At 65.4% G+C, this 192724-nt stretch carries 177 protein-coding genes and 2 tRNA genes; 79 read left to right on the top strand and 100 right to left on the bottom strand.

The window, feature by feature from the left end:
* Positions 1 to 228 precede the first annotated feature (228 nt).
* Positions 229 to 1737 carry a phospholipase D family protein gene (locus RTQ83_RS07340; protein ID WP_312512715.1) on the bottom strand — a complete coding sequence of 503 codons (1509 nt, stop codon included), beginning with the start codon at positions 1735 to 1737 and terminating at the stop codon, positions 229 to 231.
* Between the two features lie 27 nt (positions 1738 to 1764).
* The gene (locus tag RTQ83_RS07335) at positions 1765 to 2541 is read right to left on the bottom strand and encodes an enoyl-CoA hydratase (protein ID WP_312512713.1); all 777 of its coding nucleotides are present in this window, start codon (positions 2539 to 2541) and stop codon (positions 1765 to 1767) included.
* A 162-nt stretch (positions 2542 to 2703) separates the two neighbouring features.
* Here RTQ83_RS07335 and RTQ83_RS07330 point away from each other — a divergent pair, with 162 nt between their 5' ends.
* The gene (locus tag RTQ83_RS07330) at positions 2704 to 3306 is read left to right on the top strand and encodes a chromate transporter (RefSeq protein WP_409456085.1); all 603 of its coding nucleotides are present in this window, start codon (positions 2704 to 2706) and stop codon (positions 3304 to 3306) included.
* Entirely contained in the window at positions 3303 to 3878 is a 576-nt protein-coding gene (locus RTQ83_RS07325) for a chromate transporter (RefSeq protein WP_312512711.1), read from the top strand. Before RTQ83_RS07330 ends, RTQ83_RS07325 begins: the two co-directional genes overlap by 4 nt.
* Here RTQ83_RS07325 and RTQ83_RS07320 read toward each other — a convergent pair.
* From RTQ83_RS07320 to RTQ83_RS07310, 3 genes are all read right to left on the bottom strand, one after another.
* Positions 3875 to 4687, bottom strand: coding sequence for a DUF2145 domain-containing protein (locus RTQ83_RS07320; protein WP_312512710.1), 813 nt, complete (start codon positions 4685 to 4687; stop codon positions 3875 to 3877). The two genes, RTQ83_RS07325 and RTQ83_RS07320, sit on opposite strands and share 4 nt — an antisense overlap.
* 1 nt (position 4688) lies before the next feature.
* Positions 4689 to 5126 (bottom strand): hypothetical protein, encoded by a 438-nt coding sequence (locus RTQ83_RS07315; RefSeq protein ID WP_312512709.1) that lies wholly within the window; start codon positions 5124 to 5126, stop codon positions 4689 to 4691.
* A gap of 100 nt (positions 5127 to 5226) precedes the next feature.
* Positions 5227 to 6468, bottom strand: a complete 1242-nt coding sequence (locus RTQ83_RS07310) for a murein transglycosylase A (RefSeq protein ID WP_312512708.1) — start codon at positions 6466 to 6468, stop codon at positions 5227 to 5229.
* 13 nt (positions 6469 to 6481) lie between these two features.
* On the opposite strand from RTQ83_RS07310, the gene RTQ83_RS07305 reads away from it, so the two are divergent.
* The gene (locus RTQ83_RS07305; protein ID WP_312512707.1) at positions 6482 to 6628 is read left to right on the top strand and encodes a hypothetical protein; all 147 of its coding nucleotides are present in this window, start codon (positions 6482 to 6484) and stop codon (positions 6626 to 6628) included.
* Here RTQ83_RS07305 and apaG read toward each other — a convergent pair whose 3' ends face one another.
* Positions 6629 to 7003 (bottom strand): Co2+/Mg2+ efflux protein ApaG, encoded by a 375-nt coding sequence (apaG, locus tag RTQ83_RS07300; protein ID WP_312512706.1) that lies wholly within the window; start codon positions 7001 to 7003, stop codon positions 6629 to 6631. It lies immediately after the preceding gene.
* A 183-nt stretch (positions 7004 to 7186) separates the two neighbouring features.
* On the opposite strand from apaG, the gene rpe reads away from it, so the two are divergent.
* From rpe to RTQ83_RS07265, 7 genes are all read left to right on the top strand, one after another.
* Positions 7187 to 7858: a ribulose-phosphate 3-epimerase gene (gene rpe / locus RTQ83_RS07295; RefSeq protein ID WP_312512705.1), complete on the top strand. Its 672-nt coding sequence runs from the start codon at positions 7187 to 7189 to the stop codon at positions 7856 to 7858.
* Positions 7858 to 8556: a phosphoglycolate phosphatase gene (locus RTQ83_RS07290; protein ID WP_312512704.1), complete on the top strand. Its 699-nt coding sequence runs from the start codon at positions 7858 to 7860 to the stop codon at positions 8554 to 8556. The genes rpe and RTQ83_RS07290 overlap by 1 nt, the downstream gene beginning before the upstream one ends.
* Before the next feature lie 211 nt (positions 8557 to 8767).
* Entirely contained in the window at positions 8768 to 10270 is a 1503-nt protein-coding gene (gene trpE, locus RTQ83_RS07285; RefSeq protein ID WP_312512701.1) for an anthranilate synthase component I, read from the top strand.
* Between the two features lies 1 nt (position 10271).
* Positions 10272 to 10835, top strand: a complete 564-nt coding sequence (locus RTQ83_RS07280; RefSeq protein ID WP_312512699.1) for an aminodeoxychorismate/anthranilate synthase component II — start codon at positions 10272 to 10274, stop codon at positions 10833 to 10835.
* Positions 10836 to 10901: 66 nt separating this feature from the next.
* Positions 10902 to 11939, top strand: coding sequence for an anthranilate phosphoribosyltransferase (gene trpD, locus RTQ83_RS07275; protein WP_312512697.1), 1038 nt, complete (start codon positions 10902 to 10904; stop codon positions 11937 to 11939).
* A 19-nt stretch (positions 11940 to 11958) separates the two neighbouring features.
* Complete coding sequence (gene trpC, locus RTQ83_RS07270; protein WP_312512692.1) at positions 11959 to 12759, top strand: indole-3-glycerol phosphate synthase TrpC; 801 nt, start codon at positions 11959 to 11961, stop codon at positions 12757 to 12759.
* Between the two features lie 105 nt (positions 12760 to 12864).
* Positions 12865 to 13356, top strand: a complete 492-nt coding sequence (locus tag RTQ83_RS07265) for an energy transducer TonB (RefSeq protein WP_312512690.1) — start codon at positions 12865 to 12867, stop codon at positions 13354 to 13356.
* 9 nt (positions 13357 to 13365) lie between these two features.
* Here RTQ83_RS07265 and RTQ83_RS07260 read toward each other — a convergent pair whose 3' ends face one another.
* From RTQ83_RS07260 to RTQ83_RS07250, 3 genes are all read right to left on the bottom strand, one after another.
* On the bottom strand, positions 13366 to 15357 hold the full coding sequence (locus tag RTQ83_RS07260) for a TonB-dependent receptor domain-containing protein (protein WP_312512688.1): 1992 nt from the start codon (positions 15355 to 15357) through the stop codon (positions 13366 to 13368).
* Positions 15358 to 15505: 148 nt separating this feature from the next.
* Entirely contained in the window at positions 15506 to 15973 is a 468-nt protein-coding gene (locus RTQ83_RS07255) for a MerC domain-containing protein (protein WP_312512686.1), read from the bottom strand.
* A 93-nt stretch (positions 15974 to 16066) separates the two neighbouring features.
* Complete coding sequence (locus RTQ83_RS07250; protein WP_312512684.1) at positions 16067 to 18199, bottom strand: TonB-dependent receptor domain-containing protein; 2133 nt, start codon at positions 18197 to 18199, stop codon at positions 16067 to 16069.
* Positions 18200 to 18368: 169 nt separating this feature from the next.
* Here RTQ83_RS07250 and RTQ83_RS07245 point away from each other — a divergent pair, with 169 nt between their 5' ends.
* Positions 18369 to 18752: a transcriptional repressor gene (locus RTQ83_RS07245; protein WP_312512681.1), complete on the top strand. Its 384-nt coding sequence runs from the start codon at positions 18369 to 18371 to the stop codon at positions 18750 to 18752.
* Between the two features lie 158 nt (positions 18753 to 18910).
* Here RTQ83_RS07245 and RTQ83_RS07240 read toward each other — a convergent pair whose 3' ends face one another.
* The 5 genes from RTQ83_RS07240 to RTQ83_RS07220 form a co-directional block, all read right to left on the bottom strand.
* Complete coding sequence (locus tag RTQ83_RS07240) at positions 18911 to 20227, bottom strand: amidohydrolase (protein ID WP_312512678.1); 1317 nt, start codon at positions 20225 to 20227, stop codon at positions 18911 to 18913.
* 132 nt (positions 20228 to 20359) lie between these two features.
* Entirely contained in the window at positions 20360 to 22180 is a 1821-nt protein-coding gene (locus RTQ83_RS07235) for a PDZ domain-containing protein (protein ID WP_312512675.1), read from the bottom strand.
* A gap of 99 nt (positions 22181 to 22279) precedes the next feature.
* A complete protein-coding gene (locus RTQ83_RS07230; protein WP_312512673.1) occupies positions 22280 to 22882 on the bottom strand; it encodes a nucleotidyltransferase family protein in 603 nt (200 codons plus the stop codon).
* Positions 22883 to 22893: 11 nt separating this feature from the next.
* Positions 22894 to 23619 (bottom strand): DsbC family protein, encoded by a 726-nt coding sequence (locus RTQ83_RS07225; RefSeq protein ID WP_312512671.1) that lies wholly within the window; start codon positions 23617 to 23619, stop codon positions 22894 to 22896.
* Positions 23620 to 23674: 55 nt separating this feature from the next.
* On the bottom strand, positions 23675 to 24925 hold the full coding sequence (locus RTQ83_RS07220) for an FAD-dependent monooxygenase (RefSeq protein ID WP_312512668.1): 1251 nt from the start codon (positions 24923 to 24925) through the stop codon (positions 23675 to 23677).
* A 230-nt stretch (positions 24926 to 25155) separates the two neighbouring features.
* On the opposite strand from RTQ83_RS07220, the gene RTQ83_RS07215 reads away from it, so the two are divergent.
* Together RTQ83_RS07215 and RTQ83_RS07210 are read left to right on the top strand one after the other, a co-directional pair.
* A tRNA-Phe gene (locus RTQ83_RS07215) sits at positions 25156 to 25231 on the top strand.
* A 53-nt stretch (positions 25232 to 25284) separates the two neighbouring features.
* On the top strand, positions 25285 to 25626 hold the full coding sequence (locus tag RTQ83_RS07210) for a zinc ribbon domain-containing protein YjdM (RefSeq protein ID WP_312512666.1): 342 nt from the start codon (positions 25285 to 25287) through the stop codon (positions 25624 to 25626).
* 116 nt (positions 25627 to 25742) lie between these two features.
* On the opposite strand, the gene RTQ83_RS07205 is transcribed toward RTQ83_RS07210, so the two are convergent.
* Positions 25743 to 26624 carry a class I SAM-dependent methyltransferase gene (locus RTQ83_RS07205; protein ID WP_312512664.1) on the bottom strand — a complete coding sequence of 294 codons (882 nt, stop codon included), beginning with the start codon at positions 26622 to 26624 and terminating at the stop codon, positions 25743 to 25745.
* 206 nt (positions 26625 to 26830) lie between these two features.
* Between RTQ83_RS07205 and RTQ83_RS07200 the strand changes: the two genes are divergently transcribed.
* The 4 genes from RTQ83_RS07200 (at position 26831) to uvsE (ending at position 31574) form a co-directional block, all read left to right on the top strand.
* The gene (locus RTQ83_RS07200) at positions 26831 to 28678 is read left to right on the top strand and encodes a hypothetical protein (protein ID WP_312512661.1); all 1848 of its coding nucleotides are present in this window, start codon (positions 26831 to 26833) and stop codon (positions 28676 to 28678) included.
* A 158-nt stretch (positions 28679 to 28836) separates the two neighbouring features.
* Positions 28837 to 29397 carry a lipocalin family protein gene (locus RTQ83_RS07195; RefSeq protein ID WP_312512659.1) on the top strand — a complete coding sequence of 187 codons (561 nt, stop codon included), beginning with the start codon at positions 28837 to 28839 and terminating at the stop codon, positions 29395 to 29397.
* A gap of 211 nt (positions 29398 to 29608) precedes the next feature.
* Positions 29609 to 30502, top strand: a complete 894-nt coding sequence (locus RTQ83_RS07190; protein WP_312512658.1) for a CAP domain-containing protein — start codon at positions 29609 to 29611, stop codon at positions 30500 to 30502.
* Positions 30503 to 30650: 148 nt separating this feature from the next.
* On the top strand, positions 30651 to 31574 hold the full coding sequence (gene uvsE / locus RTQ83_RS07185) for a UV DNA damage repair endonuclease UvsE (protein ID WP_312512657.1): 924 nt from the start codon (positions 30651 to 30653) through the stop codon (positions 31572 to 31574).
* Positions 31575 to 31587: 13 nt separating this feature from the next.
* Here uvsE and RTQ83_RS07180 read toward each other — a convergent pair whose 3' ends face one another.
* Positions 31588 to 32301: an alpha/beta hydrolase gene (locus tag RTQ83_RS07180; RefSeq protein ID WP_312512654.1), complete on the bottom strand. Its 714-nt coding sequence runs from the start codon at positions 32299 to 32301 to the stop codon at positions 31588 to 31590.
* 71 nt (positions 32302 to 32372) lie between these two features.
* Positions 32373 to 33290 (bottom strand): serine O-acetyltransferase EpsC, encoded by a 918-nt coding sequence (gene epsC, locus RTQ83_RS07175; protein ID WP_312512651.1) that lies wholly within the window; start codon positions 33288 to 33290, stop codon positions 32373 to 32375.
* A 163-nt stretch (positions 33291 to 33453) separates the two neighbouring features.
* On the opposite strand from epsC, the gene RTQ83_RS07170 reads away from it, so the two are divergent.
* Both RTQ83_RS07170 and RTQ83_RS07165 read left to right on the top strand, forming a co-directional pair.
* Positions 33454 to 33939 carry an acyl-CoA thioesterase gene (locus RTQ83_RS07170; RefSeq protein WP_312512649.1) on the top strand — a complete coding sequence of 162 codons (486 nt, stop codon included), beginning with the start codon at positions 33454 to 33456 and terminating at the stop codon, positions 33937 to 33939.
* 56 nt (positions 33940 to 33995) lie between these two features.
* Positions 33996 to 34071, top strand: a tRNA-Phe gene (locus RTQ83_RS07165).
* Positions 34072 to 34274: 203 nt separating this feature from the next.
* Here RTQ83_RS07165 and RTQ83_RS07160 read toward each other — a convergent pair.
* The gene (locus RTQ83_RS07160) at positions 34275 to 35090 is read right to left on the bottom strand and encodes a DUF6236 family protein (RefSeq protein WP_312512647.1); all 816 of its coding nucleotides are present in this window, start codon (positions 35088 to 35090) and stop codon (positions 34275 to 34277) included.
* Between the two features lie 1882 nt (positions 35091 to 36972).
* Here RTQ83_RS07160 and RTQ83_RS07155 point away from each other — a divergent pair.
* A complete protein-coding gene (locus tag RTQ83_RS07155; protein WP_312512645.1) occupies positions 36973 to 37335 on the top strand; it encodes a DUF3140 domain-containing protein in 363 nt (120 codons plus the stop codon).
* A 33-nt stretch (positions 37336 to 37368) separates the two neighbouring features.
* Here RTQ83_RS07155 and RTQ83_RS07150 read toward each other — a convergent pair whose 3' ends face one another.
* Positions 37369 to 37788, bottom strand: coding sequence for a hypothetical protein (locus RTQ83_RS07150; protein WP_312512643.1), 420 nt, complete (start codon positions 37786 to 37788; stop codon positions 37369 to 37371).
* Positions 37789 to 38057: 269 nt separating this feature from the next.
* Between RTQ83_RS07150 and RTQ83_RS07145 the strand changes: the two genes are divergently transcribed.
* The gene (locus tag RTQ83_RS07145; protein WP_312512641.1) at positions 38058 to 39149 is read left to right on the top strand and encodes a putative zinc-binding peptidase; all 1092 of its coding nucleotides are present in this window, start codon (positions 38058 to 38060) and stop codon (positions 39147 to 39149) included.
* Between the two features lie 93 nt (positions 39150 to 39242).
* On the opposite strand, the gene RTQ83_RS07140 is transcribed toward RTQ83_RS07145, so the two are convergent.
* Complete coding sequence (locus tag RTQ83_RS07140; protein ID WP_312512639.1) at positions 39243 to 40271, bottom strand: alpha-E domain-containing protein; 1029 nt, start codon at positions 40269 to 40271, stop codon at positions 39243 to 39245.
* Position 40272: 1 nt separating this feature from the next.
* The gene (locus tag RTQ83_RS07135) at positions 40273 to 41685 is read right to left on the bottom strand and encodes a circularly permuted type 2 ATP-grasp protein (RefSeq protein ID WP_312512637.1); all 1413 of its coding nucleotides are present in this window, start codon (positions 41683 to 41685) and stop codon (positions 40273 to 40275) included.
* A 200-nt stretch (positions 41686 to 41885) separates the two neighbouring features.
* Between RTQ83_RS07135 and RTQ83_RS07130 the strand changes: the two genes are divergently transcribed.
* The 4 genes from RTQ83_RS07130 to RTQ83_RS07115 all read left to right on the top strand — a co-directional run bounded on the left by RTQ83_RS07130 (position 41886) and on the right by RTQ83_RS07115 (position 48054).
* Complete coding sequence (locus RTQ83_RS07130) at positions 41886 to 44420, top strand: circularly permuted type 2 ATP-grasp protein (RefSeq protein ID WP_312512635.1); 2535 nt, start codon at positions 41886 to 41888, stop codon at positions 44418 to 44420.
* A complete protein-coding gene (locus RTQ83_RS07125; protein ID WP_312512633.1) occupies positions 44417 to 45340 on the top strand; it encodes a transglutaminase family protein in 924 nt (307 codons plus the stop codon). Before RTQ83_RS07130 ends, RTQ83_RS07125 begins: the two co-directional genes overlap by 4 nt.
* A gap of 84 nt (positions 45341 to 45424) precedes the next feature.
* Positions 45425 to 47206 (top strand): DUF885 domain-containing protein, encoded by a 1782-nt coding sequence (locus RTQ83_RS07120; RefSeq protein WP_312512631.1) that lies wholly within the window; start codon positions 45425 to 45427, stop codon positions 47204 to 47206.
* Between the two features lie 323 nt (positions 47207 to 47529).
* Entirely contained in the window at positions 47530 to 48054 is a 525-nt protein-coding gene (locus RTQ83_RS07115) for a PEP-CTERM sorting domain-containing protein (protein WP_312512629.1), read from the top strand.
* Positions 48055 to 48123: 69 nt separating this feature from the next.
* Here RTQ83_RS07115 and RTQ83_RS07110 read toward each other — a convergent pair whose 3' ends face one another.
* The 4 genes from RTQ83_RS07110 to RTQ83_RS07095 all read right to left on the bottom strand — a co-directional run bounded on the left by RTQ83_RS07110 (position 48124) and on the right by RTQ83_RS07095 (position 52229).
* The gene (locus tag RTQ83_RS07110; RefSeq protein WP_312512627.1) at positions 48124 to 49020 is read right to left on the bottom strand and encodes a hypothetical protein; all 897 of its coding nucleotides are present in this window, start codon (positions 49018 to 49020) and stop codon (positions 48124 to 48126) included.
* Positions 49021 to 49076: 56 nt separating this feature from the next.
* A complete protein-coding gene (locus RTQ83_RS07105; RefSeq protein WP_312512625.1) occupies positions 49077 to 49664 on the bottom strand; it encodes a TerD family protein in 588 nt (195 codons plus the stop codon).
* A gap of 42 nt (positions 49665 to 49706) precedes the next feature.
* Positions 49707 to 50852 (bottom strand): toxic anion resistance protein, encoded by a 1146-nt coding sequence (locus RTQ83_RS07100; RefSeq protein WP_312512623.1) that lies wholly within the window; start codon positions 50850 to 50852, stop codon positions 49707 to 49709.
* Between the two features lie 147 nt (positions 50853 to 50999).
* Positions 51000 to 52229, bottom strand: a complete 1230-nt coding sequence (locus tag RTQ83_RS07095; protein WP_312512621.1) for a hypothetical protein — start codon at positions 52227 to 52229, stop codon at positions 51000 to 51002.
* 245 nt (positions 52230 to 52474) lie between these two features.
* Here RTQ83_RS07095 and RTQ83_RS07090 point away from each other — a divergent pair, with 245 nt between their 5' ends.
* The 4 genes from RTQ83_RS07090 to RTQ83_RS07075 all read left to right on the top strand — a co-directional run bounded on the left by RTQ83_RS07090 (position 52475) and on the right by RTQ83_RS07075 (position 56362).
* Positions 52475 to 53407: a PEP-CTERM sorting domain-containing protein gene (locus RTQ83_RS07090; protein ID WP_312512619.1), complete on the top strand. Its 933-nt coding sequence runs from the start codon at positions 52475 to 52477 to the stop codon at positions 53405 to 53407.
* A 336-nt stretch (positions 53408 to 53743) separates the two neighbouring features.
* Positions 53744 to 54373: a choice-of-anchor J family PEP-CTERM protein gene (locus RTQ83_RS07085; RefSeq protein WP_312512617.1), complete on the top strand. Its 630-nt coding sequence runs from the start codon at positions 53744 to 53746 to the stop codon at positions 54371 to 54373.
* A 73-nt stretch (positions 54374 to 54446) separates the two neighbouring features.
* Positions 54447 to 54875: a post-PEP-CTERM-1 domain-containing protein gene (locus RTQ83_RS07080; protein ID WP_312512615.1), complete on the top strand. Its 429-nt coding sequence runs from the start codon at positions 54447 to 54449 to the stop codon at positions 54873 to 54875.
* Between the two features lie 2 nt (positions 54876 to 54877).
* Positions 54878 to 56362, top strand: a complete 1485-nt coding sequence (locus tag RTQ83_RS07075) for a PA domain-containing protein (protein WP_312512612.1) — start codon at positions 54878 to 54880, stop codon at positions 56360 to 56362.
* Between the two features lie 105 nt (positions 56363 to 56467).
* Here the strand turns inward: RTQ83_RS07075 and RTQ83_RS07070 are convergent, their stop codons facing one another.
* Complete coding sequence (locus RTQ83_RS07070; RefSeq protein ID WP_312512609.1) at positions 56468 to 57160, bottom strand: hypothetical protein; 693 nt, start codon at positions 57158 to 57160, stop codon at positions 56468 to 56470.
* Between the two features lie 95 nt (positions 57161 to 57255).
* Between RTQ83_RS07070 and RTQ83_RS07065 the strand changes: the two genes are divergently transcribed.
* From RTQ83_RS07065 to RTQ83_RS07050, 4 genes are all read left to right on the top strand, one after another.
* Positions 57256 to 57411, top strand: coding sequence for a DUF2256 domain-containing protein (locus tag RTQ83_RS07065; protein ID WP_312512607.1), 156 nt, complete (start codon positions 57256 to 57258; stop codon positions 57409 to 57411).
* 216 nt (positions 57412 to 57627) lie between these two features.
* Positions 57628 to 58680, top strand: coding sequence for an RNA-guided endonuclease TnpB family protein (locus RTQ83_RS07060; protein ID WP_312512604.1), 1053 nt, complete (start codon positions 57628 to 57630; stop codon positions 58678 to 58680).
* Between the two features lie 203 nt (positions 58681 to 58883).
* Positions 58884 to 59033: a hypothetical protein gene (locus RTQ83_RS07055; protein WP_312512601.1), complete on the top strand. Its 150-nt coding sequence runs from the start codon at positions 58884 to 58886 to the stop codon at positions 59031 to 59033.
* Positions 59034 to 59293: 260 nt separating this feature from the next.
* On the top strand, positions 59294 to 59800 hold the full coding sequence (locus tag RTQ83_RS07050) for a host attachment protein (protein ID WP_312512598.1): 507 nt from the start codon (positions 59294 to 59296) through the stop codon (positions 59798 to 59800).
* A gap of 285 nt (positions 59801 to 60085) precedes the next feature.
* On the opposite strand, the gene RTQ83_RS07045 is transcribed toward RTQ83_RS07050, so the two are convergent.
* The 6 genes from RTQ83_RS07045 to RTQ83_RS07020 all read right to left on the bottom strand — a co-directional run bounded on the left by RTQ83_RS07045 (position 60086) and on the right by RTQ83_RS07020 (position 67339).
* A complete protein-coding gene (locus tag RTQ83_RS07045) occupies positions 60086 to 63397 on the bottom strand; it encodes a DEAD/DEAH box helicase (protein ID WP_312512596.1) in 3312 nt (1103 codons plus the stop codon).
* Between the two features lie 88 nt (positions 63398 to 63485).
* Positions 63486 to 63926 carry a NirD/YgiW/YdeI family stress tolerance protein gene (locus tag RTQ83_RS07040; protein WP_312512594.1) on the bottom strand — a complete coding sequence of 147 codons (441 nt, stop codon included), beginning with the start codon at positions 63924 to 63926 and terminating at the stop codon, positions 63486 to 63488.
* A 95-nt stretch (positions 63927 to 64021) separates the two neighbouring features.
* The gene (locus RTQ83_RS07035; RefSeq protein WP_312512592.1) at positions 64022 to 65323 is read right to left on the bottom strand and encodes a sensor histidine kinase; all 1302 of its coding nucleotides are present in this window, start codon (positions 65321 to 65323) and stop codon (positions 64022 to 64024) included.
* 49 nt (positions 65324 to 65372) lie between these two features.
* Complete coding sequence (locus RTQ83_RS07030; protein ID WP_312512589.1) at positions 65373 to 66038, bottom strand: response regulator transcription factor; 666 nt, start codon at positions 66036 to 66038, stop codon at positions 65373 to 65375.
* Between the two features lie 137 nt (positions 66039 to 66175).
* Positions 66176 to 66388, bottom strand: coding sequence for a DUF2945 domain-containing protein (locus RTQ83_RS07025; RefSeq protein WP_312512587.1), 213 nt, complete (start codon positions 66386 to 66388; stop codon positions 66176 to 66178).
* Between the two features lie 93 nt (positions 66389 to 66481).
* Positions 66482 to 67339, bottom strand: coding sequence for a DUF3626 domain-containing protein (locus RTQ83_RS07020; RefSeq protein WP_312512584.1), 858 nt, complete (start codon positions 67337 to 67339; stop codon positions 66482 to 66484).
* A gap of 164 nt (positions 67340 to 67503) precedes the next feature.
* On the opposite strand from RTQ83_RS07020, the gene RTQ83_RS07015 reads away from it, so the two are divergent.
* Both RTQ83_RS07015 and RTQ83_RS07010 read left to right on the top strand, forming a co-directional pair.
* The gene (locus RTQ83_RS07015; RefSeq protein ID WP_312512581.1) at positions 67504 to 68748 is read left to right on the top strand and encodes a DUF819 family protein; all 1245 of its coding nucleotides are present in this window, start codon (positions 67504 to 67506) and stop codon (positions 68746 to 68748) included.
* 160 nt (positions 68749 to 68908) lie between these two features.
* Complete coding sequence (locus tag RTQ83_RS07010; RefSeq protein WP_312512577.1) at positions 68909 to 69868, top strand: helix-turn-helix domain-containing protein; 960 nt, start codon at positions 68909 to 68911, stop codon at positions 69866 to 69868.
* Here RTQ83_RS07010 and RTQ83_RS07005 read toward each other — a convergent pair.
* The 3 genes from RTQ83_RS07005 to RTQ83_RS06995 are packed head-to-tail and all read right to left on the bottom strand — an operon-like array spanning position 69855 to position 76266.
* The gene (locus RTQ83_RS07005) at positions 69855 to 71183 is read right to left on the bottom strand and encodes an MFS transporter (protein ID WP_312512574.1); all 1329 of its coding nucleotides are present in this window, start codon (positions 71181 to 71183) and stop codon (positions 69855 to 69857) included. The genes RTQ83_RS07010 and RTQ83_RS07005 overlap by 14 nt on opposite strands.
* A 13-nt stretch (positions 71184 to 71196) precedes the next feature.
* Entirely contained in the window at positions 71197 to 73623 is a 2427-nt protein-coding gene (locus tag RTQ83_RS07000; RefSeq protein ID WP_312512572.1) for a family 20 glycosylhydrolase, read from the bottom strand.
* Complete coding sequence (locus tag RTQ83_RS06995; protein ID WP_312512569.1) at positions 73624 to 76266, bottom strand: TonB-dependent receptor; 2643 nt, start codon at positions 76264 to 76266, stop codon at positions 73624 to 73626.
* 427 nt (positions 76267 to 76693) lie between these two features.
* Here RTQ83_RS06995 and RTQ83_RS06990 point away from each other — a divergent pair, with 427 nt between their 5' ends.
* Entirely contained in the window at positions 76694 to 77341 is a 648-nt protein-coding gene (locus tag RTQ83_RS06990; RefSeq protein ID WP_312512567.1) for a choice-of-anchor J family PEP-CTERM protein, read from the top strand.
* Between the two features lie 3 nt (positions 77342 to 77344).
* Here RTQ83_RS06990 and RTQ83_RS06985 read toward each other — a convergent pair whose 3' ends face one another.
* On the bottom strand, positions 77345 to 78727 hold the full coding sequence (locus tag RTQ83_RS06985; RefSeq protein ID WP_312512565.1) for an HD-GYP domain-containing protein: 1383 nt from the start codon (positions 78725 to 78727) through the stop codon (positions 77345 to 77347).
* Positions 78728 to 78929: 202 nt separating this feature from the next.
* On the opposite strand from RTQ83_RS06985, the gene RTQ83_RS06980 reads away from it, so the two are divergent.
* Positions 78930 to 80615, top strand: coding sequence for an FAD-dependent oxidoreductase (locus RTQ83_RS06980; protein WP_312512563.1), 1686 nt, complete (start codon positions 78930 to 78932; stop codon positions 80613 to 80615).
* 113 nt (positions 80616 to 80728) lie between these two features.
* On the opposite strand, the gene RTQ83_RS06975 is transcribed toward RTQ83_RS06980, so the two are convergent.
* On the bottom strand, positions 80729 to 81400 hold the full coding sequence (locus RTQ83_RS06975; protein ID WP_312512561.1) for a hypothetical protein: 672 nt from the start codon (positions 81398 to 81400) through the stop codon (positions 80729 to 80731).
* Positions 81401 to 81655: 255 nt separating this feature from the next.
* On the opposite strand from RTQ83_RS06975, the gene RTQ83_RS06970 reads away from it, so the two are divergent.
* Positions 81656 to 82642 carry an LLM class flavin-dependent oxidoreductase gene (locus tag RTQ83_RS06970; RefSeq protein WP_312512718.1) on the top strand — a complete coding sequence of 329 codons (987 nt, stop codon included), beginning with the start codon at positions 81656 to 81658 and terminating at the stop codon, positions 82640 to 82642.
* Positions 82643 to 82715: 73 nt separating this feature from the next.
* Here RTQ83_RS06970 and RTQ83_RS06965 read toward each other — a convergent pair whose 3' ends face one another.
* Entirely contained in the window at positions 82716 to 83306 is a 591-nt protein-coding gene (locus RTQ83_RS06965; RefSeq protein WP_312512558.1) for an isochorismatase family protein, read from the bottom strand.
* Between the two features lie 75 nt (positions 83307 to 83381).
* On the bottom strand, positions 83382 to 86156 hold the full coding sequence (locus RTQ83_RS06960) for a pitrilysin family protein (RefSeq protein ID WP_312512556.1): 2775 nt from the start codon (positions 86154 to 86156) through the stop codon (positions 83382 to 83384).
* A gap of 353 nt (positions 86157 to 86509) precedes the next feature.
* On the opposite strand from RTQ83_RS06960, the gene RTQ83_RS06955 reads away from it, so the two are divergent.
* From RTQ83_RS06955 to RTQ83_RS06945, 3 genes are read left to right on the top strand one after another with little or no spacing between them, the layout of a single operon-like run.
* Positions 86510 to 87055 (top strand): DUF882 domain-containing protein, encoded by a 546-nt coding sequence (locus RTQ83_RS06955; protein ID WP_312512553.1) that lies wholly within the window; start codon positions 86510 to 86512, stop codon positions 87053 to 87055.
* A 26-nt stretch (positions 87056 to 87081) separates the two neighbouring features.
* Positions 87082 to 87870 (top strand): hypothetical protein, encoded by a 789-nt coding sequence (locus tag RTQ83_RS06950; protein ID WP_312512551.1) that lies wholly within the window; start codon positions 87082 to 87084, stop codon positions 87868 to 87870.
* Positions 87867 to 88190 carry a hypothetical protein gene (locus tag RTQ83_RS06945; protein ID WP_312512549.1) on the top strand — a complete coding sequence of 108 codons (324 nt, stop codon included), beginning with the start codon at positions 87867 to 87869 and terminating at the stop codon, positions 88188 to 88190. Before RTQ83_RS06950 ends, RTQ83_RS06945 begins: the two co-directional genes overlap by 4 nt.
* A gap of 22 nt (positions 88191 to 88212) precedes the next feature.
* Here RTQ83_RS06945 and RTQ83_RS06940 read toward each other — a convergent pair whose 3' ends face one another.
* From RTQ83_RS06940 to RTQ83_RS06925, 4 genes are read right to left on the bottom strand one after another with little or no spacing between them, the layout of a single operon-like run.
* Positions 88213 to 89211 carry an EthD domain-containing protein gene (locus RTQ83_RS06940; protein ID WP_312512546.1) on the bottom strand — a complete coding sequence of 333 codons (999 nt, stop codon included), beginning with the start codon at positions 89209 to 89211 and terminating at the stop codon, positions 88213 to 88215.
* A gap of 49 nt (positions 89212 to 89260) precedes the next feature.
* Entirely contained in the window at positions 89261 to 90397 is a 1137-nt protein-coding gene (locus RTQ83_RS06935; RefSeq protein WP_312512543.1) for an alkene reductase, read from the bottom strand.
* Between the two features lie 45 nt (positions 90398 to 90442).
* A complete protein-coding gene (locus RTQ83_RS06930; protein ID WP_312512540.1) occupies positions 90443 to 91423 on the bottom strand; it encodes an LLM class oxidoreductase in 981 nt (326 codons plus the stop codon).
* Positions 91424 to 91437: 14 nt separating this feature from the next.
* The gene (locus tag RTQ83_RS06925; RefSeq protein WP_312512538.1) at positions 91438 to 92637 is read right to left on the bottom strand and encodes an MFS transporter; all 1200 of its coding nucleotides are present in this window, start codon (positions 92635 to 92637) and stop codon (positions 91438 to 91440) included.
* 110 nt (positions 92638 to 92747) lie between these two features.
* Between RTQ83_RS06925 and RTQ83_RS06920 the strand changes: the two genes are divergently transcribed.
* From RTQ83_RS06920 to RTQ83_RS06890, 7 genes are all read left to right on the top strand, one after another.
* A complete protein-coding gene (locus RTQ83_RS06920) occupies positions 92748 to 93671 on the top strand; it encodes a LysR family transcriptional regulator (protein ID WP_312512535.1) in 924 nt (307 codons plus the stop codon).
* Between the two features lie 163 nt (positions 93672 to 93834).
* Positions 93835 to 95307, top strand: coding sequence for a PQQ-dependent sugar dehydrogenase (locus RTQ83_RS06915; RefSeq protein ID WP_312512532.1), 1473 nt, complete (start codon positions 93835 to 93837; stop codon positions 95305 to 95307).
* Between the two features lie 15 nt (positions 95308 to 95322).
* Positions 95323 to 95766: a thioesterase family protein gene (locus RTQ83_RS06910; RefSeq protein ID WP_312512530.1), complete on the top strand. Its 444-nt coding sequence runs from the start codon at positions 95323 to 95325 to the stop codon at positions 95764 to 95766.
* A gap of 142 nt (positions 95767 to 95908) precedes the next feature.
* Positions 95909 to 96697 carry a deaminase domain-containing protein gene (locus tag RTQ83_RS06905; RefSeq protein WP_312512529.1) on the top strand — a complete coding sequence of 263 codons (789 nt, stop codon included), beginning with the start codon at positions 95909 to 95911 and terminating at the stop codon, positions 96695 to 96697.
* Positions 96698 to 97820: 1123 nt separating this feature from the next.
* The gene (locus RTQ83_RS06900; RefSeq protein WP_312512526.1) at positions 97821 to 98333 is read left to right on the top strand and encodes a hypothetical protein; all 513 of its coding nucleotides are present in this window, start codon (positions 97821 to 97823) and stop codon (positions 98331 to 98333) included.
* Between the two features lie 35 nt (positions 98334 to 98368).
* A complete protein-coding gene (locus tag RTQ83_RS06895; protein WP_312512523.1) occupies positions 98369 to 99079 on the top strand; it encodes a hypothetical protein in 711 nt (236 codons plus the stop codon).
* A 229-nt stretch (positions 99080 to 99308) separates the two neighbouring features.
* On the top strand, positions 99309 to 99698 hold the full coding sequence (locus RTQ83_RS06890) for a hypothetical protein (RefSeq protein WP_312512521.1): 390 nt from the start codon (positions 99309 to 99311) through the stop codon (positions 99696 to 99698).
* 108 nt (positions 99699 to 99806) lie between these two features.
* On the opposite strand, the gene RTQ83_RS06885 is transcribed toward RTQ83_RS06890, so the two are convergent.
* The 3 genes from RTQ83_RS06885 to RTQ83_RS06875 all read right to left on the bottom strand — a co-directional run bounded on the left by RTQ83_RS06885 (position 99807) and on the right by RTQ83_RS06875 (position 101735).
* Entirely contained in the window at positions 99807 to 100940 is a 1134-nt protein-coding gene (locus RTQ83_RS06885; protein WP_312512518.1) for a PQQ-dependent sugar dehydrogenase, read from the bottom strand.
* A gap of 397 nt (positions 100941 to 101337) precedes the next feature.
* The gene (locus tag RTQ83_RS06880; protein ID WP_312512516.1) at positions 101338 to 101544 is read right to left on the bottom strand and encodes a hypothetical protein; all 207 of its coding nucleotides are present in this window, start codon (positions 101542 to 101544) and stop codon (positions 101338 to 101340) included.
* Between the two features lie 11 nt (positions 101545 to 101555).
* Positions 101556 to 101735 (bottom strand): hypothetical protein, encoded by a 180-nt coding sequence (locus tag RTQ83_RS06875; protein ID WP_312512514.1) that lies wholly within the window; start codon positions 101733 to 101735, stop codon positions 101556 to 101558.
* A 229-nt stretch (positions 101736 to 101964) separates the two neighbouring features.
* Between RTQ83_RS06875 and RTQ83_RS06870 the strand changes: the two genes are divergently transcribed.
* From RTQ83_RS06870 to RTQ83_RS06860, 3 genes are read left to right on the top strand one after another with little or no spacing between them, the layout of a single operon-like run.
* A complete protein-coding gene (locus tag RTQ83_RS06870; protein WP_312512511.1) occupies positions 101965 to 102597 on the top strand; it encodes an RNA polymerase sigma factor in 633 nt (210 codons plus the stop codon).
* Positions 102598 to 102611: 14 nt separating this feature from the next.
* Positions 102612 to 103097 carry a hypothetical protein gene (locus RTQ83_RS06865; RefSeq protein ID WP_312512508.1) on the top strand — a complete coding sequence of 162 codons (486 nt, stop codon included), beginning with the start codon at positions 102612 to 102614 and terminating at the stop codon, positions 103095 to 103097.
* Between the two features lie 44 nt (positions 103098 to 103141).
* Positions 103142 to 104353: a hypothetical protein gene (locus RTQ83_RS06860; RefSeq protein ID WP_312512506.1), complete on the top strand. Its 1212-nt coding sequence runs from the start codon at positions 103142 to 103144 to the stop codon at positions 104351 to 104353.
* Positions 104354 to 104434: 81 nt separating this feature from the next.
* On the opposite strand, the gene RTQ83_RS06855 is transcribed toward RTQ83_RS06860, so the two are convergent.
* Positions 104435 to 104929 (bottom strand): DUF3016 domain-containing protein, encoded by a 495-nt coding sequence (locus RTQ83_RS06855; protein WP_312512503.1) that lies wholly within the window; start codon positions 104927 to 104929, stop codon positions 104435 to 104437.
* 168 nt (positions 104930 to 105097) lie between these two features.
* Between RTQ83_RS06855 and RTQ83_RS06850 the strand changes: the two genes are divergently transcribed.
* The gene (locus RTQ83_RS06850) at positions 105098 to 105835 is read left to right on the top strand and encodes a DNA-formamidopyrimidine glycosylase family protein (protein ID WP_312512501.1); all 738 of its coding nucleotides are present in this window, start codon (positions 105098 to 105100) and stop codon (positions 105833 to 105835) included.
* A 196-nt stretch (positions 105836 to 106031) separates the two neighbouring features.
* Positions 106032 to 107537, top strand: a complete 1506-nt coding sequence (locus RTQ83_RS06845; protein WP_312512498.1) for a DUF3369 domain-containing protein — start codon at positions 106032 to 106034, stop codon at positions 107535 to 107537.
* A gap of 123 nt (positions 107538 to 107660) precedes the next feature.
* Here the strand turns inward: RTQ83_RS06845 and RTQ83_RS06840 are convergent, their stop codons facing one another.
* The 3 genes from RTQ83_RS06840 to RTQ83_RS06830 form a co-directional block, all read right to left on the bottom strand.
* Positions 107661 to 109616: an ATP-binding protein gene (locus tag RTQ83_RS06840; RefSeq protein WP_312512496.1), complete on the bottom strand. Its 1956-nt coding sequence runs from the start codon at positions 109614 to 109616 to the stop codon at positions 107661 to 107663.
* Positions 109617 to 109725: 109 nt separating this feature from the next.
* Positions 109726 to 110232 carry a hypothetical protein gene (locus RTQ83_RS06835; RefSeq protein WP_312512493.1) on the bottom strand — a complete coding sequence of 169 codons (507 nt, stop codon included), beginning with the start codon at positions 110230 to 110232 and terminating at the stop codon, positions 109726 to 109728.
* Between the two features lie 101 nt (positions 110233 to 110333).
* Entirely contained in the window at positions 110334 to 110549 is a 216-nt protein-coding gene (locus tag RTQ83_RS06830) for a hypothetical protein (protein WP_312512491.1), read from the bottom strand.
* A gap of 234 nt (positions 110550 to 110783) precedes the next feature.
* Between RTQ83_RS06830 and RTQ83_RS06825 the strand changes: the two genes are divergently transcribed.
* Positions 110784 to 111161 (top strand): hypothetical protein, encoded by a 378-nt coding sequence (locus RTQ83_RS06825; protein WP_312512489.1) that lies wholly within the window; start codon positions 110784 to 110786, stop codon positions 111159 to 111161.
* Between the two features lie 70 nt (positions 111162 to 111231).
* On the opposite strand, the gene queC is transcribed toward RTQ83_RS06825, so the two are convergent.
* Complete coding sequence (queC, locus tag RTQ83_RS06820) at positions 111232 to 111948, bottom strand: 7-cyano-7-deazaguanine synthase QueC (RefSeq protein WP_312512487.1); 717 nt, start codon at positions 111946 to 111948, stop codon at positions 111232 to 111234.
* 401 nt (positions 111949 to 112349) lie between these two features.
* On the opposite strand from queC, the gene RTQ83_RS06815 reads away from it, so the two are divergent.
* The 7 genes from RTQ83_RS06815 to RTQ83_RS06785 all read left to right on the top strand — a co-directional run bounded on the left by RTQ83_RS06815 (position 112350) and on the right by RTQ83_RS06785 (position 121194).
* Complete coding sequence (locus RTQ83_RS06815; protein WP_409456086.1) at positions 112350 to 114149, top strand: autotransporter assembly complex protein TamA; 1800 nt, start codon at positions 112350 to 112352, stop codon at positions 114147 to 114149.
* A complete protein-coding gene (locus RTQ83_RS06810) occupies positions 114149 to 118606 on the top strand; it encodes a translocation/assembly module TamB domain-containing protein (RefSeq protein ID WP_312512482.1) in 4458 nt (1485 codons plus the stop codon). Before RTQ83_RS06815 ends, RTQ83_RS06810 begins: the two co-directional genes overlap by 1 nt.
* Positions 118607 to 119263: 657 nt before the next feature.
* A complete protein-coding gene (locus RTQ83_RS06805) occupies positions 119264 to 119896 on the top strand; it encodes an NF038120 family PEP-CTERM protein (protein WP_312512480.1) in 633 nt (210 codons plus the stop codon).
* Between the two features lie 52 nt (positions 119897 to 119948).
* Positions 119949 to 120104: a hypothetical protein gene (locus RTQ83_RS06800; protein ID WP_312512478.1), complete on the top strand. Its 156-nt coding sequence runs from the start codon at positions 119949 to 119951 to the stop codon at positions 120102 to 120104.
* Entirely contained in the window at positions 120105 to 120467 is a 363-nt protein-coding gene (locus RTQ83_RS06795; RefSeq protein ID WP_312512717.1) for a GNAT family N-acetyltransferase, read from the top strand.
* Positions 120468 to 120500: 33 nt separating this feature from the next.
* Positions 120501 to 120815: a hypothetical protein gene (locus RTQ83_RS06790; RefSeq protein WP_312512477.1), complete on the top strand. Its 315-nt coding sequence runs from the start codon at positions 120501 to 120503 to the stop codon at positions 120813 to 120815.
* 34 nt (positions 120816 to 120849) lie between these two features.
* Positions 120850 to 121194 carry a hypothetical protein gene (locus tag RTQ83_RS06785; RefSeq protein ID WP_312512475.1) on the top strand — a complete coding sequence of 115 codons (345 nt, stop codon included), beginning with the start codon at positions 120850 to 120852 and terminating at the stop codon, positions 121192 to 121194.
* Positions 121195 to 121226: 32 nt separating this feature from the next.
* On the opposite strand, the gene RTQ83_RS06780 is transcribed toward RTQ83_RS06785, so the two are convergent.
* Positions 121227 to 121766 (bottom strand): DUF4256 domain-containing protein, encoded by a 540-nt coding sequence (locus tag RTQ83_RS06780; RefSeq protein ID WP_312512473.1) that lies wholly within the window; start codon positions 121764 to 121766, stop codon positions 121227 to 121229.
* Positions 121767 to 122124: 358 nt separating this feature from the next.
* On the opposite strand from RTQ83_RS06780, the gene RTQ83_RS06775 reads away from it, so the two are divergent.
* Complete coding sequence (locus RTQ83_RS06775; RefSeq protein WP_312512470.1) at positions 122125 to 123708, top strand: sensor domain-containing diguanylate cyclase; 1584 nt, start codon at positions 122125 to 122127, stop codon at positions 123706 to 123708.
* 18 nt (positions 123709 to 123726) lie between these two features.
* Here RTQ83_RS06775 and RTQ83_RS06770 read toward each other — a convergent pair whose 3' ends face one another.
* The gene (locus tag RTQ83_RS06770; RefSeq protein ID WP_312512468.1) at positions 123727 to 123909 is read right to left on the bottom strand and encodes a hypothetical protein; all 183 of its coding nucleotides are present in this window, start codon (positions 123907 to 123909) and stop codon (positions 123727 to 123729) included.
* A 120-nt stretch (positions 123910 to 124029) separates the two neighbouring features.
* Between RTQ83_RS06770 and RTQ83_RS06765 the strand changes: the two genes are divergently transcribed.
* Positions 124030 to 124548 carry a hypothetical protein gene (locus tag RTQ83_RS06765; RefSeq protein ID WP_312512465.1) on the top strand — a complete coding sequence of 173 codons (519 nt, stop codon included), beginning with the start codon at positions 124030 to 124032 and terminating at the stop codon, positions 124546 to 124548.
* 249 nt (positions 124549 to 124797) lie between these two features.
* Here the strand turns inward: RTQ83_RS06765 and RTQ83_RS06760 are convergent, their stop codons facing one another.
* The 5 genes from RTQ83_RS06760 to RTQ83_RS06740 form a co-directional block, all read right to left on the bottom strand.
* A complete protein-coding gene (locus tag RTQ83_RS06760; RefSeq protein WP_312512463.1) occupies positions 124798 to 127623 on the bottom strand; it encodes an ATP-binding protein in 2826 nt (941 codons plus the stop codon).
* A gap of 8 nt (positions 127624 to 127631) precedes the next feature.
* Positions 127632 to 128369 (bottom strand): hypothetical protein, encoded by a 738-nt coding sequence (locus tag RTQ83_RS06755; RefSeq protein ID WP_312512461.1) that lies wholly within the window; start codon positions 128367 to 128369, stop codon positions 127632 to 127634.
* A complete protein-coding gene (locus RTQ83_RS06750) occupies positions 128366 to 129751 on the bottom strand; it encodes a hypothetical protein (RefSeq protein WP_312512459.1) in 1386 nt (461 codons plus the stop codon). The genes RTQ83_RS06755 and RTQ83_RS06750 overlap by 4 nt, the downstream gene beginning before the upstream one ends.
* Before the next feature lie 208 nt (positions 129752 to 129959).
* A complete protein-coding gene (locus RTQ83_RS06745) occupies positions 129960 to 130721 on the bottom strand; it encodes a DUF3108 domain-containing protein (protein WP_312512457.1) in 762 nt (253 codons plus the stop codon).
* Between the two features lie 7 nt (positions 130722 to 130728).
* A complete protein-coding gene (locus RTQ83_RS06740; RefSeq protein ID WP_312512455.1) occupies positions 130729 to 131907 on the bottom strand; it encodes a DUF3108 domain-containing protein in 1179 nt (392 codons plus the stop codon).
* 111 nt (positions 131908 to 132018) lie between these two features.
* Here RTQ83_RS06740 and RTQ83_RS06735 point away from each other — a divergent pair, with 111 nt between their 5' ends.
* The 6 genes from RTQ83_RS06735 (at position 132019) to RTQ83_RS06710 (ending at position 141897) form a co-directional block, all read left to right on the top strand.
* Positions 132019 to 132537 carry a sigma-70 family RNA polymerase sigma factor gene (locus RTQ83_RS06735; RefSeq protein ID WP_312512453.1) on the top strand — a complete coding sequence of 173 codons (519 nt, stop codon included), beginning with the start codon at positions 132019 to 132021 and terminating at the stop codon, positions 132535 to 132537.
* Positions 132534 to 133574 carry a FecR family protein gene (locus RTQ83_RS06730; RefSeq protein ID WP_312512451.1) on the top strand — a complete coding sequence of 347 codons (1041 nt, stop codon included), beginning with the start codon at positions 132534 to 132536 and terminating at the stop codon, positions 133572 to 133574. Before RTQ83_RS06735 ends, RTQ83_RS06730 begins: the two co-directional genes overlap by 4 nt.
* A gap of 87 nt (positions 133575 to 133661) precedes the next feature.
* Positions 133662 to 136181, top strand: a complete 2520-nt coding sequence (locus RTQ83_RS06725; protein ID WP_312512449.1) for a TonB-dependent receptor — start codon at positions 133662 to 133664, stop codon at positions 136179 to 136181.
* On the top strand, positions 136181 to 137731 hold the full coding sequence (locus RTQ83_RS06720) for a PepSY-associated TM helix domain-containing protein (protein ID WP_312512447.1): 1551 nt from the start codon (positions 136181 to 136183) through the stop codon (positions 137729 to 137731). Before RTQ83_RS06725 ends, RTQ83_RS06720 begins: the two co-directional genes overlap by 1 nt.
* Positions 137732 to 137794: 63 nt before the next feature.
* Positions 137795 to 138568, top strand: coding sequence for a PhaM family polyhydroxyalkanoate granule multifunctional regulatory protein (locus tag RTQ83_RS06715; RefSeq protein ID WP_312512445.1), 774 nt, complete (start codon positions 137795 to 137797; stop codon positions 138566 to 138568).
* A gap of 110 nt (positions 138569 to 138678) precedes the next feature.
* A complete protein-coding gene (locus RTQ83_RS06710; RefSeq protein ID WP_312512443.1) occupies positions 138679 to 141897 on the top strand; it encodes a patatin-like phospholipase family protein in 3219 nt (1072 codons plus the stop codon).
* Positions 141898 to 141917: 20 nt separating this feature from the next.
* Here the strand turns inward: RTQ83_RS06710 and RTQ83_RS06705 are convergent, their stop codons facing one another.
* The 4 genes from RTQ83_RS06705 to nhaR all read right to left on the bottom strand — a co-directional run bounded on the left by RTQ83_RS06705 (position 141918) and on the right by nhaR (position 145393).
* Positions 141918 to 142112, bottom strand: coding sequence for a hypothetical protein (locus RTQ83_RS06705; RefSeq protein WP_312512440.1), 195 nt, complete (start codon positions 142110 to 142112; stop codon positions 141918 to 141920).
* An 11-nt stretch (positions 142113 to 142123) separates the two neighbouring features.
* Positions 142124 to 143020, bottom strand: a complete 897-nt coding sequence (locus RTQ83_RS06700) for an SPFH domain-containing protein (RefSeq protein WP_312512437.1) — start codon at positions 143018 to 143020, stop codon at positions 142124 to 142126.
* Between the two features lie 114 nt (positions 143021 to 143134).
* On the bottom strand, positions 143135 to 144460 hold the full coding sequence (locus tag RTQ83_RS06695) for a hemolysin family protein (RefSeq protein ID WP_312512434.1): 1326 nt from the start codon (positions 144458 to 144460) through the stop codon (positions 143135 to 143137).
* 36 nt (positions 144461 to 144496) lie between these two features.
* A complete protein-coding gene (nhaR, locus tag RTQ83_RS06690) occupies positions 144497 to 145393 on the bottom strand; it encodes a transcriptional activator NhaR (RefSeq protein ID WP_312512432.1) in 897 nt (298 codons plus the stop codon).
* A 138-nt stretch (positions 145394 to 145531) separates the two neighbouring features.
* On the opposite strand from nhaR, the gene RTQ83_RS06685 reads away from it, so the two are divergent.
* Positions 145532 to 146497 (top strand): TerC family protein, encoded by a 966-nt coding sequence (locus tag RTQ83_RS06685; protein ID WP_312512430.1) that lies wholly within the window; start codon positions 145532 to 145534, stop codon positions 146495 to 146497.
* A 65-nt stretch (positions 146498 to 146562) separates the two neighbouring features.
* Here RTQ83_RS06685 and RTQ83_RS06680 read toward each other — a convergent pair whose 3' ends face one another.
* The 7 genes from RTQ83_RS06680 to RTQ83_RS06650 form a co-directional block, all read right to left on the bottom strand.
* On the bottom strand, positions 146563 to 148440 hold the full coding sequence (locus tag RTQ83_RS06680) for a tetratricopeptide repeat protein (RefSeq protein ID WP_312512429.1): 1878 nt from the start codon (positions 148438 to 148440) through the stop codon (positions 146563 to 146565).
* Positions 148437 to 149132 (bottom strand): HAMP domain-containing sensor histidine kinase, encoded by a 696-nt coding sequence (locus RTQ83_RS06675; RefSeq protein ID WP_312512427.1) that lies wholly within the window; start codon positions 149130 to 149132, stop codon positions 148437 to 148439. Before RTQ83_RS06675 ends, RTQ83_RS06680 begins: the two co-directional genes overlap by 4 nt.
* 114 nt (positions 149133 to 149246) lie before the next feature.
* Positions 149247 to 150905 (bottom strand): FAD-dependent 5-carboxymethylaminomethyl-2-thiouridine(34) oxidoreductase MnmC, encoded by a 1659-nt coding sequence (gene mnmC / locus RTQ83_RS06670; protein ID WP_312512425.1) that lies wholly within the window; start codon positions 150903 to 150905, stop codon positions 149247 to 149249.
* Positions 150906 to 150907: 2 nt separating this feature from the next.
* On the bottom strand, positions 150908 to 151474 hold the full coding sequence (locus tag RTQ83_RS06665; protein ID WP_312512422.1) for a DNA-3-methyladenine glycosylase I: 567 nt from the start codon (positions 151472 to 151474) through the stop codon (positions 150908 to 150910).
* Between the two features lie 14 nt (positions 151475 to 151488).
* On the bottom strand, positions 151489 to 151986 hold the full coding sequence (locus RTQ83_RS06660; RefSeq protein ID WP_312512419.1) for a GNAT family N-acetyltransferase: 498 nt from the start codon (positions 151984 to 151986) through the stop codon (positions 151489 to 151491).
* Positions 151986 to 152240: an antitoxin Xre/MbcA/ParS toxin-binding domain-containing protein gene (locus tag RTQ83_RS06655; RefSeq protein WP_312512416.1), complete on the bottom strand. Its 255-nt coding sequence runs from the start codon at positions 152238 to 152240 to the stop codon at positions 151986 to 151988. Before RTQ83_RS06655 ends, RTQ83_RS06660 begins: the two co-directional genes overlap by 1 nt.
* Positions 152241 to 152308: 68 nt before the next feature.
* The gene (locus tag RTQ83_RS06650) at positions 152309 to 153832 is read right to left on the bottom strand and encodes a PLP-dependent aminotransferase family protein (protein WP_312512414.1); all 1524 of its coding nucleotides are present in this window, start codon (positions 153830 to 153832) and stop codon (positions 152309 to 152311) included.
* Positions 153833 to 153939: 107 nt separating this feature from the next.
* Here RTQ83_RS06650 and RTQ83_RS06645 point away from each other — a divergent pair, with 107 nt between their 5' ends.
* Positions 153940 to 154491 carry an FMN-binding negative transcriptional regulator gene (locus tag RTQ83_RS06645; RefSeq protein WP_312512412.1) on the top strand — a complete coding sequence of 184 codons (552 nt, stop codon included), beginning with the start codon at positions 153940 to 153942 and terminating at the stop codon, positions 154489 to 154491.
* Positions 154492 to 154569: 78 nt separating this feature from the next.
* Here the strand turns inward: RTQ83_RS06645 and RTQ83_RS06640 are convergent, their stop codons facing one another.
* The 3 genes from RTQ83_RS06640 to RTQ83_RS06630 all read right to left on the bottom strand — a co-directional run bounded on the left by RTQ83_RS06640 (position 154570) and on the right by RTQ83_RS06630 (position 157920).
* The gene (locus RTQ83_RS06640; protein WP_312512410.1) at positions 154570 to 155184 is read right to left on the bottom strand and encodes a DUF4142 domain-containing protein; all 615 of its coding nucleotides are present in this window, start codon (positions 155182 to 155184) and stop codon (positions 154570 to 154572) included.
* Positions 155185 to 155529: 345 nt separating this feature from the next.
* Positions 155530 to 157197 (bottom strand): acid phosphatase, encoded by a 1668-nt coding sequence (locus RTQ83_RS06635; protein WP_312512407.1) that lies wholly within the window; start codon positions 157195 to 157197, stop codon positions 155530 to 155532.
* Positions 157198 to 157449: 252 nt separating this feature from the next.
* On the bottom strand, positions 157450 to 157920 hold the full coding sequence (locus tag RTQ83_RS06630) for a GyrI-like domain-containing protein (protein WP_312512405.1): 471 nt from the start codon (positions 157918 to 157920) through the stop codon (positions 157450 to 157452).
* Between the two features lie 119 nt (positions 157921 to 158039).
* Between RTQ83_RS06630 and RTQ83_RS06625 the strand changes: the two genes are divergently transcribed.
* Positions 158040 to 158621, top strand: a complete 582-nt coding sequence (locus tag RTQ83_RS06625; RefSeq protein ID WP_312512403.1) for an O-methyltransferase — start codon at positions 158040 to 158042, stop codon at positions 158619 to 158621.
* Positions 158622 to 158745: 124 nt separating this feature from the next.
* A complete protein-coding gene (locus RTQ83_RS06620; RefSeq protein WP_312512401.1) occupies positions 158746 to 159372 on the top strand; it encodes a GIN domain-containing protein in 627 nt (208 codons plus the stop codon).
* Between the two features lie 6 nt (positions 159373 to 159378).
* Here RTQ83_RS06620 and RTQ83_RS06615 read toward each other — a convergent pair whose 3' ends face one another.
* From RTQ83_RS06615 to RTQ83_RS06575, 9 genes are all read right to left on the bottom strand, one after another.
* Positions 159379 to 159705, bottom strand: a complete 327-nt coding sequence (locus RTQ83_RS06615) for a DUF4326 domain-containing protein (protein ID WP_312512399.1) — start codon at positions 159703 to 159705, stop codon at positions 159379 to 159381.
* 46 nt (positions 159706 to 159751) lie between these two features.
* Positions 159752 to 160072, bottom strand: coding sequence for a helix-turn-helix transcriptional regulator (locus tag RTQ83_RS06610; RefSeq protein WP_312512397.1), 321 nt, complete (start codon positions 160070 to 160072; stop codon positions 159752 to 159754).
* 110 nt (positions 160073 to 160182) lie between these two features.
* Positions 160183 to 160443 carry an Imm53 family immunity protein gene (locus RTQ83_RS06605; RefSeq protein ID WP_312512395.1) on the bottom strand — a complete coding sequence of 87 codons (261 nt, stop codon included), beginning with the start codon at positions 160441 to 160443 and terminating at the stop codon, positions 160183 to 160185.
* A 65-nt stretch (positions 160444 to 160508) separates the two neighbouring features.
* On the bottom strand, positions 160509 to 160652 hold the full coding sequence (gene cydX / locus RTQ83_RS06600; RefSeq protein WP_312512393.1) for a cytochrome bd-I oxidase subunit CydX: 144 nt from the start codon (positions 160650 to 160652) through the stop codon (positions 160509 to 160511).
* 33 nt (positions 160653 to 160685) lie between these two features.
* Positions 160686 to 161843, bottom strand: a complete 1158-nt coding sequence (gene cydB, locus RTQ83_RS06595; RefSeq protein WP_312512390.1) for a cytochrome d ubiquinol oxidase subunit II — start codon at positions 161841 to 161843, stop codon at positions 160686 to 160688.
* A 6-nt stretch (positions 161844 to 161849) separates the two neighbouring features.
* Positions 161850 to 163451 (bottom strand): cytochrome ubiquinol oxidase subunit I, encoded by a 1602-nt coding sequence (locus RTQ83_RS06590; protein ID WP_312512388.1) that lies wholly within the window; start codon positions 163449 to 163451, stop codon positions 161850 to 161852.
* 56 nt (positions 163452 to 163507) lie between these two features.
* Positions 163508 to 165199 carry a thiol reductant ABC exporter subunit CydC gene (cydC, locus tag RTQ83_RS06585; protein ID WP_312512387.1) on the bottom strand — a complete coding sequence of 564 codons (1692 nt, stop codon included), beginning with the start codon at positions 165197 to 165199 and terminating at the stop codon, positions 163508 to 163510.
* Complete coding sequence (gene cydD / locus RTQ83_RS06580) at positions 165196 to 166905, bottom strand: thiol reductant ABC exporter subunit CydD (RefSeq protein WP_312512385.1); 1710 nt, start codon at positions 166903 to 166905, stop codon at positions 165196 to 165198. Before cydD ends, cydC begins: the two co-directional genes overlap by 4 nt.
* Positions 166906 to 167018: 113 nt before the next feature.
* On the bottom strand, positions 167019 to 167387 hold the full coding sequence (locus RTQ83_RS06575; protein WP_312512383.1) for a DUF2946 family protein: 369 nt from the start codon (positions 167385 to 167387) through the stop codon (positions 167019 to 167021).
* Between the two features lie 273 nt (positions 167388 to 167660).
* On the opposite strand from RTQ83_RS06575, the gene RTQ83_RS06570 reads away from it, so the two are divergent.
* The 3 genes from RTQ83_RS06570 to RTQ83_RS06560 all read left to right on the top strand — a co-directional run bounded on the left by RTQ83_RS06570 (position 167661) and on the right by RTQ83_RS06560 (position 170648).
* Positions 167661 to 168230 carry a GbsR/MarR family transcriptional regulator gene (locus RTQ83_RS06570; RefSeq protein WP_312512381.1) on the top strand — a complete coding sequence of 190 codons (570 nt, stop codon included), beginning with the start codon at positions 167661 to 167663 and terminating at the stop codon, positions 168228 to 168230.
* A gap of 96 nt (positions 168231 to 168326) precedes the next feature.
* A complete protein-coding gene (locus RTQ83_RS06565) occupies positions 168327 to 168899 on the top strand; it encodes a hypothetical protein (protein ID WP_312512379.1) in 573 nt (190 codons plus the stop codon).
* Between the two features lie 249 nt (positions 168900 to 169148).
* A complete protein-coding gene (locus RTQ83_RS06560) occupies positions 169149 to 170648 on the top strand; it encodes a hypothetical protein (RefSeq protein WP_312512377.1) in 1500 nt (499 codons plus the stop codon).
* A 2-nt stretch (positions 170649 to 170650) separates the two neighbouring features.
* Here the strand turns inward: RTQ83_RS06560 and RTQ83_RS06555 are convergent, their stop codons facing one another.
* Complete coding sequence (locus tag RTQ83_RS06555; protein WP_312512375.1) at positions 170651 to 170797, bottom strand: hypothetical protein; 147 nt, start codon at positions 170795 to 170797, stop codon at positions 170651 to 170653.
* Positions 170798 to 170958: 161 nt separating this feature from the next.
* Here RTQ83_RS06555 and RTQ83_RS06550 point away from each other — a divergent pair, with 161 nt between their 5' ends.
* A complete protein-coding gene (locus RTQ83_RS06550) occupies positions 170959 to 172029 on the top strand; it encodes a serine hydrolase domain-containing protein (RefSeq protein WP_312512373.1) in 1071 nt (356 codons plus the stop codon).
* Between the two features lie 18 nt (positions 172030 to 172047).
* Here RTQ83_RS06550 and RTQ83_RS06545 read toward each other — a convergent pair whose 3' ends face one another.
* The 8 genes from RTQ83_RS06545 to RTQ83_RS06510 all read right to left on the bottom strand — a co-directional run bounded on the left by RTQ83_RS06545 (position 172048) and on the right by RTQ83_RS06510 (position 181508).
* Positions 172048 to 172704 (bottom strand): glutathione S-transferase, encoded by a 657-nt coding sequence (locus tag RTQ83_RS06545; protein ID WP_312512370.1) that lies wholly within the window; start codon positions 172702 to 172704, stop codon positions 172048 to 172050.
* 109 nt (positions 172705 to 172813) lie between these two features.
* Positions 172814 to 173503: a type 1 glutamine amidotransferase domain-containing protein gene (locus RTQ83_RS06540; RefSeq protein WP_312512368.1), complete on the bottom strand. Its 690-nt coding sequence runs from the start codon at positions 173501 to 173503 to the stop codon at positions 172814 to 172816.
* 86 nt (positions 173504 to 173589) lie between these two features.
* Positions 173590 to 174195 carry a TetR/AcrR family transcriptional regulator gene (locus RTQ83_RS06535; protein WP_312512365.1) on the bottom strand — a complete coding sequence of 202 codons (606 nt, stop codon included), beginning with the start codon at positions 174193 to 174195 and terminating at the stop codon, positions 173590 to 173592.
* Between the two features lie 153 nt (positions 174196 to 174348).
* Positions 174349 to 175122 (bottom strand): enoyl-CoA hydratase, encoded by a 774-nt coding sequence (locus tag RTQ83_RS06530; RefSeq protein WP_312512362.1) that lies wholly within the window; start codon positions 175120 to 175122, stop codon positions 174349 to 174351.
* Between the two features lie 210 nt (positions 175123 to 175332).
* Positions 175333 to 176529, bottom strand: coding sequence for an acetyl-CoA C-acyltransferase (locus RTQ83_RS06525; RefSeq protein ID WP_312512359.1), 1197 nt, complete (start codon positions 176527 to 176529; stop codon positions 175333 to 175335).
* A gap of 27 nt (positions 176530 to 176556) precedes the next feature.
* Positions 176557 to 178953: a 3-hydroxyacyl-CoA dehydrogenase/enoyl-CoA hydratase family protein gene (locus RTQ83_RS06520; protein WP_312512356.1), complete on the bottom strand. Its 2397-nt coding sequence runs from the start codon at positions 178951 to 178953 to the stop codon at positions 176557 to 176559.
* Between the two features lie 80 nt (positions 178954 to 179033).
* Positions 179034 to 180824: an acyl-CoA dehydrogenase C-terminal domain-containing protein gene (locus RTQ83_RS06515; RefSeq protein ID WP_312512353.1), complete on the bottom strand. Its 1791-nt coding sequence runs from the start codon at positions 180822 to 180824 to the stop codon at positions 179034 to 179036.
* A 45-nt stretch (positions 180825 to 180869) separates the two neighbouring features.
* Positions 180870 to 181508, bottom strand: a complete 639-nt coding sequence (locus RTQ83_RS06510; RefSeq protein WP_312512352.1) for a TetR/AcrR family transcriptional regulator — start codon at positions 181506 to 181508, stop codon at positions 180870 to 180872.
* 480 nt (positions 181509 to 181988) lie between these two features.
* On the opposite strand from RTQ83_RS06510, the gene RTQ83_RS06505 reads away from it, so the two are divergent.
* Together RTQ83_RS06505 and RTQ83_RS06500 are read left to right on the top strand one after the other, a co-directional pair.
* The gene (locus tag RTQ83_RS06505) at positions 181989 to 182795 is read left to right on the top strand and encodes a hypothetical protein (protein ID WP_312512349.1); all 807 of its coding nucleotides are present in this window, start codon (positions 181989 to 181991) and stop codon (positions 182793 to 182795) included.
* Positions 182796 to 182836: 41 nt separating this feature from the next.
* A complete protein-coding gene (locus tag RTQ83_RS06500) occupies positions 182837 to 183220 on the top strand; it encodes a hypothetical protein (RefSeq protein ID WP_312512348.1) in 384 nt (127 codons plus the stop codon).
* 34 nt (positions 183221 to 183254) lie between these two features.
* On the opposite strand, the gene RTQ83_RS06495 is transcribed toward RTQ83_RS06500, so the two are convergent.
* The 10 genes from RTQ83_RS06495 to RTQ83_RS06450 form a co-directional block, all read right to left on the bottom strand.
* Positions 183255 to 183653, bottom strand: coding sequence for an RNA-binding S4 domain-containing protein (locus tag RTQ83_RS06495; protein ID WP_312512345.1), 399 nt, complete (start codon positions 183651 to 183653; stop codon positions 183255 to 183257).
* 29 nt (positions 183654 to 183682) lie between these two features.
* Positions 183683 to 184843 (bottom strand): cardiolipin synthase ClsB, encoded by a 1161-nt coding sequence (gene clsB, locus RTQ83_RS06490; protein WP_312512342.1) that lies wholly within the window; start codon positions 184841 to 184843, stop codon positions 183683 to 183685.
* Positions 184844 to 184859: 16 nt separating this feature from the next.
* Positions 184860 to 185696 (bottom strand): endonuclease/exonuclease/phosphatase family protein, encoded by an 837-nt coding sequence (locus RTQ83_RS06485; RefSeq protein ID WP_312512339.1) that lies wholly within the window; start codon positions 185694 to 185696, stop codon positions 184860 to 184862.
* Between the two features lie 146 nt (positions 185697 to 185842).
* Positions 185843 to 186052 (bottom strand): hypothetical protein, encoded by a 210-nt coding sequence (locus RTQ83_RS06480; protein ID WP_312512337.1) that lies wholly within the window; start codon positions 186050 to 186052, stop codon positions 185843 to 185845.
* A 362-nt stretch (positions 186053 to 186414) separates the two neighbouring features.
* Positions 186415 to 186870 (bottom strand): dihydroneopterin triphosphate diphosphatase, encoded by a 456-nt coding sequence (gene nudB, locus RTQ83_RS06475; RefSeq protein WP_312512335.1) that lies wholly within the window; start codon positions 186868 to 186870, stop codon positions 186415 to 186417.
* A 156-nt stretch (positions 186871 to 187026) separates the two neighbouring features.
* On the bottom strand, positions 187027 to 188829 hold the full coding sequence (gene aspS, locus RTQ83_RS06470) for an aspartate--tRNA ligase (RefSeq protein WP_312512334.1): 1803 nt from the start codon (positions 188827 to 188829) through the stop codon (positions 187027 to 187029).
* 77 nt (positions 188830 to 188906) lie between these two features.
* Positions 188907 to 189539 (bottom strand): DUF502 domain-containing protein, encoded by a 633-nt coding sequence (locus RTQ83_RS06465; protein ID WP_312512332.1) that lies wholly within the window; start codon positions 189537 to 189539, stop codon positions 188907 to 188909.
* 48 nt (positions 189540 to 189587) lie between these two features.
* Complete coding sequence (locus RTQ83_RS06460; protein ID WP_312512330.1) at positions 189588 to 189932, bottom strand: FmdB family zinc ribbon protein; 345 nt, start codon at positions 189930 to 189932, stop codon at positions 189588 to 189590.
* Between the two features lie 353 nt (positions 189933 to 190285).
* Complete coding sequence (gene ubiB, locus RTQ83_RS06455) at positions 190286 to 191869, bottom strand: ubiquinone biosynthesis regulatory protein kinase UbiB (protein ID WP_312512328.1); 1584 nt, start codon at positions 191867 to 191869, stop codon at positions 190286 to 190288.
* The gene (locus RTQ83_RS06450; protein ID WP_312512326.1) at positions 191866 to 192546 is read right to left on the bottom strand and encodes an SCP2 domain-containing protein; all 681 of its coding nucleotides are present in this window, start codon (positions 192544 to 192546) and stop codon (positions 191866 to 191868) included. Before RTQ83_RS06450 ends, ubiB begins: the two co-directional genes overlap by 4 nt.
* Between the last annotated feature and the right edge of the window lie 178 nt (positions 192547 to 192724).

Here is a 192724-nt window from a genome sequence, read left to right as displayed (position 1 = left end):
TGCTGCATCGTTGCGAATCGTTGTGTTCGTCAGCAGCAGAGAAGAGAGATTATGCAGTGTTTCGCGATCTTCGTCAACTCCCTTGTTGCTTCAGCTCAGATTTCTCTGGCAACCTTGCTCCCGTAACCGCTTGATTACGTTAACATTTTTCGGTCACTGCCGAAGCGGAGGCGAACTATAGCGTATTCACTGATGAGTTCGCAAGAGCATCTTATTGCTGTGTTGGCGTTACAACAGCCAGTCGATCGGCAGCCAGGCGAGCCCTCTTACAGCCGCCCTCTTCCACCAGGTCGTTCCCGGCTCGACGTCATGCCGGACCTCTTTGCCTTTCGGCCGCTCGATCCAGTGCAGCTTACCGTTCTCATCGAGTCGCACCTCATAGGCGCGGGTCGGCATCCTGTTATCGAGCGTACTGGTCAGCTGGCCCGCCAGCGCCACGCTGTCGATCACCAGCCCCATCTCAGTATTCAGATGAATCGAACGCTGATCGAAGTTGAACGACCCGACAAAGATGCGATTGCCATCGGCCGCAATGGTCTTGGCATGCAGGCTGGCGTCCGAACTGCCAAACGCGCCCCGCCGCTGCTCGCGGCTCGGCTCATCGGTCCATTCGCGGCGTAGCTCATATAGGCTGACGCCCGCTTCGAGCAAAGGCTTGCGCCATTTGGCATAGCCGGCATGGACCGCCGCGACGTCGGTGGCCTCCAGCGAATTGGTCAGTATCCGAATCCGCACGCCCTGGCGCGCCAGATCGGCGACCGCTTCGGCGCCGTCCTTGCCCGGCACAAAGTACGGCGACACCAGATCCAGGCTGCGTTTCGGCTCACCCAACAGCCCCCTGAGCTTGAGCGCGATATTCGCTTCTTTGGGTGCTTTGCCCACCACCTTGGCCGGATCGTCACTGACCAGTCGCGTATGCGCCCATTCGAATGGCAGCGTCCCGGCAGTCAGCTGCGTCATGAAGGTGGACCGCTTGACCGCATCTAAATAATCAGCAGCCGCCGGATCGGTTTGTCGCGCGGGCGCCGCTTCGGGATGCGGCACCATCGCAGCCATCGGATAGGCCGAGCTGCTATTCCAATAGCGGTCGAAATCGTCCGACACCGCGCGCACCACCGGACCGGCCACGATCACATCGAGGTCGGCAAACGAGATATCGCCCGCCGCGCCGAAATACTCGTTGCCAATATTGCGTCCGCCCACGATCGTCACCTGGTTATCGGCGGTGAACGATTTATTGTGCATGCGCCGGTTCAGTCGCCCGAAGTCGGTCACGAAGCCAAGATAGCGCGCGCTGCGGATCGCAAAGGGATTGAAGAGGCGAATCTCGATCTGCGGATGCGCGTCCAGCTGCGCCAGCACCGCATCCAATCCGGCCGTATTGTTATCGTCCAGCAGCAGGCGCACCCGCACGCCGCGATCGGCCGCCGCCTTCAGGGCATCGAACATCAGCATGCCGGTGGTGTCGTTGCGCCAGATGTAATACTGGACGTCCAGGCTGCGCTCGGCCGCCTGCGCCAGCATCGCGCGCGCGGCAAACGCGTCGCGGCCGTCGCTGAGCGGATGGATGCCGGCCAGGCCCGGATGCGCCATGGTCCCCGCCAGCACCGCCTTGCCCAGCCGGGTGTCGCCGGTATCGCTGAGCGCCGTGCTGGCCGCGCGTGGCGGCAGCACCGGCAGTGCCGAGCAACTGGCGAGCGTGAACCCGGCGGCCAGCATCGCCGCCGGCACCAGCATCCACAGTCTGCGCGACGCAGCCACGGCTTACAGCCCGTCGAATTCCGGTTTGCGCTTCTCGAGGAAGGCGGCCATGCCCTCTTTCTGTGCCGGGGTGCCGAAGCCGGCGTGGAAGTAGCGGCGCTCGTAGCGCACGCCTTCGCTCAGCGGCATCTGGTAGGCCTGGTTGACGCAATCCTTGATCTGCATGGCCACCGACACCGGCATCTCGGCGATGCCCTGGGCTACCTTCAACGCTTCCTCCATCACCTCGGCCGCCGGATAAATACGCGACACCAGCCCGGTGCGCTCGGCTTCAAGCGCATCGATCATGCGCGTGGTGAGCAGCATGTCCATCGCCTTCGACTTGGAAATCGCGCGCGGCAGACGCTGGGTACCGCCGGCGCCCGGGGTCACGCCGACCTTGATCTCGGGCTGGCCGAATTTGGCGTTGTCGGCCGCGATCAGGAAGTCGCACATCATGGCCAGTTCGCAGCCGCCGCCCAGGCAGTAGCCGGACACGACGCCGATCACTGGTTTACGGATGTCCAGGATGTGTTCCCAGTTGCGGCCGATGTAGTCATTGCCGTAGGTTTCGCGGTAATCGTAATTGGCCATGGCCGCGATGTCGGCGCCGGCGGCGAACGCTTTCTCGCTGCCGGTCAGGATGATCACGTTGACGCCCGGATCCTTGTCGAAGCCGCGCAACGCCACGCCCAGCTCGTTCATCATGTTGTCGTTGAGCGCATTCATCGCTTTCGGACGGTTCAGGCGGATCACGGCGACCTTGCCGTGGGTTTCGATCAACAGGTCAGCATATTCCATGAAACACCCTTCAACGGTTAGACGATACTGCCGCGATTGTAGCGCTTTCCGTATGCGTCAAACCGGCCGGACGATTGAGCGGATTCGCGCCTCGGCGCTACCTATGCATACGGGGTCGCGCCAAGGCTCGTTCTCGCGCACGGCTTCGGCCATAATGGTGTCATGAACATGCGCCTCCCCGATTCAAACGAGTTGCAGGAACCAGCCCCTCCCCGTCCCGGCCCGACCTCATTGGCCGACCTGTTCTTCTCGGTCACCATCCTCGCCCTGCAAGGCTTCGGCGGCGTGCTGGCCGTGATCCAGCGCGAGCTGGTCGAGCGCAAGCGTTGGCTCACCAACGAAGAGTTCGTCGAAGACTGGGCGGTCGCGCAAGTCATGCCCGGCCCAAACGCCGTCAACCTTTGCATGATGATCGGCGCGCGCCATTTCGGCCTGGCCGGCGCCCTGACGGCAGTGGCCGGGATGATCACCTTCCCGCTGCTGCTGGTACTGCTGCTCGCTGCCCTGCATGCGCAGTACGCCCATCACCCGGCGGTGGCCGGCGCCCTGCGCGGCATGGCCGCGGTATCGGCCGGCCTGATCGCCGCCACCGCCGCGCGCCTGGCGGTGGCGCTGTTCAAAAGCCCGGTGCCGCTGGCTTGGGGCGTCGCCATCGCGGCGGCGTCGTTCGTGCTGCTGGCCTGGGTGCGGGTTCCGCTGGCGGCGGTGCTGTTCGCGCTGGGCGGACTCGGTTGCGTGCTGGCCTGGCGCGGGTTGCGCTCATGAGCCCGCACCAGATCGTCCTCAGCCTGCAGGACTGGCTGTCGCTGTTCGGCCACTTCCTCGGCCTGTCGCTGATGTCGCTCGGCGGTGCCATGTCGACCAGCGCCGAGATGCACCGCTATCTGGTCGAGCAGCACGGCTGGCTGACCCAGACCCAGTTCAACGAAGCGATCGCCCTGGCCCAGGCCGCGCCCGGCCCCAACGTGCTGTTCGTCGCCCTGATGGGATGGCAGGTGGGACTCAACGCTGGCAGCACCGTGGCCGCCGTGTGCGGCGTGTTCATATGCCTGGTCGGGATCCTGTTCCCATCGACGATCTTCACTTACCAGGTGGCGCAGTGGGGACACCGCAACCGCCAGCTGCGCGGCGTGCGCGCCTTCAAGCAGGGCATGGCGCCGCTGGTGATCGGGATGCTGCTGTCGACCGCCTGGCTGCTCGCCAGCAGCGGCGGCGCGGCTGGACCGAAGCTGTGGCTGCTGTCGATCGCCAGCGCGGTGGTGATCTGGCGTACCCGCATCCATTTATTGTGGCTGCTGGGCGCGGGCGCCGTGCTGGGCGGGTTCGGCCTGGTCTAGCGTAACTGGTTCGGCAGCTCGACCCGCATTTCAGGGCAACCCATCGCCTGGCAGCCATTGGGCAGCGTGCGCAGCCAGGTGACGATCGAATCGACCGTCACGGTCTGGATCCGCCCTTTCCAGCGCAGTTCGGACGGATGATCGTCGAAGCTGACGTTGGCCTTCGATACCCGCGCGCCCAGGCGCGTCAGCGTTCCCAGATCGAGCTCGGTCGGCTGGAAACCATGCGCCTTCAGCCATTCCTGGGCGGTGACGCGGGTATTCGCCTCGTCTTCCGGCGCCAGCGCGAAGGCCAGCATCTCGAGCGCCCAGCCGTTCGAATTCTGGTAGCGGGTGCTGAACGGATAGGCAACCAGGCTGTATTGGGGCTCGTGATAGTCGCGCGCCTTCTTGCCCAGCAGCGCTTTCTTGAGCCGCGTTTGCACCTCCGGCGCCAGCCGCCAGATGCCGGCCTGATACCGGTACGGCGAATCCGAAAAGAAGTTGAGCAGCCCTTCGTCATACAGGCTGGACGTCGCGGTGCCGCAGGTATTGAGCTTGTGGACCACCGACCAGGCACCGGCCGGATGCTCGCGCACGGCGAACGCGATGTGCGAATAGGCCAGGCGGTATCTGGACAGGTCCTGTCCGGCCCTTGCGATCAGCACCACATCGTCGTCGCCCCCTTCGAGCGCGGTGCGGGTGGCGTCCGCGATCTGCATGCTCATCCGGGTCAGTTCGGGCGACGGCGCTCGTCCCTCGCAGGGCGTGCCGGCTGCGGCCGGCTGCGCTGCCAGGACCAGGGCGGCGCAAGCCAGGATGCGGCGCATGTTAACTGCGCGCTTTGGAGTGCACGATGCCAGTGCCGGGATCGGCCAGGATCGCCACCGTGGCCCGGCCCTTGCGCACCGCATAGCCGGTCTTGCCGATGGCGTCGATGTCGAGCTGGTCGCCGACCTGCAATTGCTGGTCCTGGGCGACGCGGCTGTCGATGCTCATGTCCAGTTTTACCTGCTGCTCGTCGCAGTGCAGTTCGAGTTCGGTCTTCGGGCCGCGTGGATGGACTTTGGCCACCTTCCAGCTGCGCGACAGGTTGACCGGGGCCTTGGATGCCTCCGACAGCGCTGCGCCGCTCATATAGCCAATGCTGAACGGCACCGCTACCATCAGCGAACCTACGGCTGCACTTGCTTCGGACAATCTTTGCGCGGACGTCGGCGCCACCATGCCGGCGGCAAGAACCAGGGCGAGAAGAGAACGTGCTTGCATGAGTGCTCCTATGAGTATTCCCGAGTGACTACCAAGAAGAATCAGCGCCACCCTACTCCCGTTTACACACCCACACAATGATCTGTCTGGAGGCTCTTCTCTATTTAGGCAGCAGCACCCACAGCGCGCCCGACTGCTTCATGAGCCCTGCATTTTCCACCGCTTCCGGCCCGAAGCCGAAGAAGAAGTCGGCCCGCACCGCGCCGCGGATCGCGCCGCCCACGTCCTGCCCCATCACCAGGCGCTGCAGCGTGGTGCCATCCTTCGGCATCGTGGTCGAGAGCCAGATCGGCGCGCCCAGCGGCAGGATGCTGCGGTCGATCGCCACCGAGCGGCCCGGTGTCAACGGCACATTCAGCGCGCCGCGCGGCCCCACGTTCGGGTCGCTCACCTTTTCTTCGCGGAAGAAGATATAGCTGGGATTGACGTTGAAGAGCTCCTGGCGGCGCGCCGGATTGGCCGCGATCCAGGACCGGATCGACTGCCCCGACACCTGATTCGACGGCAGGATGCCCTGTTCCACGAACCAGCGTCCGATCGCCTTGTATGGATGGCCGTTCTGGTCGGCATAGCCGACACGCACCGTCTCGCCGCTATCGAGCTGCACGCGGCCCGAGCCCTGCACCTCGAGGAAGAACGCCTCCACCGGATCGTTCACCCACAGCAGCTCCTTGCCGCTCAGCGGCGCGCGGTCGATCTCGGCGCGGCTCTGATACGGGATCACGGTCTTGCCCTGCAGGCGGCCGCGCAGGCGCCGGCCCTTGAGGTCGGGGTAGATGCTGCCCAGGTCGACGGTGATCAGGTCTTCCGGTACCCGGTACAGGGGCGTCTGGTAGGCGCCGCCGCGCTTGCGCGAGCCGTACAGCATGGCTTCGTAGTAGCCGGTGACCAGGCCATTGTCGCTGCCGTCCGGGTTGCGCACCTGGTGCGGCACGAAATACTCTTCGAAGAAGCCGCGCACGGCGCCGGCATCGCTGGCGGCGACCGAGCGCGCCGCCGCGCATGGCGTTTTCCATTCGGCCGCGCGCGAAGCCAGCACGCTGCACGACTGCATGAAGGCCGGCCAGGCCTGGCGCACGTCGTCCTGCTGCCAGCCTGGCAGCGCGCTGAAGGTAGTCGGCGTGAGCGGCGCGACCGGCGCCGGCGGCGTTTCAGGCGCCGGTGGTGGCGATTCGGGCTCTGGCGGCACCGCCACCGGCCCCACCGGCGGCGGCATCCTGACCGGCGGCTGCTGCGGCTTGGCCGGCTCGGGCTGCGGCTGCGGCTGCGGCGTGGTCGTACAAGCGCTCACCAGGCTGACGAGCGCGATCAACGAAGGTACACTGGTCCGGGTTGCGTTCATGGATGAGGCCCTTATGTGGATCTTGATGGTGGAAGCCGGCGTGGCGCTGTTCCTGCTCGTGTTTATCGTCTGGTGGACCATGTTCGCCGGGCGCAAGGACGTCGACGACAAAACCGGCCAATCGCCGCCGCGCAGGGACGACGACCGTCCCGCGTCGTGATCAGTGCAGCGCCTGCGGCGGCGACAGCACGAATTCCGGAATCATGGCTTCGAAGCGGTGGCCATCCTCGGCAACGCAGAAGTATTCGCCGTGCATCGAGCCCTGGGCGGTGGCCAGCTGGGTGCCGCTCGAGTATTCGAACTGCTCGCCCGGCTGCAGCAGCGGCTGGTGACCGACCACGCCCAGGCCGCGCACTTCCTGCGTCTGGTTGTTGGCGTCGACGATCACCCAGTGGCGCGAGATCAGCTGCGCGGGGACGCTGCCCGTGTTCCGGATCGTGATCGTGTAGCTGAACACGAACTGGTTGCGGTCGGGATTGGACTGCTCCGACAGGTATTGCGTCTTGACGGAGACAGAGAAATCGTAGGCAGGCATCGGTTTTCCTCGGATGATCGTGAACAGGGCCCGGCGCGCGGCCAGGCTGGCGCCGTGTGGCGCAAACGACAATCATACCGCCTGCGGCGCCAGACTGGCGCGGATAAAGGGTGCAGCCGGTGAGCGGCAAGCGTCGCGACCGGCGTAAAATAGCGGATTCCTTTTTACGCAAGCCGCCGTCCCATGACCACCTACCGCATCGCCCCCAGCATCCTGTCCGCCGATTTCGCCCGCCTGGGCGAGGAAGTCCGCAATGTCGTCGCCGCCGGCGCCGACATCATCCACTTCGACGTGATGGACAACCACTACGTCCCGAACCTGACCATCGGCCCGCTGGTGTGCCAGGCGATCCGTCCGCACGTGGACGTGCCGATCGACGTGCACCTGATGGTCAAGCCGGTCGACCGCATCATCCCCGACTTCGCCAAGGCCGGCGCCAACATCATCACCTTCCACCCGGAAGCGTCGGACCACATCGACCGCACCCTGCAGCTGATCCGCGACCACGGCTGCAAGGCCGGCCTGGTGTTCAATCCGTCGACCCCGATGCACCACCTGGACCACGTGATGGACAAGATCGACATGATTCTGATCATGTCGGTCAATCCGGGCTTCGGCGGCCAGTCGTTCATCCCGCAAGCGCTGAAGAAGATCGAGATCGCGCGCCGCATGATCGATGAATCGGGCCGCGACATCCTGCTGGAAGTCGATGGCGGCATCAAGGTCGAGAACATCGCCGCCGCCGCCGCCGCCGGCGCCGACACCTTCGTTGCAGGTTCCGCCATCTTCGGCAGGCCTGACTACAAGGGCGTGATCGACGCCATGCGCGCCGAGCTGGCCAAGGTCGGCAAATAATGCGGCCCGGCGCGGCAGCACTTCAAGCGGTCATCATCGACCTCGATGGCACCATGCTCGACACGGTGCCCGACTTCGAGGCGGCCCTGAACGGCATGCGCGCCGACCTGGGCCTGGGTCCGATCGACCAGGCCACCATCAAACCGCTGGTCGGCAAGGGTTCCGAGAAGCTGGTGCGCGACGCCCTGCTGCTGGACTGGGACGCCGCCCGCGTCGATGCGGCCTACGACGACGCCATGGCCGGCTACCAGCGCCACTACCTGGCCATCAACGGCCAGCGCAGCATGCTGTATGACGGCGTGATCGAAGGCCTGCAAGCCATGCGCGCGCTTAGCCTGCGCCTGGCCTGCGTCACCAACAAGCCGGTCGCGTTCACGCTGCCGCTCCTTGAGCAGAAAGGCCTGGCGCCGTATTTCGAGCGCGTGTTCGGCGGCGATTCATTCGCGAAGAAGAAGCCGGACCCGATGCCGATGCTCGGCGCCTGCGCCGCCTTCGACCTGCCGCCGTCACGCGTGGTGGCGATCGGCGACTCGTCCAACGACGCCGAAAGCGCGCGCGCCGCCGGCTGCTTCGTGCTCACGGTCCCGTATGGATACAACCACGGACGCCCTGTACAAGAAATTAAATCCGATGGTATAGTTGGTTCGCTGCTGGAAGCGGCACGCCTGATCGGCGCGCACAACGCTTCGGCAAACTAAACTTACACCAAGTTATCTATACATGTTTTTCACCAAAAAACACACTGTCAACCAAGCCGGCGCCCTCGAGGCCTGGCTGTGGCGACGCTGGCAATCCTGGGCTGAATAACCCGTCCCGATTGCTGCCGGCGCTCGCATCCGCGATATGGCTCCGGCAGGTTTTTTGAAGCACACCACCGCCTTCCCCCTTTTTGGCGGCACGGAGAAAAGCATGACCGAACTCGAATTCAAGTCGCTGGCCAACCAGGGCTACAACCGCATCCCGCTGATCGCGGAAGCCTTCGCCGATCTCGAAACCCCGCTCACGCTGTACCTCAAGCTGGCCCAGTCCCAGCACACCGGCAAGAACACCTTCCTGCTGGAGTCGGTGGTCGGCGGCGAGCGTTTCGGACGCTACTCGTTCATCGGCCTGCCGGCGCATACGCTGGTGCGCACCAGTGGCAACCGCACCGAAGTGGTCAAGCACGGCGAAGTGATCGAAACCCACGAGGGCAATCCGCTCGACTTCATCGAACAGTTCCAGGCGCGCTTCAAGGTCGCCCTGCGCCCGGGCATGCCGCGCTTCTGCGGCGGCCTGGCCGGCTACTTCGGCTACGACACCGTGCGTCACATCGAGCGCAAGCTGGCCGACAGCGCCCCGCGCGATGAACTCGGCCTGCCCGACATCCAGCTGATGGTGACCGAAGAACTGGCGGTGATCGACAACCTGTCCGGCAAGCTGTACCTGATCGTGTACGCCGACCCGGCGCAGCCGGAAGCCTATTCGCGCGGCCGCCAGCGTCTGAAAGACCTGCGCATGATGCTGCGCCGGAGCGTCGACGCGCCGGTGACATCGAGCTCGGTGCGTACCGAAGCGGTGCGCGACTTCAGCAAGGAAGACTACCTGAAGGCGGTGGCGAAAGCGCACGAATACGTGATGGCCGGCGACCTGATGCAGGTGCAGATCGGCCAGCGCATTCGCAAGCCGTACGTCGATTCGCCGCTGTCGCTGTATCGCTCGCTGCGTTCGCTGAACCCGTCGCCGTACATGTACTACTACAACTTCGGCGACATGCAGATCGTCGGCTCCTCGCCCGAGATTTTGGTGCGCAACGAAACGCTGCCGCAGCCGGAAGGCGGGCGCAAGGTCACGCTGCGCCCGATCGCCGGCACCCGCCCGCGCGGTGCGACGCCGGAACGCGACGCCGAACTGGCCGAAGAACTGCTGGCCGACCCGAAAGAGATCGCCGAGCACGTGATGCTGATCGACCTGGCGCGCAACGACATCGGCCGCATCGCCGATACCGGCAGCGTCAAGGTCACCGACCGCATGGTCATCGAAAAATACTCGCACGTGCAGCACATCGTCTCCAACGTCGAGGGCAAGCTCAAGGAAGGCATGTCGAACCTGGACGTGCTGCGCGCCACCTTCCCGGCCGGCACCCTGACCGGTGCGCCGAAGGTGCGCGCGATGGAAGTCATCGACGAACTCGAGCCCGTGAAGCGCGGCATCTACGGCGGTGCCTGCGGCTACCTGTCGTTCGGTGGCGAGATGGATGTGGCGATCGCGATCCGCACCGGCGTGATCAAGGACGGCAACCTGTACGTGCAGGCCGCGGCCGGCATCGTGGCCGATTCGATCCCCGAGATGGAATGGCAGGAAACCGAAAACAAGGCGCGCGCCGTGCTGCGCGCGGCCGAGCAAGTGCAAGACGGCCTGGATGGAGAGTTCTGACATGCTGCTGATGATCGACAACTACGACTCCTTCACCTACAACATCGTGCAGTACTTCGGCGAGCTGGGTGAAGAAGTGCGCACCGTGCGCAACGACGAAATCACGCTGGAGCAAATTGCGGCCATCAACCCGGACCGCATCTGCATCTCGCCGGGACCGAAGGCGCCGAAGGACGCCGGCATCTCGCTCGACATCCTGCGCGAATTCAAGGGCAAGCTGCCGATCCTGGGCGTATGCCTGGGCCATCAGGCGATCGGCGAAGCGTTCGGCGGCAACGTGATCCGCGCCAAGCAGGTCATGCACGGCAAGACCTCGACCATCGCGCATACCGGTGAAGGCGTGTTCAAGGACCTGCCGTCGCCATTCACCGTGATCCGTTATCACTCGCTGGCGATCGAGCGCGCTTCGCTGCCGGCCTGCCTCGAAGTGACGGCGTGGACCGACGACGGCGAGATCATGGGCGTGCGGCACAAGGAATACGACATCGAAGGGGTGCAGTTCCACCCCGAGTCGATCCTGTCCGAACACGGCCACGCGCTGTTCAAGAATTTCCTCACGCGCTGATGCGCCCCTGCACGCGCCACCACGGTGGCGCAGTGCCGAACCACGTCCAGACGAAACGGAACCATCATGCCGATCACCCCACAAGAAGCCCTGCTGCGCTGCATCGAACACCGCGAGATCTTCCACGACGAGATGCTGTCACTGTTCCGCAGCATCATGTCGGGCGAGATGTCGCCGACCATGGTCGCGGCCCTGACCATGGGCCTGCGCGTGAAGAAGGAAACCATCGGCGAGATCACCGCCGCCGCCCAGGTCATGCGCGAATTCTCGACCAAGGTGCCGATGGCCGACACCACCAACCTGCTCGACATCGTCGGCACCGGCGGCGACGGCGCCAACACCTTCAACATCTCGAGCGCCTCGATGTTCGTAGCTGCTGCCGCCGGCGCGCGCGTGGCCAAGCACGGCGGGCGCAGCGTCTCGTCCTCGTCCGGCAGCGCCGACGTGATCGAGTCGCTCGGCGCCCACATCGACCTGAAACCCGAGCAGATCGCGCAGTCGATCGCGCAGACCGGGATCGGCTTCATGTTCGCCCCCAATCACCACGCGGCGATGAAGCACGTGGCGCCGGTGCGCAAGGAACTGGGCGTGCGCAGCATCTTCAACATCCTGGGCCCACTGACCAATCCGGCCGGTGCCCCCAATATCCTGATGGGCGTGTTCCACCCCGACCTGGTCGGCATCCAGGTGCGCGTGCTGCAGCGCCTCGGCGCCCAGCATGCGCTGGTGGTCTGGGGCCGCGACAATATGGACGAAGTCTCGCTCGGCGCCGGTACCCTGGTTGGTGAACTGGTCAATGGCGAGATCCGCGAATACGAAATCCATCCGGAAGACTTCGGCCTGTCGATGATCTCGAGCCGCAACCTGAAGGTCGCCAACTGCGCCGAATCCAAGACCCGAGTGCTGGAAGCGCTGCGCGGCGAGCCGGGCCCGGCGCACGACATCGTGGCCCTGAACGCCGGCACCGCGCTGTACGCGGCCGGCGTGGCCGCCTCGATCGAGAACGGCCTGGCGCGTGCACGCGCGGCGATCGCTTCCGGCGCGGCGATCGCCAAGCTGGAGCAGTTCGTGCAGGTCACGCGCCAGCTGGGCGCTGCCAACTGAACCATTATCGAGAGCGAACATGTCCGACATCCTGAACAAGATCCTGGCCGTGAAGGCCGATGAAGTGGCCGCCGCGCGCAAGCATCGCGACCTGCACAGCCTGCGCCGCGACGTCGAAAGCGATACCGAAGCACGGCGCGCCATCCGCGGCTTCGAAGCCGGCCTGCGCGCGAAAATCGCGGCCGGCCACGCCGGCGTGATCGCCGAAGTGAAAAAAGCGTCGCCATCGAAAGGCGTGTTGCGGCCCGACTTCCAGCCGGCCGCGATCGCCGCCAGCTACGCCGAACATGGCGCGGCCTGCCTGTCGGTGCTGACCGACGTCCAGTTCTTCCAGGGTGCGACCGAATACCTGGTGCAGGCGCGCGCCGCCTGCGCGCTGCCGGTGCTGCGCAAGGACTTCATGGTCGACCTGTACCAGGTGTACGAGGCGCGCGCGATGGGGGCGGACGCGATCCTCCTGATCGTCGCCGCGCTCGACCATGGCCTGATGGCCGACCTCGAAGCCTGCGCGCGCGAGCTCGGTATGGACGTGCTGGTCGAGGTGCACGACGGCGAAGAACTCGATGCGGCGCTCAAGCTGCAGACGCGCCTGGTCGGCATCAACAACCGCAACCTGCGCACCTTCGACGTCACGCTCGACACCACGCTCGGCCTGCTCGACCGGATTCCGCAAGACCGTCTGGTGGTGACCGAGTCCGGCATCCTGGCGCCAAGCGACGTGGCGCGCATGCGCGCGGCCGACGTGCACGCCTTCCTGGTCGGCGAAGCCTTCATGCGCGCCGACAATCCGGGCCAGGAATTGCAACGCCTGTTCGCGTAAGCGCAAGACGCCGGCGTTTGGCGCGCCGGCCGCCGGAACTCGGCATGCACGGACCAGTCGAACGGTAGCGCTACTTTTGGCGCTGCCCCGATGGTCGTGCATCCCATGAAGACATTCAACCGCAGTACTTTCCTGCTTCTCTACGCGCTGGCTGTGTTCACGGCGCTGTCCGGATGCGGCAGCACGCCGCCCGCGCCGGCACCGGTGGCGACCGCGATCAGTGTGACGGCCGATCCGCTGCCGACATCGGCCGCTCCCGCATCGCGCACGCTCGACGCCTACAAGGCGGATGTGGCGCGCCACATCATGCACCGCAACCCCGAACGCATCTTCGACGGCCGCCTGCCGCCGATGCTGCCGGCGATCGTGGTGCTCAACATCACCGTCGACGAGCAGGGCCGGCTGACCGATGTCCAGGTGCAGCGCTCGCGCGACCCGAGCGCGTCCGAAGTGGCGCTTGCGTCGCTGCGTCGCAGCGGAACGCTGCCGCGCCCGGATGGCTTGACGCTGCGCGGCGCGGCGATGACGTTTTCCGAGACCTTCCTGTTCGGCGAACAGTACCGGTTCCAGCTCAGGTCGCTGGCCGGGGCGCAGTGACGCGCAGCGTCAGAACAGCACGCGCAGGCCAGCCGTGAAATTGCGGCCGGTGAGCGGCGCCACGTCCTTGATGAACGAGGTGTGGCTGAAGGCCAGGCGGTCGGTAGCGTTGTTCAGGCGTGCGTAGAACTGGGCCGGGAGGTTGCCGATGCGGGTGGCGTAATGGGTGCCGAGATTGAGCATGGTGTAGCCGGGCGTGACGGTCTCGAAGTCGGCCAGCTTGTCCTGCTTGCCGACGCGGACCAGTTCCACCGAACCGTTCCAGGCCGCCCACTCGCCTTCCAGCCGCACGCCGATGCGGTGCGCGGGCGTGCGCGGGATGTCACGACTGCCCTCGCCTTCGTCGAAGCGGGCGCGCACGTAGTCGCCGAACACGGTCGCGTTCAGGGCCGGCGACAGGTTGCGGGTGATCTCGCCTTCCAGCCCGGTGAAGGTGGCATCGCGCTGGGCGTAGTTGATCAGCTGCAGGCCCTCGAAGGTGCCGCGCGATTGCGAATAGATGTAGTCGTTGATGCGGTTGTGGAAGGCGCTGAGCGAGAATGTGGTGCGCCCGGCCAGCTTGCGCAGCGTGAGGTCGAGGTTGTTCGAGGTCTCGCGCGCCAGCGCCGGATTGCCGACCTCGAAGGTGTTGGTGGCCAGGTGCGGGCCGTCCGCAAACAGTTCTTCGGCGGTCGGCAGGCGGTGCGTGTGCGACAGCGAGGCGCCGAGCGAGTATTCCGGCGCCAGCTTCCACACCGCGCCGACCGACACCGAGGTGCCGTGGGTCGAGGAATCCGGCTTGTCGACTACCTCGGCCTCGACGTCCTGCCACTCGTGACGCAGCGCCGCCTCGAAGCGCCAGTCGCGCAGCTTGTATTCCTCGGTGACGAACACGGCGTGCTTGGTGGTGAGCGTCGGCGGCACATACGCTTCGGCGCCGATGGCCGAGAAATCGCGGCGCGTGGTCTGCACGCCGAACAGGCCGTGCCAGCCGGCCAGCGGACGGTGCACGAATTCCAGGCGGCCGTCGTGGGCACGGCTCTTGAAGGTGGTGGCGACCGCGCTGCCCTCGACCTCGTCGTGGATGTAGTCGGTGAACGAGGCGCGCAGGCGCACGCGCTCGATGCCTGCCGCCGGGGCGCGGTATTCGCCGCGCAGGTCCCAGCGCTCGCTGTCCAGATTCACCACCGGCACCTCGATCTGGCCGAGTTCGTTTTCAAAGCCGTGGCCCGGAATGCCGTATTCGCTGCGCTCCTTGGTGTACGCCGCGCCGAGGTAGCCGTCCTGGCCGACCCACGAGGCGCCAACGCTGGCGGTCTCGGTTTCCTTGTAGCTGCCCGGCACGCGTCGGCCATACTGCCAGTCCTTGCCGACGCGGTAATCGTCCGAATCGCGCTTGACGCCTTCCACATGCACCGCCACGTTGCCGCTGCCGCCCGTCACCTCGAAGGCGCCGGTGCGCTCTTTCAGCGCCGTGTTGCCGCGCACCTCGGCGCTGCCTTCGATGCCGTTGGCGGGGATCGCGGTCGGCACCTTGCGGTCGATGATGTTCACCACCCCGCCCACCGCGCCGCCACCGTAGGCCAGCGCCGACGGGCCGCGCAGCACTTCGACGCGTTCTGCCAGCACGGGTTCGAACGCGACGGCGTGGTCGGGGCTGATGGTGGAGGCGTCCTGGATCTCGGCGCCGTCGGACAGGATCTTCACGCGCGGACCGTCCATGCCGCGGATGATCGGGCGGCTGGCGCCGGCGCCGAAGTGGGTCGAACTGATACCCGGCAGCTTGGCCAGAGTTTCACCCAGGGTCGATTCGCGCGTGCGCACCAGTTCGGCGCCGCCGAGCGAGGTCACCGGCGTGATCATGTCGTCGCCCGCCACGCCCAGGCCGCTGGCCGAGACCACCACGGTGGCGACGTTGGATGGCATCCCTCCCGCTGTAGTCTGGGCCAGGACAGTCGCAGGCGCGAAGGCCAGCATCAGGGCAACGGTCAAAGGCGTGCGGCGGCAGGTAAAGTCGGTCATGCAGGATCCTTGTAAGCGCCGCGACGACAAGATCGCAGGCCGCTGTGTGCGGACCGTGCACGGCCGCCGTGACAGAACGTCAATTAATAAAAGCTAATGATAAGTTTATATCGTTAGCTTTTCAAACCAATCGTGCAGGCGTAGACGTCTAACCGCGGCAGCCGGCGGCGCTGACGCCCTTGCTGCCCTTGGTATCGGTTTGCTCGGCCGCCTTGACGCAGCGGTTGCAATGACGCCGGTTGCGGAAGTGCGCGCCCAGCAGCAGCACACCGCTGCTCACGGCCGCCACCGCTTCGGCGGTTTCGCCGTACAGCGGGCTGACGATGAATACCGCCGACAGGAAGCTGCCCAGGCCCAGCACGCCCAGCACCAGCACCGTGCGGTCGCGATGGCGCAGGTAGCCGGGCAGCAGCGCCAGCAGCACCGGCAGGCTGATCGCCGCCAGCATCATGTTGTGGAAAGCATCATGCTCGTGCGCCAGTCCCAGCATCGGGAAGGCGATCATCAACAGCGGCGTGGCCAGGCAATGCACCATGCACAGGGCCGATGCCGCGATGCCGGCGTAGTCGCCGAAGCGGATCCAGCCGAATCGGCGTCCTTCTTTGCTATCCCTCATGGTTCGAATCCTTTGTCAAAAACGACGCCGACGCATGGCATGCACCATGCGCCGGCGTCGGTTACGGCAAGCGTGCGCGTGATTGCGCTGCGCTTAGAAGATGACGCGCACCCCTGCGGTCAGGTTGCGGCCGGTCAGCGGCGCCGCGTTCTTGATGAACGAGGTGTGGCTGTAGGCCAGTTCGTCGGTCAGGTTGTTCAGGCGCGCATAGAACTGGGTCGGCACGCCGCCGATGCGGGTCGAGTAGTGGGTGCCGACGTTCAGCATGTTGTAGCCGGCGGTCTCGGTTTCGTAGTCGGCCACCTTGTCCTGCTTGCCGACGCGGTACAGCTCCACCATGCCGTGCCACCCGTTCCACTCGCCATCGAGCTTGACGCCGATGCGGTGCGCCGGAATGCGCGGCAGGTTGCGGTTGCCCTCACCCGCGGCGTTGTCCAGACGGGCGCGCACGTAGTCGCCGAACAGGGTCGCGCTCAGGTTCGACGACAGCTTCTGACGCAGCTCGCCTTCGAGGCCGGTGAAGGTGGCGTCGCGCTGGGCATATTCCACCAGCTGGAAGCCTTCGTGGTTGTCCAGCGTGCGGGCATAGATGTAGTTGTCGACCTTGTTGTGGAAGGCGCTCAGCGAGAAAGTGGTGTCGCCCGCGAACTTGCGGAAGGTGACATCGACGTTGTTCGACGTTTCCTTGTCCAGGTTCTGGTTGCCGATCTCGTAGGTGCTGGTGGCCAGGTGCGCGCCGTCGGCGTATAGCTCTTCGGCGGTCGGCAGGCGGTGGCTGCGTGACAGTGAAGCGCGCAGCGAATATTCCGGCGCCAGCTTCCATACCGCGCCGACCGAGGCCGAGGTGCCGCGCGCGTCGGTGTCACGCAGGTCCGCAGCCTCGACTTCGATGTCCTGCCACTCGTGGCGCAGGCCGGCCTCGAAACGCCAGTCGCCCATCTTGTATTCCTCGGTCAGGAAGGCGGCGTGCTTCTTGGTCAGGGTCGGCGGCACGTAGGCTTCCTCGCCCACGGCTTCGAAGTCGCGGCGCGTGGTCTGCAGGCCGAACACGCCGTGCCAGCCGGCGACCGGCGCGTGCACGAACTCCAGGCGCGCATCGTGGCCCTTGTTGCGGAACGAGGTCGAGACCACGTTCTCTTCCAGCTCGTCATGGACGTAGTCGGTGAACGAGGCGCGCAGGCGCATGCGCTCGATGCCGGCCACCGGGTTGCGATATTCGCCACGGATGTCCCAGCGCTCGCTGTCCAGTTTCACGACCGGCACTTCTTCATGTTCGTGGTCGTGTTCGTGTTCGTGGTCGTGATCCTCTTCGCCATGGTCGTGACCTTCGTGACCCTCTTCCTCTTCCTCATGGCCGCCGCAGTGCAGGTGGTCGCCGTGCGGGTGGCAGTCGTGGAACAGGTGGCTGTGGCCCGGGATGCCGTATTCGGTGCGCTCCTTGGTGAACGAGGCGCCGAGGTAGCCGTTCTGGCCGATCCAGGACAGGCCGACGGTGCCGGTCTCGGTTTCCTTGTAGCTGCCCTTCACATGGCGGCCTTCGGCCCAGTCCTTGCCGACGCGGTAGTCGTCGGCGTCGCGCTTGACGCCTTCCAGGTGCAGCGCCACGTTGCTGCCGGCGGCGGTGGTGAATTCGAAGGCGCCGGTCTTTTCGCGCGCCGCCGAGTTGGCGCGTACTTCGGCGCTGCCCTCGAGGCCCTTCTCCGGCATCGCAGTCGGGATCTTGCGGTCGATGATGTTCACGACGCCGCCGATCGCGCCGCCGCCATAGGCCAGCGCCGACGGGCCGCGCAGCACTTCGATGCGTTCGGCCAGGACCGGCTCAAAAGCGACGGCGTGGTCCGGGCTGATGGTGGACGCGTCCTGGATTTCGGCGCCGTCCGACAGGATCTTCACGCGCGGGCCATCCATGCCGCGGATCACCGGGCGGCTGGCGCCGGCACCGAAGTGGCTCGAGGTGATGCCGGGCTGGTTGGCCAGGGTCTCGCCCAGGGTCGATTCACGGGCGCGCACCAGTTCACCGCCGCCGAGCGAAGTCACCGGGGTGATCATGTCGTCGTGCACCACGCCCAGGGCGCTGGCCGACACCACCACGGTCGGCACGCTGTCCGGATCCGACGCCGCGCGGCTGGAGGTGGTCTGGGTCTGGGCGTGGACGCTCAATGGAGCGCCGAAGGCCAGCATCAACGCCAGGGTCAGCGGCGTGCGCTTGCAGGTGAAGTCAGACATGGTATTCCTCGAAGATGGATGAACGTGTGGTGCCGCGGCGGCACGCGACCGGACAATATGCGATGATAGTGATAAGCCACTATCGATAATGTCTAATGATAGTCCATTATCATTAACGATTCAACTGCAAATTGGCCGAGATGAGGTGCTTTCGGGTATTCTTCAGGCTATGCAACGTAATACACGCCAAAAATCCGCCATCCTGCATGCGATCGAGCATGCACGCCGTCCATTATCCCCGCAAGAGATCCTGCAGGACGCCAGCCAGCAGGTAAGCCAGCTGGGCATGGCGACGGTGTACCGCAACCTGAAATCGCTGGTGGACGATGGCGCGCTGAAGATCGTCACCCTGCCGGGCGAAGGCGCGCGTTATGAATCGACCAGCGCGGCCGAGCATCATCATCACCACTTCCAGTGCACCAGCTGCCAGCGGGTGTTCGACGTGCATGCATGTCCGGGGGATATCGAGCACATGGCGCCGAAGGGGTTCAGCGTCGAGAGTCATGAGCTGACGCTGTATGGGCGCTGTGCGGATTGCCTGAAGGCCGGCTGATCACGATTACCTGAACGCCGGCTGATTACGTAGGGTTGGCGGCTTTGCCGCCGACGCGGCGGCCGACGCTCCGGTGGTAGTTAGCAGCGAGATCATCCGGCACGATATCGGCGCCGTTAACAATCGACGCGTCGGCGGCGTAGCCGCCAACCCTACGGTTATTTACCGAGTACGTTTAATACGGCGAGCGTCATCGCCTTGGCACTGGTCTTGATCGACGGCTCCGGCACCGGCGCATAGAACGGCGAGTGATTGAACGCGATCGGCTTGCCGCCTTCGCGCTCGGCCGCGGCGACATCCTTCGGATCGTACACGCCGGTAAAGAAGAACATCGACGGCACGCCCTCGTTCGCATACAACGAAAAGTCTTCGCTGGCCGTCATCGCCGGCATGCGCACCGCCTTGTCGGCGCCGAAGGCTTCCTTGAACACCACCTCGGTCTTGTTCACCAGTTCGGTGCTGTTGACGATCGCCTGGCCGCCGCCGCCGATCACCATGTCGGGCTTCGGGGCGCCGGCCATCGCGGCCGACCCTTCCGCTATTCGGCGCACGCCCTCGAGCAGCCTGGCGCGCACTTGCGGGCTGTACGAGCGGATGGTGCCGCGCACCTGCACGCTGTCGGGAATGATGTTGCCGACCGTGCCGCCCTGGATCGCGCCCACGGTCACCACGCCGAATTCCTTCGGATCCTTCTCGCGGCTGACCACCGTCTGCACGTCCACCACGAAGCGCGCCGCGATCGCGATCGGGTCGACGGTTTTATCAGGCGCCGAGCCGTGACCGCCGCGGCCCTTGAAGGTGATTTCGAGCGAATCCGAATTCGACGACACCGGGCCGTCGTTGAAGCCCACCGTGCCGTATGCCAGCGGCCACGAATGCAGGGCGAAGGCGTAGTCCGGTTTCGGGAAGCGCTTGAACAGGCCGTCGTCCAGCATCGCCCTGGCGCCGGCGACGATCTCCTCGGCCGGCTGGCCGATGAACACCAGGGTGCCCTTCCAATGCGACTTGAGTTCGACCAGCGTGCGCGCGGCGCCCAGCCAGCTCGACATGTGGATGTCGTGGCCGCAGCTGTGGGTCACGAAGGTGTCGCGCCCTTCACTCGTGGCGCGGGCGCGGCTGGCGTACGGCAGGCCGGTCTTTTCTTCCATCGGCAGACCGTCCATGTCGGTGCGCACCAGGACCGTCGGGCCGGCGCCGTTCTTCAGCACCGCGACGATCCCTGTCTTGCCGACCTTCTCGGTCACCGTGAAGCCGAGTTTGCGCATCTCGGCCGCCAGCTTGCCGGCGGTGCGGGTTTCCTGGAAGGCGATCTCGGGATGGGCGTGCAGGTCTTTGTAGATGCCGTCGAGCCAGGGGTACATGGCGTCGACACGGGTCGAGACCTCGTTCTTGAGCGGGGCGGCCTGCTGGGCCAGGGCGGAGGTGGAAGCGAATGCGAACAGTGCTGCGGCGGCGATGCGGGTGAGCTTCAACATGGGCCTCTTGTCGTTGTGGTCAGGGTGTCACAACGATAGCATGCCGATGGGTGGTGCGGACGGTGGTTGGACGCGTTGGCGGCTACGCCGCCGACGCGTTCAACGCACGCATGATCGACCGCGCCGCCGAATTTACACCGCGCTTGGCCGCTTGATCGTCACCGACTTGCGCCCCGCCACCGCCGGCGACAGGGTAATCGCCGGCACCCGGTCACCCTGCAGCGTCACATCGAACGCCATCAATTCATCGCGCCGGAACGCGTGCACGGTCACCGTGTCGCCCACGCGATAGCGCGCCAGCAGCGTATCGACATTCGACGGATTGCCATTCACGCGCAGACCGTCGATCGCGATGATCACGTCGTGCGCCGACAGGCCGGCCACGTGCGCCGCCCCGCCTTCATGCACCTGGGTCAGCTTGGCGCCGAGCGCGTCGCGGCCGATGCCCGCATCGAGCGACGGCTTGCCGCTTTTGCGTTCCTCGGCCAGCTTGACGCCCAGCGGCGCGAACAGCTTGGCCAGCGGCAGGTCGTCGGTGCCGCGCACCCAGCGTTCGAACAGCGACTTGAGTTTCAGGCCGCTGACTTCATCGAACAGCGCCTCGACTTCGGCATCGGTCACGCCGCGGCCCGCGCCGTTGTAGAAGTCGCGCCCATAACGCGTCCACAGCGCCAGCATCACGTCATCGAGCGACTTTGCGCCGCCGGTCTTGGCGCGGATGGTCAGGTCGAACGCCAGCGCGATCAGCGAACCCTTGGTGTAGTAGCTGATGATCGCGTTGGGCGAGTTCTCGTCCTGACGGTAGTACTTGCTCCAGGCGTCGAAGCTGGAATCGGACACGCTCTGCTTCAGGCGCCCGCTGCCGCGCAGCACGCCGCCGACGGTCTTGGCCAGCAGCTTGAAGTAGGTCGCTTCGCCGATGATCCCGGCGCGCACGAGCATCAGGTCGTCGTAGTAGCTGGTGAAGCCTTCAAATAGCCACAGCAGCGGGGTGTAGTTCTCGGTCTGCAGATCATATGGCGCGAACACCGCCGGCTTGATGCGCTTGACGTTCCAGGTGTGGAAGTACTCGTGGCTGCACAGGCCCAGGAAACGCAGGTAGCCTTCGCCCGGCTCGGCGCCGCGCGGGGTGGCGGTGCTGGGCAGGTCGGCGCGCGCGCAGATCAGGGCGGTCGAGGCGCGGTGTTCCAGGCCGCCGTAGCCGTCGCCCACCGCCATCGTCATGAACACGTAGCGCTCGAGCGGTGCGCGTTTGGTCTGCGGTTCGAAGAACGCGATCTGGGTTTCGCAGATCGCCTTCAGGTCGGCCTGCAGGCGCGCCATGTCCAGGTTCGGCACGCGGCCGGTGATCACGATGTCGTGCTCGATGCCGTGCGCGGTGAAGCTGGCCAGCGCGAAGTCGCCCATCTCGACCGGATGGTCGATCAGTTCGTCGTAGTTGGCGGCGGCGTACAGGCCGAAGCCGTAGCGCTTGGCACCGGCTTCCGGCATCGCCGTGGCCACGCGCCAGGCCTTGGCTGCAGGATCGGCCGGGCGCTGGATGTCGACGCCATGCAGCACGTCTTCCTGGCCCACCACGCGCAGGAACACGCTGGTGCCGTTGAAGAAGCCGTGGGTCTGGTCGAGGTGGGCAGCGCGCACCGACAGGTCCCAGGCGTACACCTCGTAGTGCAGCGTCAGCGGACCGGCGCACGGCGCGGCGCGCCAGGAGTGCTTGTCCAGCTTGGTCAGTTGCACGGTGCCGTCAGCGGCTTCGGCGCGGATGCGCACGATGTTGCGTGCGAACTCACGGATCATGTAGCTGCCCGGGATCCAGGCCGGCAGTGCGAACTCCTGGCCGTCGGAGTCGGGGCTGGCCACCGTGACGGTGACGTTGAACAGGTGACCGGCCAGGTCCTTGGGAACGATGGTGTAGCGGATTGCGGGCTGCTTTTTCTGCGATGGCTTTTTCATGATGTGCTGGTGTCTTCTCGGGACGCGCCGAATTGCCCTTAGTGTAAACGGATTCCCTCGCGCACAGCAAAACGGGCCGGCCGCAGGGCGCGCAGGCGGTCAGGTCGGCAAGTCCGCGGGCGCATCGATGTCGCGCAGGATGCCGGGATCCTGGACCTCGATCGCGGTCACGGGATGGCTGGTCAGCAGGCGCCGCGCGCCCTGGTCGCCGCCCAGCGCCAGCAGTGCGTCGCGATGGACTGCGCCGAACGCCACCGGATTGCCGCGCCGGCCTTCGAACAATGGCGCGGCGATGCCGGCGCCCTGCTCTACGGCGGCGGCCAGCAGGCGCAGCGTCGATGGTTCGACGAAGGGCATGTCGCCCAGCGCCACCAGCCAGCCTTGCGGCGCTGGGTGATCAGAATGAAGGGAATATGCAACCGCATGCGCCAGCGACAGTCCCATGCCGGCATCGGCGTCAGGACAGATCGTGACCTCGCAGCCGAGCCCCCGCAGCGCTTCGGCCACGCCGCCATCAGCGGGTGGCACCACCGCCACCACGCGCTCGCACGCCGCCAGCAGCAGGCGGGCACTGGCGACCACCACCGGGTCGCCGCCGGGCAGCGGCTGGAGCAGCTTGTTGCGTAAGCCCTGCGGATCGAAGCGCCGTCCGCGGCCGGCCGCGAGCAGGATCCCGGTGATCGGAAGCGCGGCGCCGCTCACGTCAAATGCGCTTACTTCGCTTCGAGCGAAGACAGCTTGGCTTCGAGCGACTTGAGGTCGACCGCGCCCGGCACGCGCGAGCCGTCCGTGAAGAAGATCGCCGGGGTGCCGGTGATGTTCAGCTTGTGGCCCAGTTCCACGATCTTGTCGTTCGGGGATTCGCAGGACGCAGGAGCCGCAGGTGGCACCTTCCCGTTGATCATCCAGTCGTCCCAGGCCTTGTTGCGGTTCGGCGCGCACCACACGTTCTTCGACTTCACGAACGAATCCTCCGACAGGATGTTGTACATGAAGGTGTAGATGGTGACGTTGTCGATTTCCTTGAGCGTGGTCTGGCGCAGGCGCTTGCAGTAGCCGCAGTTCGGATCCTCGAACACCGCGATCACGCGCTTGCCGTTGCCCTTGACCTGCTTGAGCGCGAGATCGAGCGGCAGGTCGCTGAACTTGATCTTGTTGATGTCGTCCAGGCGTTCGCGCGTCAGGTTGCGCGAGCTTTTCACGTCGTACACCTGGCCGATGACCAGGTACTCGCCCTTCTTGTCGGTGTACAGGATGTCGCCCGCGACCCGCACTTCGTACAGCCCGCCGTACGGCGTTTCCTTGACCGACTCGATCTTGGCGCCGCCCAGGCGTGGCTCGAGCGCCTTCTTGATGTTTGCTTCGACCGTGTTCTGCGCATCGACGCAGGACGCGAGCAGCGCCGTCGCCAGCAAGACGGCGAGCTTCAGTTTGACCATGCTTGAAAAATCCTCAGTAGGGCTGCCCGGTCCAGTCAGACCGGGGCGGCTCGATTCAGGCCTTGCCCATCGCGTGCGCCATCAGGCGCCGCTTCAGGGCCGGCATTTTATCGAGCAAGTTTAATCCGAAATTGCGCACCACGCGCAGCGGTTCCAGGTTGGCGCCGAACAGGCGCTCCAGTCCATCGGTGGCCAGCTGCATCATGAGCACGTCTTCCTTGCGCTTGCGCGCATAGCGCGCCAGCACCCGTTCGTCGCCGATCGCGCGGCGCTGTTCGCGCTCGCGCACGACTTGCAGCAAATCGACCACATCGCCGAAGCCGAGATTCATGCCGTGGCCGGCCAGCGGGTGCACCGCGTGGGCGGCGTCGCCCACCAGCGCCACGTGCGGCGCCACGATGGCGTGCGGCTTGACCAGCGCCAGCGGCACCGCGGCCACCGCTTCCGGCTGCAGCGGACGCAGGGTGCCGAGCTTGTCGTCGGCGAATTCACCGAGGCGGATCGCCAGCTCGCCCAGCGACTCGTCCATCAGAGTATCGGCCAGGGTCTCGGGCGCCGACCACACCAGCGATACCCGGTTACCCGGCAGCGGCAGCAGCGCCACGATGCCTTCGTTGCAGGTGAACCACTGGTAAGCCACGCCATGGTGCGGCTTGTCGCAGGCGAAGTTGGTGACGATGGCGCGCTGGTGGTACTGGCGGTAGTCGACGCCGATGTCGCACTGCCCGCGCACCCACGATTCGCGGCCGTCGGCGCCGACCAGCAGTTCGCATTCCAGGCGCCGGCCGTCTTCCAGGCGCACGCTGGCGCCGGTTGCGCCGCTTGCGCCGTTTGCACCAGCGTCGCTGCAGTTCAGTTCGCAGGCGATGCCGGTAACCTGGTGCACGTTGTGGGCGAACTTGAGCGCCGCGTCCAGCGCCTGGTTCAAATTCGAATCCTCGACGATCCAGGCCAGGGTGCCGACCCGGGCGCCGAAGGCGTCGAAGCCGAGCTTGCCGCCTTGCTCACCGTCGCCATTGACATCCATCGCGTCCACTGCGGCCACCCGCGCCAGGTCGAGCGCGCCCCATACCTTGAGCGAAGCCAGCAGGTCGTGCGCCGTATGGTTGAGCGCGTACACGCGCACGTCCCACGGCCGCTCGGCCGCCGACGCCGTCGCGCTGTCCTGCGGCTTGCGCGCGGGCGGCGCCAGCAGCGTGACGCTGTGGCCGGCCTGGGCGAAGCCGAGCGCGGCAGTCTTGGCGATGGCGCCATTGCCGACGATGCAGACGTCGGTCCGGATGGTGGTGGTCGAGGGCGTGGTCATGGGGGCATTATAGCGATATGCCAATGTTGCGCTGCCTAATCCCGAGCGCCTTGGTCTGCCAATCGCAGAGGCACGTGAAACTGCCAGGCAGACCCGGGACACCGGCGCGCTGCATGCCGACGAGCGGGCCGGATCATGCCCGACATCCGGTGCATTGCCGGCCCGGTCCGAGAAAACGATCACGAGCACTTGCGCAACTGAAAATCGCTGGCTATAATCATGCCTCTCTTGGCCTGGTAGCTCAGTTGGTAGAGCAGAGGATTGAAAATCCTTGTGTCGGTGGTTCGATTCCGCCCCGGGCCACCAAGATTCACGAAAACGCCACCTCCGGGTGGCGTTTTTGCATTCCAAGGTGCCCCATGCAAACTCTTCCTCCCTGCCCTCAATGCCAATCGGCCTATACCTATGAAGACGGTGCCGGCCAGTATGTGTGCCCGGAATGCGCGCACGAGTGGCCGGCGCAGGCTGCCGCCGCGGCCGATACCGTGCGGGTCTACAAGGATGCGTCCGGCAATATCCTGCAGGACGGCGATACCGTCACCGTGATCAAGGACCTCAAGCCGAAGGGTTCGGGCGGCGTGATCAAGCAGGGCACCAAGGTCAAGAACATCCGCCTGGTCGATGCCGACCATGATATCGACTGCAAGATCGACGGCTTCGGCGCGATGAGCCTGAAGACCGAGTTCGTGCGCAAGGCGTAATCACAAGGCGTAACTGCAACGTGCGACGCCAAAAGTGCAATAAGAAAAAGTAATACCGACGCCGGCGCAATGCCGGCGTCATCGAGGCGCGCTCGCGGCCGCCACTGCCGTCACGCTCAATGCAGCGTCCCGGCCTCTTCCCTGGTCAGTACCACCTCCAGATACTCGCCCGGCGCCACCAGCGACCCCGATCCTGCCGTATTGAACTGCTCCACCAGGCCCAGCAAGTCGGCCGCGAGCGCGTCGCCCGCCCCGGGGTCGAGGGCGGCAAAGGCCCGGTTCAGCGGCCCGTAGTAATCCCGAAACACCTGCAGCCAGTGCGCGCTCGACGCATAGCGGAACTTGAACATCTTGCGCTCGATGCGGGCATGCGCCATGTCCGCCCCGAACAGCTGCCGCAGGTGATCCTCGACACCCCACAGTACCGGCGGCGCCAGCCCCGGCGGCGGCGCCATGTGGCGGCTGACGACCCGGAACAGCTGGCCGATCAGGCCATCGGGCGTCCAGTTCGCCATGCCGATGCGCCCGCCGGGCCGCACCACGCGCCGCATCTCGGCCGCGGCGCGCGCATGGTCGGGCGCGAACATGATGCCGAAGGTGGACAGCGCCAGGTCGAAGCTGGCGTCGGCGAAGGGCAGCGCCTCGGCATCGGCTTCGCGGAAGTCGACCGCCAGGCCTTCGGCGGCGGCGCGCGCCCGTCCTTTCTCGAGCAGTGCTGGCACGTAGTCGGTCGAGACCACCTTGGCGAAGCGGCGCGCCGCGGCCAGGGTGGCGTTGCCGTTGCCGGCGGCGATGTCGAGCACGCGTTCGCCGGCACGTACGTCGGCCGCCTCGGCCAGGGATTCGCCGACGATCTGCAAGGTGACGCCGACGACGGCGAAGTCGCCGCTGGCCCAGGTGGCCTGCTGGCGCGCCTTGATCGCGGCCAGGTCGGGGCCGGGCGTGGAAGCGTCGCGCCCCGGCTGCGGCGCGGATGTTGGTTGGACTGGCTGGCTCATGATGCATCTCCTCATAACGAAGGCGGCAGGCCCTGCACGGAATGCCGCCTCGAAGTCATTAGAAATATGACCTCCCGTCGCCCACTTCATTCGGCATAACGCCTTGCGACTGCTCAAGCCACGAACCAGAACCCCTGCACCTGCCGCGACTCAAACGACGACGCAGGCATGGCGCACGGTCGATTGCGCCGCCTGGGGGAGACATCATGAAAGCGCGCCTTGCCATCCCTGTCGTTGCCATCCTCCTTGCGGCACTCGTGGCCGCCTTCGCCGCCGTCCTGTCGGCCGCGGCGCCGACCGCCATGCCCGCGCTGCGGCCCGAACGCGCCACGGCAACGAACGGTTTCGATCCCCTGTTCGCCGGCGCCACCTGCGCCCCGGCCCGCCCCGGCGTGCCGCCGCTGCTGGGCCACCTGGTGCTGGCCCAGGCCCAGACCGAAACCCGCCCGTTCACACCGGGACAGGCGCCGGCCAGGCAACCTGGCAAGCCGGGCCGTGCCGAGCCGCCGCCGCTGTACGACAACCTCGGCACGCTGCACATCCCCATCACCACCAGGAACCCGCGCGCGCAAGCCTATTTCGACCAGGGCCTGCGCCTGACCTACGCCTTCAACCATGCCGAAGCCGCGCGCGCTTTCCGCGCCGCGCAAGACATCGATCCGTCCTGCGCCATGTGCTTCTGGGGCGAAGCGCTAGTGCTGGGGCCGAACATCAACGCCCCGATGTTCCCCGAAGCCGTTGCCCCGGCCGTGGCCGCCGCCGCCGAAGCGCAACGCCTGGCGCCGCGCACCAGGCCCGAAGAACAGGCCGTGATCCGCGCCGTGGCGCGCCGCTACAGCGCCGATCCCAAGGCCGACCGCGCGGCGCTCGACCAGGCCTATGCCGACGCCATGGCCCAGGTCGCGCGCGACTTCCCCACCCACGACACCATCCAGGTGCTATACGCCGAAGCACTGATGGACCTGGCCCCATGGGACTACTGGAGCCCCGGCGGCGCCAAGCCCAAGCGGCCCGAGATGATCGCCGCGCTCGAACGCGTGCTGGCGCGCAACCCCACCCATCCGGGCGCAGCCCATTACTACATCCACGCGATGGAAGCCTCGGCCCAGCCCGACAAGGCGCTGCCGGCGGCGCGCGTGCTGGCGCAGCAGATCCCGGGCGCCGGCCATATCGTGCACATGCCCTCGCACATCTACTACCGGCTCGGCCATTACCGCGAAGCGCTGCGCGCCAATGTCGAGGCGGTGGCGACCGACGAACGCTACTTCGCCAACGCCGCCAGCGACCCGGTGTACCGCGGCGCCTACTATCCGCACAACATCCACTTCGTGCTGGTGTCGGCGCTGATGGGCGGCGACGGCGGTCTCACGCTCGACGCCGCGGCCAAGCTCGACAAGGTGATCACGCCCGAGCTGCTGGGCGCCATCGGCGCGCTGCAGCCGGTCAAGTCGGCGCCGTATTTCGCCCACGTCCAGTTCAGCGATGCCGACACGCTGCTCGCCCTGCCCGACCCCGGCCCCGACTTCGTGCTGGTGCAGGCGATGTGGCACTACGCGCGCGCCATCGGCTACGTGCGCAAGAACATGCCGGATGCCGCCAACCGCGAGATCGCGGCGCTGGCGCGCATCGAAAAGACGGCCGACTTCAAGGCCGTCACCGACTGGAAGATTCCTGGCCCCGAGATCGTGCGCACCGCAGGTGCGGTAGCGCGGGCACGCCTGGCCGATTCCCAAGGCAACCTGCGCGGCGCCATTGCTGCCTACCGCGAAGCGATCGTGATACAGGATTCCCTGCCCTATATGGAGCCGCCCTACTGGTATTACCCGGTGCGCCAGTCGCTCGGCGTCGCCCTGCTGCGCTCGGGCCAGAGCGCCGCGGCCGAAAAAGTGTTCCGCGACTCGCTGGCGCGCACGCCGAGCAACGGCTGGGCGCTGCGCGGCCTGATGGAGGTGTACCGCGTGCGTGGCGACAAAACTGCGCTCAGCGCCGCAGAGAAACAATTTGCAAATACCTGGCTCGGCAAGCCGGGCGGCCCCGCACTGTCATCACTGTGATGCTGCGCTGCCCTCATCATGCGTGGAATGCAGGCTGTTGATGGCAAACGACGAGGCATGAGCAGGCACGCGCAGACATGGACAAATTACACCAACCATGCGACAGGACAACGCCGTCATCGCTAAGCTGGAACCCCGCCACTGCCAACGAGGTTCCGATGAATGCCAAGTCCTTGTCCGCTCTGCTCCTGGCCGGCCTGTGCTGCGGGCCGGCCTTGGGGGCCGACGCCGCCAAGCCGCTGCAACCGATCTCCGCGCTGTCGGTGCCGCGCTATATGGGTACCTGGTACGAGATCGCGAAATTCCCCAACGATTTCCAGAAGAAATGCGTCGGCGACACCAGTGCCAGCTATACCTTGCGCGACGATGGCCGGGTCGATGTGGTCAACCGCTGCCGCACCGCCGACGGGAAGACCGATGCGGCCGAAGGTGTGGCGCGCCAGATCGGCGCGGCAAATTCGCCCAAGCTGAAGGTGCGCTTCGCCCCGGCGTTCCTGTCGTTTATCCCGATGGTATGGGGCGACTACTGGGTGATCGACCTGGACGAGCAATACCAGTTGTCGGCCGTGAGCGAACCCAAGCGCGAATTCCTGTGGATCCTGTCGCGCACGCCGCAGGTCGATCCTGCCGCCTACGACGCGCTGCTGGCGCGCTTGGGCAGCCAGGGCCTGGACGTCTCGAAACTGGTGCGCACGCCGCAGACGCAGGCCGGGCAATAGGCAAGCCGGGCGCTCCCGCTCGCATTCAGGAAACATGAGGGCTGGAAATCACACCAGCCGTCCCCACCTTCGTCGACAGCGGTAACAGCAGCGCCGGCCTCCTGATTGGCGCTTGCTTTACATACACCATCGCGCCGCTCGTGTGGCGACGATGCATCACTGCCTGTCGACGATATCCATGCCTGGCCCGTCCATTCCGAAAACGTTTCGTGTGCCCCCTTTCGCCACGGCCCTGCTGGCGCCCGCGGCATACGTCTGTGCGGCAAGCCTGCTGCTATTGCCGGCGGCGCACGCCCAGCAGCAACCAGCCCCGCCAGCTGACCTGCTGGCACCGCTGGTCAACGCCTATCGCGCCAATCCCGGCGCATGCAACGGCCAGCCGATGGCACCGGCAGCCGCGCTGGACACGCACCCGGCGCTGGCGCAGCTGCGCATCGGCGCCGGCACCTTCATCGAATCGGCCCTGGAGCGCGCCGGCTATGCCGTCGAGAGCGCGCAGGCGGTCTACGTCACCGGCCCCGACAATGCGCGGGCCGCGATGGACGTGTTGCAGCAAAAATACTGCTCGGCCTTGCTGAACCCGCGCTTTTCCGCGGTCGGCAGCTACCACGAGGGCGCGACCTGGACCGTCGTGCTGGCCCGTCCCGCCGCGCCACTGCCGTCGACCACCTACCCCGACTGGCGCGATGCCGGCCAACTGATCCTGGAACAGGTCAATGTGGCGCGCGCCAGCGCCCGCATGTGCGGCGAGCGGGCGTTTGCCGCCGTGCCGCCGCTGCGTTGGAACGATGCGCTCGGCGAGGCCGCGCTGGCCCACAGCCGCGACATGGCCACGCAGCGTTACTTCGATCACCGCGCCAAGGATGGCAGCCACGCAGCGCAGCGCGCCACGCGCGCCGGCTACAGCTGGCGCCGCGTCGGCGAGAACATCGCCTTTGGCCAGCGCACGCCGCAGGAGGCCGTGGCGGGCTGGCTCGACAGCCCCGACCACTGCACCAACATCATGAACGGCGGCTTCACCGAGATGGGCGCCGCCTATGGCGTCACGCCCGAGCGTCAGAACGGCATCATCTACTGGACGCAGGTCTTCGGCACGCCGCGCTAGCCATTCCGGCGACGCCCGGCCGACCGCGCGCCGCGCCTGGTGAAACGGCCATTCTGCCGAACGTCGCCACACACGGACGCGCCTTTCGTGCCTCTGCAAAAACCCGCTTGGGCTAGACTGGAATCACCAGCTTTGCGGAACATCGATCATGCAACCACGACTCGGCCTCGTCTGTATCACAACGTCCAAGGACGTCCGCTACCGCGCGCTCACGCGCAAGCGCCTGCTCGAACATTCGGAAGACGGCCAGCGCCGTCTGCTGGAAGACATCTATCGCGACAACATCCAGACCCTGGACACTGCCCTGCGCTATTGCGAACGCGAAAAGATTTCGCTGTACCGCCTGCCATCCTCGATCTTCCCGTTTTCGGACGAGCCGTTCGGCCTGGCGGTGCTGCAGCAGTTCAAGGAAACGCTGGGCCGCTCGGGACGGCGCGCCACCGAACGCGGCATCCGGCTGGTGATGCACCCCGACCAGTTCGTGGTGCTCAGTTCGGATTCGGAAGGCGTGGTCGCCAACAGCATCAAGATTCTGCAGATGCACGCCGACATCATGGACCTGCTCGACCAGCCGCGCTCGCCGTGGGCACTGCTGGAAATCCACGGCGGCAAGTCCGACCGCGAAGACGCGCTGGTCGAGCGCATCAAGCAATTGCCGGAAGCGATACGCTCGCGCCTGTGCCTGGAAAATGATGAATACGCCTACAGCGCCGAAGAAATCCACGCGGTGTGCGTGCGCGCCGGCGTGCCGATGGTGTTCGACGCGCACCACCACATCGTGCACGAAAAGCTGGACAGCTACGAGCATCCGAGCGTGGCCGAAATGCTGGCCAAGGCACGCGCCACCTGGCCCGATCCGGAGCACCAGGTGGTGCACATCTCGAACGGCCGCGAAAGCTTCAATGACCGCCAGCACTCGGACCTGATCGCGATCATGCCATCCTCGTACCTGAACGCGCCGTGGATCGAGATCGAGGCCAAGCTCAAGGAAGAAGCGATTCGTGGCCTCGACAACTGGTGCGACGTCTTCGGCGCAGCACGCACGTCGACCATGACTGCCGCCGCAAAGTAATCGACGCGCGCCGTCAGGCGTCCAACGCGCCGCCGGTACCGCCAACGCGCTCGATCCACGGCACGACCACGTCGAGCAGCGCCTGCGGCGCCTCGAGTGGAATCATGTGCCCGCTGTCCTCCACCACGGCGCACTCGGAACCCGCGATCCCCGCATGCAGCTCCTGTGACTCTTCCAGGCTGCGCAGCCGGTCATGCCCGGCCGCCACCACCAGCGTCGGGCAGCGGATCTGATCCAGCAAATGCAAGTCGCCCGGGCGCTCGAGCATCGACTGGCGCCGGAACGTCTCGCCGCCGAGCCGCACGCCCATCATGCGCACGCGCTCGATCATCTCTGCGTTGTTGCGCTCGCGCGGATGCAGCGAACTGGCGATCGCGGTGCGGCTCAGGCCCGAGAACGACACCGACGGCGCGGCCTTGGCCACTGCGCCCTTGCTCTGCCTGAGCGCCGGCGAATCGGGACGGGTCGAGGTGGCGATCAAGACCAGCGCGCGCACGCGCTCGGGCGCCTGGCGCACGATCTCGCGCGCCACGTAGCCGCCCAGCGAAAAGCCGATCAGGATAAAAGTGGGAGGCGCCGATGCCAGGGCGCGGCGCGCCATCGCTTCGAGCGTGGAATCGTGCCGCAGGTCGGCATGCGCCAGCGGCCCGAATGGGGCCAGCCGGTCGTGCATGTCGTTCCACAGCGTCTCATCGAGCATGTAGCCGGGAACCAGGAGGAGTGCCATCGCGCCATCATAGCAAAGCCGCGCGGACGCGGCAGCCGCTTGCCCGCAGTGCGCGATCCGATCGCGCCGCTTCAGGTATTGCGCATCTGTGCCTGCGACACGTTGCTGCCCGGCGGTACGCTCTGGGTCAGCCACACATTGCCGCCGATGGTCGATCCGGCGCCCACCGTGATGCGGCCCAGGATGGTGGCGCCGGCATAGATGACGACGTCATCCTCGACGATCGGGTGGCGCGGCGTACCCTTCACCAGCGCACCGCTCTCGTCCACCGGGAAGCGCTTGGCGCCCAGCGTCACCGCCTGGTACAGGCGCACGCGCTCGCCCAGGATCGCGGTCTCGCCGATCACCACGCCGGTACCGTGGTCGATGAAGAAGCTGGCGCCTATTCTAGCCCCCGGGTGGATGTCGATACCGGTCAGCGAATGGCCGATGTCGGCCGCCACCCGCGCCAGGAACGGCACGCCGAGGCGCTGCAGGCAGTGCGCGATGCGGTGGTACAGGATGGCGATCGTGCCCGGATAGCACAGCATGATCTCGGCCACCGAGGTCGCCGCCGGGTCGCCCGCCAGCGCGGCCTGCACGTCCGACACCAGTAGCGCGCGGATCACCGGCAGGCTGGCGGCGAAGTCGCGCGTGATGGCGCGCGCCCGTTCGAGCAGCGCGGCGTCTTCGGCCTGCTCGTACTCGTTCGAGAACCGCAGCGCACGGCGTATCTGTTCGGCCAGGCGGTCGAGCGCCACGTTGAGGGTGTCGGCGACGAAGTAGTCGATGCTCTCGTCGTTCAGGTCCGGCCGTCCGTAATGGGTCGGGAACAGGGCCGCGCAGACGCCTTCCACGACCTGGCGCACGACTTCGCGCGACGGCAGTTCGCGCACGCGTCCGTGGTGGCGGATGTTATGGGTGGTCTCGCGCGAGGTGCGCAAAGCGTCGATGACGGGCCCCAGGTGCCATTGCACCGAGCCGCCCGGATGGGGGAATTCGCTGTTCATATGCCGAGCCTAGCCGATTAAAAAGTCGATGCCTACGAATTTATTTGCATGTTGATATGCCAATTTTGACAGCGTACAAGCACGGAAGGCGGACGGCTGACCTTGCCGTATGGCACGTTCTAAGGCAACATCGATGACGATAACTTCTTTTGACGAGCCAAGCATGAACCTGCCCTCCCACCAGCTCAGCATGACCGTGCTGATGACGCCCGACACCGCCAACTTTTCCGGCAACGTCCACGGCGGCACCATCCTGAAACTGCTCGACCAGGTCGCCTATGCCTGCGCCAGCCGCTACGCCGGCCGCTATGTGGTGACGATGAGCGTCGACCAGGTCACCTTCCGCCAGCCGATCCACGTCGGCGAACTGGTGACCTTCCTGGCGGCGGTGAACTACACCGGCCGCAGCTCGATGGAGATCGGGATCAAGGTGATCGCCGAGGACATCCGCAGCAAGGTGGTGCGCCATGTGAACAGCTGCTTCTTTACGATGGTGGCGGTCGGCGACGACAAGAAGCCGGCACCGATTCCTCCGCTCGAACCGTCGACTCCGGACGAGGTGCGCCGCTTCGAGGAAGCCAAGGGCCGGCGCGACCTGCGCCTGGCGCTCGAGCGCGATCACGCCAAGCGCATCGCGCCGCAAGCCTGAAATCGCTCGCCGGCGGATTGTATTCGCCACAAACGCTGCTATAATGGCGGCCTCTTGGCCTGGTAGCTCAGTTGGTAGAGCAGAGGATTGAAAATCCTTGTGTCGGTGGTTCGATTCCGCCCCGGGCCACCAAGAACATCGTTCACGCAACGCCCACTCATGAAGTGGGCGTTGTCGTTTCTGCGACTCGTATCCCTTGTGCCTGCTCTATTCCCGGCTCGAACCCGTCATTAAATAGAAATTTTGTCGCTAATCGAGACGAGATTTATACAAACCGATTAGTAGATTCAAATGTTCTCGTTGGTGTCTCGCATACGCTACTCTGGACATAGATATTAAATTATTTTCTCACCCTTTAACGCAGACAAGTACGATAGCTCTAATTGACGACCTATAGAGGAATTTAGCTGGGGTGTCGCACTCACTTCGAATTTCATGCTTGAGACCATAGTATGCCCGGCCCCGGCCAGTCCACCAATGATAGGACTATTAAAGCTTGCTCCAATCAGCCCCGCAGTAATCAATCCGTCTTTGATGGAACCAAATCCAATATCTAGCGATACTTTTCTGCTTGCCAGAATTCGCTCTCCCCAACTCTGCTTTGCAACCTGATCAAGATCCTTGATTGCCTGCTCTAGACGACTTAATTGATGAATTTTGGATCGTGGAATATCTTGTGATTTACTTACCTCCAAATATAGCTCATCGATAGTTTGCCGAAGACCATGTAGTTCATCTTTTCTTCTCAATTTAAAATCGAGCAGTTTTTCCATCGGAAGTTCAGGCTTGGGCGTTGGTAGACATCGATTTAACTCAAAATCTACCGTCAGCAACTCTGTCTTCATTCCGGCAGGAACAATATCTCTAAAGCTATTCTGATCAATAGCCCACTGCCCCGGGTTTTTTTCAATTAATTCTGACGCAATCTTGGATAAAACTTCAAAATGCTTGTTAAATATCCAATATTTATCACTATAATCGCATTCGGCAAAAGTATATGACCCGCGTTTTGTTGTAACAATCCCGGCCTTTTGTAAAAGATAGGCATCTCCCCACAGATCAGCGTAAAAATTATTGGTGTCAATAAGCGCAACCTTATCCCAATATAGAGCGAAGTATCGAAGCCGCTCAGGTGTGACATCCGAAGTCATCCTAAACGATTCCGATTGACTATCATAAAGTATGTCGTGATTTGGGGATATGATTCCTCTTTGCATTTTTTATCCTGTATTTTAAATTAAGAGGCTAACATTATTAAACACATTGAAAATTAATTACGATCAGTATAGTCGGATATGCTCAATGCATCATACAGCACCACAAGGCAGATCGATAATCAAATAGGGGGCTAAAGATTACTTATGGCATATGCCTTGGCTGCACGCCTGACATACCAAGCGTACGCTTACTAATTTATTTGACCAGCGGTAAAGTTTGTCCACATGAGCTTAGATTGCGGCGCATTAGATCGATGCCTAGTAAGCGCGTAAGCCAAGAAAATTTCGATCGAACTGCATTTATTAAGCTGCTGATTAATCACCAGAAGGAGGACGCGTTTTCGGCTTGTCAGACGTATGCCCAAAAGAATGATCGCGATTTCGAAGATGCTGAACGCCCTTCCATGTCGCCAACCCGAGAGTCAGGCCAGCAGCAGTGCAAACAACAACAGGCCAGAAAGGCGCGGATAGTAGCCCCAGGGATAAAGCAGTTGCGCCAAGTCCGCTCGACCCTCATACTGTTACCGAACCGGCAGCGAAGGAAATCACGATTGCGGTATCAGCCAAAGCCATTGCACCACTACTCGCGTGTACCAAGGAGCTTCTTACAGCTTCTTTAATGAGATCTTGCAGGCCTTTCCATGTGGCGGTAACTACTTCGGAGACTGGAGGAACCAGACAAATCAAGCTTTCTCTAAGCCTCGAAGCCGATGACAATACTCGTTCATCGTTCATCGTTTACGACTCGACACGCCCCATCAATTATCAATGCTACGCCTACCGCGACAGCTCCCCCCATCCAGCAGCAAGTCACCGAATCCGCTGGGTTTGTTGAGCAGCGCATCAACCTGTGCCCCAACACGTAATCGAAGATACCGAAAATCGCCCGCCTCCTCCGATGATAACTAGCGTGGGCACGCAGGTAACTCCAACGACCATGCCGACACCTCCGACCCATGACAGAATTGCAGCACCAAACGCTACCTCTGCAACGCCTGCCTCTGCCTGATACTGCGCAGTCCGTTGTTTGCAACGGTCAAGCGCTCGCTCAAATGCGGACCGATCAACGGCGCTCAGAACAATTTCACTCATCTATATTCTTCGGGGACGACCGATACGGACGCAGGTGTCTGCGGTACATCGTTCAGTAGAATGGAGTCAGTATGATTTGTGAATGCCAACGAAAGGGCACCTATTACGTAGCGTGGGTCTGTCCCGGAGTGCTCCTCAGGTTGACTTTGATGATGACGCGCGCTGCTACAAGGCCCGAAGGCACATTTGACGCAACTAACTACAATCCCTTCCCGTACTGCTCTGGGCTCTGGCGCTTCCGCTGCGTACGCATAGGCACGAAGACATCATAGCTCATCAGCATTGTTGAAACAACATCAACATTACACAATACTGTTATGACGTTTCAGGTACGGGCACTCATCAGCTGGGCAACTGATCGGAAGTTGAGGACTAATTTCGGGTAGTTGGCTATGTCGGGGAAAATTTGGCCTGAAGCATACCGAGCAATCCACGTTATAAAGACGGGCAATCGCCGGCCCTGCCTTGGCCGGCCTTCACAGGTCAGCATTTTTGTTCTCTGCGTGACGTTTTACGTGACGTTTTGCTTCAACGGACTATCTCTGGCTCATTTCGCATCAAGCGATTACTGGTGCGCCAGGAAAAACAGCGTTCGTGGTACTTTAAAAAGCAGATATGGTCTACCGGACATCAGACGCGCAGGCCAAGTGATTGTGGCGATCGTCCATGCGTTGAAACGCGCTTGCCGTACAACAATGCCAATTTAATGTTCATTGGAGTAAGCATGTCGAAACAAGCAGGTACCGGCGATGAGGATGCAGCCAAGCGCGAGGCGGTCGCGGAGTTCAAGCAGGCGGTGAATATGACGCCGGCCCAACTGGAGAAGTGGCTCGACACTGACGATTCCAAACGTGTCGGCCAGAAGAGCGGCAATGCCGAATCGACCGGGCACCAGTCCGGACGCCGCATCGTCGAACTGTTGCACCGGCACGTACAGGACTTGAATGCGGACGACATCGCGCACATGCGCAAGGTGGTCGGGTACATCCATCGGCACATGGCACAGGGGCCGACCAAGAGCGATCCGGCATCGAGCGATTGGCGCTATTCGCTGATGAACTGGGGCCACGACCCTGAGAAAAAGTGAGCCTGCCGTTGGTTCAGATCGCAGCTCCCCCCCTCAATCTTTCCGCTCCCGGAATTCGCCATCGATCACCATATCGTCGTTGCGAGGATCAGGCTTGCGCCCGGCGAACTGGAATACCGACGATCGCACACGATCGAACACGGTCCGACGCAACCATGGGAAAGTGAGCAGAAAAACCGTGGCAAAACCTGTGAACGCCGCAGGAACATACTCGCCCTGCGCCAGGAAATGCAGCAAGCTCAGTGCCATCAGGCCCGTGATGAGCGGCCGGCGAACGGGCTTGGGCAACAGACCGACGATGCGCAGCTTGCCTTCGCGTACCCAGGGGAATCTTGCAAGCAGAACGCCCAGCAGCAATCCCGCCAGGAACCGGCCGGTGCCGAGGTATTCGGCCAATACCCCGATGACGAGGAAGCCGGTGTAGGTCATGGCGCCGGCCAGCGCCGCCAGCATGAGCAATGCAATGGCGGCTGTCAGTCTTGGCAGCCGTATCGCTGTAGCGATTAAGAAGCGTAGGATTTGCGTACTCCGGCAGGTGAACATTGAACGATGAGCGCAAATTTTAACAGCACCTGCATGCCGGGGTTTCTCCAGCAGTGCCGGGTAAAGCGCAACGGCTCGCACACGATATGAGGCATTGTCCGACACGTGCCCGCCGAGTTCGGATTAGCTGATAAATTATCAATATTTACACGCTCAACCGTTCCTCACCCGGCACTGACATGAAAACCTTTCACTGCGACAAGTGCTCGCACCAGATCTTCTTCGAGAACACCCTGTGCTTCAACTGCGGCAGCACGCTCGGCTACCAGCCCGCAACGCGCAGCATCAACAGCTTCGAGCAGACCACGGACGGGCTGTGGCGCAGCCTGAACCCGTCCGACGAAGGCAAGTTGTACAAACAATGCGCGAACTACGTGCAGCACAACGTCTGCAACTGGATGCTGCCTGCCGACGACCCGCACGAGCTGTGCGAATCGTGCCAGCTGACGGTCGTCATCCCGGCGCTGACATCGGAAAAGAACCGCATCCTGTGGTCACGCCTGGAAGCGGCCAAGCGCCGCCTGCTGTTCTCATTGGCCACCCTGAACCTGACCCCGGCATCGAAAGAAGCGCAGCCGGAAACCGGCCTGGCCTTCCAGTTCCTGGAAGACGGCGTCTCGGACCAGGCCGTGATGACCGGCCACGCCAATGGCCTGATCACCCTGAACATCGCCGAAGCCGATCCCGCCGAACGCGAACGCACGCGCGAACAGATGCACGAGCGCTACCGCACCCTGCTCGGACACTTCCGCCACGAAAGCGGACACTATTATTTCGACCGGCTGGTGGTCGGCAGCGAATGGATCGGCGAGTTCAGAACCCTGTTCGGCGACGAGCGCCAGGACTACGGCGAGTGCCTGAAGCGCCACTACGCCAACGGCGCGCCCGAAGACTGGGCGGCGCGCTTCGTCAGCAGCTATGCCAGCTCGCACCCATGGGAAGACTGGGCCGAAACCTGGGCCCACTACCTGCACATGCTCGATACGCTGGAGACGGCGCATTCCTGCGGGCTGCAACTCAAGCCGCGCAAGCCCGACGAGCCGGTGCTGGACGCCATCACCTTGCCGACCCGGGAAGACGCGTTCGACGACACCGTGCACGACTGGTTCGCGCTGACCTACGTGCTCAATAGCCTGAACCGCAGCATCGGGATGCCGGATTCGTATCCGTTCACGCTCAGTACGCCGGTGCTGGAGAAGCTGGGATTCGTGCACAAGGTGGTGCGTGCACAGCTCGATCAACCGCCCTTGTCGGTCAGAAGCGCTACCTAAGCCGACACGCATGAATGTGCGAAGCGGCGCAATACGCGCCGCTCTCAATTGACCTTCACAGTACGGCGCGCCATCGACTGGCGCGCCGATCGTTCAACGCGTCTGCGTCTGGGTCTGCGACCCTGTCTGCGTTTGCGACTGCGTCTGGGTCTGCAGCGGCGCTTCTTCCTCCAGCGGCGGCGCCACCGGAATCAGGAAGTCGCGCCCGATCCCATTACCCAGCGCATCCACCGACGCCAGGAAGCGCGTCATGAACTGGTGCAGCCCTTCCTCCAGGATGTCCTCGATCGCCGCCCCCTGCAGCATCGCGTACAGTTCCTCGGCCAGGCGCTCGGTCTCGCCCGACAAGTCGTTGCGCACGTCGCGCAAATTGGCCACCACGCCGGCCATGCACGCCACCAGCGAACGCGGCATCTTCTGGTGCAGGATCAGCAGCGCGGCCACGCGCGGCGGCGTGATCGCGTCGCGGTACACCTTGCGGTACGCCTCGAACGCCGACACTGAGCGCAGCAACGCGGCCAGGTAATAGAACTCGCCCTGCGCCCCGGCCTGGACCGTGTCGGAATCGAGGAAACGGAACTTGACGTCGAGGATGCGCGCCGTGTTGTCGGCCCGCTCCAGGAAGGTGCCGAGACGGATGAAGTTGAGCGCCTCGTCCTGGAACATGGTCCCCAGCGTAACGCCGCGCGACATGTGCGAGCGGTACTTGACCCACTCCAGGAACTGGCCCGGATTGGTTTCATACAGGCGGGACGCCAGGTGCTGCTGCAGCGTCAGCCAGGTGGTGTTCTCGGTTTCCCACACCTCGGTCGACAGGTTGCCGCGCACGGCGCGCGCATTCTCGCGCGCGGCGCGCAGGCAGCTGACGATCGACGACGGGTTGTCCGGATCGCGCACCATGAAGTCGATCACGTTCTTCTGCGTCAGCGCGTCGTACTTGGCGTCGAACTGCTGCACCAGCTCGGACACGCCGAGCATGGTGCGCCAGCCCTGCTGCTCGGCCTGGGCGGACTGCGGCATCAAGGAATACTGGACCCGCACGTCGAGCATGCGGGCGGTGTTCTCGGCGCGCTCGGTATAGCGCGCCATCCAGAACAAATGGTCTGCGGTACGGCTCAACATGCTAGTTCTCCAATATCCAGGTGTCTTTGGTGCCGCCGCCCTGCGACGAATTAACCACCAGCGAGCCTTCCTGCAGCGCCACCCGGGTCAGCCCGCCCGGCACCATCGAAACGGTCTTGCCCGACAGGACGAAGGGACGCAGGTCGATGTGGCGCGGCGCGATGCCGGCGTCCACGAAAGTCGGGCAGGCCGACAGCGCCAGCGTGGGCTGAGCGATGTAGCCGTCAGGATTGGCCAGCAGGCGCTGGCGGAAGGCTTCGACTTCGGCACCCGTGGAGGCCGGCCCCACCAGCATGCCGTAGCCGCCGGCGCCGTGCACTTCCTTGACCACCAGTTGCGGCAGGTTAGCCAGCGTGTACGCAAGGTCTTCCTTCTTCCGGCACTGGTAGGTCGGCACGTTGTTCAGGATCGGCTTTTCGCCCAGGTAGAATTCGATCATGTCCGGCACATACGGGTAGATCGACTTGTCGTCGGCGACGCCGGTGCCGATCGCGTTCGCCAGGCCGACCCGGCCCTTGCGCACCGCCCCCAGCAGGCCCGGCACGCCGAGCGTGGATTCGGGGCGGAAGGCGCGCGGGTCGAGGTAGTCGTCGTCGATGCGGCGGTAGATGACGTCGACGCGCTGCGGTCCGCGCGTGGTACGCATGTACACAGTGTCATCGGACACATACAGGTCTTGCCCCTGCACCAGCGCCACGCCCATCTGCTGGGCCAGGAAGGCGTGTTCGAAGTAGGCCGAGTTGTACATGCCCGGGGTGAGCACGACCACGGTCGGCTCGCGGCCGGCCTCGGGCGACACCGAGCGCAGGTTATCGAGCAGCAGGTCGGGATAATGCTCGACCGGCGCCACCCGGTTGCTGGCGAACAGCGCCGGGAACAGGCGCATCATCATCTTGCGGTTTTCCAGCATGTACGAGACGCCCGACGGCACCCGCAGGTTGTCTTCCAGGACGTAGAACTCGCCCTCGCCGGCGCGCACGATGTCGACCCCGGCGATGTGGGCATAGATGTCCGATGGCACCTTGACGCCCTGCATGGCGGGCCGGTACTGGGCGTTGTTCAGGATCTGCTCGCTCGGGATGACACCGGCCTTCAGGATGTTCTGCTCGTGATAGACGTCGTGCAGGAAGCGATTCAGCGCGGTCACGCGCTGCACCAGGCCGGCCTGCAGCTTGGCCCATTCGGCGGCATTGATCACGCGCGGGATGATGTCGAACGGGATCAGGCGCTCCTTGCCGGCGTTGTCGCCATACACGGCAAAGGTGATGCCCACCCGCTGGAAGGTGAGTTCGGCTTCGGCCCGCTTCTGTTCGATCAGGCCGGGGGGCTGCTGGGCCAGCCACCGGGCGAAGGCGTCGTAATGAGGGCGCACGCTGTCCACAGTGGAATACATTTCATTATAAAAATTTGGCATCGTTTCCTCCTGTGCCATGGGTGCGATCAAAATGCGTGCCAGGTCCGCTCCTGCACGATTCCCCATTATATTGCGGGTACGAATGATGCCTAAATACTATTGAAATTTGCATTGAACAGGCCGCGCCAAGCGATGCACATTTGCGTTGCCAGCCGGTTTCACCTATCGTTTCATTCCCGTCGATCAATCCACCATCCTCGATGCCCGATCCCCTGCTCGCTTCCTATCTTGCCGCACCGGATGGCTTCGACGAATTGCTGGACGCGAGCGGCGCGCCACGCCCGCACTGGCGCGCGCTGCTGGCCAGCCTGGAGCACGAAGCGCCCGGCATGATGCGCCAGCGCCTCGACATGGTGCAGCGCCAGGTGCGCGAAAACGGCGTCAGCTACAACGTGCCGGCCGATGCCGACGGCAGGCAGCGGCCGTGGGACCTGAACGTGCTGCCGCTGATCCTGCCGCACGAGGAATGGAGCGGGATCGAGGCGGCGGTCGTCCAGCGCGCTACCCTGCTGAACCGGATCCTGGGCGACGTCTACGGCAAACAGGAGCTGCTGGCCGAAGGCCTGCTGCCGCCGGCGCTGGTGCACGGCCACGCCGGCTTCCTGCGCCCCTGCCACGGCATGCGCCACCATGACGACGTCGCCCTGCACTTCTATGCGGCCGACCTGATGCGCGGGCCGGACGGGCGCTGGTGGGTGATGGCCGACCGTACCCAGGCCCCGTCCGGCGCCGGCTATGCACTGGAAAACCGTTCCATCATCGCGCCCACCTTCCCCGACCTGCTGCGCCAGCTGAAGGTGCAGCCGCTGAGCCCGTTCTTCGGCACCATGCGCGACAGCCTGCTGCACTGGGGCCGGCGCTGCGCGGCCGAAGGCGACGCGCCGGCGCCGCTGCCGGACGGCGAAATGCCGCTGATCGTGCTGCTCACGCCGGGCGAGCGCACCGGCAGCCACTACGAGCAGGCCTACCTGGCGCGCCATCTCGGCCTGCCGCTGGTCGAAGGCGGCGACCTGACCGTGCGCGACGGCGTGGTGTACCTCAAGACGCTGGCCGGCCTGCACCGCGTGCACGTGGTCCTGCGCCGTGTCGACGACGACTGCTGCGACCCGCTGGAACTGGACGCCTCGCTGCAGGGCGTGCCCGGACTGACGCACGCCGCCCAACGCGGCAATGTGCTGGTGGCCAACAGCCTGGGTTCCGGCCTGCTCGAGTCGGGCGCCCTGTTCGGCTACCTGCAGGCCTTGTGCCAGCGCCTGCTGGGCGAAGCGTTGAAGATGCCGTCGGTCGCCACCTGGTGGTGCGGCGAGCCGGCCGCGCTCGACACGGTTATTGCTGAACTGGACCGGATGGTGATCAAGCCCACGGTGCCGAAGCTGGGCCAGGCCTCGGTGTTCGGGCGTCACCTCGACGCCGCAGCGCGCGCGGCCCTGATCGCCGACCTGCGCGCCCGGCCGAACGACTACCTGGCCCAGGAAGTGGTGCGGCGCTCGCAGGCGCCGGTGTGGCAGGATGGTCCTAGCCCGGGACTGCGGGCGCGCGCCATCGGCCTGCGCGTGTTCGCCTGCGCCACCCCGAACGGCTACGTGGTCATGCCGGGCGGCCTGACCCGGGTCGCGACCGGTCCCGACACACGCGTGCTGTCGATGCAGATGGGCGGCGCCAGCAAGGACACCTGGGTCCAGGCACGCGCCCGGCCCGCGCCGCACCGCCTGCAGCAACCCGGCATCGCGGCCGGCAACCTGGTGCGCGAAGACGCCAACCTGTCGAGCCGGGTGGCGGAAAATCTGCTGTGGTTCGGGCGCCATTCGGAGCGCTGCGAAAATACCGCGCGCCTGCTGCGCGTCGCGCTCGACATCCTGTTCAACGTGCGCTTCGACCAGCGCGGCCCCGAATGGCCGACCGTGGAAGCGCTGTGCATCTGGTGCGGCCTGCTCGATGCGGGCGCCAAGCCGGCCGCACAGGACCAGAGCGCGGCCATCTTCACCGATGCCGAAATCGAGTCGGCGCTGCTGCTGGCGGCGGTGTCGTCCGACGTTCCCGGCCTGGCGCGGCAACAGCAGCAGCTGCACCGCACCGCCGGCCACCTGCACGAACGGTTCTCGGTCGACCACTGGCGCGCGCTGAACCGGATGGCGCAGCCGGCCGCCGCGCCGGGCGAGCGGCCGTCGCAGTCGGGCGTGATGACCATCCTCGACGATGCCGTCGCGGCCCAGATGACCCTGGGCGGGTTCGCGCTGGACGGCATGACGCGCGACCTCGGCTGGCATTTCATGTCGCTCGGGCGGCGCCTGGAACGGCTGCAGTTCCAGAGCCTGGCGCTGCAGCGCGCGCTGGCCATGGACCAGAACGGCGACCTCGACTGGCTGCTGGAACTGTCCGACAGCACCCTCACCTACCGCACCCGCTACCGCGCGCGGCCCGAATGGCTGCCGGTGCTGGATCTGCTGCTGCTCGACGAGACCAATCCACGCTCGATCCTGTTCCAGATGAACGGGTTGCTCAGCACGCTGAACAAGATCGCGCAAACCCAGGGCCCCTGCGGCGGCGCGCTGGTGGCGCCGCTGCGCCACGAACTGGCCGCGCTCGACCCAGGCCGTGACCTCAGCCATGGCAACGCGCTGCTGAGCGGCCTGCTGCACCGGATCGGCCAGGCCAGCGCCGCCGTGTCGGAGCAGGTCAGCGTGCAGTTCTTCAGCTATACCGATACCGGCCGCCAGAGGGATCGCACCGCATGAGCCTGACGAACGATCCTGTGACCAACGTCCGCCCTTGCGCGCGCTACCGCGTGGTGCACGAGACGCGCTACAACTACGCCAGCACGGTGACGCTGTCGCAGCAATACCTGCACCTGACGCCGCGCTCGTTCACGCACCAGCAGACCGAATCGCATCTGCTCTGGCTCGACCCGGCCGCCAGCGACAGCCGCGACGGCGTCGACTTTTTCGGCAACGCCACCCGCCACGTGACGGTCAGCGCGCCGCATGACAGCCTGCTGGTGCACGCCGAATCGACGGTGGCGCTGTACGCGCGCCCCGGGCTGGAGGTGCTGGCCGGGTCGCTGCCATGGGAAAGCGTGCGCGCCATGATGGGCACGGACAGAAGCGCAGCGGCGCTGGAAGCCTGCCGCTACCTGTACGCGTCGCCCCACGTGACCCCGTTCCCGGAACTGGAAGCGTACGCTCGCCCGAGCTTCACCCCCGGCCGGCCGCAGCTCGAGGCGGCGCTGGACCTGGCGCAGCGCATCTTCGGCGACTTCGCCTTCGACGCCACCGCGACCGACATCGCGACCCCGCTGGAACAGGTGCTGCGCGGCCGGCGCGGCGTGTGCCAGGACTTCGCCCAGCTGATGATCGGCTGCCTGCGCAGCCTCGGCCTGCCGGCGCGCTACGTGAGCGGCTACATCCTGACCCACCCGCCCGAAGGCGAGCCGCGCCTGGTCGGCGCCGACGCCTCGCATGCCTGGGTCTCGGTGTTCTGTCCGGTGCTGGGCTGGGTCGACTTCGATCCCACCAACCGCTGCCTGGTGGCGCATGAACACATCACGCTGGGCTGGGGACGCGACTTCAGCGACGTCACGCCGATGCGCGGCATCGTGCTGGGTGGCGGCAACCAGGCGCTCGAGGTGCAGGTGACGGTGACGCCGCTGCAGCCATAGCGGCTTGGAATGCGATGGGGCTGTCGCGGCAGGCCATTCATGACATGCTATTCTTGCATCGCCTTGAATATAACAAGAGAACACATGACCCGCTCCCTGCCCCTGATTTTGTGCACCCTGCTGTGCGCCGCCCTCCCCGCCGTTGCCCAGGTCAAGACGCCTGCCACGCCGGAAAAGATGAACCAGTTGTACGCCGACTACTGGGAAGACTACCTGCGCGAAAATCCGATCGCCGCGACCTTCAACGGCGACGCGCGCTACAACGACCGCTTCGGCGTTACCTCGTCGGCCGAAGGCCGTGCACAGAACCGCGCGCTGGCCGAGAAATACCTGGCGCAGACCGCCAAGTTCGATCCGTCGCCGCTGCCGCCGGAAGACCGCATCAGCTATGACCTGCTGCGCTATCGCCTGCAGCAGGTGCTCGACGGCCTGCGCTTCCCGTCGCACCTGGCGCCGGTGGACCAGTTCTCGGGCCTGCACCTGATGATGGCGCAGCTGGGTTCGGGCGCGTCGACCCAGCCGTTCCAGACCGTGCAGGATTACGACAACTGGCTCAAGCGCGCCGCCGGCTATGCGCCGGCGGTCGACAACCTGATCGTCGACATGCGCGCCGGTATCAAGCAGGGCGTGGTGATGCCGAAGGCGCTCATCAAGCGCGTGCTGCCGCAGCTGGAAAGCGTCGGCAGCGACGACCTGGCGACCAGCACCTACATGGGTCCGACCAGGAAATTCCCGGCCTCGTTCAGCGCCGCCGACAAGGCGCGCCTGCTTGACGCGTATGGCAAGCTGGTGCGCGAGCAGCTGGCGCCGGCCAACCGCAAGCTGCTGGCCTTCATGACCGACACCTACCTGCCGGCAGGGCGCGACACCGCCGGCATCGGCGCCCTGCCCGGCGGCCACGAATGGTATGCCTTCCTGGCGCGCCAGTCGACCACTACCGACCTGACGCCGGCCCAGATCCACGACATTGGCCTCTCGGAAGTGGCGCGCATCCGCGCCCAGTTCGAGGAAGCCAAGGTGCGCGTCGGCTTCCAGGGCACGCTGAAGCAGTTCTTCGAGCACCTGAATACCGCGCCCGAGCTGCGCTTCAAGTCGCGCGAAGAAATCCTGGCCGCCTACGAGGCGCTGCGTCCGCAGGTCGAATCCAAGGTCGGCCAGCTGTTCGCGCGCGTCCCGAAAGCGCCGTTCGAGATCCGCCCGGTGGAAGCGTTCCGCGAAGTCAGCGCAGCGCCGGCCTCGTACCAGCGCGGCTCGGTCGACGGCAAGCGTCCCGGCATCTTCTACTTCAACGCCTATAAACCGGAAACCCGTACGCGCTTCACCACCAACGCCTTCTTCCTGCACGAGGCGATTCCGGGCCACCACTTCGAGCGCAGCCTGGCGCAGGAAACCACGGGGTTGCCGGCGTTCCGCCGCTTCGGCGGCACCACCGCGTTCTCGGAAGGCTGGGGCCTGTACAGCGAAATGCTGGGCCAGGAAATCGGCATGTACGACGACAACTGGCAGTGGGTTGGCCGCCTGACCGCGGAAATCTGGCGCGCCGTGCGCCTGGTGGTCGATACCGGCGTGCACGAGAAGGGGTGGACCCGTGAGCAGGCGATCGCCTACTTCAAGGACAACGTGCCGCAGGACGAGGTGACGGCGGTGCAGGAAGTCGAGCGCTACATCGCGATCCCGGGCCAGGCGCTGAGCTACAAGATCGGCGAACTGAAGCTGCGCGAACTGCGTGCGCGCGCCGAGAAAACCCTCGGCAAGGATTTTGATCTGCGCGCCTTCCACAACGAAGTGCTGTCGCATGGCGCGGTGCCGCTCGACGTGCTGGAAGCGGCCACCGATCGCTGGATCGCGTCCCAGAAAAAGAGCTGAGAATACCCGCCTGCTCGATATTCGGAAGCGGTATTCAGATACCGCTTCAATTTGCAGTTTTTTTTAAAAACGCCAACCGATGATGGTTGGCGTTTTTACTTCCAGTTCTGTCGAAATATTTTACGTAAAAATTAAGTTTAATCGCCAAATCAACTACAAGTCGTTGATTCCATAAGTTAAGTTCAATCCGGCATGGTTCATGCTACTCATCCATTCCGCCAGGCCTGTCATTCGCCGGGTGCATTCTGCTGCATCGTTCGTGAAAATCGCTGAAGTACATTAACGGCCGAATCATCGGCCTATCACTTGGACAGGAACGTTTGATGAATCTGATGAAAAGTGTGAGAACCGCCGCCATGGCTGCGCTGATGTTGACGGCAAGCGTGGCCAATGCAGGCTTGTATGGATTTACTCTCTCGGGGGATTACAGCGCCAGCTGGCAAATGGATTCCAACGCCGTGCCCTTGGTTGGCGAGACCGGGCTCGGCCTCTTCTATATGGACGTCGAAGGGAATTTCCCGGGCTCGGCGTTTAATGTTGCCGACCTGACCTTCTTCAGTGGCGATCTGGGCGGTGGACTGGAAATCTACGATTTTTATGGCGGCGGCATTACCTTGCTGCTCACCGATGGCGTACAGTTGTACACCGGACTCGAATCCTCGCCGATGTTCATGCTCGGCACGTTCGACCTGACCGAATTTCAGGGCAGCGGCACCTATACCCTGACCGTGACCGATCTGGACGACGGCCCCGAGCCTTCGCCGGTACCCGAGCCTGCCACTGCCGCCATGCTGCTCGGTGGCCTGGGCATGCTGTATGCGGTCAGGAAGCGTCGCTACAGCAAATAAGCCGCAGCACACATCCGGCAGCAAGCGCAACGCCACCTTCGGGTGGCGTTCTCGTTCAGCCGGGCCGGTTCATTCGCGCTGCGCCTGCGCCATCTCAATTGCCGGCAGGGTCACCGTCAGGAACGACGACACCTGCCCGATCAGGCTGGCGGCTTCCTGGCGCGCCTGTCCCATCTGCAGGATCGACAGCTCGGCCTGGCGCACCGCCTGCTGGATCAGCGTGCGGCGTTGCACCAGCGCGTCGAGCAGCGCGGCATCCGGCGAACCGGCGGCCAGTTGCGCCACCACGGCCAGCACGGCGCCGTGCAGGGCCAGGTGCTGCGCCGACGCTTCCAGGTTGCGCACGGCGACTTCGCTGTCGGCCATCAATTGCACCAGCTGCTCGCGCGCCGAGGTCAGCGCCGGCCGGAACAAGGCCGGCGAGGTCGGGCGGCGCAGCAGCTTGCCGAACACGCCGGTCGGCGCCCTGGTGCTTTCCAGCGCGGATTCGAGCAGCGCGGGCACGCCGATCTGCGTGAATTTCAGCACCAGCTCGGTGATGGGCTGGAGCAGCGCGGCCTGCTCCATCAATGGCTCTTCGGCCCACTCCGTCACCAGCGACAGCCTAAGCGGCAGGATGCGCCGGAACAGGGCTGCCAGGCGCTGTTCCGCGTGCGCGAACAGCGCCGGATGGTCGGCATGGGCGATGGCCAGGGCGTCGCGTACCGCCGGATGGTCCTCGCTGTCGAACAGCGCTCTGGTCCTGGGTTTGGCAGTCAGGCTCGACGACGCAGGCACGGCCGGAATGTCGTCGAATGACAGCGCCCGTGGCGGACCGGCAGTGGCTGGCGCAGCAGCAGCGCCCTCTTCGTTGCCGAAGTCGAAGGCCTGCGGCGCGGCCGAATCACCCGCCAGCTCGCCGGCCGGCGCGGCCGGAAGCGTTGACTCGTCGCCGAAGTCGAATGCCTTGGGCTTCTGGTAGGTCATCGTTTACCCGGCAGCCCCGCACATCGGCACACGATGCACCCAGGCTGCGTTCATCTTCAGACCGTGCCGCCCAGCTTGCGGATAAAGGTCGCCAGGTTCAGCTTGAAGCCGGCGCCGACGGCGTGGAAACGCCATTCGCCATCGCGCCGGTACAGCGAGCCGAACTGCAGCGCGGTCTTGTCCGAATAGTCCTCGGTCAGGTTGTACTGCGCGATCTCTTCGCCGGTCTCGTCGTTGTAGATCTTGACGTAGGCGCCGGACACGCGGCCGAAGTTCTGCTTGCGCGCCTCGCCCTCGTGGATGGTGACCACGATCGGCATTTCCATCACCGCCGCGTCCACCCGTGCCAGGTCGACGGTGATGACTTCATCGTCGCCATCCCTGTCGCCGGTACGGTTGTCGCCCGAGTGCACCACCGCGCCGTCGGGCGAGGTGGTGTGGTTGTAGTAGACGAAGTGGGCGTTGCTGATCATGACCGGGTCGTCGTTCGCGTCCTTGCGGCACAGGAAGACCGACGAATCGAGGTCGAAGGCCTGGCCTTCGAGCGCGTTGACCTTCCACCCGAGGCCGATACGAACGCGCTTCAAGCCCGGTGCGGTTTTCTCGAGATTGATGCGGTGGCCGGTTTCGAGCGTCGTCGACATGGAGTTCCTTTCGTGGTCAAAATGGGGGATTCGCTACGGTGGTCACACCGCAGCCGGCGAGAAGCGCGCGATCAGTTCGCGCTCGAGCTCCTGCAGTTTCGGCAGTTCGTCCTTGCGGCGCTGCTGGCCTTCGTTCGAGATCTGCTCGAGCTTGTCGAAGGCGGTGATCAGCTGGGTCTGCACGTGCTGGGCCGTTTCCAGGCTCACCAGCGAGCGCTGCTTGGCACGCGCCACGGTCTCGGTATTTTCCAGCAGCATATCGGCCTGGGTGCGGAACGCCGCGTCGGTGGCGTCGTAGGCGGCATTCGCCACCGCCGCGCTCTGCTTGGCTTCCAGCTGCAGCAGGTACAGCGAGAACACGTTGCGCCAGGCCGGGATCGAGACATTGACGATGTCGGTGAAGGTATCGGTCAGCGCGCGGGCGTTATCCTGCGACAGGCGGATCTGCGGCACCATCTGCGTCGCCATCAGCATGGCGCGGCGCAGGTCGTCGATGCGCTTTTCGAGCCGCTCCAGGCGGCGCTTGAGCTCAGTCGCCTGCTGGGCCTCGAAGGCGTTGGTCGGGGCGGCTTGCTGCGCGACCGCCTGGCGCAGTTTCTCGGCCCAGGCTTCGCCTTTTTTGACGTCGGCGTCCAGGCCCTGGTAATAGACTTCCAGGCCCTTGTACATCTCGTCGAAGTCCTGGATGCGCGCGCGGTGCACGTTGGCGTGGCGCGTCATTTCCGACACCAGCGTGTCCATGCGCGACTCGACCACCTGGTACTGCGACAGCATCTTCTCCTTGACCGAGCCGAACATGTTCGTCACGCGCGACAGCAGGCCGCCGGAACGCAGCTTGGCCGGGTCCAGGCCCTTCGAGGTGGCGATCAATTCGTTCAGCTGCGTGCCGAACACGTCCGCATCCGACGCGCGCACGGTGCCGAGCAGCTTGGCCGAGACCTTGGCCACGCCGGCGCCGGTATTGCCGCCGAGTCCTTCGATCGCCTTGTCGTCGATGCCGGAGATATCGACACGCACCGGCGGCGGCGCCACGTTCGCCTCGGGACGCAGGGCCGGCAGCACGCCCTGTATCACGCCCGACTCGGCGGCAGGATCCAGTAGCGGAGGAAACGCCGGCGCAGGCGCAGGCGTCGCAGTCGGAGCGGATGCGGCGTTCGCTTCCTCGTCGGAGGAGAACAGCGGTTTCATAAAACTCCCTTCAGGCATGAAGTGGCAATATGACTAGCTTACCACTGGACAATCGCGCTGAGCGAGTTTGAGTATGATCCGTCCGCACGCCGCCAGTTCATGCGAAGCGGCCGCGGAACCGCCACCGTGCAGGCGGTACCGGCACCTTCAATCCGGCTTCAGCAGCACCAGCCCGGTATTCGCGCTCGCCACGATCGCGCCGCTGTCATTGATCGCCAGCGCATGCTCCAGCACCAGTCCGGGCGTGGCGCGGCGCAGCAGCCGGTTCAAGTCGCGCATCCCGGCGCCGGCGCTCCAGACGAAGGCGCGCATGGCGCCGGCATTGTCTTCGGCGAAGCCGACGATCTGGCCCCTGGCGTTGACGGCGCGCGCGACCGAAGTCCGGCCGCCCAGCGTGCCGAGTTCGCGCATGCCGCCCTGCGGCGTCCACGACATCGCACGCTGGCGGCCGTCGGGGTAGCCGATGGCGCCGGCGATGTGCAGGCCTGGCGTCATCGCATTCACCCACGCCGTGCTGCCGCGCCCGATGCCGAGGTCCACCATGCCGGTGGCGCGCGTCCACAGGAAGGGCCGGTCGCCGCCATCGTCCGCCGACGCCATGCGGTTACCCGCCACTTCGCCGCCCACGCCGACCGCGACCGGGGTCGACTCCACGCTGCCGAGCGTGTCGATGTCGACCAGGCCGCCGGCCCGGGTCCAGACGAAGGCGCGGGTGTAGGAGTCGCCATAGCGGTCCTCGAGCGTGACCCGGCCCGCGATCATGCCGTTCTCATTGAGGAGCATCCCGGACGACGGCTCCGGCAGGCCGGGCGTGACGCCCAGGTCTTCCATGCCGCCGGCGCGGCTCCAGCGGAACGGCCGCGCCGAGTCGTTGAACGAGCCGGTGACGACGCCGCGGTTGTTGATCGCCTGGGCGTACGAGCGGCCGCCGCCCAGCTGGACGTGGATGTCGCGCATGCCGCCGGCGATGCTCCAGACGAAGGCGCTCTCGATGCCGTTGGCGTCGAGCGAGGTGCCGGCGATCTGCCCTGCGTCATTGAGGTCGTTGGCATACACGTGGGCACCGCCGAGCGAGCCGATATTGCGCACCGTGGCGCCGTCGTAAAAGAAGGCCGTGGTGCGCTCGCCCGCCACCATCGTGAAGGCCACCTGTCCGCCGGTGTTGATGTCGGGGTAAGCGGCGATGGCGCCGGGGGCGAGGTGGATCACGCGATAGCTCGCAGGTGCACTGGCGTGCCTGCCGTCCGCATGGGCGGGGGCAGCCGTCTGCTGCGCCGTGGCGGTGCAGGCCAGCAGCATTGCAGACAGCAGCAAAAGCCGCGGCAGCCACCACGTGGCGTTGTCGGCCGGCGCATCGTTGACTCGAGCGAATCGCATGTAGGTCTCCATGAGCAGGGTTGAATTCGTGGACCCGTTGCCATTGGCTTCCGGGCAGCGGACTCCATCATGCGCCGCGCATGGCGCGCACGGTGAAGCCCGCCACGTCAATCGCGCGGCGGTTTGTGCTGTACTAATGCGTTTTTCAACGGCCAAGTTACTTCAGGCAAAAAAGTGCCGACACCAGATGGGGCCGGTGAAGTAACATTGCGCTGCGTTGCCCTATTCGAGAAAAGAAAACATTCATGCCTATTCCTTTCGCCTGGCGCCGTAGCGGCGCGGTCCTGTTCGCAGCGCTGGCGCTGGGCTGCTCGCACCCTACCGACCAGGCTTCCGAACCGTCGGGCGCCACCCGCATCCTGTTCATCGGCAACAGCTTCACCTTCGGCAGCCCGTCCGGCGCCGCGCCGCTGGTCCAGTCGTTCCGCCCCGCCACTGTCACCGACCTGAACGGCAGCGGCATCGGCGGCGTGCCGGCGCTGTTCAAGGCCATGACGGTGCAGGCCGGCCTGGACTACGACGTGAGCCTGGAAACCATCGGCGGCGCCGGTCTCGACGCGCACTACCATCAGAAGCTGTCCACCATCTCGCGGCCATTCGACGTGGTGCTGCTGCAAAGCTACAGCACGCTCGATGCGGCCAGGCCGGGCGACCCGGGCCTGTTGATCAAGTACACCGGCCTGCTGGCGCAGGAATTGCGCAAGCAGAATCCGAAGGTGGACATCCGCCTGGTCTCGACCTGGTCGCGCGCCGACCTCACCTATAAGGCCGGCAGCGCCTGGTCCGGGGCGCAGATCGACAAGATGGCGCTCGACCTGCGCCGCGGCTACGACGCCGCCGCCGCCGCCAATGGCCTGGGCCGCGACAGCGTGATCCCGGTCGGCGAAGCGTGGAACCTGGCGATCGCCGCCGGCACTGCCGACGCCAATCCCTACGACGGCATCGACGCCGGCCGCATCAACCTGTGGGCGCCCGACTTCTATCACGGCAGCGCGCACGGCTATTACCTGGAAGCGCTGACCATCTTCGGCAACGTCACCGGACGCGATCCGCGCTCGCTCGGCGCGGCCGAACCGGTGGCGCGCGAGATCGGCATCGATGCTGCGACCGCCGGCGCGCTGCAGCGCCTCGCGGCCCAGCAGCAGCTGAGCGCCAGGCCCGACCAGACCCAACGTTGAACGGCCATATTTTCTGCTCCGGTCACCGGGATGCAACGAGACTGTGCATGGTTTCCAACGGAATTATCTAATAGCAATAGAATATTGTTATATTTGCACGAATCCAGTGCAAATGTAATGATTTGTAGTAAAAGTGTCGGATAAACTTACATTTTTACTTGATTTCTTTTTAATTTAGAAATATTTCTTTGTGAAATCAAGCACCTAGCCGGATGGCACGGTAAATGCATTAGAGCATCTCGTGGGTCGACCCAGGTCTGCCGCAACCGCGGGGTGGCGCTGCCGTTTTCCGTACCAGCGTCATTCCCTTGTCCAAATCTCGGAGGGATGCATCACATGAAAAAAGCACTTGTCGCACTAGCCGTTTGCAGCGCCGTGGGGACGGCGCAAGCCGGTGTTCTGGTCAAGGAAGGTTTCGACAACGTAGCGAGCCTGGAAAGCAAAGGCTGGGTCCTGACCAATGCCAGCACGCCTGGCGGCCTCACCGAAGGCTGGTTCCAGGGCGACCAATCGCAATTCACCGCCAAGCAAGGCGCGCCGGAAAGCTACGCCGCGGCCAACTACAATAATACCGGCGAAGGTGGCATCATCAGCAGCTGGCTGATTACGCCCGAATTTTCGACCGCGTTCGGCGCCACCGTTTCGTTCTGGCTGCGTGCGGCCGACGCTGACGGCTTCAGCGACCAGATCGCGTTCGGCTTCAGCAACGGCAGCACCGCGCTGACCTCGTTCGTGCTGGAACCGGCCTTCACCGCGCCAACCGGTGGCTGGACGCGCTACGTCGCCCACATCGGCAAGAGCGAGGGTACGGCCCGCTTCGCGCTGCAGTACACCGGCTCCTACGAGTTCGCCAACTACGTCGGCGTGGACAGCCTGTCGATCAACGAAGTCCCGGAACCGGCGACGCTGCTGGTGCTGGCTGCGGGCGCACTGGGCCTGGCGGCGGCACGCCGCCGCCGCGCTTGAGACCGGCGCAGGTTTTCGCAAGCACGGGCGCCGGTGCACCGGCGTTCGCATCTTTCCTTCCCAGGAGATTGTCATGAACCAGAAACAACCATCCGGCCAGCGCCTGCTGCGCAGCGCCGGCCTTGCCCTGATCCTGCTCGGCCTTGCCGGCCAATCCGCGATGGCGCAGGAAGCGCCGATCCAGTCGACCGAATCGCTGACCGTGGTGCGAGACCCCGATACCGGCAAGCTGCGTCACGCCACCGCCGCCGAACAGGCCGCACTGCAGGCGCAGGCCGCCAGCACGCAACGCAGCGCGCGCGTTGCGCCCAAGCCGACCCAGCAGAAATTCCACGCCAGCGGCGCCCGCGGCGCGCGCCTGACCGACGAGTTCGTAAGCTCCTCGGTCGCCGTGCGCAAGCCGGACGGCAGCATCGAGACCCAATGCTTCGACTCGCACGGCGCGGCCCAGTCCGCCGTTACGACCGGCCACGTCCACACCAACAAGGTTGAAACGGAGTAACCATGCGCACCCAACAATTCTCGCGTACCGCACGTTCGCTGGTTGCCGCCGCCTGTGCCCTGACCTGCCTCGCCGCCGAGGCCGCCGCCATCAAGATCCAGAGCCGCGACCCGGCTGGCTTCGGCTTCAACGATCCGACCCCGGCGGCGCCGGTGGGCGGCAACACCGGCACCACCCTGGGCGAGCAGCGCATGAACGTGTACCGCTACGTCGCCGACATCTGGGAAAAGAACCTGGACAGCGATGTCGAGATCGTCGTTTCGGCCGGCTGGGAGCCCCTGGCCTGCACCGCCACCTCGGCCACCCTGGGCAGCGCCGCCGCCTGGAACGTCTGGCGCGACTTCGAGAACGGCAAGCCGGGTACCTGGTACCCGCAAGCGCTGGCCAACAAGCTGGCCGGCGAAAACCTGAGCAATGGCCAGCCGGACGACGGCACCGGCTACGGCAACGTCGACATCAAGACCCAGTTCAACATCAACCTGGGCCAGCCGAACTGCCTGGCCGGCAGCGGCTTCTACCTCGGCCTGGACGGCAATGCCGGCGACGCGGTGAACTTCGCCGCCACCCTGCTGCACGAGCTCGGCCACGGCCTGGGCTTCTCGGTGGTCAGCGTCCAGACCTCGACCGGCTACCGCCTCAATGCCAGCGCCACCGCCTACTCGCCGACCGGCCTGCCGAGCATCTGGGAAGGCTTCATGTACGACAACACGGCGCGCAAGAGCTGGCTCGAGATGACGGCAACCGAGCGCCGCCAGTCCGCGATCAATCCGCTGCAGCTGGCCTGGACCGGCCCGAACGCGGTCGCGGGCGCGGCGATCACGCTCGCGCCGCTGCCGGTGGTGAAGGCGACCAGCCCGGCCGGCGCGGTACCGACCACGCCCTACACCGCATCGAGCTTCGGCCCGGCGGTGCCGCGCAGCGGCAAGCTGGGCGTGCTGGCCACCATCACCGCCCAGGCCGGTGAACTCGGCCCTGGCTGCTCGCCTTTCGACGCCGCCAACGCGGCCGCCGTGCGCGGCAAGGTGCCGATCATCAACCGTGGCGGCTGCACTTTCGCCGAGAAGGTCAAGAACGCGCAGAATGCCGGCGCAGTCGGTGTCGTGCTGGCCAATAATGTGGCCGGCTCGTTCGCGCCGGGCGGGGCCGATCCGACCGTGACCATTCCTTCGGTCGGCGTTCTCCAGGAAGACGGCGAGCGGCTCAAGGCCGCGGTCGCGGCAGCGAAGGCGTACGGCTCGCGCACCCAGCCGGGCGCCGTCACCGCTTCGTTCGCGATCGATCCGAACCGCAAGGCCGGCGCCGACCTGGCCGGCCGCCCGCTGCTGTACACGCCGAATCCGCTGATCGGCGGCTCGTCGGTATCGCACTGGGACGTGTCGGCGGTGCCGAACCTGCTGATGGAGCCGAACATCAGCGACGACCTGACCCTGAGCGTATCGCCGCCGAAGGACCTGACGCTGCCGCTGCTGAAGGACCTGGGCTGGTAAGCCGGCGCTGATGGAGCCAGGGAGATCGGACCATGGCGCATGCCGTGGTCCGGCCTGACGGGCGCCGGCGCCAGCCGGCGCCCGTTACTTTTTCGTGCTGCCACCTCACCCCGCGTGGTCGCCATCCCTGCGACCAAGTCCCATCCCCATTCCCATTCCCATGCCGGTGCTGCCCCCATCCGCGTTGCCGCCGGCATTGCCGCCACCGCCCTTGTTGCCGCCTGCGGCGCCCTCGCCCCGGCCGCGTCCGGCGCCACCGCCCTGGGTGCGCGTTGGTCCCTGCGCCGGGATGACGACCTCGGCCGGCATCGGATCGAGGTCGAGCGCGGCGCGGATGAAACCGCGCAGGCTGACGACCAGCTCGGCGGTATGGATCGGGCGCCCCGCCGCCAGGTCGGCTGCGGCTTGCCCCGCCAGCCGGCAATGCTCTTCGGTGCCGAGCAGCAGGATGTCCGCCAGCGCGCCCTCGACCGCATCGCGGATGCGGCGCGAACGGTCGGTGCTGGCCATGCCGTCGCCGGCCGCCATGTCATCGGTGGCTTCTTGCGCGCGTTCGCGCACGTCGCGCAGGTGGGTCGGGTCGACCGTCAGGCGCCCGGTGAACGATCCGCCCAGCGTGCGATACGCCGCGATCAGGGTTTTCAGCCGCTCGTTGATTTGGCGGTTCATGCGCTCGCGCCGTTGCTGGATGGTCTGCATCATGAGCATGCGGATGCCCACGCCGAGCAGTGTGAATACGGCCAGACCGATCAGCGTCGTCATCGCCCCTTGCCACGAACTGAAATCCATATAGCGCATCCTTGCCTCGACAGCGGTTTCGATGGGGCGAGTGTAACCGTTCGCGCCGCATGGCCATGGCACGGCTGCCGCGGCCGGCATATACAATCGATCGCATGAAAATGCGCAAAAAGTCCGAACTGCCATCCAAAATCTGCACCCACTGCGGCCTGCCGTTCAGCTGGCGCAAGAAGTGGGAACGCGACTGGGACCAGGTCAAATACTGTTCAGAACGCTGCCGCCGCGCCGCCAAGCCATCGACTACCAGCTGAATCCACCATCCTTTGGAACCTGCGCATGTCGCTCGATGGTCGAGCCGGGCATGAGTCATGACTTCGGAACGTTCATCGTAAGACGCAGTACCGGATGCAAGGCGCATCTGGCTACATTACGGCGGGAACCATGAGCCGTTTGCCCAGTCTGATAAAGACCAGCTTCTGCATTTTGAGCCGTGTCTTCATGATGGACTAAGCCATCGAGTATCTGCCATGTTCCTGGCCCATCGCATTCAGCTTGTCCCAAACAATGTTCAGGCGACCTACCTCGCCCGCGCAGCGGGCACGGCCCGATTCGCGTATAACTGGGCACTGGCCGAGTGGGGGCGGCGGTATGCAGCGTGCAAGGCCGACCCCAGCCTACCTACTCCGAACGAAGGAGCGCTTCGGCGCCAGCTGAATGCGATCAAGCGTGATTGCTTCCCTTGGATGCTGGAAGTAAGCAAGAACGCACCGCAAATGGCGATCATGCAATTGGGCCGAGCATTCCAGAACTTCTTTGAAGGACGAGCACGCTACCCGACTTTTCGACGCAAGGGACGTGACGACCGGTTCACATTAACGAACGATCAGTTTCGCATCGAAGCCAATCGTATCCGTATTCCGAAGCTGGGATGGGTCAGGATGCGTGAATCGCTCCGTTTTGCGGGGCGCATCGTTTCCGCATCAATTTTACGCATTGCAGATCGTTGGTATGCCAGCATCACCGTTGACACAGCAGATCCGATCCTGCCGTATTCCGATAGCCAAGGAGCGGTAGGCGTGGACTTCGGCGTCACAACACTGGCGACGCTATCGACAGGTGAAACGGTGACCGGACCCAAGGCATTGCGCACCTTGCTCGAACGCATGCGGCGCCTGTCACGCGGTTTATCGCGCAAGGTCAAGGGTTCACGCAACCGGGCCAGGGCGAAGATCGTACTGGCGAAGCTGCATGCCAGGATTGCCAACCTCCGGCGCGACAGCCTTCATAAGCTCAGCAGCAGCATCACGCGCCACTTCGATACCATCGGCATCGAAGACCTGAACGTCAAGGGCATGCTTGGCAACCGCAGGCTGTCACGCGCCATCGCCGACATGGGCTTTGGCGAGTTGCGCCGCCAACTGGCGTACAAGGCGGCGCAACGCGGGAGACTAGTAGTGGTGGTGAATCGCTGGTATCCGAGCAGCAAGACATGTTCGTGCTGCGGCTATCTGCTAGTACAACTCGATCTGGGTGTACGCCACTGGACGTGCCAGGATTGCGGGACGCAGCACGACCCGTGATGTGAATGCCGCGGTCAACCTGATGAATATGGCGGTCAGTTCGACCGTGTCGGCCTGTGGAGGGAAAGGCGCTGGCCCTGTGCATCAGGCACAGGGCGAAACCGGCCCCTGCGAAGCAGGAATCCAACAGCAAGCTAGCGTCGGTTAAGGATGGTTAGCGACGTTTAGCTTTGCGTAAGTTTGGAGGAACGGAGCAGCACGGCGTGAAGCCGGAAGGCGACGACGTATTGACGCCGGCAGTGGTGGCCGATCCGCAGTACGGCTGCAAGTTCACTGACAACAGCGCGTTGCAAGACGACAGTGCATCGCTGCTGGCGACGCGCGCCGCGCTGCCGCAGTGCACGCGTCCATAAGCCTTTGAAGGCATCCGGTCGCAGCAAGGCCGGCGCACACGCGACGGCGGCGGTGCGCCGGGGTTTGTGAACCGGGGCTATACTGAATCATCAACATGTCGCCATGCGGAGCATCGGACGGCATGGATGAGCATGGCCTGTGTCGGGTGCTGCTCATGCATGCCGACGAACGTCTTGCCGGCGATGGCAGGCTTATCGCGGTCGCGAAAGACAGTGTCCTTCCCGACCATTTACGAAATCAATTTCTGACAGGAGGCAGCATGCAAACAACCTGGATCATGGTGGCCAACGCAGGCCGAGCACGCATCTTTTCCGAGTCCGATCCATCGCAACCGTTGCAGGAAGTCGAGGACATGGTCAGTCCAGCGGCGCACCTGCGCGAGCTCGACCTGGTCACCGACAAAATGAGCCCGACCTCGGCCGCCAATACCGGCCACAACATCGGCGGCACGCAAGGCGTCGCCGGCCAGCACAATGGCAAGGCCGGTGCACCGAACAACCAGTACCAGCCGGCCCAGACGCCATCCGAGCACGAGGCAGAGAAATTTGCCAAGGATATTTCGAACTACCTGAAGCAGGCCCATGGCGAAAACCGCTTCGGCCAGCTGATCATTTCCGCTTCGCCGGAATTCCTGGGCACGCTGCGCAAGAACCTGGATACGCAGGTTCAACAGCTGATCAAGCACGAGATCAACAAGGACTACACCCACGTCCCGACCCAGCAGTTGCGCGAGCAGATCAACGCACAGCAAGACAAGTCGCAGTAAGCATCAGGGCGGCGGCTTCATGCCGCCGCCTTCCGGCATTGCCGGCGCCGCAAATAAAAACGCCACCGCGAAGGTGGCGTTATCGTTTGCGCGGCACCTGCCGCTCAGCCGAAGATGAAGTACAGGATGACCAACACAACAGCCGGGATACCCAGGAGCCAACCGATGAAATACTTACCCATGATATTTTCCTTTCGATGCACTAGTTGATGGCTCTATCTTGCCTCGACATTGAGGGAGTTTCCGTTAGCCAGTGCACGCAAGATAAATATTGTCTTCTCGATATCACCCTGCCGCAGCGCCGCTGAAAATCGCCTGCAACTCGTCAGCGCTGATGGCCGGCGCCAGTTCACCCTCTTCCTGCAACATGGCATTTGCCAGTTCGCCTTTTCTACGCTGCAACTCCTGAATCGTTTCTTCCAGCGTGCCACGTGCGATCAGCTTGTAGACGAACACCGGCTGCTCCTGCCCGATGCGCCAGGCGCGGTCGGTGGCCTGGTTTTCGCTGGCCGGATTCCACCACGGATCGTAATGAATGACGGTGTCGGCCGCGGTCAGGTTCAGTCCCACCCCGCCGGCCTTCAGGCTGATCAGGAACACGCTGACCTGCCCCGACTGGAACGCCTGCACCGGCGCCGCGCGGTCGAGCGTGTCGCCGGTGAGCAGGGCATAACCGATGCCGCGCTCGCGCAATTGTTCTTCGATCAGGGCCAGCATGCTGGTGAACTGCGAGAACACCAGCACCTTGCGTCCTTCGCTGCGCAAGGTGTCGAGCAGTTCGAGCAAGGTATCGAGCTTGGCCGAGCCGGCGCCGCTGTCCGCGTCCAGCAGGCGCGGATGGCAGCACACCTGGCGCAGCTTGAGCAGGGCGTCGAGGATCACGATATGGCTGCGCGCCGCGCCCTTGCGGTCGATCTCGGCGCGCACCTTGCGGTCCATCGCCACGCGCACGGTCTCGTACAGGTCGCGCTGGGCGCCGCCCAGTTCGACCGGCAGCACGATCTCGGTCTTGGGCGGCAACTCGGTCGCCACCTTGTCCTTGGTGCGGCGGAGCATGAACGGTTTCAGGCGCCGCATCAGGAGCTCGCGCCGCGCATGGTCGGCACCGTTCTCGATCGGCTTGCGGAAGTGGGCGTTGAAGGTCTTTTCCTCGCCCAACAGGCCCGGCATCAGGAAATGGAACTGCGACCACAGTTCGCCCAGGTGGTTCTGCACCGGCGTGCCGGTCAGGCACAGGCGATGGCGGGCGTCGAGCAGGCGCGCTGTCTGCGAGGCCTTGGTGCGGCTGTTCTTGATGTACTGGGCTTCGTCCAGGATCAGCAGATGGTAGCGGTGCCGGCGCAGCGCTTCCTCGTCGCGCCCGAGCAAGGCGTAGGTGGTCAGCACCAGGTCGGCTTCGCCGATTCCGTCGAACAGCGCCGTGCGCTCCTTGCCGTGCAATAGCAGCACGCGCAGGCCGGGCGCGAAGCGCGCCGCTTCGGCCTGCCAGTTCGGCATCAGGCTGGTGGGCGCGACCACCAGCGCCGGCGCGTCCAGCCGCCCTGCTTCCTTCTCGAGCAGGATGTGCGCCAGCGTCTGGACCGTCTTGCCCAGGCCCATGTCGTCGGCCAGGATGCCGCCGAAACCGTATTCGCGCAGGAACTGCAGCCAGGACAGGCCGGCATGCTGGTAGGGACGCAGCGCGGCCTGCAGGCCGGACGGCAGCGGCGCCGGGCGGATGCCGTCGAACTGGCTCAGCTTGCGGCCCAGCTCGCGCAGGCGTTCGCCCCCCATCCACTGCAGCTGCGCCGCCGCTTCCAGCTGCGCCAGGCGGGCGGCATCGGCCACCGGCAAACGCAGCGCCGTGCCGCTACGCTCGCCGAAATACAGCTCGCCCAGCGTGGACAGGATCGGCTTGATGCGCCCCCACGGCAGGATCACGCGCGTCGCGTCCGGCAGCTCGACCAGCATTTCCTCGGCGTCGTCGCGCGCCGCCAGGCTGGCGGCATCGAACTGGCGCGGGGCGCGCCGGATCATCTCGAGCAGCACCGGCAGCAAGGCGTGGCGGCGGCCGCCGACCAGGATCCCCAGTTCGAGCGCGAACCAGGCGCCGGCGCCCTCGCCTTCCTCGTCCAGCTCGGCATACCATCCGTCCGGTTCGGCCGCATCGAAGCGGAAGTCGGCGCCGATCTCGACCTGCCAGCCGGCGGCGCGCAGGCGCGGCAGGTCGCGCCGCATGAAGTCGATCCAGTCTTCCGGGCTGTCCAGCTCCAGCAGGTCCGCCCCATCCCCGAACAGCGAGTCGTCGGAAGGATCGAAACCCAGCTCGCCGAGCAGTTCGGCCGCGGCGCGTTCGGCCTGCAGGTCGCGCTCGATCACTTCGACCACGCCGTCGACCACCCGGCGCAGCACCGGGTCGTGGACGTCCTCGGTCGAGAGGCCGTCGTAGTCGAAGAACAGCAGGGCATAGTCGCGCCACTCCTGCGCGCCGAAGCCATAGTCTTCTTCGCTCTCCAGGTGCAGATACGGCGTCGGCACGCCCTTGCGCTGTTGCACCGGCAAGACCTGCGGCGCAGGCAGCATACCGTTCAGGCCCAGCTCGGCCAGGCGCGCCGCCACGCCTGCGCGTTCGTGCACCTCCAGCTGAGGCGCCTGTGCGACCAGCTTGATCAGTGCGGCGGGAGGCGTCGCCGCATATTCCTCGGGCAAAACCAGTTCGCCGAATTCGCAGGCATCGACATAGCTGACCGGTTCGGTCGGCAGGACGAAGTCGATCGCGCCGCCGTCGTCGGCGCGCCAGGACAGCTTCACCGCGCCGGTATCCTCGCCGAAGACCGGGCCGGCCGCATGCCAGGCCAGCGTGGCCTGGCGCCGTGGCCCGGGAACGATCGGATACAGGTCGCCGCGTTTGATGTCGTTGCTGCTGCCGGCCAGGAACAGGCGCCCCTCGGCGCAGGCGCGCTCCAGCAGCTGGGTGGCGATCGGACCGGCCGGCGGTGCTTCGCCGGGGTAGCGCTCGCCGGCAGCGAGTGCGGCGAACAGGCGCACCAGCGGCTCGTCGTCGGGGTCGAGCCACGAAGGCGGCGCGGCCAGCAGGCGGTAAGTGTCATCCTGCCGGTTGGCGCCGCCGATGCTGCCATCCTTGCGCAGGCGCGCCTTGCATGCGTGCAGGCGCAGGGAATTGTCGTCCGGATGCGGGGTCAGGACGAACACCAGGCGCTGGGCAGGAGTGGTCGATGTGCGCTGCTTCGAACCGGCCTGCACCAGCGCCTGGACCGCCGCTGCCTGCTGCAGCCAGTGCTCGCTGCGCGATGGCATGGCGGCGCGCGGCGCCGGCTCGGACAAGCGCTCCTGGACGATCATCAGCACCGCCGCCACGTGCTTGCAGTTGTACGAGACCGGACAGGTACAACTGCCCCGGATCGCCAATCCTCCGGGAGCGGCCACCAGCCGGATCGACTGGCGATAGACTTCGCGGCCGCTGCCGGCCACCTCGCCGCTCACGGTATCGTCCTGCACGGACACGGCGAGCACATTGCCCTTGCGGACGTAGTCGGCGCCGCGCTCGCAGTTGGTACTACCGCAGCCGCGTGTGATGTCGCCTGGAGTCAATTTCATCGGTCTGATGCATGCGTAGTCGGTCAACTCCGCATTATGACCGATCGCAGACACCGTCCAATGCGTGCCACCGGCACGCCCGGCGCTTTCAGCTGCCGACGACCTTGATCTGTTCCACGTCCAGGGTCGATTCGCCGAACATCTCCTTGTCGAATTCGCCGGTCAATTCGACGGTCGTGTTGTGGTCGACCGTGACGCCCTGCGGGAAGCGGTCGCTGTCGATCTCAACCGTGATCTTGCCGCTGGCATCGGTGAACTCGTAGTCCTCGTCGCCCTTGTGGCTGGTCAGCTTGCCTTTCAGGCGCACGTACTGGTCGTCCTTGCCCTTGGCCAGCAGGTCCTTCACGCTCATCAGCGGGGCGCCGGACGGGCCGGTGTAGCCGGACTTGGCGGCCGGTGCGGTGGCGGTGGCCGTAGCAGCAGGTGCGGCAGTTGGTGCAGCCGCAGGTGCGGTGCCGTTCTGGGCGATTGCGAAGGCCGAACCGGCGAGCAGCGTGGCAATGGCGGAGAGCTTGATGATGCGTTTCATGATCGGTCCTTTGTCGTAATGGGTCGGTGCGCCCGCCGTACTGCAGCAGGCATGGACGCATTACACCGTTCGGACATTAATCCGATCTTAAGAACCTATCCCGGCAGGTCGAGCATCACGCCCAGTCCACGGCCACCCAGTCCCGGCCCGAACGACAGCCCGATGCCATGCAGGTCGGCGATGCGCTTGACGATCGACAGCCCCAGCCCGCTGCCCGGCTGCGCCGAACCGAGGACGCGGAAGAAGCGCTCGGTCAAACGCTGGCGGCTGGCCTCGTCGACGCCTGGACCGTCGTCGCGCACCGCGATGCGCCCGTGCTCTCCGATCATGCGCGCATCGATCTCGATGCGGCTGCCATCCGGGCAGTAGCGCAGCGCGTTGTCGATCAGGTTGCGCAGCACGATCGCCAGCAGCTGCGGGTCGGCCTGCACGGTTTCGAGTTCGCACTGTAGCGACAGCGCGATGCCGCGCTGCGCGGCCGGCGCGGCGTGGTCGGCCAGCAGCCGCTCCAGCAAAGGCCGCAGCGCCAGCGGCTGGCGCACCAGCTGTTCGCGCGCCAGCGGATCGAGGCGCGCCAGCGTCAACAGGCTGTCGACCAGCGCCGTCATGCGCGCGATGTCGGTGCGCAGTTTATGGAACGGTGCGGCCAGATCGGGATGCTGGCGCTTCAGCAACTGCACGTGCATGTGCAGGCCGGCCAGCGGTGTGCGCAGCTCGTGCGCGGCGTCGGCGGTGAAGCGGCGCTCGGCCTGGAGCGCGCCTTCCAGCCGTCCCAGCACGCCGTTGAACGCGGCCACGATCGGCAGCACTTCGCGCGGCTGGCCGCTCAGTGCCACCTGGGCCAGGTCGTCGGGGGTCTTGGCCGCGATGCTGGCGGCGGTCTGGCGCAAGGGCTTGAGGATGCGTCCCGTGATCAGCCAGCACACCAGCGCCAGCAGGAGCAGCACGCCCAGCACCGGCAGCCACAGCGCCTCGGCCAGTTCTTCCAGGATGTCGTAGCGCTGCTTGGTGCGCTGCCCGACCTGGACCTCGACGTCGCGCGCCGCATCGCGCACCACGAACACGCGCCAGCGCTTGTCGCTCACCAGTGCTTCGGCGAAACCGTGGTCGTCGTCGCCGGAGAAGTTGGAGACGAAGGGCCGCGCCGGCGCATCGCCGGTGCGCTGGATCACGCGCCCGGCGGCCACGATCTGGTACTGCATGTCGACCTTGCGGCCATGCGCGCCGTCGTTGCCGCGTTCCTGCAGCAGGCCACGCTCGTTCCAGTCGGTGGTGGCGGCCATGATCATGTAGCCCGATTCTTCCAGCGCGTCGTCGAACACGTCGTTGGTCTCGTTCCAGGCGATCAGGGTGACGATGCCAAGGCTGACCAGCCATAGCGCGGTACTGGCGGCCATGATTGCCGCCAGCAGGCGCCGCCGCAGCGACCATGGTTTTTTTACGGTCTCACTCACCATCGTTCTTCAGCCGGTAGCCCAGTCCGCGTACGGTGACGATGCTGTCGCTCCCGAACTTCTTGCGCAGGTTGTGGATGTAGACCTCGATCGCATTGCTCTCGACTTCGTCGCCCCAGCCGTACAGCGTTTCTTCGATCTGGGCGCGGGTGACGATGCCGTTCTTGCGCAGCATCAGCGCGTATAAAACGTTGTACTCGCGCGCGGTCAGTGCCACCGGCTGGCCGTCCAGCGCCGCGGTCTTGGTGTCGAGATTCAGGGCGATGGTGCCGTGGGTTAGCGCATTGCTCACTTGGTCGGCGCCGCGCCGCACGGCGGCGCGGATGCGCGCCGACATCTCTTCCAGCTCGAACGGTTTCACCAGGTAGTCGTCGGCGCCCATGTCCAGGCCTTCGACCCGGTCCGACAGCGCATTGAAGGCGGTGATCAGGATGACCGGCACCCGGTTGCCGGACTTGCGCAGTTCGGCCAGCAAGGCGTCGCCCGAGAGTCCCGGCAGGCCGCGGTCGAGCAGCACGCAGTCGTAGCGGTGCGTCATCAATGCCGTCTGCGCCGAGTCGCCGCGCCGCACCCAGTCCACCGCATGGTCGTCCAGGCGCAGCCAGGACTGGATGGTGTCGCCAAGAGAGGTATCGTCTTCGACCAGCAGGATGCGCATGAACAGGACTCGGGAGGTGAACAGTGGCCGCCAGTATGGCGCAGCGCCGGCACGCTGCCAACGGCTCCCGAGTGTGGCCGGCGAAGATGAAGCGGGTCTTAAGGACTAAGGTCTTAAGGTCTTAAGGTCTTAAGGTCTCAAGATTTCTTCTTCAGCGCCGTGCCCTTGTGCGCGGCCTCGGCGCCGGTCTTGTCGCTGGCCACCAGGTATTCCGGGTTATCCTTCGACGCCGCCACGTGGTGGCCCTTGATGTCGGTCGGCGACGTCAGCTTTTTCTTGACCTTGCCGCTCACCGTTCCCTGCGACGACTTCCACTCTACCTTGTCGCCGGCCTTGATTGCATCGCTCATGCTGGACTCCTGAAGTAAGGGTTCAGATCATTTGAACATGGATCTCCGTGGCGACGCGCGTCGTTAGCGTGACAAACCGGCGACAGCCTGCTGTCACGACAAGTCGCCGAAGCGCGCCAGACAATGCCACACCTTCTTCAGCTCCTGCGCATCGTGCCGCCCTTCTGCAGCCGCCCTGCCGATGCAGGCGGGATCAAGCACGCCGCCGTGTGCGATGACCGCGCCCAGTTCGACGATATGCCCACCGCGGTAGTCGGGATGGCGCCGCAGCGTGGCGACGTCGAGCCGGAATCCGGGGTGCCACTCGAGCACGCACGGATAGCGCCGCGCCCACGCTTCCAGCGCGCCGCCGCGATAGCAGGGGTCGAGCACCAGCGCCTCGATGTCGGCGTCGAGCCGCAATGTTCCGTGGATGTGCGCCTCGATGTAGTCGTCGAGCGGGTCCTTGTCGTCGGCCAGCGCGCGCGCCACCAGGTCGATGCGTGCGGCCACGCCGAAGTGCTCCGGCTCGAACACGCTGTCGGGATAGCAGAACGTGCAGCGCGCCGCGACGTCCGGCCGCAGGCGCAGGTGGGCCGAGCCGAAACGCGGCGAACCGCCGGCGGCGCGGCGCCGGTAATTGAGCGCGCCGTATTTGGGGCGCTGTCCGGGCGGGGCGCTATCGTAGGCGCCGCCGAAGATGCGGCTTTCCCACAGCCAGCGCGCCCCGCCCTCGAAGGCGCTCAGGCCGCCGTTGCTGGTGCCGGTCTCGAACTGCGAGCGGTACACGCCCTCCCGCAGCAGCGCCTGCAGCAACGGCTGGCCACCGACCAGGCGGTCGGGATGGAAATGCAGGGTCAGCGCCAGCGAGCGGTCCAGCGGCGCGCCGCTGCTGAGCGCCGCCACGTGGGCGATGGCGCGCGCCGCCGGATCGGGGCGCTGCGGGTGGCTGGCGGGCGGGGTGTCGTCCATGGGCGCGGCTCCGGATGGATGAGCAAACCATTCTAGCAGCGCGGCCGGAAGCCATCGACCTTGCTGTAAAGACATTATTTTTGAGGATAGAAATGTAGAATCGCCCGGTCCGGCCGCGATGGCCGCTCTCCCGGCAGTTCCTGCTGTTCGCACCTGGACCCACGATGCAAAACGCTTCCCCGCTGGTCACCAATGACGCCGTCGTGCTCGGCCTGCTGGCCGTCATCCTCGGCGCCGTCTTCTGGAGCGCTTCCCGGCGTTCCGGCTTCTGGAAAACGTTCTATACCTACGTGCCGGCGCTGCTGCTGTGCTATCTGATTCCGGCCCTGCTCAATACGCTCGGCGTGATCGACGGCAACGCTTCGTCGCTATATCCGGTGGCGCGCGACTACCTGCTGCCGAGCGCCCTGGTGCTGCTGTGCGTGGCGATCGACTTCGGCGCCGTGCTGCGCCTCGGTCCCAAGGCCGTGATCATGTTCCTTACCGGTACCCTGGGCGTGATGCTGGGCGGCGTGGTCTCGTTCCTGGCCATGGGCGTGATCCATCCCGAGACGGTCGAGGGCGAGACCTGGCGCGGCATGACCACGGTGGCCGGTTCCTGGATCGGCGGTGGCGCCAACCAGGCCGCGATGAAGGAAGTGTTCGAGGTCGAAGCCACCCTGTTCGGCCAGTTCGTCGCGGTCGACGTGCTGGTCGCCAACGTCTGGATGGCGGTGCTGCTGTTCCTGGCCAGCCGCGCCCAGGCCTTCGACCGCTGGACCGGCGCCGACCTGACTGCCATCAACGCGCTCAAGCAGCGCATCGAGCACTACCAGGCCGAGCACTCGCGCATCCCGACCTTGACCGACGTGATGGTGATCCTGGCGGTGGGCCTGGGCGTGACCGGCCTGTCGCATGCGCTGACCGGGCCGACCGTGGCCTGGATCGCCAGCCTGCCGGCCGAGTGGCGCCTGCAGGACTACAGCCTGACCTCGAACTTTTTCTGGGTGGTGGTGTACGCCACCACCTTCGGCCTGCTGCTGAGCTTTACGCGGGCGCGCAGCCTGGAAGGCGCGGGCGCCTCGACGATCGGTTCGGCCATGCTATACGTGCTAGTGGCAACCATCGGCATGCACATGGACCTGAACGCCCTGCTCGACCGCCCGTGGCTGTTCCTGCTGGGCCTGATCTGGATCGCGGTGCATGGCGGCCTGATGCTGCTGGTGGCCAAGCTGATCCGCGCGCCGCTGTTCTTCATGGCGGTCGGCTCGCAGGCCAATATCGGTGGCGCCGCCTCGGCCCCGGTGATCGCCAGCGCCTTCCATCCGGCGCTGGCCCCGGTCGGGGTGCTGCTGGCGGTGCTCGGCTATGCGCTCGGCACCTACGGCGCCTACCTCACCGGCCTGGCGCTGCGCGCGCTGGCAACCTGAGAACGGCGTCCCTCCGCGACATGCGCCGGGGCAGCCAGATGCCGCGCCGCCCCGGAGCAAACGACACACCGGGGGCGGCGCTTGTCATTTACGCTACAAAACGGTCACAAATACCGAGTTTCGACGCATAATCGATGTAACCCCGTAAAGACGCCATGCGATGCAAACCGGTTCCGATCCAGTCCTGTCCGCGCTATCCCCTTCCCGCCTGGCACCGCGGCCATCGCGCCTGGTACGCATATCGCGCCTGTACGAGGTGATGGACCTGATGCTCGACTCGGTCGGCGATCCGCTGGCACTGCAAAGCCTGGCGGCATCGGCCAGCTATTCGAGCTACCACTTCGACCGCATCTTCCGCGAGCTGACCGGCTTCTCGGCCGTCGAATACCAGAGAAAGCGCCGCCTGCGCCGCGCCGCCCACCTGCTGCGCCATGAACCCGACGTGGCGGTCGGGCGCATCGCCCAGGATTGCGGCTTCCCCTCCAACGCGGCCTTTGCCAAGGCCTTCCGCCAGCAGTTCGCGATGTCGGCCAAGTCGTGGCGCGAAGGCGGCTGGCGCGCCTATATGGATGCCCAGGTCGGGCGCGAGAGCGATGTCAGTTTCTTCGTGGCGGAACCGAACAACCTGGCGGCGCTGCAGGCGCCCTACCGCGCGCCGGAGCCGGGCAGCATCGCCGCGCGCGTCGCCGTGCGCAGCCTGCCCGCCGTGCGCCTGCGCTACCAGCGCTTCTTCGGCCAGTCGGGGGCGGCGCTGGCACAGGCCTGCAATGGTTTCATCAACGCCCATGCGCAGGCATCAAGCATGCCCTGGTACGGCGTGTTCGACGAAGACCCGGGCTTTACCGGCGAGCGCGAATACTGCTACGACTTCGGCGCCGCCAGCGAGGTACTGGACGATCCGGCGCTCGGTTTGCGCCTGCTGCCGGCCGGCAGCTACGCCTGCCTCGATTTTTGCGGCGAATGGCCGCGCTTTCGCGCCATGTACGAAGACTGGCTCGAACGGCAGTCGGTGTGGCGGCTGGACAGCACGCGGCCGCATATCCAGCGCGTGGAGCGCGCCGCGGCTGGCGACGGCGGCGGCTGGCGCGGCTGGCTGGCGCTGCCGGTCAAGAAGCGGTAGGGGTAACGCTTCCGATGCGCATGAAGCGGCTCAGCACCAGCACCGGGACGCTCGCGGCCAGCACCCACACGAAGAAATCGCGGTAGCCCAGCGCGGCCTGGATGTCGCCGCTGATGGTGCGAAACAGCACGAAGCCCAGCTGCATGAAGCCGGTGCCGAGCGCGTAGTGCGCGGCCTGGTAGCGGCCGCTGGCCAGCACCTGCATGATGAACAGGATCACGCCGACGAAGCCGAAGCCGTAGCCGAACATCTCGATGCCGAGCGCGCCGGCGATCAAGGGCAGCGACTCGGGCTGGGCTTCACTCAGATACCAGAACACGGCGTTCGGCAGGTTCATCGCCACGATCAAAAACGGCATCGCGCGCTTGAGGCTCAGCCAGGCAGTAAAGTAGCCCCCGGCGATGCTGCCCGCCAGGAAGGCGCCGGTGCCGACCGTGCCGTACACCCAGCCCACCTCCGACGTTGTCAATCCAAGTCCGCCCACATCGCGCGCGTCGCGCAGGAACAGCGGGCCGATCGACTGGATTTGTCCCTCTCCGGCGCGGAACAGAATGATGAACAGGATCGCGGCCCAGATGCCGGGACGCGCGAAGAAGGTGCGGATCACGTCCACTAAAGTAGCGCCGATCGCGCGCACGCTCTGCCCGGCCTGCGCCGCCATGCGCGGCGTGGCCGGCAGCGCGCGCACGTGGTACAGGCCGAGCAGCGCCATCAGGCCGCCCAGCAGCACGAACACGACCGTCCAGGCCGAGGTCACGCCCAGGCGCCGTTCCAGTTCGCCGGCCAGGATCAGCAAGCCTCCCAGCGACAGGAACTTGGCGGCATTGAAGAACGCGCCCTGCCAGCCGGCGTAGGCGGCCTGTTCGCGTGCATCCAGGCTGGCGATATAGATGCCGTCGGCGACGATGTCGTGCGTGCTGGAGGCCAGCGCCACCAGCGCCAACAAGGCCATCGTCAAGGCGAACCACAGCGGCAGCTGCAGCGCCAATGCCACCAGCGCCAGGCAGGCGCCGCCGATGACCTGGCACGCCACCACCGCCATGCGCCGGCTGGGCGCCAGTTCCAGGAACGGGCTCCACAGCGCCTTGAAGGCCCAGGCCAGGCCCAAGAGGCCGGTCCAGCGCGCGATCTGCTCGTTCGGCACGCCCATACTCTTGAGCATCTGGCCGGCCACCAGCGCCACCGCGTAGAACGGCAGGCCCTGGGCCAGGTACAGCGTCGGCACCCACGTGAGAGGATGGCGCTTGCGCGGCGCCGCGGCCGTATCGGCGACGGCGTCGGGGACAGGGGCTGAAGCGGAATGCAGCGCGCTCATGGCGACTCCGGAATCAAGGTGACAAGGTGACGATGCGGCCCACACGGCCGCGGGTATCGACGCTGGCCAGCTTCACCACGCTCGCCCCGTCGAGCGCCATCGGATGCGTGTAGCGCGGGCTGTCTGCGCCAGGGTCGCTGCCGTCCAGAGTGTAATGCACGCGCACCCCCGGCAGGGCGACATTCGCATGCAGCCGGCCGTCCTGCAGCACGGCGCCCGGCGGCGGCAGGCGGTACTGCCAGGGGTCGTTTGCGCGGTCCAGGCGCGGCAGCTCGCGCTGGCCGAGGCGGTTGGCGAATTCGTTCCAGTCGGCGGCCAGTTCCGCTTCGCCGTGCCAGCCGGGGCCGGGCGACCATGCGCGCTCGGCCAGGCCGATCATGCGCGGCAGCGCCAGGTATTCGAGGCGCGCGCGCGAGCGCTTGTTCTCGCCCCACAGCTGTCCCTGCAGGCCGGCGATGCGGGTGCGTCCCTGCGCGTCGAGCGGCGCCAGCGCGGCCACCTGCGCCGCATCGGGTGCGCGGCCCATCGCGTCGCGTGCGGGGATCAGCGGCGGGTCCAGTGGACACATGCCGAAGGCGTCGCGGGTACCGACGAAGCCGGCCCAGTAGTAGCCCGGTTCGTCCGGATGCTTGGCGTAGGCGAAGTCGAAATACAGGCTGGCGGCGCTGGCCAGCACCACGGTATGCCCGGCGTTGGCCAGGCGGCTGGCGCAATCCTCCTGGCCGGAACCCCAGCCGTTGTTCCAGACATAGACGTGGAAATCGTCCTTGGCCTGGTGCGGGTCGGACGCCAGCGCCGTTTCTTCCCAGCCGGCGAAGGCGGCGCCGTGACGCGCCAGGATCGCGCGGCAGCGCTTTTGGAAGTCGGCGCGCAACTGGCGCACGTCGCTCCAGCCACGCGCGCGCATCAGCGCCTGGCAGGCGGGCGAACCGATCCAGGCACCGGCCGGCACTTCGTCGCCGCCGGTATGCAGCACCCGCAGCGGCACGCCGGCCTCCCTGTACAGCAACGCCACTTCGCCAACGACGGTGTCGATGAAGCGGTCGACCGAGGGCAAGGCGATGCACATCACGTTGTCGTGCCACAGTTGCACCGATTCATAGTTCGATGCATCGTGTGGGTCGCTCAGCAGATAGCGCTCTGCCCCATCCACGTCGCCGGCCGCCAGCAAGCGTGCATGACGCACCCGCATCGCCTCGACCGCCGCGCGTGCGTGGCCGGGCATATTGAATTCGGGGATGACCTCGATGTGGCGCGCATGCGCATAGCGCAGGATGGTCACGAAGTCGGCCGCCGTATAGAAGCCGCTGCCATTCGAGCCAAGGGTGGCCGCGCCCGAACCGAACGACGGCGGCAGGCATGGCGCTTCGCCGGCGCGCGCCACGCCGCGCCTTGCCCCGACCAGTGTCAGTTCGGGCAGCGCGCCGATCGCCAGGCGCCAGCCTTCGTCGTCGGTCAGGTGGAAGTGGAAGCGGTTGAGTTTATAGGCCGCCATGCAGTCGAGTAGGCGCAGCACCGTGTCAACGCTGGAAAAATGGCGCGCGACGTCGAGCATCAGGCCGCGATAGGCGAAGCGCGGCGCGTCCAGCACCGAGCCGCATGGCAGCGCGCCATCGGCATCCGCCAGTTGCGCCAGGCTTTGCAAACCGTTGAAGACACCGTGCGGCCCTGCGCCGCGCACCAGCACGCGGCCGGGCGCGACCTCGAGCAGATAGGCTTCGCGCGCCAGCGCCGGGTCGGTTTCATCGGCATCCACCGCGCCGGTTTCCAGCACGATGATGGTGTCGGCAGCGCCATCGGGCAGGCCGGCCAGCCACGCACGCAGCCAGGCCGCTTCGACTTCCAGCCCTGCCCCATGCTCGATGCGCGTAGAAGACCCTATTGGGCAGCGGCGCGCATCGAAACGCGCCGTGCGCGGCCGCGGGGTGATGCGGCCCACGTCCGCCAGGGGCAGTTGCGACAACGCCGCATTCTGCCCGAAGCGCCAGGCCGCGTCGGCGGTCGGCAGCAGATCGCCGCGCATGCGGTGGCGCTGCTCGGGACGCGTGAATGGCGCGATCTCCGGGTCGCCCAGGTCGATGGCGGCACCGCCGTCGCCCGGCACCAGATAGAAGCCGAGCGGCGCATCGGTGATGCTGATCGCCCAGTGCAGCGCCTCGTACTCGATCGTGTGGCGCTGCCCCGGCATCCAGGCGCCGCCATCCGGCATCGTCAGGCAGAACAGGTCGCCGTTGATGTGCGCGATCGCGTAGCCCGGCGTGACGCTGGACGCCAGCACCTTGCGGCAGGTGTTGAAGTACAGCGTCCAGCCGGGCGCGATCGGCGCCGACCCGTCGTTGCGAATGCCAAGGCGCGCCGTGAAGGCATCGTCGCGCGTGAAGTTGCTGATGCACGCCCAGGCGATGCCGATCGCCGGGGAGCCGTGCCGCCGCGCCGCCATTTACAGTTTGCCGCGCAGGCCGAGATAGAAGGTGCGGCCGTTCGAGTAGAACGCACGCGGACGATCGTGGTTCTCGGCATACATCTTGATTGTCTCGTTGGTGAGGTTCAACGCGTCGAAGGTCAGCGTCAGGCGTTCGTTGAGCTTGACGTTGACCGATGCCGCCAGCGACGGCATGCCGTCCACGTGCTGGCTGGCGCCGCGGTCGACGCCGGCCTTGTAGCGCGAACGGTAGTTGTAGGCCAGGCGCGCCGAGAACAGTTCGTTCTCGAAGTAGCCGGTGACGTTCCAGGTGTTTTTCGAAGAGTTGAGCAGTTCGCCGCCGTCATCGAGTTCGCCGTCGGCGAAGGTGTAGTTGACCAGCATGCCGAAGTTGCTGAACAAAGGCTGCTGCCAGCTCAGTTCCACGCCGCGGTTCTTGCCGCTGGTGTTGTAGGGCGACGTGATCAGGTAAGTGGTCTGGGTATCGCGCTTGTTGTTGTAGTAGGTGCCTGTCGTGGTGCCCTGGGCCACGATCGAGCGCAGGTCCATGTAGAACAGGCCGGCCGACAGCAGTGCCTTGGGCGCGTAATACCACTCGGCGCCGATGTCGAAGTTGGTCGAGCGCACCGGGTCCAGGTTGACGTTGCCGCCGCTGCCGCTCAGGGCATCGTCGTTGAGCGAGACCGAGCCGCCCAATGCGCTGTAGTCGGGACGCGCGATGGTCTTGGCCAGCGCGGTGCGGATGGTGAGATCCGGCGTCAGGTTGTACTTCAGGTTGGCGCTCGGCAGGTAGTCGCGGTAGGTGCGCTTGAAGGTGGTCGGGGTGTAGTCGCCAAAGGCCGATCCCGTGATCGGCGCCGGGCCGCCCGGCAGGTTCACGACCGTGGTCTGGCGCGTCTCGACCGCGCGCAGGCCGATGTTACCGCTCCAGCCGTCGCCGCCGAAATCGACCATGCCGTACACGGCGGCGGTCTTCTCGGCGACTTCGAATTCGTTCATCCAGTTATGGCGTAGCACGTAATCGAGCAGGCGGTTGCCGGGGATCGCGCCCCAGGCGCCGAGCGCGGCGCCGTCGTACTTGAAGTAGTTGGCCGACACATTGCCGCCCAGGTCGCTGCCGAAGTCGCCCGGATACAGCTGGCCGTTCCAGGCCGGGCCCGGATTAGTGAAGCCGACCGGGCCGGGACGGGTTTCCAGCGGTTGTTCGGCGGTGCGGGTGTGGTCGGTCCAGCGCGCACCGAAGCGCACGGCCGTGAAGGTGTCGTTGTCCAGGCGCAGCTCGCCGTCGAGCTGGGCGTATTTTTCCTGGTCCACCGACTGCGATTCGCCGCCGCCGGCCCAGGCGGTCGAGCCGGGCGAGACGGTATTGCCGCCGGGGTAGCTGACCGAGGCCGGGGATAGACCATTGAGACCGTAGACCATGCCGCCGTCGACGTTGTTCTGGTAATAGACGTCGTCGCGGTCCCAGCCCACGCCGTGGGTCTTGCCGGCCTTGCCCGACAGCGTGAAGCGCTCGTTGACGCGCCACTTGCCGTTCAGGTCGAGGTACCACGATTCGCCGCCGGCATCCGGGCGGTAGATGTTGTCGACCTCGCCCGCATTGCGGGTGAAGGCGGCGCCGACCAGGGTATTGTTGCGCACTACCGGATCGATCGGAATCAAGCCCAGGCTGTTGATCGAATTGGCCGGCGCGGCCAGCCAGTTGGTATTCTGGTGCGGCGCTTCCAGCTTCGAATAGAAGCCGTTGAAATCCAGCGTCAGGTCGCGGTTGGGACGGACTTCAAGATCGAAGGCGCCGCCCTCCCTCTTCTTGGTCTGCTCGAACAGCGCGGCGCCAATAAAAGTAGGCACCACCACGCCGGCCAGCGAAGGATTGGCCAACGCCGCCGCGCTGGTGGCGCTGATCGGGGTGTAGCCGAGGATTTCCTGGCCGTCGCGCCGCACCGAGGCTTTCTCCGAGAATGCCTGGACCAGGATGCCGGCGGTATTCTCCACGTTCTTCCAGCTCACCAGGCCCGACAAGTGCGGCTCGGTTTTTCCGGACAGGTCGTTGTAGTTGGCCTGGACCGAGCCTTCCACCGTCAGCTGCTGCTTGAAGTCGAGCGGGCGGCGCGTGATGACGTTGATGGCGCCCGAGACGCCGCCTTCGACCAGGTCGGCGGTCGGGCTCTTTTGAACCACGATCGAGCCCACCAGTTCGGACGGCAGCAGCGAGAAGCTGCTCGAGCGGCCGACGTTGCCGCCGATCTGGTTCAGCACGAACCAGTCACCGGTGCTGATCGCGTGGCCGTTGAACAGCGTCTGCTGCAGGCTGGGGCTGGTGCCGCGCAGGCTGACGCGGTCGTTCTCGCCGAAGCCGCCCTCGCCGCCGGCCGAGGACTGGGTGTTCACGCCAGGCAGGCGCTGGATCGCGTCGGCCACGTTTTTATCCGGCATCTTGCCGATGTCTTCGGCGGTGACCACCTCGACCACCGCGTCGGCGTTGCGCTTCTGGCGCAGCGATTGCTCGAGCGCGGCGCGCACGCCGGTCACGACCACGGTCTGGGCCTCGGTTTGCACCGGGGCCGTCTGCGCCCAGGATTGCCCCGCCGCCATCGCCATTACCGCCACTGCCGCCGCGATGGCGGTGCGTTTGTATTCTCGTGCCGTCGACTCGTTCATGCCGTTCTCCAAAACCGGTTGGACATCACCCCACCCTTGCGCTCGTGATGGAGAAAACATCGTCAGCGTCGGGCGTCTCGTTTCTGCTTGTGAAGCGATTGTGGTGGCATCCGCAGCGGCTTGTTTGTCAAATCTTGCTATCCGCAGCGCGATTTCATCGGCATGACATCGTTTGCTGGCAGGCTGGCGCGGACGGCGCGCCGTTTTTGTTGCCGCTGCATGAGGTCTTGAAGCTGTCGAAATCCTTTACATCTTGATTTTGAACAGATTTCCTTAAAGTTTTTTTGTCTTATAAATCAAATAATTGTCGTCCTGGCATGATTGCTGCATCGTGAATGTCAGGGCGCACGCAAGGGGCGTGCTGCTGCATTGGCGCAACGGTATGCTCCGAGTGCCGCGCGCCGCTCACCGATCGGAGGCGTATTACATGAAGAAAACCATCCTGTTTGCCCTGATGTTCACGGGCGCGATGGCGTCGGCGCAGGCCGATGTATTGTTAAGCGAAGGATTCGACAATGTCCCTGCACTGGCAAGCGAGGGCTGGGTGTTCAGCAACGAAAGCGTTCCGCCGGGCCCGGTCGAAGGCTGGTTCCAGGGCAGCACCGACACCTTCACCTCGCAGCGCGGCGCGCCGGAAGCCTATATCGCTTCCAACTACCTGGCGGCCGAGCCTGGCGGCATCCTGAACAACTGGCTCATCACGCCTGAATTCTCCACCGCCAAGAACGTGCTGGTGTCGTTCTGGCTGCGCGCCGAGCCGTTCGAAGGCACCAGCGACCAGGTGCGCTTCGGCTTCAGCGACGGCAGCGACGACCTGCTCGACTTCGCGCTCGACACGGTCGTGACCGCGCCGACCGATGGCTGGACGCGCTACACCATCAGCCTGGGCGCCCAGGGCGCAGGATCGACCGCGCGCTTCGGCTTCCAGCATTTCGGGGTGGCGGACCTGTCCAACTACGTGGGGCTGGACAGCCTGACCATTACCGAAGTGCCGGAACCGTCGACCGCGATGATCCTGGGCCTGGGGCTGGCGGGGTTTGCCGCCGCACGCCGCCGGCGCCAGGACCAGGCCTGACGCTCAGGCCGTTGCGGGAAGCGGCACCCGCGCCATCGCCAGCTTGAGCGCTTCGAAGCAGGCCGGGTCGAGCGCGCTGCCGACCGTCTTTTCCATCATCTCGAGCGCCTTCGGCACGGCAATCGCGCCGCGGTACGGGCGCTCGGCGGTGATGGCGTCGAAGATGTCGGCGGTGGTGATGATGCGCGTCTCGAGCCGGATCTCGTCCGCCGCCAGGCCGCGCGGATAGCCGCCGCCGTCGAGCCGCTCGTGGTGGGCGCCGGCGATCGACGCCAGTTCGGCGAAGGCGGCGATGCGGCCCAGGATGGTCTCGGTGTATTCGGCGTGCTGGCGCACCGCTTCCCACTCGTCGCGGTCGAGCGCGCCGGCCTTGTCCAGCACGCTGTTGCTGACGCCGAGCTTGCCGACGTCGTGCAGCAGCGCGCCGCGCTTGAGCCAGCGGCGGCGCTGGGCCGACAGGCCAAGCGCTTCGGCGATCATGTCGGTGTACAGCGCCACCCGCGTGCTGTGGCCGCTGGTATAGGGACTCTTGGCGTCGACCACCTGGCCGAAGGCGGCGGCGATGTCGTCCAGGTAGTCGTCGTCCAGCGCCACTTCGTGGCCGGCCGGTTCCAGCGCGAACACGGCGCCATCGATGGCGGGCGCACCCAGCGTGGTCCAGAACGCCTCGTCCTGCGCCACCGCCTCGAACGCACTCACCAGCTGCGGATCGAACCAGCTGCCGGCGCGGCGCTGCGCTTCACGCAGCGCCGCCGCGCGGCCGCCGGCGGTGTGGAACACGTCGATCACCTGCGCCAGCAGGGCGATGCGGGCATACACGGGGATCGCATCGCCCGCCAGCCGGGCCGGCTTGCCGCTGCCGTTGAAGTGTTCGTCGAGCGAATAGATGCCGTTCGCCACCCCGTCCGGGAAGCGCAGCAGGCGCGCGATGTCGGCGCCGCGCTGGCAGCGGGTGGCGATCAGTCCCTGGGCGATCTCGGGGCCGTCGCGCAGGATGGTCATCACGCTGCGGAAGCGCTCGGCCAGGCCCGCCTTCAGGCCGGTGTGCTTGAGCACGAACGTCAGCACCTGCGGCAGGCTGTCGCCGACGGTCTTGAAGCCGCGCTTGAAACCGAGGTCGTCGGTGAGGTACAGCTCGCAGATGCGGGCGGCGTTGCTGCTGCAGCCCAGGTCTTTCAGCAGCAGCGTGTAATACAGCTCCCACAGCTGGTCCTGCGACAGCCCGATGCGGCCGCCGATGTGCATCCCGATCCAGCAGCAGCGCACGCAATGGCCGGCCGGCTGGCCCTCGGTGATGTCGAGCGCGTAGCTCAGCGCTCCGATCAGTTCGGAGAGCTTCATCGCGCTGGGGGCGAGCGCGTCGGAGGGGGCGGAGAGCGGCTTCATGACGGGTTTCTAAAAATTCTCAAATGCAATAAATATTGATGGTACGCCATAAATACAGGGCCGGCTTATGGCCGCCTGAAGCCGGCATGGGAATGCGGCATGAACGCCACAAAACGTTGTCAAACATGCCCGTATGCGATCGTGCTCCCCGCTTTGTCACGCCGCGCTAGACTGGTTTTTCACGTTCTGGGGAGATTGCACCATGCTCGGCGCAACCAACGGCAGCTCGACCTCGCTCTGGATGGACACCGCCACGGTGCCCGTCTTCCCGCCCCTGGCCGGCAACCTCGAGGCCGGGGTGTGCGTGATCGGCGCCGGCATCGCCGGGCTCACCACGGCGTACCTGCTGGCACAGGAAGGCCTGGACGTGGTCGTGATCGACGCGCTCGGCGTCGGCGCCGGCGAAACCGGCCGCACCAGCGCCCACTTCTTCCCGCCCGACGAATGGTATGGCGGCATCGAACACCGTTTCGGCCAGTCGCAGGCGCGGCTGGTGGCGGGCAGCTATGCGCACGCGCTGGAGCTGGTGGAAGGAATCGTGCGGCGCGAAGGCATCGATTGCGGCTTCGAGCGGCTGGACGGCTACCTGGTCGGCGCCTCCGCCCTGCGGCCGGACGGCAATGGCATCAACCCGGACGCCTACGCAGGCGCCGGCGACGGCATCCGCGCGCGCCTGCAGCACGAACGCGACGCCGCCGTGCGCGCCGGTGTCGCGGCCGAGCTGCTGCCGGCGGTGCCGGGGCTGGCATTCGCGACCGGACCGTGCGTGCGCTTTCCCGCCCAGGCCCAGTTCCAGCCGCTCCAGTACCTGACCGGGCTGGCGCGCGCATTCACGGCACGCGGCGGCCGCATCCACGGCGCCACGCACGCGCACCGGGTGCGCGGCGACCACCGGCGCCAGGCGGTCCATACCGACCGCGGCGAGATCCACGCACGCGCCGTGGTGGTGGCCACCCACACGCCCTTCAACGACCGTGTGGTAATGCACACCAAGCAGGCCGGCTACCGCAGCTACGTGGTCGGGCTGCGGGTACCGCGCGCCAGCGTGCCGCGCCTGCTGCTGTGGGACCTGGGCGACCCGTACCACTACGTGCGCCTGGCCCGCGACGGCGCCGGCAACGAGGTGCTGGTGGTGGGCGGCGCCGACCACAAGACCGGCCAGGACGACCACGCCGCGCACCGCTACGACGAACTGGAACGCTGGGCACGCGAACGCTTCCCGATGGCGCAGGACGCCGCCTGGCGCTGGTCGGGCGAAGTGATGGAACCAAGCGACGGCCTGCCCTACCTGGGCCGCAATCCGATGGACGACGACAACGTGTACCTGATCACCGGCGACTCCGGCAACGGCATGACCCACTGCACGGTCGGCGCCATGCTGGTGACCGACCTGATCATGGAGCGGCCGAATCCGTGGAGCGCGCTGTACGAGCCGTCGCGCAAACCGGTGCACGGCCTGGGGCAATTCGCCGGCGAGCAGGCCAATGTGATGGCGCGCTACGGCGAATGGCTGACCGGCGGCGACGTCGATTCGGTGCATGCGATCGCGCCTGGCGAAGGCGCCGTGCTGCGAGATGGGCTGCGGCGCATCGCGGTGTATCGCGACCCGGAAGGCGCGCTGCATGCGCTGTCGGCCAAGTGCACCCACCTGGGCTGCGCGGTGCACTGGAACGGCGCCGAGCGCTCCTGGGATTGCCCGTGCCACGCCTCGCGCTTCGACACCGACGGCAGGGTGCTGCACGGGCCGGCACCGACGGCGCTGGCGAAGGTGGAACTGCCGCAGGATGCCGCACCACCGCCGCGCGAGCGGCGAATGAGCACGCGGCGCGGCGTGCTCATTCGCCGGCGGCCTGCAGACTCCTGCACGCTGCTTTCTCCATTACCCTGAAAGCCGTGATCCGCGGACGAACGTGCCGATTGCAACTCAAAAGAAAACGCCAGCTCGACGCTGGCGTTTTCAACGGCGGCCGGGGAAGCCGCCTGCACTATCCTGACTGGCGATCAGTAGCCGCGGCCGGTGGTGCCGCCGCCGGAGCCGCTCGTCGAGCCGCTGCCGCCCGTTCCGGTGGTGCCGGTCGAACCGCCGGTGCTGCTGCCGGTCGTGGAGCTGGTGCCGCCGACGCCGTTGGTGGCGCTGGCGCCGGTGGTGCCGGTCGTACCGGTGCCGGTGCCGGTGGCGCCGCTGGCGCCCATCGTTGCGCTGGAGCCGGTCTGGCCGGTGCCGCCGGTGGTGCCGTACGAACCGGTGCCGGTACCGGTGGCGCCGGTGGTGCCGGTCATGCCCGAGGTGATGCCGGTGCCGGTGCCGCCGACGCGGCCGGTAGTGCCGGTCGTGCCCGTGGTGGTGCTGGAGCGATTGGTGCTGTCCATGGTGCCGGTCGAGGTGCCGGTGCCCATCGAGCCGCTGGTGCCGGTGGCGCCGGTGGTGCTGGACGAACCGGTCATGCCGTCGCGGCGGTCACGGGTCTGGTCGCGCTGCGAGCTGCCGACGGCGCTGGCCGACGAGGTGCCGCTGCTGCGGTCGCTCATGCTGCCGCTCTGGCTGGTGCTGGTGCCGGTGCGGGCGGTCTGGCCTGCGGTGCTGCTGCTGGTCTGGGCCACGGCGGTGGCGCTGAACATGGCGGCGGCGACCGATGCGCCGAGCATTCCTTTGAGTAACGTATTCATCTTCATGTCGTTTCTCCTTGATGTTTTTTACAGGGCTTCCCGACGAATCGTTGTGTCCGTCGAGCGATGGATCCAGTGTAGGGACTGCTGTCGGATAGCAGCGCACGGTAGCCTTTTGGAAACGCTAAACGTCGCTTATTGTCGCTTTACTCATAGTGAACAGCGCTCTTTTTGCTTTCATTTTGTAACACTTTCAAGGCGGCCGCGGCGTTTTTGGGGCATGCCGCACGCGCTCTTGAACATCGGCGTATCATGGCTCCCATGATTCCTTTCTCGATACTCGACCTGTCGCCGATCGCTGAAGGCAGCGATGCGGCCACCTCCTTCCAACGCTCCCTCGACCTCGCCCAGCATGGCGAACGCTGGGGCTACAACCGCTTCTGGCTGGCCGAACACCACGGCATGCCGGGCATTGCCAGCGCCGCCACCGCGGTGCTGATCGGCCATGTGGCGGCCGGCACCTCGCGCATCCGCGTCGGCGCCGGCGGCATCATGCTGCCGAACCATTCGCCACTGGTGATCGCCGAACAATTCGGCACGCTCGAATCGCTCCATCCGGGCCGCATCGACCTCGGCCTGGGCCGCGCGCCAGGCTCCGACCACGTCACTGCGCGCGCCCTGCGCCGCAACCTGGCGTCGGACGCCGACGAGTTCCCGCAGGACGTGGTGGAACTGATGGATTATTTCGCCGGCTCCAGCCGCCGTTCGGTGCAGGCCGTACCGGGCGCTGGGCTGAACGTGCCGGTGTGGATCCTGGGTTCGAGCCTGTTCGGCGCCCAGCTGGCGGCGCACCTCGGTTTGCCGTATGCGTTCGCGTCGCACTTCGCGCCGCAGATGATGATGCAGGCGATCGAGATGTACCGAACCAACTTCCGTCCGTCGGCGCAGCTCGACAAGCCGTACATCATGCTCGGCTTTAACGTGTTCGCCGCCGATACCGATGAAGAGGCGCACTTCCTGGCGACCTCGATGCAGCAGGCCTTCATCAACCTGCGCACCGGCCGTCCAACCAAGCTCAAGCCGCCGGTGAGCGGCTACCTGGACGCGCTGGAACTGCCGGAACGCATGATGCTCGACAGCGTGCTGTCGTGCTCGGCGATCGGCTCGCCCGCCACCGTCTCGCACCAGCTGCGTGCCTTCATCGACAAGACCCAGCCGGACGAGTTGATGATCACGTCGCAGATTTACGATCACGCGGCGCGTTTGCGGGCGTACGAGATCACGGCGCAGATCCAGAAGGCGGGTTAAGGCGTAGGGTTGGCGGTTCCGCCGTCAACCCTACGTTTGATGCGGTGCATGCCGCATCGATGACGGACGCGATTCAGGCAGCGCCGGTCCCGGCCTGCAGCGCATCGATCAGCGTCCGCGTCGAGCGTACCCGCCCCATGCGCGGGAAAATCGTGCCGCACGCGAAATGGTGGGCCTCGGCCTCCATCGAACTCATCGCGTCTTCCGCAAACACCAATTTGTAGCCACGGTCGAACGCCGCGCGCGCAGTGGATTCGACGCCGAAATTGGTGACGATCCCGCCCAGCACCAGCGTGTCGATGCCACGCCGGCGCAGCAGCTGGTCCAGTTCGGTACCGTAGAATGCGCCCCACTGGCGCTTGACGATCACCACGTCCTGCGCCTCGACGCCGACATCCGGCGCCAGCTGCGACGCATCGGGCGGCGCCGACGGCGCGCCCTGCGGACGCATCGGCGAATCGGCTGGCAGCGCCGGCAATTCGTTCACCAGCACCCGCACGTACACCACCAGCGCGCCGCGTTCGCGCATCGCCTGCGCCAGCAGCACGCTGTTGCCCACAACTTTGACGGCGCTGTGCGGCGCCAGTTCGCGCCCCACGTTGCTGTTCTGAAGATCGATCAATACCAGCGCCGTGCGCGCCGGGTCCAGGTTGAGTTGGTCCATGAAATATCCTCCTGGACCAAGTATTCCTGAATCCCGGCCCACCCGGCGCACGGGCGGGGTGGTGCTTCCCCCCCCTTACTGCAGCGGCTTGCCGTCAGCGTCGATACGGCGCACCTCGCCCAGGTTCAGGGCGCGGATGTCCTTCTCGACCTTACTCATGTCGCCCACCACCACCCACACCAGGCGGTCCGCCACGAAGCTGCGCGCCGCCAGCGCATTGGCCTGCTGCGGGGTCAACGCCAGCGCCTTTTCGGTATAGGTGTTGTAGTAGTCTTCCGGCAGACCGTACTGCAGGATGGTGGCGTAGGCGCCGCTCAGCTGGCCGGCGGTCTCGAAGCTGCCCGGCAGGCGCAGCGTGCGGTTTTCCAGCGCGAACCTGAGTTCATCATTCGCAATTGGCTTGCCGCCGGCGATGTTGCGGTACTCCTGTACCAGTTCGCGCAGCGCGTCGCCGGTCTTGTCGGTCTGCACCGGCGAGATGCTCAGGAAAGGACGCTGGCCGATCGCGGCCGGCAACTGGCTGCGCACACCGTACGACCAGTGCTTGTCTTCGCGCAGGTTCATGTTGATGCGCGAGCTGAAGGTACCGCCGAACACGTCGTTGACGATCTCGAGCGGCAGCGCGTCCGGGCTGTTGCGCGGCGGCGCCAGCTGGGCGCCGACGATCACGCTTTGCAGCGCGCCCGGACGGTCGATCACGTACACCACTGGCTTGGCCGGCGCGGCGACCTGGGCGATGACCTTCTTCGGCACCTCGCCCGGCTTCCACGACGCGAACTGCTTTTCCAGCAGCGGCGTGATCTCGGCCAGCGTGGTGTCGCCCACCACCAGCAGCGTGGCGTTGTTCGGCTTGAACCAGGTGGCGTGGTACCTGGCCAGGTCGGCGCGGGTCATGCGCCCCACCGATTGCTCGGTGCCGGTGCCGGTGAACGGCCGCGCATAGACGTGGTCACTGCCGTACACCAGCCCCGGTGCCACGCGCAGCGCCAGCGTCGACGGATCGGCCTTCTCGCGCGCGATGCCGGCCAGGCGGTCTTGCTGCAGACGTGCGAACTCGTTCTGCGGGAAGGCCGGATGCAGGATCAGGTCGGAATAGATGCCGAGCGCCTGCGGCAGCGTGGCCTTGAGCGCGTTCATGCTCACAAATGAACCGTCCAGGTTGGCCCCGGCGCCGAAGGTGGCACCGAGGCGTGCCAGCTCTTCGCCGATCTCGAGCGACTTGCGAGTGGACGTGCCCTCCTCCAGCATGCGCAGCGCCAGGCTGGCCACGCCCGGCATATCGGGCGCGTCGGACGCGTAGCCGCTGTCGACCAGCAGCTGCAGGTTGACCACCGGCGCTTCATGGCGCTCGGCCAGCACCACTTTCAGGCCATTGGACAGCGTGGTCTTCTGCATCGGCGGCAGCTTGAGCGACATCGGCTTGCCGACTGCCGGCTCCTTGCTGCGATCCAGGCCGGTATCGGTGGCGGCCAGGCCGGTCGGGAACGGGTCGATCTGCAGTACGAAGTCGCCGTCGCTGAGCCAGTCGTTCATCGCCTTTTTCACCATCGCCGGGGTGGCGTCCTTGATCCGCTGCAGGTAGACCTTGTAGCAGTCCGGATTGCCGGTATAGGTCTGGCACGAGGCCAGCAAGTCGCTCTTGCCGCCGAAGCCGCCGATGCGCTCGATGGTGCGCGTGTACTGGGCCAGGATGGTGGTCTTGGCCAGGCGCAGCTCGGCGTCCGTGGGGCCGCTCTTCATCAGGGCGCGCAGTTCTTCGTCGGCGATGCGCTCCATCTTGCCGACGTCGGCGCCGGGACGCGCGGTCAGCGTGATGTCGAACTGGCCGCCGATTTCCGACGAATCGTCGCTGGCCGACGCGCTGGTGGCCAGTTGATCCTTGTACACCAGGCGCTTGTACAGGCGCGAAGTCTTGCCCTGCCCCAGCACATGCGCGGCGAGGTCGAGCAGCGCTTCTTCGGGCGTGTGCGCGCCCGGCACGTTCCAGGTGCGGTAGATGCGGGTCTGCGGCACGCGGTCCTGGGCCACGGTGCGGTGGGTGCCGCTGCGCTTGGCGATCCAGGCGTCGTGCTTGGCCAGCGGCGGCCCTGGTGGAATGGCGCCGTAGTACTGCTCGACCTTCTTGCGTGCTTCTTCCGGCGAGATATCGCCCGACAGCACCAGCACGGTGTTGTTGGGGCCGTAGTTACCCTTGAACCAGTCCTGGACGTCGGTCATCGAGGCCGCGTCGAGGTCTTCCATCTTGCCGATCACGGTCCAGGAATACGGGTGGCCGACCGGGTAGGTATTCGTCACCAAGAGTTCGTAGGCGATCCCGTAGGGCATGTTCTCGCGCTGGCGCTTTTCGTTCTGCACCACGCCGCGCTGCAGGTCGAGCTTCTTCTGGTCGACCGTGCCCAGCAGATAGCCCATGCGGTCGCTCTCGGCGAACAGGGCGTAATCGAGCATCGAGGTCGGCACGTTCTGGAAGTAGTTGGTGCGGTCGGTGTTGGTGGTGCCGTTCAGGTCGGTCGCGCCGATGCGCTCCATCGCGTTCAGGTAGGTCTTGTTGAAGTTGTCGCTGCCGCTGAACATCAGGTGCTCGAACAGGTGCGCGAAGCCGGTCTTGCCCGGCTTCTCGTTCTTGGAGCCGACGTGGTACCAGGTGTTGATCGCCACCACCGGGGTCTTGCGGTCTTCATGCACCAGCACCGTCAGGCCGTTCTTCAGCGTGAACCTGGTGTACTTGATGTCCGGGATCGGGATGTCGGGCGTGGCTGCGGCTGACGTCGCGGCATGGGCTGCACTGAGACCAGTGGCCAGCAGCAGCGCTGCGGCCAGGCGGATGGGACGACGAACGGATACTGCCATGCTGCTTCTCCTGAAAGAGGTGCGGGAAGGATGGTCGGTGGACGGCCGGGGCCGTCGTCCATTCTAGGCAGCTTTCAAGATGACAACAAACAAAACTGTGTATGCATGGAATGCGCGGCAGCAGATCATGCTCCGCGCATCGGCAGTGCGTCGTTATTGCGGCACGATGGCGGTCACGGCCAGATTTTCAGGCATGAACTTCTCGACAATATCTGACATACACAATCTTCTCAAAAATGATTATTGATTTGATATCGTAGCTGATTTGCCGCGTTTTGCCACATTTTATCTGCACGTTTCGCACTTTAGGCGTATCATTGTCGGATCAGTGAACCAGCGTAAGGGCTACCTACATGATTCAACGACGTGCATTCCTCAAAAGTTCCCTCCTCCTCGCTTCCTCCTCCCTCAGCCTCCCAGTTTTTGCCAATAATGCATCGTCCAGCCTCTCTGGCGAATGCTGCCTGCGCTTCTATAACACGCACACCGGCGAAAAACTGAAGAGCACGTTCTGGGCCGAAGGCGAGTTCATTCCGGACGCTTTGAAGGACATCAACAAGGTCTTGCGCGATCACCGCAGCAACAAGATCGCGGAAATGGATCCGCAACTGCTGCTGCTGCTGGGCCAGTTGAACAGCAAGCTCGATAACGCTAAAGAACTGCACATCATCTCGGGCTACCGCGCCCCCGAATCGAACGCCTTCCTGCGCAGCCACGGCAGCGGCGGCGTCGCCAAGCGCAGCCTGCACATGGATGGCAAGGCAATCGACATCCGCCTGCCGGGCACCGACCTGCGCACGCTGCAGAAAGCGGCGATGTCGCTCAAGGGCGGCGGCGTCGGCTACTACGCCGATTCGCAGTTCGTCCACATGGACACCGGCCGCGTCCGGTACTGGTAATGGTGGCGCGGCCGTTTGTCCGCTCCATGTTGGGACTGGCCCTGGCGGCCGGTTTCCTGGCTTCTCCCTGGCTCCCGGCGCACGCCGCCGGGCAGACCACCGTCAACGTCAAGTCGACCCGCGACCCGGTCGACAAGTCCTATCGCAAGATGATCCGTGGCATGGAGCGCTTCGAACGCGAGCGCGCCTTCGCGCCGAACGCCACCCTGCGTTTCCAGCTGCTGCCGCGCCTGCCATCGGTGGACATGACCGGCATCACGCTGCGCATCGCCGGCGACAGCGTCTCGGTGCCGGTGAAAGTAGAAAACGACAACACCTTCGTCCTGCCGCGCAACGAACAGGCGCTGCAGGAGGACGCCGCCGTGCTGGCCAGCCGCAAGACCAGCAGCATGACCTGGCGCGCGCGCATCGAGTCGCCTGGCGTGCCGGCCGGCAGCCGGCGCCTGGGCGACCTGCGCCTGGAATGCCGGGTCGGCAAGGAAGCGGGACTGGTCTCGAACAGTTCGCCGATGTTCGGCTGGATCTCGGATGCGCTCAGCACGCCCGAAGGCGTGTGCACCAGCCCGGACGGCAATTACCTGTTCTTCGCCGAGCGGCCGATCTTCTCTGTCACGCTGCGCGCCGGCGACCGGGTCGAGACGCTGCCGTTCTCGATGCTGTACGCGGGCGGCGAGCAGACCCCGGACATGCTGCCCTTCTGCGACTGCCAGGTGCTGCTCGACCGCACGTATTATGTGCCGTTGTGGGATGCCAGCTGGCCGGACGATACGCTGGTCGAATTCGACTACATGCTCGACGCACCGGAGGCGCCATGACGATCCGCGCATTGACCGCTGCCCTGATGCTGTCGCTGCTGGTGGCCGGCTGCGCCACGCAGTCGGCCGCGCCGGCCGGCACGCAAGTCGCCGCCGAGCGCCTGGCGCAATCGGTGGTGGCCGGCCGCACCACCAAGGCCGAACTGCTGGCCGCGTTCGGGCCGACCAAATCGATCCGCTTCGACAGCGGCTATGAGGCCTGGGTGTATCAGTCGCCTGCGGGCGACGGCCGCTTCGCCGAATTCGTGGTGCTGATCGATCCGTCCGGCACGGTCAGCAAGACCCGCACCCGCGCCCCGAGCGCGCCAGGCGCACGCTGAGCGCGGGCCGGCCGGCGCCGGCTCAGCGCTCGGTCGCCACTTCCGGCATCAGGCGGTTGATCACGCTGTAGTTGATCGCCGTCCACCATTCCGATCCCTCGCCCTGCAGCGCATTCTCCGACGCCTCGATGGCGCGGTGTTCGTCGCTGACCAGGTAATCCTCGACGTCATTCAAGGACGCGAAGCTCAGCACCGACACCGCATCGATCCTGCTGCCTTCCGGGTCTTCCTGGGTCGAACCGATATTGTGCAGCTGGGCATAGCGCTTCACCAGTTCGCGCGTGACCGGCTGCGCCATCACCACTTGCGCATGCTGGTCCAGCAGGCGGCGCTGGAATTCCTCGCGCGACAAGCCGGCAGCCCGCATGTGGATTTTGACCAGGCTGACCGGATCGCGATGCCGCTCGCTTGGAATCAGGATGTATTCGCGCGTGATCTCGCGCGTGACCATGCGGAACGCCACCTGCTCGTCGGCCACGATGCGCTTGTCGAACTTTTCCTGGCCCAGCGTCTTTTCGATGTCGTCCTGCTCTGCATAGGTGATATAAGCGAAACCGTCCCAGCGCGGCCGGCGCAGCGGCGGCACGTGCTTCTCCGGGTCGGATGGCAGGCGGCCATCGTCACCGATCATGGCGCGGTACGGCGGCGGGAACAGCGACGACGGGCCGGACGGCAGGCGGTGCACCTGGTCGTAGCGCAGCACCAGGCTTGAGGAACTACCCGGCTCGTCCCACGCGAACTTGGGCCCATGCACCTTGCGCCAGTATTCGTCCCAGTGCTCGTAGGCGAGGTTCGGATTGCTTTCCAAGGCCAGCGCGTGCGGACGCTGGGCCGGGTCGCTGACCTCCTTGCCGTTCCTGTCTTTCGATGAACCCGGGTCCTGCGGCCGTTCGCTGTGCGCCGTAGCGTCGCTGCGGCTGACGAAGGTCGGCGTCACGATCAGGGGCTTGCTGGTCGAACCCTGCGTTGCGCCGAGCGGTGGACGGTGCAGGTTGTCGCTGCGGTCAAAATCGGTTGGCATGGCAAATCTCCTCGATGGTTGGCACTGCGGGATGCTGCGTGTCGGTGGCTTACGCAGCGTGCGGCGGATAGTCGATATAGCCTTCGGCGCCGCCGCCGTAATAGGTTTCGCGTACCGGTTCGGCCAGCGCCAGGCAATGCTGCAGGCGCGCGACCAGGTCCGGGTTGGCGATGAAGGGTTGGCCGAAGGCGGCCAGGTCGATCAGGCCGGCATCGACCAATTCTTGCGCACGCGCGAGGGTCATGGCGCCGGCCAGGATCAGCGCGGTCGAACCGATCTCCCGCTTGATGGTGCGCAGCATTTCTTCGGTGCGCGCGCCGGCCGACTGCGCGCCGGTATCCGCCGCATCCTGCGACGCCATCTTGTAGTTCGACTGGTCCATCAAGTGCACGTAGGCGATGCCGCGCTTGCCCAGCTCCGCGCTCAACGCGCGGTAGGTCTCCAGCGTGTCCGGATACGACGGCATGTCGAACAGCTGGCCGTAGGGCGAGATGCGAATGCCGACGCGCTCTGCGCCGATTTTCGCGACGATGGCGTCGACCACTTCGACGGCGAAGCGGATGCGGTTTTCCGGGCTGTTCGAATAGGCGTCGACGCGGTCGTTGACCAGGGGGTTCAGGAACTGCTCGAACAGGTAGCCATTGGCGGCGTGGATCTCGACGCCGTCGAAACCGGCGCGCACGGCATTCTCGGCCGCGGTGGCGAAATCCTGCACGATGCGCCGGACTTCATCGGTGCTCAGGGCGCGCGGCGTCGAAGTCGGCACGAAGCCCGGCTGGCCGGCGGCGTCGTAGGCGAACGCCACCGCGCCTTCGGCACGCTTGCTGCTGGCGCTGACCGGCGCCTGGCCGTCCGGCTGGATCGAGGTGTGCGACACGCGGCCGACGTGCCACAGCTGCGCGAAGATGCGCCCGCCGACGGAGTGCACCGAATCCGTGGCCAGGCGCCAGCCTTTCACTTGTTCCTCGGTATAGACGCCGGGATTGAACAGGTAGCCCTGGCCTTCGCGCGAGATCGGCGTGCCTTCGCTGACGATCAGGCCGGCGGTGGCGCGCTGGGCGTAGTACAGCGCGGTCATGGTATCGGCGGCGTCGTGCGGTGCGCGCGAGCGGGTCATCGGGGCCATGACGATGCGGTTACGCAGCGTGATGCCGTTGAGGTCGTAGGGCTGGAAGATATCGGTCATTAAAACGTTTCTCCTTGATTGGTGATGGTTGCGCCGCTATTGGCTTTACTCGGCGGGAAACAGCGGCAACACGTATTCGGCGAATTCGGCCAGCGCGTCCTGCGCCGGCCGCCGCAGCGGCTTGAGATTGAGCGCCACGTGGCTGACGCCCTGCTCCTGCTGTGCATGGAACAGGTCGATCAGCGCGTGGCGGCCGGTGCGGATGCCGTTGCGGACGAAGCGCAGCGGTTCGTGCGGATCTTCGGCGAGGTCGAACATGGTGCCGTAGCCATAGGGCTTGATCCACTGGTCCGGCGCATGGCTGGTGCGCCACTGTTCGATCAATTGCGGCAGGCGCGTGAAGTCGCTCAGGTGCCAGATCCAGCCATCGCTGTGCGTGGCAATCCACTCCAGATCCTGGCGCGCGCGGCCGACGACGATCATCGGCATGCGCGGGCCGACCGGCTTTGGTACCAGGTCGATGGCGCCGGCCAGGTTGCCGTAATGCTGGGTCTGGGCCACGGGAAAGTCGTGTTCAGTGACAGCCTTGATCAGGCCGAACGCTTCACGATAGCGTTCGCCGCGGTTGTCGAAATCGGCACCGAAGGCCGGGTATTCGACCGGGCGGTCGCCGGTCGACAGGCCCAGCAGCAGGCGCCCGCCCAGCAACTGGTCGACCGACACCGCCTGCTTGGCCACGACCAGCGGTTCGCGCAGGGTGGCGACGATGCCGGCCGTGCCGAGCGCGATGCGGCGCGTCTGCGCGGCCAGGAAACCCAGGTACACCATCGGATCGAGCACCTGGCCGGTGTCGCCGAAGTTGGGGTCGTAGAACGGTACGTCGCGCAGCCACAGCGCCGAGAAACCGGCTTCGTCGGCCATGCGCGCCATGCGCTGGTGGTTCGCCATGGTCGGGAACGGCGAATCCGGATAGCCTTCCAGCGGCATGATGAAGCCGAACGTCAGCTTGCCCGGCTTGAAGACGCGGCCGTAGCCGGGGTGCTCAGCCAGCTCGGCCGGCAGCGGTCCGATCGGTGCCTGGGTCATACACATTCTCCTGGTTAGCGGCTGGCCGGCGCCAGCTTGCCGATGAGTGCGACAGCCAGCACCGCCAGCAGCGCGATCGCCGCCGACAGGTAGCCGATATTGCCCGCACCCCATGACGATATCCCGACGCCGCCGATGAGGGCGCCAAGTGCGATGCCGCCATTCGCGGCCGAGACGTTGATGGTGCCGGCCAGCGCCTGGGCGCCAGTGGCCGCCTTCATCACGCGGATCTGGCAGATCGGATACAGCGCGGTATTGGCGATGCCCCACACGCCGAGCGCCACGGCGAAGCCGATGCCTTTGTTGGCCAGCGCCATGGTCGCCGCCATGCCCAGCGCCAGCACCACACTGAAGAGTGCGGTGCTGGCGAGCGGCTTGCGGTCCACCCACAGCCCGCTCAGCCAGTTGCCGATCAGGCCGACCGCGCCGAAGCCCATCAGCCACCAGCCGACCTGCGCCGGTGCGATGCCGGCCGACTTTTCCAGCATCTCGGCCAGGTAGGTATAGCCGGTGAACATGGCGGTGAACACCAGGATCGACAGCGCGACGTTGGCCAGGAAGAACGGGCTCTTCAGGATGCGGGCCTGGGCACCCATCGCCACCGGCTGGGTGGCACGCACGGCCGGCATGCTGATCGCGATCAGCACCGCGATCACCAGTGACAACGCCGCCAGCAAGGCGAAGGCACCGCGCCAGCCGATCGCGTCCGACGCCAGCGTACCGATCGGAATGCCGAACAGCATGGCGGCCGAGATGCCGAGATAGACGGTCGACACAGCGCGCCCGCTTTTCTCTGGGCCGGCGATCTGGCCGGCGGTCTCGCTGGCGGTGCCCCAGAACACCGGCAACGCCAGCGCCGGCACCAGGCGCGCGATCGCCAGCACCCAGATGTTGGATGCCACCGCGGCCAGGCCATTGGCGGCGGCGAACAGCACCAGGATGGCGATGAACAGGCGCTTGCGGTCGATATGGGCCAGCCATGCGGTGAGGAACGGTCCGCAGACCATGACCACCACCGCGAACAGGGTCACCAGCTGCCCGGCGCTGGCCACGCTGATGCCGAGATCGCGCGCCAGTGCCGGCAGCAGGCCGACGATCAGGAATTCGGTGGTGACGATGACGAAGGCCGCCACCGCCAGGATGGCGATCGACGCGGCGCCGCCCTTGACCGGGGCGTGCGGCGTCGCGGTGGCGGCGGATTGAACTGATGACATTGCTAGTACTCCAGGAATTATTTAGCAGACATGGTATGGGAGATAAAAATTCGCGTGTTGGATATAATTTCCAAACCAATATGGAAATAAATTCCAGCTAAAGGAAGTACATGACACCTGCGGAACGCCTGAAAGGACTTGAAACCTTCGTCGCAGTAGCCGATGCCGGCAGCTTCACCGCCGCCGCCGATCGCCTGAACCTGACCAACTCGGCGGTTGGCAAGGCGATCGCGCGCCTCGAGACGCGATTGCACCGCCAATTGTTCGACCGCAGCACGCGTCGCCTGGAAATGACCGACGCCGGCGCCGCCTTCTATAAAGTGTGCGTGCGCGTGCTGGATGAGCTGGAAAGCGCCGAGCGCATGCTGTCGTCGCACCAGATCGCACCGTCGGGCCGCCTGCGGGTGGACATGCCGGCCACCTTCGGCCGCATGCACGGCATTCCGTCGCTGCTGGCGTTCGCCGAGAAGTATCCGCAAGTCACGCCGCACGTCTCGTTCACCGACCGCTTCGTCGACCCGGTCGAGGATGGGATGGATGTCGTGGTGCGCATCGGCGGCAGCGACACCTGGCCGGCCGCGCTGGACCACAAGCACCTGGGCAATGAAGAACTGGTGTTCTGCGCCGCGCCCGTCTACCTGGCGCGGCATGGTGCGCCGGCCTCGCTCGACGCGCTGCTGGAACACGACGCGGTGCTGTACGGCCGCGCCGACGGCAGCGCCAGTCCGTGGCTGATCAAGGGACGCGGCACTCCGCTGGCGCGCCAGCACGTAGAGGGCCGCATCGTGCTGGGTCAGGCCGAAGCCCAGGTCGCGGCCGTGGAAGCCGGTATGGGCATCGCCCAGCTGGCGACCTGGGTGGTGGAACAGCAAATGCGCGAAGGCAAGCTGGCGATCATCCTGCCCGAGCTGGCCACGCAAGGATTGCCGCTGCACATCGTGTGGCAACGCAGCCGCCAGCATTCGCCCAAGGTGCAGGCGCTGATCGCGCACTTCGAACAGACGCTGCACATCGGCACTGACATACGCGCGTAGTATCTCTGCTGAACAGCGCACACATAAGCGCAGATCAAACTTTGTGCCGACGGATGCGCCCTACACTAGGTGTCGCGGACTTGATTTCTCACGCATTTGTAAGAGTCCTTGGCACCATTTTTCAGCTGGAAGATACTCTGTCGGATAAACCATGGGGGCGAACATGCTGACCGGACATCTGCGCGGATTGCTTCGACTGTTCACTGTCCTGCTCATCGCCACGGTGCTGCACGCCTGCGGCGGCGGCGGCGGCAGTCCCGGCACCACCGGCCCGGTCACGCCGACGCCGATCACTACCGGCGCGCTGAATCTGACCACCTCCGGCCTGCCAGCCGGCGTCAATGCCAGCGTGCGCATCACCGGCCCCAACAACTACCAGCAAGACCTGACCCAGCCGCAGACCATCAGCGGCCTGGCACCCGGCAGCTATACGATCGCGGCCGCCCCAGTCTCCGCCAACAATGTCACTTACCAGCCGGCCCCGGCCTCGCAGACCGCGAGCGTCGCCGCCGGCGTCACCGCCAACGCCTCGGTCGCCTATTCCGGCGCCGCGCTGGCGCTCACAACCGCCGAAGTCGTCACCGGGCTCGACAACCCCAGCTGGCTGATTTCGCCGCCGGGCGACACGCGCCTGTTCGTCACCGAGCGGCGCGGCCGGGTACGTATCGTCGAAAACGGCGTCACGCGTGGCGCACCTTTCCTCGACATCATCCCGCGGGTCGGCTTCGAGGGCGAAGGCGGCCTGCTGTCGCTTGCCTTCGATCCGCAATTCGCGCGCAACGGCTATTTCTATGTGTACTACATCGACCTGCAGCGCAACATCACGATCGAGCGCTTCACGGTAGGCCAGAACCCGGCACTGGCCGATCCCACCTCGGGCCTGGTGATCCTGCGAGTGCCGCATCCCGACTTCCTGAACCACATGGGCGGCCAGGTCACTTTCGGTCCCGACGGCTACCTGTACCTGGGCACCGGCGACGGCGGCGGTGCCGGCGACCCGCAAGGCAATGCGCGCAACTTGCGGGTATTGCTGGGCAAGATGCTGCGCATCGACGTGTCGCGCTCCACGGTCACACAACCGTATGCGATCCCGCCCGACAACCCGTATCGCGATGGCGTCGCCGGCCGGCCCGAGATCTGGGCCTCCGGCGTGCGCAATCCGTGGCGTTTCAGCTTCGATGGCGACCGCCTGTACATCGCCGACGTCGGCCAGGACCAGCGCGAGGAAATCAACATCGCTGCCACCAGCCAGGGCGGTCTCAACTACGGATGGAACCTCATGGAAGGCATCGCCTGCTACGGCGCCGACAATTGCGACCGCAACGGCCTCACCCTGCCCGCCTACGACTACGCGCACGGCCTGGACGACGTCAACGGCTGCTCGGTCACCGGCGGCTTCGTGTACCGCGGCCGCGCCCTGCCCGAACTGACCGGACGCTACCTGTTCTCGGACTTCTGCCGCGGCTGGCTGAAGAGTTTCTACGCCAGCACAGGCGGCGCAGTGGCCGAAGAGCGTAACTGGAATATCCCCAACATCGGCCGGGTGGTCTCGTTCGGGCAGGACAATGAAGGCGAGCTGTACATGATCACCTCGGGCGGCAGCATCCATAAAATCGTCCGCACCGGCGCGCAATGAGCTTAGAATCGAGAAATGGCCCGCTTACAACTCACCTTCCCCGAAGACCAGTTTTATTATTCGACGCCACTCACCGTGCGCGTCACGGACATCAACGCCGCCAACCACCTGGGCAACGAGTCGATGATCTCGATGATCTCGGAAGCCCGGGCGCGCTTCCTGTTCGAGTTCGGCGTCGCCGAGACCGAGCGCGACGGCACCGGCATCATCGTCACCGACCTGGCCGCCACCTACCGTGCGGAAGCCTATGCGCGCGACCAGCTGCTGTTCGAGGTTGGTGTGATGGACTTCAACAAGTACGGTGGCGATCTGACTTTCCGCATTACCCGTCCGCGCGACAAGAAGCTGATTGCCATGGCCAAATCGGGCTTCGTTTTCTTCAATTACAAAACAAGCCAGGTGGTGGCGATGCCGGATGATTTTCGTGCCAAGTTCGAGCGGGTGAATTGGATCGATTGAACTTAATCGATCCGCCTGATTCAGGTACGAGCATCTGACGGTATTGTGCTTTCCGTTAGGACAGCAATATGCATGCTATGGCGCCGATATGTCTACGTCTGCTATCGGCCAAAAGCAGAGCTTCAACAAACTTGATCCTCTTATGTCCAAGATCCGTGAAGATTTATCATCCTTGGTTCTCGAAATAGACAATCAGCTCAAGCATGCGCATTTCAAGGCGCTAGCCTTAATATGTATTCGAGCGCTGGATGACATGCAAATGCAGGAAATGAGAAATAATGGCGCGACTGAGACCGTTGCGCTCAGTAAGATAGTCGGGTCAAGAGCAGATCAAATCGTAGGACAATCGTTTTTCAAAGAATCATGGCATTTCCGGTTGGATCCTGAGTTTAAGAACCGAATGGCCGATTTCATCCTAGCCGGGGGGACTAAACCGAAAGGCAAGATTGAAGGTAATATTGGATTCTTGAATTTTATACAGGATGGAAAACGATCCTGGGGAGCAAACATTGTCGGCGCCAGTTTTTTGGCGCAAAAGTGGGATCTTGGAAGGTGTGAATACGAACTGGCAAGCGTGGACCGCAACCACGTCCGCTTTGGTGCCACGGGCGAAAAGAAAGATAACGACTCAGAATATCTTTTACTTAACATGCTCGATCAAACTTTACTGAAGGACCTCGGTCGGGAGCAGTCCGGAGTGGTCGAACTGTTTACGGAGCGGCATCCGTGCAGCTCATGTGCAAATGTTATTAAATCATTTCTAGATATGTATCCACAAATAAAAATGACGATTCTGTACGCGTTGGATGGTGATACAGATGACGAAGCCTCGTTGAAACATATTCTGGCGACTTCTCCTGCAGGGCATAGGTTAGTGAAAGTCCGATTCGAAAAATTAAGTTCGGATTCTACCGAGGCCGGCGCCAATTAGGTGATGCAATGCTCTCGCAGGGGGCAGTTCTTTTCATATAGGCAAAGCGGCGCATACTTCGGATGCGTTAGTCGCCGGAGCAGAAATTTAATCGAGGTCGCGACGATCTAGTTCCAGTGTCGGACTGAACCAATTGGCTCTACGCCAACGCGCGTGGAGCGCGCTCCACCAGTCAATGATCCTACTTCGGCGTACATTGCTGTGACAGAGAACTGGAGTGATCAGTAATGCTTTTCCAGCTCAAGCCCCCAAGTCCGTTTAGGGTAGATTGCTGCGGGTCGTGATAGGCTGCTTTCGGCCAGGAGCAGACGTTGATGACACTGCGATAGCAATATGCGAATACAAAAAGTTCTTTGCCTTACTCTGTTTTTCACGTCGACAGTGGCGATGGGATGCCAGCCACTTGCTCCTATGCTTTGGGAAGAGTCAGCGAAGCGAGTGAAATCAAATTTCGACGATGCTCAGTTTGTAGCTACCGCAGACGTCATTAAACTTGAAAAGGTATCGGTTCAGGTTAGCCGTGAGTCGGACTTCCAAACAGAAGTCGAAAGAGCAACTTTTCGTGTAACCCATGCGTTTAAGGGAAAGCTGAAGGTGGGCGACACATTCAATGTTGACACTGGTCTCTCGTCCTGTGGGCGTAGCATCCAAGACGATCAATGGGTTCCATTTATAGGTGGTAAGAAACGGCAGCCATACCCAAAACGTTGGCTCATCTATTACACTACCCAGCCTGTAATTCAGGGGCCAGGACCTCAGTTGCCGCCGTTTGAAATCACGTCATCACCGCTTAGCAGACCAGCCCAGTGGGCAAGGTACGACATCGAATTGCTGACAGCGATGGCAAGCAAGTGGCAAAGTGGGGTCCGCCATTAGGACCTGAGTAGCTCAAGCTACTGGCAATGTCTGCTTTGGGTCGGTTGCGGCCGTTCGTGACTGTTCGTGACTTTTCCCGGAAGGCAACCTGCTATCCTGAGGCGAACGGCCAGGTTCGGCCAAGAGTGGTCACTGAATGCGAGACTGGGTCTGCCGTTGTCAAAGATGAGCCAACTTGTAGACTCGCAGCAGAAAGCAACTACGAGGCACCCGACGCATGAGGCCTGCAGCAAAATGAGGAGAATGAATGATTGAGAGTCGAGATCAAGAGCAACCCATCGACGCTGGCGGCCGTGCTCTTGAAGTCGCAGGTGATTTGCTCAGGCGGTTGATCGGCCTTGTGACAATTATCGTCGTGTTAGCGTTCTTATTGGTGGTTTGCCTGGCCAGTGCGTACATCTACTTTGTTCTGAACCCCGACGGTTTTAGTGGGGCGTCAGCAGCTGCGGCCCAGACCCAGTCACTTCTGCTCAATATTTGGGGAGCAGTGACCCCCATTGCTGCGACAGTACTAAGGGTCGTAGCTCCTGTCGTCCTCATTCTTGGGGCCTCTATCGTTGTCGCATACCTTACGAGGCGCAGTGCCGCTCCCATCGACTTTTCGCGTATTGCCGGTGATCTTCCCTCGCTGCTTGCGATAGTTATTATCCTGACCTTATGTTTATTGCCGCTGTCAGGGCTGGAAGTGCCAAGCGCACTAAACAACATTGCCCTCGTTGTCGTGGGCTTCTACTTCGGCAAGCGCGATTCGGAAGCGTGAACTCTTTCTTCGCATAAGAAAAACGGCAGGTGCAAATGACTCCAGAAGAAAGAGAATTCCGCATGCTCGAAAGAATCACACCGTCGCTGATCGACAAGATGAATGAGCGCCATACTGCCGAAGGCGGCACCGCGATCAACGAGAAGCTCGACCTCCTTTTCTCGACTTTTCCAGACAACATCTGTCCGAATGACGTGCTGGTCAAAGTTGCGGTCCTCAATACAATTTACAACACCTCGATCAAATATATCCTGCCTGTCGCCAGAAAGATCAATGCCGAATTCAAAATACTTGGCAAACGCCCGAAGGGCATAACGGTCTCACCCATCGACATGGTCGACCGTATCGCGACGGCCAAGTGGGTCAGCGAAGAGAGCGGCAAAGTGGTCGTGCGCACGAACCTCTCATTCGCGTCCAAATACATGCATTTCGAGAGCAAGCGTGACGTGCCGATCTACGACAGTTATATCTGGATCATAATGAACGGCTATCTGCACGCGGCTGGCGACCGGGTGACTTTCGGCGCACCGTGTAACTATGCCGACTTTTATGCACGTTTCCAGCAATTCCGGCAGCGATTTCATCTGGACGGGTATTCGAACTATCAGATCGACAAATTCCTTTGGCAGTACGGCAAGGCGAAGATCAGCAGATACCGCAAGGAAGGAATGTCCATGGCAAAGGCAAAAGCTCGACTCCAAACCGAGCTGCTTAAGGCACGGCTCGGCTCAATGCACACGCGATAACCACAAGGGCGCGCAGCGGAGCCATCGCTCCTAATTGATCGTATGACCGCTTTGAGGCAACAAGGTCGGCAATTGAATGTCCGCCTTGGGTCGAATCCAGTCTTTCGTGACCGTCTGCAAGTTTTCCACCTTAACGACCTGCTATGCTGAGCTGACCTGCCGCCTCCGGCCAAAAGCGGACGCTGCCCATGCCGACTGCCCAGGCCAAGCCTTTTAAGAGACGACGCAGATGCCAATCAAAGCAAGGCCATTTGGATGCCGAGAGCAGTTTGACTGGGGCGCAGACATTCACTCTGTTTCCTACGACGGCCGCCTGTCGATACGCGTCCTTCGAAACCGCAATAGGGATGACGGCATTGAAGTCGCATTTTCCCAGGTTGACGGCTTTAGGCTTTTGGACGAAGTCCCGCTGGCGGAGTACTGGATGGCTGAGGACTTTCCTTCAGGTTATCCCGTCCTTGAGGTCTTCGATGGTGGGTGGTCGAAGGAAGAAGACACGCGCCTCGGATACTCCGAGCAGCAACGTGAGTGGATCATCGTAACGGCTGGCGCGTGCGTCAGCGTTTTTTCGAAGCATGAACCAGAAATTCGTGAAGCAATCTGGCCTGCCAAGGCATAGGCATTCACACGCGGCGGCCAGCGACTGCTTTGGGTCGGAAACGGACGTTCAGGTAGGTCTGCATCCGACCAAAAGCGGGCGTGCCCGCGCTACGCAGTTCCCGCTGGCCTACCTCTTCGGTGTCAGGATCAGGAGCTGGCCGCGCGGACCGTCCTCGAGCAGCCATAATGCGCCGTCCGGCCCGGTGCGAACGGCACGGATGCGTTCGCCCATGTCCCAATGGTCCGCCTTGCTCGCGCTCTCGCCGTCGAGGGCGATGCGGTCCAGCGACTTGCCCGAGAGACCAGTGATAAAGAGGGAATTTTTCCACTTCGGGAACAGGTCCGCATCGTAGTAAGCGAGGCCGCCGGGTGAAATGGCCGGATTCCAGGACACTTTTGGGGCTTCGAAGCCGTCGCCAGGCGCGTGGTCGGGGATGTCCCTGCCGTCATAGTGGCTGCCGTTCGACGCTTTCGGCCAGCCATAGTTGAGGCCTGGCTTGATCAGGTTGATTTCGTCGCCATGGCGCGGCCCCATCTCCATTTCCCACAGGCGCCCCTGCCTGTCGAAGGCAATGCCTAGCAGATTGCGATGGCCATACGACCAGACGGCTGCATGAAAGCCCTTGGCCGCGAGCGGGTTGCCAGCAGCTGGCGTGCCGTCGAGGTTCAAGCGCAGCATCTTGCCGAGCGTCGATTTAGGGTCCTGTGCCGGGTCGAAAAGCTGGCGGTCGCCACTGGTAAAGAAAAGATACTTGCCATCCGGCGAAAACGCAATACGGCCCGAATAGTGCCCGCCAGTCGAAGCATCCTGGCTGCGGAAAATGACCTTGGTATCCTTGAGCGTGCCACCTGCCTGATCCAGTGTCGCAGTGGCGAGCACGACCCGGCTGTCGGCACCGGGACGCGCTTCAGAGTAGCTGAAGTAGAGCAGCTTGCTGGCCGCGAAATCGGGAGCGGGTACGATGTCCATGAGCGCGCCCTGGCCCTTGCTGCTGACGGCGGGTATGCCGGACACTGTGCGCCTGGTACCGCTTACGGGATCGAACAAGACCATCGTCCCCTCCTTTTGCGTCACCAGCATGTTGCCGTTGGGCAGGAATGCCATTGCCCACGGGTTCGTGAATGTGCCGACTGGCTTGACCTCGAAAGGCAGGCCGCCGGTCGCGGTTGCACTGGTCTGCGCGTTTGCGGCCGGAGCGGCGGCGAACGCGAGCAGGGTGAGCGAGAAAGTGGTGGCAAAGCCGAGTGTACTCAAATTCATGTTTTCCAGATCTCCATTCGCGGATTGATGCCACGTTGTTGAGGCGGTCTGCACCTGTCGCCCACGCGAGAAGTATGCGCCAGCGCTGTTGGTCCAAAGGGGCGGTAGGAAGTGTAGAGCAAAACTCTCATTGCAGACGCTGCGCTGGTCGAGGCCGGCTCGTTCTGCGCCTCAGACGGGCGGCCCGCAGTTGTACGCGACAGCGTCGTGACTCCTATTCTGTCCGCTGGGTCGAAAGCGGCCAACCATGTCGGGTCGATAGTGCGCGGCCAGACAACTGCCAAATTTAGCGTATGACTCCTTGTTGGAAGATTGAGTAGATCGTGCATTTGATGCGAACCACTGCCCCATGACCGATACATACGTGCCATGCTGTCTCACCGTAGCGCCAAGACGCTCAATCTTTGGACGCCACCCACACCAGATTCCACAAGTGACCATCCAGATCCTCAAAGCCCTGGTCAACCATGAAGCGATGGTCTTCGGGCGGATGGGGAATGCGCGCGCCGGCGGCTGATGCTCTGGCGATCAGGTTGTCGAGTTCCTCGCGGCTCTCGCAAGTAAGGCACAGCACCAGTTCATTGGACTGGCTGGCGCGCATCATGGGCTTGTCGATCAGTGATTGGAAAAGTTCTCGGTCGTCAGCAAGACGTGGATGCTGTCCTGCGCAATGATCAACATGGCCGCTTGCTCACCGCTCACTTGCGGATCGAAGCCGTAGCCGAGTGCGGAGAAAAAGGTTTTTGATTTGCCGACGTCCTGGACCGGCAAGTTGATGATGATCTGTTTGTTCACGGTATCTCCTGGTCGAGAGCGATGTGGATGGGTTATTCCATCCCGACAACGAACGGCACTATGGAAAATCGACAAGGCAGCAGAAAAGTCAGCCCTCGCGGCCAGCGCATCGACGATCTTCGCCGGCCCGGCTATCACGCTCCGCACCGCCTGCCGGTCCCGAGCGTCTATTCTGAAAATAGTTGGAACTTTCGCAGCCTCTGGACGGAATACGGTAAAAGAGACCGCCATGACCACTTCCCGCCCAGACGCCAAGTACGCAGACAAAGCCCAGCAGTCCGATAGCGACCTGCTGCGCCAGATCCATGCCGGCAAGGCGGATGCGTTCACGGCGCTGTACCGCCGGCACCAGGGTCCGCTGTACCGCTTCGCGCTGCTGCGCTGCGGTTCGTCCGACGCCGCCGCCGACATCGTGCAGGAAGCTTTCATGGGCCTGCTGAACGGCCGCCTCAACTACGACCCGCTGCGCGGCCAGCTGCAGCACTTCCTGTTCGGCGTGGCACGCAACCTGGCGCTCAAGCTGGACGAGGCGCGACGGCGCCAGCCAGCGGCGCCGGTCGCACCCGAGCCGCATGACGACGAGGCGGAACTGGAGCAGGCCATGGAGGCCGCCTGTGAAGCCTTCGGCCCGCTGGCACGCCTGCTCGACAACGAAACCGCCGAGGAAGTCCGGCGCGCGCTGGCCCTGCTGCCGCCGCACTACCGCGACCCGGTCATCCTGTACGAACTGCACGACATGTCTTACCAGGAAATCGCCGATATCTGCCAGGTCGACCTCGGCACCGTGCGCTCGCGCCTGTCGCGCGGCCGGGCGGCGCTGGCCAAGCGGCTGCACGCCCTGCGCCCGGCGCACCTGGCATGAAGGAAAGGAACACCATGGATACCAAGCACGACCACCAAGACCTCCTGCTCGACGCGCACTTCGCCACGCTGCGCAACGAGCTTGCCGGCCACGACGCCCCGCGCTGCGTCGAAAAGGAACTGATGCAGGCTTTCACACGCGAGTTCGCGAGCAAGCGCCCTTGGTACCGCCGCTGGTCGCTGCCGCACTGGGGCGCCGCCGGTGCGTGCGGCTCGCTCGCCGCCACGCTGCTGCTGGTGCTGGCGCCACAGCGGCTGGTGACGGTCGGGCCGTCCATCGTTGGTTTCGACGACGGCGCCGCCTTCATCGCGCTCGACTCGCTCGAACGCATCGCCCGCGAACCGGATGCGCGCCTGGTCGAAGCCGACCTGCCGCAGACCGCGCTGGCGCCGCTGGGCGTGCCGGTCAATCCGCAGAACGCGGACGGCACCGTGCGCGCCGAAATGCTGGTGGCGGCCGACGGCCATCCGCTGGCGCTGCGCCTGAGCGCCAGCAACTGAATTCATCCACTGAACCACGTACCCGAATCGCTGACGAGGACATCATGAAAGCACCCTACCTATTGCTCGCGGCGATCGTTGCCGGCATCGCCTCAACCGCCCTGGCCGAGGACCTGGCATTCCTGCCGGGCGAAGCCGGCCTCGTTATGGCCGCCAGCGAGCCGGCGCCGCCGCGCGCGCCGAGCCTGATCACTTATATTGGCAGCGAGCGCGTCATCAAAAATCAGCCCTACAGTGCGCAAATCGTCTCCGAGCGCGTGCAGCAACTGGCAGATGGCAACCAGATCGTCAACAAATCGACCTCGATGAGCTACCGCGACAGCGCCGGCCGCACCCGCACCGAGGTGCGCGACGAGGGTGGCGCCATCAAGAGCGTCACCATCTACGACCCGGTGCAGCACAAGCGCTGGAGCCTGGATCCGAAACGCAAGACCGCGGTCAACCTGGCGATGACGGAAGAGTCCGCCCGCATCGGCGCCGAGCTGGCGCGCGCGCAGGCCGAGCACGCACGCGCCGCGGCGGAGGCAGTGCGCGTGGCGACGGCCCAAGCGCGGCTGGCGGCGCAGCAGGAGCGCGACATCGCCCGCACCGCGGCCGAGCAGGCGCGGCTGAGCGCGCAGCAGGAACGGGAGATCGCGCGCCACGCTGCAGCCGAAGCGCGCGCGCAGGTGGAGCAATTGCGCCGGGAAGGCAAGCTGACCGAGAACAGGCAGATCATCATCAAGGAAGTGCAGCGCGGCGATGGGCCGAAGGAAGTGCGCATCCGCATCGCCGAGCCGCCCGTGCCACCGGCCCCACCGGCACCACCAGCTGCGCCTGCCGCACCAGCAGCACCAGCAGCCCGGGCGCTTCCCGCCCCGCCTGCTCCCCCTGCTCCCCCTGCGCCGCCCGCACCACCGGCACCGCCAATGGCCCGTCTCGCGGCCCAGATCGGCCCCATGATCACGGGCGCCGCCGGCGACGCCAAATGGTCGGGCAAGGCATCCACGCGCGACCTCGGCACGCGCAACTTCTTCGGCGTACCGGCCAAAGGCGTGCAGCGCAGCTACGACATTCCGGCCGGCGCGATCGGCAACCGCCAGCCAATCACGGTCAGCAACGAAACCTGGACCGCGCCCGACCTGCAGATCATCGTCTATCACAAACGCAGCGACCCGCGCAGCGGCGCGCTGGTCTACCAGCTCGCCAGCCTGAGCCGCAGCGAGCCGGCGCCGGCGCTGTTCACGGTGCCGTCCGACTACACCGTACGCAACTAGCAACGCATGACCGCAGGTCCGTCCCGTAAAACGACAACGGCGCCCGAAGGCGCCGTTGTTCATTGCAGCCGTAGCGAAGGCTCAGCTGCCGCTCTTCTTGCCGACGATGTTCTTGTCGAACCAATCGTCGATCATGCGTTTCTCGTAACGCAGCGGATCGCTGTCCGATGCGCGGTTGATGCGCTGCATATAGCTCATGTCGGACAGTTTGGCCTTGCCTTCCTTGAGCACCTTGCCATCCTGGGTCAGCGAATAACGCAGGTCCATGGTCGGCCAGTCGGCCATGCCCTTCATCACGCGCAGGTCGCGTCCGCTGCGCGGAGCCGGGTATTCACGTCCGGCCAGATCGATGTCGATGACTTCGATGGTCAGATCCTGCCCTTGCGGCAAGCGCTCGCCGAGCTTGTTGAAATGCTCGGTAATGCGTTCCAGGATGTTTTCGCGGTCCCATGGCGAGAACGGCAGGTCGGCGAACTTGTCCGACTCGATATACGTCACTTTCACTTCCGCCGACGCCATCCCGGCGCCAAGCGCGAGCAGGCCTGCCAGGGCCGTTTTCATCAATAGCGTTTTCATCGTTTGTTCTCCATTGCGGTGGGCGTTCCGGTCCTGAATATACGCCGCTTTCACCGCTCGCGCTCGCTCAGGGCCATCTCGATTCGTCGAAGTTTTGTATCCAAGTGTTAGGTTCCGTACAGGACCATAAATGGAGGCAGTTCAAGATGGCACAAGGGGAGGTCAACCGTGCCAGAAGGTCCATCGCTCTATATTCTCAAAGAACAAACTGCCCGTTTCGTGGGGCAGGACATCGTCCATGCCGGCGGCAACGTACGCGCCCTCGATCCACAGCGCCTGGTCGGCCAGCGCATCGTCGGCCTGCACACCTGGGGCAAGCATTTCCTGATCGAGATGCCGGACCTGGTGGTGCGCATTCACTTTTTACTGTTCGGCACCTACCGCATCGACGAGGACCGCGACAAGCCGCCGCGCCTGTCGATCAAGGTGGCCGACGGCGGCGAGATGAATTTCTACGCCTGCGCGGTGAAGAAGATCGACCGCGCCACGTTCGAGGCCTACGACTTCAGTGCCGACGTGATGTCGGAAAGCTGGGATCCGAAGAGTGCGCGCAAGAAGCTGCGCGCCGAACCCGATATGCTGGCCTGCGACGCCCTGCTCGACCAGGACATCTTCTCGGGCGTGGGCAACATCATCAAGAACGAAGTGCTGTTCCGCATCCGCGTTCATCCGCTGTCCACCGTGGGCGCCCTGCCCGCGCCCAAGCTGCGCGCCCTGGTCGACGAGGCGCGCCAGTACAGCTTCGACTTTCTGGAATGGAAGAAGCAGTGGGTGCTCAAGCAGCACTGGCTGGCGCACGCCAAAACCATCTGCCCGCGCTGCGACATCCCCTTCACCAAGGCCAAGCTGGGCAAGACACAGCGCCGCAGCTTTTACTGCGAGCGTTGCCAGAAACGCTACGAATAAAGCCAGTTGTGTACTGACTGCAACGATTCATTCCGTGTGAATGAAGTTGTGACATCTTTGAATCACAACTTTAATATTGCGTATTGTTACAGGTCATAGGTCGTACTACAATCAAGTTGATTCTAGGCTACTTTTTGATGTTTAAAATAAAGTTCGCCTGGCAACTAACTCTGGCCCAACGATATCGGAATCGTCTATGTCCTTCCTCTCTTCCGCCACGCCCAAGCTCGCACCATGGAAAGTTCTGCTGGTCGATGACGAACCCGATATTCATGACATCACCAAGCTGACCCTGTCGCGCTTCCGCCTCGACGGCCGCGCCCTGTCATTCGTGCATGCCTATAGCGGCGCCGAAGCCAAGGAAGTGCTGGCGCGCGAAAGCGACATCGCGCTGGTGTTCCTGGACGTGGTGATGGAGCGCGAAGACAGTGGCCTGGAAGTGGCGCGCTGGATGCGCCAGGACCTCGACAATCAATTCACCCGCATCGTGCTGCGCACCGGCCAGCCGGGCCAGGCGCCCGAGGAACGCGTGATCGTCGACTACGACATCAACGATTACAAGGAAAAGACCGAGCTCGACCGCACCAAGCTGTTCACCACCACTTTCGCCGCCCTGCGCGCCTACCGCGACATCATGAAGGTCGAGGAAGCGCGCCGGGTGCAGCAGACCTACCGCGAAGGCCTGGAGCGCGTGCTGGCGGCGTCCAGCCACATCTTCCAGCAGCGCAGTCTGAAGGACTTCGCCAACGGCCTGTTGCAGCAGGTGGTGGCGCTGCTGCGCCTGGAGCAGAGCATGCTGCTGCGCCTGAAGGCGGCCAGCGTGATCACCGGCGAAAGCCAGTACGAAGTGCTGGCCCAGATCGGCGACATGGGCGAGGACGAAATGGGCCCGGAACTGATGGCCCAGCTCGACGACGCGCGCAAGAACCGCATCTCGCGCCTGCACGGCGACACCTACGTCGGTTACTTCCCGAATGCCAGCGGCAAGGCGTCGCTGCTGGTGCTGAAAGGCGTGGAAGAGATTTCGGACATCGACGCCCAGCTGCTCGAAGTCTTCTGCTCGGGCGTGGCGATCGCTTTCGATAATATTCTGCTGAACCAGGAAATCACCGATACCCAGGCCGAGCTGATCCTGCGCCTGGGCGACGTGGTCGAATCGCGCTCGCACGAAGCCGGCAACCACGTGCGCCGCATGTCGCAGGTGTGCCACATGCTGGCCCAGGTGTCGGGCATGCCCGAGGACGAGACAGCGGTCCTGATGCATGCCGCGCCGATGCACGACGTCGGCAAGATCGCCACGCCCGACGCGGTGTTATTGAAACCCGGCCGCCTGACCGAGGACGAATGGGAAATCATGAAGCAGCACCCGACCGTGGGGCTGCAGATCCTGGACGGCTCGCAGCGGCCGATCCTGAAGGCGGCGGCGGTGATCGCGCACCAGCACCACGAGCGCTTCGACGGCAACGGCTACCCGCAAGGCTTGCGCGGGCACGACATCCACCCGTATGCGCGCATCGTGGCGGTGGCCGACGTGTTCGATGCGCTGAGCCACAAGCGCTGCTACAAGGATGCGTGGCCGCCGGCGAAAGTGACCGAGCATTTGCGTGAAGTGGCGGGGCATCATCTCGATCCGTATTACGTTGACCTCTTGATCAAGAACATGGATCGGGCGCTGGAGATCAACGCCAAATGGCCCGATTGACGCTTTCGTAGGGTTGGCCTAGGCGGCCCCGCGCTTCGCCGCCGACGCGTTCAACCCACGTTTGCACGGCCGATCACGCGTTGTTTGAACGCGTCGGCGGCGGAGCCGCCAACCCTACGATGATTACGCTGCCGCCTTTTGCTTGCGCTGCGAACGCGGAAAGCGCAGGTGATAGCGCAGCCCTTCACCCGGCGCGCTCTCGACCCGCACCGTCCCGCCCAAGGCTCCGGTCACCAAGTTGTACAGGATGTGCGCCCCCAACCCACTACCGCCGGTCCCGCGCTTGGTCGTAAAGAACGGATCGAACAGTTTGTCCAGCGTGTCCTTGTCCATCCCCGCCCCATCGTCGGCATAGTCGAACACCACCCAGTCATCCGCCTCCAGCGCCGCGCGCACCGTGATCTTGCCGCTTTGGTCGCGCTCGAACCCGTGCACCAGCGAATTCATCACCATATTGGTCACGATCTGCGACACCGCCCCCGCATAACTGTCCAGCACCAGATCCTTCGGACAGTCCACCTCCACCTTCACCGGCCGCCCTTTCAGCTTCGGCTGCAATGACAGCAGCACCTCGTTCAGGTAGGCCTGCAGATTGAAGCTGCGGATGTCGCCCGATGACTGGTCCACCGCCACCTGCTTGAAGCTGCGCACCAGGCTGGCAGCGCGCTGGGTGTTGGTGGTCAGTATCCGCAGCGACTGGTCGACGATGTCGAAGAAGCTGCCCAAGCTGTCCTCGGTCATCTCTCCCGCCGCCAGTTCCTCGCGCGTGAGTTTCAGTTCCTGCACCAGGTGGCTGGTGGCGGTGACGCAGATGCCCAATGGGGTGTTGATCTCGTGCGCCACGCCCGCCACCAGCCGCCCGAGCGAGGCCAGCTTCTCTTGCCGCACCAGTTCCGACTGCGCTTCCTGCAGCGCGTGCAGGGCGTCGTTCAGCGCCGCATTCTGCTGCTCGAGTTCGAGCTTGGCGCGGCGGATGCGGCGGTCGGCCTGCATGCGCGCGATCGCCACCGCCACATGGCTGGCCATGAAGGCCAGCAGGTCGAGCTCGGCCTTGGTGTAGACGATCGCCGGGTCGTAGCTCTGTACCACCAGCACGCCGTAGGGCTGGTCGTGCACCAGCATCGGCGCGCCCATCCAGCTGGCGATCTCGGTATTGCCGAGCGGCCCGGTGACGATGCCGTTCGCCACCAGCTGGCGGAAACTGCCCTGGTCGTGCAACTGCGCCTGCTTGCTGGACAGCACATACGAGCACATCGCCATGCCGAACGGGAAGCGCTGCAGCGGCGGCGCGGCGTCCTTCTGGTCGACGAAATACGGGATGCTGATTTCCTGCGTGTCCGGGTGGTACAAGCCGATCAAGAAATTGTCGGCCACCATCAGCTCGCCGATGATGCGGTGCAGGCTGGCGCTGAGCTGCTCGGTGTCGAGCGCCTGCGCCGACAGGTCGGCGATCTGGTACAGCGCGTGCTGCACCTGCTCGGCGCGGCGCCGTTCGGCCACCTCGTGCGCCAGCGCCGCGGTGCGCTCCTGCACCGCGCGCTCGAGCCGGTCCATGCTCTGCAGTCCTTGCAGCGCGTTCGAGACATGGTTCGCGATCAGGGCGAACAGGGCCTCGTCCTCGGCACTGTAGGTCTGTGCGGTGGAATAGCTTTGGATTACGATCGCGCCCAGCACCTGGTGGTTCTGGTCGAGCAGCGGACAGCCCATCCAGTGCTCGGGCGCGCTGCCGTTGCCATAGCTGGCGCCGTCGGCTTCGCGCGCGGCGAAGTCGGCGCCGGTCAGGGTCAGGGGGATGCGGTTGAGCAGCACCCAGGCGGTGGGCGATTGCTCGGGCGAGGCCAGGCGGATGCGGGCATTCGGGTCAGGCCCTTCATCGGCTTCGTCGACGAAATACACGAAGCGCACGGTGCCGTCTGCACGGTCGGCCAGCGCCACATAGAAATTGGCCGCATACATGATGCGGCCCAGCGCTCGGTGCACGGCCTCGATGAATGCGGTGATGTCGCTGCAGCCGGTCGACAGTTGCCCGATCTCGAGCAGCATCGACTGGACCGCTTCCAGCCGGTCAAGACGTTCCATCCCATCCCCTACACAAATTAGCTGTGGAATTAAAAATGCGCAGAGGAAATATTAGCAGCTTGCCGGGGCGCTGGAGCGGCCGCCGGCAGCTAAATGTTGCGCTTGAAAATTACTGACGCGGTGCGCGGAAATCGTTCTCGATCCAGGTCTGGGCCGACGCCTGGGTCAGCTTGAAGCTGGCAGCCACGCGCACCCGTGCCACCTGCTCGCCCATCTCATCGGTGGCGGCCAGCATCGCATACGGATCGTCGTCGTCCGGCACGATGTCGAGCGTCACCTTCAGCTCGCCCTGTTCGGTCATGATGTACAGGTTCTTGTGCAGGATCGCGTGCATGTGCTGCTCGTGGCGGCGGATCACCTCCGAGGCAGTCTTGATCAGGGTATTGAAGGCGTTGACGTCGAGCGGCTTCGGGTTCTTCTTGTCGCGGCCCATGGTCCAGGGGCCGACCAGCGCCGGTTCCGACACGCCGTCCTTGTACATCGCCACCGCCCAGCCATCGTCGTCATCGTTCTTGATCACACGTGCGGTCCAGCCGTTGCCCTGCCACAGGCGCGGTTCCTGCACCGGGCCGTTCTCTTCTTCTTCGCCGTCGAAATCGTCGGGTTGTTCGTTCATGGTGTCGCTTTCCTCTGGCGCGATTGCGCCCAAAGCCAAGATCATAGAGGAAACCGGGCCCATGAAAAAGCCCGCGTGTGCGGGCTGGCCGGCGCAGGCGTTCAGGCCATGCCGACGCAGCGCCAGCCCGGCCCCGGTGGCGGTGTCAGCGGCGGGCCGACCGGTGTCTGGCGCGGATCGATCGGCGGCAGCGGCGTGTGCCGGTTGAACGGATTGATGATGATCGGCGGGATGGCGGGCGGCGCCGATGGTGGATCTTTGGGACCGCTGTTGGCAATGGCCAGGTGGTCCCGGATTCCATGAAACAAAGCGTACATAGGATCCCCCTGTAACAGAGCAGGCTGTCAGTATAGGAAACCTCGTTGGCATTGCAAGCTGAAATTACCGACGCTGCCGGCAGGAATTTTTACCTCGGACTTTCATCGCGCCTACGCACGGCTCATCCCGCTAAACATGCAGACTGTCGCACGCCGCTGGCTGGCGCGTGCCCACATGCCTACAGTACAACCATCGCAAGACACCACACAACGACCTCCCGAGGAGAACACATCATGAAACGCGCCGCCCCCTACGTCATCCTGCTCCTGTTTGCCATGGTGCTGTGGAACGCACTCAACTGGGGCGGCGACGCCAACATCTATTTCGGCGACGATGAGCTGGACGGCCCGCTGGGCTTCCTGCTGGCTACCCTGTTCGCCGGCGGCGGCACCCTGATCGCGGTGCTGGTGACGGCCGTGGTGGGCGTGGTGCTGGCGGTGGTGTTCGCCGGCGTCGGCGTGATCGTGATCGGCGCGCTGTGCGTGGCGGCCCTGACGGTGGCGCTGGCGGTCTCGCCCCTGCTGCTGCCGCTGGTGCTGCCGCTGGCGCTGATCTGGTACTTCATGCACCGTTCGCGCAAGGAACGCCTGGAAAAGGCCGTCGCCGTCTGAACGAACACGACGACTTCCCTTCGACTTCCCTTCATGACCGGGTTTCGACCCGGTCTTTTTTTGCCCGCGTTCAGGCGGCCTTGCTGGCCACGTACTGCTCGTAGCCGCGCGCACGCAGTGCGCAGGCCGGGCACACGCCGCAGCCATGGCCCCACGGATGCGCTTCGCCGCGCTCGCCCAGGTAGCAGGTGTGGGTGTCGAAGCGGATCAGGTCGACCAGTGCGTCGCCGCCCTCCTGGCGTGCCATCTCCCAGGTCTGCGACTTGTCGATCCACATCAGCGGTGTCTCGACCTTCAGGCGCGTCGCCATGCCGAGATTGAGCGCCACCTGCAGCGCCTTCATGGTGTCGTCGCGGCAGTCCGGATAGCCCGAGAAATCGGTCTCGCACATGCCGCCCACCAGCACGTTCAGGCCGCGCCGGTAAGCCACCGTGGCCGCCACCGTCATGAACAGCAGGTTACGGCCCGGCACGAAGGTGTTCGGCAAGCCGTTCTCCTGCATCGCGATCTCGACGTTGCTGGTGAGCGCCGTGTCCGAGATCTTCGAGATCAATGACAGGTCGATCATGTGATCCTCGCCCAGGCGTGCATCCCATTCAGGATTCAGGGCGCGCATCTTGGCCAGCAGGCCCGGACGCACCGACAGTTCGATCGCATGGCGCTGGCCATAATCGAAGCCGATCGTCTCGACCCGCGCATAGCGCTGCAGCGCCCAGGCCAGGCAGGTGGTGGAGTCTTGGCCGCCGCTGAACAGGACGAGCGCGGTATCGGAAGAAGGCATGGTCATGATGGTGATGGAAATGAAAACCGGCAAGGAAACCGCGAATTCTGGCACAAATCGCACACCCTCGCGCGATCGACGCAAAGGAACAAACGCTGAGCACTGAGGCGCACACACAACATTACGCGTCCGACATCGACTTTGCCAATCAGATAAGATGACAAGGAGTATCCCTATGGAGTTCCACGTTGCCCAACCAATCGATATCCCGCCGCCTGCGCCCTCTTCCCCACCTGCTGCTGGGCGCCGGGGTATTGCTGCTGTCGACACCATCGTTCGCGCAGGAAGCTGAACCGGCCACTGCATCGGCTACTGCGCCGGCCGCTGCACCTGCCGCTGCACCTGCAAATACGCAGCCGGCCGAGCCTGCCGTCGCCACGCAGCAAGCAGAACAAACCAGCGCCACATTGCAGGCCGCCGGCCCGCAAGGCGTCGACTACCGCGTGCGCATCGACGCCCCGCGTCAATTGGAAGACCTGCTCGAGGAAAACCTCGACCTGATGCGCTGGCGCGGCAACAGCCGGGTCGACCTGGAACAGCTGCAGCGCCTGATCAAGGAAGCGCCGGAGCAGGTGCGCAAGCTGATCGCCACCGAAGGCTATTACTCGCCCAAGGTCTCGGCCGGCCTCGACACCAGCGGCGCCCAGCCCGAAGCGCGCGTGATCGTCGATCCGGGCGAGCCGGTGACGGTCGGCGACGTCGACCTGGTGCTGCAGGGCTTCGCCCCGTTCGAGGAAGGCGGCGCGCCGTTCGACGCCGCCGCCCTGCGCAACCGCTGGAGCATGCCGGTCGGCGCGCGATTCCGTATGGGCGACTGGGAAGACGCCAAGCGCGGCCTGCTGCGCGACGTGGCGCAGACGCGCTTCCCGCGCGCGCGCCTGGTCGAGACCAGCGCCACGGTCGATCCCGATTCGCGGCGCGCGCTGCTGCGCGTGGTGATCGACAGCGGCCCCGAGATGCGCTTCGGAGAAACGCGCATCCGCGGCCTGAAGCGCTATCCGCCCACCGTGATCACCAACCTCAACAAGATCAACCCGGGCGACGAATACAGCGAAGCCGCGCTGCAGGCGCTGCAGTCGCGGGTGCAGGACACCGGCTACTTCAGCAGCGTCGAAGTCAGCGTCGACATGCGCGCCGTGCTGGCCGCCGAGATCAAGGACATCAAGGAAGACGACGACCTCGACGCCAACCCGGCCACGCCGGCTGTTCCTGATACGTCGGTCACCACCCCGGCCAACGGCGCCGGCCCCACCACCTTGCCGGTAGTGATCCGCGTGACCGAGAACAAGCAGAAGAACGTCGAGGCCGGCCTGGGCTTCTCGACCGACACCGGAGCGCGCGCCCAGCTCGGCTACGACGACCTGAACGTGTTCGGCAAGCGCTTCAAGAGCGACCTGATCTACGAACAGCGGCGCCAGACCGCGCGCGGCGAATTCTTCTGGCCGACCACGAGCAAGGGCTACAACGACAGCGTCAGCGCCGGGGTCGAACGCGAAGACCTGCGCGGCGAAATCACCACCCTGGCCAGCATCGCGGCGCGGCGCGCCTGGGGCTCGCCCCTGCTCGAACGCAGCCTGACGCTCGAAGTGCTGGCCGAAAAGCGCGAAGTGCAAGGCCTCGATCCGACCTACACGCGCAGCATCCCGCTCACCTACAGCATCACCCGCCGCAAGCTCGACAGCCTGATCCAGCCGACCAACGGCTATGTGGTCAACGCCCAGGTCGGCGGCGCGGTGCTGCCGATTTTGACCGACGAAAAATTCCTGCGCGGCTACCTGCGCGGCATCGGCTACAAGCCGCTGGGCGAAAAAGGCACGCTGGTGCTGCGAGGCGAGCTGGGCGCGGTGGTGTCGAAAGAAAAACTGGGCGTGCCGAGCACCTTCCTGTTCCGCGCCGGCGGCGACCAGTCGGTGCGCGGCTACGGCTACCAGGAACTGGGTGTGCAGGAAAACGGCGCCACCGTGGGCGGCAAAGTGCTGGCCACCGCCAGCGCCGAATACCAGTACTGGTTCAAGCCGCCCTGGGGCGCGGCCGTGTTCTATGACGTCGGCAATGCCGCCGACAGCTTCGGCGCGATCAATCCGAAATCGGGCTACGGCGTCGGCGCGCGCTGGCGCAGCCCGGTCGGCCCGATCAACGTCGACCTTGCCTACGGCCACGCAGTGCGCAAGGCGCGCCTGCACTTCTCACTTGGATTCACGTTCTGATGGCTACCCCTGACAACAACGCCGCGCCGGACAATTCGTCGGCCCCGGCACCCAAGCAGCGCAAATGGCCGCGCCGCGTCGCCATCGGCGTCGCGGTCACCGGCGTCATCATCGGCGGCACCCTGTGGTACCTGGGCCGCGAGACCACGCTGCAGATGATCGCCCAGCGCGTCGCCAATTCCACCGGCGGCAAGCTGACCCTGCAAGGTGTATCCGGCTCGCTGTACGGCGCCATGCACATCGAGCGCCTGGTGTGGCGCACGCCGGAACAGGTGATCACGGCCGAGAAGATCGACGTCGACTGGTCGCCGGGCCAGATCCTGTCGCGCGGGATCCTGGTCGACAAACTGTGGGCCGCCAGCGTGCGCATGCAGACGCTCAAGGAAAGCGAGGATGAGCCGACCGTGCTGCCGGAAAGCCTGGCGCCGCCATTCAAGGTCGAGCTGGACGACGCGCGCCTGGCGCGCATGACGATCGTGAACCTGGCCGGCGCCGAAACCCGTGTCGACAATATTCGTGCCCGCGTGAAAGGCGACAAGCAGACCTGGGTGGTGCAGAACGCCGCGGCCGCGACGCCGTTCGGCCAGGTAGCCGCCAACTTGACGCTGGGCGCGCAGCGCCCGTTCAAGATTGGCGCCACCGGTAGCCTGACCCAGTCGCAGGCCAGCGCCGGCGCGCGCGCCGCGCAGCTGAACCTGAAAGTGGGCGGCGACCTGCAGAACGCGACCCTGGTCGACGCCACCGGCCAGGCCGGGCGCGCGGTGGGCGACGCCCACTTCGAGATCGCGCCGTTCGCCGAGATTCCGCTGCGCTCGCTGCGCCTGAGCGGCCGCAACGTCGATCCGGGCTTCTTCAACCCGGCGCTGCCGACTGCCGACCTGACCTTTGCCGTGGCCGGCAAGCTCGACGCCAACCGCAACATCAGCGGCAACGTCGACATCAGCAACGACGGCCCGGCCGGCACCATCGACCAGCAACGCCTGCCGCTGCGCGCGGCGCGCGGCCAACTGGGCGGCAACCTGTCGGCGCTGCAGGTGTCCGACGTGCTGCTCGACTTCGGCGCGGCCGGTAAATTCACCGGCACCGGCGGGGTCCAGCGCGGCAAGGACGAAGAAGGCATCGGCACCGCGCGCTTCGCGCTGCACACCGACCGCATCGACCTGAAACAGATACACTCGGCGATGAAGCCGACCGCGATCAAGGGCGACATCGCCGTCACCAATGAAGCCACGCGCCAGACGCTGGAAGCGAACCTGGCGGACGCCGGCCTGCGCCTGTCGGCCCTGGCCACGCTCGAGGACAACGTCGCCACGCTGCGCGAAGCACGCCTGTCGGCGGGCCGCGGCAGCGTGAGCGCCAGCGGCAGCATGAACCTGGACGACAAGAAGGAATTCAAGGCGACCGTCACGTCGAACCGGTTCGATCCGTCCGAGTTCGGAGACCTGCCGGCGGCCGACATCAACGCCACCATCAACGCCGCCGGCGCCGTGGCGCCCGAGTGGCGTGTGGATGCCGATTTCGCGGTGCGTAACAGCCGCCTGATGAACCAGGCCCTGAGCGGTAAAGGCAAGCTGTCCGCCGACGCCAAGCGCATCAGCGGCATCGACGCCGACCTGGCGCTGGGCCAGAACACGGTGGCGCTGAACGGCGCCTTCGGCGGCGCCGGCGACCGCCTGACCTGGCGTCTGGACGGGCGCCAGCTGTCCGCCGTGCGCGCCGATCTGTACGGCGCCGTGGTCGCCAAGGGCGTCGCCACCGGCACCATGGCCGCGCCGCGCACCACCTTCGAGGTCGATGCCCAGAACCTGGGCTGGGTCGCGGCCCAGCGCAAGACCGGCAGCGGCAACCTGCGCGCTTCCGGTGAAGCCTGGCTCGGCGGCCCGGAAGACGCGCGCGCGGTGGAGGTCAAAGCCAGCGGTTCGACCCAGCGCTTCAACCCGGCCGCCTTCGGCTCACCGCTCGCGGCCAGCATCAATTCCACCTTCGGCGGCAGCGGCCGCGCAGGCGCCGACTGGCGCGGCAACGTCGACCTGCAGGTGAAGGATTCGATGCTGTCGAATTCGCCGTTCTGGGGCCACGCGCGCCTGAACGCCGACCGCCGCCACGTGTCGAATGCCGACGTCGACCTGCACGTGGGCCCGAACGTGATCGCCGCGAAGGGCGCTTTCGGCGCCGCGCGCGACACCCTGAACTGGCGCATCGACGCGCCGCAGCTGGCCGCGCTCGGCCCCGAGTTCGGCGGTGTGCTGCGCGGTTCGGGCGCCCTGTCCGGCAGCGCCGACACGCCGTCGCTGACCGCTTCGCTCGAAGGCCAGAACCTGAAACTCATGAGCGTACACACGGTGCGCGCGCTGCGCGCCAGCGCCAACCTGGGCGCGGGCCGCGGCGCGGCCGACCCGCTGGTGACCGACGTGCAGGTGACCGACTACGCCAGCGGCGAAACCCGCGTCTCGTCGCTGCGCCTGCAGTCCACCGGCACGCGCGGTGCACATACGGTGCGCCTGTCGGCGGTGGGCGACGCATTCGATGCCAACACCGAGATCCGCGGCGGCTTGAACCGCGACACCTGGAGCGGCACCCTGGCCGCGCTGCAGAACCGCGGCCGCTACGCCATGTCGCTGCAAAAGCCGGTGCCGATCACGATCGCCGGCGCACCCGGCTCCGGTCCGATGGGCCTGGCCAGTCCGGAACGCATCGCCTTCGATGGCGCCGTGATCCAGCTGGCTTCCGGCAGTATCACCGTCGACACGCTCACCAAGAACGGCCCGCGCTGGGCCAGCCGCGGCCACGCCGACAATGTGCCGCTGACGTATCTGGCCCAGTTCTCGCCGGCGATCCGCGAGAACGCACGCGGCGACCTGACCCTGGGCGCAGCGTGGTCGGTCGACATGCGCGCTCCGCAGGCGGAAGGCGCCGCGCCTTCGCTGGCCGGCAACGTGCGCGTGTTCCGCGAACGCGGCGACGCCATCGTCGGCGGCGACACCCCGGTGCCGCTCGGCCTGCGCCAGTTCGAAGCCAGCGCCGACGTCGCCGGCAGCGGCCTGCGCGTGAAGCTGGACCTGGACGGCACCCGCACCGGCCGCGCGAATGTCGAAGCCAATGCCCAGATGCTGGGCGGCCGTCTGGAAAAGGACAGCCCGCTGCGCATGACGGCGAATGCCGACATGCCGTCGATCGCCTGGCTCGCTTCGCTGGCCGGCCAGCCGGGACTGGAACTCGACGGCGCGCTGCGCCTGGCCCTGAATGCCGGCGGCACCATCGGCGCCCCGAGTCTGAACGGCGACATCAACGGCGACCGCCTGGCGGTGCGCTGGGCCGAGCAAGGCGTGCGCCTGCAGAACGGCCAGCTGCGCGCGCAACTGGGCGGCGACCAGCTGCGCCTGGAACGCCTGACCTTCCAGGGCCGCCAGGGCAGCGCCGCCGCCAGCGGCTACGTGCGCTTCGCCGACGGCCAGCCGAGCGCCGAAGTGCGCCTGGTGCTGGACAAGCTCGAAGCGCTGTCGCGCCCTGACCGCACGGTGCAGGTCAGCGGCCAGGCCTCGCTGGTGCGCGACGCCAGCCGCTTCGCACTGGAAGGCAAATTCCGCGCCGACCGCGCCCTGATCGAATTCGCGCCCGAGGGTGGCCCGACCGTCTCGGACGACGTGATCGTGCTCGGTCGCGGCGCCGAGAAGCCGACCCCGACCTCGAAAGAGAAGGAAGTGCCGCTGACGGTCGACCTCACCGCCGACCTGGGCGACGAATTCCGCCTGCGCGCGATGGGCATCGACGCCACCCTGGCCGGCAGTGCGCGGGTGCGCATGACGGGCTCGGGCCAGCCGCGCATCAACGGCACCATCCGCGCCCTGAACGGCACCTACGCCGCCTACGGTCAGCGGCTGTCGATCGAGCGCGCCAACCTGACTTTCAGCGGCCCGTACGACAACCCGTCGCTCGACGTGCTGGCGGTGCGCAAGCGCCCAGAGGGCGAGCAGCTGTCCGAGACCAACGTCGAAGCCGGCGTGCAGGTGCGCGGCACCGCGCAGTCGCCGACCGCGCGCCTGGTCTCGACCCCGAACGTGTCGGACAGCGACAAGCTCTCGTGGCTGGTGCTGGGCCACGGCATGGAAACCACCAGCGGCAGCGAGAAGGACGTCCTGACCGCCGCTGCCGGCGCCCTGCTGGGCGGCAAAGGCGGCACCGGCGGCTTCCAGACCAAGCTGGCCACCTCGCTCGGCGTGGACGAAGTGGGCCTCAAGCAGCGCGACATGGGCAGCGATGCCTCGGCGCTGGAAAGCACCGTGGTCACGGTCGGCAAGCGCATCTCGTCGCGCGCGTACCTGAGCTTCGAGCAAGGCACCAGCACCGCCTCGAGCCTGGTCAGCCTGCGTTATAAACTCAACCCGCGCATCTCGCTGCGCTTCCAGACCGGCACCAACAGCGCGCTCGACGTGCTGTATTCGTGGGCCTTCGACTGAGTCTCTTGTGGGGCTGGCACTTGACGGTGCCGGCCCCGCCACATCACACCTCGCCGTCGTCTGATGCGCGCGGCAAATATTCTCCCGATATCCCGATCGTTCGCTACGAGCAGCCGAAGGTCCTGGGTGAAAGTGCTTGGGCAATGACATAAGTCGGTCCACAGACACGGCTGCCCTCGCTGCCGCCAAACTACGCCCGAATACATCCAGTATCGACTCAAGCAGCCATTAAAACTGTTCGATTACAGGGGCTGCCACATGTCATTACCTGTTCCTGCCTCAGCCGATTATCAGGCCGAAGCTATTACCAATTTATCTTGCGCTGTGAATAAAAAAGTTTTCCGAAAATAATATCTAGCGCAGCCTGTCGATATTCCTTACACATACACATTAATACAATCTCCAATAAATTATTCGTATAGGATTGGTGCGTTAATTCCATATCGGGCCGCAGGCATTGAATCGCTTATTAATGATTGCTCTTCAATATCCTTTTAACGTCCAGTGAGATTCATTTCCGGGATTTTCTGTTAAAGCCACCCTTCTCAAAAGGGTAACGAAAGCCGTTGTAGATGTTCAGATTGTTCATCCAGCCAGCGTACAAAACATGTCCGCACGCGGTTTGTTAATAGTTCTCATTTTAGGAAGAAGCCAACCATGATCCGAAAAGTAATGATGGCCGTAACAGCTGCCTTGTTGACCAATTCCGCAGTAGCGACGACGATTGACTTCGAGTCCAATGACGGTCTTTGGAGCTGGAACGACAGCTTTGTCGAAGATGGTTTCAGGATAACTCATTCATCGATCAGCGAATTCGGATTTTATCTGGTAGATAATCCTGCCGACCATCTAGGCATGTGCAATCCCGGGTGTCCTTCAAATGGAACGACTGCGTTTTATGGTTTCAATGAGAGTAGCATCACCTTCAATCTCATCAACAACGGTTTGTTCTCCTTCACGTCATTGGACGTTGCCAAGGCCTTTATTGGAGACGGCAAGCCCGTGACCTTGACGCTGACAGCGATGGGATTGAATGGCCTTATAACGGACACGATCTTCGTGGAAGAAAGTCTGGCTGAATCATTTTCAAATTTTAATTTCAGTAACTTCACCAACATTTCGTACTTGACGATCACGGGTGGACAAGAATTCCCGGAATTTTCAATTGACAATGTCGTCCTCTCTCCAGCAGAGGTTCCAGAACCTGCGTCCTGGGCAACACTGATTGCCGGCCTCGGCATCATTTCCTCGGTTCGCCGCCGGCGCTTGCCGCGCGGCCCTGCCCGATAGAGTCCTGGCTCGGTAGATAATATCGAGCCCACACTCTCGAGGCTTTCGTGCCATGCGATATACCACTCCCAGGCTGCTCCTGCGCCCACCGATGGAAGACGATGTAGCGCCGCTGTACGCCATCTACGGCGACGCCGCCACCAATACCTTCAATCCGGCCGGTCCATTGCCTGACCTCGAACGCGCACACGCCGTGCTGTCTGGCTAGCTGGCGCAATGGCGCGCACGCGGACTGGGACCGTGGGCGATCGCCGCGCGCGACGATCCGGCCCGCGTGATCGGCTTTGGCGGCATCTCGCTGCACACTTACCTGGAGCAGGAACGCGTCAACCTCGGCTACCGCTTCGCCACCTCGGCCTGGGGACGTGGCTATGCCACCGAGCTGGGACACGCCGCGCTGGCCTTCGGCTTCGAGGATCGCCGCTTCAACGAAATCTTCGGCCTGGTGCGCCCGCAGCATGCAGCGTCGATCCGGGTACTGGAAAAGATCGGCATGGCGCGTTTCGCTACGCTCGACGATGTGCCGGGGCAAGCGCCCAGCCTGGTCTACCGCGCCATGCGGCGCGGGTGACCGAATGTTGCAATACTCCTCGATGAATACAGCATGACCCATCAAATCAATGCAGTTGCCGTCGACGAAGGGACTATTCTGATCGACGGCCACACGGTGACCGGTATCGATGAAGCAGCCGAAGTGCTCGCCCTGGCGCTGCAAAGCGATCCGAATGTCATTCTCTTGATTGAGTCGACACCGACTGCGCATTACAGGGCAATAGGAATGGTGATCTATGCCAGCCAGCGGGTCGGCGTCCCTCTGGGAAACATCAGGTGGACGACAGACGATGGCGATGTAATCAGCTTTGGCGACTTGAAAGCCCGGTCCAATGGTCAGGTTCGGCCAGAAACAGACGTATATTGACGGCTGTCTTCAACACAAATTACATAAACAAACCATGAAAATTCCTGCACTACGCATCGAGGTGAATGGCGAGCTCATTGCGTTCGCTGGTGCGGAAGGTCTCGACATCCTTTCTGGCCAAGTCGTCTTTGGTGCCAGCCCAACCGGTGGTATCGAAGTATCGAGAGTTGCGCTTGGCGTGATGGGGCTTGTTGCTCACGATTCGAGTCCGCGACAACTCACTTGGGGAAACGGAATCAGACTGGCGCCAGGTGATCGAGTAACCTTCGAAATCGTAGAAGTGGAACAGCCGAGTCCACCCGACCAAATCGTGGGCTCGCCGACTTCGGACGAGCTTGCTGCGGCAGCAGCAACTGAAAAAAGCAGACACCAGCGCTGATGGAGCGCGGCGGCTAGCCGTCCGCTACGTCCTCAAACACGCAGCAGCGCCCGAAAACCACGCACCGCATAGTACGAGTCGGCGCCGTTGTGATACACGAACACGCGCCCGTAGCGGCGGTCGCCAAACAGCGCGCCGCCCTTGGCGCGGACGTCGGGCGGGGTCGCGATCCAGCTCGACGTCTTGGTGTCGAATTCACCCAGCTCCTGCAGCGCGCGGTATCCCGCCTCGTCCAGCAGCTCGACACCCATGCCGGCGGCCAGGTCGAGCGCGCTGCCGTGCGGCTTGTGCTCCTTGCGCGCGTCGCGTGCGGCGCGGTCGTAGCACAGGCTGCGGCGGCCGCTGGGCGTCTCCGGCGCGCAGTCGCAGAAGGTGATGCCGTCGCCGTCGAGCCCGATGACATCGGGCTCGCCGCCGCTGGCTTCCATCGCGCCGAGCGCCGCCAGCGCATCCGGCCTGGCGTCGAGCCGGGCCAGCACCGCATCCCACGTCAGGCGCGCATGGCGCCGCATATTGTTGTCGAAACGGGTCTTCAGTACAGCAAGCAATTGATCGCGATCCGTGGATGGCATGGCGGACTCCCTGATGACTGTGACGGCTTAGAACCTATCCCAGTAGGCGGGGGGAAGCTCATGGCGATGCGTGGCAAACGCAGGCAAGGCGCGAGGAGGCCGTGTGGCTGGCCACACAACGACGAGCAACGCCGCCTGCGCTTGCCAGGCGCGCCAGGAGCGACTCCCGACTACTGGGATAGGTTCTTAGCGTAGCACGCGACACCGGGACGCGGCCGGGCTGTGCGCAGGGATGCGACACTGCCCGCATTCTGGTGCCAGAATGTCAGTACGCGACAAAGATCTTTCCCGAAAGTTTCCGTTGCGGCGGGAGGTCTTTCCGCGCATTCCGATCGCACACCACCAGACGTGAGGCACGTTGAGACCAACGACCGAACACCCGGACAGCCATGTCAACCGCCTGAGCGTCAAGCGACGTCCGGTGGTGCGGCTGGTCGTCGCCGCCACGACGCTGGCGTGCGTGCTGCTGGCCGGCTTCACCGCCTGGTTCGTCTGGCAGTCGTACCGGAACCAGATCCGCCAGACCGAGGTCGCCAATACCAACGTGGCGCGCATGGTCGGCGCCCAGGTGGAAGCGGCGATGAAGACCACCACGCTGGCGCTGGCCAATGTGGTCGAACGGGTCGAGCATGACGGCACCGGCCCCGACGCCCTGGCGCGCCTGCAGCGCCACCTGGTCGAACTCACGCGCACCACGCCCGAACTGCACGGCATCTTCGTCTACGGTGCCGACGGCACCTGGCTGGCCACTTCGCTGGACGGCGGTGCGCGCGGCAACAATTCGGACCGCGCCTATTTCCAGTATCACCTCCAGCATCCCGGGCGCGACCTCTACGTCGGCCACCCGGTGAGGAGCCGCTCGACCGGGGTCTGGGTGCTGCCGCTGTCGCGCCGCATCGACCATCCCGACGGCAGCTTCGCCGGCGTGGCCCTGGTCACGCTGAAGGTGAATTTTTTCGAGCGCATCTACGACGAGCTGGACGTCGGCCGCACCGGCACCGTGCTGCTGGCGCTGGCCGATGGCACGGTGGTCTACCGCCGTCCGTTCGACGAGCCGCTGATCGGCACCAACCTGAGCCATGGCGCCGTGTTCCGGGCGATCAGGGACAAGCCGGCCGGGTCGGATTTTCTGGTAGCCAGGGTCGACAATATCGAGCGCCTGTACAGCTATCGCCGGGTCGACGATTACGCCTTCGTGATCGCGGTCGGCCAGACCCGCCACGAGCTGCTGGCCAACTGGAAGCGCTCGAGCATCCTGATCGTCGCCGTCGCGGTGCTGATCGCTCTGGTGTTCGCCCTGTTCGCGAGCCGGCTGGTGCGGCAGTTCCTGATCCGCGACCGGCTCGACATGAAGCTGCGCGCCTATTCCGAAGACCTGCAACGCGACAATCTGGGATTGCAGCAGCTGGCACATACCGACAAGCTGACGCAGCTGGCCAACCGGCGCCGCTTCGACGACATGCTCGAGCACGAACTGCGGCGCGCCCGGCGCGGCAATACCGCCCTGGCCCTGCTGCTGCTGGACGTGGATCATTTCAAGCGCTTCAACGACCGTTATGGCCATCCGGCCGGCGACGCCTGCCTGCAGGCCGTGGGCCGCATCCTGGCGGCGCAAGCCAACCGCAACCGCGACCTGCCGGCGCGCTACGGCGGCGAAGAGTTCGCCGTGATCCTGCCGCACACCGATGCGGCCGGCGCGCTGGCGGTGGCGGAACGCATCCGCACCCAGATCCAGGCCATGGGGCTGGCGCATGCGGATTCGCCGTTCGGGGTGGTCACGGCCAGCTTCGGGGTGGCCGCCGTGGCGCCGCCTTACGGGAGCGATGACGATGACGGCGCTGCCGCCCTGCTGGCTACGGCCGACGCCCACCTGTACCGGGCCAAGGAGGCGGGACGCAACCGCGTCGTCGGCGCTGCGGCGGACGACGGCGCGCCTGCCTGAAGCGGCCTGGTTAGCCGATCAGCTCGGTTTGGGATCCGGCACCGGATCGTCGTCCTGCGGCAGGTGGACCGGCTGGTGGTGCGGATGCGGGGTGTCGAACGGTTCCGGCATCGGGTCTTCGGCCGGCGCCGGATCGGGCGCGCGGTGGGCATGGATGGCCGGATGCGGTGGTGCCGGCAATGGCGTGGACATGGCGTGCATGGGCGGTTCTCGCTGTTGGACATCGGATCGGCCAACCTTACCACGCGCCTGTACCGCGCGGCGCGCGGCGGCGGTCGGCTACAATGCGCAGATTCCGAACATTGCCTGCCCTGCCGCACCATGGAAATCACGATCACCACGTTGGCCCTGCTCGCCCTGACCCCGCTGCTGGTCTGGCGCATCTACACCCGCATCAAGAGCCGCATGGTGCGCCAGCGCTCGATCGCCTCGCGCCACTACACTGGGGTGCTGGTGTTCGGCGCCATGATCCTGGTGCCGGCGGCGCAGCTGCTGGGCAACCCGTACAACCTGGCGGCGCTGCTGGTCGGCGCGGCGGGCGGCATCGGCTACGGCATCTGGGGCCTGAAGCTGACGCGCTTCGAGACCGGCGCCCAGGGCTACTGGTTCACGCCGAACGCGCGGCTGGGGATCGTGATGGCCATGATCCTGGTGGCGCGGCTGCTGTATTACGGCGTCGATATCTATGCCAACCAGGGCAAGGGCGTGCCGACGCCGCAGCTGACCGAGTCGCCGCTGACCATGCTGTGCGTGGGGCTGACGGCGGGATATTTCGGGTGCTATTCGGTGGGCTTGCTGCGCTGGCGGCGCCAGAAGCGCAACGAGATCGATGCGGTTTGATTCGCTCGTGCGTGGTGCGTGGATGCGTTGTCGCTGGGCTGCGTAAACTTGGGTCCCCGCCTTCGCGGGGATGACGTTCGAACGTACGTAATCGAAGTCGGGCTGTCGATTATTCCACCGCCCTAAACCAACGTCATCCCCGCGAAGGCGGGGACCCAAGTTCGCAGCGCACCAGCACTGTTAAACCACAGCTGCGCACATGAAAAAAGGGACCCATCCGGGTCCCTTCTCCTTTGTAGCCAACCACAATCAAGCTGCCGCCTTCTCCGCTTCCTTGCGACGCTGCAGCACGAAAATCGGCTGCGCCCACTGCATGTCCTTCTTCTTCTTGCTCGTGATGAGCGTCAGTTCCGAAGGGTCGTAGACGTCGGTATTGTGCGTCAGCGGCGTCGTCATCAGGTACTGGGCGTCGGTGTTCTTCAGGAACTCGCCGACCAGCTGGATGTTGCGGATGTCCAGGTGGGCGAACGGTTCGTCGATGAACACGAAGCCGCCCGAGCCTTCTTCCGACTTCAGCAAGCCAATCAACAGCACCAGCGACTTCATCACCTGCTGGCCGCCCGACGCCTCGCCGTCGTTCATCCCGATCTGGTCCTTGCCGTCGAACTTGAAGCGCACGTGCAGGCCGGCCTGCGCCAGCTGCACGTCGTCGTTCTCCAGGCGCACCGGGTCGGCCTGGACGTCGATACCGGCCAAGGCTCCCAACTCCTTGATGTTCTTGGTGTAGGCCTTGATCGTGTAGCGCAGGCGTTCGATGTACGCCCCGCGCGCGTTGCCGGTGGCTTCGATCGCGCGGTTGTTCTGGTAGCGGCGTTCCTCGGTCTCGGTCTGGCGGCTGTCCAGCTGGTCGTTCAGGCGCTGGTACTGGTCGATCACGGTCGCATCCAGTTCCCAGTCTTCGCGCGTCAGCGATTGCTCGAGCGAACCCAGACGCAGGTTGACCTGGTGCGCGTTCTGGTGCTTGGCCACCAGGTCACCGCGCCAGTCCGGATTCTTCCAGTTGGCCGGGACCGACCGCCAGCTCCGGCGCAGGTCGAGCAGCGCCTTGGCGTGCTCGCTGCGCTGGTCGATCTGGCGGCGGTGGTTCAGGCGCATGCCGGCTTCGGCTTCGGACAGCGACATGCGCGCGTTCTGCCATACGGTGTCGGCGCGGGTGCGGTTCACGGTGGCGTTCTTGCTCAGGGTCTGCAGCTCGCCCAGACGCGCGCCGACTTCCAGGCGCTCGGTCTTGAGCGGTGCGATCGCGCGCGCCGCTTCCTCGAACTCGGCCTGCCGCGCCGACAGTTCTTTGGCCGCGTCGACGCCGGCGATGCGCGCCTTCAGGCCGCCCACTTCGGCCGCCAGTTTCGAGATCGCCAGCGTCAGCGCGTCTTCCTTCTGTTCCAGCGCCGGCAGCGATTTCTGGATTGCTTCCAGACGCTGGGTTTTACCAGCGGCGCCGAAGCGGTAGCGCGACGGCTCGACGAACAGCGAGCGGCCGCCGCGGCGTTCGCGGTGGTAGGCGTCCGGCGTGATCCATTCCTCGGCGCGGCTCTTGAAGCCGTCGTCGACCGAGTCAACGCGCTCGATGCGTTCCAGCTGGTCGATCAGCCAGCCCGGCGCTTTACTGGAGAAGCGCACCACCGACAGCAGGCTGTCGTCCTTCACCACCGGCGCGCTGACGCAGTCCGGCACGATGAAGTGGCGATAGCGTTCCTTCTCGGCCAGGCGGTAGGCCGCCGGCGCATCTTTCGCGTTCTCCAGCAGCACCACCGAGGCGTAGCCGCCCAGCACACCCTCGACCGCACCCTGCCACTTGGGGTCGGTGACTTCGACGATATCCGACAGCATGGCGTGGGCGATGCCTTCGTCGCGCAGCGCGCGGCGCATCAGGCGCTGTGCTTCCGGTTCCGGCATCGCGCTCTTGCCCTGCAGTGCCGAGATGGTCGCCAGCTCGCCGGCAATTTTCGTCGAGATCGATTCGCGCGCGCTCTTCTGGCGCGCCAGCTCGGCTTCTCTTTCTTCCAGCTGCTTGGCCACTTCGGCGATGTCGGCGCCGGCATCGGCCGACAGCTTCTGCAGGCGGTCGCGCTGTTCCAGCAGGCTTTCCAGAGGCTTCAGGCGCGTGTTGACTTCGCCCAGGCGCTTGGCCAGTTCGGTATTTTCCTGCTCCAGTTCCGTTTCCAGCTTCTGCGCTTCGGTCAGCGCGCGCTGCTGCGCGGCGAGCTGGCTACGCTTCTCGGCCAGCTGGCTGTCGGCCTGCTGCAGGGGCTTCCTTGCTTCGCGCAGGTTGCGGCTGTTGGCCTGCGCCTTCTCGCGCGCTTCGTGATATTCCAGCGCCGGCAGCACTTCTTCGCGCAGCGCCGCCTTTTCCTTGTGCAGGTCGGACCACTGGTGGTAGTTGGCCACGCGCAGGCGCAGACCTTCCAGGTTGATGCGCGAGGTTTCCAGTTCGGCTTCGAAGCGTTTCAGTTCCGTCTCGGTGTCGCGCTGATGGCGCTTGGCTTCGTCGTAGGCGTCCAGCACTTCCTTGTCGCCGAACACCTGGAACACCAGATCCAGCAACTGACGCGGCGCGTATTCGCACAGCTTGTCGGTCTCGCCCTGCTCCAGCGCCAGCACTTTCGACATCGCCGGCGACAGGCCGGCCGACGCCAGGCGCTTGCGATAGTTCTCCACGCCGAGCCAGTCGGTGGCTTCGGTGACTTCCTCGATCTCGACGTTCCCCGGCCGCATCAGGTACTGGCGCTTCCAGTCGCCGCCGTTCTTCTGCACCTGGCAGAACAGCGTCACTTCGTCGTCGGCGAAGAAGCCGGAATGGCGGAACGGACGGTTCGACAGCTGGCGCCCGATCGGCTTGTTGTCGACCACCGCGCGCAGCCAGGCGCTCTGCTGGCCCGAGTGGCGCGCATAGTGTTTATAGGTGCGCCCCATCGAGCAATCGAGGCCGAACAGGGTGCGCATCGCATCCAGCAGCGTGGTCTTGCCCGAGCCGTTCTGGCCGGCGATGGTGATGATCTTGGCGTCGAGCGGGATGTTCTTGATCCGCTGCCAGTAATCCCAGTGGACCAGTTCGAGTGATTTAATGTGGAACATCGGCTATCTCAATTCGTGGTGTCTGGGGTGTCGGCGCTGTCGGCGGTGTCGGCAACTGCGTCGTTGGCGGCTTCCGATTCAGGGGCATCGTTTGCCGCGGCCTTGCGCGGCGCGGCGGCGATCGGCGCGCGCTTGAACACTTCGGACAGCGCGCCGTTGATGATGCGTTCCTTGAGCACGTCGGTGTCCATCATCAGGTCCAGCAGCGGGCCTTCCAGGATCACGTCGCCGCGCCGTTCGATGAAGCCGAGTTTCGACAGCACGCCCAGGTTCATGTCCATGCGCGTCTTCTTGCCAAGCTTGTCGCCGAAGTCCGACAGCAGCGCGGTGTACGAAATGCCGATCGAGGTGTCTTCGGCGCGCGGGATCGGCGTGTCCTTGTCGAACATGTCCGATTGGTCGTCGATCACGGTGGTGTGGGTCTCCTGGCGCTCGCGCTTCGGGAGAATGATCTGCGCCCACAGCACCACCAGCAAGGCCACGCCGTCGCGCGTCAGGCCGAAATTATTGTTCTGCCAGATGTCCTTGGCGCCGAAGATCTTCGGCTCGACGTTGCGGTGCAGCGCGATGGTGACGTGGTCGGCATAGACGTTGTCGAGCAGCTTCAGGCCCGACTCCAGCAGGCGCTTGTCGACTTCGGCGCGGAACTGGTCGTCCGACAGCGCGCGCTTGACCATCTTGTCGTCGCGGCGCAGGGTCTGGTGCGTGAGCAGGCGCGCGATCAGGATTTGTGCATCGTCATTCATTTGGTCGTGCCGGTGTCGGTTAAGTCGAGATTGATGGAAAGCGTGGCGATCGACATGGCCGCCACTTCCGGGTCGTCCAGCGCGATCATGTCGTCCTGCGCTTCGAAGCTCAAAGGCAGGCGCGCCAGGTCGGCGGTCGCGCCCTGCAGGCTGGCTTCGGCGGCGTCGCCCAAGAGCGGCAGCATCGAGGCGCGGTACGACGCCACGGCGAAGCTGGCCGGCAGCAGGGACTCGTGCAATTGAACCTTGCGCGGGCCGACTTCGGAGAATTCGGGGAAGTTGCCCAGGTTGGCGAAGTCGGCCAGCTTGTTGATCCAGTCGTTCAGCTCGACCATCATGGCCGGGTTGTCGTTGACCGTCAGCGGCGCATCCTGGCCGCTCGGCAGGCCTTTGGGGCCGGTCGAGATCACGCGCTCGGCCAGCAGCTCGGTCTCGGCCACGTCGATCATCTCGGCCGGGGTGCCGAACAGCGGCGTCACCGGACGGTCGATCGCGCCCACGGCCAGGCTAGCCAGGTCGTCGTGCGCCAGCAGCCAGCGCTTGACGTCGGTCGTAGAGAGACCCGACTGGCCCAGGTGCACGCGCTGGCGCTCGATCTGGTTCAGGGCGCGCGAGAACATGCCCTGCATGTTCAGCAAGGCGCTTTGCGCGCGGCCGATCGCCTGCGCCGCGCGGTGGGTGGCGCTGTCCGCGCGTTCGTCCGAGGTGATCGCGCGCAGGATCACGGAACCCTTCTCGACCCAGTCGCACGCCATATGCCACTTGGCCTGCGAGGTGCGCAGGCGGAATTCGGAACCGGAAGCGATGGCGTCGCGGAATTCCTCGGTCAGTTCGACCAGGCGCCCCAGCAGGTGCTTGAGCTGGTCGACGGTGACGCCGCCCACGGCCTGGGCGCCGGCCACCTGCGACAGCAGGAAGCCCATCTCGGCTTCGTCGTCTTCTGGTTTACCCAGCGCCAGCAGGGTTTCCAGTGCCGCCAGCACGTTGCGCGCCAGCGGCGTGATGCGGTACACGGCGGCCGGGGCGTCCCAGGCCAAGAGGCCGTGGCCGCGCAGGCGGTTCAGCACCGTTTCCAGGCTCTCGGGAATCAGGTAAGCCAGCTTCTGGTTGATGTCGGCGCGTGAGAACGCCGAGCTGGCGGTGTCGCCGGCCAGTTCGCGCAGCACCAGGAGGCGCACCAGCACGCCGTCCTGGGTGCCGTGGAACAGGGCGGTGAACGCCGACAGCATCGGCTGGGCGCGCTTGAGGTGGAAGACCTGCTCGATCTCGTCGGGAGCGATGCCTTCGTGGAAGTGCGCCTGCAGCGGGTCCAGCTGTTCCGGATCCTGCGTCGCGGTCTGGGCGTCGGCAGCGAGGGCCGCGCCGGCAAGTGGGTCGATCATCGTCTTGGTACCAGTCTCGTGCGCGGTCTGCACGGGGCGCTGCCTTGCTGGCCAGGCCCGGGCGGTGCCGCGGGGGCGTCAGTATAACAGTTTAGACTGGGCAATTAACGATAGGCAGCCCCCGCCGGGGGCTGGAATTGCAGGAAAGACACACCCGGAGCAAGCACTTACCTTGCCAAGAATGCAACCGGGAGTCGCATTCAGGAGCTTACTGCTTCGTTACCGAGCGCAAGGTTTGCTCGATGGTTTCCTTGTCGCCTTCCGTAAAGCGGATCTTGACCGGATACCATTCGTGGCCTGGGGCCAGCCAGACATCGATGCTCTGGTCGCGGCTATCCTTCAGCGGCTGGCGCGACACCATCACCGCATCGATCTCGCCCACGCCGGTCTTGACCTTTTCGCGCTTGACCACCTTGAAGGTCCAGGCTTCGGCATCGCGTCGTCCGGCAACGAAGAACGGCCATTCGCTGCCCGGCTTGAACTTGTCGCCGGCGGCGCGCGCCACGGCGGCCAGCTGCCAGGTGATCGAGACGCGGTCCTGCTCGCCGCCCTTGAGCGGATAGGTTTTCTCGCCGTCCTGGAAGCGGATGGTCTTGCTCTCGCGGTCGAAGGTGACGCTGCTCGAGTCCTTGCGCATGCGCTTTTCCCAGAACTCGGCGGGTGCCAGGCCGTAGGCGTCGATCGTGCCTTCGCTGCGGTCGTCGGTCAGCGTACCGAGGATGGCGGCGCGCGACTGCAGGCGCGTGTTGTACTTGCCGTCGCCGGCGCGCCAGGTAACCGTCGCTTCGCCCTTCAGGGCCAGGCCGCGCTGGCGCGCCGCCAGGTCATAGGTCAGGTCGGCCGAGGGCGGCAGGTCGAAAGCGCGCTTGATGGAAGGATGCGCGGGATGAGCGGACTGGGCCGATGCGCTGCCCAGGGCGAAGGCCAGCAGCAGTCCGGCGCCGGCTTTTTGGAAGTTGCTCGTATGCATAACAGTATCAATTTCCTGAATGGCTCAAGTCGATATTATTCACTGTTTGCGTGGTTACTGCTCCACTCGACTCGGTATTGCGAATCTGCACCGGATACCAGCCGTGCTCCGGCGCCAGCCAGATGTCCAGGCGCGACTTGTAGGAACCCGGTTTCGGCGGGCGCGTCAGGTGCCAGGTTTGCAGTCGGCCGAGCCTGGTGTCGATCTGTTCCTGGCCCACCACCTGGAAGCGGTAGACGCTGGCGTCGCGGTCTTCCCCTACCTGGATGTCGATATCTCCCTTCAATTGCCTGGCGTCGCCGCGTGCGATCGCGGACAGCTGCAGCGGCACGCTGGCCTTGTCCTGGGCGCCGGGCAGCAGCGGGTAATTCGCCTGCGAGCCGGAGAAGGTGATGCGGTTGCCGGACCAGTCGAAATGGGTGGCGGTGAGCGAGCGGCCGCGCCGCTTTTCCGTCATCTTGATCGGCGCGAAGCCGGTCGCCGCCACCGCGCCTTCGCTGGTGAGCACCACCAGGTTGACGCGGGTAAATACGACGCGGATACCGGCCTCGACCTGGATGCGGTAGGTGTCCGCATTCGATTGCCAGGCCAGCAGCGCCTCGCCCGACCACTGGGTGCCGTCGGCGTCGGTACGCGCGACGTCGAGCGTGATGCGTGCCGGCGGCGGCATGTCGACGGTGTAGCGGCGCTGCTCCGGTTCCGGCGGCGGTGGCGGTGTCGCGCTCGCTTCCTGGACAGCGGTCCGGGGTGGGGAAGCCGGCGCAGCGCCCGGCGCGGGTGCCGTAACCGCAGCCATAGCGGCGCCAGCGGCAGGCACGGAGGCGGCTTCGGATCCGGCATCGGGCGTAATGTCGCCCGCCACTGCCGCCTGGGCGGCTTCTGGACTAGCGGGCAACGGCGCGACTTCGGGCAAGGGTGGCGGGCTGGCTTCGTGCAGCGGCAGCGGCGCCGGCGGCGCCGGCGCGGGCCTGGTCGGCGCTTCCAGCAATTGCGCCACCATGGTCGCGGCGCCGCTGTCGGCGGCGTCCGGGTGCGGCAGAGGCAGCCGGGCGTCGACCAGGCCCAGTGCCACCCACCCGTGGACCAGCACGACCAGCGCGATCAACAGCCAGGAATGGCGGCGTGGAGGAAGATTCGGTGCGGCTTGCATGCCGCTAGTGTAGCGTGGCTGTGCCTGCGGCTGCATGACAGTGCCGGACGCGCGGCGCGGCTGGGCGTGACCTGCAGCGTCCGGATATTGCCGTCATGACATTCGCTGCTATAATTGAATGAGAATTATTCTCATCAAGGAGGGAGCATGTCCGTCGACGACAGCGCTCGCCATCGCGAAATCACGCTGCTCTACAGTGGCCACCACGGCTGGCTGCATGGCTGGCTGCGGCGGCGCCTGGGCGACGCGCACCAGGCCGCCGATCTGGCGCACGATGCCTTCATGCAGCTGCTGGCGCGCGACGAGCCGGTGGCAGCGCGCGAGCCGCGCGCCTTTCTCACCACCGTGGCCCAGCGCATCCTGGCCAACCACTGGCGCCGCCAGCAGCTCGAGCGTGCCTGGCTGGAGGCGCTGGCGGCCCAGGCCGAGCCCTGCGCGGTATCGCCCGAGGAGCGTGCGATCGTCCTCGAAACGCTGCTCGAGATCGACCGCATGCTCGACGGCCTGCCGGTCGCGGTCAAGCGTGCCTTCCTGATGAGCCAACTGGACGGCATGCGCCACGCCGAGATCGCGCAGGCGCTCGAGGTCTCGGTCACCACCGTCAAGCGCTATCTCGTGAAAGCCGCCGGACAGTGCTACTTCGGCGCCCATGGAGCGATGCCATGAGCGCGCCGATCCCGGCCCACGTGGCGCAGCGCGCCGTCGAGTGGATGATCGCGCTGCAGGAGGCGCATGATGGAGACGGAGATGGGGACGGCGCCGGCGACGCGGCGCGGCGCGAGTGGCAACGCTGGCGCGCCGCCGATCCCGATCACGAGCGTGCCTGGCAGCGCATCGAGAGCGTCAACGCCAGGCTGCATGCGGTGGGAGCACCGCAGCCGGCCATTGCCGCCCTGCTCGCGCCGCGCGCCACGCCCGAGCATCCCGAGCGCCGGCGCCAGGCGGTCAAGACCCTGGCCGTGGCCCTGTTCGCCGGCGGCGCGGCGTGGATGGTGCGCGACAGCACGCCCTGGCAGGAGTGGAGCGCGGCCGAACGCACCGCCGCCGGCCAGCGCCGCACGCTGGCGCTTGCCGACGGCACCCGCATCGACCTGAACACCGCCAGCGCGCTCGATGTCGACGCCGATGCCGATGCCGATGCCGATGCCGACCGTGACAGCGCCATGCGCCGGCTGCGCATGGCCGCCGGCGAGATCCTCGTGACCGCCGCCCCCGGCGCCGCGCCGCCGCTGACGGTCGACACGCGCCACGGCAGCGTGCACACGGCCGGCGCCCGTTTCGCGGTGCGCCTGCACCGGCATGCGGCCCAGGTCAGCGTATTCGCCGGCGCGGCCGAAGTGCGTGCAGCCGGCGACGGCGCCGCGCGTTGGCTGCAGGCCGGCGAGCAGGCTTTCGTGAGCCGGGCCGGCATGACGCTGCCCCAGGCGGCCGACGAGGACAGCGTGGCCTGGGTCGACGGCTACCTGATCGCGCGCAGCCAGGGCTTGCGCGCTTTCCTGGCGGAGCTGGAGCGCTACGGCAGCATCGCGCTCGATTGCGCGCCGGCGCTGGCCAGCCGGCGCGTGTCGGGTAGCTACCGCCTGGACGACGTGCGCCGCGTGCTGCAGACCGTCGCCGCGGCACTCGACCTCGGGATCGAGGCCAGGCCCGGCTTTTTGGGGCGCGGCATCGCACGCATCCGGCTGGTGCCGCGCACGGCCTGAAAAAAATTGCGCCAGGGTGGTCCGTTTCGGCTTTTCGCGTGACATAGGAAGAAAGCTGTTCTCTTCCCTCTTCCGAAAGGCTTGACCATGGCACCACCCGCCGCCGCCCGCAAGCGCCCGACCACTCCCCTTCCTTCCGCCGTTGCCACCATTGCTGCTGCCGTCAGGACCCTGGCCACGCTGGCCGCGCCGGCCGCCATCGGCGCGGCTGCCATCGCGTTGCCGGCGCCGGCCCTGGCCCAGGGCGAGGCCGCGCGCCAGTACACTATCGGCGCCGGTACGCTCGAGCAAGCGCTGAACCGCTTCGGCCGCGCCGCCGGCATCACGCTGTCGTTCGCGCCGGCGCTCACCGACGGCATCGACAGCCCGGGCCTGCAGGGCCGCCACACGGTCGACGGCGGCCTGGCGCGCCTGCTGGCCGGCAGCGGCCTGGAAGCGGTGCGCCAGCCGAACGGCGACTGGTCGCTGCGCCGTTCCGCCACCGCCGCGTCCGCAAGCGGCGCAGCGCAGCAGGCGCCGGTGCAATACGGTCCCCTGCCGGCGGTGCACGTCACCGGCAGCGCCAACCGGGACGACGCCCTGGCCCCCGGCGGCCAGGTCGCGCGCGCGGCGCGCCTGGGCATCCTGGGCGAGGTCGGCGTGATGGAAGCGCCCTTCAACATCACCAGCTATACCTCGCAGCTGATCGAAGACCAGCAGGCGCGCGGCCTGATGGACGTGCTGGAAAACGACCCCTCGGTGCGTTCCAGTTCGCCGATCGACAGCGAAGGCGACATCGTGATGGTGCGCGGCTTCGAGTTGTGGGGACGCGAAGTGACGATCAACGGCATGGGCGGCCTGGCCGACAACCGCGGCCACGTGCTGGAGGCGGTCGAGCGGGTCGAGGTGCTCAAGGGCCCGAGCGCGCTGATCAACAGCATCAGCCCGTGGGGCGCCTCCACCGGCGGCTCGGTCAACTATGTGCTCAAGCGCGCCGGCGACACGCCCCTGACGCGCCTGACCGCCAGCCACTACACCAGGTCGCAGCTGGGCCTGCACCTGGACGCCGGACGCCGCTTCGGCGACGGCGGGCAGTTCGGCGCGCGCGTCAACCTGTCGCAGCGCAAGGGCGACGGCGCGGTGGACCAGACCAACAACCGCACCAGTGTCGGCGCGCTGGCGCTCGACTGGCGCGGCCAGCGCCTGCGTCTGACGCTCGACGGCGGCTACCAGGAAAAGAAGCTGACCGGCGGCCTGGCCGCCTCGCGCATCGGTTCCTCGGTGCCGATCCCGCGTCCGCCCAAGGCCTCGACCAACTTCAAGCAGCCATGGGAAACCTTCGAATCGGACAACCGCTACCTGGCACTGGGCGCCGAGTACGACCTGGCTCCCGGCTGGACACTGGCCGCCTCGCACGGCCAGAGCCTGTCGAACGAAGTCTACCTGCTCACCGTCCACACCATCTCCAACGTCAACGGTGACCTGTCGGGCTGGGCCCAGTTCATCCCGGGGCGCAGCACCAACCGCAGCACCGACCTGTCGCTGCGCGGCGGCTTCGCCACCGGTGCGGTCAAGCACCGCGTCACGCTCGCGGGCAACCATTCGGTGGCGCGGCGCGGCCAGGCGGCGTCGATCGTCGGCGCCGTGGTGCCGTCGAACCTGTATGCGCCGCTGCGCCAGCCGTACCGCGACACCCAGGGCCTGTCGACCGATGTCGACATGCTCAACCGCTATGGACGCTCCTCGCTGGCCGTCACCGACACCATGAGCATGTGGGACGACAGCGTGTTCCTGATGGTCGGCGCGCGCAAGCAGGACGTCGACAACCGCAGCTATGCACGCAACGCCGCCACGCGCGAGCTGCGCCAGAGCTTCCGCTACGACCAGGACCAGGTCACGCCGGCGGCCGGCCTGGTGGTCAAGCTCGCGCCGCGGCTGTCGGTGTACGGCAACTACATCGAATCGCTGATTCCCGGCCCGACGCCGTCGCCGGTCTACTACGCCAACGGCAATCAGACATTTCCGCCGTTTCCGAGCAAGCAGTACGAATCGGGCGTCAAGTACGAACACGAGCGCCTGAGCGTCACCGCCAGCGTCTACCAGATCACGCTGCAGAGCACGACGGAGGTCGACGCCCCGGTGGCGGGTGGCCTGCCCACGCTCGAACTCAACGGCGAGCAGCGCAACCGCGGCTTCGAGCTGAACACCTTCGGCGAGGCGGCGCCCGGCCTGCGCCTGCTGGGCGGCGTGGCCCTGATCGACGCCCGCCTGCTGCACACCCAGGGCGGGCTGACCGACGGCCGGCGTGCGCGCGGGGTACCGAAGAAGAACCTGAACCTGGGCGCCGAATGGGACCTGCACGTGCCAGGCCTGACCGTGACGCTGCGCGGCGTGTACACCGGCAGCTCGTTCATCGACACCACCAACAGCGCGGCGCGCACGGCGCCGTCGTGGACCCGCTTCGACGCCGGCCTGCGCTACGCGGCGAACATCGGCGGCAAGGACGTCACCCTGCGAGCCAGCGTCGACAACCTGGCCAACCGCGATTACTGGTCGTCCGCCTCGCGCGGCGTGCTGGTACTGGGCGCTCCCCGCAGCGTGCGCCTGTCGCTCAGCACCGACCTGTGATGGCAAGCGCCACGAACGGCGGTCTGCGCCGCAGCATGGCCTGGCTGCATGCCTGGGGCGGCCTGCTGGCGGGCTGGCTGCTGCTGGTGGTCTGCATCACCGGCGCCGCCTCGTACTACCGCGACGAGCTGACGCTGTGGATGCAGCCCGAATGGCACGATGCGGTGCTGGACACGCCGCCGCAGGAGCGCGCCGCACGCGCCGCACTGGCCCGGCTCGAACGCCTGGCGCCGGGCGCCGACAGCTGGATCGTCGACCTGCCCGCACCGCGCCAGCCGCTCACGGCGATCCGCTGGACCAGTCCGGACGGCGTGCGCCTGGCGCCGGCCGCGGGCCGGCCCGGCGGCGCCTTCGACAGCGCCTGGCTGGACGGCGCCGGACAGTTGCTGCCGGCCGCGCGTGCCACCGAGGGCGGCGCCTTTTTCGCGGTGTTCCACTTCACGCTGCACTACATGCCGGTGCGCTGGGGGCGCTGGATCGTGAGCATCGCCGCACTGGCGATGCTGGTGGCGATCGTCAGCGGCGTGATCGCGCACCGGCGCCTGTTCGCCGACTTCTTCACGTTCCGTCCCGGCAAAGGACCGCGTTCGTGGCTCGACGCCCATAACGCCTTCGGCGTGCTGGCCCTGCCCTATCACGCGATGATCTGCTACAGCGGCCTGGTGACCCTGATGTTCCTGACCATGCCATGGGCGATCGACGCCGCCTATCCCGAAGGACGCAACGCCTATTTCGCGCAGGCGCTGCCGCAGGCCTTGCCGCTGGTGCCGGCGGCCGGCCGGCCGGCGCCGCTGGCCGATCCCGGGCCGCTGCTGGCCCAGGCCGCGCGCCTGTGGGACGGGGCCGCTACCGCGCGCCTGACGGTGCAAAGGCCGCACGACGCCGCGGCGCGTTACGTGCTGCAGCGCGACGAGCAGGGACGGCTGTCGAACGCGCGCGACACGCTGGTATTCGACGCCACCGACGGCCGCCTGCTGGCGCGCCACGACCTGGGCGCGGGGACGGCCGGACTGGTGCGCACCGCGCTGGTCGGACTGCACGTGGCGCACTTCGCCACGCCGCCCCTGCGCGCCATCCTGTTCGTGCTGGGCCTGGGCGCGTGCGCACTGGTCGCCACCGGCGTGCTGCTGTGGACAGCCAAAGCCGGGCGCGCCAGCACCGCGCCGGCCGGGCTGCGCCTGGCCTCGGGCCTGAACATCGCCACGGTGGCGGCGCTGCCGGCCGCGATCGCGTTCTACCTGTGGCTCAATCGCCTGCTGCCCGCCGGCCTGCCGCAGCGCGCCACGGCCGAAGTCGATGGCTTCTTCATCGCCTGGGGCGTACTGGCCGGCGCCGCGCTGCTGCATCCGGGGCGCGCCATGTGGATCGCCCAACTGGGCCTGGGTGCCATCCTGTGCGCCGGCCTTCCGCTGGCCGGCGCCGGTGCCGCGTCCCTGCTGCATGGAGGCACCGGCGTGGTGGCCGGTGTCGACCTGGGGTTGCTGCTGGTGGCATGCCTGCTGGGTGGCGCCGCGCTGCGCCTGATGCGGCGTCAAGCCGTACAGGGCTGAAGCATGTTGTTCCAGGTGCGGCTTATCTGATAGGCTAGCCGCACCAACAACGGAGACCCCATCATGCTCAAGCCGCCCATGCCTGGAATGACCGATACACTGGAATTCGTGAAAAACCTGTGGGGCGGCATGCAGATCCCGGGCGTGATGCCGGGCATGCCGGGGATGCCCGCGCCTCCCCTGTCGGTGGACGAGCTGGACAAGAAGATCACCGACCTGAAGGCGGTCGAGGCCTGGCTCAACCTGAACCTGGGCATGCTGCGCGGCACGATCCAGGCGCTCGAGATCCAGCGCGGCACCCTGGCCACGCTGCGCGCCATGGGCGACAGCATGGCGCAGGCGATGAACCAGACCGGCGCCGCCAGCGATGCGGCGATGGCGCCGTTTGCGCAATTCTTCAGCCAGGCGGCGCAATCGGCGGCGAAGAGCGCGCCCGCTGCCCCTCAGGCGAACAAGCCTGGATCGGCGCCGTCCGATACGCAATCCGCATCGCAAACCGACCCCAAAGGTGCGCAGGCCAACCCGCAGCCCGGCGCCGAAGCGCCGCATGCCGGCATGCCGGCCGCCGTCGCCTGGTGGAACCTGCTGCAGGATCAGTTCCGTCAGGCGGTCGCCAGTGCCATGCCGGCCGAGGGCGGCGCCGGTCCGGACAAGCCCGGTGCCGGGTCGCCTTCGCCGTCGCAGGCTGGCGGCTCGCCGCTCGACGTGTCGGGCGGCGCACCGGAATCCGGCCCTGCCACCAACACTGGCCAGGATGCCCCCTCCGGCGGCGGCGCCCCCAACGGCAACGCCGCCACCGGCCGCCGCACCGCACGCAGCAAAGCCGACAAGGCCTGAATCCGCATCAAATCCGCGCTTGATGCGCCCGCTGGCAGGCGCGCACGAACCGTGCTGAACTGACCGGGCGGCCCCGTCCGTCCCGGCCGCGCCCCTTGCAGGAGGCGCACATGCTGCCCAGCGATCATTCCCACCTGACGCCGTCCCAGGTCGACGACCTGCGGCGCAAGCTCGACGCCTGCGGCTGCCACCCGCCGCCGCAGGCGCGCAGCATCAGCGAACTGGCCGACGCCTTCGCCACCCTGCGCCGCCGCAACGGCTTGCCGCCGTCGAACACCATCGACGCCGACACCCTGCGCTGCCTCGAGGCCGGCGCCGGCGTCCTGTTCAACGAAGTGCTGCGCGACGAGCTCGACATGCTGCGTCCCGTACCTGGCGACGATCCCGGCGACGATCCCGACGCCGGCCTGCCGCCCGACCGCGCGCGCCTGCTCGGCCGGGTCCACGGCGGCATGCTGACCGGCCTGGCCATCTCCGGCGGCGGCATGCGCAGCGCCACCTTCGGCCTGGGCGCGCTGCAGGCGCTGGCGGCGCACGGCCTGCTGCGCCGCATCGATTACATCTCGACCGTCTCGGGCGGCGGCTTCATCGGCGGCTGGCTGTCCAAGTGCCTGCACGCGCACGGCGGCGATATCGGGAAGGTGGAAGCGCTGCTGGCGCCCGGTGCCGGCGGCAGCGAAGCGCCCGAGGTGCGCTTCCTGCGCCAGCACAGCAACTACCTGTCGCCGCAGGGCGGCATGTTCAGCGCCGACACCTGGACCCTGCTCGGTACCTATGTCCGCAACACGGGCCTGAACCTGTCGATGCTGGTGGCCTGGATGTGCGCCCTGCTGCTGCTGCCGCGCTTCGCGGTGTGGGCCGTGAACCGGGTGGTGGCGCCGGGCGGGCCGTGGGCCGGCTGGGGCGACATCGCCTGGATCGCCGGCGTGCTGCTGTTCCTGTTCGCGGTGTTCTGCATCGCGCTGTCGATTTCCAGCAAGCCCGAGAGTTCACAGGGACTGCGCCGTTTTCCCCTTTCACAGGGCGCGGTGCTGTGGTGTATCAACCTGCCCCTGCTGCTGGCGGGTTTTCTCGGCAGTGTCGGACTATGGCGTCACGGTGGCGCCTTAGGAGCGCTCGGGTCCGGCCTGCCGCTGCCGGCGCAGCTGCAGGACCGTCCCTACTGGCTGCTGGCGCCGGGGGTGGTGTACTTCATCGTCTGGGCCTGCGGCTGGTACCTGGCATACGACCGCGCCAGCCACTACCGGCGCGCCGGCTATGCGATCTGCGGCGCCGGCTTCGCGGCGGTGGCGCTGCTGCTGGTGGAAAGCGGTCGCGCCTTCGCACCCGAGATCGTGCCCGGCGGCGCGGTCAATGGCGAGCGCCTGTCGCAGCTGCTGTGCGGCGCCGTGGCCCTGCTGCTGATCACGGCCCTGGCGCTGGCGCTGCACACGCGCATGCGCGCCAGCCCGCCGCTGCGCGACCTGACCCGCGCCGAAGTGGGCGAAGGTTTTTCGCACTTTATCTGTGCGATGGGCGCGCTCACGCTCGGCACCGTGCTGCTGCTCACCGGGCTGGCGCTGCTGCCCGATCCTGCCACCCATCCGGTATTCAACAACGCCATCGCCCTGGCCAGCTTCGGCATGCCGCTGATGATGGCGCTGTTCGGTGCCACCATGACCCTGATGATCGGCCTGATCGGCCGCCTGTACAGCGACGCCAGTCGCGAGTGGTGGAGCCGGCAAGGCGCCTGGGCCACCATCCTGGCGCTGGGCTGGCTGGCGGTGTACGGCGTCAGCTTCTTCTGCGCGCCGCTGCTGCACTGGGCCTGGCTGACCTATGCGCCGTGGTCGAACCTGGGCACGCTGGCCGGCTGGCTGGCGATGACGGCGTTCGGCCTGAAGGCCGGCAGCGGCACTGGTACTGGCACCGGCGCCGGCGGCGGCGCGCGCACGGCATCGTCCGCCAGGCTGGATCTGGCGGCGCGGCTGGCGCCGTATGTATTCACGCTCGGCATCGTGGCCCTGCTCAGCAGCCTGGTGCAGGCGGTGGTGGCGCTGCCCTCCGTACATTGTCCGGGCAACGCGCTGGCTTGCGTGTATGAAGCGCATGCGCGCGCCACGCTGGCCACCGACGGCAGCACGCTGGCGCTGGCCTTCGCCGGCTTCCTCGGCGCCGCCCTGCTGCTCGGCTGGCGCGTGGACATCAACAAGTTCTCGCTCTACATGCTCTACCGCAATCGCATCGTGCGCGCCTTTTTCGGGGCCAGCAACCGCGCGCGCCGGCCGCATCCGTTCACCGGCTTCGATCCGGCCGACGACGTGCTGCTGTCCGACCTGCGCTACCAGCGCCCCTACCCGATCGTGAATACCTCGCTGAATTTCGTCGGCGGCGAAGAGCTGGCGTGGCAGACCCGGCGCACCGCCTCGTTCGCGTTCACGCCGCGCTGGTGTGGCTACGAGCTGTCCTCGGCGCCGGGCGTGAACTCGGGCTGCTATCGTCCCACCGATGAATACGCCTCACGCGCAGGCGTGGGCGGCAGCGATGACGACACCGGCGTGCGCCTCGGCATGGCGGTGGCGCTCTCTGGCGCGGCAGCCAGCCCCAATATGGGGGCGCACTCGTCGGCGCCGCTGAACTTTCTGATGACGATGTTCAACGTGCGGCTCGGGCGCTGGTGCCCGAATCCGCAGCGCAACACCTGGACCAGCGCCTCACCGCCGATCGGCCTGTTCAGCCTGCTGGCCGAACTTTTCGGACAGGCCGATGCCGACGCCGGCTACGTGCACCTGTCGGACGGCGGCCACTTCGACAATCTCGGCATCTATGAACTGGTGCGGCGCCGCTGCAAGCTGGTGATCGCGCTCGACGTCGGCAGCGACCGCCAGCTGGCGTTCGAAGACCTGGGCAACACCATCCGCCGCTGCGGCACCGACTTGCACGTGCGGATCGATCTCGACGTATCGCGCCTGGACGCGGCGTCCAACGGCCTGTGCGGCGCCAGCTGCGCGGCAGGACGGATCCGCTACAGCCTGGCCGACCGCGGCGCGACCGATGGCGTGATTCTGTACATCAAGCCGGCGATCGTCGGCAGCGAGAATGCGGACCTGCTCAATTACCGGCGGCTGCATCCCGACTATCCGCACGAAAGCATCGCCGACCAGTGGTTCGACGAAGCGCAGTTCGAGAGCTATCGCGCGCTGGGCTGCCACATCGTCGACTGCGCGCTGGGAGAAGCGGCGCGCCAGGCCCGGCGCCCCGGCGGCGAGCACGATATCGCGCGGCTGTGCGCGCAGCTGCTCGAACGCGGTACAACCACGGCGACGCCGAACGGTGCGGGCGGGCACTGACGGCGTACCCGGCGCGGCGGCTACTCGCCTGCGGTCTCGCTGTCCTTGTCCTTGCTGCCGATCTGCTTGATGCCGCGCCGCGCCAGCCCTTCCCTGAGCAGGAATTCGATTTCCGCGTTCACGCTGCGCAAGTCGCGCGCGGCCAGGCGCTGCAGTTCTTCCCACAGCGCCGGGTCGATCCGCAAGGGATACGCTTTTTTACCTGGACTTGCCATCTGGTCGGCTGCTAGTTGTACAGGGTGCCCGTGTTGACGATCGGCTGGGTTTCCTTGTCCGAACACAGCACCACCAGCAGATTGCTGACCATCGCCGCCTTGCGCTCGTCGTCGAGTTCGACGATGCCGCGCTCCGACAATCCCTTCAGTGCCGCTTCCACCATGCTCACGGCGCCGTGCACGATCTTGGCGCGGGCGCTGATGATCGCTTCGGCCTGCTGGCGGCGCAGCATCACCTGGGCGATCTCGGCGGCGTAGGCCAGGTGGGTCAGCTTGGCGTCGAGCACCTCCACCCCGGACGCTTCGAAGCGCGCCTGCAGCTCGTTCTTGAGCGACTCGGCCACCACGTCCATGCCGGCGCGCAGCGTGGTTTCGCCCTGCGTCAGATCTTCGCCCTCGTCGTAGGCGTATTGCGAGGCCAGGTGGCGCAGCGCGGCTTCGGCCTGGATCGACACATAGCGCTCGAAATCGTCGACCTCGAACACAGCCTGGGCGGTATCGCGCACGCGCCAGACCACGGCCGCGCTGATCTCGACCGGATTGCCGCGCTTGTCGTTGACCTTCAGCGTCGGCGCGTTGAAGTTACGCACGCGCAGCGACAGCCGGCGCTTGACGTACAGCGGGAAGGCCCAGCGCAGGCCTTCGTTGCGGTCGGTGCCGATGTACTTGCCGAACAGGGTCAGGATCGCGCTTTCGTTCGGCTGCAGCATGAACAGGCCACCCAGGCAGATGGCACCGGCCAGGCCCGCCAGCACACCGCCGACAAAATGCAGCAGGCCGCTGGTCTGCCCGGTCCCTGAATTGAACAGGTAGAAGGAAATCAGCAGCAGGGCGATGCCGGCCCCGGCGGCCAGGTAACCGTTCGCGGACGAGAACGCCTTTTCACGGCGAATGTGTGCTGCATTCATGCTCGACTCCTGTGAGTGTGGATGACATCAAAGTGATATCACTTTAGGATGAGCGAAAATTATTGTCAAGCAATTTTGGAAACAGAAAAGCGGCCGGCGGCGTATGCCGCAGGGTCAGATCACCGCGGACGTACTCTTCGCCGCGTCCGCATGCTCAAGGCGCTTGACCAGCAACTGGTCGACCCGATAATGATCGACGTCGAGCACCTCGAAGCGCATGCCTTCGTGTTCGACGCTGTCGGTCGGCTTGGGCACCTTGCGCAGCATGTACATCATGAATCCAGCCGCCGTTTCGTAATGCTCTTCTTCCGGCAGCGATTCGAGTTCGAGCACGCGCTTCATGTCCGCCACCGGCGTGCTGCCGTCGATCAGCCATGAACCGTCGTCGCGCTGCATGGCCTGCTGGTCCGCTTCCAGCGGACCGCCCCAGCGCCCCATCACGGTGACCATGATGTCGCTCAGCGTGATCACGCCGACCACCAGCGCGTACTCGTTGATGACGACGGCGAAGGTCTCCTTGGTCGAGCGGAAGCGGTCCAGCAATTCGGACAGCGTCAGCGTATCCGGAATGATCAATACCTTGCGGATGCTCGATTCGTTCAGGTGGAACTGCGACTGGTTGTTCAGCAGGCGCACCAGGATGTCGCGCGTATCGACATAACCGATCACGCGGTCGATCACGCCATCGCACACCGGGAATTTCGACAGCGAGTGCTGCGCGATCTTTTGGCGGATGCTCTCTTCCGATTCCTTCAGCGTGAAGAACACCACGTTGTCGCGCGTGGTCATGGTCGACGTCACCGCGCGCGATTCGAGTTCGAACACGTTCTCGATGAAGTGCTGCTCCTGCTTCTGCAATACCCCGGCCTGGGCGCCGGCTTCCACCACCGCCGAGATTTCGTCGAAGGTGATGCGGTCTTCGCGCGTCATCTCCACGCCAAACAGCCGAAACAGCACGTTCGCGACCTTGTTCAAGGCCCAGGAGAATGGCCGGAACAGGCGGATGATCAGCAGCACCGGGCGAATCACCGCCATCGCCGTGGTCTCCGGCGCAATCATCGCCAGGCGCTTGGGCATCAGATCCGAAAACAAGACGAACAAGGTGGTGACGAATACGAACGACAGCACGAAGGCCACGTTGTCGCGCCCCGGACCGCTATAGAACAGCGACAGCCAGTCATAGAAATACGGCCGCAATGCGCCCTCGCCCAGGATACCGCCGAGAATCGCGATCGCATTCAGTCCCAGCTGCGAGGCGGCGAAAAAGTCGGCCGATTGTGCCTGCAGCGAGATCACTTTCTGCGCGCGCTCGTCGCCCGCCTCGGCCAGCAGTTTCAGTTTGATCTTGCGTGCGCCGGCCAGCGAGATTTCGCTCAGCGACAAAAAACCGGCGGCCAGCACCAGTACCGTCAGTACAGCCAAATGTTCAAACAAGCTCATGGGATATCCGGCATTCTTATTGTTGGAAGATCTTCTTTATACAAACAATTTATCACGCGCGAGTGTACTGATCGCGACAGTTGCCGGATGGCTGAGACGGCGTTCGGTGGTCAGCGCATACACCTGCTCCACCACCGCGTCGACCTGGCCGATCGCCACCACTTCGTGCTGGCTGCACACCTGCGGCGCAATGACGGTCGGCGCGAAGAACACCCCCGCGCCGGATTGGCCGAAGGCCTGCATCATGGCGCTGTCGTCGAATTCGCCCACCACGTGCGGGTGCACCTCGCTGTGCTCCAGCCAGCGCAGCAGGCGCTGGTGGATGGCGAAATCCTCGCCCGGCAGTAGCAATGGCGCATTGTGCAGGCAGGCCGGGAAGTCCGGCCCCAGACGCTCGGCCAGCTCGGCCGTGGCGAACGCGGTCATCGGGCTTTCGCCCAGCAAGTGGTTATAAGCACGCACGCTGAAATGCGGCGGAATCGGGCGGTCGGCCATCACCAGGTCGAGCCGGTGCACCGCCAGGTCGGCCACCAGGCTGTCCAGGCGCCCTTCGCGGCAGATCAGTTTAACGGGCTCGTCCAGCTTCAGCGCCGGTTCCACCAGCTGGCAGGCGATCAGTTTCGACACCGAATCGGCGCAGCCGACCCGGAACGAGATGGTAGTGAAATTCTGGTCGCGCACCACTTCCAGCAGCTCGTCGCCGGTGCTGAAGATGTGCTCGGCATAGCTGAGGATGCGGCGGCCGGTCTCGGTCAGTTCGAGGTTGCGCCCTGCCCGGCGAAACAGTTCCACGCCCAGCGTATCGGCGAATTCGGTCAGCTGGCCGGACACCGATTGCGGGGTCAGGTGCAGCTGGGCGGCGGCCTTGGCGATGCTGCCGGTTTTCGCCACCATCCAGAAATAACGCAGGTGCTTATAGTTGAGTGATGACATGGCTAACCTGTAAACATCGAAAAAATCGAATCCAGAACCAATGATATTCGAATTGTACGATGGATGCAGGCCCCATATAGTGAGGTATTCAATCACTACCTCGGGAGAACAGATGCACATGCACTGCGGGAGGACCTCATGAACGGTCTGGAAACAATTGCTAGCGGCCCAATGTGGGCTGCCTTCGTCGGCTTCGTCCTGATCATGCTGGCGCTCGACTTGTTCGTCTTTGGCGGCAACAAGGCGCACAAGGTCAGCGTCAAGGAAGCCGGTATCTGGTCGCTGGTCTGGGTCAGCTTGGCGCTGCTGTTCAACGGCGGCCTGTGGTGGTATCTGAACGGAACGGTTGGCTCTGAAATCGCCGACCAGAAAGCGCTCGAATTCTTCTCAGGCTACCTGATCGAGAAAGCGCTGTCGGTCGACAACGTGTTCGTGTTCCTGCTGATCTTTACCGCGTTCCAGGTGCCGCAGCAGTACCAGCGCCGCGTGCTGATCTACGGCGTGCTGGGTGCGATCGTGATGCGCGCCATCATGATCAGTGCCGGCGCCTGGGTCGTGAGCGAATTCAGCTGGGTGCTGTACATCTTCGGCGCCTTCCTGCTGTTCACCGGTATCCGCATGCTGGTGGCGGTCGATGAAGAGCCGGACGTGGCCAACAACCCGGTGCTGAAGCTGGCGCGCAAGCACCTGCGAGTGGCCGATGGCGAGCATGGCGAGAAGTTCTTCGTCATGAAGGATGGCCTGCGTTACGTGACGCCACTGTTCCTGGTGCTGATCCTGATCGAGGTGACCGACCTGATCTTCGCGGTGGACTCGATCCCGGCGATCTTCGCGATCACGACCGACCCGTTCATCGTGTTCACGTCGAACATGTTCGCGATCCTGGGCTTGCGTGCGCTGTACTTCCTGCTGGTTGACGTGGCCGACCGCTTCCACCTGCTCAAGTACGGCCTGGCGATGGTGCTGACCTTCATCGGTGTCAAGATGCTGATCATGCCGTGGTACCACGTGCCGGTGCAGGCGTCGCTGACGGTGGTGGCGGTGCTGATCGCGGGTAGCTGTATCGCCAGCGTGTTGATCACCAAGAAGGACGACGCCAAGTAATCCAGGCTTCGTTGAAAGAGGCCCGAGTTTCGGGCCTCTTTTTTTTTGCGCGCCGCAAGCGCGCCTCAGTAACCGCGGCGCGAACGGGCCGGCCGTGCGGACGGCGGCTTGGCCAGTGGCTTATTCATCGGCTTGTTCACCGATTTCAGCGCCGGCTTGTCGTCCGGCGCCGGCGCGTCCGCCTTGGCCTCATCCGCCGCGCCCTGCTCTTCTTCTGGCTTGGGCAGCAGCGCATTCACCTGCTCCATCAGCTGCGCGAAGCGCCCCTGCCCCGGCTGCAGCTTGTCGACCCGCTCCAGGATCGCGCGCGCCTCGAGTTCGAGCTCCTGTTCGTAGCCGCGCTGCTGCATGTGCGAGACCAGGATCTGCACCGCGTTGAACAGCACGCGCACATTGTCAGGCAAGCGCTCGCGCGCCTGGCGCATCCACTCCACCGCTTCGCGCAGCTTGCCGGTCTTCCACAGCACCACGCCCTGGTTCATCAGGTCCACCGCTTCCTTGCGCGCGGTGCGGATCATGACGGCGCCTTCATCGGTCAGGCGCGCCTTGTCGAAGATCTTCTGGATCTCGTCCTGCAGCAGCGTGTTGTCGTGGTTGTTGCGCACCACATGGCACAACACCTCGCTCGGCGTCTCCTTAAGGCCGACCGCGAACAGCATGGTCGCCATCTCGATGCAGATCGCGCTGCCGGGACGCGCCGGATCCTGCTGCAGCATCGCCTCCAGTTCGTCGCCGGCGCGGCGCGCGTTGTCGCCGTCGCCGCTTTCATGGAACACCAGGCCCTCGGTGATCTTGGCGCGCAGGCGCATGAATTCGTGTTCGGTGCCGCTGCCGCTGCCAAACTCGCGCTGCGCCAGCAGCAGCAACTGCAGCGCGTCCTTGGTCTCGTTCTTCAGGCCGCACACGCGCGCCAGGCCGAGGTAGGCGTCGGGCGTCTTGCGGATCGAGTATTCGCCGATCACCAGGCATTTGCGGAAGGCCTTCTCGGCCAGCGGGATGTTCCCGAGCCGCAGCGCGGCCTGGCCCAGGCTGCGCTGGCGCGGCACCGAATTGGGCGACAGCCGCGCCGCGCGCTCCAGGATCGCGGCCGCTTCTTCGTGCTGGCCCATGCCCTGATAGGCCAGTGCCAGCTGGTCGTAGGCGTCGATGTAGTGGCGGTTTTCGGCGACGATGGTCTGGAACATCTGGCGCGCCTGCTCGAATTCGCCGTCGGCCAGGCGGATCTTGCCCAGGCCGGCGCGCGCCCAGTGGTATTCGCGCTGCGCCAGCACCTGCTCGTAGACTTCGCGCGCGCGCGCCGGCTGGCCGCTGCGCTCGAACATGCGCGCCTTCATGCGCAGCAGGTCGATCAGGTGGGTCTTGCCGGTGGCCGCGATCTGCTCGTCGCACAGGCGCGCCGCGCGCAGGTAGTCCTTTTCAACGACGGCCTGGTCGATGGGGCGCAGCACCTGCTTCTTGCGCCACACGCGGTTCAGGCGCGTGAGCAGCACGCCCTCGGTGATCGGCTTGACCAGGTAGGCGTCCGGCTGGTGCTCGGCTGCGCCCATCACCGATTCGACGCTCTTCTCGGCCGACACCATCACGAACACGGACGACGGCAGCAGCAGCTGGCGCACGCGCGCTTCTTCCAGCACCTGCTGGCCGTTCTTGCCCTCGCCCAGGTTGTAGTCGCACACGACCACGTCGTAGCGCAGCTTGGCCAGCAGCGCCATCGCTTCGCCACCGCTCGAGGCCTGGTCGATGTTCTTCGCGCCCAGGTTGCGCAGGCTTTCGCGCAGCAGCTGGCGCACGCCGATGAAATCGTCGACCACCAGGCAGTTCTTGCTGGCCCAGTCGATCTGTTCCAGCACTTTGACGGGGGCTGGAGCGGCCGGCGCCTCTGGCGCGGCGTCAGCTGCTGCTGCGACGGCAGCGCCGTCGGCGGGCGCGTTGGACATGTTCATGGCAGGGTCAGGATGAAGCAGCCGCCGCCCATCCGGCCGCCGTTCTCGAGGCGCACCGCGCCGACGCGATCGCGATGGCGGTGCATGCGCGCCACTTCGCTGGCGAAGTACAGGCCCAGGCCGGCGCTGTTGGTCAGGAAGTCGACGCCGCTGGCCGGTGTGCCGGCCGCCAGCAGCGCCGGCGGGAAGCCGTCGCCATTGTCTTCGACGCGGATCTCGACCCCGTCGCCGTCCACGCCACGCACGCTCAGGGCGATGCGGTCGCGCGTGTAATGCACGGCGTTGTTGACCGCATGCGAGACCACGCCCACGATCAGGTCTTCGTCGACGTGCGCCACCAGTTCCGGATCGACGTCGAGTTCGAGCGCGATGCCGCGCGACTCCAGCAGCACGCGCGCCAGCGCCACCACCTGCTCCACCAGCTGACCCGCTTCCAGCGGCTGCATGTCGAACGGATAAGCGGGCTTGCCGACCTGCTTGTACAGCGCCAGCAGCTGCATCAGGTTGTCGTTCAGGCGGCGCGTCTGGTACAGCATCTGCGCCATCTGCGGATACGCCTTCTCGGTCTGCGGCGACGCGTCGTCGAGCAGGCGTTCCAGCGTGCCGGACAGGACGCTGATCGAGTTCTTCATGTCATGGGCGGTGGACGCCAGGAACAGGAACAGCTCGGGCGAATGTTGCGATTCTTCCATCCGGACGACCTCCTTGGCCGCATAAAGTTGCTAGCGGTAAATTATACCTGCGTGGATTTGACATTTCGCGTGGCCGGACAGCGTACTACGTCACCTTTTGCGCCGACACAACGGTCAAGCTCCGTCATCGAAGCCTGCCGGCGCACGACTGCTGCGGCGCGCGCGCAGCACGAAGCGGGCCGGATCGAGCGCGTCGACCAGCGCCATCTCCAGCGGCAGCGGTTCGCCTTCCAGCTGCGCGGCGAGCAGTTCGGCCGCCAGCGGCGCCCAGATCAGGCCGCGCGACGCGTAGCCGAGCAAGCCGTAGAGGCCCGGATGGCGCGGCACGTCGCGCAAGCGTTCGGTGGCGCCGGCGGCGGCGAAATCCGGCAGGCGGCCGACCAGCGGCAGGCGGTCCGGCGCCACGCAGCGAAAGCCCACGCGTCCCGCCAGCGGCGCGCCTTCGGCCGCCATGGGGTCCGACACCAGCGCGCGCAGGCGCTCCACGTTTTCCTGCTGGCTGGCGGCGCGCAGCTGCGGATCGGCGTCGAGGTCGTAGGTGGCGCCGGCGCAGGTGACGCCGCTGTTCGATGGCGTCAGGTAGGCTTCGCGGCACAGCACCAGCGGCAATTGCGGCGCGTGTTCCGGGGCCAGGTGCGTGACCTGGCCGCGCAGCGCCTGCAGCGGCAGGTCCCGGGTCTGAGGCATGCGGCGCGCGCCGGCGCCGCTGGCCAGGATCACGGTCGGGGCGCGGCCCAGTTGCGTGCCATCGGCCGCGCGCGCCAGCCATTCGTCGCCGTCGCGTTCCAGCGTGACGTCGCCGGCATCGAAGCGCGTGGTGAGCAGATCGCCGCACGACGCCAGCATCGCCGCGCACACGCTGCCGGGACGCGCCCAGCCGCCTTGCGGGAACAGCCAGCCGCCATCCGGCGCGGGCAGGCCGAGCAGCGCCGCGGCCTGCTCCGGCTCCAGCCAGCGCGCGAAGTCGGGCGGCGTCGCGCCATCGAGCGCGATCGCGCGCGACACGGCGGCGTGGCCGGCGTCGCGCGCCAGCTGCAATACTCCGCACTGGGCGCCGTCGAAAGCGCGGCCGATGCCGCCCAATTGTTCCCAGTAGCGCAGCGCGTACAGATAGGCCGCGCGCGTGAGGCGGGTCGGAATGTTGTCGTCGCGCGAGAGCAGCGGCATGAAGATGCCGGCCAGGTTGCCCGAGGCTTCCATCGCGGCTTGGCGGTGTCGCTCGACCAGCGTGACCTGCCAGCCGCGCGCGCGCAGGCGGGCGGCGGCAGCGCAGCCGGCCATGCCGGCGCCGAGCACCAGCGCGCGCCGCTCCGGTGGCGGCGTGACGGGCAGGCGCGGCTTGCGGCTGGCGAAGACGGCATCGTCTGCACCCTCGAAGGCGAAACCCTGTGCCTGCAGTGCTGCGCGCTGGTCGGCATCGAGGCCAGGGGCGGCGAGCCGCGCGCCCAGCGCCGTCAGGCGTGCCAGCGGGCGCACGAAATCGGTGCCATCCACGGTGTGTAGGCGGATCGCGTCGAGGTGCGCATTCAGCTGTGTCAGCGCACCTTCCAACGGCGCCGCCAGCAGATCGAGCGTGACGTTGGCGTCCGGCTGCGCAATGCGGTGAAAGCCCGGCTGCAAACCGCCGGCCAGCGCGATCACGTGCAGGTGTGCAGGGCGCTGCGGATCGGCGCGCCAGGTCTCGACCAGTTCAGCGAAGCGGCGGCCGTCGCCATGGTCGCTGTCGAAGACGGTGTAGCGCGTGCGGCCGCGCCAGTGTTCCTGGAGCTGCATGCTCAACGCCCCGTGCGGCAGATGCAATCCGTGGCGTGGTCGTCCACCATGCCGATGCCCTGCATGTAGGCGTAGACGATGGTCGAGCCGACGAACTTGAAGCCGCGTCTGGACAGGTCTTTCGAGATGCGGTCCGACAGTTCGGTGCGCGCCGGCCGCTCCGCCGTGGCCCAGTTGTTCACGATCGGCTTGCCGTCGACGAAGGCCCACAGGTAGTCGTTCAGGGTCAAGCCCTGCGCGCGCAGCGCCAGGTAAGCCTTGGCGTTGGTGATCGCGGCGGCGACCTTCAGGCGGTTGCGCACGATGCCGGCGTTGGCCAGCAGCTCGGCCACTTTGGCGTCGTCGTAGACCGCGATTTTTTCCGCGTCCCAGCCGTCGAAGGCGGCGCGGTAGTTCTCGCGCTTGTTCAGGATGGTCTCCCACGACAGACCGGCCTGCGCGCCTTCGAGATTGAGCATCTCGAACAGCACGTTCTCGTCGTGGCACGGCACGCCCCACTCGTTGTCGTGGTAGGCAAGGTAGCGCGGATTGAGCGGGTTGGCCCAGCTGCAGCGGATGATGGTCGTCATCGCGCCAGTATAAATCAGGCCGGTGGCGTCTTCAGCGCCGGCTGCGGCTGCAGGTCGAGCACCGCCACCATTTCGCCTTCCTCGTCGATCTCCGTTTCGACGAAGCCGAAGCTGGCGTAGAAGTTTGACGCGACCTCGTTGCCGGGCACGTAGCTGATCCATACCTTGCAGGCGACAGGGTCGCTGCGGATCTCGTCGAGCAGCGACTGTAACGCCCGCCGGCCAAGGCCTTGACCTTGGCGCCGGCAATCGACCATGAAGCGCCAGATGCTGTATTTGCCTGCTTCGTCCTCGCTCCCGTCGAGCACGACGAACATCATGAAGCCGACCACCTCTTCGCCTGCGTAGATGGCGCGCGTGTGGTAGTTCGGATAAAAACTGGCCTGCGCGATCGAGTACGAATTCGATGCCAGGAATTCGCGCTGGTGCGGATGCAACTGAAGATCCATCAGCGCTTCGAAATTGTCCCGGCTCACCGGGCGCAAGCTCACATCGGGCGTCACCGGCGCCATTACTTGCGCGACGCCTGTTGGCGAATACAGGCCAGCACCTCGTCGATGCGGCCGTCGTTCACCAGCTGCGCCGGCGTGCGCTCGCCCAGCTCGGCCAGTGGCGCGTTCATCCAGCGATCGGCGGCCTCGTCACTACCGAGCACGCCACGCGCCTCGTGCATGACAGCGTAGTACGACTGGGCCTTGCGCGACTGCGCCTGGAAGTGCGCCTGCAGCGAGGCGATGTCGAGGGAAGGACGTTCGGGATCGGTCATGGAAAAGCGCTGGATTGAATGACGAAGTGGGCCTGGAGCGCATCGCCCCAAGCCCGCATCATACCCTGTCACCGCGCCGTAAAGCATGCCGACGCCTCGATCGCCTGCGCCAGGGCGTCCACGGCGCGCCGCAGCTCGCCTGACGGCACGGCGGCGAAGCCGAGCACCAGCCCCGGCTCCACCGCGCAGGCCGGCGTGGCGGCGGGATGCGTGAAGTAGCCGAGCGTGCGCAGTTCGACCCCGGCCTGCTGCGCCCTGCGCTCCACCTCGTCTTCGCGCGGAATGTTCCCCTCGCGATCGGGCCTGAAATGCACGCACAGGTCGAGGCCTGCGTCCGACGGTCCGCACACCAGGCGTTCGTCCAGCCGCGCGCCCAGCGCATCGAGCAGCGCCGCGCGCCGTTCGCCGTACGCGGCGCGGGTGCGCCGGATGTGGCGCGCGAAGTGTCCCTCGGCGATGAAATCGGCCAGCACGGCTTGCGGCAGGATGGCGCTGTGGCGGTCGACCACCGCTTTCGCGCGCGACAGCGGTTCGACCAGCGCCGGCGGCGCCACCACGTAGCCCAGCCGCAGTGCCGGAAACAGCACCTTCGACAGCGTGCCGACATAGATCACGCAGCCGGCGCGGTCCAGGCTTTGCAGCGAGGCCAGCGGCGCGCCGGTATGGCGGTACTCGCTGTCGTAGTCGTCCTCGATCACCCAGGCGCGGTTGGCGCCCGCCCACCACAGCAGTTCCAGCCGGCGCGCCAGGCTCATGGTCACGCCCAGCGGCAACTGGTGCGAGGGCGTGGCGAACACCATGCGCGCGTCCGGATAGTGGCGCGCGCCGTAGGCGACGTCCATGCCCTCGGAAGTCACCGGCACGCTGCAGATGCGCGCCCCGGCCACGCTCATCGGCGCGGCCGCGCCCTGGTAGCCGGGCGATTCCATCCATACGCCGTCGCCCGGCGCCAGCAGCAGTTGCGCCAGCAGGTACAAGGCCTGCTGCGAACCCGAAGTGATGACGATCTGCTCCGGCGTGCAGACCACGCCGCGCGAAGCACGCAGGTAAGCGCACAGCAGTTCGCGCAGCGGCGCATGGCCGCCCGGAGGGTTGTAGCCCAGGTGCGGACCGGGCCGGCGCAGGTGGCGCGTCTCGAGCTTGCGCCACAGGTCGAACGGGAACAAATCCAGCCCCGGCATGCTGGGGCGGAAGGCGCGGATCGGGCCGTCGGGATAGCGCACCCGGGCCATGGCGCCGGCCAGCGCGGCGCCGCGTTCGGGTAGCGGGCGCAACAGCTCCGGGGCGAGTGGGGGCACGAGTGGCGACGCGCAGGGCGGCGCCGGCTGTGGCAAGGCGGCATCGACGAACGTGCCCTGCCCGACGCCGCCGCGCAGGTAGCCTTCGGCGGTCAGCTGGTCGTAGGCGGCCAGCACGGTCTGGCGCGAGACGCCCAGCTGGCGCGACAGCGTGCGCGTGGACGGCAGGCGCGCGCCGGGCGCCAGCGCGCCGCGCAGGATGGCGTCCTTCAGGCGCGCATACAGCTGGCGAAACAGGGGAACGGCGCCGCCGCGCTCGAGGGGGGCGGCGGCAAGCAGATCGTGAAGGTGCATGGCAGGCCCGCGAATTGGACCGCTCATCTTCGCGGGAATTGGTTATTTCTGCAAGCCAATGCCGGCCGTATGATCGGCGCCAGTATTCAATGACCGATGGAGATCGCATGTACTGCCCTGCCCGCCTAGCCCAGACCGACACCAGCGCCCTGCACGCGCTCATCGCCGCCCATCCGCTGGCCATGCTGGTGAGTTCGCACGACGGCTTGCCGGACGCCGACCACCTGCCGTTCGAGCTGGTCACGGGCGGCGCACATGGCATCCTGCGCGCCCACGTGGCGCGCGCCAACCCGGTGTGGCGCCGCGCCGGGCAGCCGGTGCTGGCGGTGTTTCGCGGGGCGTCCGGCTATGTCACGCCGGACCGGGTCGAGAAAGCGCAGAACGGCGGACGCGTGGTGCCGACCTGGGCCTATGACGTGGTGCACCTGCACGGCACGCTGCGCACGATCGACGACCCGGCCTGGCTGCGCACGCTGGTCGCGCGCCAGACCGATCGCCACGAAGCGGCGCAGCTCGACCCGTGGTCGGTGACCGATGCACCGCACGCCTACACCGAGGCGCTGCTGAAAGCCATCGTCGGTATCGAAATCGTGGTGGAACGTATTGAAGGGAAATGGAAGCGCGAACCCATGCGCCAAGATATAGCGCCGCAGAAATGACAACGCGGGCCGAAGCCCGCGCCGATCCTGGAGAAGACGGGAACGCCGGCGTCATGCCGGTCGCTCCCGCATCCTGGATTACATGCCGGCGTGCGACGAGCCGGTCGAGCCCGAGCTGCCCGAGCTGCCCTTGGCGCCCGATGCCAGCTGCTGGGCGTGCTTCAGGTGCTCTTCGACCACCGGAATCATCTTGGTCACTTGCGCCTTGACGTCAGCATCCTTGGTGTCCTTCTCGGCCTTCTTCAGCTTGGCCAGGGTTTCCTTGTGCGCTGCCACGCCGCCCTGCTGGGCATAGGCTTTGTCGAACGCGTCGCCGCTCATTTTTTCCAGCTTGGCCGATTGCGCCTTGTGCTTGGCGTCCAGCTCGGTCGGCAGGGTCACGCCCTTCGACTGGGCCAGGGTCTGCACTTCGGTCAGTGCGGCGCCGTGATCGGCGATCATCTTGTCGGCGAAGGCCTTGACGTCGGCATTCTGGCTCTTGCTCTGCGCCAGCTTGCCCATCGCGACTTCGGCCATGTTCGACATGCCCATGTCCATGATCGCCTTACGGTCGGCGCTGGCCAGCTTGGTGGCGCCGGCGCTTGCCGATTGGCCTGCTGCCGGCGCGGTTTGTGCCTGCACGCCAGCCGAACCGAACATCGCTGCTGCAACCGACACTGCCAGCAGGCTCTTGATCATTTGTTTCTTCTGCATGTTGTTCTCCTGTCTGAAATAGGATGGGACTCGCGCTCCGCTCGATGCGGCCTCGCTCGCCTGATTGTTTTTGACGTTTGGCTTGTGCCCGACGACCAGCCGCTCATGCGTCTGTTCGTTATCAACGACACAAGATCGAGTGGGCTGAGTGTATCGCTGTGTGTTCAAGACTAGCGCGCGATACGTTTCGGAAATAACAATAAAAAAAGCCAGCCGAAACGGCTGGCTTTGACCAGGATTTGACCCGTAGGGTTGGCGGCTCCGCCGCCGACGCGGTGATAGTCAGCAGCACGATCATCCGGCAGGATATCGGAGCTGCCAACCCTACGAGTCACTGACGCGGTTTTAACGGAACTGCAGCGCTGCCGTCAGGTCGCCCGGCCCGCGCGCACCGCGCGCGGCGAAGGCTTCGTTGCGCGTCTGCAGGCCCTGCAGCAGCGGCAAGCCGTGCAGGCGCGTGATGAAGCGCAGGATCGAGGTGGTGTCGTAGAAGTTGTGGTCGACCGCGCCGCGCTTGGCGTGCGGCGATACCACGATCGCCGGAATGCGCGAACCCGGGCCCCAGCGGTCGCCCTGCGGCGGTGCCACGTGGTCCCACCAGCCGCCGTTCTCGTCGAAGGTGATCACCACCACCATGTCCTTCCACTGCGGCGACTTCTTCAGGTGCTCGATGATGTTGGCCACGTGCGCGTCGCCCGACTCGATGTCCGAGTAGCCCGCGTGCAGATTCAGGTTGCCTTGCGGCTTGTAGAACGCCACCGCCGGCAGCTTGCCGGCCACCGCGTCGGCCAGGAACTTGTTCGAGATCGGGCTGTCGCCCAGACCGCCGTCGCGCAGGTGTTCCGCGCGTTCCTTGGTGCCGGGCGCGAACTGCTTGAAGTAGTTGAACGGCTGGTGGTGGAACTGGAAGTTGGGGCGGCTGCCGGCGCCGCGGCCATCCAGCGCCGCCTGCATGCCGCCGCCGTACCAGGCCCAGCTTACGCCGCGCTGCGACAGCAGGTCACCGATGGTGTCATAGGTCTGCGGCGGCAGCGTCGATGCGTCCGCCGGGTCGGCGTGCAGCGGGTCGCCGTCCGGGGCCGGACGCACCCAGCTCGGCTGGTACGGCGGCGCCATGGTGTTGACCGCGTAGCCGTCCGGCGTCATGGCGCCGTTGCGCACGAACTTCGGCGCGCCTTCCAGCGCCGACTTGGGCGAATTGGGGGCCAGCGCCAGGCGCACGCCTTGCGGGCCGTCTTCCAGCACCGCGATCTTGTTCTTGGCCGCGGTCTCGTGGGCGTTGAAGTATTCCGGCACCCGGCCGCTGATCAGGAACTGGTGGTTCAGGTACGAGCCGCCGAAGGCCGCCATGAAGAAGTTGTCGCACAGCGTGTATTCGCGTGCGATCTGCCACAGGCCCAGGGTCTTCGAGGTTTCGCCGTAGTGGCCCATCACCATGCCGCCGGCGTCGGCCCAGGCCGTGAACATATCGTTCTTGCCGCCGTTGATCTGCATCTGGTTGTGATAGAACTGGTGCACCAGGTCGCGCGTGATGACCGCTTCAGGCAGCGGCATGCCGTCGGCGTCCTTCAATGCAAACGGGGCGTTGGGCAAGCCATCCGATTGGGCTTCGGTGGTGATGTAGTCCTTGCCGCCGATGTTCTGGCGGCCTGGCACCACGCCGCCCCAGGTCTTGGGCAAGGTCGGCAGGACCGAACCGTCGCGGTCGCGCTGCTGTACGGCGGCGGCGGGCGCGTTGGCCAGCGGCGCGGCCAGGCCGGGGAAGTCGGCGAACAGGTTGTTGAAGCTGCGGTTCTCGAGATAGATCACGACCACGTTCTTGACGTGGGCGCGCAGCTTGGCGTCGAGCGAGCCTTTGGCGGCCGGCTTGGCCGGGGTTGCAGCAACAGCGGCGCCTGGCAGCGCGCCGGCGCCGGCCACCACGCCGGCGGCCGCGGCGGCCTGGAAGATGCGCCTGCGGGAAGGATTATCGGGTTGCTGGGTGGTTGTCTCGACCTGGTCTTGCTCGTGCACGTGCTTCTCCTGATGACGGCCGGCATGGCCGCGAAAGGAGAATTATCCGCCTGATTTACAGATGGAAACAAGCAATACCGAGCCGGGCCGTCAAACGGTTGTCACATTTCGGCGGCAGAATGGCTCTGCTCCTTGGGAAGGGCATGGCGGCGCAAGCCGCCCTACCGGCGCCGGCGGTCGGGAAATATACCGGCACCAATTCCTAGTTCGACATCCCCTGCGGCATCCGCGCCGCAGGCTCTGCCGGAAGAATCATCCGTACAGCGGAATCAGGATGTCGAACGCATTGTCCGGCCGCTCGCCATCGTCGGCCCCGGGCGTGAAGCGGCGGTCGTAACGTTCCAGGCGCAGCGCCTCTTCATCCGGCACCATGCCCAGCTGCTCGATCGCGGCAAAGCCGGTGGTGTACGTGGTCTGCAGGCGCGACACCGGCCCGCGATGGGTCAGCACCGCATAGCGCCGCGCGGGAATGCGCAGGCCGATCATGCCCGGCGGCAGATCGTTGAGATCGGCCACTTCGGTGGCGATGCACTCGATGTGCACGCCGGCGTTTTCCTGCACGCTGATGCCATAGCGCAGGTCTTTTTTCTCGCCCAGCTCTTCTTCGCGTCCCAGGAAGTCTTTCCAGACTTCCGGAATATCCGCTTCCAGAACCGATAACGGAGCCGCAATAGGCAGGCCGGCGAGCTTCATTTCAGGTAGTGTAACGGTTGAGATGTGCATGATATCGTCTATGCCAAAGGACGAAACGATTATAGCCTTAACTGTTCGACAATATTGGCACGCCCGCAATCGTGCGCGTGACATTGTCGGTTCCAGGCGACTACTCCGGGAGACACACAATGCAATCCTCGCTCAAAGCCCTGCTGAAGGAACTCGAAGCCTTCGGCCGCCAGCATGATTCCGCCAGCGCCGAGCACGGCAGCCGCATGCTCAACATTACACCCGATACCGGCGAATTCCTGACCGTATTGATTCGCGCCACCGGCGCCACCCGCATCCTCGAGCTGGGCACGTCGAACGGTTATTCGACGCTCTGGTTGGCCGAGGCCGCCGGTTCGGGCGCCGTGGTTACGACGGTCGAGTTCTCGCCGCAAAAGACCGCGCTGGCGCGCACCAACTTCGCCCGTTCGGGCCTGCAGGAGCGCATCCGCCAGATCGAAGGCGAAGCCGGCGCCTACCTGGCCGGCTGCGACGACGCCAGCGTCGACCTGCTGTTCCTCGATTCCGAGCGGCGCGCCTACACCGACTGGTGGCCCCAGCTGGCACGGCTACTGCGCCCGGGCGGCCTCATGGTGGTGGACAACGCAATCTCGCACGCGCAGGAGCTGGCGCCGTTCATGCAGGCGGTGCGCGAACAAGGCGGCTGGAGCTGCAGCCTGGCGCAGGTGGGCAAAGGGCAGTTCATGGCCGTCAAGCACTGATCCGGGCTCGGCAAGCGGCGCCTTGCCTGCAGCTCATGCCGCGTTTTTTGCAATCCATCGCACGGGCCGCGCGGCCCGGACGGACGCTGCCTAGAATGGCTTCATCAACTCACCGGAGACAGCCATGAAACGCATCGCGATCGCAGTCCTTCTTTCCCTCGCCACCTTCTCGAGCCAGGGCGCCGAACAGGTCCGCAACGCGACCCCGTTCAAGACCATCAATGCGCACGGCCCGGTGAGCCTGGTGGTGGAAGTCGGCAAGGCCCATTCGATCCGCGTCGAAGGCTCGCAACGCTTCATCGATCGCGTCACCACCGAAGTGGTCAACGGCGAACTGCGCCTGGGCTACAAGGGAAAGAACGGCAACGTCAACATCAAGGACGAGGACCGGGTCGTGGTCACCCTGCCCGAGCTGACCCACTTCACCGGCGAAGGCGCCGGCCTGGTGGTGCTGAACAAGGTGCGCGGCGAGCGCTTCGACGTCGACTACCGCGGCGCCGGCAGCCTGCAGATGAACGGCCAGGTCCAGCGCCTGCGCCTGAATGCCGAAGGCGTGGGCGAAGTCGAGGCCAAGGACCTGGTGGCGCAGGACGCCGACGTGCGCTTCCGCGGCATCGGCGCGGTCAGCGTGCATGCGAAGAACCGGCTGCAGGCCGAAGTCCAGGGCATGGGCGAGCTGACCTATTACGGCAATCCGCGCACGCTGAGCAAGTCGGTGTCGGGCATCGGCAGCGTGGTGGCGGGCCGCTGAGCGCGGCTAATCGTTGACCAGTTCCAGCAGCACCTGGGCGTGGCACGGGCCGTCGAGGCGGCACCAGCAGGCCAGGTTGTGGCCGCGCAGCGCAACTTTCGCCTCCGCGGCGATGCGCTGCCCGGCGGGATCGTCGCGCAGCCAGCGCCGGTAGGCGGCCACCGCTTGTTCCACGCTCGGCATCGCGATGTAGCGTCCGGCCGGCGTGCCGGGCGCCAGCCCGGGCAGCACCGAGAACGGATTACCCCAGCGCCCGGGGCGCGCCACCGAGATCGTATCGGGCGGCATGCGCCAGCCCTTCTTCCTGCTTAATTGAACCCGTGTCGGCGCCATCGCGGTCTTTCATGATCGAACGCGCCGGCCATGCGGCGCGGTTCCATCATACCGCGGCCAGCTGTTCCTGCATGGCCCGCACACCGGCGTCGCCGCAGCTGGCGGCCAGGAAGTCGAGCAGCCGGTGCACGGTGTCGACCCTGGCGGCGTAGATGATGTAGCGCCCTTGCTGGCGCGGCGCCACCAGGCCGGCGTGGGTCAGTTCCTTCAGGTGGAACGACAGCGAGGATGCCGGCATCTGCAGCGAGGCGGCGATGCTGCTGGCGGACTGACCCTGGGGGCCGGCCTGCACCAGCAGGCGGAAGGCGGCGAAGCGCGATTCCTGGGCAAGCGCGGCGAGCGCCGCGATGGCGAGATTGGTTTGCATGCGATAGACAGTGGTTTCGGTCGGCGTGACCGCACCGGCCACGCTTCGAATTCTGTCGAATGACTTTGACAGGGTGATGACAAGCGTACGCCGGAGCAGCGCGCAGCCCGTCAATCCGTCTTGACGATGGCGAGAAAGCGCTGCAGCAGCTCGTTCAGGTTATGGCTGCCGCCATCGCCGATGAATCGCCCTTCGCGCACCTCGCATTCGATCCAGTCGGCCTTGCGCCGGCACTGGCGCGAGAACGGCACGACCAGGCCGGCCCAGGCGGTGTCCGAGAGATCGATCTCGACATGCCAGCCCGGTTTGTCGGTGGCGGTGATCGACATGCCACTGAGGTTTCCCCACGCGCTGTCGGATAGTTGACCCATGATTGATGCCTTGATGCTGGTGTTGCAAACGGCGCGGACGGTGCTCTGCCCGCGCCGCGACTAGGTTAGATGCCGTCGCCGTGCGGCACGGCGACGTCGGCCTGCGCGCGCTGGCGCGCCGCGTCGTCCATCAGCTCGTACCACATCGCGTTGAGCACACCGAAGGCGGCCGCCAGCGGCAGGCCGAGGATCCAGGCGAAATACCACATGATTGATTTCCTTTTGTCGAATGGGTTGTCGGATCAGTAGGCGTGGGTCTTGCCACCGCTGATGTCGCTCGGGTTCACCTTGCCCCACAGGACCTTGTAGACCCAGCTGGTGTAGGCGATGATCAAGGGCAGGAAGATGCAGGTCGCGACCAGCATGATGAACAGCGTCAGGTGGCTGGACGACGAATCCCACACCGTCAGGCTGGCCTCGGGCTGGATCGAGGACGGCAGGATGAACGGGAACATCGAGGCGCCCACGCTGAGCACGATGCCGGCGATCGACAGGCTCGAGGTCAGCATCGCCACGCCTTCCCAGCGCCGCACCAGCGCCATCACGGTCAAGAGCGCGCCGACGATGCCGGCGGCGGGTGCCAGCTGGGTCCAGGGATGGGCCGCGTAGTTGGCGAACCAGATGCCGCCGATGCCGGTTTCCACGGACTTGATCAAGGGGTTCGATGGACCGACGGTGTTGATGGCGCTCGTGATGCGGTAGCCATCGACGAAGTTCCACAGCAGTGCGCCGGCCAGCGCATACAGCACCACGGTGCCCAGGGCCGCGCGGATGCCCCAGGTACGGGAACGCGAGGCCACCGGACCGTCGGTCTTCAGCGCCAGCCAGGCGGCGCCGTGCATCACCAGCATCGACACCGACACCAGCCCGGCCAGCAGCGCGAACGGATTGAGCAGGCCGAAGAAGCTGCCTTCGTAGTAGATCTGCATGTCAGGCCCCAGGCGGAACGGCACGCCCTGCAGCACATTGCCCATGGCAACGCCGAAGATCAGCGACGGCACGAAACCGCCCACGAACAGGGCCCAGTCCCAGGTCGAGCGCCAGCGCGTCCCTTCCTTCTTGCTGCGGTATTTGAAGGCGACCGGACGCAGGATCAGCGCCAGCAGCACCGCCGCCATGGCCAGGTAGAAGCCGGAGAACGAGATCGCGTACAGCTGCGGCCAGGCGGCGAAGATGGCGCCGCCGCCCAGCACCAGCCAGACCTGGTTGCCTTCCCATACCGGGCCGACCGAGTTGATGACGACGCGGCGTTCGAGGTCGGTCTTGGCCACAAACGGCAGCAGCGTGCCGGTGCCGAGGTCGAAGCCGTCGGTGACGGCGAAGGCGAGCAGCAGAACGCCCAGCAGCAGCCACCAGATGACACGCAGGGTGTCGTAGTCGAGAAGCATGTGAAGAATCATGATTGTTTACTCCGCAGTGATCATTGGGGCGGTGCGCATGGACGGCGTGGTGCCGACCAGCGGGGTGTTGGCGCCCTGGGTGGGTTCGGGTTCGGGACCCTTGCGGATCGCGCCCAGCATCAGCTTCATCTCGACCACGATCAGGATCGTGTACAGCACCACGAAGCCGATCAGGGTGCCCAGCACGGTCTCGATGCCCAGGTTGGAGACGGCCACCGCGGTCGGCAGCACGCCTTCGATGGCCCATGGCTGGCGGCCCAGTTCGGCCACGATCCAGCCGGCTTCGGCGGCGATCCACGGCAGCGGGATCGACCACACGGCCACCTTCAGCAGCCACGGATAGGCGTCCAGCTTGCGGCGTGCCGACAGCCAGAAGAACACGCCGGTGAGCACGATGAAGAACATGCCCAGGCCGACCATGATGCGGAACGACCAGAACAGCGGCGCGACCTGCGGCACCGTGTCGTTGGCGGCCATCGCGATCTGGGCCTCGGTGGCCTGGCGCGGATCGTCGACGTAGCGCTTGAGCAGCAGTGCGTAGCCCAGCACCGCGCTGTGTTCCTCGAACCTGGCCTGCAGTTCGGGCGGCACCGGGGCGCCGCGCAGCGCGCGGATTTGTTCCAGCGCGTCATACGACTGCAGGCCCTGGCGGATGCGCACTTCGGCCAGCTGCACCAGGTCGCGGATGCCCGGGATTTCGGTGGCCAGCGAGCGGGTGCCGATCAGGCCCATCACGAACGGGATGTGGATCGCGTAGTGGGTCTCGCGCGCTTCCTGGTCGGGGAAGCCGACCGCGGTGAACGCCGCCGGCGCCGGCTGGGTTTCCCACATGGCTTCCACCGCCGCCAGCTTCATCTGCTGGTGTTCGGTGGCCATGTAGCCGCTTTCGTCACCCAGCACCACCACCGACAGCGAGGCGGCCAGGCCGAACGAGGCGGCCACCGTCATCGAGCGCTTGGCCAGGTCGACGTGGCGCTTGCGCAGCAGGAACCAGGACGAGACACCGAGCACGAACATGGCGGCGACCACGTAGCCGGCCGACACCGTGTGCACGAACTTGGCCTGGGCCACCGGATTGGCCAGCACCGCGCCGAAGTCGGACACTTCCATGCGCAGGGTCTGCGGATTGAGCGCGGCGCCGACCGGGTTCTGCATCCAGCCGTTGGCGATCAGGATCCACAGCGCCGAGAAGTTGGTGCCCAGCGCGGTCAGCCAGGTGACGATCAGGTGCTGGCGCTTCGACAGGCGGTCCCACCCGAAGAAGAACAGGCCGACGAAGGTCGCTTCGAGGAAGAACGCCATCAGGCCTTCGATCGCCAGCGGCGCGCCGAACACGTCGCCGACGTAGTGGCTGTAGTAGCTCCAGTTCATCCCGAACTGGAACTCCATCACCAGGCCGGTCGAGACGCCGATGGCGAAGTTAATACCGAACAGCACGCCCCAGAACTTGGTCATCTGGCGCCAGATCGGGCGCCCGGTCATCACGTACACGGTTTCCATGATGGCCAGCAGCATCGACAGGCCCAGCGTGAGCGGGATGAACAGGAAGTGGTACAGCGCCGTGAGGGCGAACTGCAGTCGGGAGAGCCCGACAACGTCGAGATCCATGATGAATCCTTTCTTCTATGTGTTAACTAAGATGCACTTAGCAATTTCGGGCTGGTTCAGTGGCGGCGCAGCGCGCCCAGCGCCGCGTCGAATTCATTGCTGCCGCGCCGCAGGTCGGCGACGAGGCATCCTTGTTTCATCACCAAGAGGCGGTCGGCCAGTTCGGCCTCGCGCCGCAGGTGGGTGGCCAGCAGCACCGTGCGGCCGGCCGCGTGGCGTGCCAGGCGCGCCAGCACGTCTGCCGCGGTAGCGCCATCGAGCGCTTCGGTCGGTTCGTCCAGCAGCCAGAAGTCGGCGCGGCGCAGCAGCAGGCGTGCCAGCGCCAGGCGGCGCGACTGGCCACCCGACAGACCCAGGCCGCCCTCGCCCAGCTGCGTGTCCAGCCCTGCCGCCATGGCGCGCACGTCGGCGTCCAGGCCGGCGGCGCGCAGCGCATCCCACAGCTGCTCGTCGCTCGCTCCTGGGTCGGCCAGGCGCAGGTTGTCGCGCAGGCTGTCCTGGAACAATTCGGTGCGCTGGGTGAGCCAGGTGCAGGGACGCGCCAGCACTTCGCCCGACTGCGCCTGCAGCTCGCCGGCGGCCAGCGCCAGCAAGGTGGACTTGCCGGCGCCGCTGCTGCCGATCACGGCGACGCGTTCGCCGGCGTCGATGCGCAGGGTAATGTCGTGCAGGGCGGCGCCGTCGCGGCCGGGGTGGACCACGCTGGCGCCATACAGGCACAGGGCGTCGCTGCCTTTTTCAGCCGGCGCGGCAGCGCTGTCGCTCTCGTCCTGGCGCAGGCGCGGGCCGAGACGGCGCGCCGCCAGCCAGCTGCGGCCGGCCTCGATGGCCCCGCGGCGCAGTGCGGCGAACGGTTCCAGCGCGGCCAGCGCGATCAGCAGCGCCAGCGCGGCTGCGGGTGCGCCCAGCCCTTCGGTTTGCGCCAGCGCGCCGACCGCGAGCAGCACGGCCGCCACGGTCAGGTGGCCGCCCACGGCATAGGTCCAGCCGGCGCCGGTGTCGAGGCGATGCAGCGCATCGTCGGCGCGCGCCAGCCTGGCATCGGTGTACCGCAGCGCTTCGCATTGCGCACCCAGGCGGCCGGCCATGGCCAGGTCGGTCTGGCCGGCGACCAGGTCGATGGCTTGGGCGCGCAGCCGTTCCAGCGCACGGGCGCGGCGCAGGGCGACGGCGCGGCCGCTGCGCGCGGCCACCATGGCGGCGCCCAGGCCGAAGGCCAGCAGCCAGGCGAACAAGGCCAGGCCGAGGCGCCAGTCCATCGTGCCCAGCACCAGGCCGCCGAGCAGCGCGGCGCCGATCGCGGCGACGGCCGGCACCAGCAGGCGCAGGTAGATCGCGTCGAGCGCGTCGATGTCGCTGGTGAGGCGGAACAGCAGGCGCGCCGGGCGGCGCAGCAGCGCGCGCGCCGCCAGCGGTGCGGCCCAGCCGCGGAACAGCCGTTCGCGCAGCGCGGCCAGCACGCCCAGGGTGGCGTCGTGGGTCACCACGCGCTCGGCGTAGCGCCCGAAGGTGCGGCCCAGGGCCAGCAGGCGGATCGAGGCGCTCGGCACGAATACGTTGAAGCCGGCCAGGCCGGCGGCGGTCATTCCGGCCAGCGCGGTGGCGGTGATGAACCAGCCCGAGGTGCCCAGCAGCGCCATCCCGGCCAGCACCACCAGCGTCGACAGGAAGGCGCCCAGCGCCATGCGGCGTCCGCCGCTGCGCGCGAACAGGGACAGCACCGGGATCAGGTCATTCGGACGGTTCATGCCGCGCTCCGTTTGGTAAGAGGTTCGCCCAGGCGCACCACGCGCCCCAGGCGTGCGGCCAGCGCCAGGTCGTGGGTCGCCACGATCAGGGTGCGGCCCTGGGCCAGCTGCAACAGCGCGTCGATGACGGCATCGGCGGTGTCGCGGTCGAGGTGGGCGGTCGGCTCGTCGACCAGCAGCAGGCCGGCCTGCGGCGCGGCGATCGCGCGCGCCAGCGCCAGGCGTACCAGCTCGCCGCCCGACAGGCCGGTGCCGCCCTCGCCCAGGCTGTCGTCCGGAGTGGCGTGCTGCACGTGGCCCAGGCCGGCGCGCTGCACCGCCGCGGTGACATTCACATGCGAGACGTTCGGCCGGCCGAGCGCCACGTTGGCGCGCACCGAACCGGAGAACACGTGCGGTTTCTGGCCGATCCAGGCCATGCGCGCGCGCAGGTCGGCCGCGGTGACCTCGTCCAGCGGCACGCCGCCAATGCGCACCGCGCCGGCATCGACCGGCACCAGGCCGGCGACGATCGACAGCAGCGTGGTCTTGCCGCTGCCGCTCGGGCCGACCAGCGCCACGTGTTCGCCGGCGCGGATGTACAGGTCTTCGTTGTCGAACAACGGCGCTTCGCCCTGGTGCCCGAAGCGCAGGCCTTCGATGTCGACCGACGGCGCTTGTGCGGGTTGATAGATGCGGCGGCCAGAACGGCTGCGCACGCGCTGTTCATTCAGCGCACCCGGCAGCGCAACGGCGTCCTTCTGCAGTTTGGACAGCGCTTCCAGCGCGGCTTCGCCGGACGCCTTGTCATGCCACACCGCCGCCAGTTCGCGCAGCGGTTCGAAGAAAGCAGGCGCCAGCAGCAGCACGAACAGGCCCTGTTCCAGCGTCAGGCGCACGCCCCAGCTGCCCGGACCGATCTCGCCCAGCAAATGAAAGCCCACGTACACGGCGACCAGCGCCACGCCCAGCGCCGAGAACAGTTCCAGCGCGGTGGAAGAAAGAAAGGCGATGCGCAGCACGCGCATGGTGCTGGCGCGTACGTTTTCCGCAGTGTCGCGCACGCGCCGTGCGGTGCTATCCACCGCATCCAGTGCGCGCAGCGTCGACAGGCCGCGCAGGCGGTCGAGCAGGAAGCCGCTCATGCCGCCGACCACCTGCAGCTGCGCTTCGCTGGCGGCCTTGGCGCGCCAGCCGATGACGGCCATGAAGATCGGGATCAGCGGAGCGGCCAGCACCAGGATCAGCGCCGCCATCCATGAGTGATACGCCACCACCAGCGCGATCGCCGGGGGAACGAGCATCGTGCGCAGGCGCGCCGGCTGGTAGCGCACCAGCCAGGGCAGCACGGCTTCGCTTTGCTCGGCCAGCACGCTGGCGGCCTGGCCCGACGGCAGGCGCGCCCGGTCCAGCGGCGAGCGCGCGGCCAGGCTCGCGGCGGCGTCGGCACGCATCTGCGCCAGCTGCAGGCGCGAGGCGGCGAACAGGCGGCGCGCGCCCCAGGCTTCGCTGCTGGCGCGGATCACGCCCAGCGCCAGGTAAGCCATGCTTGGTGCCAGCATGTCGGCCAGGCCGGCGCCATCGGCCAGGCGCTGCACCGCGTAGGCCAGCAGGGCCGCCTGTGGAATCCACAGCAGCGCGGCGCTGCTCATCACCAGCGCACCGCTACGGGCGCGCGGCGACCCGCCGGCCAGGGCCGGCTTGTTGCGTCGGGAGCTTCGGGACATGGTCGTTCTCCAGCAGTTTCGGGAAGCGGCAGGCGTGCGGACCCTCCTGCCGGTCCTTGGCTGGACGGCATACGGGCGCGGCGAGCCGCAGTGATGTCAGGGTGAGGCGGGGATCAAGCCAGCTGCGGCGGCGCGCGGCTTGGATGGGAAGCGAGAATCACGCCGGTCGACGGCAGGTCGACGTCCGGGAAAGCAACGGCTGCCTGTGCGCCAAGCACCAGGATCGCGACGGCCGCGAACTGGGCGAAGAAGGCGGCAACTGCCAGATCGGCCTGCGCCATGTCGTCGCTGGAGCGCGCGCCCAGATGCCCGGTGTAGCCGTTTTCCAGCGCCAGCAAGTTGCGGGCATCGATACAGCCAGTAACCAAGGCCTTGCCGGCGCCGGAGGCCATGAACGCATTCAACGAAGGACGCAGCAAGCCCCACAGGATCGCCAGGGCGGCGAGCCAGAGGATCAGGGGACGGGTGCGGTGCGTGGTCATGATGTTCGGGTGGTTCGGAGAATCCGGTTCAACGAGTGATTAGTGGTTTTATCCAGTTCGATACGACTCGAAATATATTTTGAATTTTCAGAAAACAGTGAAAGTATGCACCCAAAATCTGTTGCTGTCAGCTAATTGAACGGATAGCGGAGTGAGTTAGTCGGGTATTGACGGTAAGACCTTGTCACCCTGCCAGGAATGCGAGTGCGCCGTGTGAAGCCGCGCCCTACGTGGGATAATTCAGGTTTCAAGAACATCGAAAAGTTGAGAACCATGACGCCACTTGTCCAAACGTTTGTCAGCCACTTCGGCGAGATGGGCAGCCGCTGGGGCATCAACCGCACCGTGGGCCAGATCTACGCCCTGCTGTTCGTCAGCGAAGAGCAGCTCAATGCCGACGACATCGGCGAAAAGCTCGGCATCTCGCGCTCCAACGTCAGCATCGGCCTGAAGGAACTGCAGTCCTGGGGCCTGGTGCGCCTGACCCGCATCCCGGGCGACCGCCGCGAATATTTCGGCTCGCTGGGCGACGTGTGGGAGATCTTTCGCGTGGTGGCGGCCGAGCGGCGCCGGCGCGAAGTGGCGCCCACCCTGTCGGTGCTGCGCGAATCGTTGATGGCCAATGCCAAGAACCCCGAAGACAAGTTCGCCCAGGAGCGCATGCGCGAGATGCACGAACTGGTCGACCTGGCCAACAACTGGTTCGACGACCTGCAGCGCCTGTCGCCGGAATCGATGTCGCAGCTGATGAAGATGGGGTCCAAGGTGCAGAAGCTGCTGTCGGCCAAGGACCGGTTGTTCGGCGCGGCCGCCAAGGATGCCAGGGACGTGAAAGAAGACTGACGGTTCACGCTCTGTCTTTACGGCTGGTTATAGCCGTGCTCGCCGTTTTCCGCCGACGGGCTAGACTGGTCTTTTGAATGCCGGTCTACCCTTTCCATGAATATCGTCTGTATCGCCTGGGGCTCGCTGCTGTGGAAGCCGGGCCCCCTCAAGCTGGCCTCCGGCTGGCACCCCGGTGGCCCGCGGCTGCCACTCGAATTCGTGCGCAACAGCGACGACAGCCCCGAAGTGGCGCTGGTGCTGTGCGAAAGCGCGCGCCCGATGCCTACCTACTGGGCCTATCTCGACACCCAGGACCTGGACGAAGCGCGCGCCATGCTGCAGCAGCGCGAGAAGATCACGCCCGAAAAACCGGAATGGGTCGGCAGCATTCCAAGCGTCGATGGCGCAAAAGCCGACGCGCGCATCGCCGCATGGATGAAGGAAAAGCGCATCGATGCCGCGGTCTGGACCGCGGTGCCGCCCAAGTTCGACGGCCAGAACGGCAAGGTGGCGACGGCCGACCAGGTGGTTGCGTGGCTGGACAGTTGCAGCGGCGAGCAGCGCGCTGCGGTCGAGGACTATATCCGGCGCACGCCGGCGCATATCGATACCCGCTACCGGCGCATCATCGAGGCGCGGCTGGGGTGGACGCCGCTGCGTGAGTCGCACGTGACGCAGATGCGCTGAAGCTGTCGTGGCTGCGAGCAATGCCGGGCAGCCGTGATTGCCTTATCTGCCAGGAATATTACCTCGTTCGACAAACCGAGCGCCCTCGGCCTCATTACCGACGGCCAGCGCCGCGCCATGCGGCGGCAGGCCGAAGCAGCCATGTGCCATTTAGTTCCGCGTCGGCGCTGAGACAGCTCACGCCGACATGTAAAGCGAACACCTAGAGTGAGGTCTCCACCTCGCTCACTCTCTTTACATGGGACACATATGGCATCAATCCACGGCAACAAGATTTTTTCGACATGGGGCCGCTTCCTGAAGGCCGTGCTTGCTTTCTCTTGCGCAGGCGCTGCTTGCGCCAGTCCAGCCGTCGACACGGTGGACGCGGACGCTTGTCCGGACCCGCTCCAGTACAGCGTGATCAACCTCGCGCCTGGTTCAGGAGCGGCGCTGTTAAACAAGCGTGGCCAGGTCGCCTTCACGGGATCCAACAGCTTTTTCGACGGTCACAGGATGCATATGCTGGGCTCGCTCGGCAGCGGCTACACCGTATTGCGAGGCGTGAACGACATGGGTGTTGTCGTGGGCCAGTCCCAAGATGCCCAGTCCAGGTATCGCGCATTTACCTGGACCGTCAAAGACGGCATGCGCTCACTGCCGGGGGCCTTCACCGCCGACGCCTACGCGGTCAACAACCGCAGCCAGGTCGTGGGGTACATGCAAGACGTACCCCTGCAAGCCCATGCCAGGCGCTGGAACCCCGACGGCACGTTGACGAAGCTTGGCCCGGAAACGGCCAGAATAGCCACAGCCAGGGCGATCAACAGCAGAGGGGAGGCCGTCGGCGACGGCGAGGTTACCCGATACAACAATCACGCTATTTTTTGGGACGCCAACGGCAAGGAGACCGTCCTGGGCAACTTCGGCGGCACGTATTCGGGGGCACACCACATCAACGAGGCCGGCCAGTTGCTTGGCTATTATTATCTTGAACAGCGCAAGATCCACTTCATCTGGAGCAGCGCGCACGGCATGGTCCGGATCGGTGATACCGATACTATCGAGCAAATGGCTGGCCTTAATGACCATGGTGACGTTATCGGAAATGCCCCGATCAACATCGGCCTTCCCCAACCCGGTCGCCCGCCTTATATCTGGTCGCAACGGCGTGGCCTGCGCAGCCTGCCTCTCGCAGGCGCGCATGACGGCATAGCCCTTGCCTTGAATAATCGCCGTCAAGTGGTGGGCCAAGCGACAAGCACGCAGGACGGTGTATCCAGCCAGCGTGCGGTCTTCTGGAATGACCTATCGTCCCCGGTCGACCTGAACACGCGACTCTACCGCGCGCCCGCAGGGCTGGTGCTGTATTCGGCAAGGGCGATCAATGATGACGGCGTGATCGTGGCCGAATCCAACGCCGGGCTGGTGTTGCTACGCCCGGGCAGGAGCGGGACCACCGCCCCGGTGCTCGGACCGATCATGGGCGGCGGCGAAGCGGTCTTGCCCGGTGACAGGGTTGATTTGACGGTTGCCTTTGTCGACAGCAACGTGAGCGAGTCGCATGTGGCGTCGGCGCACATCGATGATGGCTGTCCACAGCCTGCGCCAAGCCTGCGTGAACGGCGCGGGGTGGGTGACGTCAGCGTGCGTCACACGTTCTGCCGTGCCGGCAGTTTCAGGCTCACGGTCAAGGTAACCGACCGTGCAGGCAACACCACCCAGGTGCAGCGCGGGTTGTCCGTGTCCGAGCCAGGCAGTGGCGGCTGAGGTCAGTCGAACTTGCTGAAGTCCGGTTTGAGTTTCTCGAAGAAGGCGGTAAACGCTTCCTTCGCTTCCGGCCCCTGCAGCATGGCGCTGAACCGTTCGTTCTCGGCGTCGATGGTTGCGCGGATCTCTGGCCAACGGGCGCGCTTCATCAGTGCTTTGGTGGTGCGGATCGCGCTTAGGGCGAGCTCGGCCGGCCGCGCTTCGGTGATACCCGCTACCGGTGTATCATCGAAGCGCCGCTGGGCTGATGCCCGCTGCGCGAAGCCACGTCACGCATACGCGCTGACGCCATCCGACCCTGGGAGTCTCCATGCACTTTCGCCCCTCCTGGCTTGGCACCCTGTGCCTGGCTTGCACGCTGGCCTTGCTGTCGGGCTGCGCGGTATTGGATAAGACCGCCGGCACCAGGTTGATCGAGCGCCATGCGCCAGGCGATTACAGTGGCGTGATCGCGATACGCGAGGATGCCGGTTCCAGCCTGGTGGTGCGCGCCAGCGGCCTGGCCGTGCGCGAACAGGCACAGGAACACACCAGGGATACCCGCTTCATGACCGGCTCGGTCACGAAATGGATCAGCGCCGTCACCGTGCTGCGCCTGGCCGACATGGGCAAGCTCGACCTGGACGCGCCGATCGCGCGCCACCTTCCGGAACTGCCGGCCGCGAGCGGCGCGGTGACGCTGCGCCAGTTGCTGTCGAATCGCAGCGGGGTCCCGAATGGCTTGCAGGAAGCGCTGCGCAAGGACCAATCGATTCGCCATCTCGAGATCGGCCCGGTGGCAGGCGCCCTGCGCTTCGGTGGCGGCGCCCTCAATGCCCGCCCCGGCGAGAAATGGGATTATTCGGTGACCAACTGGCTGCTGGTGGCGGCCGTCGTGGAACGGGCCGGCAATCGGCCATTCACCGATGTCGTGGAAGAACTGGTGCTGGCGCCGGCCAGGACACGCGACACCGGTTTCGCCGGCAGCGACGATGAAGAAGCGGTGGGCATGGCGGTGGCCTACGACGCCTCCGGCACGCGCAAGACCCCTCCCACCCCTCCCATGGTGGTGGCCAGCGGCACCTTGTACAGCACCGCGGCCGACTTGGTCGCGATCGCCGATGCCGTATATCGCACGCCGCTGTTGTCCGACAAGGCCCGCAAGGAACTCATGACCATCCAGGTGGCATCCGAAGATTACGCGCTCGGCGGCCGGGTCAGGACCATCGCCACTGGCAAGAGCACGCGCGCGCTAGCTTGGGAATCGGGCGTCAGCGGCGGCTACAAGACCCTGCTCGCCTACGATCCGCGCGATGGCCGGGCCGTCGTCCTGCTCAACAATACCGACATGCAGCAGGCGGATCAGGGGCGCATCGCGATTGCCCTGTTCAATGCCATGTAGCGTATCGGCGCGGCACTGTCAGCGCGCTGCCCAGGTTTCTTCCACCATCCTGTTCCAGGCCTGGACGCTGGGCCTTGCCTGCATCCGCGCATGCCAGGCATGCAGCGCCACATGCTGCGCCGGCACTTCTAGCTTCACGATGGCCGCGAAGATGAATGCCCCGATGACCGTGATGTCGGCCATCGAAAACGCCGTGCCGGCGATGTACGGCCGGGTCTTGAGCAGCGTATCGAAATAGTCCATCGCGCGCATGGCCCGGTCGCGCTGGCGCATGCCCCACTCCGGATTCTGGTACAGCTCGACCTTCGGCCCCAGGCCCGGCGTTGCATGGTGAAAGTAGACGCTGATCGCGTCCAGCAGTTCCAGTTCGGCGCGCCGGCTCATCATGTGGATCGTGCCCTTTTCGAATGGCGTGGTGCCGGTGAGCGTGGGCGGACCGTCCAGGTTGTCCAGGTATTCGGTGATCGCCGTGCATTCGGCGATCAGGCTGCCATCGTTCAGCTCCAGCACCGGCAAGGTACCGGAATAATTCTTGGCCAGGAAAGCCGGTGTCTTGTGTTCGCCGGTCCACAGGTTGACCGACGCGAAACGCACGCGCGATTCAAGCTGCTTTTCGGCGATCGCGATCCTGACCCGGGCCGGATAAGGGCCGTCGAACCAGTCATGGATGGTCATGGGTGCTGCTGCGCTATCGGTCATGATGTCGTGCCTTTCGATGAAATGGCGGCATGGCAGCGGTGCGCCATGCCTTGCGCGGAAAAGTGATTGGCGAATGCCGCCATGCTCAAGCGGCGTTGCGCGCGAGTGCCTGCAGCAGGACTTGCGCAGTCTCGGCCGATGAACCGGGATTCTGTCCGGTAACCAGGAGCCCGTCCGCGACCACGTAGCTACCCCAGTCATCGGTGCGAGAAAACACGCCGCCTTTCGCCCTCAGCTCGTCTTCCACCAGGAACGGCACGATGTCGGTCAAGCCGACCGCAGCTTCTTCGCTATTGGTAAATCCCGTGACGCGCTTGCCATCAACCAGCGGCAAACCGTTTGCCTGCTTTACATGGCGCAACACGCCGGGCGCATGGCATACCAGGGCGACCGGCTTGCGCGCACCAATGAAGGATTCGATGAGAGCGATCGAGTTGGGATCTTCCGCCAGGTCCCACAACGGGCCGTGGCCTCCTGGATAGAACACTGCATCGAAGTCGCCTTGGGATACGCTGTCCAGGCGCACGGTATTGGCAAGCTGTCTCATGGCTGCGGCATCGGTTTCGAAGCGCCGGGTCAGTTCGGTCTGGAAAGACGGCTCGTTGCTTTTCGGGTCGAGCGGTGGCTGACCGCTGGCAGGCGACGCCAGCACGACGCGAGCGCCCGCTTCCCGGAACGCATAATAAGGAGCGGCAAGCTCTTCAAGCCAGAAACCGGTCTTGCGGCCGGTGGTACCGAGGATATTGTGGGAAGTCAGTACGATCAGGATGTTCATGCGCAATTCCTTTATATATAGTAGACCAGTCGTCTACAAGCTACTTCAAAAAAAACGCTCCGGTTGAAGCGTTCGCTGGTGCTCCGTTAACGGGGCAAGTGTAATACCTGTCGCGTTGTGCGCATGGCAGCGTCGAATGGCGCTTCGTCGCGCGTCACCTTGGCCATGACACTGGCGCCGAGCCACAGTTGGTAAAGGCTCTCGGCCGCTAATCCCGCCTCGTCGTCCACCTTGACCGAGCCCTCGGTCGTGCCGCGTTCGATGGCATGGGCCAGTCGGGCAACGATGCCGGCAGTACCCTGCTTGATCGTCAGGCGCATGGGCTCAGACAAGTCCGCCACTTCCGCCCCCAGCTTGACGACCAGGCATTTACCGTGGCAATCGGAAAACAACTGGTTGCGGCGCCATTTGTCGAAATACGCGATCAGTCCGTCGGCGACCGGTGTCCCCTCCTGCTGCAGGGTAACATCGAGCTCGGCCAGGTAATCCTTGAAGTATTTCTCGAGCAGGGCTTCGCCAAACGCATCCTTGGAGGCGAAGTAATAATAGAACGACCCTTTCGGTACCCCGGCCGTCGTCAGGATTTCATTCAGGCCGACTGCCGAGAATCCCTTGCTCGCCATGATCCGCTGCCCTACCGACACGATATTGTCGCGGACCTCGGAAGATTCAGTTGTCGCCGTTTTCACCATGGATCCACAATAAACCAAATTAGACCGGTCGTCTACAACTATTTTTTCTGCTGCGCATGGCTTGAAGACGCAGGCATGTCCGGACACGAGGGATATTGCGGCCGATAACGTCGAGCCAGCGCCCTCCGTGACCGGCCGCCGGCTCGCATGTCTTCAATCGAACTTCGAGAAGTCCGGCTTGCGTTTCTCGAAGAAGGCGGTGAACGCCTCTTTCGCTTCCGCCCCTTGCAGCATGGCGCTGAACCGTTCGTTCTCGGCGGCGATAGCTTCGCGGATCTGCGGCGAACGGGCGCGCTTCATCAGTGCCTTGGTAGTGCGGATCGAGGCGGGCGGCAACTTGGCCAGCTTGGCGGCCTGGCCCTGGGCGAAGGCCAGCAGTTCGGCGGCCGGCAGCACGCGCGCGACGATGCCCATGTCCAGTGCTTCTTGCGCCAGGAAGGCTTCGCCCAGCAGCAGCTTCTCGGCGGCGCGGGTGTAGCCGGCCGACTGCGCGACCAGCAGCGAAGAGGCGAATTCGGGGCACAGGCCGAGCTGGGTGAACGGCATCGAGAATTTGGCGTTGTCGGCGCAGTAGACCAGGTCGCAGTGCATCAGCAGCGTAGTGCCGATGCCGACGGCCGCGCCGCTGACTGCGGCGACCACCGGCTTGGTGCAGCTTTCGAGCGCGGTCATGAACTGGAAGACCGGGCGCTGCTCGGTCATTGCGTCTGCGCCGGCGTTGTTCAGGAAGTCGTCCAGGTCGTTGCCGGCGGTGAAGATCTCGGGTTTGCCGGCGATCAGGATGGCGCGCACGGTGGTGTCGCCTTCGGCGTCGCGCAGGGCGTCGGCCAGGGTCTGGTACATGGCGCCGGTGATGGCGTTCTTGCGCTCCAGGCGGTCGAATTCGAGGGTGAGGATGCCGTCGGATTTGGTGGTGAGGATGGACATGCGGGTCTCCGGTTATTCTTGGGCTGGTTGGACGCGTCGGCGGCATAGCCGCCAACCCTACGGATGGCAGGATCAATCAGCAGATTTGATTATTCGTGGGGCGAATGGACGCGTGGGCGGGAGACCCGTCCATCCTACACATCCTGGATGGTGAGTCTCCCGCCCACGCGGTGATACGGGCGGTCGCGTGATCGCGGCCGCCCTTCATGGTTACACGCGCTCGATGATGCCGGCTGCGCCCATGCCGGCGCCGACGCACATCGTCACCATGCCGTACTTCAGGCTGTTGCGGCGCAGGGCGTGCACCACGGTCGCGGCGCGGATCGCGCCGGTCGCGCCCAGCGGGTGGCCGAGGGCGATCGCGCCACCCATCGGGTTCACTTTGCTGGTGTCCAGGTTCAGGTCGCGGATCACGGCCAGCGCCTGGGCGGCAAACGCTTCGTTCAGCTCGATCCAGTCCAGCTGGTCCTGGGTGATGCCGGCCGCCTTCAGGGCGGCAGGAATCGCCTCTTTCGGACCGATGCCCATGATTTCCGGCGGCACGCCGCGCACGGCGAACGACGAGAATTTGGCCAGCGGGGTCAGGTTGTGCTCCTTCAGGATCTTTTCGCTGACCACGATCAGGGCGCCGGCGCCGTCCGACATCTGCGACGAGGTGGCGGCGGTGACCGTGCCCTTGGCCGCGAACACCGGCTTGAGCTTGGCCATGCCTTCGATGCTGGCGTCGGCGCGCGGGCCTTCGTCGGTGTCCACGGTGCGGCGCTTGACGTCGATCTCGCCGGTCGCCAGATTCGGCGTGCGGGTGATGACTTCGACCGGGGTGATCTCGTCCTTGAAGTAGCCGGCCTGCTGGGCGGCGATGGCGCGGCGGTGCGATTCCAGGCCAAAGGCGTCCTGGTCTTCGCGCGACACCTTCCACTGGGTCGCCACCTTCTCGGCGGTCAGGCCCATGCCGTAGGCCAGGCCCACGTTCTCGTCCTTGAAGGTGTCCATGTTGATCGACGGGTGGTGGCCCATCATCGGCACCATCGACATCGATTCGACGCCGCCGGCGATCATCACGTCGGCTTCGCCCACGCGGATGCGGTCGGCCGCCATTGCCAGGGCGGTGATGCCCGAGGCGCAGTAACGGTTGACGGTGACGCCGCCCACGGTGTGCGGCAGGCCGGCCAGCACCACCGAGTTACGGGCGATGTTGAAGCCCTGCTCCGCTTCCGGGAACGAGCAGCCGATGATGGCGTCGACGATCAGGGCCGGGTCCAGTCCCGGCACCGCGGCCATGGCGCCCTTGATGGCGTGCACCAGCAGGTCGTCCGGGCGGGTCTTGTTGAACATGCCGCGCGGCGCCTTGCCGATCGGGGTACGGGTCGCTGCGACGATGTATGCGTCTTGAAGTTGTTTGCTCATGTCAGTAATCCTGTTCTGTCGGCGACGTTAGTTGCGCACCGGTTTGCCGGTCTGCATCATGCCCATGATGCGTTCCTGGGTCTTCGGATTGTTCAGCAGTGCGACGAAGGCCTTGCGTTCCAGGTCGAGGATCCACTGCTCGCTCACCACGCTGCCCTGGTCGATGTCGCCACCGGTCACGATCTCGGCGATGGTGTCGCCCAGGTGGTAGTCGTAGGCCGAGATGAAGCCGCCGTCACGCATATTGACCATCTGGCCGCGGATGGTGCCCCAGCCGTAACGGCCGGTGACCGGGAAGGTACGGCGTGCCGGCGCGCGATAACCCGCGTCGAACATGGCGCGCGCAGTCGTTTTAGCGACGTGCAGCAGCTCATAGGCGTTGAAGACGATGATGTCGTCTTCCTTCAGGTAGCCCATCGCCTTGGCTTCCAGTGCCGACTTCGACACTTGCGCGGTAGCCGCGTTCATGAAGCCGGTCTTCAGGAATTGCAGGATGTCGTTGCCCTTGGCTTCGTTCGCCGCGCGCAGCGCCGCTTCCTTCAGGCCGCCGCCGGCCGGCACCAGGCCGACGCCCACTTCCACCAGGCCAATGTACGACTCGATCGAGGCCACGCGCTTCGATGCGTGCAGCGCCAGTTCGCAGCCGCCGCCCAGCGCCAGGCCCGCAACCGCAGCGACCACCGGGATGTTCGAATATTTCATCGCCATGAAGGTGTCCTGCAGCTCGCGCACGATTGGCTCCATCGCCTTCGCGCCGCCGGCCATGAAGGCCGGCAGGGCCGATTGCAGGTCGGCGCCGGCCGAGAACGCGCCGCCTTCGGCCGCGTCGGTATTCCAGATCACCACGCCCTTGTAGCCTTGCTCGGCTTCCTTCAGCGCGCGCTGGATGCCCTTGATGACGCCATCGCCGATCACGTGCATCTTGGTCTTGAGCGAGATGACCAGCACCTCGTCGTCCGAGTGCCACAGGCGCACGCTGTCGTCTTCGAAGACGGTGGTGCCGAAGGTTTTCGCATCGACGGTGGTCGAGCCCACGACCGGCGCGCGGAACTGCTGGCGCTTGTACACCGGCAGGTCCGACACCGGCACATACGAATTCTTCGTGGCCGAGTAAGAACCTTCGGCGGTGTGCACGCCCTTCTCGGCGACCGAGCCTTCGAACACCCACGCCGGCAGCGGAGCATTCGACAGCGCCTTGCCGGCGTCGATGTCTTCCTTCACCCACTGCGCGATCTGGGTCCAGCCGGCGGCTTGCCAGGTCTCGAACGGACCGACGCTCCAGCCGAAGCCCCAGCGCATCGCGAAGTCGATGTCGCGCGCGTTGTCGGCGATGGTGTCCAAGTGGAACGCGATGTAGTGGAAGGCGTCGCGGAAGATCGCCCACAGGAATTGCGCCTGCGGGTTGGTCGAATCGCGCATGGCCTTGAACTTCTTGACCGGGTCTTTCTCTTTCAGGATGCGGCCGACGATGTCGGCGGCCTTGGCGCCGCTCGGCACGTATTCGCCGGTGGCGAAGTCGAGACGCTGGATGTCCTTGCCGACCTTCTTGTAGAAGCCCGCGCCCGATTTCTGGCCCAGTGCGCCCTTCTCGATCAGCTTGGCCAGGATGTCAGGCGTCTTGTAAACGCTGAAGAACGGGTCGTCCTTCAGGTTGTCCTGCATGGTCTTGATCACGTGGCCCATGGTGTCCAGGCCGACCACGTCCGCGGTGCGGAAGGTGCCCGACTTGGCGCGACCGAGCTTGGCGCCGGTCAGGTCGTCGACCACGTCCACCGACAGGCCGAATTTCTCGGCTTCGACGATGGTGGCCAGCATGCCGAAGATGCCGACACGGTTGGCGATGAAGTTCGGCGTGTCTTTCGCGCGCACCACGCCCTTGCCCAGGGTCGAAGTCAGGAAGGTCTCGAGCTGGTCCAGAATCTCAGGGCGAGTGGCCTCGGTCGGGATCAGTTCGACCAGGTGCATGTAGCGCGGCGGGTTGAAGAAGTGGACGCCGCAGAAGCGTTCCTTCAGGCCGGCGTCGAAGCCTTCGGCCAGCTTGTTGATCGACAGGCCCGAGGTGTTGGAGGCGAAGATCGCGTGCGGGGCGATGTGCGGGGCGACCTTGGCGTACAGGTCGTGTTTCCAGTCCATGCGCTCGGCGATGGCTTCGATGATCAGGTCGCAGCCAAGCAGCACGTCGAGGTTGTCCTCGTAGTTGGCGACTTCGATCAGCGCCGCGTCATCCTTGTTGCCCAGCGGGGCCGGCGACAGTTTTTTCAGGTTCTCGATGGCGCGCAGGACGATGCCGTTCTTGGCGCCTTCCTTGGCCGGCAGGTCGAACAGGACGACCGGGACCTTGGCGTTCACGCAGTGCGCAGCGATTTGCGCACCCATCACGCCGGCGCCGAGGACGGCGACTTTCTTGACGATGAAATTGGACATGTTTATTCCTTGTTTGAGCGCGGTCCCTGCCTGGCATGGCCTGGCAGGGACCGCGGCGGTCGGTTCAGCGTGACGGGGTATTAAAACAGCTCGGCATCCAGCGCCAGCAGATTCGACGCGCCCGAACGGGCCTGGCGGATCAGCATCGCGGTTTCCGGATACAGGCGCGCGAAGTAGAAGCGCGCGGTGGCCAGCTTGGCTTCGTAGAACTTGTCGCCCGAGTCCAGCTTGGCCAGCGCGATCTTCGCCATCTGGGCGAAGAAGTAGCTGTACACCAGGTGGCCGGCCACGCGCAGGTAAGGCACGGCGGCGGCGCCGACTTCGTCCGGGCTCTGGAAGGCCTTCATGCCGATTTCCATGGTCAGCTTGGTGACCTTTTCGCCCAGTTCGCCCAGCGGGGTCACGAACTCGGACATCTGCTCGTCCAGGCCGTTCTCTTCGACGAACGACTTGATCTTCTCGCCGAACTTGCGCAGCTTGGCGCCGTTGTCCATCAGGATCTTGCGGCCCAACAGATCCAGCGACTGCACGGTATTCGTGCCTTCGTAGATCATGTTGATGCGGGCGTCGCGCACGTACTGCTCCATGCCCCATTCCGAGATATAGCCGTGGCCGCCGTACACCTGCAGCGCTTCCGAGGTGGCGATCCAGCCGTTGTCGGTCATGAACGCCTTGACGATCGGGGTCAGCAGCGCGACTTCGTCGGCCGCTTCCTTGCGCACGTCTTCGTCCGGGTGGTTCAGTTCACGGTCGATCTGCAGCGCCACGTAGGACGAGAAGGCGCGCGCGCCTTCGGCGTAGGCCTTGGCGGTGAGCAGCATGCGCCGCACGTCCGGGTGCACGATGATCGGGTCGGCCGGCTTGTCCGGCGCTTTCGGGCCCGACAGGCTACGCATCTGGATGCGGTCCTTGGCGTAGGCCAGCGCGTTCTGGTACGCGACTTCGGTCAGGCCCAGCGACTGCATGCCGACGCCCAGGCGGGCGGCGTTCATGAACACGAACATCGCCTGCAGGCCCTTGTGCGGCTGGCCGATCAGGGTGCCGCGCGCATTGTCCAGGTTCATCTGGCAGGTGGCGTTGCCGTGGATGCCCATCTTTTCTTCGATGGCGCCGCAGGCGATGCCGTTACGCTCGCCCAGCGAGCCGTCTTCGTTCGGCAGGAACTTCGGCACCAGGAATAGCGAGATGCCTTTCGAGCCTTCCGGCGCATCCGGCAGGCGCGCCAGCACCAGGTGGACGATGTTCTCGGCCATGTCGTGTTCGCCGGCCGAAATGAAGATCTTGGAACCGGTGATCAGGTAAGTACCGTCGGCCTGCGGTTCGGCCTTCGAGCGCAGCAGGCCGAGGTCAGTGCCGCAGTGCGCTTCGGTCAGGCACATGGTGCCGGTCCACTCGCCCGAGACCAGCTTCGGCAGGTACAGGCGTTTCTGGTCGTCGGTGCCGTGCTCCAGCAGGCACTCGTAGGCGCCGTGCGACAGGCCCGGGTACATCGACCAGGCCTGGTTCGACGAGTTCAGCATCTCGTAGAACGAGTTGTTGAGGGTGACCGGCAGGCCCTGGCCGCCGTATTCAGGGTCGCATGCCAGCGCGGCCCAGCCGCCTTCGACATACTGTTTATACGCTTCCTTGAAACCCTTCGGGGTAGTCACGGTCTTGTCGGCCGCGCTGAAATGGCAGCCTTCGCGGTCGCCCGAGTGGTTCAGCGGGAACAGCACTTCCTGCGTGAACTTCGCGCCTTCTTCCAGCACCTGGTTGATGATGTCGGCGTCGATTTCCTCGTACTTCGGCAGTTGCTTGAACTCTTCCTTCACGTTGAGGAATTCGTGCAACACGAACTGCATATCCCGAAGTGGCGCGACGTACTGACCCATGGTTTTCTCCTGACGAAGGTAATGATGTTGGACTTGGCCGGCGGCTTATGCCGCCTGGTGGTCTTGCTGTGCTGTTGCTTGTTCCGGCACTGCTTGTGGATTGCGGTAATTCTCGATCAGGCGCGCAAAGGCGGCCTCGGCGCGTTCGACCGCGCCGGGATTGCGCAGGAAGCGGGCGTCGTGATGCAGGGCCAGGATCAGGCCGTGCATCTCGAACACCAACTGCTCGGCGTCGACGCCGGCGCGCAGATGCTGGACGTCGACCGCCTGGCGCACGCTGCGCAGCAGCGCGCCCTGCCAGGCGCGCACCATCGACACCAGCTCTTCGCGGATCGGACCCTCGCGGTCGTCGTACTCGACCGCGCCACTGATGTAGATGCAGCCGGACGCGATCTCGACCGACACCCGCTTGACCCAGCGCGTGTACATCGCGACCAGGCGCGGCAGGCCGCGTGCTTCCTTGATGCTCGGGAAAAACACTTCTCCCTCGAAGCGGTGATGGTACAGCTTCACCACCTCCAGCTGCAGGTCTTCGCGCGAACCGAAGTGGGCGAACACGCCCGACTTGCTCATGTTCATCCGGTCGGCCAGCAGGCCGATGGTCAGGCCTTCGAGACCGTTGCGGCTGGCGAGCTCGAGCGCGACGTCGAGGATCGCGGCCCGCGTCTGTTCGCCCTTGCGCATGAATTTGGTTGAAGCGTTGATGGTATCCCCTGAGTCGAAAAAATCCGAACGCTCGTACTATTATCTATCAGGCTTGGAATGTCAAACGGGAACTTAGAGTTGGCGTTCTATTGATGCAAGACAACGGTTGGCGCAGGGAGAATGCGCCGTGGATGGGTTGCCAGGCTTGTGAAACGCCGGACAGCCGTTTTGCCGATTCAGCTATAAAGGTACCGCATTTTTGCAGGCGCGGGTGTTCCGATTGCGGGGCTTGCGTCTCCGTCAGACACACTGACCATGCGACAGGCATTGACTCCATATCGAGCGGCAATATTTCTTTTCCCGCGCCCTGATTTGTCACTATAGTTCATGATCCGATAGTTACCAATCGTTGACTGACAGATGACGTTCCTGCGCATATTGCCGATGGCCATACTCCTGCTCGCCTGTTCGCCTGCCGACCATGAGCAACCCAAGTCCGCACAGCCCGCGGCAACACCTGTGCAAGCCGCCAAGGTTACCGTGCTGACCAAGCCTACTACGCAAGCAAGCCGGCCGCTCAGCACCCAGGAGCGTGTCGAACTGGCCTGGATGCGCGCGCTGTTCGGCACTGCCTACGACAGCCGTGAGCGCCACGCCCTGATCGATCTCGAGAATGACGGTGCGCCGGCGCGCTACTGGATGACGCTCGTCTCTTCGACTACCCTGCCCGACGGCCGTGTCGCCGTCGCCGTGAACGGCACGCCATGGAACGAGGGTGGCATCGACTTGCCCGGCATCGCCACCGAGGGCCTGCTAAACGTCTACCTGCTGCGGCGCGAGGGCGAAGGCGAAGAGCAGACATGGATCGTCGACGAACGCCACCCGAACCTCGCCTCGATGGGCGCAATGGGACGGATCGGCAACGTGCACTGGGTCAGCGTCGGCCCCGGCAAGCCAGGCTTTATCGTCTCTTCAGGCATCTTCAATCGCGGCGATTCCAATACGTATGCCAGGGTATATGAGCTGGGCAACGGCGTACGCGAACTGGCCGACTTCACCCAGAGCGCCAACAATAACGACGCCTGTACGCCGGAGCGCGACAAGTGCTGGGACATCGAAGGCACGATCCGCTTTGCCGACGCGGCAGCGGACGGCTACGCCGACCTGCTGGTCGGCTACAGCGGCAAGATCTACCGCCAGCTCGACAGTGCTGCAGAAGAACCCGCCGAACAGGTCCTCAGGCAGATCGACGAAACCGTGCACTACCGTTTCGACGGCAAGGCATACGCCATCGTCGCCGGCACTGACCCGATCGCCGAACTGTGAGTCCGCTTCACCTCGATCACCAACAGGAAAGGAGTCGTACGATGAACAGCAACTACCAGGTCATGGAAGCGGTCGAGCCGACCGACCTCGAACTGCGTGAAGCGATCCGCTCGTTCATGGACGAGCGCGAGGGCCGATCGGGCGAAGCGATGATGGCGGATTTCATGGTGATGCTCGGCCGCGCCTGCTCGCGCCTGGACGAAGGAGCGACCGAAGAAGAAGCCATTGCCGACCTGCACTTCCATGGACTGGAGCGGGAAGTCGCGGCCACGGTGGTGCAGAAGGCGGCCGAAACGGTAGGTGCGCATCAGCCGCTCAAGGATGGCATGCAGGGCGCGCAGACGGGCGGCGACGGGCTCACGCGTTTCGCCATCCTGGTGATCGTCCTGCTGGCGGTAGTGGTGTACGTCTACAGCGCCGGGTAATGCCTGGGGGATGCGCAGCGGCAGCCCCTCTAACCTACTCGTCGCTGCCTTCGCCGACGCGCGTCATCGCCCGCCGGTCGCGCTTGGTCGGCCGGCCCTTGATCTCCAGGCTCGGCTCCGGATACAGGCGCCGCGCCACCTTGTCGTTCTCGCGCCGGCTGATGCTTTCATCGGTCTCGAAATACAGCGTGCGCGCCACCGGCGCCGGGCCGCGCGAGCCCGAAATCGCGGCCACGATCACTTCCCAGCGGTCCGAACCGTTGTCGATCAGGATCTTGTCGTTCATCTTGACGGTGCGCGCCGGCTTGACCGGTTCGCCGCCGATGCGCACGCGGCCGCGGTCCACCGCGTCCTGGGCCAGCGAGCGGGTCTTGAAGAAGCGCGCCGCCCACAGCCATTTGTCGAGTCTTACATTGTCTTTATCGTCGTTCACGCTGTTACTCATCCTTGTCCAATCATCCCTCAGGTGTAGCCGATCGTGACCACCCGCATCACCAGCTTGTACAGCATGTAAGCCGCGCCGTAGCTGGCCCGCTGCAGCCAGCCGGTATGGGCGAACTCCTGCGGGCACACCTCGACCCCGTCCGCGATGCCGCGCTCGATATGGCGGCGCAGGGTGGCGGCGAACGCCGGGTCGTTGACCACCACGTTCGCCTCCTGGTTCACGAACAGCGACAGGCCGTCGCAGTTGCTCGACCCCACCGTGGCCCAGTCGTCGTCGACCACCGCGACCTTGGCGTGCAGCTGGGTCTTGCGGTACTCGACCACACGGATGCCGTCGGCCAGCAGCTTGGGATAGAAGGAATGGGCCACCGCATCCTGGATGCGGAACTCGCCCACCCCGATCAACAACGTCACCTTCACCCCACGCCGGGCGGCATGCGCCAGGGCCTTGCGGAACTTGCGCCCGGGCGCGAAGTACGGCGTGGCCAGCAGCACGCTGTCGCGCGCATGGCCGAGCGCCTGCAAATACGCCTTCTGGATCGTGGCGCGGTTGCGCAGGTTGTCACGCACCACAAATGCGGCCCGTGCCGGACTTTCGCAAGAGGGAAGCGGCTGCTTGCGCATTTCGCGGAACAGTTGCAGGCGCTTGCGCAGGCGCAGGCGCCCGGTACGCATCCACTGCCCCGCCGCCTCGTGGTGGATCTGGGCCACCAGCGGCCCGCGCACGCGTACCGTGAAGTCCCAGCGCGGAGCCGGCAGGCGGTGGCCGTCGGCGTGGTCGCACAGCCAGTCGTCATTGGTGTTGATGCCGCCGACAAAGGCGACGTCGCGGTCGATCACCGCGATCTTGCGGTGCGAGCGGGCGATGCCGCGCTTGCACAGGGGATTGAAGACGCGGTACTGGACGCCGGCCGCGGTCAGCTCCGGCCCCAGCCGGCCGCAGCAGCGATGGCCGGTGCCGAACCAGTCGACCAGCACCCGCACCTTGACGCCGCGGCGGGCGGCGCGGATCAGGGCGTCGCGCACGCGCTCGCCAGTCTCGTCCTCGGCGAAGATATAGGTTTCGAACAGCACCTCGTACTTGGCGGCGTCGAGCGCCGCGATCAGCGCCGGAAAGAAGGCGACGCCGCTTTCCAGCAGGGTGATCTCGTTGTTGTCGACGAAGGTCAGGTTGCGCATGGCCTGGCGGACCAGCTCAGCGCGTGCAGTGTTTCGCCGGATCGGCCAGCTCGAGTTCGGCCACGATCGGCGCATGGTCGGACAGCTTGGCCCACAGCGGGCCGTGCATCACCTTGGCATTGTTGACCTTGAAGCCGCGCACGTAGATGCGGTCGAGGCGGAACCACGGCAGCGCGGCCGGGAAGGTGCGCGCCGGCGCCAGGCGCGGCTGGCGGCCGGCCCAGCTGCGCACCATGTCGCCCAGCGGCGAGCGCGGGCCGAGTTCGTCGAACACTTCGGTCACGCCCAGGCCGTGGCGCAACTTGTCGCTCAGGGTGTTGCGCCAGTCGTTGAAGTCGCCGGCGATGATCACCGGCTCGCCGTTCGGGGCCGACGAATTGACCGCTTCGATCAGCGACGCGGTCTGGCGTCCGCGGCTGCCTTCGAACAGGCCCAGGTGCACCACGTAGCAGTGCACCTTGCACTCGGGCGTACCGAGCACGCAGTGCAGGATGCCGCGCTGTTCATAGGCGTGGTCCGAGACGTCGTGGTTGTGCGAATTCTCGATCGGCCAGCACGACAGCAGCGCATTGCCGTGGTGGCCGTGGTCGTACACCGCGTTCATGCCATAGGCGGTGTGGTGGGCGTCGGGAGCGAAATAATCGTATTGCGCCGTTTCGGGCCAGTAGCGGTGACCGCGCTCTTCCTTGCCGTACCTGGCCTGGAAGCGATCGTGGCGGCCCTGCACTTCCTGCAGGAAGACGATGTTGGCGTCGAATTCGGCGATGGCCTTCTTCAGGGCGATCACGCGGGGCGTGCTGCGCAGCGAGGAAACGCCCTTATGAATGTTGTAGGTGGCTACACGAATTTTCATGGGAACATTCTACCCGGATCGGGCCGGCGTTCTCGTGAAACGGGCCCAATCGTGCGCCTGCCTGGAGACGCGCCATGGCGGCTGGAGGGATGGCCGGCGGGAGCCGGCGGACGCCGCGCGTGGAGGGAGAGATGGAGCGGCCGGGGTTAGCCGAGTGCCAGCGCCTCGTCGTAGATGGCTTCGTGGCCGGATACGATCATGCGGCGCGGTTTGCGTTCCGGCTGCTTGGCGGTCTTGTCGACCGGGGCCAGCGGGCCGCTCAGGCGCAGGCCGCCGATCAGGTCGATATAAATGCAATCGTCACCCAGTGTGATTTCTTTCACATTCTTCTTGTGGTTGAGTTCAGGGTTGTTCAATTTAGTCCTCCAGGATCATCCGCTAAAAAGTGTCTTCTTTCAGGTCTCACCGTCGGTGATCTGTTGACGATATTCTACTGATTTCCATCTGTCAAACGTTGAATATATGGTGTTAATCGCTGGGATACAAATTTCCTATGGTTATCAAAACGCCATTTCAGCTGTAAAAAGGTGTAATTTCATAGGGGGATTTTGTAAATAAGCCCGTCATATGGGCGTTTGCGCACAGATGGCGGCAGAAAATAGCACTCTCGTACTTTTGCTGAAAAACGTCACTTTCTGGTTTTCCAGAAGTAACAATATCTTACAATTTGAACTGGAATTGACCCTGTGAAAGACAGAGTTATTTTCAGGTGGAAATGTTAATTTCCGTGATGATGCGGTAGCTGGAGGATGGCTTCGGCGTTCGACGACGAAAAGCAGCGGTCGGCCGCTTCGAGCCAGGGCAGCCAGGCGTGCTGCAGATGCTCGCGCGGGCTGAGGGTGATGGGAATGTCGCGTGGAACGCATACCGAGAACACGTGCTCGGTGTTATGGGTGACGCCGGGGGCGTAGCGGTGGCGCCAGACCGGGTAGATTTCGTAGATGTTCGACAGGCCCCAGTCGCGCAGGCGGATCAGTTCGCCGTCGGCGACGATGCCGGTTTCCTCGAACAGTTCGCGCGCGGAAGTGAGCGGCAAGGGCTCATCGGGCGCGTCGAGCGAGCCGGTAACCGATTGCCAGAAGCCCGGACGATCGGCGCGTTCGAGCAGCAGCACTTCCATGGCGGAAGTGTGGATGACGACCAGGACCGATTCGGGGATCTTGTGGGGTTTCATGGCAGCGCGGACGCGTGGACGGTAGGGTTGGCGGCTACGCCGCCGACGCGTTCAACCGGCTCACGGTCGGCCGTGCGGCTTGCCGGAGCTGGTTGAACGCGTCGGCGGGGAACCCGCCAACCCTACAAGGCGATAGCAACGTCGCCCCGTACGCTCTTAAGCGACCTTCTGCTCGCTGCGCAGACGGATGTGCAGTTCCTTCAGCTGCTTCTCGTCGACTTCCGACGGCGCATTGGTCAACAGATCCTGCGCGCGCTGGGTTTTCGGGAAGGCGATCACGTCGCGGATCGACTCGGAGCCGGTCATCAGGGTGATCAGGCGGTCCAGGCCGAAGGCCAGGCCACCGTGCGGCGGCGCGCCGTACTGCAGCGCGTCGAGCAGGAAGCCGAACTTCAGCTGCGCTTCTTCGGCGCCGATCTTCAGCGCGCGGAACACCTTGCTCTGCACTTCTTCGCGGTGGATACGGATCGAGCCGCCGCCCAGTTCCCAGCCGTTCAGGACCATGTCGTAGGCCTTGGCGATGCAGGCGCCCGGATTGGTTTCCAGCATGTCCTCGTGGCCATCCTTCGGCGCGGTGAACGGGTGGTGGGTCGCGGTCCAGCGGTCGCCGTCTTCGTCGTATTCGAACATCGGGAAGTCGATCACCCACAGCGGCGACCAGACGTCGTCGAACAGGCCGGCCTTCTTGCCGAATTCCGAGTGGCCGATCTTCACGCGCAGTGCGCCGATGGCGTCGTTGACGACCTTGGCTTTATCCGCACCGAAGAAGATCAGGTCGCCGTCTTCGGCCTTGGTGAGTTCCAGGATCTGGGCCAGGACTTCGTCCGAGATGTTCTTGACGATCGGCGACTGCAGGCCATCGCGGCCCTTGGCCTTCTCGTTGACCTTGATGTAGGCCAGGCCCTTGGCGCCGTAGATCGCCACGAACTGGGTGTAGGCGTCGATTTCCGAACGCGGCATCGAACCGCCCTGCGGCACGCGCATGCCGACCACGCGGCCGTTCGGCAGGTTGGCGGCGCTGTTGAACACCTTGAACTCGACCGACTTCATCAGTTCAGTCAGTTCGGTGAACTCGAGCTTGACGCGCATGTCCGGCTTGTCCGAACCGTACTTGCCCATGGCGGTGGCGAAGTCCATCACCGGGAACGGGTTCGGCAGGTCGACGCCGGCGGTGTTCTTGAACACCACGCGCATCATTTCCTCGAACAGGTCGCGGATTTCCTGCTCGTTCAGGAACGAGGTTTCGCAGTCGATCTGGGTGAATTCAGGCTGGCGGTCGGCGCGCAGGTCTTCGTCGCGGAAGCACTTGGTGATCTGGTAGTAGCGGTCGAAGTTGGCGACCATCAGCAGCTGCTTGAACAGCTGCGGCGACTGCGGCAGCGCGAAGAAGTTGCCGGCGTTGACGCGCGACGGCACCAGGTAGTCGCGTGCGCCTTCCGGGGTCGACTTGGTCAGCATCGGAGTTTCGATGTCGATGAAGCCCAGGTTGTCCAGGTACTTGCGCACTTCCATCGAGACTTTATAACGCAGCTTCAGGTTGTGCTGCATCTGGCCGCGGCGCAGGTCGAGCACGCGGTGCGTCAGGCGGGTGGTTTCCGACAGGTTGTCGTCGTCCAGCTGGAACGGCACCGGCACCGAGGCGTTCAGCACTTCGACCTGCGAAGCGGTGACTTCGATCTTGCCCGACTTCAGGTTGGCGTTGGCCGTGCCTTCCAGGCGGTTGGTGACAGTACCGACGATGCGCAGGCAGTACTCGTTACGCACGTGCTCGGCGGCCTTGAACACCTCGGCGTTGTCGGGATGGCAGACGACCTGCACCAGGCCTTCGCGGTCGCGCAGGTCGATGAAGATCACACCGCCGTGGTCGCGGCGGCGATGCACCCAGCCGCACAGGCTGACGGTTTGGCCCAGCAGTTCCTCGGTGACGAGGCCGCAGTAGTTGGTACGCATGGAGGTCATGGTTTTCGTTCCAGGTTGGTTAAATTGGCGGGCCGGGGCCCCTATTCTGTGCTTGTTCTGTGGTTCTTGGTGGCCGCTTACTTGGCCGGCGCGTCCAGCGGTGTGGCGGCCGGCGCCGGTACGCTGGCCGGCGCGACCACGCCCATCGAGACGATGTACTTCAGCGCCGCGTCGACCGACATGTCCAGCTCGCGCACGCGGCTGCGTTCCATCATCAGGAAGAAGCCCGAAGTCGGATTCGGCGTGGTCGGCACGTACACGCTGACGTAGTCGCCCACCAGGTGGTTGGTCACGTCCCCGCCCGGCACGCCGGTGAGGAAAGCGACCGTGTACGAATCGGCGTGCGGATACGGGATCAGCACGGCCTGGCGGAAGGCGTTGCCCGAGGACGAGAACAGCGTGTCCGACACCTGCTTGACGCTGCCGTATAGCGAGCTAACCACCGGCACGCGCTTGATCAGGCGTTCGCCCAGGCGCATCACGTAGTTGCCGACCAGGTTGTTGGCCAGCACGCCGGTCAGGAACACGATGGCCAGCGTCAGCACCGCGCCCACGCCCGGAATGTCGGCGCCGAGCAGCACGCGCGGCTGCCAGGCTGCCGGCACGAACAGCAGCGACTGGTCGAGCGTGCTGATGATCAGGTTCAGCACCCAGGCGGTGATCGCCAGGGGCACCAGGACCAGTAGGCCGGTGAGGAAGTATTTGCGCATCGGATTCCCGTTATTCTTGTTGGACGCGGCCGCGCGGCCGGCGCCGGATCAGCTGCCGCTCTTGTCGCCGCCGCCCGTCGGCGCAGCCGGTGCCGGCGCAGGCGTGGCGGCCGGCGCGCTCGCTTCGGCGGCGGCCGGCGCAGGCGCGCTGCTGCCGTTGCCGTTGCCGTTGCCATTGCCGTTATTGGCGGTGCCGGTGGCCGGCGGCGTGCCGCCACGGAAATCGGTCACGTACCAGCCGGTGCCCTTCAACTGGAAGCCGGCGGCGGTCACTTGTTTCTTGAAGGACGGCTTGGCGCACGACGGGCAGACGGTCAGGACCGGGTCCGATATCTTTTGCAGTACATCTTTGGTGAAACCGCATTCTTCGCAGCGGTAGGCGTAAATCGGCATGCTCAGTGCTCCGCAAAAATCTTCAAAACCCTGAATTATAAAGCTTTTACGATGGGATTTGCCGTTTGGGCAGCATGGGGCTGGCATGAACGCGTCCGGCTGGCAAGCGGCACGCCGTGGATGTTGTTTTTCGCCATCGCCACAGGTGTTTCGTTTGCTCAAGCATTAACTTCGATGTTTTAATACGGACTCTTCACCGAATGTTGGCAACAGGGAATCCCTGCTGCCCTCCGTTAAGAAGAAACAGAAGATGGCGCGGTCTTGCATCAGCGCGGTCCATAGAAGAACACTTGCTTCAAAGCCCGCGCGAGCGGGCTTTTTCTTTGAGCGGTCGGGTTAACCCGTTCGCGCCGTCAGCCGAACATCCCCACCACACCCAGCACCGCCAGCGCCGCAAACCCCGCTACCACGCAGCTGACGAACACCAGCATGCGATTGGTGCGCCGCTGCTCCACCAGCAGCAGTGCCAGCAGATCGGCATTCGCCACGTGGCCGTGGCCGCCGGTGTGGGCGATCTGCGGATGCGCTTCGCGCTCCAGCGCCTGATGCACCAGGCGCGGCAGTTGCGGGAAGATCTGGGCGTAGCGCGGCGCTTCAGCGCGCAGGCGCTCGACCAGACCCTGCCAGCCGACCTGCTCCGACATCCAGCGTTCCAGATACGGCTTCGCGGTCTTCCACAAGTCGAGATCAGGGTCGAGCTGGCGCCCCAGGCCTTCGATATTCAGCAGCGTCTTTTGCAGCAGCACCAGCTGCGGCTGCACTTCGACATTGAAGCGGCGCGAGGTCTGGAACAGGCGCAGCAGGATCTGGCCGAACGAGATGTCTTTCAAGGGCCGGTCGAAAATCGGCTCGCAGCAGGCGCGCACCGCCGACTCCAGCTCATCCACGCGCGTGCTCGGCGGCGCCCAGCCCGATTCGATGTGGGCTTCGGCCACACGCTTGTAGTCGCGGCGGAAGAAGGCCAGGAAGTTTTGCGACAGGTAATCCTTGTCGAAGTCGTTCAGGGTGCCGACGATGCCGAAGTCGAGCGCGATATAGCGGCCGAAGGTCTCCGGTTCGACCGACACCAGAATATTCCCCGGGTGCATGTCGGCATGGAAGAAGCCATCGCGGAACACCTGGGTGAAAAAAATCTCCACGCCGTCGCTCGACAGCTTCTTGAGGTCGACGCCTTCGGCCGCCAGGCGGTCGATCTGCGACACCGGGATGCCGCGCATGCGTTCCATCACGATCACGCTGCTCGAGCAATAGTCCCAGTACATCTCGGGCACCATCAGCAGCTCGGAACCGGCGAAGTTGCGGCGCAGCTGGCTGGCATTGGCCGCTTCGCGCATCAGGTCCAGCTCGTCGTGCAGGTATTTGTCAAACTCGGCCACGACTTCACGCGGCTTCAGGCGCCGTGCTTCGCCCCACACGCGTTCGATCAGCGAGGCCGCCAGGTGCATCAGCGCCATGTCTTCGTCGATCAGCTTTTTCATGCCGGGACGCAGCACCTTGATCGCCACTTCCTTGCCGTCCTTGAGCTGGGCAAAGTGGACCTGGGCGATCGAGGCCGAGGCCACCGGATCGCGGTCGAAGCGGGCGAACAATTGATCGGGGTGGGCGCCGAGCGAGCGCGTGATCTGGGCGATGGCCAGGTCGGAACCAAACGGCGGCACCCGGTCTTGCAACAGCGCCAGTTCGTCGGCGATATCGGGCGGCACCAGGTCGCGCCGGGTCGACAGCACCTGGCCGAATTTCACGAAGATCGGGCCGAGCTCTTCCAGCGCCTGGCGCAGGCGGATCGCGCGCGGCGAGGTGATGCGGCGCCAGAAGAAGAAGGTGTTCATCAGGCGCGCGGTGCGTGGCGCGTTGATGCTGGTGACCGCGATTTCGTCCAGTCCGTACTTGGTGAAGACAGCGAGGATGCGCAGCAGGCGCAGGAATTTCAATATCATCGACGATCCGGATTCAGGTCTGCGCTGGGCGCAATGGAAGTGCTCGGCGCCGGCTGGGCCAGCTTTTGTTCGAGGCGGGCGATGCGCTTGGCGGTGCGCTCGACATCGTCGCGCAGGCGCACGACATCGGCGGCGAAAGCTTCGCGCTGGCGCGGACGCACCAGCACCGGGCGCTCTTCGGCCAGGAATTCGGCCAGGTTATCAAGCAGCCGCCGCCCTGCTCCCGTCGCGCCATGCACGGCGCCGCGGCCGGCCTGGGCCAGGCGGCGCGCGCCGAGCGGACCGACCACGCGTTCGAGGTCGTGCTCGGCATCCCAGCGCAGGCCGTTGGACAGCTGCGAGATCGTGTTCGCGAATTCGGCGTCGCCATCGATCTTCACGTACGACAGCATGCGCGTGCGGTCCTGGGCGATCAGTGGCAGGTCGGCCAGCTTGACGCGGATGGTGACGTCGGCGTTCTCTGCATTCTCGCCGGCTTCCAGCATGCCGTCGGCGGCCACGCGCAGGCACAGGCGCGCCGGCCCGGTATCGATGCAAACGTGCTTGCCGGCATGCCGCGCCAGCGCCTTGCGCGCCCACTCTTCCTGGGCCAGCAGATGGTTGATCACGGCCGCCGCCGGCATGGCCAGGGCGTGTTGCGGCGACAGATTGGGCAAGGTAAACAAACTCGGGAGCATGGCGAGCCTAGGCTAAAAAAACAAAACCGCCCGGGGTAAAGCGGGCGGTCTCGATCTTACCAGTTTGCCGGGCGCAAACCCGGCGACACGAAATGTTTGTCGAAAAATAATTCGACGCCAGCAGATCAGTCGACTTGCTGGATACCTGCCAGCACCCAGCCGCCACCACCGGACAGCG

It is taken from the genome of Massilia sp., assembly GCF_031995545.1.
Taxonomy (GTDB): domain Bacteria; phylum Pseudomonadota; class Gammaproteobacteria; order Burkholderiales; family Burkholderiaceae_D; genus Telluria.
Note: the sequence above shows the minus strand (reverse complement) of the source record. Positions and strands in the feature narration are given on the sequence as shown.

Excerpts from the sequence above, each read along its gene's own strand:
- RTQ83_RS07340 (WP_312512715.1), bottom strand. The coding sequence starts at position 1,737 with ATGCTGGTGCCGGCGGCGATGCTGGCCGCCGGGTTCACGCTCGCCAGT.
- RTQ83_RS07335 (WP_312512713.1), bottom strand. The coding sequence starts at position 2,541 with ATGGAATATGCTGACCTGTTGATCGAAACCCACGGCAAGGTCGCCGTG.
- RTQ83_RS07330 (WP_409456085.1), top strand. The coding sequence starts at position 2,704 with ATGAACATGCGCCTCCCCGATTCAAACGAGTTGCAGGAACCAGCCCCT.
- RTQ83_RS07325 (WP_312512711.1), top strand. The coding sequence starts at position 3,303 with ATGAGCCCGCACCAGATCGTCCTCAGCCTGCAGGACTGGCTGTCGCTG.
- RTQ83_RS07320 (WP_312512710.1), bottom strand. The coding sequence starts at position 4,687 with ATGCGCCGCATCCTGGCTTGCGCCGCCCTGGTCCTGGCAGCGCAGCCG.
- RTQ83_RS07315 (WP_312512709.1), bottom strand. The coding sequence starts at position 5,126 with ATGCAAGCACGTTCTCTTCTCGCCCTGGTTCTTGCCGCCGGCATGGTG.
- RTQ83_RS07310 (WP_312512708.1), bottom strand. The coding sequence starts at position 6,468 with ATGAACGCAACCCGGACCAGTGTACCTTCGTTGATCGCGCTCGTCAGC.
- RTQ83_RS07305 (WP_312512707.1), top strand. The coding sequence starts at position 6,482 with ATGTGGATCTTGATGGTGGAAGCCGGCGTGGCGCTGTTCCTGCTCGTG.
- apaG (WP_312512706.1), bottom strand. The coding sequence starts at position 7,003 with ATGCCTGCCTACGATTTCTCTGTCTCCGTCAAGACGCAATACCTGTCG.
- rpe (WP_312512705.1), top strand. The coding sequence starts at position 7,187 with ATGACCACCTACCGCATCGCCCCCAGCATCCTGTCCGCCGATTTCGCC.
- RTQ83_RS07290 (WP_312512704.1), top strand. The coding sequence starts at position 7,858 with ATGCGGCCCGGCGCGGCAGCACTTCAAGCGGTCATCATCGACCTCGAT.
- trpE (WP_312512701.1), top strand. The coding sequence starts at position 8,768 with ATGACCGAACTCGAATTCAAGTCGCTGGCCAACCAGGGCTACAACCGC.
- RTQ83_RS07280 (WP_312512699.1), top strand. The coding sequence starts at position 10,272 with ATGCTGCTGATGATCGACAACTACGACTCCTTCACCTACAACATCGTG.
- trpD (WP_312512697.1), top strand. The coding sequence starts at position 10,902 with ATGCCGATCACCCCACAAGAAGCCCTGCTGCGCTGCATCGAACACCGC.
- trpC (WP_312512692.1), top strand. The coding sequence starts at position 11,959 with ATGTCCGACATCCTGAACAAGATCCTGGCCGTGAAGGCCGATGAAGTG.
- RTQ83_RS07265 (WP_312512690.1), top strand. The coding sequence starts at position 12,865 with ATGAAGACATTCAACCGCAGTACTTTCCTGCTTCTCTACGCGCTGGCT.
- RTQ83_RS07260 (WP_312512688.1), bottom strand. The coding sequence starts at position 15,357 with ATGACCGACTTTACCTGCCGCCGCACGCCTTTGACCGTTGCCCTGATG.
- RTQ83_RS07255 (WP_312512686.1), bottom strand. The coding sequence starts at position 15,973 with ATGAGGGATAGCAAAGAAGGACGCCGATTCGGCTGGATCCGCTTCGGC.
- RTQ83_RS07250 (WP_312512684.1), bottom strand. The coding sequence starts at position 18,199 with ATGTCTGACTTCACCTGCAAGCGCACGCCGCTGACCCTGGCGTTGATG.
- RTQ83_RS07245 (WP_312512681.1), top strand. The coding sequence starts at position 18,369 with ATGCAACGTAATACACGCCAAAAATCCGCCATCCTGCATGCGATCGAG.
- RTQ83_RS07240 (WP_312512678.1), bottom strand. The coding sequence starts at position 20,227 with ATGTTGAAGCTCACCCGCATCGCCGCCGCAGCACTGTTCGCATTCGCT.
- RTQ83_RS07235 (WP_312512675.1), bottom strand. The coding sequence starts at position 22,180 with ATGAAAAAGCCATCGCAGAAAAAGCAGCCCGCAATCCGCTACACCATC.
- RTQ83_RS07225 (WP_312512671.1), bottom strand. The coding sequence starts at position 23,619 with ATGGTCAAACTGAAGCTCGCCGTCTTGCTGGCGACGGCGCTGCTCGCG.
- RTQ83_RS07220 (WP_312512668.1), bottom strand. The coding sequence starts at position 24,925 with ATGACCACGCCCTCGACCACCACCATCCGGACCGACGTCTGCATCGTC.
- RTQ83_RS07210 (WP_312512666.1), top strand. The coding sequence starts at position 25,285 with ATGCAAACTCTTCCTCCCTGCCCTCAATGCCAATCGGCCTATACCTAT.
- RTQ83_RS07205 (WP_312512664.1), bottom strand. The coding sequence starts at position 26,624 with ATGAGCCAGCCAGTCCAACCAACATCCGCGCCGCAGCCGGGGCGCGAC.
- RTQ83_RS07200 (WP_312512661.1), top strand. The coding sequence starts at position 26,831 with ATGAAAGCGCGCCTTGCCATCCCTGTCGTTGCCATCCTCCTTGCGGCA.
- RTQ83_RS07195 (WP_312512659.1), top strand. The coding sequence starts at position 28,837 with ATGAATGCCAAGTCCTTGTCCGCTCTGCTCCTGGCCGGCCTGTGCTGC.
- uvsE (WP_312512657.1), top strand. The coding sequence starts at position 30,651 with ATGCAACCACGACTCGGCCTCGTCTGTATCACAACGTCCAAGGACGTC.
- RTQ83_RS07180 (WP_312512654.1), bottom strand. The coding sequence starts at position 32,301 with ATGGCACTCCTCCTGGTTCCCGGCTACATGCTCGATGAGACGCTGTGG.
- epsC (WP_312512651.1), bottom strand. The coding sequence starts at position 33,290 with ATGAACAGCGAATTCCCCCATCCGGGCGGCTCGGTGCAATGGCACCTG.
- RTQ83_RS07170 (WP_312512649.1), top strand. The coding sequence starts at position 33,454 with ATGAACCTGCCCTCCCACCAGCTCAGCATGACCGTGCTGATGACGCCC.
- RTQ83_RS07160 (WP_312512647.1), bottom strand. The coding sequence starts at position 35,090 with ATGACTTCGGATGTCACACCTGAGCGGCTTCGATACTTCGCTCTATAT.
- RTQ83_RS07155 (WP_312512645.1), top strand. The coding sequence starts at position 36,973 with ATGTCGAAACAAGCAGGTACCGGCGATGAGGATGCAGCCAAGCGCGAG.
- RTQ83_RS07150 (WP_312512643.1), bottom strand. The coding sequence starts at position 37,788 with ATGCTGGCGGCGCTGGCCGGCGCCATGACCTACACCGGCTTCCTCGTC.
- RTQ83_RS07145 (WP_312512641.1), top strand. The coding sequence starts at position 38,058 with ATGAAAACCTTTCACTGCGACAAGTGCTCGCACCAGATCTTCTTCGAG.
- RTQ83_RS07140 (WP_312512639.1), bottom strand. The coding sequence starts at position 40,271 with ATGTTGAGCCGTACCGCAGACCATTTGTTCTGGATGGCGCGCTATACC.
- RTQ83_RS07135 (WP_312512637.1), bottom strand. The coding sequence starts at position 41,685 with ATGCCAAATTTTTATAATGAAATGTATTCCACTGTGGACAGCGTGCGC.
- RTQ83_RS07130 (WP_312512635.1), top strand. The coding sequence starts at position 41,886 with ATGCCCGATCCCCTGCTCGCTTCCTATCTTGCCGCACCGGATGGCTTC.
- RTQ83_RS07125 (WP_312512633.1), top strand. The coding sequence starts at position 44,417 with ATGAGCCTGACGAACGATCCTGTGACCAACGTCCGCCCTTGCGCGCGC.
- RTQ83_RS07120 (WP_312512631.1), top strand. The coding sequence starts at position 45,425 with ATGACCCGCTCCCTGCCCCTGATTTTGTGCACCCTGCTGTGCGCCGCC.
- RTQ83_RS07115 (WP_312512629.1), top strand. The coding sequence starts at position 47,530 with ATGAATCTGATGAAAAGTGTGAGAACCGCCGCCATGGCTGCGCTGATG.
- RTQ83_RS07110 (WP_312512627.1), bottom strand. The coding sequence starts at position 49,020 with ATGACCTACCAGAAGCCCAAGGCATTCGACTTCGGCGACGAGTCAACG.
- RTQ83_RS07105 (WP_312512625.1), bottom strand. The coding sequence starts at position 49,664 with ATGTCGACGACGCTCGAAACCGGCCACCGCATCAATCTCGAGAAAACC.
- RTQ83_RS07100 (WP_312512623.1), bottom strand. The coding sequence starts at position 50,852 with ATGAAACCGCTGTTCTCCTCCGACGAGGAAGCGAACGCCGCATCCGCT.
- RTQ83_RS07095 (WP_312512621.1), bottom strand. The coding sequence starts at position 52,229 with ATGCGATTCGCTCGAGTCAACGATGCGCCGGCCGACAACGCCACGTGG.
- RTQ83_RS07090 (WP_312512619.1), top strand. The coding sequence starts at position 52,475 with ATGCCTATTCCTTTCGCCTGGCGCCGTAGCGGCGCGGTCCTGTTCGCA.
- RTQ83_RS07085 (WP_312512617.1), top strand. The coding sequence starts at position 53,744 with ATGAAAAAAGCACTTGTCGCACTAGCCGTTTGCAGCGCCGTGGGGACG.
- RTQ83_RS07080 (WP_312512615.1), top strand. The coding sequence starts at position 54,447 with ATGAACCAGAAACAACCATCCGGCCAGCGCCTGCTGCGCAGCGCCGGC.
- RTQ83_RS07075 (WP_312512612.1), top strand. The coding sequence starts at position 54,878 with ATGCGCACCCAACAATTCTCGCGTACCGCACGTTCGCTGGTTGCCGCC.
- RTQ83_RS07070 (WP_312512609.1), bottom strand. The coding sequence starts at position 57,160 with ATGCGCTATATGGATTTCAGTTCGTGGCAAGGGGCGATGACGACGCTG.
- RTQ83_RS07065 (WP_312512607.1), top strand. The coding sequence starts at position 57,256 with ATGAAAATGCGCAAAAAGTCCGAACTGCCATCCAAAATCTGCACCCAC.
- RTQ83_RS07060 (WP_312512604.1), top strand. The coding sequence starts at position 57,628 with ATGTTCCTGGCCCATCGCATTCAGCTTGTCCCAAACAATGTTCAGGCG.
- RTQ83_RS07050 (WP_312512598.1), top strand. The coding sequence starts at position 59,294 with ATGCAAACAACCTGGATCATGGTGGCCAACGCAGGCCGAGCACGCATC.
- RTQ83_RS07045 (WP_312512596.1), bottom strand. The coding sequence starts at position 63,397 with ATGAAATTGACTCCAGGCGACATCACACGCGGCTGCGGTAGTACCAAC.
- RTQ83_RS07040 (WP_312512594.1), bottom strand. The coding sequence starts at position 63,926 with ATGAAACGCATCATCAAGCTCTCCGCCATTGCCACGCTGCTCGCCGGT.
- RTQ83_RS07035 (WP_312512592.1), bottom strand. The coding sequence starts at position 65,323 with ATGGCCGCCAGTACCGCGCTATGGCTGGTCAGCCTTGGCATCGTCACC.
- RTQ83_RS07030 (WP_312512589.1), bottom strand. The coding sequence starts at position 66,038 with ATGCGCATCCTGCTGGTCGAAGACGATACCTCTCTTGGCGACACCATC.
- RTQ83_RS07025 (WP_312512587.1), bottom strand. The coding sequence starts at position 66,388 with ATGAGCGATGCAATCAAGGCCGGCGACAAGGTAGAGTGGAAGTCGTCG.
- RTQ83_RS07020 (WP_312512584.1), bottom strand. The coding sequence starts at position 67,339 with ATGGACGACACCCCGCCCGCCAGCCACCCGCAGCGCCCCGATCCGGCG.
- RTQ83_RS07015 (WP_312512581.1), top strand. The coding sequence starts at position 67,504 with ATGCAAAACGCTTCCCCGCTGGTCACCAATGACGCCGTCGTGCTCGGC.
- RTQ83_RS07010 (WP_312512577.1), top strand. The coding sequence starts at position 68,909 with ATGCAAACCGGTTCCGATCCAGTCCTGTCCGCGCTATCCCCTTCCCGC.
- RTQ83_RS07005 (WP_312512574.1), bottom strand. The coding sequence starts at position 71,183 with ATGAGCGCGCTGCATTCCGCTTCAGCCCCTGTCCCCGACGCCGTCGCC.
- RTQ83_RS07000 (WP_312512572.1), bottom strand. The coding sequence starts at position 73,623 with ATGGCGGCGCGGCGGCACGGCTCCCCGGCGATCGGCATCGCCTGGGCG.
- RTQ83_RS06995 (WP_312512569.1), bottom strand. The coding sequence starts at position 76,266 with ATGAACGAGTCGACGGCACGAGAATACAAACGCACCGCCATCGCGGCG.
- RTQ83_RS06990 (WP_312512567.1), top strand. The coding sequence starts at position 76,694 with ATGAAGAAAACCATCCTGTTTGCCCTGATGTTCACGGGCGCGATGGCG.
- RTQ83_RS06985 (WP_312512565.1), bottom strand. The coding sequence starts at position 78,727 with ATGAAGCCGCTCTCCGCCCCCTCCGACGCGCTCGCCCCCAGCGCGATG.
- RTQ83_RS06980 (WP_312512563.1), top strand. The coding sequence starts at position 78,930 with ATGCTCGGCGCAACCAACGGCAGCTCGACCTCGCTCTGGATGGACACC.
- RTQ83_RS06975 (WP_312512561.1), bottom strand. The coding sequence starts at position 81,400 with ATGAAGATGAATACGTTACTCAAAGGAATGCTCGGCGCATCGGTCGCC.
- RTQ83_RS06970 (WP_312512718.1), top strand. The coding sequence starts at position 81,656 with ATGATTCCTTTCTCGATACTCGACCTGTCGCCGATCGCTGAAGGCAGC.
- RTQ83_RS06965 (WP_312512558.1), bottom strand. The coding sequence starts at position 83,306 with ATGGACCAACTCAACCTGGACCCGGCGCGCACGGCGCTGGTATTGATC.
- RTQ83_RS06960 (WP_312512556.1), bottom strand. The coding sequence starts at position 86,156 with ATGGCAGTATCCGTTCGTCGTCCCATCCGCCTGGCCGCAGCGCTGCTG.
- RTQ83_RS06955 (WP_312512553.1), top strand. The coding sequence starts at position 86,510 with ATGATTCAACGACGTGCATTCCTCAAAAGTTCCCTCCTCCTCGCTTCC.
- RTQ83_RS06950 (WP_312512551.1), top strand. The coding sequence starts at position 87,082 with ATGTTGGGACTGGCCCTGGCGGCCGGTTTCCTGGCTTCTCCCTGGCTC.
- RTQ83_RS06945 (WP_312512549.1), top strand. The coding sequence starts at position 87,867 with ATGACGATCCGCGCATTGACCGCTGCCCTGATGCTGTCGCTGCTGGTG.
- RTQ83_RS06940 (WP_312512546.1), bottom strand. The coding sequence starts at position 89,211 with ATGCCAACCGATTTTGACCGCAGCGACAACCTGCACCGTCCACCGCTC.
- RTQ83_RS06935 (WP_312512543.1), bottom strand. The coding sequence starts at position 90,397 with ATGACCGATATCTTCCAGCCCTACGACCTCAACGGCATCACGCTGCGT.
- RTQ83_RS06930 (WP_312512540.1), bottom strand. The coding sequence starts at position 91,423 with ATGACCCAGGCACCGATCGGACCGCTGCCGGCCGAGCTGGCTGAGCAC.
- RTQ83_RS06925 (WP_312512538.1), bottom strand. The coding sequence starts at position 92,637 with ATGTCATCAGTTCAATCCGCCGCCACCGCGACGCCGCACGCCCCGGTC.
- RTQ83_RS06920 (WP_312512535.1), top strand. The coding sequence starts at position 92,748 with ATGACACCTGCGGAACGCCTGAAAGGACTTGAAACCTTCGTCGCAGTA.
- RTQ83_RS06915 (WP_312512532.1), top strand. The coding sequence starts at position 93,835 with ATGCTGACCGGACATCTGCGCGGATTGCTTCGACTGTTCACTGTCCTG.
- RTQ83_RS06910 (WP_312512530.1), top strand. The coding sequence starts at position 95,323 with ATGGCCCGCTTACAACTCACCTTCCCCGAAGACCAGTTTTATTATTCG.
- RTQ83_RS06905 (WP_312512529.1), top strand. The coding sequence starts at position 95,909 with ATGTCCAAGATCCGTGAAGATTTATCATCCTTGGTTCTCGAAATAGAC.
- RTQ83_RS06900 (WP_312512526.1), top strand. The coding sequence starts at position 97,821 with ATGATTGAGAGTCGAGATCAAGAGCAACCCATCGACGCTGGCGGCCGT.
- RTQ83_RS06895 (WP_312512523.1), top strand. The coding sequence starts at position 98,369 with ATGACTCCAGAAGAAAGAGAATTCCGCATGCTCGAAAGAATCACACCG.
- RTQ83_RS06890 (WP_312512521.1), top strand. The coding sequence starts at position 99,309 with ATGCCAATCAAAGCAAGGCCATTTGGATGCCGAGAGCAGTTTGACTGG.
- RTQ83_RS06885 (WP_312512518.1), bottom strand. The coding sequence starts at position 100,940 with ATGAATTTGAGTACACTCGGCTTTGCCACCACTTTCTCGCTCACCCTG.
- RTQ83_RS06880 (WP_312512516.1), bottom strand. The coding sequence starts at position 101,544 with ATGATGCGCGCCAGCCAGTCCAATGAACTGGTGCTGTGCCTTACTTGC.
- RTQ83_RS06870 (WP_312512511.1), top strand. The coding sequence starts at position 101,965 with ATGACCACTTCCCGCCCAGACGCCAAGTACGCAGACAAAGCCCAGCAG.
- RTQ83_RS06865 (WP_312512508.1), top strand. The coding sequence starts at position 102,612 with ATGGATACCAAGCACGACCACCAAGACCTCCTGCTCGACGCGCACTTC.
- RTQ83_RS06860 (WP_312512506.1), top strand. The coding sequence starts at position 103,142 with ATGAAAGCACCCTACCTATTGCTCGCGGCGATCGTTGCCGGCATCGCC.
- RTQ83_RS06855 (WP_312512503.1), bottom strand. The coding sequence starts at position 104,929 with ATGAAAACGCTATTGATGAAAACGGCCCTGGCAGGCCTGCTCGCGCTT.
- RTQ83_RS06845 (WP_312512498.1), top strand. The coding sequence starts at position 106,032 with ATGTCCTTCCTCTCTTCCGCCACGCCCAAGCTCGCACCATGGAAAGTT.
- RTQ83_RS06840 (WP_312512496.1), bottom strand. The coding sequence starts at position 109,616 with ATGGAACGTCTTGACCGGCTGGAAGCGGTCCAGTCGATGCTGCTCGAG.
- RTQ83_RS06835 (WP_312512493.1), bottom strand. The coding sequence starts at position 110,232 with ATGAACGAACAACCCGACGATTTCGACGGCGAAGAAGAAGAGAACGGC.
- RTQ83_RS06830 (WP_312512491.1), bottom strand. The coding sequence starts at position 110,549 with ATGTACGCTTTGTTTCATGGAATCCGGGACCACCTGGCCATTGCCAAC.
- RTQ83_RS06825 (WP_312512489.1), top strand. The coding sequence starts at position 110,784 with ATGAAACGCGCCGCCCCCTACGTCATCCTGCTCCTGTTTGCCATGGTG.
- queC (WP_312512487.1), bottom strand. The coding sequence starts at position 111,948 with ATGACCATGCCTTCTTCCGATACCGCGCTCGTCCTGTTCAGCGGCGGC.
- RTQ83_RS06810 (WP_312512482.1), top strand. The coding sequence starts at position 114,149 with ATGGCTACCCCTGACAACAACGCCGCGCCGGACAATTCGTCGGCCCCG.
- RTQ83_RS06805 (WP_312512480.1), top strand. The coding sequence starts at position 119,264 with ATGATCCGAAAAGTAATGATGGCCGTAACAGCTGCCTTGTTGACCAAT.
- RTQ83_RS06800 (WP_312512478.1), top strand. The coding sequence starts at position 119,949 with ATGCGATATACCACTCCCAGGCTGCTCCTGCGCCCACCGATGGAAGAC.
- RTQ83_RS06790 (WP_312512477.1), top strand. The coding sequence starts at position 120,501 with ATGACCCATCAAATCAATGCAGTTGCCGTCGACGAAGGGACTATTCTG.
- RTQ83_RS06785 (WP_312512475.1), top strand. The coding sequence starts at position 120,850 with ATGAAAATTCCTGCACTACGCATCGAGGTGAATGGCGAGCTCATTGCG.
- RTQ83_RS06780 (WP_312512473.1), bottom strand. The coding sequence starts at position 121,766 with ATGCCATCCACGGATCGCGATCAATTGCTTGCTGTACTGAAGACCCGT.
- RTQ83_RS06770 (WP_312512468.1), bottom strand. The coding sequence starts at position 123,909 with ATGCACGCCATGTCCACGCCATTGCCGGCACCACCGCATCCGGCCATC.
- RTQ83_RS06765 (WP_312512465.1), top strand. The coding sequence starts at position 124,030 with ATGGAAATCACGATCACCACGTTGGCCCTGCTCGCCCTGACCCCGCTG.
- RTQ83_RS06760 (WP_312512463.1), bottom strand. The coding sequence starts at position 127,623 with ATGTTCCACATTAAATCACTCGAACTGGTCCACTGGGATTACTGGCAG.
- RTQ83_RS06755 (WP_312512461.1), bottom strand. The coding sequence starts at position 128,369 with ATGAATGACGATGCACAAATCCTGATCGCGCGCCTGCTCACGCACCAG.
- RTQ83_RS06750 (WP_312512459.1), bottom strand. The coding sequence starts at position 129,751 with ATGATCGACCCACTTGCCGGCGCGGCCCTCGCTGCCGACGCCCAGACC.
- RTQ83_RS06745 (WP_312512457.1), bottom strand. The coding sequence starts at position 130,721 with ATGCATACGAGCAACTTCCAAAAAGCCGGCGCCGGACTGCTGCTGGCC.
- RTQ83_RS06740 (WP_312512455.1), bottom strand. The coding sequence starts at position 131,907 with ATGCAGCCGCAGGCACAGCCACGCTACACTAGCGGCATGCAAGCCGCA.
- RTQ83_RS06735 (WP_312512453.1), top strand. The coding sequence starts at position 132,019 with ATGTCCGTCGACGACAGCGCTCGCCATCGCGAAATCACGCTGCTCTAC.
- RTQ83_RS06730 (WP_312512451.1), top strand. The coding sequence starts at position 132,534 with ATGAGCGCGCCGATCCCGGCCCACGTGGCGCAGCGCGCCGTCGAGTGG.
- RTQ83_RS06725 (WP_312512449.1), top strand. The coding sequence starts at position 133,662 with ATGGCACCACCCGCCGCCGCCCGCAAGCGCCCGACCACTCCCCTTCCT.
- RTQ83_RS06720 (WP_312512447.1), top strand. The coding sequence starts at position 136,181 with ATGGCAAGCGCCACGAACGGCGGTCTGCGCCGCAGCATGGCCTGGCTG.
- RTQ83_RS06715 (WP_312512445.1), top strand. The coding sequence starts at position 137,795 with ATGCTCAAGCCGCCCATGCCTGGAATGACCGATACACTGGAATTCGTG.
- RTQ83_RS06710 (WP_312512443.1), top strand. The coding sequence starts at position 138,679 with ATGCTGCCCAGCGATCATTCCCACCTGACGCCGTCCCAGGTCGACGAC.
- RTQ83_RS06705 (WP_312512440.1), bottom strand. The coding sequence starts at position 142,112 with ATGGCAAGTCCAGGTAAAAAAGCGTATCCCTTGCGGATCGACCCGGCG.
- RTQ83_RS06700 (WP_312512437.1), bottom strand. The coding sequence starts at position 143,020 with ATGAATGCAGCACACATTCGCCGTGAAAAGGCGTTCTCGTCCGCGAAC.
- RTQ83_RS06695 (WP_312512434.1), bottom strand. The coding sequence starts at position 144,460 with ATGAGCTTGTTTGAACATTTGGCTGTACTGACGGTACTGGTGCTGGCC.
- nhaR (WP_312512432.1), bottom strand. The coding sequence starts at position 145,393 with ATGTCATCACTCAACTATAAGCACCTGCGTTATTTCTGGATGGTGGCG.
- RTQ83_RS06685 (WP_312512430.1), top strand. The coding sequence starts at position 145,532 with ATGAACGGTCTGGAAACAATTGCTAGCGGCCCAATGTGGGCTGCCTTC.
- RTQ83_RS06680 (WP_312512429.1), bottom strand. The coding sequence starts at position 148,440 with ATGAACATGTCCAACGCGCCCGCCGACGGCGCTGCCGTCGCAGCAGCA.
- RTQ83_RS06675 (WP_312512427.1), bottom strand. The coding sequence starts at position 149,132 with ATGGAAGAATCGCAACATTCGCCCGAGCTGTTCCTGTTCCTGGCGTCC.
- mnmC (WP_312512425.1), bottom strand. The coding sequence starts at position 150,905 with ATGCAGCTCCAGGAACACTGGCGCGGCCGCACGCGCTACACCGTCTTC.
- RTQ83_RS06665 (WP_312512422.1), bottom strand. The coding sequence starts at position 151,474 with ATGACGACCATCATCCGCTGCAGCTGGGCCAACCCGCTCAATCCGCGC.
- RTQ83_RS06660 (WP_312512419.1), bottom strand. The coding sequence starts at position 151,986 with ATGGCGCCGGTGACGCCCGATGTGAGCTTGCGCCCGGTGAGCCGGGAC.
- RTQ83_RS06655 (WP_312512416.1), bottom strand. The coding sequence starts at position 152,240 with ATGACCGATCCCGAACGTCCTTCCCTCGACATCGCCTCGCTGCAGGCG.
- RTQ83_RS06650 (WP_312512414.1), bottom strand. The coding sequence starts at position 153,832 with ATGCACCTTCACGATCTGCTTGCCGCCGCCCCCCTCGAGCGCGGCGGC.
- RTQ83_RS06645 (WP_312512412.1), top strand. The coding sequence starts at position 153,940 with ATGTACTGCCCTGCCCGCCTAGCCCAGACCGACACCAGCGCCCTGCAC.
- RTQ83_RS06640 (WP_312512410.1), bottom strand. The coding sequence starts at position 155,184 with ATGCAGAAGAAACAAATGATCAAGAGCCTGCTGGCAGTGTCGGTTGCA.
- RTQ83_RS06630 (WP_312512405.1), bottom strand. The coding sequence starts at position 157,920 with ATGCACATCTCAACCGTTACACTACCTGAAATGAAGCTCGCCGGCCTG.
- RTQ83_RS06625 (WP_312512403.1), top strand. The coding sequence starts at position 158,040 with ATGCAATCCTCGCTCAAAGCCCTGCTGAAGGAACTCGAAGCCTTCGGC.
- RTQ83_RS06620 (WP_312512401.1), top strand. The coding sequence starts at position 158,746 with ATGAAACGCATCGCGATCGCAGTCCTTCTTTCCCTCGCCACCTTCTCG.
- RTQ83_RS06615 (WP_312512399.1), bottom strand. The coding sequence starts at position 159,705 with ATGGCGCCGACACGGGTTCAATTAAGCAGGAAGAAGGGCTGGCGCATG.
- RTQ83_RS06610 (WP_312512397.1), bottom strand. The coding sequence starts at position 160,072 with ATGCAAACCAATCTCGCCATCGCGGCGCTCGCCGCGCTTGCCCAGGAA.
- RTQ83_RS06605 (WP_312512395.1), bottom strand. The coding sequence starts at position 160,443 with ATGGGTCAACTATCCGACAGCGCGTGGGGAAACCTCAGTGGCATGTCG.
- cydX (WP_312512393.1), bottom strand. The coding sequence starts at position 160,652 with ATGTGGTATTTCGCCTGGATCCTCGGCCTGCCGCTGGCGGCCGCCTTC.
- cydB (WP_312512390.1), bottom strand. The coding sequence starts at position 161,843 with ATGATTCTTCACATGCTTCTCGACTACGACACCCTGCGTGTCATCTGG.
- RTQ83_RS06590 (WP_312512388.1), bottom strand. The coding sequence starts at position 163,451 with ATGGATCTCGACGTTGTCGGGCTCTCCCGACTGCAGTTCGCCCTCACG.
- cydC (WP_312512387.1), bottom strand. The coding sequence starts at position 165,199 with ATGAACCGTCCGAATGACCTGATCCCGGTGCTGTCCCTGTTCGCGCGC.
- cydD (WP_312512385.1), bottom strand. The coding sequence starts at position 166,905 with ATGTCCCGAAGCTCCCGACGCAACAAGCCGGCCCTGGCCGGCGGGTCG.
- RTQ83_RS06575 (WP_312512383.1), bottom strand. The coding sequence starts at position 167,387 with ATGACCACGCACCGCACCCGTCCCCTGATCCTCTGGCTCGCCGCCCTG.
- RTQ83_RS06570 (WP_312512381.1), top strand. The coding sequence starts at position 167,661 with ATGACGCCACTTGTCCAAACGTTTGTCAGCCACTTCGGCGAGATGGGC.
- RTQ83_RS06565 (WP_312512379.1), top strand. The coding sequence starts at position 168,327 with ATGAATATCGTCTGTATCGCCTGGGGCTCGCTGCTGTGGAAGCCGGGC.
- RTQ83_RS06560 (WP_312512377.1), top strand. The coding sequence starts at position 169,149 with ATGGCATCAATCCACGGCAACAAGATTTTTTCGACATGGGGCCGCTTC.
- RTQ83_RS06555 (WP_312512375.1), bottom strand. The coding sequence starts at position 170,797 with ATGAAGCGCGCCCGTTGGCCAGAGATCCGCGCAACCATCGACGCCGAG.
- RTQ83_RS06550 (WP_312512373.1), top strand. The coding sequence starts at position 170,959 with ATGCACTTTCGCCCCTCCTGGCTTGGCACCCTGTGCCTGGCTTGCACG.
- RTQ83_RS06545 (WP_312512370.1), bottom strand. The coding sequence starts at position 172,704 with ATGACCATCCATGACTGGTTCGACGGCCCTTATCCGGCCCGGGTCAGG.
- RTQ83_RS06540 (WP_312512368.1), bottom strand. The coding sequence starts at position 173,503 with ATGAACATCCTGATCGTACTGACTTCCCACAATATCCTCGGTACCACC.
- RTQ83_RS06535 (WP_312512365.1), bottom strand. The coding sequence starts at position 174,195 with ATGGTGAAAACGGCGACAACTGAATCTTCCGAGGTCCGCGACAATATC.
- RTQ83_RS06530 (WP_312512362.1), bottom strand. The coding sequence starts at position 175,122 with ATGTCCATCCTCACCACCAAATCCGACGGCATCCTCACCCTCGAATTC.
- RTQ83_RS06525 (WP_312512359.1), bottom strand. The coding sequence starts at position 176,529 with ATGAGCAAACAACTTCAAGACGCATACATCGTCGCAGCGACCCGTACC.
- RTQ83_RS06520 (WP_312512356.1), bottom strand. The coding sequence starts at position 178,953 with ATGTCCAATTTCATCGTCAAGAAAGTCGCCGTCCTCGGCGCCGGCGTG.
- RTQ83_RS06515 (WP_312512353.1), bottom strand. The coding sequence starts at position 180,824 with ATGGGTCAGTACGTCGCGCCACTTCGGGATATGCAGTTCGTGTTGCAC.
- RTQ83_RS06510 (WP_312512352.1), bottom strand. The coding sequence starts at position 181,508 with ATGCGCAAGGGCGAACAGACGCGGGCCGCGATCCTCGACGTCGCGCTC.
- RTQ83_RS06500 (WP_312512348.1), top strand. The coding sequence starts at position 182,837 with ATGAACAGCAACTACCAGGTCATGGAAGCGGTCGAGCCGACCGACCTC.
- clsB (WP_312512342.1), bottom strand. The coding sequence starts at position 184,843 with ATGCGCAACCTGACCTTCGTCGACAACAACGAGATCACCCTGCTGGAA.
- RTQ83_RS06485 (WP_312512339.1), bottom strand. The coding sequence starts at position 185,696 with ATGAAAATTCGTGTAGCCACCTACAACATTCATAAGGGCGTTTCCTCG.
- nudB (WP_312512335.1), bottom strand. The coding sequence starts at position 186,870 with ATGAAACCCCACAAGATCCCCGAATCGGTCCTGGTCGTCATCCACACT.
- aspS (WP_312512334.1), bottom strand. The coding sequence starts at position 188,829 with ATGACCTCCATGCGTACCAACTACTGCGGCCTCGTCACCGAGGAACTG.
- RTQ83_RS06465 (WP_312512332.1), bottom strand. The coding sequence starts at position 189,539 with ATGCGCAAATACTTCCTCACCGGCCTACTGGTCCTGGTGCCCCTGGCG.
- RTQ83_RS06460 (WP_312512330.1), bottom strand. The coding sequence starts at position 189,932 with ATGCCGATTTACGCCTACCGCTGCGAAGAATGCGGTTTCACCAAAGAT.
- ubiB (WP_312512328.1), bottom strand. The coding sequence starts at position 191,869 with ATGATATTGAAATTCCTGCGCCTGCTGCGCATCCTCGCTGTCTTCACC.
- RTQ83_RS06450 (WP_312512326.1), bottom strand. The coding sequence starts at position 192,546 with ATGCTCCCGAGTTTGTTTACCTTGCCCAATCTGTCGCCGCAACACGCC.